The following is a 224,982-nucleotide window of genomic DNA, read 5'->3' on the forward strand; positions in this document are numbered from 1 at the left end:
CTGCATCGTTTAGGTAGCAAAGGGCAGCTGATTTTCAACGTCATTGAAAGCTTTTCGCAGGTCATTTTCGGCATCATTAACATGATTATGCGCCTGGCGCCGATCGGTGCTTTCGGGGCCATGGCATTTACCATCGGTAAATACGGCGTCGGTACTCTGGTACAGCTGGGCCAACTGATCATCTGCTTCTACATCACCTGTATTCTGTTCGTGGTGCTGGTACTGGGCTCTATCGCGCGGGCTACCGGCTTTAGCATCTTCAAGTTCATTCGCTATATCCGTGAAGAGCTGCTGATTGTGCTGGGTACCTCCTCTTCGGAGTCCGCGCTGCCGCGAATGTTGGATAAGATGGAGAAGTTGGGTTGCCGCAAATCGGTGGTGGGGCTGGTAATACCGACCGGCTACTCCTTCAACCTCGACGGCACCTCCATCTACCTGACGATGGCGGCGGTGTTCATCGCCCAGGCCACCAATAGCCATATGGATATCTTCCATCAGATTACCTTGCTTGTGGTGCTGCTGCTCTCTTCGAAAGGGGCGGCGGGCGTTACCGGTAGCGGATTTATCGTACTGGCGGCAACCATCTCCGCGGTGGGGCATCTGCCGGTGGCGGGTCTGGCGCTGATTCTCGGTATCGACCGCTTTATGTCGGAAGCGCGCGCGTTGACCAACCTGGTGGGTAACGGCGTGGCGACCGTGGTCGTCGCGAAATGGGTGAAAGAACTCGACGCCAAACAGCTCGATGATGTGTTGAATAACCGCGTTCCCGCGGACAAATCACAAGAATTATCCTCGTAATTCCTCATGTTATGCCCATGAACTATGGGCTCCTGCGCAAAATTAGGTATCATTCCCCTTCTGGGGGAATGATACCTCATGATTATTTTACGTCTTCATGCGACATTTTCGCCTTCGCGTGGTCTAACCGACGTATTTGATTCAACACCTTTTTCGGCAACCCGGCGATGGGTTGCCTATGTAACCAGGAATGTTCATCAGGGGTTCACATGCAGGGCACAAAAATTCGACTCTTAACCGGTGGTTTGCTGATGATAGTGACGGCCGGTTCTGTGCAGGCAGAAGCGCTCCAGCCGGACCCGGCCTGGCAACAGGGGACTTTGGCGAACGGTTTTTCGTGGCAGGTGCTGGCCACGCCGCAGCGTCCTAGCGATCGCGTCGAAGTCCGCCTGGCTGTGAATATTGGCTCGCTGAGCGAAAGCACTCAGCAGAGCGGCTTCAGTCATTTCATTCCGCGCCTGGCGCTGACCCAAAGCGGCAGCCTCCCGACGATGCAGGCGCGTTCGCTGTGGCAGCAGAGTATTGACCCGAAGCGTCCTCTGCCGCCGGCGATCGTTTCGTATGATTTCACCTTGTTTAATCTGAGCCTGCCGAACAACCGCAACGACCTGCTTAAAGAAGCGTTGAACTGGCTGGCGGACGCCAACGGTAAGTTGAGCATCACCCAGCAAGCGGTCAATCATGCGCTGCAGGGCAGCGATATGGTGGCGACCTGGCCGCTGGATACCCAGGAAGGCTGGTGGCGCTATCGCCTGAAGGGCTCAACGATGCTCGGTCACGATCCGGCGGCGCCGTTGAAGCAACCAGTTGATATTAAACAGCTGAAAGAATTTTATCAGAAATGGTACACCCCGGACGCGATGACGCTGATTGTCGTCGGTAACGTCGATAGCCGCAGCGTCGCGGAGCAAATCAACAAAATCTTCGGCGAACTGAAAGGTAAACGCGAGACCCCGGCGGCGGTGCCAACGCTTTCACCTCTGCCAGCTACGCCGGTTAGCATCATGACCGATGCCGTACGTCAGGATAAGCTGTCGATCATGTGGGATTCCCCATGGCAGCCGATCCGCGATTCCGCCGCGCTGCAGCGCTACTGGCGCGATGACCTGGCTCGGGAAGCGCTGTTCTGGCACGTGCAGCAGAATCTGAGTAAAAGCAACGTAAAAGATATCGGCCTCGGTTTTGATTGCCGCGTGCTGTATCAGCGCGCCCAGTGCGCGATCAATATCGACTCGCCGGGCGAACGCCTGAACGCCAACCTGAGCGCGGTATCGCGCGAGCTGGCGAAGGTACGCGACAATGGTCTGCCTCAGGAAGAGTTCGATGCGCTGATTGCGCAAAAGAATCTTGAACTGCAAAAGCTGTTCGCCACCTACGCGCGCACGGATACCGATATCCTGATTAGCCAACGTATGCGTTCGCTGCAAAATCAGGTGGTGGATATCGCGCCGGAGCAGTATCAGAAACTGCGCCAGGAGTTCCTGAACTCACTGACGGTCGACATGTTGAACCAGTATCTGCGCCAGCAGTTATCGCAGGATATGGCGCTGGTGCTGCAGCAGCCGAAAGGCGAGCCGGAGTACAACATGAAAGATCTGAAAGCGACGTGGGAAAAACTGATGGCGCCAGCGCCCGCTGCGGCGATGAGCGCCACGCCGGATGCGGTTGATGCGCATAATGAGGCGACGGATATTCCCCCTGGGCAGTAACACAGGCAGCGGGCGCGGAGCCGCTTTTGCGCCGGATGGCGGCTACGCCTTATCCGGCCTACGGTTCGTACGACTTGCCTTTAATTTATAGCCGGTGTTGGTGGCCTCAAAATCCCCGGTGGCGCTACCGCTTACCGGGGCTACAGTACTGTTCGATTTGGTAGCAGAGGGAATCGGAGCTTAGTCCGGCATCGCTTCGCGCGGGATAATCGCCCCGCGATACTGGATAACCGTGCTGGCGGTGAGGTGTCCGCGTTTCGCCGCGGATTCCGCGTCGCCGCCGGTCAGGCGCACCGCCAGATAGCCGGCGCTGAACGAATCGCCCGCCGCCGTGGTATCCACCACTTTCTCTTTCGCCAGCTTCACCGCGGGCACCTCCAGCAGCGGCTGGCCGGCAATCGCCACCAGGCAAGAGTCCGCGCCGCGCTTCACCACCACCTCTTCGACGCCAGCGGCGTGGGTACGGGCGATAACCTCGGCAACCGGTACCGCTCCCCATAGCGCATCTTCATCATCCAGCGTCAGAAAAGCGATATCGGTGCATTCCAGCATTTGCTGGTACACCTGGCGAGTCTCTTGCTGGCTGGCCCACAGGCGTGGACGGTAGTTGTTGTCGAAAATCACTTTCCCGCCGTTAGCGCGGCATTCGCGCAGTAGCGTGAGCAGTTTTTCCCGGCTGGACGGGCTGAGGATGGCGAGGCTGATGCCGCTCAGGTAGAGGTAATCAAAGGTAGCCAGCTCTTCGCAGATGGCGTCAGCGCGCTCGCTTTCGAGCCAGAATTTGGCCGCCGCTTCGTTGCGCCAGTAGTAGAAGGTGCGCTCGCCGGTCTCGTCCGTTTCAATGTAATAAAGGCCAGGCAGACGGTCAGCCATACGCTGAATCAGATCGGTTTTTACCTGTTCGCCCTGCCAGGACTCCAGCATCTGCTGGCTGAAGGTGTCGGTACCCAGCGCGGTCACGTAGTGCACGCTAAGCGCATCGGCGCTGGTCTGGCGCGCGATGTAGACGGATGTGTTTAAGGTATCGCCACCGAAACCGCGATTCACCGCCGCGTTTTTCTCTGACAGTTCAATCATGCATTCGCCAATCACGGCAATTTTCTTAGACATAGTGCTGACCTGAAATTGAATCGAAATTAGCGGTAGTTTGCGCTGGGTACCAGACAGGGTCAACCATATTAAAACATCGTTCCATTATTTTTTGACCTGACGCGCAAAATGTGACGAAAAGCGCATTTGGCGGATGAATCTCCGCTCTTCAACTATAGTGAGGAGTGACGAGACGCAAAAGGAGCGGAGAGGGGATGACCAGAACCCGTAAAACGATTGCTATTATCTCGGGAACGATTGTGCTGTTAATCGTTCTTTTTTTCATCGTATTGGCGACCTTTGACTGGAACCGGCTCAAGCCGACGATCAATCAGAAAGTTTCCGCCGAGCTCAATCGGCCATTCGCCATCCGCGGCGACCTGGGCGTGGTGTGGGAGCGACAGCCTGAGGAGCGCGGTTGGCGCAGTTGGATCCCGTGGCCGCATGTGCATGCCGAAGATATTGTGCTGGGTAACCCACCCGACATTCCGCAAGTGACGATGGTGCATTTGCCGCGCGTGGAAGCGACGCTGGCCCCGCTGGCGCTGCTGAGCAAAACGGTCTATTTGCCGTGGATTAAGCTCGAGCAGCCCGACGTCCGGCTGATAAGGCTGACGGAAAACAGCAATAACTGGACCTTTAAATTAGCTTCTGACCCGGCATCCGAAAAAGCTAACCCGCCATCGGCCTGGTCTTTCCGCCTTGATAATATTCTCTTCGATCGCGGCAACATCGCCATTGACGATAAGGTAACCCGCAGCGATATCGCGATCGTGGTCGATCCGCTTGGCAAAGCGCTGCCGTTTAGCGAAGTCACCGGTGCGGGCGACAAAGCGCAGGCGACAAAAGCCGGCGATTATATCTTTGGCCTGTCGGTGAAGGGGCGCTACAAAGGCCAGCCGTTGAGCGGCAGCGGCAAAATTGGCGGCATGCTGGCGCTGCGTAGCGATAGTACGCCGTTCCCGCTACAAGGGGATTTTCACTCTGGTAATACCCGGATAGCGTTTAGCGGTACGGTCAGCGATCCGCTTAATGTCGGCGGGATCGATCTGCGGCTGAAATTTGCCGGCGACTCGCTGCGCGACCTCTACGATCTGACCGGCGTCCTGCTGCCGGAAACGCCGTCGTTTTCCACCGATGGCCGCCTGCGCGCCGACTTTAAGCATAAAAACGGCATGCGTTTTGACTATCGCAATTTTAACGGCCGGATTGGCGACAGCGATATCCACGGTTCGTTGACCTATACCACCGGTAAACCACGACCGAAGCTCACCGGCGATCTGGAATCTAAACAGCTGCGGCTGGCGGATCTGGGCCCGCTGATTGGCGTTGATTCCGGAGGCGGGGCGAAGAAATCCTCATCACGCAAAGCGGGCGATGCCGTACAGCCAGCGGGAAAAGTCCTGCCGGCCGATCGCTTTGAGACGGATAAATGGCAGGTGATGGACGCCGATGTGCGCTTCAAGGGGCGGCGAATCGAACACGGCGGTACTCTGCCCATCAGCGACCTGGCGACCCACATTATTCTTGAGCGCGGCGACCTGCGCCTGCAACCGGTGCGCTTTGGTCTGGCCAACGGTTCGATTGCCGGCAGCGTGCATCTGCAGGGCGATAAAAAACCGCTACAGGGCGAAGCCAATTTGCAGGCGCGGCGGCTCAAGCTTAAGGCGCTGATGCCGAACGTTGAAATGATGCAGAAAACGCTCGGTGAGATGAGCGGCGATGTACAACTGCGCGGCAGCGGTAATTCGGTGGCGGCGCTGCTCGGCAACAGCAACGGCAACCTTAAGCTGCTGATGAATGATGGTCTGATTAGCCGTAACCTGATGGAAATCCTCGGCTTAAACGTCGGTAACTTTATCATCGGGCAGATTTTTGGCGATGAGGAGGTTCGGGTGAACTGCGCGGCGGCCAATATTGATGTGGTCAACGGCGTGGCGCGACCGCAAATTTTCGCCTTCGATACCGAGAACGCGCTGATTAACATTACCGGCACCGCCAGCTTTGCCTCTGAACAGCTGGATCTGACCGTTGACCCGGAAAGTAAGGGCCTGCGGGTGATTACTCTGCGTTCTCCGCTGTACGTGCGCGGTACCTTTAAATCGCCGGATGCCGGGGTGAAAGCCGGGCCGCTGATTGCCCGCGGCGCGGTGGCGGCAGCGTTAGCGACGCTGGTCACGCCGGCGGCCGCTTTACTGGCGCTGATCTCGCCGGCGGAAGGCGAGGCGAATCAGTGCCGGACAATTTTGTCGCAGATGAAAAAGTAAGGATGAGATGAGTGATGGCCCTGACGGCAACAGCGTCAGGGCCTGCAACTTACAGCGATTGATGGCGGGTTTCGTGGGTCAACAGCAGAGCGATCAGCGTCAGCGCCGCCATCGCCGCCAGGTAGATACCGACAGCCGGCAGGCCGTAATTGCCCTGCAGCCAGGCGGCAATATAGGGTGCGACCGACGCGCCGAGGATCGACGACACGTTATAGGAGAAAGAGGCGCCGGTATAACGAACTTCCGTCGGGAACAACTCCGGCAGCAGCGCGCCCATCGGGCCGAAGGTCAGCCCCATCAGGCTAAGGCCCAGCAGCAGGAAGGCGAAGACCAGAATCGGGTTGCCGGAACCGAGCAGCGGTTTAAAGGCGAACAGCGCGAACAGAATAATCATCGTGGTGATGATAATCATACTTTTACGACGGCCAAAGGCATCCGCCAGCAGGCCCGCCACTGGCACCATCACGCCGAAACCAATGACCGCCATCATCAGCATCCACAGCACTTCGTTACGCGGCAAACCTAAACCAATCGGCGCGGCAGCGGTACTGAAGGTCATGGAGTAAACGGTCATGATATAGAACAGGGTATAGGTCGCCAGCATGATGAAGGTGCCGAGCACGGTCACGCGCACGTGCTTAGTCAGCAGCGTGCCAAGCGGGATTTTGACCTGTTTTTTCGCCGCCGCCACTTTAGCGAAGACCGGGGTTTCATGCAGCGACACGCGAACATACAGACCGATAATGACCAGTACCGCAGAGAAGATGAACGGCACGCGCCAGCCCCATTCCATGAACTGCTGGTCGCTCAACAGCCACGACAGCAGCAGGAAGGTGCCGTTGGCGAAGAAGAAGCCGATTGGCGCCCCCAGTTGCGGGAAGGAGCCATATAGCGCGCGTTTGCGCGGCGGAGCGTTTTCCGTCGCCAGCAGCGCCGCCCCGCCCCATTCGCCGCCAAGGCCGAGACCCTGACCAAAGCGCGCCAGCGCCAGCAGCATCGGCGCCAGAATGCCAATGCTTTCATAGCCCGGCAGCAGGCCGATGACCACGGTGGAGATGCCCATGGTCAGCAGCGAGGCAACGAGTGTGACCTTACGGCCTACGCGGTCGCCGAAGTGGCCGAATAGCGCTGAGCCAATCGGGCGCGCGACAAAGGCGATGGCGAACGTCGCCAGCGACTGGAGCGTCGCGGCGGCAGCATCACCCTGTGGGAAAAAGATATGAGGGAAGACGATAACCGCGGCGGTGGCGTAAATATAGAAGTCGAAGAACTCAATGGCGGTGCCGATGAGCGAGGCGACGACGACTTTATTACGCGAGTTAACCGGCGTGGCGTCTTGCGCGTTGTCGATAGTAGTGGCTGTGGCTTGCATAGATCTTTCTTATTTTTGAGCGAACGAAAAGCCATATAGCCACAGCAAAAGAGACATTTCAATCTGTAACAAAACTCGCCATCGCGCAAAAAACAGGCAAAAAGCGGATAATTTTCGCCCTGAGAAAATATCTTCTATGAAATGCTTCACATAATTAAAATATTAGAGAATAAAACCAGTTTTAGGTTAAATAAAAGTTACGCGTTGGATTTATCTGCTGAAATGATAGGTCGGGCTGAATTTTGCGTCTTTATTCAGCCCGATAATGACTTTAATCGTGGGTTTTGCCCGGCATCCGCTTATCGTCTTTATACTCTGCGGTCGCAATCCATGCGGCGCAGAAGAGGGTCAGACGGGCGAAGAAGTAGAAGAAGGCCATCAGCCCCAGTACCGAACCAAAGGCGGCGCCGGAGGGGGATTTCACCAGAGCCGGCAGCGTCCAGGTCATCACGATTTTAATAATCTCAAAGCCAATCGCCGCAATTAGCGTACCGCGGAACAGCGCTTTGCGGCGTGGACGGTGGCGCGGCAGTCGCCAGAAGATCCAGAAAAACAGCAGATAGTTAGCGAAGATGGAAATCGCCAGGCCAATCAGGCGCCATGCGGGTTTCAGCCATTCTATATAATCGAGATACAGCGCGGAGATGATCATTTGCTGCGCAGACCCGGCGACGGAGGTAATTGACAGGGTGATCACCAGCGCGACCAGCAGGCCAATCAGCGAGATCAGATCGCGGAAGTATTTAACCCAGATTTTTTCCTGATCCTGCGGCGTACGTTCCCACACGTCGCGCGACTGGGCGCGAATCGCTTCACGCAGGTTGCCCATCCAGTTAATACCGGAGTAGAGCGCGACCAACAGGCCGACTAGCCCGACGGCGGTACGCTGCTGTACGGCGGTGTTGATGGTGTTTTTAAGCGTTGCCGCCAGCGTCGGGTCGCTGACGTTTTGCAGAATTTTATCGAAGATGTCCTGCAGTAGGGTCGGATGCCATGCCAGCACGAAACCGGCGGCGGCGAACGAGACCATCAGAATCGGGATCATCGACAAGAATGAGAAGTAGGTAATGGCTGCGCCAAACTGATTGCCAAGCCTGTCATTGAAGCGCTCGGCGGCGCGTAGCAGGTGGGCTATCACCGGATTACGTTGGACTTTGGCCGCCGTTCCGGTGACCGTTTTCAGCGCCTGGTTAGCTTTCTGCCCAACGGCGGAATCGTTGATGGCGGCGAGCGTACTTTTGTTTTTCTCCGGCTGCTGGTCCGTTTCCTGTGGCGGCTGGCGATCGTCGTTTTCCGGCGTCATAAGTGATTTCTTCCTTTCTTTACAGCGATATTCAGCCAGAAGTATACCTTAAACGACGCATCTTGCAGGCGCCCATCGGCCAGACGGGTATTGACGACTCGCGCTGATTAATCGACATAACCTTTCATCAATCCGCCCAGCCACTCCATAAAGAGATGTACGCGGCGGGAGAGATTGCGCCGATGTGGATAGATAATCGATACCGGCATCGGTTCGGCGCGGTACTGCGGCAGGATCTCAACCAGCTCGCCGGTGCGCAGCGGTTCGCGTACCGCGATGCGCGGAACCTGAATAATGCCGAGCCCGGCCTGACAGGCGGCCTGGTAGGTTTCGGTGCTATTGACGGTCAACACGCCGCCGGTTTTCACCCAGCGCACGGCGCCATCACTGACGACTTCAAAACCAGGCTGCCGCGCGCCGAAGTTGCTGGCGTAGTGGATCAGGGCATGATCCGCCAGATCGTCGAGGCTTTCCGGGTAGCCGAAGCGCGCCAGATAATGCGGACTGGCGCAGTTAATTTGCGTGAGCTTGCCGAGCGGGCGGGCGATGAGTCCCGAGTCTTTAAGCGTACCCACCCGGATCACGCAGTCGAAACCTTCGCGCACCACATCGACCAGCCGGTCGCTACTGCTCAGTTCGATTTCAATGCCGGGATACTGTTGTAAAAACGCGGGAAGTTTCGGGATGACCAGTTTTTTGGCGACGCTGATCGGCATATCGACACGCAGGCGGCCGCTGATGCTCGATGGATCGCCCTGAAACATACCATCCAGCTCTTCGAGATTGCTTAACAGGTCTTTGGCGCGTTCGTAATAGACCATGCCGTCCTGAGTCAGCTGCACCCGGCGGGTGGTGCGGTGCAGCAGGCGGGCGCCGAGATGGCTTTCCAGCGCCTGGATCTGTCGCGATACGCTACCTTTGGGCAACCCAAGGGTATCGGCGGCGCGAGAGAAACTCTCCAGTTCCGCGACGCGGATGAAGAGTTGCATTGCGTGAATTTTATCCATACCTACTGCCTATTGTTGTTATTAACGAAACAGTAAAACGTAATTTAGCGCATTTATTGTTACTACGTCTGCTAATAAGCTCTTTATTCACACACACGTAATGACGAAGGGGTTTCTGATGACACAACGTATCGCTTTAGTGACCGGCGGCAGTCGCGGTCTGGGAAAAAATGCGGCGCTGAAGCTGGCGGCGAAGGGAACCGATATTATTCTGACCTACCACAGCAACCAGCAGGCGGCGCTGGAAGTGGTGCGCGAAATTGAGCAAACAGGCGCGCAAGCGGCGGCATTACCGCTGAACGTCGGCGATAGCGCCAGTTTTGCTGGCTTTGCGCAACAGCTGACGCAATGTCTGAAGGAGAAGTGGCAGCGCGACAGCTTCGATTATTTATTGAACAATGCTGGCATCGGATTGACTGCGACGTTTAGTGAGACCAGCGAAGCGCAGTTTGACGAGCTGATGAACATCCACTTTAAGGGGCCGTTCTTCCTTACCCAGCAGCTGCTGCCTTTGCTTAAAGACGGCGGGCGCATTCTGAACGTCTCCAGCGGGCTGGCGCGCTTTGCGCTGCCGGGCTATTCCGCTTATGCGGCGATGAAAGGGGCGATGGAGGTGTTAACCCGTTATCAGGCGAAGGAACTCGGCGTGCGCGGGATATCGGTCAATATCATCGCGCCCGGCGCGATTGAGACCGACTTTGGCGGCGGCGCGGTGCGTGATAATGCCCAGCTTAACCAGCATATTGCCGCCCAGACGGCGCTGGGGCGCGTCGGCCTGCCGGATGATATCGGCAATGCTATTGCTGCGCTGCTGAGCGACGAGCTTGGCTGGATGAACGCCCAGCGCGTTGAGGTTTCCGGCGGCATGTTTTTATAATGACCACGCCCTGCGCATAATGGCGTAGGGCGTCACCATATTGTGCGTTTTATTATTCCGTAACACTCTTTTGCATCATGCGTATCGCTGATTTTAAGCGGTTGGATTACACTGGCAGAAATAATATTATTATCCTGTTAGCTATCCGTTTAATTAAGGAATTTCTTACGCCAAATGTAATAAATATTATGAATGAGTAATCGTTACGCGCTGGCGTGTAACTATTCATCATCATGATGTTTATATCATCTACTCCATCGGTAAAATGGCTTAGGTCATACGGCGAGTTCTTATTTTTGTCGGCTGATATTACCCTTCCCCCACTTTTTAAGGGGTATTTTTTCGATGGAGAGCAGTCCATGCAAGTAATCATGTTTGACAGGCAGTCAATATTTATTCATGGAATGAAAGTCGGCTTACAACAACGTATTCCTGAAATTAATATTCATAGTACCTGTCAGGCAGAACAGCTGTGGCAGCTGCTCACGGCTCATCCGCAGGCGCTCCTCATACTTGATGGCGACCTGAACAGTGAATTTTGTTGCTGGTTGCTCCAGGAGAAGCAGCAGCGTTTTCCGCATGCCAAAGTATTATTAGTGGTTTCGGATGATAATAAAAGCTGGCTGCAACGAGCGCTGGCGTGGAACGTGCGCGCTATTGCCCAACGTGAGGATAGCGCCGATATGTTTGCCCAGATCATTAATAGCATCATGTTGGGGATGATGTGTCTGCCGGGCACCTGGTTAATGACCTCTGCGGATCGCAATAAACATGCGGTGCATCTCAGTCGCCGCCAGCAGGAAATTTTAAAACTGCTGGCGGAAGGCAGCTCTAATAAGGAAATTAGCCGTACGTTAAATATCAGCGCAGGGACTGTGAAAGCGCATCTTGAGTCGTTATATCGGCGGCTGGATGTGAAAAACCGAACCCAGGCGGCGATGGCATTTAATAGCGTCGGTGACAATTAACTGGTCTGACAAAACCGCTCGCACTCCTGCAGGCGATAGGCGTTATCGCGGTCAATGTGCCGCCATATCGCCAGCGCCTGCGTCATGTTGTGGCCGTTAAGATAATGCAAAATAGCGTCCAACTGCGGCTGGGCGCCGCCATCTAAACTGAACACCAGCGCCAGCAAGGCATCGTACTGCGGCTGAGTCAGTTCCACGACTAACCTGCGCTGTAATATCTGTTGGCACCGCAGCAGGTCTAGCGTCAATAGCATCATCGCCAGTTCGGCGGTGATGGGCGTCTCTTTCTCATCTTCACCGATAGCGTGGCCGTAGCCGACCCGCCATTGCCCAAATTTGTCCTGATACGGCAGCAGCGCCAGCCCTTGCGTCCGCTGGATAAAACGCAGCCCCGGCAGGCTTAACGTGGTGACGGTCATGATCTTTTCCTCTGTGGTTGGCGGCAGTGTAGAGGAAAAGCGGGGTCGCCCCCATTCGCCGGATGGCCCAAGGCCTTATTGGTAATCGTGGCGCATCAGGCCAAACAGCCAGTCATTGTGCCAACGGCCATGTAGCCAGTAGCTCTCGCGTAGCTCTCCTTCCTGAATAAATCCTGTTTTTAGCAGCAGTTGTTTTGAGGCCTGGTTCCCGGCGGTGACGCTGGCGGTCAGGCGACGGATGCCGCCTGTAGAAAACGCGTAATCACATAGCGCCCGCAGTGATTCATATCCGTAGCCCTGGCCCTGCGCCTGTGGGGCGAAGAGAAAGCCCACTTCGGCAATATCATCATCGTGGTGGCAATAGCCGGTCAGGCCGAGGGGCGTATGGCTTTGCCGATCGCGAACCACCAGGCACAGCCAGTGCGCGGCCTTAGGCGACCAGACCGGCAGGCGCGCATCAAACGCGGCGCGGATATCGGCGATGGGCCGGTTATCCGCGACATAGAGCATCACCTGCGGATCCTGTTGCAGGCTGAGAAAAAAAGACCAGTCGTCAAGCTGCAGCGGCGAGCAGCGCAGCCGCGGCGTAAGCAGTTCGGGCATGTTGTCGGCTCTGGCAAAGGGAAAATAAAACCTTAACAGCACAGCCTGCCGACGGAAAGTGCCTCATGAAGACCTCGGCTCGCCGTACAGGCTGATGAGTCGCCGCACGACGCCGTTGGTCCAGCCGAAGCCATCCTGCAGCGGATACTCCCCGCCGCCGCCCTCATGTGGGACGCCGCTGGCGATATGATATTTCTCAATGAGCTTGTGGTGTTTAAGATAAAATTGATTCACCGTCTGCAGCCAGCTCTGGGCGATTTCATCGCCAAGCGGGTCGTGGCCGTACATTTTGAATCCCTGTACCGCCATCCACTGCAGCGGCGCCCAGCCGTTGGGTTTATCCCACTGTTCGCCGCTTTCATATTCCGTCGCCATGATGCCGCCAGGGGTGAGCAGACGCGCGCGTACGGCATCCGCCAGCCGTTCGGCCTGGGTGTGGGTCGCCATCCCGACATACAGCGTGACGATGCTGGCGGCGGAGAACAAGGCCAACTGCTCACGGCGCCAATCGTAATCGCGAAAACAGCCGCACTCTTCATCCCACAGGTAGCGGGTCACCGCCTCCCGGCGAGCGTTGGCTTTACGGCGAAATTCGGCTTCAGCCTCGCGATCGCCCTTCAGGCCGGAAAGATTGGCGATGGTATTTTCCAGCTTAAACAGAAAAGCGTTGAGGTCGATGGGAATAAACTGGGTGGTGCGGATGCTCGCAAGCCTGGTGATATCGCGCAGCCAGCGGCTGGAGTAGTCCCAGCCGGAAGCCGCACCGGCGCGCAGGTCTCGATAGACCTCGTTTGGCGGGCGGCCGGAATGCTTCGCCGTTTCGACATCTTCTCGCCAGGACTCATCGCGCGGCGTATCGCGGTCGTCCCAGTAGCGGTTAAGCAGCGAACCATCTGGCATACGCACCACGTGACGGTAGGCCTGGTTAGGGATCAGCGATTCCGCGCCGTCCATCCAGAAGGCGTGCTCTAATTTGAGATGGTCGAGATAGCGGCGCGCGCCGCGAACGCCATCTTCCTCAAACAGTTCAACCATCAGGGCGAACACCGGCGGCTGGGAGCGGCTGAGATAGTAGGTGCGATTGCCGTTAGGAATGTGGCCGTAGGTTTCAATCATCCAGGCGAAGTTGTCGGCCATGCATTTGAGCAAATCTTCACGGCCGCTTTCCGCCAGCCCCAGCATGGTGAAGTAGGAATCCCAATAGTAGGTCTCGCTAAAACGCCCGCCGGGGACGATGTACGACTGCGGTAGCGCCAGCAACGACGACCACGGAATATGATCCTGCGGTTCACGTGTGAGCACCGGCCACAGCTTATCGATATGCTCTTTTAGCGTCAGTTTCGGATCAGAGGTGTAATCATCGGCGCGGTTATCCGGCAGCCAGAAGTTGTCTTCCACAAACTGACGCAAATCGAACTCCGGCGTACGCTTAACCCGTCGATAGTGCATCAGGATATCCAGCGGATCGTGTTTCGGCGCGCAGTCGGGAAAGGTTTTACTATCAAGAAAAATGCGCGACTTTTGGACGTTGGTAAACAACTCGAGATAGCGGTCGGCGGGGGTCAGCGCGTCAGACGCCGGTAGCCCTTCGATGATCTCCGGCTCCGGTTCGGCGTCGAACATTTCATCCAGTTTTAACTCATACGGATCGGCTTCGTAGCACGGATCGTTTTCGATCCTCAACTCGTCGTCATCAACGTTGCGTAGTTTCTGGCTGAACATAGCGATACAGGCCTCCGGATAGCGTGAGTTTAGGGGCCGGGCATGCCCGGGCTCTCTAATAAGCGTAGACACTCGCTTCGGTCTGCGGAAGATAAACTGTGCGTCACGTCACGCTTTTCGCTAAGAAAAAACGGCGGAGAAGAAGAGCAGGTCTTTGAAATTAAAGGGTGAATATTTACCGTTATCGTGAATGCGCGAAAACGAAATTCGGAGCATTCATTATGCAACAAAATTTGAACCGCCCCGGTAAACGCAGGCGGTTGGCTCGTTTACTCCCAGGCGGCTTCCAGCATCTCCAGCAGTTGCTCTGAATCCAGCGTGACCGGATTGGCTTTCATCGACGATGAACTACTGGCCGCCAGCGCGGCGGGTTCCAGCGCTTCGCGCGGCACGCCGAGGTCGCGTAAATTGCCGAGCCCCGAGCGCTGGCTCCATTCGCGCAGGCTTTGCCAGGCGTCATCCGGCGAGACGCCAAGCCCGGCGGCGATCCACTGGCGCACGTCGAGGAAACGCTGGCGCAGCGCCGGATTGGTTACCTGCGACTCATTGAGTTCCAGCCCAAAGGGCAGCAGGCAGCCGCAGAGCGCGCCGTGGGAGGCATCGCTTAGCCCGCCAAGCGGCCCCGCAAGACCGTGAACCACGCCCAGCCCGGCGTTGGCCAGCGCCAGCCCGCCACACAGGCTGACCCAGGCCAGCTCGTCGCGGCTGTCGGCACACTCTTTTTCCATCAGCGTTTTTAACGCGGCGATGCCGCGGGGGATCGCCTCCCGGCACAGAGCATCGGTGAAGGGGGTCGCCCGGGTGCACAGCCAGGGTTCGATAACCTGAGTTAAGGCATCAAGGCCGGAGCCGAGGGTGACGGCGCGGGGGGCGTTATCCGTTAACGCCGGATCGACAATCGCCAGCTGCGGCAGCATGCGATCGTCGCGCAGGCTGACTTTGCGCTGCTGCAGCGGGACGTTGATGACCGCGTTTTTAGTGACCTCCGCGCCGGTGCCGGACGTTGTGGGAATAGCGACAAACGGTAGCGGGCTGGCTTCCAGTATTCTCCCCGTTCCGACGACTTCCAGATAGTCGATGACAGGCCCGCTTGCCGGGACCAGCGCGGCAATGGCTTTACCGGCATCAATGACCGCGCCGCCGCCGAGGCTGACCACCGCGCCAACGCCGCGCTCGCGCGCTAGCCGTACGCCGCGTTCAATATCGTCCAGCGTGGGTTCATTGGCGATAGCAAAAGTGCTGACCTGAAGATGCAATGCGCTCAGTTCGCTCAGTAAAAATTGAGCGCGGCTTTTGGTCGCGCCGTGAACCAGCAGCACCGGGGCATCATATTGCGCCAGCCACGGCGCGGCGCTGCGGGCCTGCCCGCGGCCAAAGCGGATATTGCCCGGCGTTAAGATGTTGAAGGGAGTGACCATGTGTAAGAGTACCTGTAGTGGATAATTATTCTGCAATCCACTATACACATTATCCGGCAAGCTTCATGTCTGCCATATTACGAAAAAGGGTTGCTGACGATGATAAGAATCTTGGGTAAACGCTCGTCTATTAACGTGCGCAAGGTGCTCTGGACCTGCGAAGAGGCGGGGGTCGAGTATCAGCAGGAAGATTATGGCAGCGGCTATAGCCCGCTTGATACGCCGGAATTTTTGGCGCTCAATCCGAATGCGTTAGTGCCGGTGCTGGTGGATGATGATTTTGTCCTTTGGGAGTCGAACAGCATCTGCCGCTATCTGGCGCGTAAGGCCGGTCGTGAGGATTTGTTGCCCTCTACGTTACGTGCCGCGGCGCAGGTAGAACACTGGATGGACTGGCAGGCGACGGAGTTTAATAGCGCCTGGCGCTACGCTTTCACGGGGCTGGTGCGTAAAGACCCGCGTTTTCAGGACCCGGCGGCGATTAAAGAGAGTATTGCCGCGTGGACGCGCTGCGTACAGATTGTCGACAACCAGTTGCTGCGCACCGGCGCGTGGCTGACCGGCGAGACGTTTACGCTGGCGGATATCGTGCTGGGGCTTTCGGTGCACCGCTGGAAAATGACGCCGTTCGCCCACCCGGAGATGGCAAACGTCGAACGCTGGTATATGGCCCTTAACCAGCGTCCGGCATTTATGCGCCACGGTAATAACGGCGTGGCGTAGCGGCTGATTTAGCGTCGCGGGCGGGTACTGCCCCTGACGATAAGCTTCCCCTGCAGAACGTGCTGAACGGCGCTGGTTTCAACCGCGCCCAGCTGCGTTTTCAGTACGGCGATGGCGGTATCCACCATTTCCGATAGCGGCTGGACCCAGGTGGTTAAATTTATCAGCGGCCAGCTGGCCATGGCGATATCATCGAACCCGACGATGGAGATATCTTCGCCCGCCTTCATGCCCATTTCGCCGACAACCACGTTGAGGGCGGCGATGGCCATCATATCGTTGGCGCAAAATAGCGCGTCCGGCGGCGTTGGTAGCGCCATCAGCCTGCGGGTGGCGTTCATCGCTTCTTCTATCGACCACATTCCGCTATCGCGCAGCATCGGGCGGGCGCCGCGGGCCTCCAGACGCTGTCGAAAGCCTGTCTCCCGGTCGCGGCTGGTAGAGGAGGTATCTCTACCGGCAACAAATGCCAGCTGCTGATGGCCGAGATCCAGCAGGAAATCGGCAATCGCGGCGCCGCCGGCCAGGTTATCGCTGGTGACGCTGGAAACCGATCGGCTGTCGTTTTTGCGGTTGAGCAGCAGCACCGGCAGCCCGAGCTGCTGGCATTCATGAGCAAAGTGTGAAGAAAGGCTATTGGACACCAGCACTAGCGCTTCAACACGATGACGCAGAATCTCTTCCATGATTGGGGTAGTGTCATCATCGCGGTACGTCGAAAACAACAGTACCCGGTATCCCATCAGGTTCAACGCTTGTGACAGTTCATCCAGCACCGCGGCGTAGAAGGGATTCACCAACCCCGGAACGACGATACCAATAAGCGTTGAGCGGCGGGTGATCAGCGACTGGGCGATAAAGCTCGGACGATAGCCCAGTTCGGCGGCGATCTTACGTACCTTTTCTTTGGTGGCTGGCGAGATTTTCGCTCCTTCGGTAAAGGCGCGGGATACCGCAGACTGCGAGACGCCAGCCGCTTTCGCGACATCGTAACTGGTGACTGCTCGTTTGTTTTGACCTGCCATTCCGTTGCCTCTCCTGACCCATGCCCCGTCATTATGCGTGAATCTTCCCCCCTGTCACTAATTTTGCGATCTCTGTTGCATTCGAATGCATTACTGCTTCACATAACATTTCATTCACGCCAGGATGCAAGTGAATTCGAATGCATTAGCATTTTATTAACATTATAGTGAGGCAAGTTATGGCTATCTGGCTCAAGCGCGGTGCGGAATCTGAAGCAATGAAATCTCACGACCGTACGGTTCGTGAAGCGGTAGAGAAAATCCTGGCGGATATTGAAGCGCGCGGTGACGCAGCGGTGCGCGAGCTGTCGATTAAGTTCGATAAGCTCGATCGCGCAAACTTCCGCCTGTCGCAGCAGGAAATCGATGATTGCTATGCGCAGCTGTCGGAGCGCGATATTGCCGATATCCGCTTTGCGCAGGAGCAGGTGCGTAACTTCGCGCAGCACCAGCGCGACAGCCTGAAAGATATCGAGGTTGAAACGCTACCGGGCGTCATTCTGGGACACAAAAATATTCCGGTCAGCGCGGCGGGCTGCTACGTGCCGGGCGGGAAATACCCGCTGCTGGCGTCGGCGCATATGTCGATTATCACCGCGAAAGTTGCAGGCGTGCCGCGCATTGTCACCTGTGCGCCGCCGTTTAACGGTAAACCGGCGCCGGCGATTGTGGTGGCGCAGCATATGGCGGGGGCCGACGAAATCTACTGCCTGGGGGGTATTCAGGCCGTGGCGGCGATGGCAGTCGGTACCGAGAGTATCGCCCCGGTGGATATGCTGGTAGGGCCGGGCAACGCCTTTGTCGCTGAAGCCAAGCGCCAGCTGTTTGGCCGCGTCGGTATCGATCTGTTCGCCGGGCCGACGGAAACCCTGGTCATTGCCGATGAAAGCGTGGATGGCGAAATCTGCGCCACCGACCTGTTAGGTCAGGCGGAGCATGGCCCTGATTCTCCGGCGATTTTGTTGACGACCTCGGAAACGCTGGCGCGCGAAACGCTGGCGGAAATTGAACGCCTGCTGGCGGTGCTGCCCACCGCGGAAATCGCGCGCCAGTCGTGGGCGAAGTTTGGCGAAATCATTGTGGCTGAAGACCGGGAAGAAATGCTGAAAATCGCCAATGAGCTGGCGTTCGAACATGTGCAGGTAATGACCCGCGACCCGGACTGGTTCCTCGAAAATATGCAGAACTTTGGCGCGTTGTTCCTGGGCCCGCGAACGAACGTAGCTTATGGCGATAAGGTTATCGGCACCAACCATACCCTGCCGACGCGTAAAGCGGCGCGTTATACCGGAGGGCTGTGGGTTGGGAAGTTCATCAAAGCCTGCACCTATCAAAAGGTTCTTACCGATAGCGCCTCCGCGCAGATCGGCGAGTACTGTTCGCGTCTGTGCGCCCTCGAAGGTTTCTCCGGCCACGGTGAACAGGCCAATGTCCGCGTGCGCCGCTACGGCAATAAAGACGTTCCTTACGCTGGGATTCCTGAATAACCCGTAAGGTCTGAAACGGGAAGCGGGATACGCTCCCCAACTTAACATCGGCCGCCCGATAACAAGGAAATAAGCGGCGGCCATGCTGACGGATAACCCTATGGACGTATTGATTGCCTTACTGGCGTTAGGATTGCTGATGCTCGCCGCCTATCGCGGCTATAGCGTGATCCTTTTTGCCCCTTTGGTTGCGCTCGGCGCCGTATTACTCACCCAGCCAGCCGCTGTTGCCCCGGTATTCAGCGATATCTTCATGGATAAGCTGGTAGGGTTTGTAAAACTCTATTTCCCGGTTTTTTTACTCGGCGCGGTCTTCGGGAAATTAATTGAGTTTTCCGGATTTTCCCGTTCAATCGTAAGTGCTGTTACCCGACTGATGGGACAAAACAAGGCGATGCCGGTGATTATTCTGGTCTGCGCGTTGTTAACCTATGGTGGGGTTTCGTTATTCGTGGTGGTATTTGCGGTCTATCCCTTCGCCGCTGAGATGTTCCGCCAGAGCCAAATTCCGAAACGGCTAATGCCTGCGAGTATCGCGCTGGGTGCCTTCACTTTTACGATGGATGCGCTACCGGGTTCGCCACAGATTCAGAATATTATTCCGACTACCTTCTACGGTACGACCTCTTGGGCGGCGCCCTGGCTTGGGGTACTGGGCTCTGCGTTTGTGGCTATTGGAGGCTGGTTATATCTGGAGGCGATGCGCCGTAAAGCGCAGCACAGGGGCGAAGGTTATGGAAGCGAGCTCGTGAATGAACCTGAAACCCCGGCAGACCTTAATTTGCCGCATCCGATGATCGCGCTGCTGCCGTTGATAATCGTCGGCGTCGCCAACCTGCTGTTCACCTGGCTTATCCCTCAGGCGTACGGTAGCCATTTCCTGATTGACCTGCCGGGACTGAAAGCGCCGATGGAAAGCGACGTGAAGAAGATGGTGGCGATTTGGGCGGTGATGGCGGCCTTGTTGTGCGGAATTATCACTATCTTCCTGTTTGCCGGGCGTAGCCTGAAGGGTAAGCTGGCCGACGGTAGCAAAGTCGCCGTTGGCGGCGCGATGCTGGCGGCGCTGAATACCGCATCAGAGTATGGTTTTGGCGGGGTGATTGCCGCGCTACCGGGGTTTGTTCAGGTGGCGGATGCGCTGAAAGCGATCCCAAATCCTTTACTCAATCAGGCGATTACGATCAATATTTTGTCCGGGATCACCGGTTCATCCTCCGGTGGAATGAGTATTGCCCTGGCGGCGATGGCGGACCGCTTTGTGGAGTCGGCGCATGCTGCGGGGATCCCGCTGGAAGTGATGCACCGTGTGGCGTCGATGGCGGCGGGCGGCATGGATACATTGCCGCACAATGGCGCGATCATCACTCTGCTGGCGGTGACCGGACTGACGCATCGCCAGGCCTATAAACCGATTCTCGGTATCACGCTGTTTAAAATCCTCGGTGCCTTTTTCATTATCGGCATTTACTACGCCACCGGATTGGTATAAAGCCCGGGCCGTCGGCTATCTATGCCGACGGCCTTATTTATTTTTCAGCGTATTCGCTTTGCGCTGGCCGGGTAATGCCGCTACGATCCGCGTCTATTTTTTATCTCATCCCAAAAACGCGCGGCAGGTAGGTGAAGTTTGAACAAGCGGTTAGGCCTTGTGCTATTGGCATTACTGTTGGTTTCAGGCTGCTCCGGCACGCTGTCGCAAATGAGCCCTCCCAGCAATGAAACCAGCCTGGTGGGGCATAACGGGCAGCGGCTTTCCGTCGATACTTTCGTCAGCCATTACATGCGCGAGAAGCAGGTCAGCGGCGTGGTAGTGGCGATTATTCATCACAACGGTCCGGCGGAGTTTCACTGCTTCGGCGTGACGGATGAAAAGCAACGCTACCCGATAACTCCGCAAACGCTTTTTGCCCTCGGCTCTTTAAGTAAAGGCGTGACCGCTGAAGTGGTCACAATGCTGGTCAACGAGGGGCGTTTGCACTGGAACGATACGCTGCAAACCCTGCTGCCGCCGGGGACCGTGCTCAGCGACGACGCCCGCAAGATAACCTTGCTGCAACTGGTCACCCATACCTCCGGGCTGCCGCGTCAGCCGATGAACATGCTGTCGCTTGAGCATCTGTTGGCGTATCTCAACAATGGTGAAAACTTTTATCACGAACTTGATGCCGACGGCGTGCTGAGCTATCTGAGCAACTTCAATGCGCCGCTGGAGCGCGAGCCGGGTTATTCCAATCTTGGTTTTGCTATCCTGGGGTATATTCTCAAATACCAAACCGGCGAATCGATTGAGACGCTGGCTTCACGGATGATCTTCCGACCATTGGCGATGGGGAATACCAGCTTTCTGCCGCAAACGCTGCGCGAATATCCGTGGCGGGCGCTGGGGCACGCAGGCGATCAGCCGAAGTTTAAACCGCGCGGCGCGCTGACGCCGGACTGGCAGTTCACCAATAACATGGTTGGCGCGGCGAGTTTGTACAGCGATGCCGCCGATCTGATTAATTATGCCCGCGCTCACTTCGCGCCCACGGGGCAGACGGTGCTCGATAAGGCATTCAGGGACGTTAGCGTCGATTATTATCCGCGGCAAATTGAAGCAGCGAACATTGCCTGGGTGACCGACACATTTGGCCGGCAGCAATTGACCTATCAGGTGGGATACATCGGCGGCTATTCGAGCTATATCGGCTTCGATAAAGCGAATCAGAATGCGGTGGTGGTGCTGCAAAACAGCTTTAACTGGAGTAACTACATCGGCCATCAGATCCTACGTAATCTGGTGACGGAGTCAAAATGAAGCCCCGTCCTGAGACGGGGCTGCGCGGATTAACGCATGGTGACAAACTCTTCCGCTGCCGTCGGGTGAATGGCAACGGTGTTGTCGAAGTCTTTTTTGGTCGCGCCCATCTTCAGCGCTACCGCAAAGCCCTGCAGCATCTCATCCATTCCGAAGCCGATACCGTGAATACCGACAATCTTCTCTTCCGGGCCGACGCAGACCAGCTTCATGCGGCACGGCTGGCGGTGAGAGGTCACGGCGGTATACATCGCGGTGAAGGACGATTTGTACACCTTCACGGCATCATCGCCGTACTGCTCGCGCGCCTGCGGCTCGGTTAAGCCAACGGTGCCGATTGGCGGGTGGCTGAAGACCACGGTCGGGATGTTGCTGTAGTCCAGGTGCTCTTCCGGCTTGTTGTTAAACAGGCGTTCGGACAGACGACGGCCTGCCGCCACGGCGACCGGCGTCAGCTCGACGGCGCCGGTATTATCGCCCACCGCGTAGATACCCGGTACGTTGGTGTTCTGGAACTTATCAACGATGATGTAGCCTTTATCGTTGGTTTTAACGCCCGTTGCCGCCAGGTTGAAGTTATCGGTCGCCGGTTCGCGGCCAATCGCCCAAATCAGGCAATCTACGGTCTGGCTGCGGCCATCTTCCAGCTCCAGAGTCAGGCTGCCGTCGGCATTCTTGACTACCGCCTTCGGAATTGCGTTCGTGTGCAGCTGCGGGCCTTCGGCGTTCATCACTTCCACCAGAGTCTCAACGATCAGCGGATCGAAGCTACGCAGCGGCGCGTGTTTACGCACGAACAGGTGCGTTTCGGCGCCGAGGCCGTTAATCACACCGGCCAGTTCAACGGCAATATAGCCCGCGCCGACTACCGCTACGCGCTTCGGCAGCGCCGGCAGTTCGAAGAAACCGTCGGAATTAATACCGTATTCCACACCCGGAATGTTCGGGTGGCTCGGGCGGCCGCCGGTGGCGATCAGGATATGATCGGCGGTAATGGTCTCGCCGTTGACTTCCACGGTATGGGCATCGACAAAGCGAGCGAACCCTTTGATAACATCAACTTTATTCTTACCCAGCACGTTGTCGTAAGAGGTATGAATACGGTCGATATAGGCGCTGCGGCTGGCGACCAGCTTATCCCAGTCGAAATGATTGATGGTGGTATCGAAACCGTAATCCGGGCCATACAGGTGGATTGCTTCGCGGATCTGCGCCGCATGCCACATTACTTTTTTCGGCACGCAGCCGACGTTGACGCAGGTGCCGCCCAGCTCTTTGGCTTCAATCAGCGCGCACTTCTGGCCGTACATCGCCGCACGGTTAATCGAGGCGATACCGCCGCTGCCGCCGCCGATGGCGAGGTAATCATAATGTTTGCTCATGCCCATATGTCCTTAATCGTTAATTTCCGCGATTGTAGCGCGAGGCTTAAAAGGTTCCACCGATGGTTGCGATTACTCCGGTACGATCCAACTCACGGTCGCGTGACCGGTACCGGCTGGAACCAGTTTGCTGTGCAGCCACGGCAGTACGTTATTCATCTGCTGTTCCAGCTTCCATGGCGGGTTGATGACGATCATCCCGGAGGCGGTCATGCCGCGCTGGTCGCTGTCCGGACGCACCGCCAGCTCGATTTGCAGAATTTTGCGAATACCGGTGGCTTCTAAATCTTTAATCATGCGTTTGATCTGCGCGCGCAGCACCACCGGATACCACAGCGCGTAGGTGCCGGTGGCGAAGCGTTTATAACCTTCGTTGATCCCAGTGACCACCGCCTGATAATCGGTTTTAATTTCGTACGGCGGATCGATAAGAATCAGACCGCGACGGGAAACCGGCGGCAGCTTGGCCTTCAGCTGCTGATAGCCATCGGCTTTATCGACGCGCGCGCGGCTGTCTTTCTGGAACTCGGCGCGCAGCAGCGGGAAATCGCTCGGGTGCAGTTCGGTCATCTGCAGGCTGTCCTGCTCGCGCAGCAGTTGGCGCGCGATAAGCGGCGAACCAGGGTAGTAACGCAGTTGGCCGCTGCGGTTGAAGTGCTCGACGACCGAAATATACGGCTCCAGCTCGGTCGGTAGATCGTCCTGCTGCCAGATACGGGCGATGCCTTCAAGGTATTCGCCGGTACGTTCGGCGTGCTCGCCGCTCAGCTGATAGCGGCCCGCGCCGGCGTGGGTGTCCAGGTAGAGAAACGGTTTTTCTTTCTCTTTCAGCGATTCAATGATCAAACTCTGAACGGTGTGTTTAAGGACGTCGGCGTGGTTGCCTGCGTGAAAGCTGTGGCGATAACTGAGCATGGATGCAGAGATTCCGGAAATAAACAAGTTAACCGACAGTTTACCGCAGTTCGCCCAGGATTGCCGCTGTCGCACCGCCTGTCATTGAAATTCCCGCAACTATCCCCCATTCTAGATCTCATGCAAAAGCGCCGGAACGCGCGCTTCATTCACCCTCTTCAACAGGACAGCGCATATGACCAATCCATTACTGACGCCTTTTTCATTGCCGCCATTTTCTGCAATCAAACCGGAGCACGTGGTCCCTGCGGTCACCAAAGCGCTGGATGATTGCCGGGCTGCGGTGGAAAGCGCGGTGGCGCACGGCGCGCCGTATAGCTGGGAAAATCTTTGCCAGCCGCTGGCGGAAGTGGACGATGTGCTGGGACGCATCTTCTCGCCAATCAGCCATTTGAATTCGGTAAAAAACAGCCCGGAGCTGCGTGAAGCCTACGAACAGACGCTGCCGCTGCTCTCCGAGTACAGCACCTGGGTCGGCCAGCATGAAGGTCTGTATAAAGCCTACCGCGACCTGCGCGACGGCGACAACTACGCCACCTTGAATACCGCGCAGAAAAAAGCGGTCGATAACGCGCTGCGCGATTTTGAATTATCCGGGATTGGCCTGCCGGCAGAAGCGCAGAAACGCTACGGCGAAATCGCCGCGCGCCTCTCTGAACTTGGCAATCTGTACAGCAACAACGTGCTTGATGCCACCATGGGCTGGAACAAGCTGGTGACCGACGTCGCCGACCTCGCAGGCATGCCGGAAAGCGCGCTGGCCGCCGCTCAGGCCCAGGCGCAGGCGAAAGAGCAGGAAGGGTATCTGCTGACCCTGGATATTCCGAGCTACCTGCCGGTGATGACCTACTGCGATAACCAGGCGCTGCGCGAAGAGATGTATCGCGCCTATTCCACCCGCGCCTCCGATCAGGGGCCGAACGCCGGTAAATGGGATAACAGCCCGGTGATGGCGGAGATCCTCGCGCTGCGTCACGAGCTGGCGCAACTACTGGGCTTTGACAGCTACGCCTTTAAATCTCTGGCCACCAAAATGGCCGAAAACCCGCAGCAGGTGCTCGATTTCCTGACCGACCTCGCAAAACGCGCGCGTCCGCAGGGCGAGAAAGAGCTGGCTCAGCTGCGTGCTTTCGCCAAAGCCGAGTTTGGCGTCGATGAACTGCAGCCGTGGGATATCGCTTACTACAGCGAAAAACAGAAGCAGCATCTCTACAGCATCAGCGATGAGCAGCTGCGCCCGTATTTCCCGGAAAACAAAGCCGTTAACGGCCTGTTTGAAGTGGTTAAGCGTATTTATGGTATTACCGCCAAAGAGCGTACCGATGTCGATGTGTGGCATCCGGAAGTGCGTTTCTTCGAGCTGTATGACGAAAATAACGAGCTGCGCGGCAGCTTCTATCTTGACCTGTATGCCCGCGAACATAAACGCGGCGGGGCGTGGATGGATGACTGCGTCGGCCAGATGCGTAAGCTGGATGGTTCCCTGCAGAAACCGGTCGCTTATCTAACCTGTAACTTCAACCGTCCGGTAAACGGTAAACCGGCGCTGTTCACGCACGATGAAGTGATCACCCTGTTCCACGAGTTCGGCCATGGTCTGCATCATATGCTGACCCGCATTGATACTGCCGGCGTTTCCGGCATCAGCGGGGTGCCGTGGGATGCGGTCGAGCTGCCGAGCCAGTTTATGGAAAACTGGTGCTGGGAGCCGGAAGCGCTGGCCTTTATCTCCGGTCATTACGAAACCGGTGAACCGCTGCCGCAGGAGCTGTTGGAGAAAATGCTGGCGGCGAAAAACTACCAGGCGGCGATGTTTATTCTCCGCCAGCTGGAGTTCGGTCTGTTCGATTTCCGTCTACACGCGGAATATTCGCCGGAGCAGGGGGCGAAAATCCTCGAGACGCTGGCCGAGATTAAAAAACAGGTCGCCGTGGTGCCGGGCCCAACCTGGGGGCGCTTCCCGCATGCGTTCAGCCATATCTTCGCGGGTGGCTATGCCGCGGGCTACTACAGCTATCTGTGGGCCGATGTATTGGCGGCAGATGCCTTCTCACGCTTCGAAGAAGAGGGGATTTTCAACCGTGAAACCGGTCAGTCATTCCTCGACAATATCCTGAGCCGCGGCGGTTCCGAAGAGCCCATGGAGCTGTTCAAACGCTTCCGCGGGCGCGAGCCGCAGCTGGACGCGATGCTTGAGCATTACGGGATCAAAGGCTGATTGCTACGTGAAGATCTGCTTAATTGATGAAACAGGCGCCGGTGACGGCGCCTTATCTGTTTTGGCCGCCCGTTGGGGGCTGGAGCATGATGCTGAGAATCCGATGGCGCTGGTGCTGACGGACGCGCATCTGGAGCTGCGTAAGCGCGATGAACCCAAGCTTGGCGGCATCTTTGTCGATTTCGTCGGCGGCGCGATGGCCCATCGGCGCAAGTTTGGCGGCGGCCGCGGTGAAGCGGTAGCCAAAGCGGTGGGCATTAAAGGCGATTATCTCCCGGATGTTGTCGACGCTACCGCCGGGCTGGGGCGTGATGCCTTCGTGCTGGCGTCGGTCGGCTGTCGCGTGCGGATGCTGGAGCGTAATCCGGTGGTCGCCGCGCTGCTCGACGATGGTTTGAAACGTGGCTATGCCGATGCGGAGATCGGCGGCTGGCTGCAGGAGCGCTTACAGCTGATTCATGCCTCCAGCCTCAATGCGTTGACCGATATCACCCCGCGCCCGCAGGTGGTTTATCTGGATCCGATGTTTCCCCATAAGCAGAAAAGCGCGCTGGTCAAAAAAGAGATGCGGGTATTTCAGTCGCTGGTGGGGCCGGATTTAGACGCCGATGGTCTGTTGGCGCCGGCTCGACAGCTGGCGACCAAACGAGTGGTGGTGAAGCGTCCGGACTATGCGCCGCCGCTGGCGGATGTCGCCACGCCGAACGCGGTGGTGACCAAAGGACATCGTTTTGATATTTATGCCGGTACGCCGGCGTAATTTTTCGCCATTGTGATATCACCCGGCTCGCGTAGCGCAAGCCGGGAACCGCAATACTTAAACAAACGGCGCCAGCGGATCGGCAATCTCAAACGCGGCGGCTTTATCGGCTTTCGGCGGATAGATAAGTTCGCTGACGATCGACACCTTCACCTTTTTTGCCTCTTCGCGCGTCAGTTTCACCTGCTGATCCCAACCCTCAGTGTAAACCGCGCCCCAGGCGCCGAGATCCAGACAGGTAACGTAGGTTTCCTGGCGATAGGGCAGCGGCGCGACGCCCAGCAGGCCGGCGGCGGCGTTATTACCGGCGAATTTACCGAGCAGGATAGCGTGCTGGCAAGTCATCAGGGCGTGATTGCCCTTATCATCGGTCGCGGCATAGGCCACGTCGCCGGTCGCGTAGATATCATCGTAACCCACCACCTGTAGTTCGGCGTTGACATGTAGACGCCCTTGACGGTCGCGCGGCGCATCGATTTGCGCTGTTAGATTATTCGCCTGCACGCCGACGGTCCAAATCACGGTCTGCGAGTCGATACGCTTTCCGTCTTTCAGGTTCACGCCAGCGGCATCGACGCTTGCCACTTCAGCATTCACAAGCCACTCGACGCCCAGTTCTTTTGAGGCCTGAATGATGACTTCACGCAGCGCATCGCTGTATCGAGAGCCCGGCTGCGGACCGCGTTCAACTACGACTACTCTGGTCTTAGAATTCGAGCCGAAGATCGCGCGCAGCTTGGTCGGTAATTCCATCGCCATCTCGATACCGGTAAAGCCGCCGCCGCAGACTACCACGGTGTTGCGCGCATCGCTTTGCGGACGCTGTGCTAAAGCAATTAAGTGGTTTTCCAGCGTCGTAGCGCTTTCGAGCTGATCGAGGTCGAAAGCGTGCTGTGCCGCGCCCGTGACCATCGCGCGGTTGACGTGACTACCGCTCGCCAGGACTAAACGATCCCAGTACTGAGCGTGGCTTTCGCCGTTGCTATCGGTCCAGGTTACCGTTTTATCCGCGGGATGGATCTGCGACACGCTGCCACGAAGAAAACGGATCCCGGTAGCATCGAACAGTGGCTGTAGTGGCGCAACCAGCGACGGTACGTCGCTTTCGTAGAAACGAGGACGAATGCGCAGCTCAGGCTGCGGCGCAATGACTGTGATATCAACGGCCTGCTGTTGATTTTTTTCCGCTAAACGCGCGGCGCTCAGGGCCGCCCACATCCCGGCAAAACCGGCGCCTACGATCAGGATTTGTTTACGCATCTTTTTTTCACTCGCTGTTAACTACGATTCATTTACTCGGATTTTATTGGTCGTAGTTAAGAAAAGCAACGCCTCTCACGCGATCCTGAGGATCCTTTAGCAGCGTTTTTATTTAATATACTGATAAATAATAAATTAAATTTTTGTCTTGCGAGGGGAGATATCAGATATCTGGAATGAGGCGGTGGGAAAAGCTACAATAACTCAGATTAATATTGGCTGAGATAAGTGAATGGCATTTTACAGTTCCGGAGTTGAGTACGGCATCCATAGCCTGATGTGTATGGTGGACAGCAAAGGCGACGCCCGCGATATGAGCGTGCGCGAAATCGCCGAGCTGCAAAACGTGCCCTACGATTATCTGGCCAAGATTTTTACCCGCCTATCGAAAGCGGGCCTGGTGCGCAGTATTGAAGGCAAAGGCGGCGGCTTTCAGCTTGCCAGAGCGGCTGAGCACATCACCGTGTTGGATGTTGCCAACGCTATTGATGGCGAAAAGCGTATTTTCGAGTGCCGTGAGATCCGCCAGCGTCTTGCGGTGTTTGATGAGCAGCCGCCGCAGTGGGCCTGCGAAGGTATTTGCGGTGTGCGTGCGGTCATGGATATGGCGCAGCAGCGAATGGAAGAGGCGTTAGGCCAGCATACTATCCTCGATCTGGCGCGTAAGATGTACCGTAAAGCGCCGGATGAGTTTGTGATTGAAGTGCAGGAGTGGATCGCGGCGCGTAAGAACTAGGCCGCGCGCCCCGGCGGTTGTCGCCGGGGCGGCTAACGGGTTACTCGGCGCTGGCCGGGGTATTGATCATCCGGTTCAGCCACGGCACCATAAAGGCCATCACCACCGTCACCGCCAGGGTCACGAGGCCAATTTTACTAAACACGTTGGTGTAGATCGGCAGCGTCTGCAGCGGGTCGGTTATATTTTCCGGCACCGCGGTGAAGGTCGCGACATAGCCGCCCATCAGGAACGCGGCGGCCTGTGTCAGGAACCACATCCCCAGAATAAAGCCCATCAGCCGCTGCGGAACCAGCGCGGCGACCATCGCCAGTCCCAGGGCGCTAATCAGCAGTTCGCCGAGACTCTGGAACAGATAAACCAGCACGATAAACCATGGCGAGGTGAGCCCCTGCGGGTCGGCAAACCACATCCCGGCCGCGGCGGCGGTCAGAAAGCCCAGCGCGCAGAGGAACATGCCGAGAGTGAATTTCATCGGCATGGTCAGGTCTTTACCTTTGTTGCCAAGACGGGTGTAGATAGCCGCCAGTACCGGGCTGGCGACCACCACCCAGAACGGGTTCAACGCCTGGAAACTCACCGGGTTAATCGCGATGCCGAGAATGTCGTGATGCACGTTATTGATGGCGAAGAAGTTCAGCGAGGTTGGCATCTGGGCGTACAGGATATAAAACACCACCGCTTCGAGCATCAGGATGAAGGCGACGAACATCTTGTTGCGGCCGGTTTTATCGAGGCGGAAGGCTTCGCGGAAGAAGAAAATCGTCACCACGATGGACAGCACAATCAGCACCAGGTTGGCGATTTTAACGTTATGCATCAGCCAGGCGCAGAGGAAAATCATCACCACGGTGCCGACCAGCACGTACAGCAGATTACGGAAACTCAGCGGCTGATGATCCGGGGTTGAACCGATATCTTTCACCATTCCGCGGCAGGCGAAGTAGACCAGCAGCGCGACGATAAGCCCGGCGCCGCACAAGTTGTAGGTCACCGCGTAGCCGAACTTATCGGCAATAACCGGCGCCAACGACAGCGACAGTAGCGAGCCGATGTTAATCGACATATAAAACAGGGTGAAGGCGCCGTCGAGACGGGCGTCTTTCGGCGGATAGCATTTTGACAGTAGGCTCGCTGGATTGGCTTTAAACAGCCCATTGCCGACGGCGATAGTGCCAAGCGCGATAAAGATAAGGTCGGGTTTGAGCAGCGACAGGCCGGTCATAAAGTAGCCGATAGCCAGCACGACGGCGCCGAGCACCAGCGTGCGTTTGGTTCCCAGCAGATGGTCACCGACATAGCCGCCGATGGAAATGAGGCCGTAGACCAGCGCCGCAAAGGCGCCAAAGGTGATAAATGCCTGTTCCTGAGAGAAACCAAGCTGTTTAACAAAGAACACCGCCAGGATGCCCTGGACGCCGTAATAGCCAAAACGCTCCCATAACTCTACAAAAAAGATCATGAAGAACGGACGGGGTTGCTGCAGCAAGCCCGTAGGTGCAGTTGTTTTCATATTCCTTCGCCTTTTAGTGCTATCCCAAAAAGTATGAACGCGTCTGCCAAAACGCGCCGAAAAAGTCTGATGGCCCGTAATGATGCGGCCATTGGCTGAATGTATAGATTATTATATAGATATTAATTCTAATAAATGGTTGATCACACTAACTGATATTAATTATCTGGATTGATATCCTGATGGGGTCAATGGGATTCAGGCGGGATGCAGCATAAAAACAAAAACGCCCGCAGGCGCGGGCGTTGGCTGGCGAGGAAAAGCGATTATTCGTCTTCTTCGTCGCGCAGCGGTACGATCAGCATATCAACGTGAACGGTGTTGATCAGCTGACGCGCGGAGGACATCAGCTTGCTCCAGAAGTCCTGATGGTGACCGCAGACCACCAGGTCCATATCATATTTTTTAATCGCGTCGACCAGCACCTGGCCAAGATCGCCGCTGCCGCTCAGGGTTTCGGTAATCGGGTAGCCGGCGTTGGTGGAAAGCTCGGTCAGCGCGTGGTGCGTCTCTTCAGAGATGCGTTTCTGCATGTCGCCCAGATTGACATCGATAAGACCGGTGTAGAGGTCGGAGTAATTCACATCCACGTGAATCAGGGAAACTTTCGCATTGTAGGGACGCGCCATAGAAACCGCTTTCTCTACCAGCACTTTGCTTTCCGGTGATAGGTCTACTGCAATAAGAATGTGTTTGTAAGCCATAGTGTTACTCCTTCCATAAGTTGTCGATGACCGTTGGACCAGACAGCCTGTGCTGTCGATTCGCCCGCGTCCTGCAAGCTAGATTCGCGGGGGGTAAGCCTTTAAGGACTTAATTGTAGAAGATAATTTCTACAATATAGCGCCCCTCGCACTCCGTCAATGCACCTGGTTCACCGTTAGTTAAACAAATTATTCCGTCTTACGTATTGATAACGATTAACCTTGTGGTAAAAAAATTAACTGATCTCCTACACTATTTAATGAGCCGGTCGGATAAATAAACGTGACCGGAATCGCACTCTTTTACTGTACGGTGGGTTGGATGATATTGGGGAGCGGTAGTCCCGGAGGGATCTCCGTGGATGGGTCGCCGGGGAGGAAGTATGATCAGCACTGTTGCGCTGTTTTGGGCCCTGTGTATCGTTTGTGTGGTGAATATGGCACGTTACTTCTCATCGTTGCGTGCATTATTGGTTGTGCTACGTGGTTGCGATCCCTTGCTCTATCAATATGTTGATGGCGGAGGTTTTTTCACCTCGCATGGGCAGCCCAGTAAACAAATGCGGCTGGTTTGGTATATCTATGCCCAACGATATCGCGATCATCATGATGACGAGTTTATTCGTCGCTGTGAGCGTGTTCGCCGGCAGTTCATCCTGACCAGCGCGCTGTGTGGTCTGGTGCTGGTGAGTATGATTGCGTTGCTTATCTGGCATTGAGCCGTGCTGAATAGACGGCAAAAAAAATGGGCCAGTTTCCTGACCCATTTTTCGCATGACTACTGCTTAGATAAGCTTCAGAGCCAGCCAGTACAGCACGCCTGACAGCAAAATGGCTGCCGGCAGGGTGAGTACCCATGCCATCAGAATGCTGGTGACGGTTTTCTTCTGCAGACCGCCGCCATCAACGAGCATTGTCCCCGCAACCGAGGAAGAGAGCACGTGGGTGGTGGAAACCGGCATCCCGGTGTAGCTGGCAAGGCCGATAGACACCGCGGCGGTCATCTGGGCGGACATACCTTGCGCGTAGGTCATACCCTTCTTACCAATCTTCTCGCCGATGGTGGTCGCCACGCGGCGCCAGCCGATCATGGTGCCAATACCCAGCGCCAGCGCGACCGCCATAATGATCCAGATTGGCGCGTACTCGATGGTGCTCAGCATATCGGTTTTCAGTTTCTTCAGCAGGCGCTGGTCGTCAGAGCTCACATCCGGCAGTTTTGCCACTTTGTCGGTGGTGTCGGAGATGCAGAGCATAATACGACGCAGCTGGCCGCGCTGATCCACTGACAGCGAATCGTAGCTTTCCGTTCCGGTGAGCATCGTCTTCACGCGGTCAAGCGCATTGATTGTGTTCGCCGGATGGCAGTGGAACTCGCCGTTGGCCGCGGTGTTGGTCTCCGGTGACGGAACCAGTTGATCAACGCCGGTGGCTTTCTTCAGCAGCTCAGGGCGCTGTTGGAAGAAGGTTTCCACGTTGTTGACCGCATCGCGGGTACGAGTGATTTCGTAACCAGATGCGTTCATGTTGACCACGAAGCCCGCCGGCGCGACGCCAATCAGTACCAGCATGACCAGACCAATGCCTTTCTGCCCATCGTTGGCGCCGTGCGAGAACGACACGCCGATAGCGGACAGGATCAGCGCGATACGGGTCCAGAACGGCGGTTTTTTCTTACCGTCTTTCTTTTCGCGTTCCGCTGGGGTCAGGTGGATACGAGCGCGTTTTTTGGTACCGCTCCAGTAACGACGCAGAATGAAAATCAGGCCGCCTGCTACCACCAGGCCAACGATCGGCGAGACGATGAGCGAGGCAAAAATGCCGATGACTTTCGGGATATTCAGCGCATCAACCACTGAAGTACCGGTCATCAGCGCATTGGTTAAACCAATACCGATGATGGCGCCAATCAGGGTGTGAGAACTGGAGGCCGGGAGGCCGAAATACCAGGTTCCGAGGTTCCAGATGATTGCCGCCAGCAGCATAGAGAACACCATGGCGAGGCCATGTGCGGAACCCATGTTAAGCAGCAGGTCCGTTGGCAGCATATGCACGATGGCATAGGCTACGCTGAGGCCGCCCAGCAGAACGCCGAAAAAGTTGAAGAGTGCCGCCATCGCAACAGCAAGCTGCGACCGCATTGCGCGAGTGTAGATCACCGTTGCAACAGCGTTTGCGGTATCATGAAAACCGTTAATCGCTTCGTAAAACAGTACAAAAGCTAAAGCAAGCAATAATAATAGTCCGGTATGTAAATCCAGACCGGCAAATAAATGTAGCATAGGACGTTACGCCATTTTGAGGACATGAACGCGGCGCATTATCAGTGACTTTAGCGGCGCGGGCAAAGTGAAATATAGACTTTTTTTGATTTTCTTCCTGTTTGGGTTTTACCCGATTGGGAGTAATCCTATATCTTTCAAAGACGTAACTGATTGTTGTTTTTTTCGTGCTGGTGCGACCAGAGTGAAATATTTACAATTCCCGACAATTCGGGAATGAGGAAAGTTGAGTGGAAAGGTTTGATGCCATTGTGATCGGCGCCGGTGCGGCGGGAATGTTTTGTGCGGCGCAGGCGGGGCAGTTGGGCTGCAGTGTACTGCTGCTCGATAATGGCAAAAAGCCGGGGCGCAAAATCCTGATGTCCGGCGGTGGCCGCTGCAACTTTACCAACATGTATGTCGAGCCCGCGGCGTATCTCAGCCAAAACCCGCATTTTTGCAAATCTGCGCTGGCGCGCTACACCCAGTGGGACTTTATCGAGCTGGTTGGCAAATATGGCATCGCCTGGCATGAGAAGACCTTAGGTCAGCTGTTTTGCGATGATTCAGCGGAGCAAATCGTCAACCTGCTGTTGTCTGAATGTGAAAAAGGCGGCGTACAGATCCGTCTGCGCAGCGAAATTCTCAGCGTCGAACGCGATGAACAAGGCTACCGGCTACAGGTGAACGGCGAAACGCTGGCGGCGAAGAAGCTGGTAATCGCCTCCGGCGGTCTGTCGATGCCGGGGCTGGGCGCATCGCCGTTTGGTTACAAGGTGGCCGAGCAGTTCGGCCTGAAGGTGCTGCCAACCCGCGCCGGGCTGGTGCCGTTTACTCTGCATAAACCGCTGCTTGAACAGCTGCAGGTGCTTTCCGGCGTTTCGGTGCCAGCTACCATTACCGCCGAGAACGGTATGCTGTTCCGCGAAAATTTGCTGTTTACCCATCGCGGCCTTTCCGGCCCGGCGGTGCTGCAGATTTCCAGCTACTGGCAGCCCGGTGAGTTTGTCACCGTCAACCTGCTGCCGGACTGCGATCTTGAGGCATTCCTCAACGAGCAGCGGGGCGATCATCCGAACCAAAGCCTGAAAAACACCCTTGCGATGCAGTTGCCGAAGCGGCTGGTCGAATGTTTACAGCAGCTTGGGCAGATACCTGATGTAACACTAAAACAACTGAACGTTCGCGATCGGCAGATGCTGGTGGAGACGTTAACTGCCTGGCGCGTGCAGCCGAACGGCACTGAAGGTTATCGTACTGCGGAAGTGACGCTCGGCGGTGTGGATACCAACGAACTTTCGTCACGTACTATGGAAGCGCGTAAAGCGCCGGGGCTTTACTTTATCGGTGAAGTGATGGACGTCACCGGCTGGCTCGGCGGCTATAACTTCCAGTGGGCGTGGTCAAGCGCCTGGGCCTGCGCGCAGGCGCTGGCGGAAGTTTAATCGAAAAAGCCCGGGCATCAGGATGCCCGGGCTTTTTCGATCAGTTCAGCCCAAGAAAATACTGGGCGATTTTGAAATAGATAATCAGCCCGGTGCCATCAATCAGCGTGGCGATAAACGGCGCGGAAACCACCGCCGGGTCGATACCGATCCGCTTAAGCAACATCGGAATAACCGAAGACACCACCGCGCTCCACAGAGTAATGCAGACCAGCGTCAGGCTGACGATCAGCGTGATTTCCATGCCAATCCCCATCATCCAGGCGCGCAGGCAGCCCGCCAGACCCAGTGTCAGGGCAATCAGAAACGAGGTCGACACCTCTTTGCGGATTACCCGTCCCATGTCACGTAAGCGGACTTCACCCAACGCCATCGAACGCACCAGCGTTGAGGTTATCTGAGTTCCGCTGTTGCCGCCGGTGCCGATCAGTAACGGGATGAAGAAGGCCAGCGCGATGGCCGATTCCAGCGCCTCTTCAAAATGCTGCAGTACGCTGCTGGTGTAGGCTTCGGCCACAAACAGCAGCAATAGCCAGACCGAACGTTTCTTCCACAGCGTCCACGGACTGATTTCCAGATACGGTTTTTCCAGCGGTAGCGTCGCCCCCTGCAGCTGGGCGTCTTCGGTGACGTCATCCTCCAGCAGATGAGCAATTTCTTTTTCCATCAGGCAGCCGACCAGCTCGCCTTTATCGACAACCGGCACCAGATCGAGGCCGCGCTCGGTGAGTTCGGCAATGACCTGAGGACGCTCATCGTCGGGTTTAACGCGGAACAGACAGCTGTCCATCAGGTAGCGAATAGACTGGCCTACCTCTGCCTCCTGCAATAGTTTTTTGACCGATAAGCTGCCGCGCAGCTTGTTACCAGCGACGACAAATACCTGGCCGGGGATATCGTCGCTGGCGAGCTGCGAGATAAAGTGTTCACGCGCCTCATGGACGCTGAAATGTTCCTGCAGCGTAATAAAGTCGGTACGCATGTACTGGGCGATCGCATCGCCGTCGAAGCCAGAGGTCGCCTGATGCGCGGCGCAGAGTTGAATGGAAGACATGATTAAAATCCCTATAAAAAATCACTCATAGGGGCGAACAAGACAGGGTTAGCGCAGGCAGATCCCTACGTCCTGGTTTTAGCACTGCATAACGTATCTGAACGGTTATGACCGCCAGAAGTTACCTTGGCAACACCTTGATTCGATGGAAGCCTGTATTTCCCTGAGTGGTCTCTCTCGATACCAACAGGGCGGTAACTTGTATTTATGCAGGAGCCTCGCCATAACGAGATCGTTAAATGAGGCGCCATTATTGGCGAACAGGGATAATTAACAAAGTGTATAGTTTATGTGGTTTATCAACTGTTGATAAACAAAGTTTGCCTGGTAAGAAGTTGACTTCACATTGTGCTATCAGAAAAATGATTTCAGTAGGTGAACTCATGCGGCAAGGAGGGGTAAAACCATGATCAAACCTAAAACGCCAAATTCAATGGAGATTGCCGGGCAGCCTGCTGTTATCAACTACGTGCCTGAACTCAATGCATTCCGCGGTAAGTTCCTGGGATTATCAGGATATTGCGATTTTGTTTCCGATAGCATTCAAGGGTTACAACAGGAGGGCGAGATATCATTACAGGAATATCTTGCTGATTGTCGTGAAGCGGGCATCGAGCCTTATGCTCAGCCGGAAAAGTTGAAAACCTTCACATTGCGCTATCCTGAATCATTTGGTGAGCGTCTTAGCTCCGCCGCTGCAGAGGAGCAGGTTTCCGTAAATACCTGGATCCTTGAGACGCTCAATGAACGTCTCAAACAGGCTTAAAACAGTCTGCATCAAATTGCCATCGTTTTAATTATCATCCGCTAAACACCGCAAATGCCCATGCCGCACGCCGCGCTGGGCAATCACCTCGTCGGCAAAATGCTGTACTTCGTCCATGTTGCCTTTCAGCACCGCGATCTCCAGACAGTCATCATGATTGATGTGGACATGTAACGTGGCGACCGAAAGATCGTGATGCTGATGCGAAGAGGCGACCAGCCGGCTCGCCAGTTCGCGTTTTTCATGCTCATACACGTACGACAGGACCGCATAGCCGCGCTGCGCCGCCTGCTGTAGCGGATTGTGGTGGAGCGCGTCACGCAGAATATCGCGCACCGCTTCCGAGCGGTTGTGGTAGCCGCGGTGGGCGCTGTGCGCGTCGAGCGCGGTCAGCAGGTCATCATCCAGAGTCAGGGTTACGCGCTGCATGGCATGGCCTCGTTAAGCAGAGTGTTGGGAAAGGGCGGGAGCACCGCGCGCTGTAGCGCCTGTCCGGCAGCGGATGTAAGGCGCAGCGGCAGACTAACCGTTGCCGTTTCAACGATGCGTCCGCTATCCATCACCAGCACCCGCTGGCAAAAACGCTCCACCAGCCGCAGGTCGTGGGTGATAAACAGGCAGGCGGTGGCGAACTGCGCCTGCAGGCGTTTGAGCAGGGCGATAATTTCCGCCTGAAGCATTAGATCGAGATTCGATACCGCTTCGTCGAGAATTAATAGCTGCGGACGGACCACCAGCGCCCGCGCCAGGCACACGCGCTGCAGCTGTCCGCCGCTGAGCTGCGCCGGACGCTTGTCGAGCAGCGCCGGGGCGAGATCAACCGCAAGCAATATCTCCTCCACCCGCTGCGTACGCTCATCGCGCGATAAACTAAACAGGTGCCGCAGCGGCTCGCTGATAATCTCGCGTACCGTTTTGCGCGGATTCACCGCGCTAATGGCATCCTGAAACACCAACTGAATATCGCGGCGAAAGGCGCCGGTCGCTTCCCCCTTCAGGGAGGTCAACGACGCGCCGCGCCAGGCGACATCGCCATACCGCGGCGTTTCGAGACCGACCAGCATCCGCGCCAGGGTACTTTTGCCGCAGCCGCTGCGCCCGAGCAGCGCCACCGTTTCACCGGGGGCGATGTCGAACTGGATATCGCGCAATACCGGGCCATGATGAGGGTAATCGTGGCTCACTGCGTTTACGCTGAGTAAATTCATGGTGTTTTCTCCAGACCATACAGCGCCAGATGGGCGGCCAGCAGGCGCTGGCTGAGCGGGTGCTGTGGGGCGCTAAATAGCGTGTTGACGTCGCAGCGTTCAACGAGACGGCCGTTTTCCATCACCGCCACGTCATGCGCCAGACGGGCGACAACGCCCATATCATGCGTCACCAGCAGCAGCCCCTGCCCGCGGTTGGCGACGATATCCGCCAGCAGGTCGAGAATGCGCGCTTGGGCAACGGCATCAAGGTCGGTGGTCGGTTCGTCGGCGATAATAAACGGCGCGCGGCTGAGCAGGGCCAGGGCCACCATCATCCGCTGCAGCATGCCGCCGCTCATCTCGAAGGGGTAGCGCTTAAGTAGCGAGAGCGGATTTTCCAGCCCCACTTCTTCCATCGTCGCCAGCAGGGCGGCGTTATTGACTTCGTAACCCGCCGCCCGGCAGGTTTCCCGCGCGTGCGCCGCCATGGTATGTAGCGGATTAAAGGCGCTGCGCGGATTTTGCATAATGGTGGCGATGATCGAGCCGCGCAGCTGTTCACCATACACCGGGATACCATCGAGCAGCACCCGGCCCGCGATTTGCCTGACGCCAGGCGGTAAAATACCGAGCGTGGCGGCGCAGGTCAGTGATTTACCGCTGCCGCTACTGCCGAGCAGCGCCAGAACCTGACCGCGGCGCAGGGTAAGGGAAACGTCGCTGACCAGCGGACGGTCGGCGACGAGCGAAAGTTGTTCCAGTTGGATCTTTTGCGGCATCAGTGGTTATGCTCCGCGATCAGCTGAGGATCGAGACGATCGCGCAGCGCGTCGCCCACCAGGTTAAAAGCCATCACGCTGATAAACAGCGCCAGCCCGGGCCAGACCATTTGCAGCGGCTGCGTCCAGATATACTGACGGGCGTCGTTGATCATCACCCCCCATTCCGCCGTCGGCGCGCTGACGCCGAGGCCGAGGAACGACATACCGGCCACGTGCAGCATCATATGACCGATATCCAGCGAGGCGAGCACCAGTAGCGAAGGGATCACCGCGCCGGCCAGATGGTCACGGAACAAGGGCCAATGTCCCGCGCCGCTCAGGCGCGCGGCGAGAATAAACTCGCGCTGGCGCAGAGAGACCACCAGGTTACGCACCATCCTTGCGTACCAGGCCCAGTGCGACAGCGCAATGGCGATAATCACGTTGCTAAGACCGGTACCGAGTACGCCGACCATAAAGAACGACAGTATTGAGGTTGGGAAGGTCATAAATAGTTCGGCCAGGCGCATCAGGCCGCGATCGACGCGGCCGCCCACCATCCCGGCGCTGCCGCCGACCGCAAGGCCTATCAGCAGCACCAGCAGAAGGCAGGCCATCACCGCGCCCAGCGAGACTCGGGTGGCGGCGAGAAGGCGCGAGAAAATATCCCGGCCGAGATGATCGGTGCCGAGCCAGTGGGCGTCACCTGGAGAGAGCAGACGTTGATGGAGATCGATGGCCGCCGGGTCATAGGGCAGCCACCAGCCGCTGCTCATGGCGATTGCCGCCAGCAGCGCAATAATGAGTAGCGCCAGTTTTACCGGCCAGCGGAAGGTTGCGAACAGCGTCATACTGTAGCCTCCTCATGGCGACGCAGACGCGGATCGAGCGCGGCGTTAAGCAGGTCGACCGCCAGATTGGCCAGCACGAACACCGCCACCATCATCAGGGTGAAGCACTGGATAACCGGATAGTCGCGATTGAAAATCGCGGAAACCGCATAGCGACCGACGCCGGGCCAGGCGAAGATATTTTCGATGATCATCGTGCCGCCAATCAGCTCGCCGATGTGCATACCCAGCGCCGTCACTACCGGCAATGTCGCGTTACGCAGCACGTGTCGCCGCTCCACCTGACTTTCGCTCAGCCCGCGCAGACGCGCCCAGACCACGTGGCGCTGGCTGGACACTTCCAGCATGCTGGCGCGCAGCAGACGGGCATTGATCGCCAGCGACATCAGGGCGATGGAAAACGCCGGCAGCAGCAGATGTCGCCAGCCGCCGTAGCCCATTGCCGGCAGCCAGCGCAGATGGACGGAAAAGAGCATCACCAGCAAAAAGGCCAGCCAGAAGTTGGGCATTGAGACGCCGAGGAAGGCAATCAAACGTACGGCGAAATCGGGTAATCGGTCGCGATGGCGCGCGGCCCAGATCCCCAGCGGCAGCGAGGTCAGCAGAATAATCACCAGCGCCGCGCCGGTGAGCTGTAGCGTCGCGGGCAAAAAATGCAGCAGGTCGTCCAGCACCGGGCGCTGGCTGGCGTAGGAGACGCCAAAATCGAGATGCAGCGCGCGCCACAGCCAGTGTAGATACTGTAGCGCCAGCGGCTGATTGAGCCCGAGCTGCTCGCGGGTAGCGGCAATCATTTCGCTGGTGGGCGGCACGTTAGAAAGGCGCAAATAGTCCAGCGCCGGGTCGCCGGCGCCAAGACGTAACAACAGGAAGATGATCGCCGAGGCGGCAAGCAGCATCAGCGGCAGCGGTAGCAGGCGGCGAAGGAGATATTTCAACATCATGGTGTCACCGGCGTAATGAGCTCTAACGGCAGATCGGTGGTCACCGGCGCGAAGGGCACTTCGCCCAGCGTTTTGCGGGCGACGGACATCAGCGAGACGTAGCTTATCGGCAGATAGACCGCTTCGTTGTGCAGACGGGTGAGGATATCGCGATACAGTTCGCGACGGCGGCCTTCGTCGGTGGTAGTCAGTACCTCTCCTATCTCTTGATCAATCACTGCTTTATCCGGCAGGCCGCGCTGCGCCTGATAGTCGGCGTGCGAAGCGACGCGCATTGAGCTCATAAACGCGTGCGGGTCGAAGGGCGCGCCCCAGGTATGGTTGAAGATCATCGTGAAGCGGCCATCGTGCTGGCGGGCATAGATACTGCTCTCCTCTTCGCCGACCAGCCCGACATCGATACCTACCTGGCGCAGGTCGGCCTGGATAATTTCCGCCATCGACTTAGCCAGCGCATCGGTGCCGATAAAAGCCAGTTCAAGTCGCAACGGGCGCCCGTCTTTTTCACGAATATCCTTGCCGGATATTCGTTTCCAGCCAGCGCTTTCCAGTAGCGTTCGGGCTTTATCTGGATTGAAGCGGCGCGGCGGCAGATCATCCGGCGCGTAAGGTACCGACGGTGCGAAAAGCGCGTCGGCGACCTGCTGAGTGCCGTACAGCACGCCGTCAATGAGCGCCTGTTTATTGACGGCATAGTTAAGCGCCTCGCGTACCGCCAGTTCATTCGTTGGCGCTTGCAGCGTATTGAGCGCCAGCATCACGGTTTGCGACGGGGCGGAAAGACGCGTGCGGTACTCGTCCTGCTGGCGAAAACGGGCGAACGTATCCAGCGGCAGTAGCCCTTCATCGCCGTATAGCAGATCAACTTCACCGGTTTCAAAGGCGACCGCCCGGCTGGTGGCATCGGGGATCACTTTCACGGTGACTTTCTCAAGCGCCGGTTTTTTGCCCCAGTAGCGCGGGTTGCGTACCAGTACATCCTGCTGATTAAGCTGCGAGCTGGCCAGCATCCACGGACCGGTGCCGATGGGCGCCTTGATGCCTCGCTGCGTACTACCGTCAACAAACTGCGAGGGGGCGATAAAACGAAACGGGCGGGGAAGGGCGAGTTCCTGTAGGAACGGGTAGTAGGCGCTTTTCAGGGTGATTTGTAGTTCGTTATCGCTGAGCGCTTGAACGTCCGTTATTTGATTGGTCAACTCCAGCCAGGCGTGCCGCTGGCGGTTGGCCAGCACCGCCTGAAAATTGGCCACCGCGGCCTGGGCGTTAAAAGGTTCGCCGTTGGAGAAGTAGACATCATCCCGCAGGGTGAAACGCCAGATTTTACCATCGGCTGAGTGGATCCAGCGGGTAGCCAGCCAGGGGGTAACCCGGCCATTAGCCTGATATTTGACTAGCGGCTCATACACCATACTTTGGGCGAACATTTGGTTCGGCGTATACAAATGTGGATTAAGAGGACCGACGTTAACCGGCCAGGCGATGGCGATTTCATGCATGGCGGCGGGCGCGAGCAGAGGAATGCAGGCGCAGAGCGCCAGCAAGGTGGTGCGGAAAATAGACAAGGTTTACATCCAGAAGGAACGAAAAGTATGACGATTTTAATAATTTGTCATACTTAAGGAGTAACCTGGATCAATATGTTGGGAGAAAACTATAACAAAATCATATGTAGCATATGATTACGATTGTCTGAACAAATCCAGCAGGGTGGTGACCTGTTCATCGAGCGGAGCCAGGTCCCGCTTCACTATCAAATGCAGCGGCGTGGCGCGGCGGGCGCCATGGCTCAGCGGCAGCGCTTTCAGCACGCCCTGTTCCAGGTGTGCGCGGATTCGCTCCTCAGGTAACCAGCCGAATCCCACCTGATACAGCACCGCATCTATAGCGGCATCAATAGTAGAAAAGGTCCAGGCATCGCGCGTGGATGAGGCATCGCCGCTACGGTCGGCAATGCGGATCAGCGGCCAGGGAGCCAGTGCGTTGTCATCCAGCAATTCATCCGATTGCGATAGCGGATGGTCGCGGTGGGCGACCGCGATAAAGTCGATATTCATCAGCCATTCACCGCGCCCGGTAATATCCTGGCGACGGGTTAAGACCATCACGTCGGCCTCGCTGCGGACGGCGCTTGCCTCATCGACGTTTTCCAGTACTTCGGTCAGCCGAACCTGAGTTTGCGGGTAGCGTTGCTGAAACTGACGCAGAATGGCGAACAGCCGCTGGCGGGGAAAAATGCTGTCGACGACCAGATCCAGCCGGGTGCGCGCGCCGTTGCGCAGCGTCGCGGCGTGGGTCTCAACCCACGAAAAGGCCTTCAGTAGCGGTTTCACCTGATTGAGCAACAGTTCGCCAGCGGGCGTCAGCACCGCCCGCCGCCCGGACGGCGCCAGCAGCGCCACTCCTAAACGTTCCTGCAGCAACGCCAGGTTATAGCTCACCGAAGACTGGCTGCGGTTGGTCTCTTCCGCGGCTTTGGCAAAGCTGCCCAGCTCAATCACCTTTTCCAATAGCGCCCATTGTTCCAGCGTGGTCTTGTGCATAATTCATCTAAAAATTAGATTATTTTCATCCAAACATAGCGTTATTCATTCAATTTTTAAAGCCTTATTCTTACCTCAACGAAACAGAGGAGAATAAATAATGAGCACTTTCGATAAACATGACCTCAGCGGCTTTATCGGTAAACATCTGGTTTATACCTACGACAACGGCTGGAACTACGAAATTTACGTTAAAAATGGCACCACCCTGGATTATCGTATTCACAGCGGCATCGTTGCCAACCGGTGGGTGAAAGACCAGCATGCGTACATCGTGCGGGTAGGCGAAAGAATTTATAAAATTTCCTGGACCGAACCAACCGGTACCGACGTCAGCCTGATCGTCAACCTGGGCGACAAACTGTTCCACGGCACCATTTTCTTCCCCCGCTGGATCATGAATAACCCGGAAAAAACCGTCTGCTTCCAGAACGATCATATTCCGTTAATGAACGCCTATCGTGACGCCGGCCCGGCCTACCCGACCGAAGTGATTGATGAATTCGCGACTATTACCTTTGTTCGCGATTGCGGCGCGGATAATAACGAAGTTATTAATTGCCCTGCTAATGAATTACCTGCTGATTTTCCTGCAAATTTGTAATACAGCAGAAATAATTCTGTGATCTAACGCTAATTTTTACCGATAGATTAAAACGTAAATAAATATTTATTGCGGGCTGGTTGACGATTCGTTTACTTTTACCCGTTAAGCCCCAGTTTTCTCTATGAAACTGGGGCTTTTTACTACTAATTCCTGCCATAAGAAAATACTATCCATCTGATTCTCAATGAGATATTACTATTCTCGCGAAAAATATTAATTTCTTAATATTATCCTAAGCAACAGCGACTAGATTTATAACCGTCGAAATACCCTGGAATGAAATGTGGCGGTGAACCGACTTCATTTTCATTTTGTTTAAGTCCGCTGGCGCAGGATATTTCTTTCTACCGACCCCTTTTTTTAGTGGGTTATTAATAGAACAGGAAAAAGATGAGCGAATTTCTGCCGTTTTCGCGCCCGTCGATGGGCGACGCAGAGCTGGCTGCGCTGCGTGAAGTTTTGCAATCAGGATGGATTACTACCGGTCCTAAAAACCAGGCGCTGGAAGAAGCATTTTGCCAACTGACCGGCAACCGCCACGCCATCGCCGTCAGCTCCGCCACCGGCGGTATGCACGTCACGCTAATGGCGATGGGCATTGGCCCTGGCGACGAAGTGATCACCCCTTCGCAAACCTGGGTGTCGACGTTGAATATGATCTGTCTGCTGGGCGCTACGCCGGTGATGATTGATGTCGATCACGACAATCTGATGATTACCCCTGAGGCGGTGGAAGCGGCGATCACCTCGCGGACGAAAGCGATTATTCCCGTCCACTACGCGGGCGCGCCTGCGGATATCGATGCGATCCGCGCCGTTGGCGAGCGCCACGGTATTCCGGTTATCGAAGATGCTGCGCATGCCGCGGGAACGCACTATAAGGGCCGCCATGTCGGCTGGCGCGGCACCGCGATTTTTTCGTTCCACGCGATCAAAAATATGACCTGTGCCGAAGGGGGGCTTATCGTCACCGATGATGACGAGCTGGCTTCCCGCATCCGCAGCCTCAAATTCCACGGCCTGGGCGTTGACGCCTACGACCGCCAGACCCACGGCCGCGCGCCGCAGGCGGAAGTGATTACACCCGGCTTCAAATACAATCTGGCCGATATCAACGCCGCGTTGGCGCTGGTGCAGTTGGATAAGCTTGCGCAGGCGAATCAACGTCGCGCTGCAATCGCCCAGCGCTACCTGCGCGAGCTGGCGGATACCCCGTTTAAGCCGCTGACCGTTCCGGCATGGGATCACCAGCACGCCTGGCACCTGTTTATTATCCGCGTTGATGAAGCGGCCTGCGGCATCAGCCGCGATGCCCTGATGGAAAAACTCAAAGCCATGGGCATAGGCACCGGTCTGCACTTCCGCGCGGCCCATACGCAAAAGTATTACCGCGAGCGTTTTCCTGAAGTTTCGTTACCGAATACCGAATGGAACAGCGCGCGCATTTGTTCCATCCCGCTGTTCCCGGATATGACCGACGACGATGTCACCCGCGTCATTACCGCGCTGCATCAGTTGTCAGGACGTTGATATGCTTACTTATCCTCCCGTAAAAAAAGTTTCGGTGGTTATCCCGGTTTATAACGAACAGGATAGTCTGCCGGAGCTGCTGCGTCGTACCGACGCCGCCTGTGCGACGCTAGGGCGCCAATATGAAATTCTGCTGATCGACGACGGCAGCAGCGACGATTCCGCGCGCATGCTGACCGAGGCCGCCGAAGCCGAAGGCAGCCACGTGGTGGCGGTGCTGTTGAACCGTAACTACGGCCAGCACTCGGCGATTATGGCCGGTTTCAGCCATGTCACCGGCGATCTGATCATCACCCTTGATGCCGACCTGCAAAACCCGCCGGAAGAGATCCCGCGGCTGGTGGAAAAAGCCGATGAAGGCTACGACGTGGTCGGTACCGTACGTCAGAACCGTCAGGACAGCATCTTCCGTAAATCTGCCTCGAAGATGATTAACCGCCTGATTCAGCGAACCACCGGTAAAGCCATGGGCGATTACGGCTGCATGTTGCGCGCCTATCGCCGCCATATCATTGACGCCATGCTCAACTGCCATGAGCGCAGCACCTTTATCCCGATTCTGGCGAATACTTTCGCCCGCCGGGCGGTCGAGATCCCGGTGATGCACGCCGAGCGCGAATTCGGCGACTCCAAATACAGCTTCATGCGTCTGATTAACCTGATGTATGACCTGGTGACCTGTCTGACCACCACCCCGCTGCGTTTACTGAGCATTTTCGGCAGCGTGATAGCCCTGTTGGGCTTCGCCTTCGGCCTGCTGTTGGTGGTGCTGCGTCTGGCTTTCGGTCCGCAGTGGGCGGCTGACGGGGTGTTCATGCTCTTCGCCGTGCTGTTCATGTTCATCGGCGCTCAGTTTGTCGGTATGGGCCTGCTCGGGGAGTATATCGGCCGCATCTATAACGATGTTCGCGCCCGTCCCCGTTACTTTATTCAACGTGTTGTTCGTCAGCCGGAAACGGCGTCTCAAGAGGAAGATCGTTCATGAAAGCAGTAGTCTTCGCTTATCACGATATGGGTTGCGCAGGTATTCAGTCACTGCTGGATGCCGGTTATGAAATCGCCGCTATTTTTACCCATCCGGATAACCCTGGCGAAAACCATTTCTTTGGTTCCGTTGCCCGTATTGCCGCCGAGCAGGGTATCCCGGTATGGGCGCCGGAAGATGTCAACCATCCGCTGTGGATTGAACGTATTCGCGAGATGAAGCCGGATGTGCTGTTCTCGTTCTACTACCGCAACCTGCTGTGCGATGAGATCCTGAATATCGCGCCGAAGGGGGCTTTCAACCTGCATGGTTCTCTGCTGCCGAAATACCGCGGTCGCGCGCCGCTGAACTGGGTGCTGGTCAACGGCGAAAGTGAAACCGGCGTGACCCTGCACCGAATGGTTAACCGCGCCGACGCGGGCGATATCGTCGCTCAACAAGCTGTGGCTATCGGCCCGGATGAAGCGGCGCTGGCGCTGCACCGTAAACTGTGCGCCGCCGCCTCCGATCTGCTGGGCCAGGCGCTGCCGGCTATTCGTGAGGGTAAGACTCAGGAACGCGCGCAGGACCACAGCCAGGCGACCTACGTGGGTCGTCGTACTCCGGAAGACGGGCGTCTCGATTGGGACAAACCGGCGCAGACTCTGCATAATCTGGTGCGCGCGGTGTCCGATCCGTGGCCGGGCGCCTTCGCCTATGCCGGCGCGAATAAATTTATCGTCTGGAAATCCCGCGTGCGCGCCGACCTGCCAGCAGCCAAGCCCGGCACCGTGATCTCTGTCGCGCCGCTGGTAGTGGCCTGTCAGCAGGGGGCGCTGGAAATCGTCACCGGCCAGACCGAACGCGGCGTTTATATGCAGGGAACCCAACTGGCGCAGGCGCTGGGGCTGGTGACCAGCGCGGTACTGAGCAGCAAACCGGTGGTGGCGATTAAGCGCCGTACCCGCGTGCTGATCCTCGGCGTCAACGGCTTTATCGGTAACCATCTGACCGAACGTCTGTTGCAGGACGACAACTATGAGATTTACGGCCTGGATATCGGCTCTGACGCCATCAGCCGTTTCCTCGATAACCCGCGTTTCCACTTCGTAGAAGGCGATATCAGCATTCACTCCGAGTGGATCGAATACCACATTAAGAAGTGCGATGTGGTACTGCCGCTGGTCGCGATCGCTACGCCTATCGAATACACCCGTAACCCGCTGCGCGTGTTCGAGCTGGATTTCGAAGAGAACCTGAAGATTATCCGCGACTGCGTGAAATACAATAAGCGCATCATTTTCCCGTCGACCTCGGAAGTGTACGGCATGTGCACCGACAAAAACTTCGACGAAGATACCTCCAACCTGGTGGTCGGGCCGATCAACAAACAGCGTTGGATCTACTCGGTTTCTAAACAGCTGCTGGACCGCGTGATCTGGGCCTATGGCGATAAGAACGGCCTCAAATTCACCTTGTTCCGTCCGTTCAACTGGATGGGACCGCGTCTGGATAACCTTAATGCCGCGCGTATCGGTAGCTCCCGCGCCATCACTCAGCTGATCCTCAATCTGGTGGAAGGTTCGCCGATTAAGCTTATCGAAGGCGGTAAGCAGAAGCGCTGCTTCACCGATATCAGCGACGGTATCGAAGCGCTGTTCCGCATCATTGAGAACAAAGACGGTCGCTGCGATGGACAGATAATCAACATCGGTAACCCGGAAAACGAAGCGAGCATCAAAGAGCTGGCGGAAATGCTGCTTGCCTGCTTCGAGCGCCACCCGCTGCGCGATCGCTTCCCGCCGTTCGCCGGTTTCCGTGAAGTGGAAAGCAGCGATTACTACGGTAAAGGCTACCAGGACGTTGAGCATCGTAAGCCGAGCATTCGTAACGCAAAACGTTGCCTGAACTGGGAACCGACCGTCGAGATGGAGGAGACCGTTGAGCACACTCTGGACTTCTTCCTGCGCACCGTTGAGCTCACGGACGATAAAAACTCATGAAACAAGTCGGCTTACGCATAGATGTCGATACCTTTCGCGGGACGCGTGATGGCGTACCGCGGCTGCTGGCCCTGCTGGGCAAGCATGGAATTCAGGCAAGCTTCTTTTTCAGCGTCGGGCCGGACAATATGGGGCGCCATTTATGGCGCCTGGTAAAACCGAAGTTTCTGTGGAAAATGCTGCGCTCTAACGCGGCGTCGCTGTACGGCTGGGATATTCTGCTGGCCGGTACCGCGTGGCCGGGGCGCAGGATTGGCGCGGGTAACGAAGAGGTTATTCGCGCCGCCGCGCAGATCCATGAAGTGGGCCTGCATGCCTGGGACCACTACAGCTGGCAGGCATGGAGCGGCGTGTGGCCGCAGGAACGTCTGACGCTGGAAGTGGAACGCGGTCTGCTCGAACTGGAACGCATTATCGGTCGCCCGGTGACCTGCTCAGCCGTCGCCGGCTGGCGCGCCGACCAGCGGGTGGTAAAAGCGAAAGAATCCTTCGATTTCCTCTACAACAGCGATTGTCGCGGCACGCGGCCATTCCTGCCGCAGCTTGGCGGCGGGGCCTCCGGCACCGTACAAATCCCGGTGACGCTTCCCACCTGGGATGAAGTAGTCGGTAGCGCCGTCGATATCGCCGGCTTTAACCGCTATCTGCTGGACTGCATCCATCGCGACAAGGGAACGCCGGTCTATACCATCCACGCCGAAGTGGAAGGCATTGCCTACGCCGACCAGTTCGATGCGCTGCTGACCATGGCGGAGGAAGAAGAAATACAATTTTGCCCACTGAGCCAGCTGTTGCCCGCTGACTTTAGCGAGCTGCCGTCAGGCAAAGTGGTCCGTGGTGAACTGGCTGGCCGGGAAGGTTGGCTTGGACGTGAACAATTACTGGGCTCGGGTGTATGAAAAGCATTCGTTATGGCGTCTCTCTGGTTGTACTCTTTGCGCTGTATTACTTATTGCCGCTGAATTTCCGTTTGCTGTGGCAGCCTGATGAAACCCGTTATGCCGAGATCAGCCGTGAAATGCTGGCTTCCGGCGACTGGGTTGTGCCGCATCTGCTGGGTTTGCGTTACTTTGAAAAGCCAATTGCCGGTTACTGGATTAACAGTATCGGCCAGTGGTTATTCGGCCATAATAACTTCGGCGTGCGTTTCGGTGCGGTTTTCGCCATTACCGTCAGCGCGTTGCTGGTGGCGTGGCTGGCGTGGCGTATTTTCCGCGATAAACGCGTGGCGATCCTGTCGCCGGTTATCTTCCTCACCGCGATGCTGGTCTACGCGATTGGCACCTATGCGGTGCTGGATCCGATGATCACCATGTGGATGGCGCTGGCGATGTGCAGCTTCTGGGGTGCCTCCCAGGCGCAGAGCCGCGGCGGGAAGTTGTTGGGTTATATCGTACTGGGCTTCGCCTGCGGGATGGGGGTGATGACCAAGGGCTTCCTGGCGCTGGCGGTACCGGTAGTTGGCGTGCTGCCGTGGGTGATTGCGCGTAAGCGCTGGCGCGAGGTGCTAACCTACGGTTGGCTGGCGGTGGTGGTCTGTACGTTGGTGGTGCTGCCGTGGGGATTGGCTATCGCTAATCGCGAACCGGATTTCTGGCGCTATTTCTTCTGGGTCGAACATATCCAGCGTTTCGCCGAGAAAGACGCCCAGCATAAAGCGCCGTTCTGGTACTACATTCCGTTCCTGATAGCCGGCAGCCTGCCGTGGCTGGCGCTGCTGCCGGGCGCGCTCAAGCGCGGCTGGAGCGAACGCGATGATGCCCGCGGCGCACTGTATCTGCTAGGCTGGGTGGCGATGCCGTTCCTGTTCTTCAGCATCGCCAAAGGAAAATTGCCGACCTACATTCTGCCGTGCTTTATGCCGCTGTCGATTTTGATGGCCCGCTACGCGCTGGATGCCGCGAAGGCGGGGGCGAAAGCGCTGCGCATCAACGGCATGATCAACCTCGGTTTTGGTCTGATTGGCCTGGTCGCGGTGCTGGTGGTCTCACCGTGGGGCGTCATGCATAAACCGGTGTGGACGAAGATCGAGCTGTATAAATGTCTGCTGGCGGCGATCGCCTTTGCCGTATGGGCGCTAATGGGCTGGTTGGCAATCAAGGACAATGGTCGTCGCTGGACGCTGGCCGCCATCTGCCCGCTGGGGCTGGCGCTGCTGGTGGGCTTCGCTATTCCGGACCGGGTTATTGACAGCAAACAGCCGCAGTTCCTGGTGGATATCGTGAGTGAATCGCTGGCGCCAAGCCGCTATGTACTGACCAACAGCGTCGGTATCGGCGCGGGGCTGGCGTGGGAGCTCAAGCGTGACGACATCATCCTGTATGACAAGCAGGGGGAGCTAAAATATGGCCTCGGCTGGCCGGATGCGCAGAGCAAATTCCTGGCGACTCACGAATTTGCTGATTGGCTGGCGGCGCACCGCCAGCAGGGACCGATCTCACTGGTGCTGCTGATGGATAAAGGTGAAACGATGAACGAACTGGCGTTACCGAAACCTGATAACTCCTACGAGCTGGGGCGCGTGGTGTTTATTCAGTATCTGCCGCAATGAGTGTCTGGTTCTGTCTGGTACTCGCCAGCCTGCTTAGCTGCGCCGGTCAGCTGTGCCAGAAGCAGGCAACCCGGCCGTCCCGTAGCGGACGGCGCGGGCGGCATATCCTGGTCTGGTTGGGATTAGCCCTGCTGGCGCTCGGCGGCGGTATGCTGCTGTGGCTGGGGGTACTGCAGGCAATTCCGGTCGGTATTGCCTATCCGATGCTGAGCCTCAATTTTGTCTGGGTGACGCTGGCGGCATGGGGCATCTGGCGCGAGCCGGTGGCGCGCCGCCACTGGCTTGGCGTCGGGCTGATCGTAGTCGGTATCGCCGTTCTGGGGAGTAGCGTCTGATGGGCTTAATCTGGGCGTTATTGAGCGTTGGCCTCGTCAGCGGCGCACAGCTGCTGTTGCGCAGCGCGATGGTCGAACTGCCGCCGTTGACCGATATCCTGACCTTCCTCAATCATCTGCTGCATTTTCGCACCGGTACCTTCAGCCTGGGTTTCGGCCTGGTTGGCTATCTGCTGTCGATGGTCTGTTGGTATTTCGCGCTACACCGCTTACCGTTGGCCAAAGCTTACGCGCTACTAAGCCTGAGCTATATTCTGGTGTGGGCCGCCGCCATCTGGCTGCCCGGCTGGCATGAACCGTTTTACTGGCAATCGCTGCTGGGTGTGCTGATTATTATCGCTGGCGTGCTGACCATCTTCTGGCCGGTCAAGCCGCGCCGTTAAAACATTGAATGTGCGCTGCCGTCAGCTTAAACGGCGTTGGCGTACAGACCGCAATACTTAACCCTTCATACTGAATCTGGCTCAATGACAGCGCGCCGTGAAAGGCGCTGTCCACAGAGGCCATCTGCCAGGCACTGCCGCCGCGTTGTTTCACCAGCGCTTCTTTGCGCGTCCAGATACGCCAGAAGGCGGCTAACTGTCGCTCCGGCGGTTCACGCTCCAGTTCCTGGTGCTCGCCCTCGCTGAACAGGGCGTTAGCCAGCCGCTGCCTGCCGTTGCGCGGGCGAATCACTTCGATATCGCAGCCAACTTCGCCTTCATCGCTCAGCATTAGGGCAATATGGTCGCCGCTGTGGCTAAGGTTAAACCATTGTCCACTCCCGGGAGGGAAAGCCGGTTTACCCTGTTCGCCATACTGAATATCCATTAGCGGGGTAGTCGCATGCGCCAGCAGCGCGCGCCCGGCAAGCCAGCTGGCCCGCCGCGGGCCGTCCGGCGCCTGCGCCATTAGCACAGGCGGCAACGGCAGGGCGCTAAGGATTGAGATGTGGCCGAGGATAAGCTGATACATCTTACGGCCAGCGCTGAATAATGATTGAGGTGTTAATGCCGCCGAAGGCGAAGTTGTTGCTTTGCAGAAATTCACAATCAATCTTGCGCGATTCGCCCATGATGTAGTCAAGATTACCACAGTTAGCATCCGGATTATGCAGATTCAGCGTAGGCGCGAACCAGCCCTCGCGCATCATCTGCAGGCTCATCCACGCCTCCAGCGCCCCGCAGGCGCCAAGGGTATGGCCGAAATAGCTTTTCAGCGAGGAGATCGGCACATTGTCGCCATAAATCGCCGCCGTCGCCTGGCTTTCGGCGATATCGCCGCGGTCGGTCGCGGTGCCGTGGGCCGAAATGTAGCCAATATCCCGGGCGCTTAAGCCCGCCATTTTTAACGATTGTTCCATGCAGATCTGCATGGTTTCGCGCTGCGGTTGGGTGATATGCGCGGCATCGCAGTTGGTGGCGAAGCCGATGATTTCGCCGTAAATAGTCGCGCCGCGCGCTTTGGCGTGCTCCAGCTCTTCCAGTATGAGAGTACCGGCACCTTCGCCTATCACCAGTCCATCGCGCTGTTCATCGAACGGGGCGGGGGTGAGGTCGGGCTGTTCATTACGCTGGCTGGTGGCGAACAGGGTGTCGAATACCGCGGCTTCCGACGGGCATAGCTCTTCTGCGCCGCCGGCGACCATCACCGTTTGATAACCGTGGCGAATAGCTTCCCAGGCGTAACCGATCGCCTGGCTACCGGAAGTACAGGCGCTTGACGTCGGAATAACGCGGCCGCGCAGACCGAAAAACAGCCCGGTATTAACCGCGGTAGTATGGGGCATCATCTGCACGTAGGTGGTGCCGGTAATATTGTTGGTGTGCTTTTCCGTCAACATGGTAGCGAACTCGCTCACCGGGCCGGTACTGCCGGTTGACGAGCCGTAAGCGATGCCGGTCTCGCCGTTGCTCAGCACGGCATCGTCGATAAGCCCGGCCTGCTCGAGCGCCAGTTCAGTGGCGCGGGTAGAAAGTAGCGACACGCGGCCCATCGCGCGAATACGCTTACGGGTATAGTGGGCCGGAAGGGTGAAATCATCGATCGGCGCGCCCAGTAGCGTATGCAATCCGTCGTAAATGCGCCACTCCGGCATGGCGCGCACGGCGTTTTTATATCTCTGCAGCCCCGCCGAAACATCCTGCCAGTTGTCGCCAAAGGCGGTGACGCCGCCCATCCCGGTAATGACCACACGACGTGTCATAACATCCCTCCATTGATTGAAATGACCTGTCGGGTGACATATCCCGCAATATCCGACATTAAATAACTGGCAAGCCCTGCCACCTCGTCCGCCTGTCCCATGCGTTTCATCGGGATCATCGACATCGCCTCTTTTAGCGCAGTCTCTTCCATTTCGATCATCCCGGTGTCGATAAGCCCCGGGGCGATGCAGTTGACGGTGATTTTGCGCTTCGCCAGTTCAATGGCCAGCGCTTTGGTGGCGCCGATGATCCCCGCCTTAGCGGCGCTATAGTTGACCTGACCCCGGTTGCCCATGACGCCGGATACGGACGAGAGCGTGATGATACGCCCGCCCTTGCGCGCGCTAATCATCGGCATGATGCAGGGATGAATGACGTTATAGAAACTGTCGAGGTTGGTGTGGATCACCGCGTCCCAGTCATCCTCGCCGAGCGCCGGGAAGGCGCCGTCGCGGGCGATGCCGGCGTTGCTGATAATGCCGTACCATGCGCCGTGTTCGGCCATATCCTGCTCAAGCACTTCGCGACACTGCGCGCGGTTGGCGACATCAAAACTCAGTAGACGACCCGAGCCGCCAGCCGAGGTAATCGCCTCCAGCGTTTGCTGTGCGCCCGACGCATCGCGATGATAGTGGATGCCTACGACAAAGCCATCCGCCGCCAGCTGACAGGCGATAGCGCGACCGATGCCTTTACTGGCGCCGGTGACCAAAACTGAACGACTCATTCTGACGCTCCTTGTTGAAATAGGGTGTTAAGTTCTGTTGGCGTCGGCTGGAAGGTATTGACCCGTCCGCTTGCCAGTTCTTCATTGCCTGCCGTAATGGCGCATTCGAAGCTGCCGAAACGCTCGTCCTGCATTAACAGCTTCACGGTAACGGACAGCGCCTTGCCGCCCGGTAGGCATCCTGTCGCGCAGACTAACTCGCGTGCGCCAAGCACCATACCTAGTGCGATGGACGTTTGCCCCCGCTGTTGGCGGTGCCATCCGGACCAGACGCCAACGGTTTGCGCCATGAGTTCCAGGGCGAACCAGCCGGGGAGATTGCCCTCTGCATCGAGAAACGGCGCCAGGACGCCATGGGGAGAGACAGTGACCCCGCAGGTAGCGGTTTCGTCGGTGACATTGATGACCTCTTCCAGCAGCAGCATTGGCGACTCGTGCGGTAAATAAGCGCCGGGCGATAAATAGTGGCTCATTGAATGCTCCCGAGCAGAATGCTGGCGTTATTGCCGCCAAAGGCAAACGAGTTCGACAGGATAATCGGCCGCGACAGCGGCAGGGGGCGTTCGATAATCCCGCACGGCGGAAGGGTGGCGTCGCGCGGCGACTGGCTGAAATCCTGCGCCGGCAGCGGCAGATTGCGTTGCAGGATCAGCATGCCGATGGCGGCTTCGGTGATCCCCGCCGCGCCCAGCGTATGCCCGGTCAGATGTTTGGTGGAGCTGCATGGAACCTGCTCGCCAAATAGCGCGTTGACGACGTGAGACTCTATCCGATCGTTAAGCGGCGTGGCGGTGCCGTGCAGGTTGATATAGCCCACCTGTTCAGGGGCGATTCCCGCATCCTCCAGCGACTGCTGAATGGCGCGGATCGCCCCTTCTCCTTCAGGATGCGGGGCGGAAATATGCCAGGCGTCGCTGGACTCGCCGATACCCAGCAGCGCGACAGGCTGCGGTTCGCGGGTCAGCAGCATCAGCGCTGCCCCTTCACCGATGGTGATGCCGCAGCGATCGCGGCCAAACGGCTGGCACAGGGTCGTGGAGAGCGACTCCAGACTGTGAAAACCGTTGATCGGCATACGGCTGAGGGTATCCGCGCCGCCGACAATCGCCGCATCCGCCAGCCCGGCTTCAATCAGTCGGCGCCCGCTGATAATCGCTCTGGCGCTGGAGGAGCAGGCGGTTGACAGCGTAAATGCCGGGCCATCCAGCGCCAGCCAGTGGCTGAGAAAACGCGATGGGTCTCCCAGCTCCTGCTGCGGATATTGCCAGGCCGCGCTTTCCGCGCCGCTAAGGGTCGAAGTGACGTGCGCGTCGCCCTCATCCAGCCCCGAGGTGCTGGTGCCAAGTACCAAGGCAACGCGCTCCCGCCCGTACTGGGCGATGGCGTCATCCACCTGCGGCTGAATTTGCGCCAGCGCCGCCAGCAGCAACTGATTATTGCGCGAACGATGGGCGCTAAAGGTATCGGGAATGGCGGGTAATTCGCCGTCCACGCCTGCGAAAACCGCCTGCGGATGTCCCTGTAGCCACCCCTCGCGCGGGCGCATGCCTGGCGCGATACCGCGAACCAGATTGGCGGCGATTTCATGATTATCGCGCCCTAACGCGTTAATCATGCCGACGGCAGAAATGTAGATCATCTCAGTCACCCAGGTATTGAATGGTGATGTGGTATTTAAAGACGTGCTGTTCGATGCTTATCGGCACGCGCTTGCCTTTGCGGTTGATATAGGTGATTTCCGTGACCAGCTTCCCGCGCGCGTTACGCAGTTCGCGTTTGTCGCCGCGGTCGGTCAACGTCCACCCTTTTGGCAACTGCGGCAGCCATGCGCTAACCGGCCAGTGGCTGAGCATCACGTCGGCCAGTACCTGGCTGGCTGGCGGCAGTTGCGGAACCACCATCGACTGTTCCGCGCGCAGCCCTCTTTCATCATAGGTCACCAGGAACAGACGGATACCGACGGACGACAGGCCCGCCAGCGTGAGCTTTTTATCATCGGCATTAAGCATGACCAGCAGCGACTGGGTTTGGCCGTTGAAGCTGCCGGTGAGTAACTGCTGCGAGTCTATGGCCGGCGAGATGCCAGGCGGCGGCAACGTGACGCGCGTACCCGGTTCCAGCCACGCCTGCGGACGGCCTTTCGGCTCCGGCTGCGAATGGCTGCAGCCGGCCAGTAATAAGGCGGCGAGTAGCGCGAAGGCGCGCCAGAATGATGGTCTTATCATCGTCTTTTTTTCTCTTTTTTGGTCGGCATCGCCAGCGGCGAAAGCAGGAAGGCGGTGAAAATGCCGCTTACCAGAACAATACCAAAACTACTAATGGCCTGAGTGGCGCTAAAGACCAGCATGCCAAGCGTCAATAAGGTGGTCATCATTGCCAGCGTGACCGCCAGCAGCGATGTCAGCGGCGTGCCGCGCGGGTTGCTGAAAAACAGCGTGTAGTTAATGCCGATGCCCAGTACCAGCACCAGCGCCAGCAAGGAGAACAGGTTAACCGGGTGGCCGCTAAGCGCCAGCGCCGCCAGCCCGCAGCCCAGCGACAATACGGACGGCACCAGGCTTATTAGCCCTTTGCGCCAGCCAAGGCGGATAACGGCGCCACAGGCAATCACCGCCAGCGCAACGCCCAGCAGCCCGGTTAAAATATGGCGGTAGAGCGCGAACAGCTGGTCGAAATCGCTTTTGCGATCGACCCACACAACGCCAGCCTGTTTTGTACTAAGCGTTTTTAGCGCCGCGCTGTCTTTCACGCCGCTCACCGGGACCAGCACGCCGCTTTCGCCATCCGGTAGCGTCAGCCATAGCAGCCGCCAGCCTTCGCTGGCCGGGCTGGCAAGCCAGTCATCGACGGTCACTGGCATAGCGTTGAGATCGGGATTGACCGTCGTCAGCCCGGCGTGATTTAGCGCTTTGCTGACGGTGGGCGCGGCGCGTTGCAGCAGGGTAAGATCCTGCTGCTGGCGGGCGAGTGAATTCAGCGGAATAGCGCGATATCCGCCGAGCAGGCCGTCGGTTTGCGCCTGCGTCAGCGCGGGTATAAATGCTTCCAGGCGCTCCAGCGTTTGCTGGGCGGATTCGCCGTAAACCACAAACCACTTCTGGTCGACGCTTTGTCCGGTGAGCGCAGTAATCGCTTTTTCCTGAGCCAGGATATCCTGCGGCAGCGCCTGGAGCTGCGAAATATCATCATCCACCCGCAGCGTCGCGAGCCCCGCCAGCGACAACAGCGCCAGTGCAACGGGAAGGCCGATGGACAGCTTTTTATTGCGCCGCCAGGCGGCGAGCCAGCGCAACAGCAACACCATCGCCGGCACCGGGCGCACGGGGAGCCCCCGGCATAGCCATGGATGCCAGAAAATTACCGTCAGGCATGAGGCGCTCAGGCCGACCGCCGCGAATAGCGCCATCTGGCGAATCGCCGGGAAGGGGGCCAGCATCATAATCAGATACGCCACGACGGTGGTGAGCAGCGCCAGCAGCAGCGCATGACGCACTTTGGCGAGACTCTGCCACGGGGTTAGTTCCGCGCCATGCACCATCCGTTCGGTCAGATAATAGAGCGTATAGTCGGCGGAGATGCCGATGATGCTCATGCTCATCACCAGGGTCATCAGATGCAGCTCGCCAAATAGCAGCAGCGTGACGACGGTGCCGGCCAGCGCGCCGATCGTGATAGAGAGCAGACATAGCAACAGCGGGCGGAGCGAGCGAAACGTCGCGACGATCAGCAGGATCACGCCGAACAGCGTCGCCGCGCCGAGCGTAGAAATATCGTGCTTCGCCTGCTGGCTGGCGTAATCGCTGTAGAACACGGTGCCGCGTGACAATAGCTGCGCCTGCGGATACCGCGTTTTCCACTCCTTCTCCAGCTCGCCGAGGGTAGTGACCAGCCGGTGCGTCTGCTGCATATCGAATGACGATCCCGCCAGTTCGCCATGCAACAGATACCATACATTGCCCTGGGCGTCTTTGGTCACCAGCCAGCCGTCCTGCAGCTGCATCCGCTGGCCGCCTTTCGCCATCGCCAGCTGCGAACCGCGCATCAGCATCAGCGGATCGTTTTGCAGTTCTTTGCCGCTGACGCCGGAAAATGCCGAATAGAGCTGCGAGAGGATCCATTGCGCCTGCGCTTCGCCGCCGTTTTGCAGGCGCGCGCGGGTAGCGGGGTCAATTAAACCGTTGCGATGTTGCCAGAAAAACGCGCCCCAGGCCTGCTGGCTATCGGCATCCATTGGGCCTTTTACCTCGGCCAACGCCTGCGATTGTTGCAGCCGCTGCAGCCAGTCGCGGGCCACCTGCGGATCGGCCTGTTTACCGGGGCTGACCAGCCACACCAGTTGGCGGTCAAGACGCTGCATAAAACCGTCGTTCAGGCCAGGCGGGATTGCGCCAAGCGTCTGCTTCGGCAGCATAGCCAGTACGCTGCTGTTAAGCCGGGCCTGCGGCAGCAGCGCCAGCAGCGCGCCCGCCAGGATCAGGCAGACGATAGCCCATAACAGCGCAGGGCGTTTACTGGGCGGCAAAGCGTTGGCGTTCGTCATCGGTCAGTTGCGCTGGCGTCAGTTGATGTTGGGAAAGCGTAATATCGGTGCGATCGCCTTGTTTGTCGTTGAGCTGAATATGCTCCAGATAGGTTTTTCCGGCCAAATCGATGCGGGCAAAAATCTTATCCAGCGGCGTAGTGATGGGCGTCAGGCGCAGCGTCCACTGGCCTTCGCCTTTATCGGCAAATTCTACGCGGAAGTTCTCTTCCAGGACTTTACGATCCGCCTGGAACAGCGCGCGTAGCAAATGGTTGAACTGGAACATCTGCGGGTTGTTTTCAGCGGTGATGGTCTGCGGCGGCTGACCGTTAATTGCCTGCACCATCCGTTTGTCATCCAGCAACAGCTGCATTGGGAACGGCGAGGTTTGGTCCCACAGTAAACCCTTATCGCGGGCGATCAACATCTGTCCCTGGGATCGCAGCGGCTGCGGCAGATCCTTAATCGTGCGAACTTGATCGAAGTGGGCGCGCACCACCGGCTGTTCGGTAAAACGTTGTTGCAGGGTATCAAGCGTCAGGGCGCTGACCAACGGGCTGATAAACAGCCCTAACAGCAGCAGTAATCTCATGGCGTGACCCCCATGCGTTCAAACAGGATATCCGGGCTGACGAAACACATCTCGCGGCTATTTTCGTCCACCGCGACCTGGATGGTGTAGCCGGTGGTGGTACGTTTGCCGCTATCGGCATCAAAAATTTCGTAGCCAATGCGTAGACGGTTCTCAAACTCTTCTATCCGCGCGCGGACGCGAATGCGCTGCTCGAAGGTGATAACGTCGCGGTATTTCACGCGGGTATCGACCACCGGCCACAAATAACCAGAATCTTTCATCTGCCGGTAGCCGTAGTTGAACTGGTTAAGCAGCGCCTCACGGGCAATTTCGAAGTAGCGGAAATAGTTGCCATGCCACACGACACCCATCATATCGATGTCATGAAACGGAATTGTCAGCTCTACTTCAGCAGTAAAACGGGGATCGTTAAGCACCCTTTACTCCTTGTCTTTGGGATCCGGCAGATGCCAGAAATCGAAAAAGTTGAACCAGTCGAGCGGCGACTGCAGCGCGTAGTGTTCCAGCCGTTCGGCGTAGCGGTCGATGATGTGTTGCAATGCCTGCTGGCGTTCGGCGCGCGGCAGCAGCAGCGGATCGGCGAACGGTTCGCAGTAAATGCGTAGTTTGCTCTGTTGGCGTAGGGCGAAAATCAAATTAACCGGGCAGCGCAAAATGGCTGCCAGGATAAACGGCCCTTGTGGAAAGGGGGCGGCTTGCCCCATAAAACGGCTCCAGCAGACGCGCCATTCACCGCCGCGCTGCGGGTTAACCGCAATACGGTCGCCGACAATAGCGATCCATTCGCCGCGATCCAGCTTTTCTTGCAGCAACATGGCGGTTTCCGGGCCGATATCGGTCACCGGCATCAGGTTCAGCCCGGCCTGAGGCGCCATCTCCGCCATAATTTGTTTAAAACGTTGCGCGTTTTCGCTGAATACCAGGGCGTTGATGGTTTTGCTGCCCTGCAGTTGCGCCAGCGCGCGGCAGGCTTCGACATCGCCGAGATGAGAGGCCAGCAGTAGTTTTCCTCGCGGATCGCTGATATTCAGCGTCTCCTCGGCGCCTGCGGCAAAGACCACGTCGCGACCAAACTGTAGCTCGCCGCGCCAGCTGGCGATTTTATCCAGCATCGCCTCGCCGAAGCGCAGGAAGTGCCGGTAGCTGGTCAGGGTTGGCGGTATCGGCATCTGGCGCGCGGCGAGCTGTTCGCGCGCGCGGGTGATCCATTGTTGCGACGCGCGGCGCGCCGTCGCGGCCGTCAGCCAGTAGGCGCCGACTACCGGATAAAGCAGCAGCGTGAACGCCTTGCGCCCCAGCAGTCGCCACACCAGCAGCATCAGGCGCATTCCCCATAATCCTTTTACCTCCTGCTGGCGCGCCCAGTGCGGCGAGGCGCGGCGAAACAGCAGGGAGGGGATCCGCGGCAGCATGCCGAGGAACAGACGCGTGTGCATCAGCGAGATGCGGCAGTTATCTTTGAAGGCATCAAAATGCGACAAACCGTCCGGTGGATAGGTCACGCGGGTCGGAATAAAGTAGCTGGTGTTCCCCTGCCAGTAGAGGCGCACCATCACTTCGGTATCGAAATCCATGCGCTGGCCGAGCGTCACGCGCTGCGCCAGCCGCAGCGTTGGCATCACCGGATAGACGCGAAAGCCGCACATGCTGTCTTTCAACTGCAGTGATAGCGTTTCAATCCATACCCAGATGTGGGTTATCCAGCGCCCGTACAGGCGCGAACGCGGGATGGAGTCGTCGTAAATCGGCTGCCCGGAAATTAACGCTTCGGGATGGGCCTGCGCCAGCGCCAACAGTTGCGGAATATCTTCGATGGCGTGCTGACCATCGGCATCGACCTGCACCGCGTGGCTGAACCCAGCTTCCGCAGCGGCCTGTAGTCCACGGATCACCGCAGCGCCTTTGCCTGCGTTCCGAGGTAAGCGGATTAGGGTCAGATTGGCGGTTTCCGCCGCCAGCCGATCCAGCTGCTGCCGCGTACTGGTATCGCTGCCGTCGTCCACCACGATGCACGGCAGGCCAAAGGGCTGCAGGCGCGCCAGCACCCGCGGCATCATTGCGCCGTGGTTATAGCAGGGGATCAGAACGCAGGGAGAGAAATCTAGCGGCATAAGCGAATTTTCCCGCTGCTGGCGGTGTGTCGCGCTTCGCCGTCGTGGCGCAGATAGCTAAACGTCAGAGTCTGGCGCGCCTCCTGCCAGTTGAGGGCGAGCGTAACGGTCGTGTCCGGCAATAGCGGCGACTGAAACTTCACATTCTGAACGCTGTGAAAACGCCAGCCGGGGGCCAGCAGCTTGGTGGCGTAATGCATCGCCCAGTCCATCTGCGCGACGCCGGGAAGCAGCGGCTGCACGGCAAAATGGCCGCGAAACCAGAATAGCGCCGGGTCGAGAGAGAGTACGATTTCAACCCGATCGGCTTGCGGCTGACGGCGCTCAATTTCATGGGGCTTCATGAAATAACTCCTGTAATTGCGCGTAGACACGCTTGTTCATGCTGTTAACGGGGATCTCGTCAATCACCCGCCAGTAGCGAGGGATGGCCACAGGTTCCAGCAAGGCGCGCAGCGCTTTTCGCCACTGTAATTCCTGACTTTTTCCCCAGCGGCGACGGGCGTCTGGGTGCAGAACTAACAACGCGCCAACGCTCTGGCGACTGCCGCGGGTAATAGGCAGGGCGGCGGCTTCAAGAATGCCATCCAGTTCCAGTAATCGATGTTCCACTTCGCTTAGTGAAATGCGCTTCTCTTCAATTTTCACCACCCGGTCGCGACGACCTGCCAGCTGGAATTGACCGCTTTCATTGAAATGCAAAATATCATCGATAACTAGGCCGCTATCGTCGGCGATAAGCGGCGAAAATAGACGAATTGTGTTGCCCTGCGGCTGAAGGCGGATGCCGGGGAACGGCTGCCACGGCATATCATCCTGCAGGCGCTGGCGGCAGGCGATAACCCCGCTTTCCGTGCTGCCGTAAATTTCATCCGGCCAGACAGCAAACCAACTGGCGGTTTGCACCGCATCCTGCCACAGAAGCTTGCCGCCGGCGGACAAAATCATCGCGACCGGTGGCGGGGGCAACTGGCGATCGAGACGTTTGAGGAAAGCCGGGCTGCTGATAAAAAGATAGCGATGGTCAGGGTTCAATGCCGTTAACTGCTCGGCGTACTCAATCATCGCCGCGTGGAGCGGCAAACCTAGCGCCATTGGCAGGAACAGGCGGAACGTCAGGCCATATAAATGCTGTGGCGCGACCGATGCCACTACCTGGCAGTCTGCCAGGCGTCCGGCATAGTGCGCGGCTAACAGCGCCGCCTCGCGGTCGAGACTCTTGACGGGCTTACTAATTCGCTTCGGTTCACCGGTAGAACCGGAGGTAAAAAGCTCAATATCGGCGTCATCGTCGATTGCCGGGAATGCGTATTCGTGGGGGGCGGTCGTCATGGCGGAATGCACAACCTGTAGCGGCCCGCGCCACGCCAGCGGCTTATCGCTCAATATGCCGTCGAAAAGCGCCCGCTGTTCGTTTAATAACGACGCGCGACTGTGGCCGGGAAGCACAGGCGTTTTTCCCGCATGCAGCGTGGCTAGCAGGGCGACCAGAAACAGGTAGCTGTTATCAAAACAGAGCGCCCAGCGTTCGCCTTGCTGTTGCTGCAAACAGGGAAGCAGCTGGGCGACATCGTAGCGCAGATGCGCCAGCGTCCAGCGGTGTTCTTCCTGCCACGCAATCAGCGTGTCCGCCGCACGCGCTGTGCTGAGCCACTGGGCCAGCATAAGGGGCTGCTTCATGGTTTATCTCGTTTAATCATCTGCTGGCGGGTCAGCCACTCGCCGGCCATCAGAGTTCCCATCAGTAGATAGGAAATCATGCCGTTCCACGCCGTCCACAGGGACATATCGCCGTATAGCGCAGTAAACAGCGCAACGCCGCCGTTGAGGATGAAAAAGGCGCACCAGATTTGGGTAACCCGGCGGGTGTAACGCACGGCGCGCTCGGGAAGAACCGGTTCCCGCAGCCGCGCCAGGCGCTCGACTATCGGCATGCTTGACCACAGCGAACCGCCAAACACTGCCAGCATGACGCTATTTACTACTACCGGATAAAACAGCAGCAGCTGATGGGTTTTTAGCAGATAGCTGGCAATGCACAGCGTCATGCCGGCTGCCGCTACGACCTGAGTAACCACGCTCAGTGGCCCCGCCTGTCGCCGGGTCTGGCGAAAGCGTAAAAACAGCAGCAGCGCCATTAACGGTAGTAGCCATTGCAGACTGTTATGCGCGAGGCCAAACCAGACTAAGAACGGCCAGGCCAGCAGCAATACCCCTGTCATTAACGGAACGACCGGCAGCGAGCGTATGCCCGACACGGTGAATTACGCTTCTTTCAGTAAGTGTTCTACCGCATCGACGACATCCTGCACGGTGCGTACGGTTTTAAACTCTTCTGGCTTGATTTTCTTGCCGATTTTCTTTTGCAGATGGACGATCATGTCGATGGCGTCGATGCTGTCCAGTTCGAGATCTTCGTACAGGCGGGCCTCAGGCTTAATATCCTGCGGATCGATTTCAAATACCTTCACCAGCAGCGAGGAGACTTCTTCGTAAATGGCTTGTTGTTCGGTCATGACGGTTCTCCTCAGGCACGCTGCGCTTGAATAAATGATGCCAGCGTGGCGACGGAGAAGAAGTGCTGACGCATCTCTTCGCTCTCAGCCGACAGCACCACGCCGTACTGATTTTTCACCGCCAGGCCCAGCTCCAGCGCATCGATGGAGTCCAGACCCAGGCCATCGCCAAACAGGGCGGCATCGGTGTCGATATCATCAGCGGACAACTCGTCCAGGTTCAATGTACTGATTATCAGATTCTTAATTTCAAGATAAAGCGCTTGCATCATTAATTCCTGTTTCAGGTGTAGTGCCTGATTCTAATTTAAGCAAAATATGCCGGTTTAACTGCCGTGCGGCCAGCGCCGGTTCTTGTTTATTTGCCTCGTAAAACTGGTCTATTCGCAGCCGTTCTCCGACTTCGACGGTAAATAACGGCTTCGTTCGCGGCGCGTCGTACCATTTGCTCTGTTTACCCAGCATATGCTCGGTGCAGCGGATGATGACGACGCGCAAGTCGCTGCCGCAGCGCACGGCGATATTGGCCGCGCCGCGCTGCAGCTGCATTTTTTCTCCCGGCACCGTTCGGGTTCCTTCCGGGAAAATCAAAATGGTATCGCCCTGCTGTAAGCGCTGCCGGCTGGCCGGGAGCAGGGCATCGGCGCGATCGTTAATCAAATAATCCGCCGCGCGGATCACGCCGCTGACAAATGGGTTTTTCAGCAACGCGCTTTTCACCAGGCAGTCGGTCTCCGGCATCACCGAGGCCAGCATAACGTAGTCGATAAGGCTGGGATGGTTGGCGACCACCAGGCAACCGCGCTCCTGACGTAAAATATCGCGCCCTTTAATCTGGTAATCGAGTACGCCGACGCCTTTCACCACGCTGAGAAAACAACGGAAACTGAGCGAAATACTGCGCCGTGCGATGCGGCGACGTCGGGCCTTATCGCGCACCAGGACCAGCAATAGATTGAACCAGACAACAGAGAGCAGCAGCCCGCCAAGGCCAAACAGCGCGAAACAAAAACCGGTCATCGCCGCGCGCCAGAGCCGATTAAGGCGACACAGAAGAGTGTTCATGAACGGCTCCACTGCCATTGCACGCGTTCGCCGGGCAGCGTGAATGCGCGCGCATTCTGCAAATAATACTGTAAAAACAACAGGCTTTGCGGCAGCGTGCTCTCTTCGACTGCGTCATGACGTTGCGCTTTGCAGCGCCATTGGCTTCCCGCTTCAATGACCCACGCCACCGCGTAGGGCCAGGTTGGCATCGCCGGTGGTAGCTGCGAGTGATAAAACTCCGGCAGAAAACCATCGAAATCAACCATCAAGATGCGCTGATAGCCCGCCTGTAGTAGAGCCATCGCTTCATATAAACCCTGCTGGAAAGTATCGCGACCGGCAGAAAGGGATGACGACGCAATGGGTTTTTTCGCCGCAATCGTCAAATTACCGACGGCGGAATTATGTACCGACAAGGCGAAATCGGTAGGCGAGACCGCCTGCTCCATCGCCAGGGCGTGGAGGATCCGATAGTTTCGCTCTAGTTCACCGTGACGGCTGGTATAGAGCACAGCATCGATCGCATGGCGGCGCAGCATCGCCAGCCCACACTCCACGGCTAGCCTGCTGCCGGAGCTAAGTCGGCGGGCGGTCATCATCGGTAATTCGCTAAGTTTGGCCGGCGCTGCGGCTGGATCGATGGCGTGCAAATGCTGTGACCACCGTTGCCACTGCTCGGTGCCACTGACTCCAGGCGCGAAGGCCTGCCAATCAACTATGTTAAATGAAAATGTCATCTACACGCGTCCGCGAAAAATCAATTATTTTTCTGACATATCAACAAGGTATGTCCAACGCCCAAATTATCGTGACGTTGTTCTACCCGGAAACCCGCCATTTCCAGATAGCGATAAAACTTCTCTACGCTGTAGAAACGACTGTTGCCGTTGGCCATACAGGTAAAGTAGAGCGAAGACGCATTCAGACTAAATGATGCTGCTTCAAACTTTTGCGCATCCCAGAACAGCTCCAGAATACACAGGCGCGCGCCGGGTTTCATGACCTGCGCGACGTTACTGAGTAGCGTGATAATTTGTTCCGGGGAAAAGCAGTCAAGGAACTGGCTCATCCACCAGATATCCGCCTCTCCTGGTAAGGGGGCGTCACTCAGCATATCCACAGCATGACAGTCAATGCGATGGGTAAGGCCCGCATTTTCTATATTTTCGCGGGCCAGCGCAATTTGTTGTGGCAAATCTAATAACGTAATCGCGATATTTTCATCATACTGGCAGCAGCGTAGCGCCCACTTACCGGTATTTCCGCCGACATCGTACAGGGTTGCGGGCCGGCTGGCGAATACATGTGGCAGCGCGGCGCTAAAGGCACCGTCGGAATAGTAATGATCGAAAGCAAACCAGCTTTTACGCGCCGCTTGCGGAAGTTGCGATAATGCCGGGTAAATCGTTGGCCACTCACCAAAAACTTTTAAACCAGATGGTTTACCTTCCTGTAACGCATTTTCCAGAAAGAATAATCCCTGATAACAAACGTCCTGAGTAAAATCCATATTTACACGGGTCATCGTATCATGGAGTAAGAAATGTCCCACTTTAGCGAGGTAATAGCGTTCTTCTTTATAGGTAACAATACGCCCGCTTAATCCCATATCCAGCAAAACGCCTACAGCATATTCATTTCCCTCACAATTTTCGCTAATTGCTTCAAGGGTCGCGCCGCGTTTACCTTGCCGATCGAGATAATCCAGGATGCCTGAGTTACGCAGACATAACGCGGTTTGAAAGAGCATAGGGGCGAAAGCGATGCGTTGCGCTTCCGTGATAGCATCCAGTGCGCTAAGAGAGTCCTGTTGGTACACGTTCGGCACAACCTTTTTCAATCAATGAGAGGGGAACGGGCCAATACTGGCCCGTTGAGGAGTTACTTCTGCAACGCCGTATTAGCGGCGAGGGTAACCTGAATATCTTTATCGAGATTGTGCACCCAGCGATTATAGTTTCTATGAATCTTTCCGCCGGAAGCCATTAGATTAAGGCTGCTCACGTAATTAATAGAATAGCTTGTTGCTGAGTAGTTAATTTTAATATCCGCGGAGTGGGCTCGGTTTTGCAAATGCCCTTTGATAACGCCAGGACCTGCATCGGACATAATCCATTCACGTTGAATACCCGCCTGGAGAATAGCATTCTTGACCTGAGCTTCGGTATGACCCGCGCTAACCGTAGTCTGGACCTGTTCAATCGGCGCAGTGCGCGCGCAACCCGCCAGCGCGCCGACAACCGTGGCGGCAACAATCCAATGAATAACCTTTTTCATGAATACTCCCTATCGATATATTTGTTGAGAAAATACTTAGGTCAATGTCAAAAATAATAATATCGTCGTGATGTCGTGTTTTTATTCAGGTTGTTTATTTAATTTGTTTTACTTTAAAAATGTGACAAATAAATATCCTAATGTTATAGGAATGCTGATTTTCGGATAAAGCGACGGCGCAGGTATGCTGCGGGGTGAAGTATAAGTAAATTAACTCCGCTTAATCAATGAATATAATCGGTAAGTTATGTCTTAATTTTACGCATTTTAAATCGCCAATCACCGTTGATTTATTGCCAGGGTAATATTGCGGCTAAGGGCTGCTTTTCTGTACACGTCGTGGTAATAGTGAAGCGTGTCGTATCAATTTGGTGGAACCTAATGCCTGAACCCGTCGCCGAACCGGCGCTCAGTGGACTGCGCCTCAATCTGCGGATTGTCTCCGTCGTAATTTTTAACTTTGCCAGCTATCTCACTATCGGCCTGCCGTTGGCGGTTCTGCCAGGCTACGTTCACGATGTGATGGGGTTTAGCGCCTTCTGGGCCGGGCTGGTGATTAGTCTGCAGTATTTCGCCACGCTGTTGAGCCGACCGCACGCCGGGCGCTACGCCGATCTGCTTGGACCGAAAAAGATTGTCGTTTTCGGCCTTTGCGGCTGTTTCCTGAGTGGTTTGAGCTATCTGCTGGCGGCCTGGAGTAGCGGCTGGCCGTTGCTGAGTCTGCTGCTGTTATGTCTGGGACGAGCGATCCTCGGCATTGGCCAGAGCTTCGCCGGCACGGGCTCGACGCTATGGGGTGTAGGCGTTGTCGGCTCGCTGCATATCGGGCGGGTGATTTCGTGGAACGGCATTGTGACCTACGGCGCGATGGCGATGGGCGCGCCGCTGGGCGTGCTGTGCTATTCATATATTGGCCTCGGCGGCCTGGCGATGGTCATTATGGCGGTCGCTTTGGTGGCTATCCTCTGCGCGCTACCGCGAACGGCGGTGAAAGCGACGAAAGGTAAAGCGATGTCATTTCGCGCGGTGCTCGGCCGGATTTGGCCTTACGGCATGGCGCTGGCGTTGGCTTCTGCCGGCTTCGGGGTGATCGCGACCTTTATAACTCTGTTTTATGACGCAAAAGGCTGGGACGGCGCGGCCTTTGCGTTAACGCTGTTCAGCTGCGCGTTTGTCGGCACGCGGCTGCTTTTTCCCAACGGTATTAACCGCCTCGGCGGCCTGAACGTGGCAATGCTCTGTTTTAGCGTGGAGGTTATTGGCCTGCTGCTTGTGGGCTTTGCACTGACGCCGCTGATGGCGAAAGTCGGGACTTTCCTCACCGGCGCGGGGTTCTCGCTGGTTTTCCCTGCGCTCGGCGTAGTCGCAGTAAAAGCAGTGCCGCAGCACAATCAGGGCTCGGCGCTGGCGACCTATACCGTATTTATGGATTTGTCGTTGGGAGTGACCGGGCCGTTGGCCGGTCTTTTGATGGCGTGGACCGGGATACCAACGATTTATCTGGCGGCGGCAGGGCTGGTGATGGCGGCGCTACTGCTGGGCTGGCGGTTAAAAAAACGGCCCCCGGTGGTGGAACCGGAGGCCGCTGCATCAGGGCAATAAAATTAGTTAATGACCAGCGTGTTGACGATGCTTTCTGCTTCGGTCTGCGCCTGTTGCTGGTTGTCCGCTGGCAGAGTGACCTGCAGGGTCAGCAGTTTGTCATCGACTTTACCGAGCAGCACGGAGGACCATGCGGTCTGCCCTTTGGCGGAAATAATGCTGTCCAGTTGCTGTAAGGTGTGGCCTTTGATCTCAATTGATTTGTTAGACACGACCTGCAGCTGCGGGTCGCGGCTGCGCTGCTGATCTTCCAGACGTTTGGACAGCACCGCCAGATCTTCATTAGTGCTGTCGCCGACGATCACAATCACCGCTTTCTGGCCGGTGGCGTCGGAATAGACGTGCATATTGTTGGCCTGGGTGCCGAGCTTACCGCTCTGGTCGGCCATACCTGCCGGCAGAGTGAAGCTCAGTTTACCATCCAGCAGGCTAATCGCCTGGCCGCTGGTGTTGCTCTCTGCTGCTGCCCCGACGGTCGGCGCTTTTGAATCGCTGTTATCACAGGCCGCAAGCCCCATAACCAGCAGGCCAATACCGACATATTTAACCAAATTGCGCATTGACATCTTCCTTTCGATAAACGGCCATTAACGGCTCATCCGGTTATCTTATCACAACCGTTAGCGAGTACCTTTAACCTGGCTGCAATGCCGACAAATCAGATTTATCCGCCAGTCTTTTCAACAGCATATTCAACAGCACGCCGTACATCGGCAAGAAGAAGACGATGCTGATAAGTACTTTGAAGCAGTAGTCGACGATGGCGATTTCCCCCCAGTGGGCGGCCATAAACGGATCCGGGCTGTGCCAGAAGGCGATGAAGAAGAAGGCTAGGGTATCGCTGACGTTACCGAACAGGGTCGACGCCGTCGGCGCCAGCCACCAGCGACGATTCTGACGCAGGCGGTTGAAGACGTGGACGTCGAGAATCTGCCCCAGCGCATAGGCCATAAAACTGGCGGCGGCGATACGGGCGACGAACAGATTAAAGGTGCCCAGCGCGGCAAAGCCCTGCCACTCGCCCATATAAAACAGCGCCGAAATGCCATAGGAAATAATCAGCGCCGGGATCATCACCGCGAAGATGATGCGTCGCGCCAGCGGGGCGCCAAAAATGCGCACCGTCAGATCGGTGGCGAGAAAAATAAAGGGAAAACTGAACGCGCCCCAGGTGGTATGGAAACCAAAAATGGAGATCGGCAGCTGGACCAGATAGTTGCTGGAGGTGATCACCAGCAGATGAAATAGCGAAAGCCAGACGAGCGCTTTCTTACGCTGTACGGTAGTAAAGGGATTCATATTGTGACCTTTTTATGCCCGTCATGCTTCATATCAATGAAGGAATCGGGAGCGGAACGTTGGGGTGAGGGAACCCAATTAAAAACGGCTGCATGATACTGCGTTGAGAGCGTAATGCAATGGTTGTTTTTCGCGCAAACGTTAACCTGGCTTGCGTACTGGCGAAGTGGGGGTAAACTAGGGCCGTTTTGTTGAAGTGAGATAAAAATGAGCGAACTTTTCTCCAGTCCTGACCATACGCTGGACGCCCTTGGGCTCCGCTGCCCGGAGCCGGTGATGATGGTGCGTAAAACCGTGCGTACCATGCCGGTGGGCGAGACCCTGCTGATCATTGCCGACGATCCGGCGACGACCCGCGATATCCCCGGTTTTTGCCTCTTTATGGAGCATGAACTGGTGGCGCAGGAAACCGAAGCCCTGCCGTACCGCTACCTGATCCGCAAAAGCCACTGAATCCGCCTTATCCGGGCTACCCAACGGCCCGGAACCGTAGCCCTCTCAAGCGCAGCGCGAGCAGGGAATACCCCCGGATGGCGGCGCGTTGCGCCTTATCCGGGCTACCTAACGCTCAGAACCGTAGCCCTGCTAAGCGCAGCGCGGGCTGGGAACACCCCCGGATGGCGGCGCGTTGCGCCTTATCAGGGCTACCTAACGCTCAGAACCGTAGCCCTGCTAAGCCCAGCGCGAGCAGGGAATATCCCCGAATGGCGGCGCGTTGCGCCTTATCCGGGCTAACCAACGGCCCGGAACCGTAGCCCTGCCAAGCGCAGCGCGGCAGGGAATACCCCCGGATGGCGGCGCGTTGCGCCTTATCCGGGCTACCCAACGCTCAGAACCGTAGCTCTGCTAAGCGCAGCGCGAGCAGGGAATACCCCCGGATGGCGGCGCGTTGCGCCTTATCCGGGCTACCCAACGCTCAGAACCGTAGCCCTGCTAAGCGCAGCGCGAGCAGGGAATATCCCCGAATGGCGGCGCGTTGCGCCTTATCCGGGCTACCCAACGGCCCGGAACCGTAGCCCTGCTAAGCGCAGCGCGAGCAGGGAATACCCCCGGATAGCGGCGCGTTGCGCCTTATCCGGGCTACCCAACGATCTGGAACCGTGCTGCGCAAGCAGGGAATATCGCTTCAACATTACTTTTTACGCAATAACCGCAGAGCGTTAGCCGTTACCAGCACCGTCGCGCCGGTATCCGCCAGCACCGCCAGCCACAACCCGGTCAGGCCGAGAAGGGTCGTGACGAGGAAAATCCCCTTTAACCCTAAAGCGATGGCGATATTCTGGCGAATATTGGCATGGGTGGCGCGCGCGAGCGAAATCATCTGCGCCAGGCCGGTGAGGCGATTATGAGTCAGCGCCGCGTCGGCGGTCTCCAGCGCTACATCGGTGCCGCTGCCCATTGCAATACCGATGGTCGCCGCTTTCATCGCCGGGGCATCGTTGATGCCGTCGCCGACCATTGCCAGCGGCGCGTTGGCGTTAAGCGCCATCACCGCTTGCACTTTGTCTGCCGGCAGCAATCCGGCGCGGAACTCCAGACCCAGTTCATTGGCGATAGCCGCCGCAGCGCGCGGGTTATCCCCGGTGAGAATCACCCCCTGTACGCCCAATTGATGCAGCTCATCCACCGCCTGACGCGCATCGTCGCGCAGGGTATCGCGCAGCGCCAGAATGCCGAGCAGGGTATCATCGCGCAGCACCAGCACCACCGTCTGTCCGGCGCTCTCCAGTTGCTGGATCTGCGCCTCATGCTCAGCAGGTGCGGCCTTACTGGCCGCGCAGATTAAGATGCGGCTGCCGTTGACCTCGGCCTCTATCCCGGAACCGGCCAGCGCCCGCTGGTTGTGCGCAACGGGAATAGTCAGCTTACGCTGCTGCGCTTCGCGTACGATAGCCTGCGCCAGCGGGTGGCTGGAGCCTTGTTCAACCGCTGCCGCCAGTGCCAGCAGGCCGTTTTCATCAACGTCGGCGGCGGCGATAACGCGGGTGACCTGCGGTTGGCCGATGGTCAGAGTACCGGTTTTATCGAACGCCACCTGGCGCACCTGGCCCAATTGTTCCAGCGCCGCACCGCCTTTAATCAGCGCCCCGCGCCGTGCGGCGACCGCCAGACCGGAGGTAATCGCCGCCGGGGTGGAGATGACCAATGCGCAAGGGCAGCCGATTAACAGCAGCGTTAAGCCTTTATAGATCCACGGCAGCCAGGCGCTGGCGAAGAACAGCGGCGGTACGATGGCAACCAGCAGGGCGACCACCATAATGGCCGGGGTGTAGATCCGGCTGAAGCGATCGATGAAGCGTTCAATCGGCGCCCGGCGCTCCTCGGCTTCCTCAATCAGTTTGAGGATCCGGTCAATGGCGCTATCTCCCGGTTCGGAGATAACGGTCAACTGCACCAGCCGATCGACGCTGGTGGCGCCCGCCGCTACGCGCTCGCCGGCTTTACGTTCCACCGGTACCGATTCGCCGGTCAATGCGCTTTCATCGAAGCTGGCAAACGGTGATAGCAGCTCGCCATCGGCCGGCAGACGCCCGCCGGCGGCGACCTCAATCACATCGCCGGGGCGAAGGTCACGTTGGGCGACGGTCTCACGCTCGCCGTTGCGCAGGCGAACGGCGGTATCAGGTTTGAGCGCCATCAGGGCGCTCACGCCCTGGCGCGCGCGGCTGGCGGCCCAGCCTTCAAGCCGTTCGCCGATCAGAAACAGCAGCAGAACCATTGCCGCTTCGGCGGTGGCACCGATAAACAGCGCGCCGATAGCGGCAACGCTCATCAGCGTTTCAATGGCAAACCAGCTGCCGCTTTTAATCAACCGCAACGCCTGGCGGGCAACCGGCCACAGGCCGACGAGGGTAGTGGCGACAAACGCCAGCTTGCCGAACGGGTGGTTAAACTGTTCGAGCCCCCAGCTGAGCGCCATCATCACTACCAGACTCAATAACGCCAGGTTTTCCTGCAGCCATGAACGTTGCGGTTTCTCTTCCTGCGGCGCGTCAGCATCGCGCAGGGTATAACCCGCGGCGCGTACCGCGTTTTCGACCTGCGAACGGATATCGCTTTCGGCGTTGACCAGCAGCTTCTCGGTGGCGAACAGCACCTGCACCTGGCTGACGCCGTCGATTTGGCGCACGGCGGTTTCCACCTTGCGGGCGCAGGCCGCGCAGTCCATGCCGTCTACCTGCCAGCTATAACGGGCGCCATTGAGCGGCTGCTCAGCGGCGGCGGTTTCCCCGGCGCAGGCGCGATCGGCACAGCAGCTTTCAGCGGGCTCTGTCGCCGGGGTAAATTTGAATGACGAGAACTGGGGGACTTTTTTGTCCTGAGATTCTGGTGTCGACATGGCACCCTCCGGGTAATGATAATTTTCTCATTACCCGCAGGATACACTCTGGAGTCGACTCCAGAGTCAAGCAGTAAATTACAGATACAGCGCGCGAACGATCAGGAAGTGCCCGGCAAAGTAGAAGGCCGCGGAAATGGCGTTATCGGCGCGGAAACGACGGCGATAGTGGCTAATCAACCAGACGGCGTTACCCAACAGCAGCGAAGCGGCGCCAAGGAAGCCGGAAAGCGCAGTATCGGTCGGCCGTACGAACCACAGTTCACCCGCCAGCCACACCATCACCAGGGTCATACCGATAAAGGTCAGCACCGGCATGCGCATCTCTTCCAGGCGCGTCCAGATAATTGCCAGCAGCAGCGCGCCGAGCACCAACAAGACCAGCGGCAGCGGCCAGAAGAACGATAGCGTCATCTGGCTGGCGAACCAGATCGTATACAGCAGATGAGAGAGGAAGAATGCGCCGACCGCGTACATCACCCGCTGGCGCGGCAGCAGGGTTAAGGCATCGCCGAGCAGCGAAGCGCACAGGCCCGCCAGCACCAGGTAGCTAATGGCGTTGAACATCGGCGCCTGCCAGGCTAACAGCAGCAACAGAAGCAGGGTGACCGGTTTAAAGACCCAGCGCTGCCAGGCCGGCCCACGATAGGACGCATCGACGTATAGCCATGCGGAGAAACAGACAGCAATAAACGACCAAAGCATAGTAAGTCCCTGTATCTGTTATCATTAAATAAGCGATTGCGCTTACGGTACTGGATCTCAGTGTAGTGGTTTGGGCCAGAAGATGACAACGTTATTCAATGCGCGTTATCCTTATTCCTGATAATTCTTATGGGTACGCAAATGAGTAAAGTTCCGCTATTTTTTGTGCTGGTGGTCGCGGTGATTGTGGTGGCGGCCTCGTTTCGCTATGTGCAGCAGCGCCGGGAAAAAATGGATAACGACGCCGCGCCGCTGTTGCAGAAGCGGGTGGTGGTCAGCAATAAGCGGGAAAAGGTGATTAACGATCGCCGTTCGCGCCAGCAGACGGTGACGCCAGCCGGCAGCGAGATGCGTTATGAAGCGAGCTTCCGCCCGGAAAATGGCGGACTGGAAGTGGTGTTCCGCCTTGATGCGCCGCAATATCACGCGCTGAGCGTCGGCGACCGGGGAATGTTGAGCTATAAGGGCTCAAGATTCGTCGACTTTGTTGCCGATAACTGAGCCCTGGATTAACCGTTACTTTTTCTTCAGCGTGGCCTTTAGCTTTTTCTGCCAGGCCACCAGTTCAAATACGCCGAAGATGAAAATACGAATTTGCTCAAAACGGCTCAACGGCGGCGCGTCTTTCGTCTGCGTCGCTTTCAACAGCGTCAGCTGCAGGCCATGCATCAGAATAATAAAAATCAGCGCCACGTTAACGAAGATATTCAGCGGTTTTGGGAAAGGTTGAAACAGATTCAACAGCAAAAACGCCCAAACGCATAGCATCAGCAGGCGGCCTAAATTAATCAGCATGGTTTTCTCCTTGTGCCTCGCGTTGATACAGGCGGTAGGCGACCTGTCCGGCGACTTTTTCGCGATACAGCTGCCAGTTTGCCGGAACCGGCGGTAGTCCGTTTTCTACTTCGCTCTCGACATAAATCAGCGCTTCATCAGCGAGCCAGTGGTTTTTTTCCAGCAGGCTGAGCGTTTCTTCCAGCAGCCCTTTGCGGAAGGGGGGATCGACGAAGACAATATGGTGCGGCGTACCCGGCTGGCTGAGAAACGCCAGCGTGTTGGTGTTGACCACCTTGCCGTTACTGGCGTTCAGCGTCGCGAGATTTTTTTGTAGCTGCTGCGCGACGCCGCGCTCCATTTCCAGTAGCGTGGTGCTGGCGGCATAGCGTGACAACGCTTCCAGCCCCAGCGCGCCGCTGCCGGCGAAGCAGTCAAGGCAGTGGGCGTCGACCATCGACGGCGCCAGCCAGTTAAATAGCGTTTCCCGAACCCGGTCGGTGGTTGGGCGCAGACCCGGGCTCTCCGGCACCGGTAATTTACGGCCCCGCCATTGTCCGCCGATAATGCGGATCTGGCCGCTGCCTGCGTGATTTGGTTTCTTCATCTCTTTGCTCAAGTCTCAACTTCCAGCCTGCTATTCTAACGATCGAAGACCATTGACGAAACCTTAATCCGGGGGCGGTGATGCGAGTTAAGTTAAGTGATAGACTATCCAACTAATTTCATCATTTTTTCAGCTTCTGAAGCGGTTGTGTCGAAGCTGCGCCATGAATAAACAGCGAGGAGTGTGGTCGCAAATGGCAAAAGAGAAAAAACGTGGCTTCTTTTCCTGGCTGGGCTTTGGGCAAAAAGAACAGGCTCAGGAAAGCGAAACAGAACAAAAAGTAGAAGAACAACAAGAGGTTGCGGAACAGGTTCCGGCGGCGGAAACGCCTGCGGAAGCCGTACCCGCGGCGGAAACGGTAAAAGAAGACCCGGAGGCCTTTGCCGCCGAGGTCGTAGAAGTCACCGAACAGGTTGTTGAAAGCGAACTGTCGCATCCGGTGGCGACCGAAGCCGTTTCGCAAGAAAAAGTGGCTGAATCGCCGGTGGCGGAAGAAATTTCTGTCCCAGAGGCCGCTTTTGAAGAAGCGCCGGTTGTTCCTGCGGTAGAAGAAAAAGTCGCTGAACCGCTGGTTGAAGAGGTAATAGCCGAGCCGGTTATCGCCGAAGCGGTCGCTGAACAGACGCCGGAAGAGGTTATCGTCGCGGAGCCTGAGGTCATCGAAGATGAGGTCCTCCCGGAAGAGCCCGAAGCCGAACTAAGCGATGAAGAGCTCGAAGCGCAGGCGCTGGCGGCGCAAGACGTTGAAGAGACGCCAGAAGAAGAAGCGGAAACTCAGGAAGCGGCGCCGCAGGAGCAGGAAAAACCGACCAAAGAAGGTTTCTTCGCCCGCTTAAAACGCAGCCTGGTAAAAACCAAACAGAATCTGGGTTCCGGATTTATCAGCCTGTTCCGCGGTAAAAAAATCGACGACGATCTGTTTGAAGAGCTGGAAGAACAGCTGCTGATTGCCGACGTTGGGGTGGAAACCACGCGTAAGATTATTACCAATCTTACCGAGGGGGCCAGCCGTAAGCAGCTGCGCGATGCCGAGGCGTTATACGGTCTGCTGAAAGAAGAGATGAGCGAGATCCTGACGAAAGTTGAGGAACCGCTGAATGTTGAAGGGAAAACGCCATTTGTTATTCTGATGGTCGGCGTTAACGGCGTGGGTAAAACCACTACGATCGGTAAGCTGGCGCGTCAGTTCGAGCAGCAGGGTAAATCGGTGATGCTGGCGGCGGGGGATACTTTCCGCGCGGCGGCGGTGGAACAGCTGCAGGTCTGGGGCCAGCGTAACGAGATCCCGGTGATTGCCCAGCACACCGGCGCTGACTCAGCCTCGGTTATTTTTGACGCCATCCAGGCGGCGAAAGCGCGCAATATTGATGTGCTGATTGCCGATACCGCGGGTCGTCTGCAGAATAAATCGCACCTGATGGAAGAACTGAAGAAGATTGTCCGCGTAATGAAGAAACTGGACGTCGACGCGCCGCATGAAGTTATGCTAACCATCGACGCCAGCACCGGGCAGAACGCGATTAGCCAGGCCAAACTGTTCCACGAAGCCGTGGGGCTGACCGGCATTACGTTGACTAAGCTTGACGGAACCGCGAAGGGCGGGGTTATCTTCTCAGTGGCTGACCAGTTCAGTATTCCGATTCGCTATATTGGCGTCGGCGAACGTATTGAAGATCTGCGTCCGTTTAATGCGGGCGACTTTATTGAGGCACTTTTTGCCCGAGAGGATTAAGAATGATTCGCTTTGAACAAGTCAGCAAAGCCTATCTCGGTGGGAGACAAGCGCTGCAGGGGGTGACATTCCACCTGCAGCAGGGCGAGATGGCGTTCCTGACCGGCCATTCCGGCGCGGGGAAAAGTACCCTGCTGAAGCTTATCTGTGGTATCGAACGGCCGAGCGCCGGGAAAATTCTGTTCAGCGGCCATGATATCAGCCGCCTGAAGAGCCGCGAGGTGCCGTTCCTGCGCCGCCAAATCGGCATGATTTTCCAGGACCACCACCTGCTGATGGATCGCACCGTGTTCGATAATGTGGCGATTCCGCTGATTATCGCCGGCGCCAGCGGCGATGATATTCGTCGCCGCGTATCCGCAGCGCTGGATAAAGTCGGGCTGCTGGACAAAGCGAAAAATTTCCCCATCCAACTCTCCGGCGGTGAGCAACAGCGCGTGGGCATTGCCCGCGCGGTGGTCAACAAGCCGGCGGTGCTGCTGGCGGATGAACCGACCGGTAACCTCGATGAGGCGCTCTCGGAAGGGATTTTACGTCTGTTTGAAGAGTTTAACCGCGTAGGTGTAACGGTACTGATGGCGACGCACGACCTGGGGCTTATTTCCAGCCGTCCGTACCGCGTCCTGACGCTGAGCGACGGTCATATGCATGGAGGCCATCGGGGTGAATAAGCGCGACGCAGTGAACCAGATTCGCCAGTTCGGCAGCAAGTTCGATCGTCTCCGTAACGCCACCGGCGGCGGCAACGGCGGGCGTAATGCGCCAAAAAGGCCAAAAGCGGCGCCGAACCCGGCATCGCGGAAGAGTAACGTCTTTAACGAGCAGGTGCGCTACGCCTGGCACGGCGCGTTACAGGATTTAAAAAGCACGCCGCTGGCGACCTTCCTCACCATCATGGTGATCGCCATTTCGCTGACGCTGCCGAGCGTCTGCTATATGGTCTACAAAAACGTTAACAGCGCGGCGTCGCAGTATTATCCGTCGCCGCAGATCACCGTCTATCTGGAAAAAACGCTGGATGACGATGCGGCGGCGCGGGTGGTTGGCCAGCTGCAGGCGGAGCAGGGCGTTGAGAAAGTAAATTACCTGTCGCGAGATGAGGCGCTGGGCGAGTTCCGTAACTGGTCCGGGTTTGGCGGCGCGCTGGATATGCTGGAAGAGAACCCGCTGCCGGCGGTGGCGATTGTGGTGCCGAAGCTCGATTTCCAGAATACCGATTCGCTTAACACCCTGCGCGATCGCGTCTCCCGTATTCAGGGTGTCGACGAAGTGCGCATGGACGATAGCTGGTTTGCGCGCCTGGCGTCGCTGACCGGGCTGGTCGGCCGGGTGTCGGCGATGATCGGCGTGCTGATGATCGCCGCGGTATTCCTGGTGATTGGCAACAGCGTACGTCTGAGCATCTTCGCTCGTCGCGACACGATTAACGTCCAGAAGCTGATCGGCGCTACCGATGGTTTCATCCTGCGTCCGTTCCTTTACGGTGGCGCGCTGCTGGGCTTCGCCGGGGCGTTTTTGTCGCTGATCCTGTCGGAGATTCTGGTGATGCGCCTCTCCTCGGCGGTAACCGAAGTGGCGAAAGTGTTTGGTACTAAATTTGAACTCAGCGGCTTGGGCTTCGATGAGTGCCTGCTGATGCTAATCGTCTGCTCGATGATTGGCTGGGTCGCAGCCTGGCTGGCGACGGTGCAACATTTACGTCACTTTACCCCCGACTAAAAATTTTCTGGTATAATCTTTCCCTGCACTGAATATCTCTCTGCAGGGAAAGAGTCCCTGTTCGCCTCTTCCCTAATCTTTCATCTCCATGTCACATTTTGTGCGTAATTTACTCACAACGTTGCATGGAACTTGTGGATAAAATCACTGTCTGATACTACTGTGGGTGATATTCTCGTTGCTCATAAATGCTGGCATGTTTGTTGCCTGATGGGGACAAGATCATGTCAGACACTATCGATTGAGAGGATTTGAATGACCAAAGAAATGCAAACTTTAGCTTTAGCCCCCGTTGGTAACCTGGAATCGTACATCCGGGCAGCCAACACTTGGCCGATGTTATCGGCTGATGAAGAGCGGGAGCTTGCTGAAAAGCTGCATTACCAGGGCGATCTGGAAGCAGCGAAAAAGCTGATTCTGTCTCACCTGCGCTTTGTTGTTCATATTGCTCGTAACTACTCGGGCTATGGCCTGCCGCAGGCGGACCTGATTCAGGAAGGCAACATCGGTCTGATGAAAGCCGTACGTCGTTTCAACCCGGAAGTGGGTGTGCGACTGGTTTCCTTCGCCGTGCACTGGATTAAAGCGGAAATCCACGAATACGTGCTGCGTAACTGGCGTATCGTTAAAGTCGCAACCACCAAAGCGCAGCGTAAGCTGTTCTTCAACCTGCGTAAAACCAAGCAGCGTCTGGGCTGGTTTAACCAGGACGAAGTGGAAATGGTTGCCCGCGAGCTGGGTGTGTCGAGCAAAGACGTGCGTGAGATGGAATCACGTATGGCAGCGCAGGACATGACCTTTGATATGTCGTCCGATGACGAATCCGATAGCCAGCCGATGGCACCGGTGCTCTATCTGCAGGACAAAACGTCTAACTTTGCCGACGGCATCGAAGACGATAACTGGGAAGAGCAGGCTGCTAATAAACTGACTGACGCGATGCAAGGCCTGGACGAGCGTAGCCAGGACATCATCCGCGCTCGCTGGCTGGACGAGGACAACAAGTCCACGCTGCAGGAGCTGGCGGATCGTTATGGCGTCTCGGCTGAACGTGTTCGTCAGCTGGAAAAGAACGCGATGAAAAAACTACGCGCCGCTATCGAAGCCTAATCTTCGTCTTTTAACGCCGTAGTAAATTGAGCCTCTGCTGTTTCAGCGGGGGCTTTTTGTTTTATATCCCCGTCACACCCGTTTTCTCTCCCGGCGCGAATTGCCGCGACGTTTAGCTTCAGTCACATAACTTTTACATCTCCTGCAAATTGTTGTTTCAAATTCTGAAAAATGGGGTATGTTTTGGCATAGTGTGCTGCAAAAGCGCAGGCGGCAGACCCAAATACAGTCATACTATTCTTGGTATGGACTAAAAATCAGAATAATGCGCTAACAAACAACATCACAACAAATGCAAAAACCATAATAATGGGGAGCCTCAGGATGAATATGAAGGGTAAAGCGTTACTGGCAGGATGTATTGCTTTAATTATGTGCGGTTCCGCGCTGGCGGAAGACATTAAAATTGCCGTCGTGGGAGCGATGTCCGGCCCGGTTGCCCAGTATGGCGACCAGGAATTTACCGGCGCGGAGCAGGCGGTAGCCGATATCAACGCTAAGGGCGGCATCAAAGGCAATAAATTGCAGATCGTAAAATATGACGATGCCTGCGACCCGAAACAAGCGGTGGCGGTCGCGAACAAAGTGGTGAATGACGGCATTAAATACGTTATCGGTCACCTGTGTTCATCATCCACCCAGCCGGCATCTGACATCTATGAAGACGAAGGCATCCTGATGATTACCCCTGCGGCAACCGCACCGGAGCTGACGGCGCGCGGCTATAAGCTGATTCTGCGCACCACCGGTCTCGACTCCGATCAGGGCCCGACGGCGGCGAAATATATTCTCGGCACGGTGAAGCCGCAGCGCATCGCTGTTGTTCATGACAAACAGCAATATGGCGAAGGGCTGGCGCGCTCAGTCCAGGAAAACCTGAAGAAAGGCGGCGCCAACGTGGTGTTCTTTGACGGTATCACCGCCGGTGAGAAAGATTTCTCTACCCTGGTGGCGCGTCTGAAGAAAGAAAATATCGACTTCGTCTACTACGGCGGTTATCACCCGGAAATGGGACAGATCCTGCGCCAGGCGCGCGCAGCCGGCCTGAAAACCCAGTTTATGGGCCCGGAAGGCGTGGCTAACGTTTCCCTGTCAAACATCGCCGGCGAGTCGGCAGAAGGCCTGCTGGTCACCAAACCGAAGAACTACGATCAGGTTCCGGCGAACAAACCGATTGTGGATGCCATCAAAGCGAAGAAGCAGGATCCGAGCGGCGCCTTCGTGTGGACCACCTATGCGGCGCTGCAGTCGCTGCAGGCGGGGTTAAATCAGTCTGAAGATCCGGCGGAAATCGCGAAATACCTGAAAGGGGCGAAGGTGGATACCGTCATGGGGCCGCTGTCGTGGGATGAGAAAGGCGACCTGAAAGGATTCGAGTTCGGCGTGTTTACCTGGCATGCTAACGGTACAGCGACCGACGCCAAATAATTTAACCTGCGCCTTTCACGCCGCAGATGCGTTGTCTGCGGCCCTTAACCCCGGTTGCGCTGCGCTTACCGGGGCTACAATTTCCAGGTAGCCCGGCTAAGCGAAGCGCCGCCGGGTTCTTCCCTGGTCACGCTGCGTTTATTGGGGCTACGGCTTAATGCTTCTCCCAACCATTCTGCTGGGCGCTGAAACCGAGCGCCTGCATAAATGCCGCCATCACGCCGCGGTCTTCCACCCCGCTATCGGCAACGCGCCAGCTATTGATATTCGGGTTATCGCTTAACGTCTCTTCCACTAAATATTGCCCCACGCCGCGGCGGCGGGTGACTTCACGCACGCACAGCTCGCTGAGCTCGCCTTCGACGCCGCGCAGGGTAACGCGTACGGCGCCGAGCAGACGTTCGTTAAAGCGGGCGACGTAAATACGATGGTTATCGTCCAGCATCAGCGCCGCAGGATCCTGCGACGGCCAGATTTTGCCTAAATCAATGCGATCCTGATCGCTGAAGTGCTGTAAACGGATAATAGTGAGCTTCATACGCGGCAGTTCCAGTCAAAACAGATGCGACAGTGTACTCAAATTTCTTGTTTGGCGGGGCGCTGTTTTGCACTCATTCATCAGGGGATTCGTTTTCCTGGTTGCACGGGGGTAGCGCAATACATCATGGATCGAAAAATAAGCAGAATTTTAACCTGATATGTAGCGTTTTATTCCGCCTTATATGCCGTTATTTTATGCTGTGAACTGGACTTTTTTTTGTTTATCTTCGCCTAAAACCAGAATATTATCTTTTCTTAATCACCTGAAAAATAGAGATTTTAATCATAATTCAGGTAAAAAACCGCGCTAAACCATTAAACTTCATGGTAAAAATGGCGTTGTTTAATAAAAGCACAGAATGCTTTTTAACCATAAAAATACAAAACATTTACATCACATCACGAACGGGGTTCTGAAGCATGAAAAGGAACGCGAAAACGATCGTCGCGGGAGTCGTTGCATTAGCGATTTCCCACGCGGCGATGGCAAAGGATATTAAAGTCGCCGTCGTCGGCGCGATGTCTGGCCCGGTTGCCCAGTGGGGCGATATGGAATTCAACGGCGCGCGCCAGGCGATTAAAGACATTAACGCCAGCGGCGGCATTAAAGGCGACAAACTGATTGGCGTCGAATATGACGACGCCTGCGATCCGAAACAAGCGGTCGCGGTCGCTAACAAAATCGTCAATGACGGCATTCAGTACGTTATTGGCCACCTCTGTTCCTCCTCCACCCAGCCGGCTTCGGATATCTATGAAGATGAAGGCATCCTGATGATCTCCCCTGGGGCGACCAATCCGGAACTGACCCAGCGTGGCTACCAGTACATCATGCGTACCGCAGGTCTTGACTCTTCCCAGGGGCCGACCGCCGCGAAATATATCCTCGAACACGTGAAGCCGCAGCGTATTGCGATTATTCATGACAAGCAGCAGTACGGCGAAGGGCTGGCGCGTTCCGTGCAGGACAACCTGAAGAAAGCTGGCGCCAATATCGTCTTCTTTGATGGCATCACCGCCGGCGAGAAAGACTTCTCCGCACTGCTGGCGCGCCTGAAGAAAGAGAATATCGACTTTGTCTACTACGGCGGCTACTACCCGGAAATGGGGCAGATGCTGCGCCAGGCGCGCTCCGTCGGCCTGAAAACGCAGTTTATGGGGCCGGAAGGCGTCGGTAACGCCTCGCTGTCCAACATCGCCGGCGCGGCGGCGGAAGGTATGCTGGTGACGATGCCAAAACGCTATGACCAGGATCCGGCCAACAGCGCTATTGTTGATGCGCTGAAAGCGGATAAAAAAGATCCGAGCGGCCCGTACGTCTGGATCACCTATGCCGCCGTTCAGTCGCTGGCGCAAGCGATGGACAGAACCGGCAGCCAGCAGCCGCTGGATTTAATTAAAGATTTGAAAGCTCACGGCGCGAAGACCGTGATTGGGCCGCTGAATTGGGATGAAAAAGGCGATCTGAAGGGATTTGAGTTTGGTGTCTTCCAGTGGCACGCGGATGGTTCATCCACCGTCGCTAAGTAAGACGCGTTATCCCACCGCCCGCACCGCGCGGGCGGCATGAAAAAGGTTACCTTATGTCCGAGCAGTTTCTCTATTTTCTGCAGCAGATGTTTAACGGCGTCACGCTGGGCAGTACCTATGCGCTGATCGCCATCGGCTATACGATGGTGTACGGCATTATCGGCATGATTAACTTCGCCCACGGCGAGGTCTACATGATCGGCAGCTACGTCTCGTTCATGATTATCGCCGCCCTAATGATGCTGGGGATCGATACCGGCTGGCTGCTGGTCGCCGCAGGCTTTATCGGCTCTATCATTATTGCCAGCGCCTACGGTTGGAGTATCGAGCGTGTAGCCTATCGGCCTGTACGCAGCTCCAAGCGCCTGATTGCGCTGATTTCCGCCATCGGGATGTCGATATTCCTGCAGAACTTCGTCAGCCTGACCGAAGGCTCGCGCGATGTTGCGCTGCCGAGTCTCTTTAACGGCCAGTGGATTGTCGGCCACAGCGATAATTTCTCCGCCACTATCACTACCATGCAGCTGGTCATCTGGGTCGTTACCTTTATCGCCATGCTGGCGCTGACGCTGTTTATTCGCTATTCGCGAATGGGCCGCGCCTGTCGCGCCTGTGCGGAAGATCTGAAAATGGCGAGCCTGCTGGGCATCAATACCGACCGCGTTATTGCGTTGACCTTCGTCATTGGCGCGGCGATGGCGGCAGTCGCTGGCGTTCTGCTGGGGCAGTTCTACGGCGTTATTAACCCCTACATCGGCTTTATGGCCGGGATGAAGGCCTTTACCGCCGCCGTGCTCGGCGGTATCGGCAGTATCCCTGGCGCGATGATCGGTGGCCTGATTCTGGGTATCGCCGAGGCGCTCTCTTCTGCCTATCTCAGCACCGAATATAAGGACGTCGTCTCCTTCGCGCTGCTGATTCTGGTGCTGTTAGTGATGCCGACCGGCATTCTGGGCCGCCCGGAGGTAGAAAAAGTATGAAACCGATGCAAATTGCGATGGCGCTGCTTTCCGCCGCGATGTTCTTTGTTCTGGCGGGCGTCTTTATGGGCGTGCAGCTGGAGCTGAATGGCACCAAACTGGTGGTCGATACCGCCGCCGATATTCGTTGGCAGTGGATTTTCATCGGCACTGCGGTGGTCTTTTTCTTCCAGCTGCTGCGCCCGCTGTTCCAGAAAGCGGTTAAGAACGTCTCCGGGCCGAAATTTATTATGCCGGCGATTGACGGGTCGACGGTCAAGCAGAAGCTGTTCCTGATAGCCCTGCTGGTCATTGCCGTGGCCTGGCCGTTTATGGTGTCGCGCGGCACGGTGGATATCGCCACCCTGACGATGATTTATATCATCCTTGGTCTCGGACTGAACGTGGTGGTTGGGCTTTCCGGCCTGCTGGTATTGGGCTACGGCGGGTTTTACGCCATCGGCGCCTATACCTTTGCGCTGCTTAATCACTATTACGGTCTCGGCTTCTGGACCTGCCTGCCGCTGGCCGGCCTGGTCTCCGCGGCGGCTGGCTTCCTGCTTGGCTTCCCGGTGCTGCGTCTGCGCGGCGACTACCTGGCGATTGTGACCTTAGGCTTCGGCGAGATCGTGCGCATTCTGCTGCTCAACAATACCGAGATCACCGGCGGGCCGAACGGTATCAGCCAGATCCCTAAACCGACCTTCTTTGGTCTTGAATTTAGCCGTACCGCCCGCGAAGGCGGCTGGGATACCTTCAGCAACTTCTTTGGCCTGAAGTACGATCCCAGCGACCGGGTGATTTTCCTCTACCTGGTGGCGTTGTTGCTGGTGGTGCTCAGCCTGTTCGTTATTAACCGTCTGCTGCGGATGCCGCTCGGGCGGGCGTGGGAAGCGCTGCGTGAAGATGAAATCGCCTGCCGTTCGCTGGGCCTGAGCCCAACGCGCATCAAGCTGACCGCCTTTACTATCAGCGCCGCGTTTGCAGGCTTCGCCGGCACGCTGTTCGCCGCGCGCCAGGGCTTCGTGAGCCCCGAATCCTTTACCTTCGCCGAGTCGGCCTTTGTGCTGGCGATCGTCGTGCTGGGTGGGATGGGCTCACAGTTTGCAGTGATCCTGGCGGCTATTCTGCTGGTGGTATCGCGCGAGCTGATGCGTGATTTCAACGAATACAGCATGTTAATGCTCGGTGGGTTGATGGTGCTGATGATGATCTGGCGTCCGCAGGGGCTGCTGCCGATGACGCGTCCGCAGCTGAAGCTGAAAAACGGTCAGGCGAAAGGAGAGCAGGCATGAGTCAGCCAATATTATCCGTGAACGGCCTGATGATGCGTTTTGGCGGCCTGCTGGCGGTCAATAACGTCTCCCTTGAGCTACGTCCGCAGGAAATCGTTTCCTTAATTGGTCCAAACGGCGCGGGAAAAACCACCGTTTTTAACTGCCTGACCGGTTTCTATAAACCTACCGGCGGCACTATTATGCTGCGCGACCAGCACCTGGAAGGGCTGCCGGGCCAGCAGATTGCGCGGATGGGGGTGGTGCGAACCTTCCAGCACGTGCGTCTGTTCCGCGAAATGACGGTGATTGAAAATCTGCTGGTGGCGCAGCATCAACAGCTGAAAACCGGCGTCTTCTCCGGCCTGCTGAAAACGCCGGCCTTCCGTCGCGCGCAGAGCGAAGCGCTGGATCGGGCCGCCACCTGGCTTGAGCGTATCGGCCTGCTGGAGCACGCTAACCGTCAGGCCAGCAATCTGGCTTACGGCGACCAGCGCCGGCTGGAGATTGCCCGCTGTATGGTGACGCAGCCGGAGATCCTGATGCTCGACGAACCGGCGGCGGGGCTTAACCCGAAAGAGACCAAAGAGCTGGATGAGCTTATCGCCGAGTTGCGTAGCCATCACAACACCACCATCCTGCTTATCGAACATGATATGAAGCTGGTGATGGGCATTTCCGATCGCATCTACGTCGTGAACCAGGGGACGCCGCTGGCCAACGGGACGCCGGAAGAGATTCGTAATAACCCGGACGTGATCCGCGCCTATTTAGGTGAAGCATAATGGTGGTGACGCATAAGATGGAAAAAGCGATGTTAACTTTTGACAATGTCAGCGCCCACTACGGCAAGATCCAGGCGCTGCACAACGTCAGCCTGCATATCAAACAAGGTGAGATCGTCACGCTTATCGGCGCCAACGGTGCGGGGAAAACTACCCTGCTCGGTACGCTGTGCGGCGATCCGCGGGCCTCCAGCGGGCGCATTGTCTTTGACGGTAAGGATATTACCGACTGGCAGACGGCGAAAATCATGCGTGAAGCGGTGGCGATCGTGCCGGAAGGGCGGCGCGTCTTTTCGCGCATGACGGTAGAAGAGAACCTGGCGATGGGCGGTTTTTTTGCCGACCGCGACCAGTTTCATACCCGCATCAAATGGGTGTATGAGCTGTTCCCGCGTCTGCATGAACGCCGTATTCAGCGCGCCGGCACCATGTCCGGCGGCGAGCAGCAGATGCTGGCGATCGGTCGCGCTCTGATGAGCCAGCCGCGCCTGCTGCTGCTTGATGAGCCCTCATTAGGGCTGGCGCCGATTATCATTCAGCAGATTTTCGACACCATCGAGCAGCTGCGTGAGCAGGGGATGACTATCTTCCTGGTGGAGCAAAACGCCAACCAGGCGCTGAAGCTCGCCGATCGCGGCTACGTACTGGAAAACGGTCACGTGGTGCTTGAGGATACCGGCGACGCGCTGTTGGCCAACGAGGCGGTGCGCAGCGCCTATCTCGGCGGTTAGTTCATCGTAACCCGGCGTCGTTCACTTCGCCGGTTTGTAGCCCGGGCGAGGCGCTTGCGCCGACCCCGGGAGCAGAACGCACAAATACATTTAAAAGAGCCTGTTGGCTCTTTTTTTGTACATGTATGTTGTACAATAAAAGAGTACAGCTTTGGAGGTTTTTATGAGAACGGTTAACTATAGCGAAGCCCGGCAAAATCTGGCCGATGTGCTGGAAAGCGCAGTGACAGGTGTACCTGTGACCATTACCCGTCGTGGGCATAAATCAGCAGTCATCATTAGCGCAGAAGAGTTTGAACGCTACCAGGCGGCCAGAATGGATGATGAGTTCGCGGCTATCATGGCGGTTCATGGTGATGAGATCAGGGAGCTTGCGGATAAATGACGCTGCAGATTATCTCAGCGGAAGAGATAATACAGTTTCACGACAGGCTACTCCGCGTCACGCCTGGCGTTGCCGGTATGCCCGATCCGGGGCGTGCCGAAGCGATAATGTATAGGGTGCTAAATAAAATTGAATATGAAGGTGTGACAGACGTGTGGCGACTCGCTGCGATGCATCTGCTGGCGATTTCTCGCGGTCATATATTTAATGATGGTAATAAGCGTACGGCACTGTTTATCACCCTGCTTTTTTTAAAGCGAAATGGAATTATATTGTCGGCGAATCCGGACTTCGTCGGCATGACCGTCGAGGCGGCAGCAGGGCAACTTACCCTGGAACAGATTGTCGCGCGCTTGCGCGGATGACAGTTAACTCGTTGCAACCCGGCGGCGCTTCGCTTGGCCGGGCTACCCAAGCCGTTGTAGCCCGGGCGAGGCGCTTGCGCCGACCCCGGGAGCCGATCCCACGAATATTATCCGTGTCTCAGCTCCCACTTTACTTCCCCCGTCCTTTCATCGGCTTGTCATCTCTCTGACCCGTTACTATCTTTTTTTTGTAATAAAAAAGTTATTTTTCTGTAATTCGAACATGTCATGTTACCCCGCGAACATAAAACGCGTGAAATCGCGCATCCGGAACAACAAGAGAGATAACCGATGATATCGTTACGACATACAGCTTTAGGACTGGCGCTGAGCCTGGCAGTTGCCGGTCAGGCACTGGCAGTAACCACCATCCCTTTCTGGCACTCGATGGAAGGGGAACTGGGTAAAGAAGTTGATTCTCTGGCGCAACGTTTCAACGCGGCCAATCCTGATTACAAAATTGTTCCGGTGTATAAAGGCAATTACGAGCAAAGCCTGAGCGCCGGTATCGCCGCCTTCCGTACCGGCAACGCGCCGGCGATTCTGCAGGTGTATGAAGTCGGCACCGCTACCATGATGGCGTCAAAAGCCATTAAGCCGGTGTACCAGGTCTTTAGCGATGCGGGTATTAAGTTCGATGAATCGCAGTTCGTGCCGACGGTGTCCGGTTATTACACCGACTCAAAAACCGGCCATCTGCTCTCCCAGCCGTTTAACAGCTCCACGCCGGTGCTGTACTACAACAAAGACGCCTTCAAGAAAGCGGGTCTGGACCCTGAGCAGCCGCCGAAAACCTGGCAGGATCTGGCGGCCTATACCGCGAAGCTGAAAGCGGCCGGAATGAAGTGCGGCTACGCCAGCGGTTGGCAGGGCTGGATCCAGATTGAAAACTTCAGCGCCTGGCACGGCCTGCCGGTCGCCACGAAAAATAACGGTTTTGACGGCACCGACGCGGTGCTTGAGTTCAACAAGCCGGAGCAGGTGAAACATATCGCCCTGCTCGAAGAGATGAACAAGAAGGGCGATTTCAGCTATTTCGGGCGTAAGGATGAATCCACCGAGAAGTTCTATAACGGCGACTGCGCGATCACTACCGCCTCATCCGGCTCGCTGGCGGATATTCGTCAGTATGCGAAATTCAACTATGGCGTCGGCATGATGCCTTACGACGCCGATGTGAAAGGCGCGCCGCAGAACGCCATTATCGGCGGGGCCAGCCTGTGGGTGATGCAGGGCAAGGACAAAGAGACCTACACCGGCGTGGCGAAGTTCCTCGACTTCCTCACCAAACCGGAAAACGCCGCCGAGTGGCACCAGAAAACCGGCTACCTGCCGATTACCACCGCGGCCTACGATCTGACGCGCCAGCAGGGCTTCTATGATAAGAATCCTGGCGCTGATATCGCCACCCGCCAGATGCTGAACAAGCCGCCGTTGCCGTTCACCAAAGGCCTGCGACTGGGCAACATGCCGCAAATTCGCACCATCGTCGATGAAGAGCTGGAGAGCGTGTGGACCGGCAAGAAAACCCCGCAACAGGCGCTGGATTCCGCCGTTCAGCGCGGGAATCAACTGCTGCGCCGTTTCGAGCAAGCAACCAAATCGTAATCTGTAACTTGCCCGGTGGCGCTGTGCTTACCGGGCCTACGATGTGCCCTATGTAGGCCGGGTAAGGCGTAGCCGCCACCCGGCATTGTTCAGGAATAAAATCTTCATGTCATCATCCCGTCCGGTATTCCGCTCGCGCTGGCTGCCCTATGTGCTGGTCGCGCCGCAGCTGATTATCACGCTGATTTTCTTTATCTGGCCCGCGGGCGAAGCGCTGTGGTACTCGCTGCAGAGCGTCGATCCGTTTGGCCTTTCCAGCCAGTTTGTCGGCCTGGATAACTTCGTCACGCTGTTCCACGACCCGTACTATCTGGACTCTTTCTGGACGACCATAAAATTCAGCACCCTGGTAACCGTCAGCGGCCTGCTTATTTCGCTGTTTTTTGCCGCGCTGGTCGACTATGTGGTGCGCGGCAGCCGCTTTTATCAAACGCTGATGCTGCTGCCGTATGCCGTGGCCCCCGCCGTCGCGGCGGTGCTATGGATCTTCCTCTTCAATCCCGGACGCGGGCTGATCACTCATTTCCTCGGCGAATTGGGTTACGACTGGAACCACGCGCAAAACAGCGGCCAGGCGATGTTCCTGGTGGTCTTCGCCTCGGTCTGGAAGCAGATAAGCTACAACTTCCTGTTCTTCTTCGCCGCGCTGCAGTCGATCCCGCGTTCGCTGGTTGAGGCCGCCGCCATCGACGGCGCCGGGCCGATTCGCCGCTTCTTTAAGCTGGCGCTGCCGCTGATTGCGCCGGTGAGTTTCTTCCTGCTGGTGGTCAACCTGGTTTACGCCTTCTTCGACACCTTCCCGGTGATCGATGCCGCCACCGCCGGCGGCCCGGTGCAGGCGACCACCACCCTAATCTACAAAATTTATCGCGAAGGTTTCGCCGGGCTCGATCTTTCCGCTTCCGCCGCGCAGTCGGTGGTGCTGATGTTCCTCGTCATTATCCTGACGGTGGTGCAGTTCCGTTACGTTGAAAGTAAGGTGCGTTACCAATGATTGAGAACCGTCGCGGGCTGACGATTTTCAGCCACACCATGCTGATTCTGGGCATTGCCGTCATTTTATTCCCGCTGTACGTCGCCTTCGTGGCGGCGACGCTGGATAACAAATCGGTGTTCGAAACGCCGATGACGCTGATTCCCGGAGGGCATCTGCTGGAGAACATGAAGACCATCTGGGTGAACGGGGTCGGCGTCAACAGCGCGCCGTTCTGGCTGATGATGCTCAACAGCTTCATCATGGCGTTCGCCATTACGGTCGGCAAAATCGTGGTGTCGATGCTTTCGGCGTTCGCCATCGTCTGGTTCCGCTTTCCGCTGCGTAACCTGTTCTTCTGGATGATCTTTATCACCTTGATGCTGCCGGTCGAGGTGCGTATTTTTCCGACGGTGGAAGTGATCGCCAACCTCAAAATGCTCGACAGTTATGCCGGGTTAACGCTGCCGTTGATGGCTTCGGCTACCGCCACCTTCTTGTTTCGCCAGTTCTTTATGACTCTGCCGGACGAGCTGATTGAAGCGGCGCGTATTGATGGCGCTTCGCCGATGCGCTTCTTTCGCGACATCGTGCTGCCGCTGTCGAAAACCAACCTCGCCGCGCTGTTCGTTATCACCTTTATCTACGGCTGGAACCAGTATCTATGGCCGTTGCTGATTATTCAGGATGTGAATCTTGGCACCGCCGTCGCCGGTATTAAAGGCATGATCGCCACCGGTGAAGGTACTACCCAGTGGAATCAGGTAATGGCGGCGATGCTGCTGACCCTGATCCCGCCGGTCGTCATCGTTTTAGCCATGCAGCGCGCGTTTGTGCGCGGCCTGGTCGATAGTGAGAAATAAAATGGCTGGTTTAAAACTACAGGCAGTAAGCAAAAGCTGGGATGGCAAAACCCAGGTAATTCAACCGCTGACGCTGGACGTGGCGGACGGGGAGTTTATCGTCATGGTCGGCCCGTCGGGCTGCGGGAAATCAACGCTGTTGCGGATGGTTGCCGGACTTGAACGAGTGACCAGCGGCGATATCTGGATTGACCGTAAACGGGTGACCGAGATGGAACCGAAGGATCGCGGCATCGCGATGGTGTTCCAGAACTATGCGCTTTATCCGCATATGAGCGTGGAAGAGAACATGGCGTGGGGATTGAAGATTCGCGGCATGGGTAAGGGATTGATTGCCGAGCGCGTGCAGGAGGCGGCGCGTATTCTTGAGCTGGATGGCCTGCTCAAGCGCCGCCCGCGGGAACTGTCCGGCGGTCAGCGCCAGCGCGTGGCGATGGGCCGCGCTATCGTGCGTGACCCGGCGGTTTTCCTGTTCGACGAACCATTGTCAAACCTCGATGCCAAGCTACGCGTGCAGATGCGTCTGGAACTGCAACAGCTGCATCGGCGCCTGAAAACCACCTCGCTGTATGTCACCCACGATCAGGTCGAAGCGATGACCCTTGCCCAGCGGGTGATGGTGATGAATAAGGGTATTGCCGAGCAGATCGGCACGCCGGTCGAAGTGTACGAAAAGCCCGCCAGCCGCTTTGTGGCAAGCTTTATAGGCAGCCCGGCAATGAATCTGCTGGAGGGGCGGGTGAGCGATGACGGCGGCCGCTTTGAGCTGGAAGGCGGCATACAACTACCGATGAATCACGAGCATCGGCGCTACGCCGGGCGTAAAATGACTCTCGGTATTCGCCCGGAGCACTTTATTTTAAGCTCGCAGGCGCAAGGCGGCATCCCGCTGCTGATGGATACGCTGGAAATTTTAGGTGCCGATAACCTCGCCCACGGGCGCTGGGGAGAGCAGAAGCTGGTGGTCAGATTGCCGCATCAGCAGCGCCCGGCGGGCGGCAGTACGCTATGGCTGCATCTGCCATTGGAACATCTGCACCTCTTTGATGGTGAAACAGGACAACGCGCATGAGTAACTGGCCTTATCCCCGCATCGTCGCCCATCGCGGCGGCGGTAAACTGGCGCCGGAGAACACCCTGGCGGCTATCGACGTCGGCGCCCGCTACGGGCACACGATGATTGAATTTGACGCCAAGCTGTCGAAGGACGGGCAGATCTTTCTGCTGCATGACGATAATCTCGAACGCACCAGCAACGGCTGGGGCGTGGCGGGCGAGCTGGCGTGGGACGATCTGCTGAAGGTTGATGCCGGCAGCTGGTTCAGCCGCGAGTTTAAGGGCGAACCGCTGCCGCTGCTCTCCCAGGTAGCGGAGCGTTGCCGTCGTCACGGTATGATGGCGAATATCGAAATTAAGCCGACTACCGGGCAAGGGCCGCAGACCGGCAAAGTGGTGGCGCTGGCCGCGCGCGATTTGTGGAAAGGCATGACCGCGCCGCTGCTCTCATCCTTTGAAATTGATGCGTTGGAAGCGGCGCAGGAAGCCGTGCCCGAGCTGCCGCGCGGGTTGCTGCTGGATGAGTGGCGCGATGACTGGCGCGAATTGACCGCCCGGCTGGGCTGCGTGTCAATTCATCTCAACCACAAGCTGCTGGATGCGGCGCGGGTGGCGAGCCTGAAACAGGCCGGCCTGCATATTCTGGTGTATACGGTCAACAAACCCCAGCGCGCCGCCGAGCTACTGCGCTGGGGCGTAGACTGCATCTGCACCGATGCTATTGACGTCATCGGGCCGAATTTCCAGCCTTAAGACTGATTTGCGGCGGACGATCTTTACGGGTTAGTCTGCCGCAGCATCCCGCCGTTGTTGTTCGGCAGTACCTGCGGTTGCGTATTGAGATTGCCGCCCTGCGCCGCGCGCTGCTGATTGGTCTGCAGCTGATTTTGCAAATGCTGTTGCTGCATATGCGTCTGATTATTCAGATTCTGCTTCAGCATGCTTTGCTGCTGCTGTTGCTGCACCTTCATCTCATTTTGCATACGCTGCTGGCTGGGCACCACATAACCCGGCTGGTTAGGGTTGTTATCGATGTTAATCGGCTGTGCTAAAACGCCGAGCGGCATCAGCGCCGCCAGGAATAAAATCGCTTTCATTGTTTTCTCCTCCCGTGCGTGGGATCACTTAAGTGTACCTCGAATTCGCCATAACAATGATTTTTTAGGAGTTATCAACCAGGCTTAAGCCGGGAGATAAAACCTACTTTTCAGGAGTAAGACAATGATAAAAACAACAATATGGCGTCAGGTGGTCATCGCAGCGTTACTGGCGGGGGGCAGCTTTACCGTCGCCGCCAATCCGCCGCCCCCGCCGCCTGTCTCGTATGGCGTTGAGGAAGATGTGTTTCACCCGGTGCGCGCCCAGCAGGGGATGGTGGCCTCGGTGGATGCGCTGGCGACCCGCGTCGGCGTAGATATTCTGCGTCAGGGCGGCAACGCCGTCGATGCAGCGGTTGCCGTTGGCTATGCGCTGGCGGTGACGCATCCGCAGGCCGGTAATATCGGCGGCGGCGGCTTTATGATGCTGCGAACTAAAGACGGTAAAACCACGGCGATCGATTTCCGCGAGATGGCCCCGGAACAGGCCACCCGCGATATGTTCCTCGATGAACATGGCAATCCTGACAGTAAAAAATCGCTGACTTCGCATCTCGCTTCCGGTACCCCAGGCAGCGTTGCGGGTTTCTCTCTCGCGCTGGAAAAATACGGCACCATGCCGCTGAATAAGGTGATCCGCCCGGCGATTAAGCTGGCGGAAGAGGGCTTTATCGTTAACGATGCGCTGGCTGACGATTTAAAAACCTATGGCAGCGAAGTGATCCCGCAGCATGAAAACAGCAAAGCGATTTTCTGGAAGAACGGCGAGCCGCTGAAAAAAGGCGACCGGCTGGTGCAAAAGAATCTGGGTAAAAGCCTGGAGCTGATTGCCGAGCACGGCCCGGACGCCTTCTATAAAGGGGCTATTGCCGACCAGATTGCCGGCGAGATGAAAAAACACGGCGGGCTTATCACCAAAGCCGACCTCGCCAACTACAAGGCCGTGGAGCGTACGCCGATTAGCGGTGAATATCGCGGCTATGAGGTCTACTCCATGCCGCCGCCGTCCTCTGGCGGGATCCACATCGTGCAGATCCTCAATATCCTCGAAAACTTCGATATGCAGAAATATGGTTTTGGCAGCGCCGACGCCATGCAGGTAATGGCGGAGGCGGAGAAACACGCCTATGCCGACCGTTCTGAATATCTCGGCGACCCTGACTTCGTCAAAGTGCCGTGGCAGGCGTTGACCAGCAAGGCTTACGCCAAAGCGATTGCCGCCGAGATTGACGTGAACAAGGCGAAGCCTTCCAGCCAGATCCGTCCGGGCAAGCTGGCGCCGTATGAAAGCAACCAGACCACCCACTTCTCGGTAGTCGATAAAGACGGCAATGCGGTGGCGGTCACCTATACGTTGAATACCACCTTTGGCACCGGCATCGTGGCTGGCGACTCCGGAATTATACTCAACAACCAGATGGATGATTTCTCGGCGAAGCCCGGCGTGCCTAACGTTTATGGTTTAGTCGGCGGCGACGCCAATGCGGTGGGGCCGAAAAAACGCCCGCTATCGTCGATGTCGCCGACGATTGTGGTGAAAGACGGGAAAACCTGGCTGGTGACCGGTAGCCCGGGCGGTAGCCGTATTATTACCACCGTGCTGCAAATGGTGGTCAACACCATTGATTTCGGAATGAACGTCGCGGAAGCCACCAACGCGCCGCGCTTCCATCACCAGTGGCTGCCGGACGAGCTGCGGGTGGAGAAAGGTTTTAGCCCGGATACCGTGAAATTGCTGGAAGCGAAAGGGCAGAAAGTCGCGCTGAAAGAGGCGATGGGTAGTACCCAGAGCATTATGGTGGGGCCGGACGGTACGCTGTATGGCGCCTCCGATCCGCGTTCGCCCGGTGATTTGACCGCGGGGTATTAAGGTGTTGCCCGGTGGCGCTGCGCTTACCGGGCCTACAATTGTGCGAACGTAGGCCGGGTAAGGCGAAGCCGCCACCCGGCAACACGCTACTTCATTCTCGCCATATAATACGCATCCACATACTCACCGTTGCGCAGCGCATAGCGCCTGCCGGTGCCTTCGATCTCAAAGCCGTACTTCTTATACACCGCGACCGCCGGGGCGTTATCGGCAAAGACGGTGAGCTCGATGCGATCGACCCGCAGCCAGTTGTCGCACATATCAATCATGGTACGCATCAGGGCGCTGGCGACGCCGCGGTTATGCCAGCGCGAATCTACGCTGATACCAAAATCGGCGACGTGGCTACGGCGAGGACGTTGGGCGACAGCAATGCATAAATGCCCCACGACTTGCCCATCGATACAGGCCACCAGCTGCTTCACGCCCGGCGTATCGGTTAGCCGCTCCCGCCACATATGCTCCGATGGATGAGGAACCTGTAGCGTGTTGTGATACACCTCCGGCTGGGCGTGAATTTGACGAATCGCGTCAACATCTTTCGGTTCAGCATGGCGTATCACGATGTCACTCATTCCTTGTTCCTCATTTGGTTAAAAAGACCCTTTAAACATCACTGACTCCGGCGTTCGAGTCAACACGCATTATTTGCAAAAAAATGTAGACAAGTGCGAATGAGAATGATTATTATTGTCCTGCATTCAGGGAGACCCTTGCGGAAAGCCTGAAAGCACGACATTGCTCACATTGCTTCCAGTATTACTTTAGCCAGCCGGGTGCTGGCTTTTTTTTGCGCTCATTTCAGGCGTGTTGCGATTTGGCGGATTTCACCGCTTCTTCTGCGACCAGGCCGACGATATTGTTTTTATTTTTGCTCTCCGCGGTGGCCAACACCTCCGCGCTGCCGGTAAACAGGCCGCCCTTTTTAATCGCCAGCGCGCGATAGGCGAGGGTGCCGTCGAGGTTGCCATGTTCCTCAATAGCAATGCTTTCGCCACGGCACTGGCCATGTACCTTGCCGTCGACGATCAGCTCCCGGCAGTGGATATTGCCCTCCACGTGACCCTCGCGCATCACCTTAATGAGATGTTCTTTGGCCTCAATGTTGCCGGTGACCTGGCCGTGGATATAGACATGGCCGCAGGCGACGATATTGCCGACAAAATGCACGCCGCTGGCGATCACCGTGGTTTCCTGTTTTTTGACGCTTGCTGTTTCTGGCTCTGCTGCCGCCACGGTAGGCGCAGCGACTTCAGCAGCCTGCGCTTCGGTTTTATTTTTCTTCATAAACATAGCGTTAATTTTTTCCCGTTGGGTATGAATAAGGAATGCGAAGAGGGTACAGGCGGCCGCCAGGCGCGCCAGCGCGGTCTCATCGCTAAACCAGGCGATCAGTGCGAGAAGCCAGAAAAAAATGGCGCAGTTTATGGCGAAATACGTTTTTTCCATCAGCAGCGGCTGGCTACTCCGTTAGTCTTTAGCAACGTCCTGGTTTTGCCCTCCACTTATCCGTAGTTTCGTCATTGGGATCAAGACTTTCTGTTGAAAAATGGCGTTTTAATCGATTATTAATCAATCTCTTATTAAAAATTACGTATGAGTGATAACCGAAATATTTTGCCGGTGAATTTTCCTGCTCAGAGGAAAAGGAGGATGAAGTGAGCCGCCTGCTTGCGCTATGGTTAAAGGCAGCACATCAACTAAGGACAGCGTTATGATTCTGCACTGCGCATTTATTGGCTTTGGTAAAAGCACGACCCGCTACCATCTTCCTTACGTCCTGCATCGCAAAGACCGCTGGCACGTCGCGCATATTTATCGCCGCAGCGCCAGGCCGGAAGAACAGGCGCCGGCGTATTCCCATATCCACTTCACCAGCGACCTCGATGAAGTACTGAATGACCCGCAGGTCAAGCTGGTAGTGGTCTGCACCCATGCTGATAGCCACTTCGAATACGCGAAGCGGGCGCTGGAAGCAGGGAAAAACGTACTGGTTGAAAAACCCTTCACCCCGACGCTTGCAGAGGCGAAGACCCTGTTCGCGCTGGCGAAAAGCAAAGGGTTGACGGTGACGCCTTACCAGAACCGCCGCTTCGATTCCTGTTTCCTGACCACCAAAAAGGTGATTGAAAGCGGGAAGCTCGGCGAACTGGTGGAAATTGAAAGTCATTTTGATAACTACCGACCGGTGGCGGAAACCCTCCAGGGGGGACCGCAAAGCGGCGATTTCTACGGCCTCGGGGTGCATACCATGGACCAGATCATTTCGCTGTTTGGTCGCCCGGATCATGTTTCCTACGATCTGCGATCACTACGCAATAAAGCCAATCCCGATGACACGTTTGAAGCTCAACTGTTTTATGGCGACCTGAAAGCGATTGTCAAAACCAGCCATCTGGTGCAGATTGACTACCCGAAATTTATCGTTCATGGCCATAAAGGCTCGTTTGTGAAATACGGCATTGACCAGCAGGAGACCAGCCTGAAGGCCAACATTATGCCGGGCGACGCGGGGTTCGGCGCTGATGACAGCGTAGGGCAACTGGTCTACATCAACGAGGCGGGCGTGGCGGTACGTGAAGAGGTGCCGCTGGAAACCGGCGACTACGGACGAGTGTATGACGCGCTGTATGACACCCTCGTTAACGGCCGGCCGAATTACGTCAAGGAATCTGAAGTTCTCACCAATATGGAGATTCTGCAGCGCGGCTTTGAACAGCCTTCTCCGGCTACTATTACCCTCGCGAAATAAGAAAATCTGGCTCCTCGTCGCTTGTTCATATTTTTTGAACAGAGGAGTCAATTTTCACCCTCTATGATCGCCGGCGGAATGGGTCCACACTTATTCCATCGAAAACATACGGGGGTGCAACATGATCTACTTACGCAAAGCTAACGAACGTGGCCACGCTAACCATGGCTGGCTGGATTCCTGGCATACTTTCTCTTTCGCCAACTACTACGACCCGAACTTTATGGGGTTCTCCGCGCTGCGCGTGATTAACGATGACGTAATCGACGCCGGCCAGGGGTTTGGCACCCATCCGCACAAAGACATGGAAATCCTGACTTATGTGCTGGAAGGCGCGGTTGAGCACCAGGACAGCATGGGTAACAAAGAGCAGGTTCCGGCTGGCGAGTTCCAGATTATGAGCGCGGGTACCGGCGTACGTCACTCTGAGTACAACCCGAGCAGCACCGACCGCCTGCGTTTGTATCAGATCTGGATTATTCCAGAAGAAACCGGCATTACGCCGCGCTACGAGCAGCGCCGCTTTGATGCCGCGCAGGGCAAACAGCTGGTACTGTCGCCAGATGCGCGCGAAGGGTCGCTGAAAGTGCATCAGGATATGGAACTGTATCGCTGGGCGCTGCTGAAAGATGAGCAGTCGGTTCACCAGATTGCCGCGGAACGTCGCGTGTGGATCCAGGTAGTGAAAGGCGAAGTGACGATTAACGGCACTAAAGCCACCACCAGCGATGGTCTGGCGATTTGGGACGAGCAGGCGATTTCGGTTCACGCCGACAGCGATAGCGAAATTTTGCTGTTCGATCTGCCGCCGGTTTGATAGTTATCTGAGCCAGGTTAAATAAATTGCGCAACCTTCTCCAACATCGGGGAAGGTTGCGCTTTGTCCGTGATAAACTGAGAAAATGTTTCCCAGCCGATCACAGTCAGGACGATGAAAAAGAAAAGACCCGTACTTCAGGATGTAGCCGATCTTGTCGGCGTGACCAAAATGACGGTCAGTCGCTATTTACGTAACCCGGAACAGGTTTCTGAGGCCCTGCGTGGCAAGATTGCCGTTGCACTCGATGAGCTGGGTTATATTCCCAATCGCGCTCCTGATATTCTCTCCAACGCCACCAGCCGCGCCATCGGCGTGCTGCTGCCATCGTTAACCAACCAGGTCTTCTCGGAAGTGCTGCGCGGCATCGAAAGCGTCACCGACGCCTTCGGTTATCAAACCATGCTGGCGCACTACGGCTATAAGCCGGAGATGGAAGAGAAGCGTCTCGAATCAATGCTCTCCTGGAATATTGACGGCCTGATCCTCACTGAACGTACCCACACGCCGCGGACGCTGAAAATGATTGAAGTCGCCGGCATCCCGGTGGTTGAGCTGATGGACAGCCAGTCGCCGTGCCTCGACATTGCCGTCGGTTTCGATAACTTCGAAGCGGCGCGGCAGATGACGGCGGCGATTATCGCCCGCGGTCACCGCCACGTTGCTTATCTCGGCGCGCGTCTTGATGAACGTACTATCATCAAACAGAAGGGGTACGAGCAGGCGATGCTCGATGCTGGCATGACGCCCTACAGCGTGATGGTGGAGCAATCCTCTTCCTACTCGTCAGGGATTGAGCTGATGCGTCAAGCGCGTCGCGAATATCCGCAGCTCGACGGCATCTTCTGCACCAACGATGACCTCGCGGTCGGCGCGGCGTTCGAGTGTCAGCGTCTGGGGCTGAAGATCCCGGACGACATGGCGATAGCCGGTTTCCACGGTCACGATATCGGTCAGGTGATGGAGCCGCGTCTCGCCAGCGTACTGACCCCGCGTGAGCGCATGGGGCGCATCGGCGCCGAGCGTCTGCTGGCGCGCATCCGCGGTGAGACGATTACCCCTAAGATGTTAGATTTAGGTTTCACATTGTCACCGGGTGGATCTATTTAAACCGACAAGTTTGAAGTAGATCACACATATTCACATCTGGCACGAATGGTTATTGCTTCTCCCTGGGTCCGGCATGACAATGTTACCGATAACAGTTACCCGTAACACTTGCCCGTAATCATTAATCAGTACGCCGCCTTCGCGCTGTATCAGTCAGCTCCGACGCGGCGCACCAGTCCAGTGGGAGGACGCTTTGAGCACGACTAACCATGATCACCACGTCTATGTCCTGATGGGCGTTTCCGGCAGCGGTAAATCCGCCGTCGCCAGCGAAGTGGCGCATCAACTGAAAGCCGCGTTTCTCGATGGCGATTTTCTGCATCCGCGCAGCAACATCACCAAGATGGCTTCCGGCGAGCCGCTGAACGACGATGACCGCACCCCGTGGCTGCAGGCGTTGAATGACGCGGCATTCGCCATGCAGCGTACCAACAAAGTTTCGCTGATCGTCTGCTCGGCGCTGAAAAAAAGCTACCGCGACATTCTGCGCAAGGGCAACCCGAACCTCTCCTTTATCTACCTGAAAGGCGACTTCGACGTGATTGAAAGCCGTCTGAAGGCGCGTAAAGGGCACTTCTTCAAAACCCAAATGTTGGTGACGCAGTTTGAAACACTGCAGGAACCAGGCGCTGACGAAAGCGATGTGCTTATCGTCGATATCGACCAGTCACTGGAAGGCGTGGTCGCCAGCACCATTGAGGTGATTAACAAAGGCAGTAACTAGTGAGTACTTTAACGCTTGTTTTAACAGCAGTCGGCTCGGTATTGCTGCTGCTGTTTTTAGTCATGAAGGCGCGTATGCACGCCTTCGTGGCTTTGATGGTGGTTTCTATTGGCGCAGGTCTCTTTTCCGGTATGCCGCTGGATAAAATCGCGGCGACGATGGAAAAAGGGATGGGCGGCACGCTGGGCTTCCTGGCGATAGTCGTCGCGCTGGGCGCGATGTTCGGTAAAATTTTGCATGAAACCGGCGCGGTCGACCAGATTGCGGTGAAAATGCTGAAATCCTTCGGCCACAACCGCGCGCACTATGCGATTGGTCTTGCCGGCCTTATCTGCGCGCTGCCGCTATTCTTTGAAGTGGCGATCGTGCTGCTGATTAGCGTCGCGTTTTCCATGGCGCGCCATACCGGCACTAACCTCGTGAAGCTGGTGATCCCGCTGTTCGCCGGCGTAGCCGCCGCCGCGGCATTCCTGCTGCCGGGGCCCGCGCCGATGCTGCTGGCTTCGCAGATGCACGCCGATTTCGGCTGGATGATCCTGATTGGCCTCTGCGCTGCTATTCCGGGGATGATTATCGCCGGCCCGCTGTGGGGTAACTTCATCAGCCGCTACGTTGAGCTGCACATTCCTGACGATATCAGCGAACCGCATCTCGGCGAAGGTAAAATGCCGTCCTTCGGCTTTAGCCTCTCGCTGATCCTGCTGCCGCTGGTGCTGGTCGGCTTGAAAACCATCGCCGCGCGCTTTGTGCCGGTGGGATCCACCGCCTATGAATGGTTCGAGTTTATCGGCCACCCATTCACCGCGATTCTGGTTGCCTGCCTGGTAGCGATTTACGGCCTGGCGGTACGTCAGGGGATGGCGAAAGATCGCGTGATGGAGATCTGCGGCGCGGCGCTGCAGCCGGCGGGTATTATTCTGCTGGTGATTGGCGCAGGCGGCGTCTTCAAGCAGGTGCTGGTGGACTCCGGCGTCGGCCCGGCGCTCGGCGAAGCGCTGACTGGCCTGGGTCTGCCGATTGCGATTACCTGCTTCGTGCTGGCGGCTGCCGTGCGTATTATTCAGGGCTCCGCGACCGTGGCGTGTCTGACGGCGGTCGGCCTGGTGATGCCGGTCATTGAGCAACTGAACTATAGCGGCGCGCAAATGGCGGCTCTCTCCATCTGTATCGCGGGTGGTTCGATTGTGGTGAGCCACGTAAACGATGCCGGCTTCTGGCTGTTCGGTAAGTTCACCGGCGCCAGCGAAGCGCAGACGCTGAAAACCTGGACGATGATGGAAACCATCCTTGGCACCACCGGCGCCATTGTCGGGATGATTGCTTTCCAGCTGCTGAGCTAAGTAAAAATAATTTCCCCGGACGCCACCACGGTATCCGGGGGAAAAACCAGGGTAATACCGCTTACCCTGGATTCTCCTCGGTAACACGCTTTTTTCCCCTCTTTTCCACTTCCTTTTGCCGTGAATATCAGCGCTACGACAATGATCGTATTGCTCGTCAGGCCTTGCGGCACAAGGATTTGTCCGTTTTTTTTCGCAAGCGTGAAAGCGATATTTTTCGCGCTGAATCCATAATCAGGATCAATAAAATAGCGACGGAAAATATTCCATTACGCGGGTTATTTGCCCGATAATCTTTACGCTTTTTATGACTACCAGCGACGGTAGGCGGAGTGCGGGATAAGTTGCTTTTCTGATTGGCGCGCAATCATTGATTAATTTCACTTGCGACTTTAGCTGCATTTTGTAATGTGAAGGACATCCCAGTTGGAAACTGGCCTGGCACTAACAGCACACACCTCGCAGGAATACGTTATGAAAAATGTTGGTTTTATCGGTTGGCGTGGAATGGTCGGCTCTGTTCTCATGCAACGCATGGTGGAAGAGCGTGATTTCGACGCCATTCGCCCTGTTTTCTTCTCCACCTCTCAGCTGGGTCAGCCCGCGCCGTCATTCGGCGGCAGTACCGGGGGGACGCTTCAGGATGCATTCGATCTGGAAGCGCTGAAGGCGCTGGACATTATTGTTACCTGCCAGGGCGGCGATTACACCAACGAGATTTACCCGAAGCTGCGCGAAAGCGGCTGGCAGGGGTACTGGATTGACGCGGCGTCTTCGCTGCGCATGAAAGACGATGCGATCATTATTCTCGACCCGGTTAACCAGGATGTGATTACCGCTGGCCTGAATAACGGCATTAAAACCTTCGTCGGCGGCAACTGTACGGTGAGCCTGATGCTGATGTCCCTCGGCGGCCTGTTTGCCCATGACCTGGTGGAGTGGGTCAGCGTGGCGACCTACCAGGCGGCTTCCGGCGGCGGCGCGCGCCATATGCGCGAACTGCTGAGCCAGATGGGCCAGCTGCATGGCTACGTGGCGAGCGAGCTGGCGAACCCGGCTTCCGCGATTCTCGATATCGAGCGCAAAGTGACGTCGCTGACCCGCAGCGGCGATCTGCCGGTCGATAACTTTGGCGTGCCGCTGGCGGGCAGCCTGATCCCATGGATCGACAAACAGCTTGATAACGGCCAGAGCCGCGAAGAGTGGAAAGGCCAGGCGGAGACCAACAAAATTCTCGCCACCGCGTCGCCGATCCCGGTCGATGGTCTGTGCGTGCGCGTCGGCGCGCTGCGCTGCCACAGCCAGGCGTTTACCATCAAGCTGAAGAAAGATGTTTCTATCCCGACCGTTGAGGAGCTGTTGGCCGCGCATAACCCGTGGGCCAAAGTGGTGCCAAACGATCGTGAAATCACCATGCGCGAGCTGACCCCAGCCGCGGTGACCGGCACCCTGACCACCCCGGTAGGGCGCCTGCGTAAACTGAACATGGGTCCTGAGTACCTGTCGGCCTTTACCGTCGGCGACCAGCTGCTGTGGGGCGCCGCCGAACCGTTGCGCCGCATGCTACGACAGCTGGCGTAAACGCAGGACAAACGATAAGGGGTGTGGATACACCCCTTTTTTTTGCGTAATACAAGGAGTAAACGCGGATGTTGGATTTTTCCCCACGGAGGTAACGCAGCCTTGGCTATGCTTTAAGTAAGGAGTTCCTTACCTGAAGGTGGGACGGAGCAGGAGGATGCACGTTGGTGCTGCGCCGTTCAGGTCAAAAAAGTCGCCGGTTACAGGAAAGGGCGACACTTACAACAGGATGAAAGCATGTCGAATCGAATCGATAGAGACGTGATTAATGCGCTTATTGCAGGTCATTTCGCGGATCCCTTTTCCGTGCTTGGCATGCACCGCACCGAGGCGGGGCTGGAAGTTCGCGCATTATTACCAGACGCCACCGAAGTGTGGGTTATTGAACCAAAAACCGGGCGTAAAGTCGGCAAACTCGAATGCCTCGATTCGCGCGGATTCTTTAGCGGCCTGCTGCCGCGGCGTAAAAACGCTTTTCGCTACCAGCTGGCCGTCACCTGGCACGGACAGCAAAACCTGATTGACGACCCTTACCGTTTCGGCCCGCTGCTGCAGGATGTTGACGCCTGGCTGTTGTCCGAGGGAACGCACCTGCGCCCTTACGAAACCCTGGGCGCGCACGCCGACACCATGGATGGCGTCACCGGTACGCGCTTTTCGGTTTGGGCGCCTAATGCCCGGCGGGTTTCCGTAGTGGGGCAATTTAACTACTGGGATGGTCGACGCCATCCGATGCGCCTGCGCAAAGAGTCTGGTATCTGGGAACTCTTCATCCCCGGCGCGCTTAATGGCCAGCTGTATAAATTCGAGCTGATCGATGCCCACGGCAATCTGCGCGTCAAAGCCGACCCTTACGCCTTTGAGTCGCAAATGCGCCCGGAAAGCGCGTCGCTTATCTGCGATTTGCCGCCCAAAGTCGAACAGCCGGCGGAACGCAAAGCCGCGAACCAGTTCGATGCGCCGATCTCTATCTATGAAGTGCACCTCGGTTCCTGGCGCCGCCATACCGACAATAACTTCTGGCTAAGCTACCGCGAACTGGCGGACCAACTGGTGCCCTACGCAAAATGGATGGGCTTCACCCACCTTGAACTGCTCCCGGTGAACGAACACCCGTTCGACGGCAGTTGGGGCTACCAGCCGACCGGCCTCTACGCCCCGACACGCCGCTTCGGCACCCGTGAAGATTTCCGCTATTTCATCGATGCCGCCCACGCAGCAGGCCTTAACGTGATCCTCGATTGGGTTCCGGGCCATTTCCCGGCGGATGACTTTGCGCTGGCCTCATTTGACGGCACCTCGCTGTATGAACATAGCGATCCGCGCGAAGGTTATCACCAGGACTGGAATACCCTTATCTATAACTACGGCCGCCGCGAAGTCAGCAATTACCTGGTGGGTAACGCGCTGTACTGGATCGAGCGCTTCGGCATTGACGCGCTGCGCGTCGACGCGGTGGCGTCGATGATCTACCGCGACTACAGCCGTAAAGCGGGCGAGTGGATCCCTAACGAATACGGCGGGCGGGAAAATCTCGAAGCGATCGAGTTTCTGCGTAACACCAACCGTATTCTCGGCGAGCAGACGCCAGGCGCGGTAACGATGGCGGAAGAGTCCACCGATTTTGCCGGCGTGACGCGCCCGCCCGCCGACGGCGGCCTCGGCTTCTGGTTCAAATGGAATCTCGGCTGGATGCACGACACGCTGGACTATATGAAGCTCGATCCGGTTCATCGTCGCTACCATCACGACAAAATGACCTTCGGCATGCTCTACAACTACACCGAGAACTTCGTGCTGCCGCTCTCCCACGATGAAGTGGTGCACGGCAAAAAATCGATTCTCGACCGCATGCCGGGGGACGCATGGCAGCGCTTTGCCAACCTGCGCGCCTATTACGGCTGGCTGTTCGCCTTCCCGGGCAAAAAGCTGCTGTTTATGGGCAATGAATTTGCCCAGGGCCGCGAGTGGAATCACGACGCCAGTCTCGACTGGCATCTGCTGGAGGGCGGCGACAACTGGCACCATGGCGTCCAGCGGCTGGTGCGCGACCTGAACCACACCTACCGCCACCATAAAGCGCTGCATGAACTTGATTTCGATCCCTACGGCTTCGAATGGCTGGTGGTCGACGATCATGAGCGTTCGGTATTTATCTTTGTGCGCCGCGATAAAGCCGGCAATGAGATTATCGTCGCCAGCAACTTCACCCCGGTGCCGCGCCACAACTACCGTTTCGGCATTAACCAGCCGGGACGCTGGCGCGAAGAATTGAACACTGACTCGATGCATTATCACGGCAGTAACGCCGGAAATGGCGGCGTGGTTGAGAGCGAGCCCGTCGCCAGCCATGGTCGTCAGCATTCGTTGTCGATTACCCTGCCGCCGCTGGCGACCATCTGGCTGGTACGGGAGGCCTGATGACGACGCTTGCCGCGGGAAAACCGGCGCCTTTGGGCGCCAGCTATGACGGCAAAGGGGTGAACTTCACCTTGTTTTCCGCCCACGCCGAGCGGGTGGAGCTCTGCGTGTTCGACCAGCAGGGCAACGAGCGGCGCTACGACCTACCGGCGCGCAGCGGCGACATCTGGCACGGCTGGCTGGCCGATGCGCGTCCGGGGCTACGCTACGGTTATCGGGTGCACGGGCCGTGGGATCCGGCGCAGGGGCATCGCTTCAATCCGGCCAAGCTGCTGCTCGACCCCTGCGCGCATCAGGTGGCGGGTGAACTGTTGGACGACGAGCGTCTGCATGGCGGGATGCATGAAGCGGATGCCCGCGATAGCGCAGCCATCGCGCCAAAGTCGCAGGTAGTCGATCTGCATTACGACTGGCTCGGCGATAAACCGCCGCGCACGCCGTGGGGCGAAACGGTCATTTATGAAGCCCACGTCAAAGGGTTGACCTGGCTGCATCCGGAGCTGCCGGAGGCGATCCGCGGCACCTATCAGGCGCTGGGCCACCCGTTGATGATCGACTATTTCCGCCGCCTGGGTATTACCGCGCTGGAGCTGATGCCGGTAGCGCAGTTCGCCAGCGAACCCCGCCTGCAGCGGATGGGGCTGAGCAACTACTGGGGCTACAACCCGCTGGCGCTGTTTGCGCTGGAGCCGCGCTACGCCAGCCAGCCGCAGCGGGCGCTCGATGAGTTCCGCGATGCGGTGAAAGCGCTGCACGCGGCGGGTATTGAGGTGATCCTCGATATCGTGCTGAACCATAGCGCGGAAATCGATCTTGAAGGGCCGACAGTCTCCCTGCGCGGTATCGATAACCGCAGCTATTATTGGATCAGGGACGACGGCGATTATCACAACTGGACCGGCTGCGGTAACACGCTCAACCTCAGTCATCCTGGCGTGGTGGAGTATGCCCTGCAGTGCCTGCGATTTTGGGTTGATGAGTGCCACGTTGACGGTTTTCGCTTCGACCTGGCGTCGGTGATGGGGCGCATGCCGGAATTTCGTCAGGACGCGCCGCTGTTTGAGGCCATTCGCCGCGACCCGGTATTGTCGGCGCTCAAGCTGATTGCCGAACCCTGGGATATTGGCCAGGGAGGTTATCAGGTGGGGAACTTCCCGCCGCTGTTTGCCGAATGGAACGACCATTTTCGCGATACCGCGCGCCGTTTCTGGCTGCAACAAAACGTGTCGTTGGGTGACTTCGCCCAGCGCTTCGCCGCCTCCAGCGACCTCTTTGCCCGCGATGGCAAGCGGCCTGCGGCGACGATCAATTTGATCACGGCGCATGATGGCTTCACCCTACGTGATTGTGTCTGTTTCAATCAGAAACACAATCAGGCGAACGGTGAAGAGAATCGCGATGGGACTAACAATAACTACAGCAACAATCATGGTATAGAGGGATTAGAAGCCAATCTTGCCGTGATTGAGCGGCGGCGCGATAGCGTACATGCGCTCCTGACCACGCTGCTGCTGTCGCAAGGAACGCCGATGCTGCTGGCGGGCGATGAGCATGGCCATAGTCAGCACGGAAACAATAATGCGTACTGTCAGGACAATGCTTTGACCTGGCTGGACTGGCGGCGGGCAAATCACGGATTAACCGCGTTTGTCGCCGCGCTTATCCACCTGCGTCGGCGCATTCCGGCGTTAACCCGTAATCAGTGGTGGCAGGAGCATGACGGCAACGTGAGCTGGCTCAATCAGCGCGGAGAACCGTTAAACGCCGACGAGTGGCAGCATGGCGCCGCGCGGCTGCAAATCCTGTTATCCGATCGCTGGTTGATCGCGCTGAATGCCACCGCTGAGGTGGCGGATATGGTTTTACCCGCGGGGGAGTGGCGCGCCGTTCCTCCATTCGCCGGAGAGGATAATCCGGTCATCATGGCTGTCTGGCATGGGCCCGCGCACGGAGTTTGCGTATTTCAAAGGTCATAGTCCCTGGGGGTTTTCGGCGCGTTCATGATGAATGCGCCGTGAAGCAGGGGAATCAAAAGGAGTTAATCATGGTTGGGCTTGAAAAGAACGATCCGTTGATGCTGGCGCGTCAACTTCCTCTCAAATCGGTGGCGCTGATCCTTGCTGGCGGGCGTGGTACCCGGCTTAAGGATTTAACCATTAAGCGCGCGAAGCCTGCCGTCCACTTTGGCGGTAAGTTCCGTATTATCGACTTCGCGTTATCTAACTGTCTTAACTCAGGTATTCGCCGCATCGGCGTGATTACCCAATACCAGTCGCATACCCTGGTGCAGCATATCCAGCGCGGCTGGTCTTTCTTCAGCGAAGAGATGAATGAGTTTGTCGATCTGCTACCGGCGCAGCAGCGGGTACACGGTGAAAACTGGTATCGCGGTACCGCCGATGCGGTGACGCAGAACCTCGACATTATTCGTCGTTATAAAGCCGAGTATGTGGTGATCCTCGCCGGCGACCACATCTACAAACAGGATTACTCGCGCATGCTGATCGACCATGTCGAAAAAGGCGCGCGCTGCACCGTCGCCTGCATGCCGGTGCCCATCGAAGAAGCATCCGCTTTTGGCGTGATGGCGGTTGACGAAAGCGAGAAGATCATCGAGTTCGTCGAGAAACCGGCCAACCCGCCGGCGATGCCGAACGACGCCACCCGCTCGCTTGCCAGTATGGGTATCTATGTCTTTGATGCGGATTACCTTTATGAACTGCTGGCCGCTGACGACCTCGACGAAAACTCCAGCCACGACTTCGGCAAAGATATCATCCCGAAAATTACCGAAGCTGGCATGGCTTATGCACATCCTTTCCCGCTCTCCTGCGTGCAATCCGACCCGCAAGCCGAGCCGTACTGGCGCGATGTGGGTACGCTGGAAGCCTACTGGAAGGCCAACCTCGACCTGGCCTCGGTGACGCCGGAGCTGGATATGTACGACCAGCACTGGCCTATCCGTACCCATATGGAATCGCTGCCGCCAGCGAAGTTCGTCCAGGACCGCTCCGGCAGCCACGGCATGACGCTGAACTCGCTGGTTTCCGGCGGTTGCATTATCTCGGGCTCGGTGGTGGTGCAGTCGGTGCTGTTCCCGCGGGTGCGGGTGAATTCGTTTTGTAACATTGATTCGGCAGTCTTATTGCCGGATGTCTGGGTCGGGCGCTCGTGCCGCCTGCGCCGCTGCGTGATAGATCGCGCCTGCGTCATCCCGGAAGGGATGGTTATTGGGGAGAATGCGGAAGAAGATGCCAGCCGCTTCTATCGTTCAGAAGAAGGGATCGTGCTGGTTACGCGCGACATGCTGCGGAAACTGGGGCACAAACAGGAGCGATAATGCAGGTTTTACACGTATGTTCAGAGATGTTCCCGTTGTTAAAAACCGGCGGTCTGGCTGACGTTATTGGCGCGCTGCCTGCGGCGCAGATAGCAGACGGCGTGGATACCCGCGTGCTGCTGCCGGGGTATCCGGATATCCGCCGCGGGATTACCGACGCGCAGGTTGTCACCCGCCGGGATACCTTTGCCGGGCGCATCACCCTGCTGTTCGGCCATTTTAACGGCGTCGGTATCTATCTGATCGACGCGCCGCATCTCTACGATCGTCCGGGGAGCCCATATCACGACGCCAACATGAATGCCTATACCGACAACGTGCTGCGCTTTGCGTTGCTCGGCTGGGTGGGTAGCGAAATGGCCTGCGGGCTGGATCCATTCTGGCGCCCGGAGGTGGTGCACGCTCATGACTGGCACGCGGGCCTAACGCCGGCTTACCTGGCGGCGCGCGGACGGCCGGCGAAATCGGTGTTTACGGTGCACAATCTCGCCTACCAGGGGATGTTTTACTCCTGGCATATGAATGAGATAGAGCTGCCGTGGTCGTTCTATAACATGCACGGCCTCGAATTTAACGGTCAGATCTCGTTCCTCAAAGCCGGGCTGTACTATGCCGACCATATCACGGCGGTGAGCCCAACCTACGCGCGGGAAATCACCGAACCGCAATATGCCTACGGCATGGAAGGGCTGCTGCGCCAGCGCCAGCACGAGGGCCGCTTGTCCGGCATCCTTAACGGCGTCGATGATAGTATCTGGAATCCGCAAAGCGATCTGCTGCTGGCGGCGCGCTATGACCGCGATAGTCTGGAAGAGAAAGCCGAGAATAAACGGCAGCTGCAAATCGCCATGGGGCTGAAGGTGGATGACAAAGCGCCGCTGTTCGCCGTGGTGAGCCGCCTGACCAGCCAAAAAGGGCTTGATCTGGTGCTGGAGGCGCTGCCGGGCCTGCTGGAGCAGGGCGGGCAACTGGCGCTGCTGGGCGCCGGCGATCCGGTACTGCAGGAGGGCTTCCTCGCCGCCGCCGCCGAACATCCGGGCCAGGTCGGCGTGCAGATTGGCTATCACGAGGCGTTTTCGCACCGCATCATGGGCGGCGCCGATGTGATTCTGGTTCCGAGCCGCTTTGAACCATGCGGCCTGACTCAGCTGTATGGCCTGAAATACGGCACCCTGCCGCTGGTGCGCCGCACCGGCGGTCTCGCCGATACCGTGGCCGACTGTTCGCTGGAAAACCTCGCCGACGGCGTCGCCAGCGGCTTTGTCTTTGAGGACAGTAACGCGGTGTCGTTGCTGCGAGCCATCCGGCGCACCTTTGTGTTGTGGTCGCGGCCATCGCTGTGGCGCTACGTTCAGCGTCAGGCGATGAATATGGACTTTAGCTGGCAGGTGGCGGCGAAATCCTATCGTGAACTCTATCAACGCTTGATGTAATCACAGGAGCTATGGCTATGAATGCACCCTTTAGTTATGCATCACCGACGCTGAGCGTTGAGGCGTTAAAGCATTCTATCGCGTATAAGCTGATGTTTATCATCGGCAAAGATCCGGCGATCGCCAACAAACACGAATGGCTGAACGCCACCCTGTTCGCCGTTCGCGACCGCATGGTCGAGCGCTGGCTGCGTTCAAACCGCGCCCAGCTGTCGCAGGAAGTGCGGCAGGTTTACTATCTGTCGATGGAGTTTTTGATTGGTCGCACCCTCTCTAACGCGCTGTTGTCGTTAGGGATTTATGAAGATGTGAATAATGCGCTGGCCGATATGGGGCTCGATCTGGAAGAGCTTATTGATGAAGAAAACGACCCCGGCTTAGGCAACGGTGGTTTAGGGCGCCTGGCCGCCTGCTTCCTCGATTCGCTGGCGACGCTGGGCCTGCCGGGCCGCGGCTACGGTATCCGCTACGACTATGGGATGTTCAAGCAGAACATCGTCGACGGGCGGCAGAAAGAGTCGCCGGATTACTGGCTGGAGTACGGCAACCCGTGGGAGTTCGAACGCCACAATACGCGCTATAAAGTGCGTTTCGGCGGCCGCGTGCAGCAAGAAGGGAAAAATACCCGCTGGATAGAGACCGAAGAGATTATCGCCGAAGCCTACGATCAGATTATCCCCGGTTTCGATACCGACGCCACCAACACTCTGCGGCTGTGGAGCGCGCAGGCCAGTAGCGAAATCAACCTCGGTAAATTCAACCAGGGCGACTACTTCGCGGCGGTGGAAGATAAGAACCACTCCGAGAACGTTTCGCGGGTGCTGTACCCGGATGATTCCACCTATTCCGGGCGCGAGCTGCGCCTGCGTCAGGAGTATTTCCTGGTCTCGGCGACGGTGCAGGATATCCTCAGTCGTCACTACCAGTTGCACCGCACCTACGACAATCTGGCGGCGAAAATCGCCATTCACCTCAATGATACCCACCCGGTACTGTCGATCCCTGAGCTGATGCGTCTGCTGATCGATGAGCACAAATTTAGCTGGGATGAAGCCTTCGAGGTGACCTGCCAGGTCTTCTCCTATACCAACCATACGTTGATGAGCGAAGCGCTGGAGACCTGGCCGGTCGATATGCTGGGGAAAATCCTGCCGCGCCATCTGCAGATTATCTTCGAGATTAACGATTACTTCCTCAAGACGCTGCAGGAGCAGTATCCCAACGATACCGCGCTGCTGAGCCGTACCTCGATCATTGATGAATCCAATGGTCGCCGGGTGCGCATGGCGTGGCTGGCGGTTGTCGTCAGCCATAAAGTCAACGGCGTGTCAGAGCTGCATTCGCGCTTAATGGTCGAGTCGCTGTTTGCCGAGTTTGCGAAGATTTTCCCGATGCGCTTTACCAACGTCACCAACGGCGTTACGCCGCGGCGCTGGCTGGCGTTGGCAAACCCGCCGCTGTCGCAGGTGCTGGATGAGAATATCGGCCACACCTGGCGCACCGACTTAAGCCAGTTGAGCGATCTGCTACAGCATATTGATTACCCGACGGTGAACCAGGCGGTGCGCCGCGCCAAGCTTGAGAATAAGCAGCGGCTGGCGAACTATATCGCTCAGCAGTTGAACGTGGTGGTCAATCCTAAGGCGCTGTTTGATGTGCAGATTAAACGCATCCACGAATATAAACGCCAGCTGATGAATATCCTGCACGTCATCACCCGCTACAACCGGATCAAAGCCGATCCGCAGGCGGAGTGGGTGCCGCGGGTGAATATCTTCGCCGGTAAGGCCGCGTCGGCCTACTATATGGCGAAGCATATTATTCATCTGATCAACGATGTGGCGGCGGTGGTGAACAACGATCCGCAGATTGGCGATAAGCTAAAAGTTGTGTTTATCCCTAACTACAGCGTGAGCCTGGCGCAGCTGATTATCCCGGCGGCGGATCTCTCCGAGCAGATTTCGCTGGCGGGAACGGAAGCGTCCGGTACCAGTAATATGAAGTTTGCGCTCAACGGGGCGCTAACCATTGGTACGCTGGATGGCGCTAACGTTGAAATGCTGGAGCACGTCGGCGAAGATAATATCTTTATCTTCGGTAATACCGCGGAACAGGTAGAAGCCCTGCGCAGCAACGGCTATAAACCGCGCGACTATTATGAGCAGGATGAGGAGCTGCATCAGGCGTTGACGCAGATTGGCACCGGCCTGTTCAGCCCGTCGGAGCCTGGCCGTTACCGCGACCTGCTGGATTCACTGATCAACTTTGGCGACCACTATCAGGTACTGGCGGACTACCGCAGCTACGTTGATTGCCAGGATAAGGTGGACGAACTGTACCGTCATCCGGAGGAGTGGGCCAATAAAGCGATGATGAACATCGCCAACATGGGCTATTTCTCATCCGACCGCACGATCCAGGAGTACGCCAAACATATCTGGCATATCGACCCGGTTCGTTTGTAATCGGTTAAGCATCAGCAAAACGGGGCCAGTTGGCCCCGTTTCTGTTTGTGTAGCGAACGTTTTATTCGGAAAAGTGCCGGGAGGGATACAGGCTATTGCGGGAATATACTATTGACGTGAATTTGCCAGCAGTACGATAAATGCTCAAATAGTTTACGTTCATAGCCTAATAGCTATAATGTTGATGATAGCCTTTAGGCTATGAGGGATCGTCTATGTGGGATGTAGAAACGACGGATACGTTTGATACCTGGTTCGAATTACAAAGCAGAGCTTTAAAAGAGGATATGTTGGCCACGATGCTTATCCTGTCTGAGTTTGGTCCGCAGCTTGGGCGTCCGTATGTTGATACGGTAAAAGGTTCAAAGTTTCAGAATATGAAAGAACTTCGGGTTCAGCATCATGGGCTCCCGGTCCGCGCCTTTTTTGCTTTTGATCCTCTTCGGAAAGCTATCGTTTTATGTGCGGGCAATAAGGATGGCATGAATGAGAAACGTTTTTACAAAGAGATGATTACCCTGGCTGATAGAGAATTCAGCCAGCACCTGACTAAGGAGCGATAATGGGCACGCTAAAAGAACTCATGGCGAAACAGAGTCCTGAAAGCCAGCAGCGTATTGCAGCGAAAGCGGCAGAGATACGTCAGTCTGTCGCTTTAAACTTGCTTCGCGAAGAGTTACAAATTTCACAAACGGAGATGGCTGCGGCTATGGGGGTTAAGCAGCCAACGATCGCTAAAATGGAACAGGCTGATAACGACCCGAGGCTTTCGACCCTAAAGCGCTACATTGCGGCCTTGGGTGGGGAACTAAGTATAAATGTCACGTTGCCGACTGGAAAAAAAGTCTCGTTTAATTTGTGAATCGGTAACCCGGGTCAGGCGCAAGCCGTAGATACGGTTATTGCCCGGCGGCGCTACGCTTGCGCGGGCCTACAGACTGTAATGTAGCCCGGGCCAGGCGTAAGCCGCCGCCCGGGGTATATTAGGATGCTAACGACAGTTCAGACTTTCCCGTATGTTGCGCCAGCCACTCGCTGATGCGCGCCTGCTGCTCGGCATTCAGCCACATACCCTGCTTGGTACGGCGCCAGATAGCGTCATCCAGGCTGCGAACCCACTCGTGTTCGACCAGGTACTTCAGCTCGGCTTCATAAAACTCGTGGCCAAAATCTTCTCCCAGATCGGCAAGCGAAGTCGCTTCGCCAAGGATCCACTCGCTGTTGCTGCCGTAGGTGCGGGCATAGTGGCGGGCCATTGATTCGCTGATAAATGCGAAGCGACGGCGCAGTTTCGCCGCGTAGTCGTCGCGGTCGCCGCCGATATCGCCGCCGGGCAGAACGGCGGTTTTGGTCCACGCCGGGCCAATCCCCTGATAATACGGCGTCAGTTTTTCCAGCGCATGTTCCGCCAGTTTGCGGTAGGTAGTAAGCTTGCCGCCGAATACCGACAGCAGCGGCGCCTGACCGTTCTCATCGTGAATATCGAGGGTATAGTCGCGGGTAATCGCCTGCGGTGAGTCGGACTCATCGTCGCACAGCGGCCGCACGCCGGAGTAAGTCCAGACGATATCGTCGCGCGACAGCGTCTTTTTAAAGTGCGCGTTGTAGACGTTCAGCAGGTAGTTGATCTCTTTATCATCGATCGCTACTTCTTTCGGATCGCCGTTGTACTCGACGTCGGTGGTGCCGATAATCGAGAACTCATCCATCCACGGGATGACAAACACGATACGTTTATCTTCGTTTTGCAGGATATAGGCCTGCTTCTGGGTGTGCACGCGCGGCACCACGATATGGCTGCCTTTGATCAGGCGAATGCCATACGGCGAGCGCAGATGCATGCCTTCATCGAAGAAATGTTTCACCCACGGGCCGGTAGCGTTAACCAGACCGCGCGCGTGCCAGGTGAATTTTTCGCCGCTATCGATATCTTCCGCTTCCACCACCCACAGGCCGTTTTCGCGTTTTGCCGAGATAGCGCGGGTGCGGGTGCGAACCTCGCCGCCTTTACGTACCACCATCTGGGCGTTGGCAAGAACCAGACGCGCATCGTCGACCCAGCAGTCGGAATATTCGAAACCGCGCACGATTTCCGGCTTAAGTACCGATTCCGCGCCAAAGCGCAAACCGGTCGAGCCCGGCAGGCTGGTGCGTTTGCCGAGGTGATCGTATAAAAACAGACCGATACGAATCATCCACGCCGGGCGCAGATGCGGGCGATGAGGTAAGCGGAAGCGCATCGGGAAGGCCAAATGCGGCGCCATTTTTAATAACACCTCGCGCTCCGCCAGCGCTTCGCTGACCAGGCGGAATTCGTAGTGTTCCAGGTAGCGCAGGCCGCCGTGAATCAGTTTCGAGCTGGCGCTTGAGGTGGCGCAGGCAAGGTCTCTCGCTTCCAGCATCAGCACGGATAAACCGCGCCCGGCGGCGTCTGCCGCGATACCGGCACCGTTGATGCCTCCGCCTATCACAATCAGATCTTTGATTTCCACGCTCACACCTCGTTCGCTTTCGTTTAAGCTCATAAATGTTCGATATCGCTCACTATAGCAAACAAACGCGCTTTTGGTAACATCAAAAAAACATTTCAGAGTGATGCATGTAACATATTGGCGTTTATTTACCGCCTGACGGTACACTAGCGGGTAAAATCAGGGTCGGTCATCGCCCGTCATGAAGTGCAATAGAGAAGAGAATCATGGAACAATTTGAATGTATCAATGTAGAAGAAGCGCATCAGAAACTGCATCAGCAGAAGGCGGTGCTGGTCGATATCCGCGACCCGCAAAGCTATGCCATGGGGCACACGCCGGGCGCGTTTCATCTGACCAACGATACCCTGGGCGCTTTTATGCGTGATAACGATTTTGAGACGCCGGTGATGGTGATGTGCTACCACGGCAACAGCAGTAAAGGCGCCGCGCAGTATCTGCTGCAGCAGGGCTTCGAGAACGTCTACAGCGTCGATGGCGGTTTTGACGCCTGGCATCGTCATTTCCCGGCGGAAGTCGCGCACGGCTCGCTATAAGCGCGGTACGGTATATACTAGCCCCCTTTGTGTGGAATAAGCGATCCGCTGTATGTTAATGATTACCTCTTTTGCCAACCCGCGCGTGGCCCAGGCGTTTGTCGACTATATGGCGACGCAGGGGGTCATCCTGACTATCCAACAGCACACGCAGAGCGATGTCTGGCTGGCAGATGAAAGCCAGGCCGCGCGGGTGCAGGCCGAGCTGGCCCGTTTTCTCGAAAACCCGGCCGACCCGCGCTATCTCGCCGCCAGCTGGCAATCGGGGCATACCAATAGCGGATTGCATTACCAACGCTTTCCTTTTTTAGCTACCCTGCGTAACAACGCCGGGCCGTTTACGTGGGCGATTTTGCTGGCCTGTATCCTGGTCTTCATTCTGCAAAACGTTCTGGGCGATCAGACGATGATGATCTGGCTTGCCTGGCCCTACGATCCTTCGCTGAAATTCGAAGCCTGGCGCTACCTTACCCATGCTTTCATGCACTTCTCGCTGATGCATATTCTGTTTAACCTGCTATGGTGGTGGTACCTCGGCGGTGCGGTGGAGAAGCGCATCGGTAGCGGCAAACTGGTGGTGATTACCATTATCAGCGCTCTGCTGAGCGGATTCGTCCAGCATCAGGTTAGCGGCCCGTGGTTCGGCGGTTTGTCGGGGGTAGTCTATGCGTTAATGGGCTATGTCTGGCTGCGCGGCGAGCGCGACCCGCAGAGCGGTATTTATCTGCAGCGTGGTCTGATCCTCTTCTCTTTAGTGTGGTTAGTGGCTGGATGGTTTGATGTTTTCGGCATGTCGATCGCCAATGGCGCGCACGTGGCGGGCCTGGCAGTCGGGCTGGCGATGGCGTTTGTCGATACGCTAAATGTGCGAAAACGAACGTAGTGATTCCCAGGGATATTTCATGAAACAAACACAACGTCATGACGCGATTATCGAGCTGGTAAAAAAACAGGGATACGTCAGTACCGAAGAGCTGGTGGAGCAGTTTGCCGTCAGCCCGCAGACTATTCGTCGCGATCTGAATGATTTAGCGGAACAAAAAATGATCCTGCGCCACCACGGCGGCGCGGCGATGCCTTCCAGCTCGGTCAACACCTCGTGGCACGACAGGAAAGCGACCCAGACGGCGGAAAAAGAGCGCATCGCGCGGAAAGTGGCGAGCGAAATACCCGACGGCGCAACCCTGTTTATCGATATCGGCACAACGCCGGAAGCAGTGGCCCATGCGTTGCTCGATCATAATGACCTGCGGATTGTGACCAACAATCTCAACGTCGCGAATACGCTGATGGTGAAAGACGATTTTCGCATTATCCTCGCCGGCGGCGAGCTGCGCAGCCGCGATGGCGGGATCATCGGCGAAGCGACGCTCGATTTTATCTCCCAGTTCCGTCTCGACTTCGGCATTCTTGGTATAAGCGGTATTGATAGCGACGGTTCGCTGCTGGAGTTTGATTACCATGAAGTGCGCACCAAGCGGGCGATTATCGAAAACTCGCGCCACGTGATGCTGGTGGTGGATCACTCGAAGTTTGGGCGTAATGCGATGGTGAACATGGGCAGCATTAGTATGGTCGATGCGGTTTATACCGATATCATGCCGCCCGCAGGCGTGCTGAAGGTGATTAAAGACAACAACCTGCAGCTGGAGCTGTGCTAAACAGCGTTATACCCCGTATCCCATCATTTTGAGCAACCGCTGGGCATGCTGAACGGCATCCTGGCGGTGCGCGACGCCCAGTTTCTGATACAGATTGCGAATATGCGTTTTAATCGTGGTGGCCGCAACATCCAGTTCGCCGGCGATCTGCTCGTTGCTGTAACCGGAATAGATAAGCCCTAACACCTGCCATTCGCGCTGGGTCAGCGGACTGGTGCGGATAAGCTCCGGCACTTCCGGGTGGTTCAGCAGCCGTTCGACGAAGCTCTCGTCGAAGTGGGCGAATTTATGTCGATGATGCTGGTTAATATCGCGCAGGATGCGCTGCGCGCGGTGCTGCTCCAGCTCCGGCAGCGTATTCAGTTGAATCAGCTGGCGCAGCTGCTGGGCCATGGCTTCGCCTTCAATCACGAAGTGGTTGATAAAGCCGGTGCGGTTAGCCAGGGTTAAGGCTTCCATTAACACTTTTTGCGCCTCGCCCTTGCGGTCCGCCTGCCAGTACAGCTGGTTCAACAGCAGCAGGTTACGGTTGATATCGCTCATCAGCCGCAGCGAGCGGGCGTTTTCATTTAACTCTTCCAGCACCATTTCGGCGGAATCAAAATCACCGAGCAGGATCTGCGCGCGGGCAATGTTGCGCCACTGGCTTTGCAGGAAGTGGTTATTGGCGAATTCAGGTTTCGGCGTCTGGCGCAGCCAGTTGGCCGCTGCGGTTTTATCACCGGTCATCTGCCAGTAGATCACCCGCACTTTATCGGCGTTGGAGACCCAATCGCTATGATAATGGCCGTTGCCCAGCAGATTTTCCAGGCGGTTTAATAAGCTGCGGGCGTTGTCGAGATCGCCGCGCGCAAGCGAGCACTGCACCATTAACGCCAGGCATTGCAGCTGCTGCTGCGGCTGGTAGTTTGCCAGCACCGCGATGCCGCTGCGGGCGCTTTCTTCAGCTTCATCAAGACGCGCCCACGCCCATAGCAGCTGCGCGCGGATGCGCAACAGGAACTCATGCATCGGCAGCTGTTCAAGATGCTGATCGCGGATAAGCTGGAAAGCTTTATCCTGAATCTCCCATGCCGCCTGCAGGAAGCCCTGGGCAAACAGAATTTCGCTCTGCTGAATCATGCTCCACAGGGCGTAGTGCCAGACGTCATGACGGCGAGCCATCTGTTCTGTTTGCTGCATCACCGCCAGCGATTTACTCAGGTGGCCTTTGCAGTGCAGCACTTCGCCGTGGACGGAAGTGGCGACGATGCGGCTGTAATAGCTCGCCAGCGGCAGCTCATCCAGGGCCACCATTGCCAGGCGCTCGGCTTCGTCCTGATCGCCGGCGTTGATAGCGACCTGCGCGCGCAGGGCGTTGAAATCGCCGTGCATCGCGGTGTCCATTTCGACATCCATCTCCTGCTCGGCGCGGGCCAGCAGGGTATTCACTTCGCTATAGCGATGCTGGCTCTGCATCAGCCAGGCCTGCAGCAGGATCAGCCGCGGATTTTCCAGCAGGTTCGACCACGGCAGCGCCGCCAGCGATTGTTCCAGCAGACCCAGCTCGCTGTGGTTGAACATGCCCCAGGCGTGGTTGAGCAAAATATCGCGCAGCATGGCGGCATCGCCAGCGGCAAGCGCATGATGGATGGCTTCGGTGGGGAACCCCTGCGCCATCCACGCTTCGGCGGCGGCGCGGTGGATTTCCGGAAGCTCGGTGGCCATTTCCCACTGACAGCGCTGGCGCAGGAAGTTGCCGAATAGCGGGTGATAGCGGAACCACTCGCCGGAGTCATCCATCCGGTGCAGGAACAGCCCCTGACGTTCGATCTCTTCCAGTTGCATTTGGCCGTTCTCTTCGCCTGTCACGCGGACGATAAGCGCGTCATTCATCGAGCGCAGCAGCGAGCTTTTTAACAAGAAGCTGCGGGTACGGGCATCGACGTTATCCAGCACTTCATCGACCAGATAGTCGGAAAGGTGGCTGGCGTTAATGCCGGCGAGACGACGGGCGGAGTGCTGGGCGGAGGTATTTTTCTGCCGGGCGGAGAGGGCGATGAGCTGCAGGGCGGTGGCCCAGCCGGCGACGTCATCGCACAGGCGGCTGCTGTCATCGGCTTCAATGGGGGAGGCGAGGCGGCAGTCAAAGAACTGTTTCGCCTCCTGATGAGTAAAGGCCAACTGTTGGCTGCCGATTTCCAGTAACTGCTCGCGCACCCGCAGGTTGGCGATCCCCAACTGCGGCAGGTTGCGCGACAGTACTACCAGCGTCATGGTCTCTGGCTGATGGCGCAAGAAGAAGCGCATGGCATCGTGGATCACCGGATTGGTGATCAGGTGATAGTCATCAATGACCAGGTACAGCGGGCGCTGCCAGTCGGCAAGCTCAATAAACAGCTGCGCAAACAGCGACGGCAGGCTGGCGTACTGGCGCTTTTGCACCATGGCTTCGCTGGCGGCGCAGTGGCCGCCTGTCGCCTGTTGAATCGCCGCAATCAGATAGCTGGCGAAGCGCTCTTGTTGATTATCGCCTTCATCGAGCGAAAACCAGCCAAGGTCATGCTTACCCGATGCCCACTGCGAAACGAGCGTGGTTTTGCCGTAACCTGCCGGGCTGGTCACCAACGCGAGACGATAATTGTTCGCGCCGGAAAGTTTCGCCAGCAACCGTTCGCGAACCACAGTGTGTTCAAGACGGGATGGACGACTTAATTTTGACGGAATCAACATAGTTCACTTTTTCGCTGTGCAAGAAAGGGATGGGGATTTTTTTTGCGCTTCGTAATTAATGACTCCTAAGGTCGGTGATAATGAAAGTTATTGCAAGTTATGTCCAAAATTGATGCTCTTGAATTTGCTCTCGGTCACAATTTCTCGCTTCGGTTTTTAATTAGCTTTAAACCGGTACCAGTACGCGTCGTTCCTCGGTTTACGACGGTTTCGTCCGGGACGAAATTACTTTACCCGGCATTTTTTGTAGTTGATTGTTTTTATTAAATTATCGTCAGTGGATTCTTAGGGTTAATCTATTTCACGTATTTTTGTCATGGCATCTTTTTATTCTGTCAGTGGTTTATTTTTTATTTCACGATAATGGCACGAGCGAATTTGGCTTTGCGCTATGAATTGCGCTGTAACAAATTTGCCGGGCGTTGCGCTGGCGAAATTATTGTTCTACACGCGCAATAGGGCGGCGAATTCCCGACGACGAGCTAACGTTAAAGTGGCCGCGATCACAATTTTCGCTCATCCCCGCTACTCCTCCCTGTCTAATCCCCCTCGGGAGGAGGCAGCGGCCTCGGGAGGTCGGCACACTAAGGCTAACGTTTTAGTAAAGGACCAGGATTTCTTATGTCACAGACTTCTTTTAACCAGGCTCAGTTTCAGGCTGCACTGACGCGTCAGTGGCAGCGTTTCGGTTTATCGTCAGCCGCAGAGATGACCCAACGCCAGTGGTGGCGTGCGGTCAGCGGCGCGCTGGCGGAGCTTTTGGCGGCGCAACCGGCGGCGGAAGCCGTTAAAGGACAACGCCACGTTAACTACATTTCGATGGAGTTCCTGATCGGTCGCTTGACCGGTAATAACCTGCTCAACCTGGGCTGGTATGAAGGGGTGAGCGAGACGCTGAAGGCGTACGACATCCAGCTGACCGACCTGCTGGAAGAAGAGACCGATCCGGCGCTGGGCAACGGCGGCCTGGGCCGTCTGGCGGCCTGCTTCCTGGATTCTATGGCCACCGTTGGTCAATCGGCGACCGGCTATGGCCTGAACTATCAGTACGGCCTGTTCCGTCAGTCCTTTGCCGACGGTCAGCAGATGGAAGCGCCGGACGACTGGGGACGCGGCAGCTATCCGTGGTTCCGCCACAACGAAGCGCTGGATGTACAGGTGGGCATCGGCGGTAAAGTTAGCAAAAGCGGCGAATGGCAACCGGCTTTCGTGATTACCGGCGAAGCCTGGGATCTGCCGGTGCTTGGCTATCGCAATAACGTCGCGCAGCCGTTGCGCCTGTGGCAGGCCAAGCATGCCCATCCGTTCAACCTGACCAAATTCAACGACGGCGATTTCCTGCGCGCGGAGCAGCAAGGTATCGACGCGGAAAAATTGACCAAGGTGCTGTATCCGAATGACAACCACCTGGCGGGGAAAAAACTGCGCCTGATGCAGCAGTACTTCCAGTGCGCCTGCTCGGTGGCGGATATTTTGCGTCGCCACCATCTGGCTGGCCGCAAGCTGCATGAGCTGGCGGATTATGAAGTGATCCAGTTGAACGACACCCATCCGACCATCGCCATCCCGGAGCTGCTGCGCGTGCTGATTGATGAGCACCAGATGAGCTGGGACGATGCGTGGGCCATCACCAGCAAAACCTTCGCTTATACCAACCATACGCTGATGCCGGAAGCGCTGGAGTGCTGGGATGAGAAGCTGGTGAAGGCGCTGCTGCCGCGCCATATGCAGATAATCAAAGAGATTAACGACAGATTTAAACTGCTGGTGGAGAAAACCTGGCCGGGCGATAAGCAGGTGTGGGCGAAGCTGGCGGTGGTGCATGACAAACAGGTTCGCATGGCCAACATGTGCGTGGTGAGCGGCTTTGCGGTGAACGGCGTCGCGGCGCTGCACTCCGATCTGGTGGTGAAGGATCTGTTCCCGGAATATCACCAGCTGTGGCCGAACAAATTCCATAACGTGACCAACGGCATTACGCCGCGTCGCTGGATTAAACAGTGTAATCCGGCGCTGGCTGCCCTGCTTGATAAGACGCTGAAGAAAGAGTGGGCCAACGATCTCGACCAGCTGATCAAGCTGGAGAAGTACGCCGACGATGCCAAATTCCGTCAGGTTTATCGCGACATTAAACAGGCGAATAAAGTGCGTCTCGCTGAGTTCGTGAAGCGGCGTACCGGGATCGACATCAACCCACAGGCGATTTTCGATATCCAGATTAAGCGCCTGCACGAATACAAACGCCAGCACCTCAACCTGCTGAACATTCTGGCGCAGTATAAAGAGATCCGCGAAAACCCGCAGGCCGACCGCGTACCGCGCGTCTTCCTGTTTGGCGCCAAAGCCGCGCCGGGCTACTACCTGGCGAAGAATATTATTCTGGCGATCAACAAGGTGGCCGAGGCGATCAATAACGATCCGCTGGTGGGCGATAAGTTGAAAGTGGTCTTCCTGCCGGATTACTGCGTATCGGCGGCGGAAATGCTGATCCCGGCGGCGGACGTCTCCGAGCAGATTTCCACGGCGGGTAAAGAGGCCTCTGGTACCGGCAACATGAAGCTGGCGCTGAACGGCGCATTGACCGTCGGCACTCTTGACGGCGCCAACGTTGAGATCGCCGAGCAGGTTGGCGAGGACAATATCTTTATCTTCGGCCATACCGTGGAAGAAGTTAAGGCGCTGAAGGCGAAAGGCTACGATCCGCTGAAATGGCGCAAGAAAGATAAGCTGCTGGACGCGGTGCTGAAAGAGCTGGAAAGCGGTAAATATAGCGGCGGCGACAAACACGCCTTTGATCAGATGCTGCATAGCCTGCTGCAAGGCGGCGATCCGTACCTGGTGCTGGCTGATTTCGCCGCTTACGTCGCGGCGCAGAAGCAGGTGGATGAACTGTATCGCGACCAGGAAGCCTGGACCCGTGCGGCGATCCTCAACACCGCGCGCTGCGGCATGTTCAGCTCCGACCGTTCTATTCGTGATTATCAGCAACGTATCTGGCAGGCAAAACGCTAAGGACAGGCCTATGGAGAATAAACGCCTTGATAACGCCGCGCTGGCGGCGGGGATCAGCCCCAGCTATATCAATGCGCACGGGCAGCCGCAGTCGATCGCGGCGGCCACTAAACAACGCTTGCTGGATGCTATGCATCGTACCGCTACTGCCGCGAAAGCGGCAGTAGAACCGCTGCCCAGCGTCAAGGTTTTTACCCACGGTAAAAAAATGCAGTTGCCGGTAGCGGGAAGCGGCGCGTTTCACTGGCTGCTGACGACCGAAGAAGGTAAGCAGTATCAGGGTGAGACGCGCGGCGGCGAAACGCTCGCTTTGCCTGGGCGATTGCCGACGGGCTATCACACCCTGACCCTCACGCGGGACGGCGAACGCTGGCACTGCCGGGCGATCGTCGCCCCGGCGCGCTGCTACGAACCGCTGGCGCTCAAAGAGGGCAAAAAGCTATGGGGCGCCTGCGTCCAGCTCTACACCCTGCGTTCTGAGAACAACTGGGGCATTGGCGACTTCGGCGATCTACGCGCCATGCTGCCGGAAATCGCCCGTCGCGGCGGCGCGTTTATCGGCCTCAACCCGATTCACGCGCTCTATCCGGCGAACCCGGAGAGCGCCAGTCCGTACAGTCCGTCCTCGCGCCGCTGGCTTAACGTCATCTATATCGACGTTAACGCGGTGGAGGATTTCCAGCGTAGCCCTGCCGCGCAGGCATGGTGGCAGCTTGCGGAAACCCAGCAGGCCTTGCAGGCCGCGCGGCAGACCGCTGATGTCGACTATACCGCTGTCACCGCGCTGAAGCTGACCGCGCTGCGTCTGGCGTGGGCCGAGTTTTCTACGCGTGAAGATGAGCAAATGGCGGAGTTCCGTCAGTTCGTGCTACGCGAGGGCGAAAGCCTCTACTGGCAGGCGGCGTTTGATGCGCTGCATGCGTGGCAAAGTCAGCAGGATCCGATGCGCTGGGGCTGGCCGGCATGGCCGGAGGCGTATCAGAGTACGAGCAGCCCGCAGGTGAAAACTTTCTGTGCGGAACATGCCGATGAGGTGAGTTTCTATCTGTGGCTGCAGTGGCTGGCATATACGCAGTTCGCCGCCTGTTGGCACACCAGCCAGCAGGACGGGATGCCGATTGGCCTGTATCGCGATCTGGCGGTCGGCGTCGCCGAAGGCGGATCGGAGACGTGGTGCGATCGCGAGCTGTATTGCCTCAGGGCTTCCGTCGGCGCGCCGCCGGACATCCTCGGCCCGCTGGGACAAAACTGGGGCCTGCCGCCGATGGATCCGCATGTGATGGCTGCCCGCGCCTACGAGCCGTTTATCGAACTGCTACGGGCGAATATGCAAAACTGCGGCGCATTGCGTATTGACCACGTGATGTCGGTGCTGCGCTTGTGGTGGATACCGTATGGCGAAACCGCCGACCATGGCGCCTATGTGCAGTATCCCGTGGATGACCTGCTGGCGATCCTGGCGCTGGAGAGCCAGCGGCACCGCTGCATGGTCATTGGCGAAGACCTCGGTACCGTACCGGTTGAGATCGTCGGCAAGCTGCGCAAAAGCGGCGTTTACTCGTATAAAGTGCTCTATTTCGAAAATGGCCCTGATAAAACGTTCCGCGCGCCGAAGGCCTATCCGCAGCAGTCGATGGCGGTCGCGACGACCCACGATCTACCGACGCTGCGCGGTTATTGGGAGAGCGGCGATTTAACGCTCGGGAAGACGCTGGGCCTGTATCCGGATGAAGTGGTGCTGCGCGGCTTATATGCCGATCGCGAGCAAGCAAAGCAGGGGTTGCTGGATGCGCTGCATCGGCACGGCTGTTTGCCGAAGCGCGCCGGGCATAAAGCCTCGCTGATGGCGATGACCTCAACGCTTAATCGCGGGATGCAGCGCTACATCGCCGACAGCAACAGCGCCCTGCTTGGACTACAGCCGGAAGACTGGCTGGAGATGGCTTCACCGGTCAACATCCCGGGCACCAGTACCGAGTATCCCAACTGGCGGCGTAAGCTTAGCGTGACGCTCGAGCAGATGTTTGCCGATGCGCAGGTGAATAAGTTGATTAAAGACCTGGATAAGCGCCGCAAGGCCCGCTAATCCAGAGAGAATTCCCCGGTGGCGCTGCGCTTACCGGGGCTACGGTTGAGAGCCGAAGAACAAAAAGGGAACGAGGATTACACCACCCTCCCCAGGACCGTAGCCCGGATAAGGCGCTTTGCGCCGCTATCCGGGAAACGAATAATAAAAAGGCCGGGGCGCATGATGCGCACCCGGCCTTTTTATTTCAGGGAGGAAGGGTTACACCACCATCCCCAGCAGCAGACAACCAACCAGGCCGCACACGGAAATGATGGTTTCCAGTACCGACCAGGACTTGATGGTCTCGCCAATGGTCAGGTTGAAATACTCTTTGAACAGCCAAAAGCCTGGATCGTTCACGTGCGAGAAGATAACGCTACCGGAACCCACGGCGATAACCATCAGCTCCGGGCTAACGCCGGTGGTGGCAATCAGCGGCGCGGCGATACCACCCGCGGTGATAGCGGCAACGGTAGCCGAACCCAGCGCAATACGCAGCACCGCGGCGATAGACCATGCCATAAACAGCGGTGACATATTGGATTCGTGCATGATAGAGGCGATGTACTTATCCATGCCGCTATCCACCAGCACCTGCTTAAAGGCGCCGCCGCCGCCGATGATCAACAGCATCATGGCAATGATTTTGATAGAGGAGGTCAGCGTATCGTTGATCTGCTCCATGGAGCGGCCGCGGTTCAGGCCGAAAGTGAACAGCGCGATCAGCACCGCAATCAGGGTCGCCATCACCGGGTCGCCGAAGAACTCGGCAACGGGCAGGAAGGCGTGGCCCTTCGGCAGAACCATCTCGGCGACGGCGCGCATCGCCATCAGGATCACCGGTACCAGAGAGGTCCAGACGCTGACGCCAAAGCCCGGCATCTCTTCTTCAGTGAAGGTTTTCGGGTTGTGCAGGCCTTCCGGGATCGGTTTATCAATACCTTTCAGGAAACGGGCGAAAACCGGGCCGGCGAGAATAACCGTCGGGATAGCCAGAATCGTACCGTAGAGCAGCGTTTTGCCCATATCGGCGTGGAAAATTGTCGCGATAGCGGTCGGGCCCGGGTGCGGCGGCAGGAAACCGTGGGTGACGGAGAGCGCCGCGGCCATCGGTACGCCAACGTACAGCAGCGGGATACGCGCGGAAGCGGCGATGGTAAAGACCAGCGGCAGCATCAGCACGAAACCGACTTCATAGAACAGGGCGAAACCGACGGTGAAACCGGTCAGTACAACGGCCCATTGAATATGTTTTTTACCGAATTTATCAATCAGGGTGGTGGCGATACGCTGCGCGCCGCCGCAGTCCGCCAGCATTTTACCGAGCATAGCGCCGAAGCCCATGATCAGTGCGAGGCTGCCGAGCGTGCCCCCGACGCCGTTTTTGATGGATACGATGACTTTATCCAGAGGCATACCCTGCATTAATCCGACGGCGAGCGCCACCAGAACCAGAGCGATGAAGCCGTTCATTTTGAAACGGATCATCAGCAACAATAACAGGGCAACCCCGATAGCTACGATGACTAATGGCATGATTTACCTGGCCTTAACTTGTTATGGGTAACGTTAAAGTCTGAACATCTACAGTATCCGTTCCGCAGAGGAACAAGGATGTCTTGCACCGTAAAGCTGGCATATTCCTGACCCAGAGAAAGGATAGCTGGCTATTTTTTTGTCGGTGGTGCTTGTCGTGGATGATACGGGTAACATGTGAGCTTTGAGAATGCCCTGAACCGGGTAAATTTTAAATATGAGACTTAAGTCATACTCTCTGCCGGGTTTTTGCCGTGCTGGCTAGTCAGAAATGTTGTGCGGTAACATGCGGGAAGGAGAAGTCACCCGGCAAGCGGTTGTTGCCGGGCGAGAGGGCGGAAGCTTAGTAGTAGGAGTGCTCGCCGCGCTGGTGTTCGGTCAGGTCGCGCACGCCTTTCAGCTCCGGGAATTCGTTCAGCAGCTGCTTTTCGATCCCTTCTTTCAGGGTCACGTCGACCATCGAGCAGCCGTTGCAACCACCGCCGAACTGCAGGATAGCCAGACCGTCTTCGGTGATTTCCATCAGCGAGACACGACCGCCGTGACCGGCCAGCTGTGGGTTGATCTGCGACTGCAGCAGGTACTCCACGCGCTCCATTAGCGGGGCATCGTCGGAAACCTTACGCATTTTGGCGTTCGGCGCTTTCAGCGTCAGCTGGGAACCGAGTTGGTCAGTGACGAAGTCGATTTCAGCATCTTCCAGATAAGGCGCGCTGAGTTCATCAACATACGCGGTCAGCTGTTCAAATTTCAGCGCCGTGTCGGTGTCTTCCACCGCATCCGGTGGGCAGTAGGATACGCCGCACTCAGCGTTTGGGGTGCCGGGATTAATCACAAATACGCGAATTTGCGTCCCTTCTTCCTGATTTGCCAGCAGTTTGGCAAAGTGCGCTTGTGCAGCATCGGAAATACGGATCATAGCGTTGGCCTAATAGTTGACTATTTTACTGGGTTATAATACGCCCATCAGCGGGGGTCTACAAGGTACGGCATACACACCATACCTGAACCGTCGCGGCGCCGTTTCGCAAAAGCAGGCGGGAAATCTCGGCGACGGTGCTTCCGGTTGTGACGACATCATCCACAATGGCGATATGGTGGCCCCGAACGGATAATTCAACCTGGAAAGCATTTTTCAGGTTCTGCTTACGTAATCTGGCGCTTAACTGATGCTGTGTTGCGGTACGCCGGATTCGCTTCAGCGCATCGCCGCGCCAGGCGCAACCCATCCAGCGCGCCAGCGGGCGGCATAGCGCCTCGCTTTGGTTAAATCCCCGACGCCAGTGGCGGCGTTGCCAAAGAGGCACGCTGATAATCCGGTCCACTGGCGGCAGCCCGCGGTTAAGGCGCAGGCGCAAAATAAGCAGTCGCGCCAGCGCTGGGGCGAGTTCCGGACGAGGCCCGAACTTTAACTGATGCACCAGTCCGCTTAGCGCAGGGGTATAGCTATTCACCGTCACCAGCCGCTGCCAGGGCGGCGGTTTTTGCAGGCAGCGTCCACAGGGTAAGGTGGGCGCCAATGCGGGTAAACCGCACTGCGGGCAGAGTGATTGTGAGATGAGCTGCGAGGCGGTGCAGCGCGAGCAAATCCCCCAGTGAGCGATGGCCAGCGGCATTTGGCATAGCCAGCATAAGCTGTGTGCTGTTAGCATAATTCCCCTCATAGTGATGGAAAGAGAACAGTAACTGATGAATGACATCTGGTGGCAAACCACGGGCGAAGGAAATTGTCATCTTGTGCTGCTGCACGGATGGGGGCTGAATGCCAACGTGTGGGATTGCATTACGCCGGAACTGGCTACGCATTTTACCCTGCACCTGGTGGATCTACCGGGCTATGGCCGCAGCGGTGGTTTTGGCGCCTTAACGCTTGAAGAGATGGCGCAGCAGGTCGTTGCAAAAGCGCCGGAGCAGGCCATCTGGCTTGGCTGGAGCCTGGGCGGGTTGGTAGCGAGCCTGGTGGCGCTGCAGCATCCGCAACGCGTGCAGGCGCTGGTGACCGTCGCTTCTTCGCCGTGTTTTGGCGCGCGCGACCCGTGGCCGGGGATTAAACCGGAAGTGCTGAGCGGCTTCCAGCAGCAGCTTAGTGAAGATTTCCAGCGTACCGTCGAGCGTTTTCTCGCCCTGCAAACCATGGGTACCGAAAGCGCGCGCCAGGACGCCCGTGCGCTGAAAAGCACCGTTCTGTCGCTGCCGATGCCGCCTGCTGAGGTTCTCAACGGCGGGTTGGAGATTCTCAAAACCGCCGATTTGCGTCAACCGCTCGCCGCGCTGACCATGCCGTTTTTGCGCCTCTATGGTCGTCTGGATGGGCTGGTGCCGCGTAAAATCGTTCCGCTATTGGATGAGCTGTGGCCGCAAAGTGAGTCTATCATTTTCGAAAAGGCGGCCCATGCGCCGTTTATTTCACATCCCCAGCCATTTTGTGAGCCTCTGATCGCGTTGAAAAAGCGGCTGAATAATTATTTTTAGCGCCGCGTGGTAAATCATCAGGATCGGGCAATACTTAGGTTGTTGCGGCGGTTGATTATTTCGTTTTTGCCGCCGCAAACTAAAAATAACAACCTTATGGAGAGTAAAGGCTATGAAACTTGTTACAGGTATTGTTGCATCTCTGGTGATTGGCTCCCTCTCTTTTGGCGCGTTCGCGGCGAAAGAGATCCAGAAAGATGAAGTCGCGAAAATGAATCTGACCAAGGTCGGCAGCATCACGACTTCCCGTACCACGTCGCCTATGGACGCGAAGCGCGATCTGTCTAAGAAGGCGGATGAGTTGGGCGGTAAGTACTTCGTGGTGATTGCCGGCGAGAAGAACGAGAAGACGGTTCACGCGAACGCCGACGTGTATAAGTAAGCCCGATTTCCCCTGCCAGGCGCAGCCTGGCAGGGCTCCAGCTCAACGTCGTTGGGTAGCCCGGATACGGCGCAACGCGCCGCCATCCGGGATGTCTTATTCAGCGCAAAGACCACCACTCCCGCAGACAGGCTTTCCCTTCCGGGCAGCTTTTACAGCTGCCGGAAAGGCAGCCATCGGCATCTTCGGTCTTTCTGACCGCTTTCCCCATCGCTTCCAGGCGGCTCAACATGGCGTCGATCAGCGGCCGCGGCGTATGCAGGCGGGCGCTCAGCTGTGCGGCTTCCATGCGCCCCTGCAGGGCCAGCATATCGCGTACTTCGATTAACGATGCCATGATGATTGCTCCTTAGTGGCAGTCGCCGGCCGGGCTCTGGCAGCAAGACGTCGGGGTTTTACGCGTCGCCAGCAGCGAAACGTCTACCCGGCTCCGCGCCCGACGCAGCAGGCCAAAGACCACGACGTTAAACAGAATCACCGCCAGAATACACACCAGGCTGTAGCGCGGGTGCTGGCTAAAGCTCACGGTCTGGTAGTACAGCGTTGATAGCGAGTAGGCGATATTCAACCCCCACAGCACCGAGAACATCATCCAACCGCGGCTGGACTCACGGGCAATCGCCCCCATCACGGAAATGCATGGAATATAGAGCAGGACGAAGATCAGGTAGCTGTACGCGGCGGCGGCGCTGCCGAATTTACTGCCCATCACGCCCATTGCGCCGGTTTCCATTTCGCCATCGCCTTTGCTTGCTTCAATCGGGTTCGCCAGCACGCTCAGGCTAAAGGTGTCTTTCAGTCCCTGCCAGGTTTCATCGACGGCGGCTAACAGCTCGTCGCCAAGGCTAAACTCCTGTGGGTTAAACTCTTCATTCTGGATATCTTCCGCGGTGTAGAGGGTATTCAGCGTACCGACCACCACTTCTTTCGCCATCGCGCCGGTAAACAGGCCGACGGTTGCCTGCCAGTTATCTTCGTGCACGCCAATCGGCTTAAACACTGGGGTGATCACTCGGCTAACCGAAGCCAGCGCCGAGTCGTTGATGTTATCGACCACTTTGCCGCTAAGCGAGAAGCTGTTCAGCGCGCTGAGGAAAATACTGACAATCACAATGACCTTACCGGCGCGCAGGACGAAGCCTTTCAGGCGCTGCCAGGTCTGGATAACCAGGCTCTTGATGTGCGGTACGTGATACACCGGCAGCTCCATCACAAACGGCGAGGCTTCGCCGCGCATAATGGTGTATTTGAGCATCAGGCCGGTGAGGATCGCCATCACGATGCCCAGCACGTACAGTGAGAAGACCGCCAGCGCGCCGTTCTGCCCGAAGAAGGCAGCGGCGAAGACCGCGAAAATCGCCAGTCGCGCGCCGCAGGACATAAATGGCGCCATCATGATGGTCATTAGCCGTTCACGCGGCGCATCCAGCGTACGGGCGCCCATTACCGAAGGCACGTTACAGCCGAAACCGACGATCAGCGGCACGAAGGATTTCCCCGGCAGGCCTAACGCCTGCATCAGGCGGTCCATCACGAAGGCCGCGCGCGCCATATACCCGGAGTCCTCAAGGAAAGAGAGGAACAGGTACATCATGCCGATTTGCGGTACCAGCGGCAGCACGGTATTGATACCGCCGCCCAGCCCTTGCGCGAGGAATACGGTCAGCCAGTCCGGGAAGTGCAGGGTGTAGCCCAGCCACTGGATGCCGTGAATGAAGATAGCCACCGAACCGGCGTCGAAAATCGGCTGCAGGGCGCCGCCGATGTTGATAGCCAGCAGGAACATCAGGTACATCACGAACAGGAAGATCGGTAAGCCGAGGAAGCGGTTAAGGATAATTTTATCCATCGCCGTGGTGAAGCGGCTCGGCTCGGCGGTCAGGGTGTTACTGACGGCATCGCATACCGCGGCGATACTTTGATAGCGGGCATCGGCGATATACAGTGCCGGATCGTCCATTTCGCCGCTCAGGTTAGCCAGCGCCAGATCGAGTTTGTCGGCGGCGTTGCCGGCGAAAGCGCGGCTATAAATATCGCCTTCCAGCATCTGCAGCCCCAGCCAGCGGCGCTGACGCAGCGGCATATCAGCAGGCATCGCCTGCGCCAGCATATCGGCTTCGCGCTGCAGAGATTGTGGATAGTGCACCAGTTCCAGCGGCTGATTTTTCTCATGGCGGTCAAGCGCCATTTTTAGCGCTTCGATACCGCGGCCGCGGGTGGAGACCAGCGGTATCACCGGGCAACCGAGACGGGCCGCTAACGCGTCGACGTCGATGCGGATTTGCTGCTTTTCGGCAATATCGAGCATGTTTAGCGCGACGACGCAGGGAATACCCAACTCCAGCAGTTGCAGAGTCAGATAGAGGTTCCGTTCCAGGTTCGAGGCGTCGATGACGTTAATCAGCAGGTCGGCATCGCCGCTGAGAATATAGTGACAGGCAATCTGTTCGTCGAGCGACGTCTGCGAGGAGATGGTGGTCAGCGAATAGGTGCCCGGCAGGTCGACCAGGGTGACCTGGTGGTCGGTGGTGGTGAAGGCGCCTTCTTTACGCTCAACGGTGACCCCCGCCCAGTTACCCACCCGTTGGCGCGCGCCGGTTAGTTGATTAAATAACGTTGTTTTGCCGGAATTAGGATTACCAATTAAACCAACGGTTAATTTTTTCATTTTTTCAGACTCTTAGTGCTGGGTCAGGTGTTATTGCGCAACCGCTTCCAGTTCAATTAACGCGAGGTCTTTTTTACGTAATACCAGGCTCACGCGCCGGGTCTCAATATGAATAGGATCGCCCAGCGGCGCCACGCGTACGACATGAAACGAAGAGCCGGGCAACATTCCCAGGGAGAGCAGTTTCTGCCGATAAGCCGGGCTAATATCGCGGGAAAAACCGGTGATTTTCCACGCACTATCAGGAGTGAATTGCATAGGGCCTACTTGTTATCGCTAACCGAAAAGAGAATTTCCAGGCGCGGCTATTAAAGCGGCGCTGGGGACTATAGCCAACGAAGAAGAATAAAATTTAACTGATAACGATGATAATGAGAATGGTTTGTATCATCAATACATGACAAGGATAATAAATGCGGTTTTCCTGGGAATTTGCTTATTTTTTGATATGACGCAAGAACCCTGTTGTAGTCAAAAATAAGGGAAAAATTAATTTCTTCATTTAATGTTTAATAAAGGTTTCATTAGTTAACAGAATGAAACTTTATAAATTTCGAACTTATTGAAAGGTTACTGGAATATATTAATCGAGGCTCAGGCATTAAAAAGCGGAAAATTGCCCCTCGTATAGAGGGGCAGGGAAGGATTAACGTTTTTTTCCCATCGCGGCGGCTAGCGCATCCATCATCGCGCTGTTGCCGGCTGGCTGAGCATCGCGACCGCGCGGCTTCGCCGCTTTTGCCGCCGGGCGGTTACCCTGCGGGCGATCGTTGCCGCCGCCGCGGCGCGCGTTGCTGTCGCCCGGTTGTTCATCCAGGCGCATCGTTAACGCGATGCGTTTACGCGGCAGGTCCACTTCCATCACCTTCACTTTGACGATATCGCCCGCTTTGACCACGGTATGCGGGTCTTCAACGAACTTATTCGACAGCGAAGAGATATGGACCAGGCCATCCTGGTGCACGCCGATATCGACGAAGGCGCCAAAGTTGGTAACGTTGGTGACCGCGCCTTCCAGAATCATCCCCGGCAGCAGGTCGTTCATCGTCTCAACGCCGTCGGCGAACTGGGCGGTTTTAAACTCAGGGCGCGGATCGCGGCCCGGTTTTTCCAGCTCTTTGATGATATCGGATACCGTCGGCACGCCGAACTTATCATCGGTAAAATCAGAGGCTTTCAGGTTGCGCAGCTCGCTGCTGTTGCCCATCAGATCTTTCAGCGCCTGCTGGGTTGCGGCCAGAATACGCTCGACCACCGGGTAGGCTTCCGGGTGAACGGTTGAGGCGTCCAGCGGGTTATCGCCGTGGTTAATACGCAGGAAGCCTGCGCACTGCTCAAAGGCTTTCGGCCCCAGACGGCTTACCTTCAGCAACTGCTGGCGGTTATGGAACTGGCCGTTCTCGTCGCGCCAGGCGACGATATTCTGCGCCATCATGCGGGTCAGGCCGGCAACGCGGGTTAACAGCGCCACCGAGGCGGTGTTAAGGTCAACGCCGACGGCGTTAACGCAGTCTTCCACCACCGCATCCAGCTTACGCGCCAGCTGCGTCTGACTAACGTCATGCTGATACTGACCGACGCCGATTGATTTCGGATCGATTTTCACCAGCTCGGCCAGCGGATCCTGCAGACGGCGGGCGATAGAGACCGCGCCGCGTAGGGAAACGTCGAGGTCCGGGAACTCCTGCGCCGCCAGTTCGGAAGCCGAGTAGACCGATGCGCCGGCTTCGCTGACGATCACTTTCTGGGCGGTTACTTTCGGGAACTGTTTTTGCACGTCGAGGAAGAAACGCTCGGTCTCGCGGGAAGCGGTACCGTTGCCGATAGCCACCAGCTCAACGTTATGTTTCTCGCACAGCGCCGCGACGACGACGGCGGCTTTAGCCGCCTGGCCGGTGTGCGGGTAGATGGTATCGGTGGCCACCAGTTTGCCGGTGCCGTCGACTACCGCCACTTTTACGCCGGTACGCAGGCCCGGATCGAGCCCCATGGTGGCGCGCAGGCCGGCAGGCGCGGCCATCAGCAGGTCATGGAGGTTACGGGCGAATACGTTAATCGCTTCGTCTTCCGCGCGTTCGCGCACGGTGCCCATTAATTCGGTTTCGAGGTGCATCAGCACCTTGATGCGCCAGGTCCAACTGACGACGCCTTTGCGCCAGCTGTCCGCCGGGGCATTATTCAGGCGCAGGCCGAGATGATCGATAATGATCTGCTCGCAGTGGCTCTCTTTCGGCGGCTCGTCAAACTGCGGGTCGGCGTTGAGCGACAGCTGCAGCACGCCCTCATTGCGCCCGCGGAACATCGCTAGCGCGCGGTGCGACGGCACGGAAGCGATCGGTTCATGGTGGTCGAAGTAATCGCGGAATTTAGCGCCTTCTTCTTCCTTGCCGCTGACGACGCTGGCCACCAGGTGGGCGTTTTTCCACAGATAATCACGCACCTTCGCCAGCAGGGCGGCGTCTTCCGCGAAACGCTCCATCAGAATATAGCGCGCGCCGTCGAGAGCGGCTTTACTATCCGCCACGCCTTTATCGGCATCGATATAGTTTGCCGCTTCGGTTTCCGGATCGTGGGAAGGCTCATTCCACAGCAGATCGGCCAGCGGTTCGAGACCGGCTTCAATAGCGATTTGCCCACGGGTGCGGCGTTTGGGTTTGTACGGCAGGTAGAGGTCTTCGAGCTCGGTTTTGCTGAGGGTGGCGTTGATGGCTTTTTCCAGCGCTTCGCTGAGCTTGCCCTGTTCGCCGATCGATTTGAGGATCGCCTGGCGGCGGTCTTCCAGTTCGCGCAGATACCCGAGGCGAGTTTCCAGATTACGCAGCTGCGTGTCATCCAGACCGCCGGTGACTTCCTTACGATAACGTGCAATAAACGGCACGGTGTTCCCTTCATCAAGCAGGCGAACGGCAGCTTCTACCTGTTCGGCTCTGGCCTGAAGTTCACCCGCAATAATGCGGCAGAGCGAATCATTCATCATCGGTTTTATTCATCATTAGGGTCAAAAATCAGGGGATAGTTATACGGGGTGACAGGCTAAAATGCCAGCCGCGACCGGGTTCTCTCGGAATGTTCCGGCGCTATTTCACGTATTCAATTTCATTGACGTACCAGCTGGCTTCGCCCGCCGGAGTGTTAACGATAGCCAGGTCGCCCACCTCTTTCTTTAGTAAGGCGCGAGCCATTGGCGAATCGATAGAGATATAGTCTTTGCGGCCGAAGATTTCATCGTAGCCGACAATGCGAAAGCGCTTGGTATCGCCATTGTCGTTCTCGATTTCCACCCACGCTCCGAAGAACACTTTGCCTTCCTGCTGCGGGGAATAATCGACGATTTTGAGATTTTCCAGACACTTGGTGAGATAACGCACCCGGCGGTCAATTTCGCGCAGGCGCTTTTTATTGTACTGATAATCGGCGTTTTCGCTGCGGTCGCCAAGACTCGCCGCCCAGGTCACTTTCTTGGTGACTTCCGGGCGCTCTGTACGCCACAAGTAATCCATCTCTTGCTTCAGTTTTTCATACCCTTCACGGGTGATCAGCGGCGTTTTCATCTGTGGTTCATCCAAAATAATCTCGTCCCGCCGTACCTTAACCAGCCGTTTCGGCAAGGTAAAGCTCCAGGCGCAGAAATCACGGCTACTGGCTGCGGGTAAAAATGGTAATCACCTGATCAATATGATTTTTCATTGCTTTCTTTGCCGCACGGACGTCGTGGGCCTCAATGGCTTCAAGGATCGCGCGATGCTCTTGTTCCGAGCGATGCGGCATATCGTCCGGCGTATAGTGGCGCTGCAGCATGCGGAACATACTGCCGTAACGGTGGCCGAGTAGGTGGCCGATGATAAACGCGTACGCCGGGTTACCGCTGGCCTGAGCGATACGGATATGGAACAGGCGATCGCCGGGATGGGTGGTTGAACCGGCACGGTTATCGCGACAGTTCTGTTCAAAGGCCTCGCGGATAGCGGCCAGCTCCTCGGGGCTGGCATGGCGCGCCGCCAGCGCGGCGGTTTCCGGTTCTATTAACAGACGCGCCTGCAGCAGAGAAAATGGCGGTAGTTCGGCGTTAAAATCGAGGTCTATGTTGAGTTCGTCGTCGATCTCCGTCCACTGGTCGCGACCGGCCTGCGCCATCACCGGCTCTTTGGTGGCGACGAGCGGCGTCTGCGATTTGACGATTACCCCGTTGCCGACGCGCACGTCCACCAGGCCAATCACCTCCAGCGCAATCAGCGCTTCACGTACCGATGCGCGGCTGACGTTCAACTGCTGGGCTAAATCTCGCTCAGACGGCAGACGGCTGCCGGGCGGAAATTCGTTGTTCTCAATTAATCGCTTGAGTTGGTCTGCTATCTGTCTGTAAATCCTTGGGTTTTCCAGTCTGGTAATCGGCATGTTTCACCTTTGCTCATGCGATAGACAGTGATAAAGCGCACAAATATTGGTCAGCACACTTGAGTGTTTGTTAGTCGAGTGTAATTAATTGGTTAACCAATGTGCCGTTTGTGGCCGTTTTTGCAACATATGAGCTTCACGATAGCGGGTTATGCCTGACTTGTCATGCGAAAGGTCAGGCCTTTGACTACCATCAATGGCCTGACCATTAGTCCTTTAGACCAGGGGAGAGAAATGGAACTAACCGGAAAACGCGTTCTGATTACCGCCGCAGGGCAGGGGATTGGCAACAGCTGCGCGCGGCTATTTGCCGCCGCTGGCGCGGAAGTGATTGCCAGCGATATCAACATTGCCGGATTGAGCGATATCCCCGGCGTACAGCCGCTGCAGCTGGATGTCACCCGCGCCGACGCCATTGCCGCCGCTGCGGAAACGCTGGGCCCGCTGGATGTCTTGTTCAACTGCGCCGGGGTGGTGCATAGCGGCAGCATTCTTGAATGTAGCGAGCGGGAGTGGCAGTTCGCTCTCGATCTGAATGTCACCGCCATGTTCCACACGATTCGCGCCTTTTTGCCGGCGATGATCGCCCGCGGCGGCGGCTCGATTATCAACATGTCATCGGTGGCTTCCAGCGTGAAAGGGGTACCAAACCGCTTCGCCTACAGCGCCAGTAAAGCGGCGGTCATTGGCCTGACCCGCTCGGTCGCCGCAGATTTCGTCACCCAGGGGATTCGTTGTAATGCGATTTGTCCGGGCACCGTCGATTCACCATCGCTGCGTGGACGTATTGCCGAGCAGGCTCGCGAACAAGGGTTGAGCGAAGAGGCGGTTTATGAGGCGTTTGTCGCCCGCCAGCCTATTGGCCGTATTGGCAAGCCGGAAGAGATCGCCCAGCTGGCGCTGTATCTGGCTTCCGACGCCAGCGCTTACACCACCGGTACGGTACAGATTATTGACGGCGGCTGGAGCAACTAACCGCGCGGCGCTTTATTTCACTATCAGGAAAACGCATGAAATTACTCCGTTTTGGCAATCCCGGCAGCGAGCGTCCGGGCGTACTCGACAACGACGGTCGCCTGCGCGACCTATCGAACTATGTGACCGATCTGCGCGGCGACGCGCTGCAGCCGGAAAGCCTGGCGCGTCTGCGGCAGCTGGATCTCTACAGCCTGCCGCTGGTAGAGGGTAATCCGCGTATCGGCGCCTGCGTTGGCGGTATCGGCAAGTTTATCTGCATCGGCCTGAACTACGCCGATCACGCCGCAGAGACCGGCGCCGATATTCCGCAGGAACCGGTGGTATTCAGTAAGTGGACCAGTGCGGTGGTCGGGCCGAACGATAACGTGATTATCCCGCGCGGTTCGCAAAAGACCGACTGGGAAGTCGAGTTAGGGGTGGTGATTGGTAAAGGCGGGCGCTATATCGACGAGCGCGACGCCATGCAGCACGTTGCTGGCTACTGCGTGATTAATGACGTCTCCGAACGTGAGTATCAAATCGAGCGCGGCGGCACCTGGGATAAAGGCAAAGGCTGCGACACGTTCGGGCCTACCGGCCCCTGGCTGGTGACCGCCGATGAAATACCCGACCCTAACTCCCTTAACCTGTGGCTGGAGGTTGACGGCAAACGCTATCAGGACGGCAACACTCGCACCATGATTTTCAAAGTGCCCTATATCATCAGCTACCTGAGCCGCTTTATGAGCCTGCAGCCGGGCGATGTCATCTCTACCGGCACGCCGCCGGGGGTGGGTATGGGCCAGAAACCGCAGCCGGTCTATCTACGCGCCGGCCAGACTATCCGTCTGGGCATTGAAGGGTTGGGCGAACAGCAGCAGCTGACCGTGGAGGACAAATAATGACGCAAATTACCGCCCTGCGGGTAGAGGATATCCGCTTTCCCACCTCGCAGCAGTTGGACGGCTCCGATGCGATGAATCCCGACCCGGATTACTCCGCCGCCTACGTGATCCTCGAAACCGACAATCCGCAGCTCACCGGTCACGGGCTGACCTTCACCATTGGCCGCGGCAACGAAATTTGCTGCGCGGCGATTCAGGCGCTGGAGCATTTAATCGTCGGCGAGCAACTCGAGACGATCGCCGCCGATATGGGCGCCTTCTGGCGGCGCTTTACCAGCGATAGCCAGCTGCGCTGGATTGGCCCGGACAAAGGGGCGATTCACCTGGCGACCGGCGCGGTGGTCAATGCGGTGTGGGATCTGTGGGCGAAGGCCGAAGGCAAACCGGTCTGGCGACTGGTCGCCGATATGAGCCCGGCCGAGCTGGTGCGCTGCATTGATTTTCGCTACATCACCGACTGCATTACCCCGGAGGAGGCGTTGCGCCTGCTGGAAAGCCGTGAGGAGGGCAAAGCCCAGCGGCTTGAACAGCTACAGGCGCAGGGTTATCCGTGTTACACCACGTCAGCGGGCTGGCTGGGATACGGTGATGACAAACTGCGTCGTCTTTGTCAGCAGGCGGTGGACGCCGGTTTCTCGCATATCAAGCTGAAGGTTGGGCGCGATATTGAAGATGACATCCGCCGCGTGCGCATTGCCCGTGAAGTGATTGGCCCCGAGCGGAAACTGATGATTGACGCCAACCAGGTATGGGAAGTGGACGCCGCCATTCCATGGGTCAAAGCGTTGGCCTTCGCCAACCCGTGGTTTATCGAAGAGCCGACCAGCCCGGATGATATCGAAGGTCACCGCAAGATCCGCGAGAACATCGGCGCGGTGAAGGTCGCCACCGGCGAGATGTGCCAGAACCGGATTATGTTCAAACAGTTCATTATGCGCGGCGCGATTGACGTGGTGCAGATCGATGCCTGCCGGTTAGGCGGCGTCAACGAAGTGCTGGCGGTGATGCTGATGGCGGCGAAGTACAACCTGCCGGTTTGCCCGCACGCCGGCGGCGTCGGACTGTGCGAATACGTCCAGCACCTGTCGATGATTGACTACCTGTGCATCGCCGGTACCCATGAAGGGCGGGTGATCGAGTTTGTCGACCATCTGCACGAGCACTTCCTGCACCCTTGCGAAATCCGCGGCGCAGCTTATATGCCGCCGCAGGCGCCGGGCTACTCGATTGAAATGCATCAGGCTTCTATCGAGCAGTACCGCTACCGTGGAGAAGCGCATGTTGCGCATTGATGCCCACCACCACTACTGGCGCTATCAGCCACAGGATTACCCGTGGATTGATGACGACATGCCGCAACTGCGCCGGGATTTTTACCCCCCGCAGCTCCAGCCGCTGCTGGCGCAGCACCGGCTCGATGGCGCGGTGGTGGTGCAGGCGCGTCATGACGAAAACGAAACCGCCTGGCTGGTGGCGCAGGTTTCTCAGGCGGTTGGCGTATGCGGCGTGGTGGGCTGGCTGGATATTACCGCCGCGGATCTCGAGGACAAGCTGACGCAGTGGCGCGACCAGCTGTGCGGGTTGCGCCATCAGGTACAGGATGAAGCCGACCCGGCAGCGTGGCTTGAGCGCGAGGCGGTCTCGCGAGGAATGCAGCAGTTGCAGCGCCAGGGCTATAGCTGGGATCTACTGGTTACCCATCGTCATCTCGCGGCGGCGGCACGCTTTGCCGCCCGCCACGATGATCACTGGCTGGTACTCGACCATTTCGGCAAGCCGGATATCGCGCGCGGCGCGGCCCACTGGGCCGAACAGGCGAGGCCGCTGGCCGCATTACCGCATGTGGTGGGCAAACTTTCCGGCCTGGTGACCGAAGCCGGGCGCGGATGCTGGACCGAGCAGCAACTGCTGCCTTTCTTCGACGCCGCGCTGGAGTTGTTTGGCCCGCAGCGGCTGATGTTTGGTTCCGACTGGCCGGTATGCCTGCTGGCGGCGGAGTACCACCAGGTTTACCAGCTGTGCGAAACGGCGCTGGCCCCGCTGACGGAAACGCAGCGGTCAGCTATCTGGGGCGGCACTGCCTGTCGGGTTTATGGTTTAACGGAGGCGAAGCGTGGATCTATTTCTTAAAGACAAAGTGGTTATCGTCACCGGCGGCGGCTCGGGGATCGGCGCGGCCGTGACGCAACTGCTGGCGGAAGAGGGCGCGGTGCCGGTCATCGTCACTAATGCCCAGCCAGAGCAGGGGTTTATGGATGGGCTGAAGCAAATCGCGCCGCAAAGTGAGCTGATTATCGCCGACCTGTGCCAGGAGGCTGAATGTGCCGCGGCGGTAGGCCAGGTGCTGGCGCGCTTTGGCCGCATTGATGCGCTGGTGAATAACGCCGGAGTGAACGATGGCGTAGGGCTTGAGGCCGGGCGTGAGGCGTTTCTCGGATCGCTTGAGAAAAACCTGATCCACTACTACCAGATGGCCCACCTGTGCCGCGAGGCGCTGGAGGCGGCGCGGGGCGCTATCGTCAATATCGCCTCGAAAACCGCGCTCAGCGGCCAGGGCGGCACCAGCGGCTATACCGCGGCGAAAGGGGCAGTGCTGGCATTAACCCGTGAATGGGCGGTATCGCTGCGCGAGAGCGGCGTGCGGGTTAACGCGGTGGTACCGGCGGAAGTGCTGACGCCGCAGTACCAGCGCTGGATAAATACCTTCCCCGATCCACAGCGGCAGATGGCGGCGATTAACCAACGCATTCCGCTGGGCAAACGCATGACCACGCCGGAAGAGATCGCCAATACCGTGGTGTTTCTTATCTCCTCGCGCGCGTCGCACACTACCGGGCAGTGGCTGTCGGTAGACGGCGGGTATTTGCATCTCGACAGGGCGCTGTCATGAGCGCCGCGCGGCGGCTGTGTCAGGCGCTGGATTTAGTCGATTCGGCGGAGAAAATTGCCGAATACCAGCGTCTGCATGAACGTATCTGGCCGGAAGTCGCCGGGCATCTACGCGACCATGGCGTGCTGGATATGGAGATTTACCGGCTCGGCACGCGGCTGTTTATGGTGATGGAGGTCACCGGGGATTTCGATGGCGAACGCTTTGCTCAACACAGCCTGAACCACCCGGTCATTCAGCGTTGGGAAGCGCTGATGTGGCAATACCAGGTTCCCACCCCCTGGACGCCGGCAGGCGAAAAATGGGTGTCGATGGAGCGCATATTCTCTTTGCAGGATCAATAAAACAACTCTGTACTCTACTGAGGATCTCACCATGCTAGTGAATAAAACGGCGGAGCCGCTGGCGGCCCGCGCCGGGGCGACCCCTAATCTGCGCTGGGCATTTATGCTGGTCACCAGCCTATTCTTTATGTGGGGGCTCTCTTACGGCCTGCTCGATGTTCTCAATAAACATTTTCAGGAGACTCTGCACGTCACCAAAGCGCAGTCCGGTTTACTGCAGGCGGCCTATTTTGGCGCCTACTTCCTGGTGGCGCTGCCCGCCGGCTATTTTATGGATAAACGCGGTTATAAAGCGGGGATCCTGGTCGGTTTGTGCCTGTATGCGCTTGGCGCGCTGCTGTTTGTGCCGGCGGCGAGCGTGAATAGCTTTGTGCTGTTCCTCTTCGCACTGTTTGTGATTGCCTGCGGATTAGGCTGCCTTGAGACCGCGGCGAACCCTTATGCGACGGTACTTGGCGACAGTAAAGGCGCCGAGCGGCGGTTGAATCTGGCGCAGTCGTTTAACGGACTGGGGCAGTTTATTGGCCCGCTGATCGGCGGCACGCTGTTCTTTTCAGCCACTCAGAGCAATACCGGCGACCAGAGCTCGGTAAAAATCACCTATGTCGCTATCGCCGTACTGGTGCTGGCTATCGCGCTGCTATTCCGCCGCACGCCGATGCCGGATATTCGCGAGGATGAGGGCAGTCAGCAAGAAGCGGCACAGGGGCTGTGGCAGCATCGCCACTTTACCGGCGGGGTCATCGCCCAGTTCTTTTACGTTGCCGCGCAGGTCGGCGTGGGGGCGTTCTTTATCAACTATGCGACCGAGCACTGGCATGGCGTGACAAACCAGCACGCTTCCTATCTGCTGTCGATTGCGATGATTAGCTTTATGGTCGGTCGTTTCTTCAGTACCTGGCTGATGGGGCGGGTGCAGGCGGCGACGCTGCTGATGGTTTACTCGCTGGTCAATATCGTGCTCTGCGGTTTGGTGATGATGAGCATTGACGGCGTGTCGGTGGTGGCACTCATTGCGGTCTTCTTTTTTATGTCGATTATGTTCCCGACCATTTTCGCGCTGGGCGTTAAAAACATGGGCAGCCATACCAAACGCGCCAGCTCGTTTATGATTATGGCCATCGTCGGCGGGGCGATTATGCCTTACTTCATGGGGGCGCTGGCCGACCGCTACAGTACCGCGTTGGCCTATGGGTTGCCGCTGCTATGCTTCCTGGTGGTGCTGTGGTACGGCATGAGCCAACGACGCGCGTAAGCGGCAAAATTAGCTAAAAAGGCGGAGGAGACCCTCCGCCTTTTTCTTTTTTGTCGCGCCGGTGGTAAATTTTGCTCAGAATGACGGGTTTACCCTAAATAATTCGAGTTGCAGGAAGGCGGCAAGAGTGTGAATCCCCGGGAGCATAGATAACTATGTGACTGGGGTGAGCGCACGCAGCCAACGCACGTGCAACTTGAAGAATGACGGGTATAAATTGCTGTTTAATATGCTTTGTAACAATTTCGACTAGAATATATACCAGATTTGGCTGGTCGTATTAGCGTGGGTTTTTAAGAATACGCACTAACGATTGCAGTGAACCTTTGGGAGTACAAACAATGCAAGAGAATTATAAGATTCTGGTTGTGGATGACGATATGCGCCTGCGCGCGCTGCTGGAACGTTATCTGACCGAGCAGGGCTTCCAGGTTCGTAGCGTGGCGAACGCCGAACAGATGGATCGCCTGCTGACCCGTGAATCCTTCCACCTGATGGTGCTGGATCTGATGCTGCCGGGCGAAGATGGTTTATCTATCTGCCGCCGCTTGCGTAGCCAGAGCAACCCGATGCCGATCATTATGGTGACGGCGAAAGGGGAAGAAGTGGACCGTATCGTGGGCCTGGAAATCGGCGCCGATGATTACATTCCTAAACCGTTTAACCCGCGCGAACTGCTGGCCCGTATCCGCGCCGTGCTGCGCCGCCAGGCGAACGAGCTGCCGGGCGCGCCATCGCAAGAAGAAGCGGTGATTGCTTTTGGCAAATTTAAACTGAACCTCGGCACCCGCGAGATGTTCCGTGAAGATGAGCCGATGCCGCTCACCAGCGGTGAGTTCGCGGTATTAAAAGCACTGGTTAGCCATCCGCGTGAACCGCTGTCCCGCGATAAGCTGATGAACCTTGCCCGCGGCCGCGAGTACTCGGCGATGGAGCGTTCCATCGACGTACAAATCTCCCGCCTGCGCCGCATGGTGGAAGAAGATCCGGCGCATCCGCGCTACATCCAGACCGTTTGGGGACTGGGCTACGTCTTCGTGCCGGACGGTTCTAAGGCATGAAGCGCGTGCGTTTTTCGCCGCGAAGCTCATTTGCCCGCACCCTGTTACTGATCGTCACCCTGCTGTTCGTCAGCCTGGTGACGACTTATCTGGTGGTGCTGAATTTCGCGATCCTGCCGAGCCTGCAGCAGTTTAATAAGGTGCTGGCATACGAAGTCCGTATGCTGATGACCGATAAACTGCAGCTGGAAGACGGCACCCAACTGGTGGTACCGCCGGCGTTTCGCCGCGAAATTTACCGCGAGCTGGGGATTTCGCTCTATTCCAATGAGGCGGCGGAAGACGCAGGCCTGCGCTGGGCGCAGCATTATGAATTCTTAAGCCAGCAGATGGCGCACCAGCTTGGCGGGCCGACCGAAGTGCGGGTTGAGGTCAACAAAAGCTCGCCGGTGGTGTGGCTGAAGACCTGGCTTTCGCCGAATATCTGGGTGCGGGTGCCGCTGACTGAAATCCATCAGGGCGATTTCTCGCCGCTATTCCGTTATACGCTGGCGATAATGCTACTGGCCATTGGCGGCGCGTGGCTATTCATCCGTATCCAGAACCGACCATTGGTCGATCTGGAGCACGCCGCGTTGCAGGTCGGGCGTGGGATTATTCCGCCGCCGCTACGCGAATACGGCGCGTCGGAAGTGCGTTCGGTGACCCGCGCCTTCAACCATATGGCCGCCGGGGTCAAACAGCTGGCGGACGACCGTACGCTGCTGATGGCCGGGGTCAGCCACGATTTGCGCACGCCGTTGACGCGGATCCGGCTGGCGACGGAGATGATGGGCGAACAGGACGGCTATCTCGCCGAGTCGATCAATAAAGATATCGAAGAGTGCAACGCCATCATCGAGCAGTTTATTGATTACCTGCGCACCGGCCAGGAGATGCCGATGGAGCTTGCGGATCTCAATGCCGTGTTAGGCGAAGTGATCGCCGCCGAAAGCGGCTACGAGCGGGAAATCGCCACCGATCTGCAGGCCGGAGAAATTCCGCTGCGCCTGCATCCGCTATCGATTAAACGCGCGCTAGCCAATATGGTGGTGAACGCCGCTCGTTACGGTAAGGGCTGGATTAAAGTCAGCAGCGGCAGCGAAGCCAGCCGTGCCTGGTTCCAGGTGGAAGATGACGGCCCGGGAATTAAACCGGAACAGCGCGAACATCTGTTCCAGCCGTTTGTGCGCGGCGATAGCGCCCGTAGCACCAGCGGCACCGGGCTGGGGCTGGCGATAGTGCAGCGTATTATCGACAATCATAACGGTCGCCTGGAGATTGGCACCAGCGAACGCGGCGGCCTGCTGATCCGCGCCTGGCTACCGATTCCGGTGCATCGCGCGCTGTCGCCGGCGAAGCCTGCGAAAGAGAGTTGAAATATAAAAAAGCCGGGCATCGCCCGGCTTTGTTGTCTCTGCGACCTGATTAACGCTTCGGACCGGCCGTAACCAGCGCAGCGCCGGCCGGGGTATCGGTATACTTCTCGAAGTTCTCAATAAACAGTTTCGCCAGCTGATCGGCTTTCTCCTGCCACTGCTCCGGAGAACCGTAGGTATTACGCGGGTCGAGGATATGGGTATCGACGCCCGGCAGCTCGGTTGGGATCTGCAGGTTGAACATCGGCAGGGTGAAGGTTTCGGCGTTATCCAGCGAACCGTCGAGGATGGCGTCGATAATCGCGCGGGTATCTTTAATCGAGATACGCTTGCCGGTACCGTTCCAGCCGGTGTTGACCAGGTAAGCCTGGGCGCCGGAAGCCTGCATGCGTTTTACCAGCACTTCAGCGTACTGCGTCGGGTGCAGCGACAGGAACGCGGCGCCGAAGCAGGCGGAGAAGGTTGGGGTCGGCTCGGTGACGCCGCGCTCGGTACCGGCCAGCTTGGCGGTAAAGCCAGACAGGAAGTGGTACTGAGTCTGGTCAGCGGTCAGGCGTGAAACCGGCGGCAATACGCCAAAGGCGTCGGCGGTCAGGAAGATAACCTTGGTGGCGTGACCGGCTTTCGACACCGGCTTAACGATATTTTCGATATGGTCGATCGGGTAGGAGACGCGGGTGTTCTCGGTCTTCGAACCGTCATCAAAATCGATGGTGCCGTCAGCCAGTACCACGACGTTTTCCAGCAGCGCATCGCGGCGGATCGCGTGATAGATATCCGGCTCGTTGGCTTCCGACAGCTTAATGGTCTTCGCGTAGCAGCCGCCTTCGAAGTTAAATACGCCGTCATCATCCCATCCGTGCTCGTCATCGCCAATCAGGCGGCGTTTCGGGTCGGTGGAGAGGGTGGTTTTACCGGTGCCGGACAGGCCGAAGAACACGGCGACATCGCCTTTTTCGCCGACGTTAGCGGAGCAGTGCATCGAAGCGATGCCCTGCAGCGGCAGCAGGTAGTTCATGATCGAGAACATCCCTTTCTTCATTTCGCCGCCGTACCAGGTGCCGCCGATAAGCTGGATGCGCTCGGTCAGGTTGAAAGCCACGAAGTTTTCGGAGTTCAGACCCTGCTCTTTCCACTGCGGGTTGGTGCACTTAGCGCCGTTCATGACGATAAAGTCCGGCTCGAACGCTGCCAGTTCTTCTTCGCTCGGGCGAATGAACATGTTCTTTACAAAGTGTGCCTGCCAGGCGACTTCAGTAATGAAGCGCACGCTGAGGCGGGTGTCGGCGTTAGCGCCACAGAAAGCGTCGACGATAAACAGGCGTTTGCCCGACAGCTGGTGAGTCACCAGGCCTTTCAGGTGCTGCCAGGTTTCCTGGGAGAGCGGCTTGTTGTCGTTCTTGCCATTGCCTTTATCAGACCACCACACGGTATCGCGAGTGGTATCGTCACGGACGATATATTTATCTTTCGGCGAACGGCCGGTGAAAATGCCGGTATCGACGGCGATGGCGCCAAGATTGGTTAATACGCCACGCTCATAACCTTCCAGTTTCGGGTCGAGCTCTTCCTGATACAGCGTATCGAAGCTCGGGTTGTGGACAATTTCCTGGACGTCATTGATACCGTAAGCCTTGAGATCCTGCGGGGTTAAACTATTAACGCGCATGTCACTGCTCCTTAGCCAATATGTACTGCTTTAAATTGTAGGGTTTCTTTCAGGGAATAGACCGCGACCAGGCTCATAGATTTACGTATCTCGACAAACGCCTTTCTTACGAAAAACACAGTGACTCCTGTCACGAAGTGCGCGTGATTATCTCAGGAAAACGGCCGTAGGTGGCGATAGATGTTTCCGAATGGTTAAAAAGTAATTAAAAAAACTGCTGAAATGTGAATGTAATCGCTTTCTTGAAAGAAAGTTACGTAACTCTTTCAGTGAAAATCGATTCAACACGCGGTCGAAATAGTTGACGCCAGGCGCGTCGGGTCAGAAAAACCCGGCAACGCCCGGCGAGAGGGCGATTAGTGTACCTGCGGATCCGCCGGCGAGGCGTTATTGCGGATCTCAGCGATATCCATCGCGTTAAACAGGTAATGATTACCGCAGTAGTCACAATGCATATCAATTTCGCCTTCGTCGGCGAGGATGCTGTCGACTTCTTCATCCGGCAGCGTCTTCAGCGCATCGGCGCAGCGCTGGCGAGAACAGGTGCATTTGAACTCGACGTCTTGCGGGTCGTATACCGTCACCTCTTCCTCATGGTACAGGCGCCATAATACATCGGTCGCCGGCAGGGTGAACAGCTCTTCCGCCTTGATGGTCTCGGTCAGGGTCGCCAGATGCTCGAAGTCGTTAAGCTGCGCGTCCTGAGCCGGCATCACCTGCAGCAGCATGCCGCCGGCTACCGCTTTACCGTCGTGCTCGCCGGTACGAATGAACAGACGAGTCGGCAGCTGTTCGGAACGCTGGAAGTAATCTTCCAGGCATGCCGCCAGGGTATCGCCTTCCAGGCCAACAACGCCCTGATAGCGCTCGCCTTCCTGTGGAGAGATGGTAATGACCAGGTAGCCGTTGCCGACCAGCGTTTTCAGGTCCGCGCCTTCCGGGATTTCGCCCTGAACGCGAGCGACGCCGCGCAGCTGCTGCTGATTATTGCCGTTGATCACCGCCAGCGAGAGCGGGCCGTCGCCCTGCAGCTGAACGGTAATATCTCCGGCGAACTTCAGCGTGGCGGTCAGCAGGCTGGTGGCGACCAGCAGCTCCGACAGCACGGTTTTCACCGGCTGCGGGTAGCTATGGTTGGCCAGGATCTGTTCCAACGTGTCCGATACGGTGACCAGTTCACCGCGCACGGCATAGTTTTCAAACAGATAACGATGTAATTGATCGTGTTGAGTCATAATCATCTCTCTTGCTGGCGGCAGCGCTATTCGCTGTCGCCGTGTTTAAATCTCATCAGGTCGCGGCGCTCTTTTTTGTCCGGACGTCTGTCTGGGTGCGGCATCGTTAGCGCATTCAGCTTACGCGCCAGCGCCACTTTTTCGCGTTTCTCGATACTCTCTGCCGTCTCTTCATAAAGCATGACGGCTTCGCTGGCTGGCCTGCGCTGTTCGGTAACGCTTTTGACGATAACGGTGCGCTCGTCGTTGCCCTGGCGCAGGGTCAGGGTGGCATTCAGCTCGACGATTTTGCTCGGCTTACTACGTTGTCCGTTGTAGTGCACCTTGCCGCCTTCAACCATCTCGCGCGCAATGGCGCGGGTTTTATAAAAGCGGGCTGCCCAAAGCCATTTGTCCAGCCTGACGCTTTCTGCGGGCTTATCTTTCATGGCCTCTCCTCCGGAGTCAGGGAAGGGATCAGCCGCCGGTAATCGTTCACGCCAGGATGGCGGGCATACTGTTTTTCCGCCAGGCCGGAATCCGGATTGGTGACGCCCAGGCAATAACGAATGCCGAACTGCGCCGCCGCGTCCAGGATAGCCTCGCTGTCATCGACAAACAGCGTTTTGCGCGCATCAAGGCCGGTTTCTTCCGCCACCGCGCGCCACAGGCGCTGATCCTCTTTCGGATAACCAAATGTGTGGGTGGAAAGTAATAAATCAAGGTGCGCGTCCAGACCGGTGTGCTTGAGCTTCACCGCCAGATTATGCGGGTGCGCGTTGGTCAGCAGGATGCGGCGCTTGCCGCTGGCCCGCAGCGCATCAAGGAATGGCACGGTATCTTCCCGCAGTTTTGCCCGCGGCCCCTGTTCGCTGGTCATCGCACAAATATCCAAACCCAGTCGCTCGCTCCAGTAATCAAGACAGTACCAGTTTAGCGTATGCTGCACGGCGTGATACTCCTGGTGCATTGCCGCTTTGGCTTCCTGCAGGTTGAGTCCGCGCGCGGCGCCCCAGGTTTCCGGGACCAGTTTTTGCCAGAAGTAGTTGTCGAAGGCGAGGTCGAGCAGCGTGCCATCCATATCCAGCAGAACGGTATCAACCTCCTGCCACGCGATATTGATTTGCATGGTGAGTCTCCAGCGAGGGGGAAATGCGCGACAGGGTATCACACCCTGTCGCGCAGGAATTAATCTTGATGATCCGGGGAAGGGATGAGAACCGGATTCAGGCAGCTTTCATAATATTTTTGAATTTCTTCCATGCGCTGGCGCTGGCGCTGATAGCGGCGGATCGCCTGCACGCCGTGCCACGACATACAGCCAAGCATCGCCAGCAGCAGCAGAGTGGTGCCAAGATAGCGCCACAGCCCGCTGCGATCGGGAATGCGGTGCAGGTTGATATGCTGGGTGCCATTGGCGTCGGTATAAAGATTGGTGACAATCCCCTCCGCATGGAATGGCGTGTGCATCAACATGCCCGCCAGACGCTGCAGCTCGCCCCACTGCTCGTGGGCGGGATAATCGTACAGGCTGATAGCCGGCCACGGCTGATTGACCAGTTCGCTGCCTTCATCGCTGGCGATCAGGAATCCGCCAGGGGCCGGGCTATTTAGCGCCTGCGCCGCGCGGGAGGTTTCACGCATCACAAACGGCGCGGTGGAGGTCGTCACCAGATTCTCCAGCGATTCGGCGCTCACCGGGCGCAGCAACACGTTCACTCCATCGAGCTTACCGGCGGTGGCGCGTTTGGTTAGCGCTTCCCAGTTGCGGGTATTGCCAAGGTTGACCAGCGCGTTCTTCAGACGCACGCAGTCATCTTTCGCCGAGCAGAGCTCGTTGGTTTTCAGCACGATATCGCCGAAGTCATCCAGCAGCACCATTCCTGATTTCTGAATTGCCGAACGTAATGCCGGGCTAACGTGCGAATCGTCGTCCGGGTCAGGATGCAACTGGCGCTGTACCGCCTGGACCAGCGCCGTGGCCTTACCGACGATATCGGATTCCGGCAGCGGCAGGGGAGGCGCATCGTTCCAGATGATCTGCGAACAGTCGAACGGCGTAAACGGCGAGGCTTCTTTCGCGCTCCAGGCGCCCGGCGTGCGGATGTTGCACATCCCGGTACCTTTTAATTGCAGCGTGTCGCCAATACGCACTTTCGCCTTCTCAAGCTGGCCGACGGTGGTGGCTTCGATGGTCTGCGCCCCCTTAAGCCAGGAGAGCGTGAATTTAAAGGGCATATTCAGCGGGACGCTAATCCACAGCATGATGACGACCAGCAGCGCGCCGGCGGCGATAATCGCGCTGCGTAGCCAGTACTGCAGCGGGAAGTTTTTCACTTCATCGTGCAGCGACAGGAAGCGCCCCTGGCGAACCACATGGCGGTTAAGATAAATATCAATATCGGTTTGCTGCCCCAGGTCCTGGGCGATCCATGGTTGCCAGTGGCGCGGATAGATAAGGTCGATAATCCCCAGCGAAATATTATTGACGTGTTCCTGGTCGTTCTCGCCAAACAGCCCCCAGCGTTTCGGCATTCCGCGCAGGCAGTGGATCTCGCGTAGCGAACCGGCCAGCGGCGGCGCATAGATGCCCCATAAGCCCGCAGCCAACAACAGTACGCCGCCGCCGAGCAGCCACGGCGCAAAGACGTCAGGGGAGATTAGGCAGCAATAGAACAGCAGGAAGGCTGCGACGATCATGATCCCTTCGCGCAGGCTGTCAGGACGGCTGAGGGCATGCTCTTCCTGAGTTTCCTGGCGGATGTTCAGCAGCTCGACCTGCTCGCTCTCCTCACCGCGAATCGACGCCTGGGTAGCTGATGCGCGTTCAAGCGCGTAGCCGCGGGCTTCCTGCGGATAGTCGCGCAAGGTGTGGTCGTTGAGAACAATCACCAGCGGCAGGCTGTCGGTTGGGATCAGCGAGACGCTGTTTTCGTCGTTGATATGCTGTTCCCAGAACGGCGGCAGGTGAACCTCCACCGAGTCGAGGAAGTATCGCCATTTGTTGGGCTCATCAGACGAAATGCCATAGCGGGTGACGGCGCGGGTGACGGTATAAACGGTGTCGCTCTGCTCATTCAGTTTCAGGGCGACAGGCGCCACGCTGGCGCCGGTCGCCGGTACCTGTTGCGACTGGCTGAGGCCATCGAGATACTTTTCGACCGCCTGGCGTTCATCATCAGAAAGCTTGCGGGTCGTCGCGTCGCTAAAGGCTTGCAGTAAGGGGAGGCGACGACGTCTGGCATGAGATCGATACCACCACCCGATAAGCAAGACACAGAGTAGCAGAGCTGTGAAAAAGGTCAGAAAGGTGCCCATGCCCATCCCATCGTCATAGTAATTTTAATTGTTTATCGGCACATGTTGTCTAATGCAGGAAATTTTATTGTGCAATGCAGCAGCATGTAAGCTTATCAAAAACGGGAAAACTCAGGAATCGGTAAATTCTCAAAACAAATTCAACCTATTGACTTTTTTATCTTTATGAATCTTTGCATTGCAAGCAAAACGTTGCAACTATGTAAATTAGTGGCAATTTGGATTGCCGAAACCGTGCTGCGTATCGCACAATGACTTCTGTAATCACAGCATAGACCGATGACAATGAGCAAATCATTACAAAAACCCACCATTCTCAACGTTGAAACGGTAGCGCGTTCGCGTCTTTTTAATGTTGAAAGCGTGGACCTGGAGTTCAGCAACGGCGTGCGTCGCGTTTATGAACGCATGCGGCCCACCGCGCGTGAAGCCGTAATGATTGTGCCGATTGTTGACGACCACATTATTTTAATCCGCGAATATGCGGTCGGCACCGAATCCTACGAACTGGGTTTCTCCAAAGGGCTTATCGACCCCGGCGAGACGGCCATGGAAGCCGCCAACCGCGAGCTGAAAGAAGAGGTGGGTTTCGGCGCCCGTCAATTGACCTTCCTGAAGAAGCTCAGCATGGCGCCATCTTATTTCTCCAGCAAAATGAATATTATGGTTGCGGAAGATCTCTATCCGGAATCGCTGCCGGGCGATGAGCCGGAACCGCTACCGCAGGTGCGCTGGCCACTGTCGCAGCTGATGTCGCTACTGGAAGAAGAAGACTTCAATGAAGCGCGTAACGTCAGCGCGCTGTTTCTGGTGCGTGAATGGCTACAGGCGCAGGGGCGTTTGTAGTTATAAGCGTCTCATCCGGACATAAAAAAAGCGCCTGCAGGCGCTTTTTTTATTAGAACAACTCGTGGGTTTCGCCACCGCTATCGGTAATGGTGGTGCCAACTTCGCGCACCGCCTGATGGGTTGGCTGCGTGCCCTCGATGAAGTACTCGGCGCGGCTGTTGCCGCCGTTAGCCAGTTGACCTGTGCTACGGTCGATATTCACCGTCACAATACCCGGCGGCGGCGTTAACGGCTCTTCCGGCACGCCTTCCAGCACCCGTTTCATAAAGTCATCCCAGGCCGGTTGGGCGCTTTTAGCGCCGCCTTCATAACCCGAAATCTGATCTTTAATCGCGCCGGAAGCGGTGGTACGGCCCAAATCGCGGCGGTGGTCATCGAAACCAATCCACACCGACGTCACGACGCCCGGGCCGTAGCCGGAGAACCACGCGTCTTTCGAACTGTTAGTGGTACCGGTTTTGCCGCCGATATCATGACGCTGCAGGTCGCGGCCCGCACGCCAGCCGGTGCCCATCCAGCCCGGTTCGCCGAAAATATTGGTATTCAGCGCGCTCTTAATCAGGAAGGCCAGCGGCGTGTTAATAACATGCGGGGCATACTCCGGCGCGCCGCTTTGCGCGACCAGCGACTGATTAGCCTGCTCAAGCTGCGGCTGCGGCGGAACGTCGCCGTTTTGCGGCTCCTGAGAGGTGGCGACCTCTTCGACATCCTGGTTTTCCAGCACATTGGATTTCGGCGTATCGCCGTAGATCACCGGCGAATTACACTGCGGACAGGCGACTTTAGGCCGCTCTTCAAACAGCACGCCGCCCTGGTCGTTCTCGATCTTGCTAATGAAGTACGGGTTAATCAGGAAGCCGCCGTTAGCCATTACCGAGTAGCCGCGGGCAACCTGTAGCGGAGTAAAGGAAGCGGAACCCAGCGCCAGTGATTCGGTATGGACGATGTTCTGCGCCGGGAAGCCGAAACGCTGCAGATACTCTGCCGCATAATCGACGCCCATTGCGCGCATCGCGCGCACCATCACCACGTTCTTCGACTGGCCTAATCCCTGACGCAGACGAATAGGGCCGGCGTACTGCGGCGGCGAGTTTTTCGGCCGCCAGTCGGAGCCCGCGCCGGCATCCCAGCGGGAGATCGGCACATCGTTAAGCATACTGGCGAGGGTTAAGCCTTTGTCCATCGCCGCAGTATAAAGGAATGGCTTGATATTGGAGCCAACCTGACGCAGCGCCTGGGTAGCGCGGTTGAACTTACTCTGATTGAAGTCAAAGCCGCCGACCAGAGCGATAATCGCGCCATTTTGCGGGTTGATAGATACCAGCGCGGAGTTCACTTCCGGCACCTGCGACAGCCACCATTTGTCGCCCTCTTTGCGCACCCAAATCTGCTGCCCGGTCTGAATGACGTCGGTCACTTTGCGCGGCGTCGAGCCTTGTTGCGTATCGGAAACGTAGCGACGCGCCCAGCGGACGCCATCCATCGTTAACGCCACCGACGTGCCGTTGCCCAGCAACGCGACTGCTTCCTGCGGATTCGCGGAGGTGACTACCGCCGGCGCCAGCGGGCCGACGCCCGGCAGTTTTTTCAGCGTATCGAGGATTTTTTTGTTATCCCACGGGGTCTCGCCAACTTTCCACAGCACGTTGGCCGGGCCGCGGTAGCCGTGGCGCATGTCGTAATCGAGCACGTTTTTACGCACCGACTGCTGGGCGGCCTGTTGGTTTTTACGCGTGATGGTGGTGTAGACGCGATAGCCGTCTTCGTAGGCCTGCTCGCCGTAGCGGTTGACCATCTCCTGACGCACCATCTCGCTCAGATACGGGGCGGAGAAGGCGATTTCCGGCGTATGGTAGCTGGCGTCAATCGCCTCGCTGCGCGCCTGATCGAACTGTGCCTGGGTGATATAGCCTTCGCTTAACATTCGCGACAGCACCACGTTGCGACGCGCGGTCGCGCGGTCCAGCGAATAGAGCGGGTTAAAGGTGGAAGGCGCTTTCGGCAGACCGGCGATAACCGCTATTTCGCTCAGCGTCAGCTGATCGACTGATTTACCGAAGTAAACCTGCGCGGCGGCGCCGACGCCATAGGCACGGTAGCCGAGGTAAATTTTGTTGAGGTAAAGATCGAGAATTTCGTCTTTATTCAGCAGCTGTTCGATGCGGATTGCGAGGAAAACTTCTTTGATCTTACGCGTTATTGTTTTCTCCGGGCTGAGGAAAAAGTTACGCGCGAGTTGCTGAGTAATAGTACTGGCGCCCTGCGAGGCATGGCCTGAGAACATCGCTACGCTCGCGGCGCGGAAAATCCCCACCGGATCGACGCCATGATGCTCATAGAAGCGGCTATCTTCAGTCGCGATAAACGCTTTTATCAGCTCCGGCGGCATCTGCTGCAGAGTGACGGGGATGCGGCGCTTTTCGCCATATTGCGCAATGAGCTCGCCGTCCGCGCTATAGACCTGCATCGGGATCTGCAGACGCACATCCTTTAAGGTCGCGACATCGGGGAGTTGCGGCTCTATAAATTTGTAGAGGCCATAAATCGAGCCTGCTCCCAGCAGAACGCAACAAACTGCAAGGATAAAAAGATACTTTACGAACTTCACCGGAGAATTCCCATTTAGTTTTATTTGGGCAGTTTATAAACAAACGCGCGGTAGTATAAAGGCAAGCCAGGAGCATTGATATACCCCCACGGGGCGGCTTGCTGGCGCTATGCCTTCCGGACGGCGTGTCGATCGACGCTAAAAGCCTCCATTTCGCCACATGGTATATCCAGGCTGCTCCTTGAATCGCAATCGCGGATAAGGAGATCTAAGCATGACTTTCAGAAATTGGCGTATAGGAATTCACATTCAACAGGATAGCGTCGCCATCGTGGCGCTGTTGTACGAACGCGGGCGCTGGGCGTTGCGTCGCTGGTGGCGAATTCCGCTGCCGCCCGGCCTGGTGGTGCAGGGCAGCATCATTGACCTTAATGAGGCGGTGAAGCGGTTACGTGATTGGCGCCGCGAGCTGCCGCTACAACATCAGGTGTGCATTGCGCTTCCTGCCAGCCGTACGCTGCAAAAGCAGCTGCCTGCGCCACAGGTGTCGCTACGTGAAAGCGAAAGTGCGACATGGATAACGGGCACGATGGCGCGTCAGCTGGAAATGCCTGCCTCTTCGCTGTGTATCGATTACGCCGCCCGCGCGGCTAACGACGGCTGGCAGGCGACGGCGGCTCAGCGTTTGGATATCGACAGCCTGCGTCAACTGACGCGGCGGCTGAAGCTGCGCCTGACGGCGATCGTGCCGGATGCGGCTGCTCTCACTTCTTTTTTCCCCTGGCTTACTGGCGCTGCTCAGGGCCTGGTCTGGCAGGGGGACGCGCAGTGGTTATGGGCGACCCAGGAGCGCTGGGGCTATTGTCCATGCGCTGAAGTCCCCTCTTTCTCCCACTTAACCTCGCGCCTCAATGATGAACAGTTCCAGCTCTGTAGCAGCCTGCCGTTGGCGGAAAATAGCTTTGATTGCTGGAGCGTGCTCCACCGCCTGCAGCCGCCGCTACCCGCCTGCGGCGATCGCTTTGCTATCGCGCTTGGTTTGGCGCTGGGGGGTAAATAACTATGGCGCAGCAGATTAATCTTCTGCCGTGGCGCGAGACGCGACGGCGGCAAAGCTTGCGTATGGGCGGGCTGCTGGTGGCGGCGATGGCGCTAAGCATTATCGCCCTGACGATAGCGACGCGCACGTTACGTCAGATAGACGTGGCGCAGCAGGTAATGCGCACCCAGGCCGACCATCTGCTTTATTCCGCGTTGTTACAACGTGAGCGGGAGATGCGCGAGGAAATACAGCGCGGTGAGCGGCAGGCACGGCAAGCGCAGCGGCGAGCCGAAATGCAGGCCTGGCAGACACGATTGCTCACGTTAGCGTCGCTGTTGCCGGAACCGCTGTGGTTAACCAGACTGGACTACCAACCGCAGGGCATCACCCTCAGCGGCCTGGCGCTGAACCTCAAGGCGGTGGCGGCGCTGGAAAAGGCGCTTGGCAAGCTGGAGGGTTTTCAACCGGCGATGGCAGGAGGAACGCATCGCGATACACAGGGACGCTGGTCATTTAGCTTTTTTCTACCTGGAGACATTGCCGATGCGGACAGCGATTGAACGCCTGCAGGCGCTGCGCGGATGGCCGTTAGCGTTACTTTGCGCCACAGTTTTGGCCGCGGCAATGTATCTGGCGTTTTCGCTTGCTGCTGTCAGCGCTTCGCAGCCTGCGCCGCCGCCCCTACAGACGCAATGGCGGCGAGTATTGCCGCTGCGCGCCACGCTGCAGCAACGCGTGGTTCATGATTGGACGGCCCGGCGTTTTTCACCGTTGGAACCACCCGTGGCCGGTATCTTGTTACAGGCCTGGCAACCGCGAGGGCGCGGCGGTGAGATGCTGGCGGCGGTTAACTGGCAGTCGGTGCCGCCGCTGTTCGCCTGGCTTGCCGATTGCGGGGTACACGCTAGCGCTTTTTCACTAAATGATGAAAAAGGGGTGCTACAGATGTCGTTGCAACTGGAACGCGACGATGAAATATAAAGGATACATGCTGCTGCTGGTTTGCCCGCTGCTGGCAGGAGCGCGCGATCCTTTTTTACCGGTCGAGGACCACTGCCAGACCGCGCAGCTGACGCAGTGGCGTTACGGCGGCGGGGTTGGCCGCCCGGCCCAGTGGCTGGGTCTTGTTCAGGATCATACCGGTCAGTGGCGGCGTGTACGAATTAACGACGTTTTGCCTGGCGGTTGGCGAATTCGACAGCTAACGGCAGAAACATTAACTCTGGAGGCCAGCGCCGGGTGCGAACCCGCACGCTGGGTCTGGTCACGAAAGGGAAGCCAACATGATGCGAAGGATAAGCCTGCTGCTACTTCTGCTGCTGCCGCTGCTGGCCGCGGCGGCGAAAAAAGAACCGCCGGTGTCGTTGGTGGTTGATGATGTACCGGTGGTTCAGGTACTGCAAAGCCTGGCGGAAATGCAAAATCTTAATGTAATCGTGGCGCCGGAGGTCAGCGGTACGCTGTCGCTTCACTTAAACAGCGTTCCCTGGCGACAGGCGCTCCAGTCGGTTCTCGATAGCGCCGGGCTGACAATGGCCCGGCAGGGCACGGTGTTGTACATCCATACACAGGCGTGGCAGCAGGCAAAACGAGCGCAGCTGGAAGCCGAGCAGGCTAAACGCTGGCAGAATCTGCCATTACGCAACCACAGTATCCCGCTGCGCTATGCCGACGCAGACGAACTGGCGAAATCCGGGAGCAAGCTGTTGAGCGCCCGCGGCACGATGACCGTCGATCGGCGAACTAATCGTCTGTTAATCCGCGACGACGATCGTCATCTGCCGGCGCTGAAGGCGTGGGCTGAAGAGATGGATCTGCCGGTCGGGCAGGTGGAGCTGGCGGCGCACATTGTGTCAATGAGCGCGACCAGCCTGCGCGAGCTTGGCGTGAAGTGGAGCCTGGCGGAGGCCAGCAGCACGCCGGGGATGGGGAAAATGACCAACCTGAGCAGCAATCTGGCGGTGTCAGACGCAACCACCCGCGGCGGCTTTAATATCGGCCGGATTAACGGGCGGTTATTGGAGCTGGAGCTTTCCGCGCTGGAGCAAAAGCAGCAGGTGGACATCATCGCCAGTCCGCGCCTGCTGGCGTCGCATATGCAACCCGCTAGTATCAAACAGGGCAGCGAAATCCCCTATCAGGTCTCCAGCGGAGAAAGCGGCGCCACCTCGGTTGAGTTTAAAGAGGCAGTCCTGGGGATGGAGGTGACGCCAACGGTGCTGCAGCAGGATCGCGTGCGCCTGAAGCTGCGCATTAGCGAAAATACGCCAGGCCAGGTTCTGCAGCAGGAAAACGGCGAAGCGCTGGCAATTGATAAGCAAGAGATTGAAACCTTAGTCGAGGTGAAAAGCGGCGAGACCCTGGCGCTGGGCGGTATTTTTTCACAGAAGAATAAGTCGGCGCGCGACAGCGTGCCGTTGCTTGGCGAAATCCCCATACTCGGGCAGCTGTTTCGCCATGATGGTAAAGATAATGAACGACGTGAACTGGTTGTCTTCATCACGCCGCGGATTCTGGCAGTACATTAAGCGGGTTTTTCATGCTAAACACGTTTCAGGTGTTTGACGCGGGGACGGATTTAGCATACAAGGGGTACCGATTTGAGAGTCGGGTACGACATCAATCCTCCCTTTATGTCCGGTGATTTTATTCTGTTGCCAAACCAGCCGGAGTATTGAGATAATTTTTAGTCTGACTCTCGCTCTATTGCATATGAGGTTTCAGTTCATGTCCTGCTGCGCTGGGTGTCTGCGAAGCGGGTTTATCATTAACGAATAGTCTTAGTAGTACCGAAAAAATGGCAGAGAAACGCAATATCTTTCTGGTTGGGCCTATGGGTGCCGGCAAAAGCACTATTGGGCGCCAGTTAGCCCAACAGCTCAACATGGAATTTTACGATTCTGATCAAGAGATTGAGAAACGCACTGGCGCAGACGTCGGCTGGGTCTTCGATGTCGAAGGCGAAGAAGGCTTCCGCGATCGTGAAGAAAAAATCATCAATGAGTTGACGGAAAAACAGGGAATCGTACTCGCCACTGGCGGCGGCTCAGTAAAATCCCGTGAAACGCGTAACCGTCTCTCCGCCCGCGGCGTGGTGGTCTACCTGGAAACAACGATCGAAAAACAACTTGCTCGTACGCAGCGCGATAAAAAGCGTCCTTTATTACAAGTAGATGCGCCGCCACGTGAAGTTCTTGAAGCGTTGGCAGATGAACGTAATCCACTGTATGAAGAGATCGCCGATGTGACTATCCGCACCGACGATCAAAGTGCGAAAGTCGTTGCAAACCAGATTATTCATATGCTGGAAAGCAACTGATTCTGGCTTAATAAAGTGCGTCAGAGTAAAGCAACTGAGGTGGACGTCGCGTTATGGAGAAGCTGACTGTAACTCTCGGGGAACGTAGTTACCCGATTACCATCGCGGCTGGTTTGTTTAACGATCCAGCTTCTTTTCTGCCACTGAAATCAGGCGACCAGGTCATGCTGGTCACCAATGAAACGCTGGCGCCGCTTTATCTTGATACCGTTCGCTCCGTACTGGAGCAAGCGGGTGTCAACGTCGACAGCGTGATCCTGCCGGATGGCGAGCAATATAAAAGCCTGGCGGTGATGGATACGGTATTTACCGCGCTGTTGCAAAAACCACATGGCCGCGACACCACACTCGTGGCGCTCGGCGGCGGCGTGGTTGGCGATTTAACCGGTTTTGCCGCTGCGAGCTATCAGCGCGGCGTACGTTTTATTCAAGTTCCCACCACGCTGCTTTCGCAGGTGGACTCTTCGGTTGGCGGCAAAACGGCCGTAAACCATCCCCTCGGTAAAAATATGATTGGCGCCTTCTGGCAGCCGGTTTCCGTGGTCGTCGACCTTAATTGCCTCAAAACCTTGCCGAAGCGCGAGCTCTCCTCCGGCCTGGCTGAGGTCATTAAGTACGGCATTATTCTTGACGGCGAGTTCTTCTGCTGGCTTGAAGACAACATCGATGCGCTGATGGCGCTGGATGAATCGGCGATGGCGTACTGTATTCGCCGTTGTTGTGAGCTAAAAGCCGAAGTTGTCGCTGCCGACGAGCGCGAAACCGGGTTACGTGCTTTACTGAATCTGGGACATACATTTGGCCATGCTATCGAAGCTGAAATGGGCTACGGTAACTGGCTACATGGCGAAGCTGTGGCGGCCGGAATGGTCATGGCGGCGCATACGTCCGAGCGTTTAGGGCAGTTTAGCGCGCAGGATACGCAGCGTATGATTGCGCTGTTGCAACGTGCAGGGTTGCCGGTACGCGGGCCGCAGGAAATGTCTGCAGAAGCGTATTTGCCTCACATGATGCGTGATAAAAAGGTACTGGCAGGCGAAATGCGCCTGGTATTACCGCTCGCTATAGGAAAGAGCGAGGTCCGCGGCGGAGTGTCGCACGATGTAGTTCTTGGCGCGATTGCTGATACTCAGCAGGCGCAACAATAAGAAGGTCTAGCCGCGTCCGCGCGGCGTTATCATTTCGGGCAACATGCAATAATCGTGAGCATAAGCCTTTTAGTGGGGTGTTAAATGGATGATTTCAAACCAGAAGACGATATGAAAGCCGATCGCAACGATCGTCGTGCTGGTCGTTCCCGTCAGTCTTCCGAGCGTGACGCCGATCCGCAGATCAATTTCGACGATCTCGATCTTGAGGCCGATGAAGGCCGTCCGACGCGCGCGAACAAAGCCCGTCGTGAACGCGATGAAGAAGAGTACGAAGAGGACCTCGAGTCCGAAGAAGAAGTAGAAGAAGAGCAGCAGGTTGAACGCCGTCCGCGTAAACGCAAAAAGGCCCCTGCTAAACCGGCTTCCCGCCAGTATGTCATGATGGGCGTCGGGGTGCTGGTACTCCTGCTGCTGATTGTCGGCGTGGGTTCGGCGCTGAAATCGCCATCTTCTTCCAATGAATCCGCTTCTGGTGAGAAGAGCGTTAACCTGTCTGGCGATCAAAGCATGACCGCTGACCAGAACAACAATGCCGCGCAGCCGGTCGATCAAACTGCGGGCAACACCAACCAGCAACAGCCGCAGGACGTTTCTCTGCCGCCGATCGCCTCCAATCCGACTCAGGGTCAACCCGCCTCCGAGCCGCAGGGCCAGCAGCGTGTGGAAGTTCAGGGCGACCTGAATAACGCGCTAACTCAGCAGCAGGGTCAACTGGATAGCGCCGTTGCTAACTCCACCTTACCGACCGAACCTGCGACCGTTGCGCCGATGCGTAATGGCGCCGCGCCGCGTCAAACGACCGAACGCCAGACGGCCGCCACGCCGCGTCCTGCTGAGCGTAAACAGGTGGTGATTGAACCGAAACCGCAAAGCAAGCCGCAGGCTACCGCCAAAGCGCCGGTTGAAACCAAACCTAAACACGTAGAGAGCGCGCCGGCGGCTACCGCCAGCAAGCCTGTCGCCACTGCGCAGACTAAACCGGCTGCGACAACCGCGCCAACGGCTACTGCGCCTGCCGCCACTACCTCCGCCCCGGCGGCCACCGCGCCTGCAGCGACCGCAGCGGCTGGCAGCAAAACGGCTGGCGATGTTGGCTCGATGAAGTCTGCGCCGTCTGGCAACTATACGTTGCAGCTCAGCAGCTCCTCTAACTACAACAACCTGAACAACTGGGCGAAGAAAGAGAAGCTGGAAAAATATGTTGTCTATGAGACGACTCGCAACGGTCAACCGTGGTATGTGCTGGTCAGCGGCATCTACGCTTCGAAAGATGAAGCGAAACGTGCTGTCGCCACGCTCCCTGCGGATGTTCAGGCGAAAAATCCATGGGCAAAACCGCTGCACCAGGTACAAGCTGACCTGAAGTAATGCCGCGAGTAGTCTTAAGCGCAGGATGCTGTCGGAGCGATTTCTCCACAGCCGGAGAAAGTGTAATTAGTTAGGCAGCATGAAAAAGAATCGCGCTTTTCTGAAGTGGGCGGGGGGGAAATACCCCCTGCTCGACGATATTAAAAAGCATTTGCCGGAAGGTGAATGCTTGATTGAGCCCTTCGTGGGCGCCGGGTCGGTATTCCTGAATACCGACTTTTCTCGTTATATCCTCGCGGATATCAATAGCGATCTGATCGGTCTGTATAACATCGTCAAATTGCGCACCGACGAATACGTCAGCGCCGCACGTGAGATGTTTACGCCGGAAAACAACGCCGCGGAGCGTTACTATCAGTACCGTGATGAATTCAACCAGAGTCAGGATCCCCTGCGTCGCGCGGTGCTGTTCCTGTATCTGAATCGCCACGGCTACAACGGTCTGTGCCGCTACAACCTGCGCGGCGAGTTCAACGTGCCGTTTGGCCGCTACAAAAAGCCCTATTTCCCCGAGGCTGAGCTCTATCACTTCGCCGCCAAGGCGCAGAACGCCGAGTTTTACTGCGAATCTTATGAAGAGTGCATGAAGCGAGCCGATAGCCGGGCGGTGGTCTATTGCGACCCGCCGTACGCGCCGCTGACGGCGACGGCGAATTTTACCGCCTACCACACCAACAGTTTCAACCTTGATCAGCAGGTAATGCTGGCGAAAAAGGCGGAATCGTTGATGAAAAAGCGGATCCCGGTGCTTATCTCAAACCACCGCACGCCGCTGACGCAGGAGTGGTATAAAAACGCGGCGGAAACGCATATTGTGAAGGTTCGGCGCAGCATCAGCAGCAACGGTGGTACGCGTAAAAAGGTGGACGAGCTCTTAGCGCTGTACCGTCCGCCGAAGACCAAATAAATTTCAAGGAGATGCGGATGAAGCAGTATTTGATTGCCCCTTCGATTCTGTCGGCTGATTTTGCCCGTTTGGGCGAGGATACCGCTAAGGCACTGGCGGCGGGCGCGGATGTCGTACACTTCGACGTCATGGACAACCACTATGTGCCTAATCTGACGATTGGCCCGATGGTGCTGAAGTCGCTGCGCAACTACGGCATTACCGCGCCGATCGATGTGCACCTGATGGTAAAGCCGGTCGACCGCATCATTCCTGATTTTGCCGAAGCCGGCGCCAGCATTATCACTTTCCACCCGGAAGCCTCTGAACACGTCGACCGCAGCCTGCAGCTTATCAAAGAGCACGGCTGTAAAGCGGGGCTGGTATTCAACCCGGCAACGCCGCTGAGCTATCTCGATTACGTTATGGATAAGCTGGATGTGATTCTGCTGATGTCGGTTAACCCAGGCTTTGGCGGCCAGTCCTTTATTCCGCACACTCTTGAAAAACTGCGTCAGGTGCGTCAGCTTATCGATCAATCCGGCTACGACATTCGCCTTGAAGTCGATGGCGGCGTGAAAGCCAGCAACATTGGTGAAATTGCCGCCGCCGGTGCGGATATGTTTGTCGCCGGTTCGGCGATCTTCGGCCAGCCGGACTACAAAAAAGTTATTGATCAAATGCGTAGTGAATTAGCGAAGGTTAGTCATGGATAAATTACAGGCCATCCGCGGCGTGGCATTTGACCTGGACGGCACGCTGGTCGATAGCGCGCCGGGTCTAACCGCCGCCGTTGATAGCGCGCTTTACGCGCTGGAACTGCCGGTGGCAGGTGAAGAACGCGTCGTGACCTGGATTGGCAACGGCGCAGACGTCCTGATGGAACGGGCGCTGAACTGGGCTCGCCAGGAGCGCGCCACGTTACGTGCTTCGATGGGCAAACCTTCCGTCGACGATCATGATATACCGCAAGACGAACAGCTACGCGTTTTGCGTAAACTGTTCGACCGCTATTACGCCGAAGCGGCGGAAGAAGGCAGTTTCTTGTTCCCGTCGGTGGCCGATACGCTCGGCGCGCTGTATGCCAAAGGCCTGCCGCTGGCGCTGGTCACTAACAAACCAACGCCGTTCGTGGCGCCCTTGCTCGAGACGCTGGATATCGCGAAATACTTTAGCGTGGTGATCGGCGGCGACGATGTGAAGAATAAAAAGCCGCATCCGGATCCGCTGCTGCTGGTGGCGGAAAAGCTCTCTCTGACGCCTGCCGAACTCTTGTTCGTCGGGGATTCGCGCAATGATATTCAGGCGGCGAAAGCGGCGGGTTGCTGCTCTATCGGTCTGACTTACGGCTACAACTACGGCGAGCCGATAGCGCTGAGCGAGCCGGATTTTATCTTTGACCAATTTAATGAACTCTTGCCCGCTCTTGGGCTACCGTACAGTGAAACTCAGGAATTAAAAAATGACTAAGCCCATCGTTTTTAGTGGCGCACAGCCCTCAGGTGAATTGACCATTGGCAACTATATGGGTGCGCTGCGTCAATGGGTAAACATGCAGGATGACTATCACTGTATTTACTGCATCGTTGACCAGCACGCGATCACCGTGCGTCAGGATCCGCAGAACCTGCGTAAAGCAACGCTGGATACGCTGGCGCTGTATCTGGCCTGCGGTATCGATCCGCAAAAGAGCACCATTTTCGTCCAGTCTCACGTACCGGAACACGCACAGCTGGGCTGGGCGCTGAACTGCTACACCTATTTCGGCGAACTGAGCCGTATGACCCAGTTTAAGGACAAGTCCGCGCGCTACGCCGAGAACATCAACGCCGGTCTGTTTGACTACCCGGTACTGATGGCCGCTGACATCCTGCTGTACCAGACCAACCAGGTACCGGTAGGCGAAGATCAGAAACAGCATCTTGAGCTGAGCCGCGACGTTGCGCAGCGCTTTAACGCTATCTATGGCGATATCTTTAAAGTGCCTGAGCCGTTTATTCCTAAGTCCGGCGCGCGCGTCATGTCGCTGCTGGAACCGTCCAAGAAGATGTCCAAGTCCGATGACAACCGCAACAACGTCATTGGTCTGCTGGAAGACCCGAAATCGGTGGTTAAGAAGATCAAACGCGCGGTGACCGACTCCGACGAGCCGCCGGTTGTCCGTTACGATGTGCAAAACAAAGCGGGCGTTTCCAACCTGCTGGATATCCTCTCTGCCGTCACCGGCCAGAGCATTCCGGAACTGGAACAGCACTTTGAAGGTAAAATGTACGGCCACCTGAAAGGCGAAGTCGCCGAAGCCGTTTCCGGTATGCTGACCGAGCTGCAGGAGCGCTATCACCGTTTCCGCAACGACGAAGCGTTCCTTAATCAGGTGATGAAAGAGGGCGCCGAGAAGGCCAGCGCGCACGCTTCTAAGACTCTGAAAGCGGTATATGAAGCGATTGGCTTTGTCGCTAAGCCGTAATAAGGCTCGCTGAAGGTAAAAAAACCGGGATTATCCCGGTTTTTTTGTCTTTGTGAGAGTGCATTATCTTAATGGTTAGAAAACCAGTTCAGCTTGTCGCGTAGCGCCACAACGCGGCCCACGATAATCAACGCCGGGCTGGCCATCTGCTGCGCCAGAATATCCAGCCGATCCAGGGTGCCGGTGACGACCTTCTGGTTGACCGCGGTGCCGTTCTCGACGATGGCGGTCGGCATATCCGCCGCCATGCCGTGGGCGATCAGCTTTTCGCGGATCGCCGGCGCCTGGTTTAGCCCCATATAGAACACCAGCGTCTGTTTTTCCGCCGCCAGATTTTGCCAGTCGAGATCGCTACCGGTTTTCAGATGGCCGGTGATTAGACGTACGCCCTGGGCGAAATCGCGGTGGGTGAGTGGAATGCCGGAGTAGGCCGAGCAGCCGGAGGCGGCGGTGATCCCCGGCACTACCGAGAACGGAATACCTGCCGCGCAGAGGGTCTCCAGCTCTTCGCCGCCGCGGCCAAAAATAAACGGATCGCCGCCTTTCAGGCGCACGACACGTTTGCCGCTTTGCGCTTCGCGCAGCAGGATTTGGTTAATCTCCTCCTGCGGCACGCAGTGATAGCCTGCACGTTTGCCGACAAACACCCGATCGGCATCACGGCGCACCAGGTTCATAATGTCGTCGGAGACCAGTCGGTCATAAACCACCACATCGGCCTGCTGGATCTGCTGCAGTCCCTTGAGGGTGAGCAGCCCGGCATCGCCCGGACCGGCGCCCACCAGCACCACTTCGCCGCGATGTTCCAGCGGCTCATTCAATAACTGTTCCGTGGTGTCGGCAACGGCCTGACGATCATCGTTCGCCAGCGATTGGGCGAGACGATCGTTAACAAACAGTTTTTCCCAGAAGCGGCGGCGCTCGCCGACGGTAGCGAACTGTTTTTTCACCCTTGAGCGCAGCTGCCCGGCATAGCGGGCGATTTGTCCGAGATGCAGCGGCAAGAGTGATTCGAGCTTTTCACGCAGCAGGCGCGCCAGCACCGGCGAGGTACCGCCGGAAGACACGGCGACCATCAGCGGCGAGCGGTCGATAATTGACGGCATGATAAAGCTGGCCTGATGGGGCGCATCCACCACGTTGCAGAAAATACGCCGTGATTCAGCGGCCTCGCTGACCTGCTGATTAACGACATCATCGTCGGTGGCGGCGATCGCCAGCCAGCAGTTATCAAGCAGCGCAGGATTAAAATCGCCCTGCGCCAGCGTCAGCATTTGCGCCTCGGCCCACACCTGAAACTGCGGAGTAAACCGGCGTGAGTTGACCGTTAACCGGGCACCTGCGTCGAGCAACAGACGCGCCTTGCGTTCAGCTACATCGCCGCCGCCGACCAGCAAGCAGTCGCGATCGCGTAGTTGGCAAAAAATAGGTAAGTGGTCCACGGCAGATCCTCACGGCAAGGGGGGAATGGGAATGCGGTCGTAGAATAGCAGCAGAGGGATTCACGGAGATATGAATTTTGCCGCCTCTACTTATTAGTGGTCATAAGCTGATGATATGGTTCCCCCCGCGGCGCGGAGGGAACCATGCGGCATCAGGCTTTCAGCTGCACTTTGCCATCTTTAACACGGGCTTCGTAGTGGGCGATGGAGTGGCTCTCATCTTCCATGCACAGCCCGTCGCTGAGACGGAAGCGCTGCTTTTTCAGCGGACTGGCAACCCACAGCGCGCCGTCATGCTCAGCGATAATCCCTCGGGACAGCACGCTGGCATTGAAGAACGGATCGATATTGCTGATGGCGAACACTCTGTCGTCATGGTACGGACGGAAGATAGCCACCTGCTGTTGCCCCAGCAGCGCGCAGACGCCGGTCGCCGGCAGGATGTCGTCAATTTTGCAGATGTTTACCCACTGGCTCATACGTTTTCCTCCACCAGCGTGACCGGGATGCGCTCATAGGGCGTGGCCGGGCGATGCTGGTCACGTTCCGGCACCACCTGAACGTTCGGGTCGCGCTGGTCGCTGTTGATAAAGTGTTTGAAGCGCGTCTGCGCCGCCGGGTTATTGACGGTCTCGGTCCATTCGCAGGCGAAAGCGGCGCGCAGGCGAGCCAGCTCTTCTTCAAGGTGATCGTTCAGGCCCAGCTTATCGTCGATGATGACGCTGCGCAGATAGTCGATGCCGCCTTCCATGTTGTCCAGCCACGGCGCGGTACGGGTCAGCTTATCGGCGGTGCGGATGTAGAACATCATAAAGCGGTCGAGATATTTGATGAGCGTATCGCGATCGAGGTCCGCGGCCAGCAGATCGGCGTGGCGTGGTTTCATCCCGCCGTTACCGCACACGTACAGGTTCCAGCCTTTCTCGGTGGCGATGATCCCAACGTCTTTACCCTGCGCTTCCGCGCATTCACGGGTACAACCGGAGACGCCGAACTTCATTTTGTGCGGGGTACGGATACCTTTATAGCGGTTTTCCAGTTCCACGCCGAAGCCGACGCTATCGCCGACGCCATAGCGGCACCAGGTACTGCCGACACAGGTTTTCGCCATACGTAACGCTTTGGCGTACGCATGGCCGGTTTCGAAGCCGGCTTCAATCAGCTGGCGCCAGATTTCCGGCAGGTCGTCTTTTTGCGCGCCGAACAGGCCGATACGCTGGGAGCCGGTGATTTTGGTATACAGATTAAATTCGCGCGCGATGCGACCGACGGCAACCAGGCCTTCTGGCGTAATTTCGCCGCCTGCGGAGCGCGGGATAACCGAGTAGGTGCCATCTTTCTGGATGTTGGCGAGGAAGTTATCGTTGGTGTCCTGCAGCGGCGTGTGCTGTGGTTTGAGGATGTACTCATTCCAGCAGGAGGCCAGCAGGGAACCGACGGTCGGCTTACAGACTTCACAGCCGTAGCCCTGACCGTGTTTTTCCAGCAGCTCGTCGAAGGTTTTGATGCCTTCCACGCGGATCAGGTGGAACAGCTCCTGGCGAGAGTAGGCGAAGTGCTCGCACAGATTGTTGTTCACTTCGATACCCTGTTTCGCCAGCTCGGCGTTGAGCACCTGCGTCACCAGCGGAATACAGCCGCCGCAGCCAGTTCCGGCTTTGGTTTCCGCTTTCAGCGCCGCCACGGTGTGGCAGCCTTTATTGATAGCGGCGATCAGGTCGCCTTTGCTGACGTCGAAGCAGGAACAAATCTGCGCGCTGTCCGGCAGTTTATCCACGCCGATAGACGGCTTGCCGCTGCCAGCGTGGGCCGGGAGGATCAGCGAATCCGGGTTTTCCGGCAGCTCAATGGAATTCAGCACCAGCTGCAGCAGGTTGCCGTAATCGCTGGTGTCGCCGACCAGTACCGCGCCGAGCAGGGTTTTGTTATCTTCGCTGACGATAAGACGTTTGTAGACTTCTTTGCTTTCGTCGAGATAGACGTAGCTACGCGCGCCCGGCGTGCGCCCGTGGGCGTCGCCGATACCGCCAACGTCAACGCCGAGCAGCTTCAGCTTGGCGCTGAGGTCGGCGCCGGTGAACAGATTGTCGTTGCCGAGGATATGGTCAACGGTAACCTGCGCCATTTTGTAGCCCGGGGCGACAAGACCATACACGCGGTTATTCCAGCTGGCGCATTCGCCGATAGCGTAGATATCCGGGTCGGAGGTCTGGCAGCTATCGTTGACCATGATGCCGCCGCGCTGGGCGACGGCGAGACCGCACTGGGTAGCCAGCTTGTCGCGCGGACGGATACCGGTAGAGAAGACGATGAAATCGACCTGCAGTTCGCTACCGTCGGCGAAGCGCATCGTTTTGCGCGCCTCGGTACCCTGCTGAACGATCTCTTTGGTGTTTTTGCTGGTGTGAACTTTCACTCCCATGCTTTCGATCTTACGCTTCAACTGCTCGCCGCCCATCTGGTCGAGCTGCTCGGCCATCAGCATCGGAGCAAACTCGATCACGTGGGTTTCCACGCCGAGATTTTTCAGCGCGCCAGCCGCTTCCAGACCGAGCAGGCCGCCGCCGACCACCGCGCCGCGTTTGCTGCGACGGGCGCAGGATTCAATGGCGTTAAGATCTTCAATAGTACGATAGACGAAGCAATCCTGGGTTTCCGCGCCTTTAATGGGCGGGATCCACGGGTATGAGCCAGTCGCCATAATCAGCTTGTCGTAGAAAACGGTACGGCCAGCGCTGGAGTGGATCACCTTTTCCTGACGGTTGATGGTAATCGCGCGTTCGCCGACCAGTACCTTGACGCCGTGTTTCTCATAGAAACCTTCGCGTACCAGCGACAGCTCTTCCGCAGTGTGATGGGAGAAGTAAGACGACAGGTGGACACGGTCATAGGCGATACGCGGCTCTTCACAGAACACGGTAATGTCGAATTGTCCGGCAGGCGCCTTATCAAGAAGCTCTTCGATAAAGCGATGGCCGACCATGCCGTTACCGATAATAGCGATTCTGACTTTGCTCATTTTTGCCTCGATTTCTTTTCTATTACCGCCTACCTTAACGATTCAGCTACTACACTCATTGATACAAATCAATTTAGAACTTACCTACCACTTAATGAGTATATTCATGATTTATAATGATTTTTCTAAGTGATGGAAAAATCAGGCTTTTCCGTTCTGTTCTTTTTATGTACAAAGACAGCGGAAGAAATAAGCAATCTTCAGGGGAGCAAACTATGTCGACAACGCCGCTGTGGTTAATTCAGAACGTCCATCTGCCAAAGAGGGAAGGGTTGTGGCAGATTGCGATTGATAAAGGGCGATTCGGCGACATCACGCCGATGGGAGAGGCACGCAGCGAAAGCTACGAAGTGCTTAACGCCCGCGGCGGATTGGCCATTCCGCCGTTTATCGAACCGCACATTCATCTTGATACCACGCAGACGGCGGGAGAACCGAACTGGAACCAGTCTGGGACGCTGTTCGAAGGGATTGAGCGTTGGGCCGAGCGTAAAGCGCTGCTAAGCCATGAGGATGTGAAAGCCCGCGCGTGGAAAACCCTGCGCTGGCAAATCGCTAACGGCATCCAGTTTGTCCGCACCCATGTCGATGTTTCCGACCCAACGTTGACCGCGCTGAAAGCGATGCTGGAAGTCAAACAAGAGGTAGCGCCGTGGGTCGATTTGCAGATAGTCGCCTTCCCCCAGGAAGGGATTTTATCCTACCCCAATGGTGAGAGTTTGCTGGAGGAGGCGTTACGGCTGGGCGCCGATGTGGTTGGGGCGATCCCGCATTTCGAATTTACTCGTGAATACGGGGTGGAATCGCTGCATATCGCCTTTCGTCTGGCGCAGAAATACCAGCGTCCGCTGGATATCCACTGCGATGAAATTGACGATGAACAGTCGCGCTTTGTCGAAACGGTCGCCGCGCTGGCGTTAAAAGAGGGAATTGGCCCCCGGGTGACCGCGAGCCATGCCACCGCGATGCACTCCTATAATGGCGCTTATACCTCGCGGCTGTTCCGCCTGTTAAAACTCTCGGGCATTAACTTCGTCGCCAACCCGCTGGTCAATATTCATCTGCAGGGGCGCTTTGATGACTACCCGAAGCGGCGCGGCGTGACGCGAGTTAAAGAGCTGATGGCGGCCGGCATTAATGTCTGTTTTGGCCATGATGATGTGTTCGACCCATGGTATCCGTTGGGAACCGGCAACATGTTACAGGTGCTGCATATGGGGCTGCACGTTTGCCAACTGATGGGCTATCAGCAGATTAACGACAGTCTACAGCTGATTACCCACAACAGCGCCAGAACCTTTGGTCTCAATGATTACGGCATCGCTACCGGCAACCCGGCCAATCTGGTGATCCTGCCTGCTGAAAACGGTTTTGAAGCCGTACGCTGCCAGGTGCCGGTGCGTTGGTCAATTCGTCAGGGAAGGGTCATTGCAACTACGCAGCTGGCGCAGACGTGGATACAGACCGATAAAGGCGGCGAGGAGTTGTTTTTTACCAAAAATAGCCCCTTTGCCGAAGCAAAGGGGCCTAAGGCTTAGTGCGCCGATGCGTTCTGACGGTGGCGGGAAACGAAGCCAAGTAGCAGACACATCACGAATACCACGGCATAGAGTCCGTTCGCGGTGTGCAGCGCGGCCAGCGGGCCGCTAGCCGCGACGATCGGCCCGGTCACCACGAAAGTCAGCATGGTGCCGATGGTGCCGCAGGTCAGAATAAAGTTCACCAGCTTCGGTGAAGCGACTTTAGTCTGCTGCGAGCCCAGGGTGATGATCGAGGTATAGATGGCGCTGGAGAAGAAGCCAAGGGTCAGGATGAACCACGGCATATGCTCCGGCGAACCATTGATGAACAGATACATCAGGACTGTCGCCAGGCCCGCCAGAACGGTCAGGATGCGCTGCAGGTCGAAGAAGCGCAGGATGAAGCTGAACGACCACATACCGATCATATAGGACATCCAGAAATCGCTGACCAGCTTACCGGCGTCGCCGAGGCTCATGCCGAGGCCTTTGGCGTATTCCGGTACCCAGGAGATAAAGCCCAACTGGCCGAGGATGTAGCATAGCGCGGCGATGGAAAGGAACAGCACGCCGATGCCCCATTTCTCTTTCACCACCGGCTGGCTGTTTTCCGCCAGCGCTTTGTTGCCAAGCACCGGGAACTCACAGCCGAAAGTCAGCACGAAAATAGCAACGTAGACCAGGCCGATACAGGCGTAAACCCAGTACCACTCGATGCTGCGCGCCAGCAGAACGGCGGCGACCATCGGGAAGATCATCCCCGCCATGCTGAAGAAGGAGTCCGTGAACAGCAGACGCGCGCCGCGCTGACGGCCTTCATACATGTGGGTAATCAGGAAAGTACCGATCGACATGGTGATCCCGCTGACCAGACCGAGCACGAACATCGATGCGGAGAACAGCGTCAGGCTGTGGCCGAACATCAACCCGGCGATAGCTAACAGCATCAGGATAAAGCCGAAGCGCAGCTGGGTTTTCAGCGGCACGATCTCCATCAGCCAGGCATTGAGGAAGATAGAAATCAGAATACCGGCATTGAGGAAGGTAAAGGTGTTACTCATACTGGACACCGGCAGATGGAAATAATCCGCGATGTTCCCCATCACCATCCCGGTGACGATCACCAACGCGCCGGTCAGGGCGTAGGAGAAAAAGCTGATCCATGTGAGCTTGATACGATTGCTGTTAGTCATGACAGGCCTGTGAATAGATAGGTAAAGCGCGTTGACGCTGCGCCGGGCGCACAGATTTTATTCATTCAAGTGATGAAGGCAAACGTTTATATTGAAATGTAGAGCTTATTGCATGGTTTTGTGTGACTTTGATCACATTAATAAGATTGCTCACACCTGAGTCAGTTCGTAACAAGTGTTTCAGCTAAGTAAAATTAGGTAAAAGGCTAGCCCGCTATGCAAAGGCTCTTTAGAATCAAGGCACTTGCTTTTTACTCTGCTCCGTTAAGGAATTTCCATGCTCAAATCCACTCTGGCGGCGATGGCTGCCGTATTCGCCATTTCAGCATTCTCCCCCGCCATGGCGGCCAAGGGCGACCCGCACGTACTGCTGACCACTTCTGCTGGCAACATCGAGTTGGAGCTGAATAGCCAGAAGGCGCCGATTTCTGTCGATAACTTCCTGAAGTACGTGAACAGCGGTTTCTATAACAACACGACCTTCCACCGGGTGATCCCGGGCTTTATGGTGCAGGGCGGCGGTTTTAATGAGCAGATGCAGCAAAAGCAGCCGAACCCGCCGATTAAAAACGAAGCCGACAATGGCCTGCGTAATACCCGCGGAACGATCGCCATGGCGCGTACCGCCGATCAGGACAGCGCGACCAGTCAGTTCTTCATCAACGTGGCCGATAACGCCTTCCTCGACCACGGCCAGCGCGATTTTGGCTACGCGGTATTTGGTAAAGTGGTGAAGGGAATGGACGTCGCCGACAAAATTTCTCAGGTTCCGACCCACAACGTCGGCCCGTACCAAAATGTTCCGTCCAAACCGGTCGTCATTCTCTCGGCGAAAGTACTGCCGTAACCCTCTTCTGGCGCGGGCGGTCCGCCTGCGCCCAGCTTGCCTCTCTGCGTAACCTGAAATTGCTGCTTATACTTGTGGCACACAGGGGACGATAAGGGAGGCGACCATGCGTTTACTCACCGATAAGCAAAAATCCCGGCTCTGGGAACAGACCCGCAATGCCAATTTTCAGGCCAGCCGACGCCTTGAAGGCGCGACGGTACCGCTGGTTAGCCTGACGGCTGAGGAAGCGCTGGCGCGTATTGTCGAGCTGAGGAGGCGTCATGAGCGATAAATATGGCGACGACCGCGACCCCTATCTCTATCCGGCGTTGGATGTGCTGCGCAACCGGCTGGGTATCCATCAGGCACAACGGCTGGAACAAACGGTCTGGGAATTCACTTCGCTGCGCGCGGCGACGATCCCGTTGGGCCCGCGCGGACGCGGCTTACCGCATCTCTGCGCCATTCACCGGCAACTTTATCAGGATCTCTTTGACTGGGCGGGTAAGCTACGGGAGATCGATATCTACCAGGGCGATACGCCGTTTTGTCACTTCGCGTGGATAGAGAAAGAGGGTAACGCGCTGATGCGCAAGCTGGAAGAAGAGGACTATCTGTGTGAACTCCCCTGGGAGACCTTCGTCGAGCGCCTGAGCTGGTACTACGGCGAAATCAATGTCCTGCACCCGTTCCGCCTTGGCAACGGCCTGACGCAAAGGATCTTCTTCGAACAGTTGGCCGTTCACGCCGGCTACCTGCTCGACTGGCGGGGCATCGATCCGGATGCGTGGAGCCAGGCTAACCAGCTGGGCGCGATGGGCGACCCGGAGCCGCTGGAGCGGATCTTTCGTAAAGTGGTAAGCGAAGCGCGGGAATCTGAGTAGAATAGCCCGGTTTTGTTTTTTCCGGAGCCGCTATGATCCTGCTAATCGATAACTATGACTCTTTCACCTGGAATCTGTACCAGTACTTTTGCGAACTGGGAGCGGAGGTGCTGGTTAAGCGTAACGATGAGTTAACGCTGGCAGAGATAGTGTCGCTGGCGCCGGAGAAAATCGTTATTTCGCCGGGCCCCTGCACGCCCGATGAGTCAGGTATTTCGCTGGACGTTATCCGCCGCTATGCCGGAAAAACCCCGCTGCTCGGCGTGTGTCTGGGTCATCAGGCCATCGCCCAGGTCTTCGGCGCTAGCATCGTGCGCGCCGCTCAGGTCATGCATGGTAAAACGTCGCTTATTGAGCACAACGGCGAGGGCGTTTTTCAGGGACTAAACAACCCGCTTACCGTTACGCGCTACCATTCATTAGTTATCGACCCGCCAACTCTTCCCGATGATTTTATCGTTACCGCCCGCAGCGCCAGCGGTGAAATCATGGGTATCCGCCATCGCCAGTGGGATCTCGAAGGCGTGCAGTTCCACCCGGAGAGCATTCTTAGCGAACAGGGACACCAACTGCTGGAAAACTTCCTTAAACGCTGATTTGTAGTTGCCATGAAGTGATTTATTATGCATATTTTGTGATTAAAACATCGCAATCATTGCACATTACACAGAAGGATGGGCATCACATGGCAACAGAGCAACCGGCAATCACCCGCGCCACATTCGATGAAGTCATTCTGCCGATTTATGCACCGGCGGAGTTTATTCCGGTGAAGGGGAAAGGCAGCCGCGTTTGGGATCAGCAGGGCAAAGAGTACATTGATTTTGCCGGCGGGATTGCGGTGACCGCGCTGGGCCACTGCCACCCGGCGCTGGTGGCGGCGCTGCACGAGCAGGGCGAAACCCTGTGGCACACCAGCAACGTTTTTACCAACGAGCCGGCGCTGCGCCTGGGTCGACAACTGGTGGACGCCACTTTTGCCGAACGCGTGGTGTTTATGAACTCCGGAACGGAAGCCAACGAAACGGCGTTCAAGCTGGCGCGTCATTACGCAATCACTCGTCATAGCCCGTACAAAACCAAAATCATCGCTTTCCATAATGCCTTCCACGGACGGTCGCTGTTCACCGTCTCGGTTGGTGGTCAGCCGAAATACTCTGATGGTTTCGGGCCGAAACCGGCAGATATCGTGCATGTCCCCTTTAACGATCTCGAGGCGGTGAAAGCGGTGATCGATGACCATACCTGCGCGGTGGTGGTTGAGCCGATTCAGGGCGAGGGCGGAGTGATGGCGGCGACGCCGGCGTTCCTGCAGGGGCTGCGCGATCTGTGCGACCAGCATCAGGCGCTGCTGGTATTTGATGAAGTGCAGTGCGGTATGGGCCGTACCGGTTCGCTGTTCGCCTATATGCATTACGGCGTGACGCCGGACATCCTGACCAGCGCGAAAGCGCTCGGCGGCGGTTTCCCGATTAGCGCGATGTTGACCACCAATGAAATTGCCAGCGCCTTCCATGCCGGTTCCCATGGCTCCACCTACGGCGGCAATCCGCTGGCCTGCGCGGTGGCGACCGCGGCTTTCAACCTGATTAACACGCCGCAGGTGCTGGCGGGCGTCAATGCCAAACGGGCGCTGTTTGTCGAACACCTGCAGCAGATCGATGCGCAGTTCGATCTGTTCAGCGACATCCGCGGCATGGGGCTGTTAATCGGCGCCGCGCTTAAACCGCAGCATCATGGACGCGCGCGCGATTTCCTCTATGCCGCGGCCCAGGCCGGGGTGATGGTGTTAAACGCCGGGCCGGACGTGATGCGCTTTGTGCCGTCGCTGGTGATTGATGATAGCGATATCGCCGAAGGGATGGCGCGCTTTGCGCAGGCGGTTAAAAACGTGCTTAGCGCCTAGTCGTGCGTAGCCAGATGCCGTGATGCGGACGCTGACGCCATGCCACCGACGAAATGGTGTGCATGGTGTTCAGATGGCCGAGGATCCGCTGCAGATGCTGCTCAAGGGTGCTGAGCGGCCCACGCAACACTTCCCCGTCCTGGGATTCCAGAATATTCACATCGCCCGCGCTGCCCGGCCCGTCTGAATCCAGACGCTGCTGACAGCGCTGCAGCGCAATTTCACAAGATTCCAGATACCGCTGCGCCAGGTCCGGCGTTAGCATCGTATGCTCGCGCGCCAGCGTGGTCATGGCGTTGATATGCTCAACGATAAACTGGCTATGGGTTACCCACAGCTTCATATCTTCCAGATAGTGCGAGTTAAAACCCGGTTCCTGCATCGCCTGGTTAAGCGAGTTATACAGGGCGTTGTGCGCCTGGTTGACGCGCATGCGCTGGTAGGCCAACGCCGGGGCCTGCGGATCGGCGCTAAGGATCAGCCGAATAGCCTCCTGATCGGCCTCCAGGGCATCGTGGGCGTTTTTACGCAGCAGGCCGCTCTGCCATTGCGGCCATAGCCAGACCATCCCGCCAAAGGCGATCAGACAGCCAATGATGGTATCGATAAAGCGGGCGACGATGAACTGCTCGCCGTTAAGCGTTAGCAACTGCAGGGTATATACCGCGGTGACGGTAAAGCCCACCATCGCCCAGCCGTAGTGTTTACGGATGATGAGATAGCTCAGCAGCGTGATGAACAACATACCGCTTAATGTGTAGCTCTCCGGTACGTGGAAATGTAGGGTCAGCCAGGCGATCACCAGGCCCGCCAGGGTGCCTGCCGCCCGGTGGACAATTCGCACGCGGGTGGCGCCGTAACCGTTTTGCGTCACGAACAGCACGGTCATCAGGATCCAGTACGGCTTCGGCAGATGTAGGGCGCTGCCCATCAGGCTGGCGATGCTCAACATGACGCTGATGCGCGCGGCGTTGCGCAGCGCTGGGGATTTCAATGACAGGTAGTTCTTCAGCGCCGGTAGTAGCGGTAGGCGCCGTTCTTTATCCGCCATCAGGTTACGTGCGTACAGCGGGCGCTGGGTACGCAGCACACGGGCGATACGACTGAAGTGCCAGGCGCAGAACTGCCCAACCGGATTATCGGGGTGCTGATAAGCGATTTTTTCCAGCGCGCCGATTTGCTTATCCATCTGGAAGCGGCGCGGGTAGCGGTGGTAGAGAATATCATCCGCCAGCACGCGCAGACGCGCGGCGACGGTCTGCGCGTTCCAGCGGATGACCGCTTCCGCATGGCTGCGCTCCACCAGTTTTTGTACCTCTTCCGGCTGGTGCAGGCTCACTGAAATATGTTCCTGCAGATCCAGCCCAACCTGGAACGCGCGCAGTAGTCGCTTATGATCGCTACGCTGGTTGGCGGCTAACATATGCATCTGCTGATAGCACTGGGTAATTAAATCGACCACCTTCTGCTGGCGGGTAAGCAGCGGCGGCAGGGAGGTCGTCGGGTCAGTGTGCTGCGTCAGGAGGCTATATTTGGCCTCGCAATAATTAGCCAGTTCGCGGTAAAGCAGGCTTAACGACTCGCGCAGCGGCTGCTCTCGCCAGAGCCAAAACCAGAACCAATTAAAGAGTCCGTACCACAAGGTTCCCAGCGCATAGATAAGCAGCGGCTCCCAGATGGGCATATTGCCGGCCAGGCTTAAGGTAAAAATGGCGGCGATTAGCGATGCCGGCAACAGGCGAGCGTGTAGCGAACTGATTTCCGCCGTCACGCCGAGTATCAGCGCCAGCGCGCTGAGGATAAGCGGCAAAGGGATGTCCCGCGCCAGAAGCAATTGCACAATCAGGCTGCTGCCGGCAAATAGGCAGCCGCCAACGATCAGGCGTTTGAAAAAGCGTTTATGCGGGGTGTCGAGACCGGCGATATTGCAACAGGCGGGAACTAAAGAGAACAGCAACCCTTGCTGCAGATGGCCGAGCAGAAGCCCGATGGCCACAGGTAGACACAGCACCAGCGTTTGCCGCAGTGCATAGTTGACTTCCGGGTGGTAAATCAGCCTGCGCCACATGGGAGAAACAAAAACGGCGTACTGCGCGGAGCAATACGCCGTTTAGCGACTTAACGGGTACCGTAGACGACGATAGTTTTACCGTGTGCGGAGATCAGGTTTTGATCTTCCAGCATCTTCAGAATACGGCCGACGGTTTCACGAGAGCAACCGACGATCTGGCCAATTTCCTGGCGGGTGATTTTGATCTGCATCCCGTCCGGGTGGGTCATGGCATCAGGCTGTTTCGCCAGATTCAGTAAGGTCTGAGCAATACGGCCCGTCACGTCGAGGAAAGCAAGGTTACCGACTTTCTCGGAAGTGACCTGCAGACGACGCGCCATCTGCGAAGAAAGGCGCATCAGGATGTCCGGGTTCACCTGGATTAACTGACGGAATTTTTTGTAAGAGATCTCGGCCACTTCACATGCGGTTTTCGCACGTACCCAGGCACTACGTTCCTGACCTTCTTCAAACAGGCCTAATTCACCGATGAAATCGCCCTGGTTGAGGTAAGAGAGGATCATCTCTTTACCTTCTTCATCCTTGATGAGTACAGCCACGGAGCCTTTTACGATGTAGTAAAGCGTTTCCGCTTTCTCACCCTGGTGAATCAGCGTGCTCTTTGATGGGTACTTATGAATGTGGCAATGAGACAAGAACCATTCAAGGGTAGGGTCTGTTTGCGGTTTGCCAAGCACCATGCGCGGTTATCCTCTGTTATAAGCTATCTCCGGACGCCGACACTACACGGCATCCGGGCATGCAATCGTATTTTTCCCTATGCCTGGGAAGCTGGCTGCTCAATTTATGCAGCCTGTAATGTGAACTCCTCAGCATACATGCGGTACATCAATGTATTACTGTAGCATCCAGACTGTTTTAGCATAGCTTTCACCGCATGTCTCCTGGTGTCTCGCTTCAGCATGACCCAGGTCGCCTTCCGTTGCGAGATTTGTTATGTGCGCGTAATCTGTCAGGAAAATTGCAACAGCGGAGTTAAATTTTATGCAAGCGCGTGTGAAATGGGTGGAAGGTCTAACCTTCATCGGTGAGTCGGCCTCCGGCCACCAGATTTTAATGGATGGCAACTCCGGGGACAAAGCGCCCAGCCCGATGGAGATGGTGTTAATGGCAGCGGGCGGCTGTAGCGCAATTGACGTGGTGTCTATCCTGCAAAAAGGGCGTCAAAACGTCACTAACTGCGAAGTGAAGCTGACCTCTGAACGCCGTGAAGAGGCGCCGCGCCTGTTCACCCATATTAATCTGCACTTTATCGTCACCGGTAAAGAGCTGAAGGATGCGGCGGTGTCCCGTGCGGTGGATTTATCCGCGGAGAAGTACTGCTCGGTGGCGCTGATGCTGGAAAAGGCGGTCAACATCACCCATTCTTACGAAGTGATCGAAGCCTGAGACGAATTGACGTAGCGGGACACTAACCCCGGCAGCACGGCGACCGGGGTTTTATTTTACCCTTAACTAATGGTTTTGCCTTCCATCAAGCGCTCGACCAGCGGCGCCATAATGAGCTCCATCGCCAGCCCCATCTTACCGCCCGGTACCACCAGGGTGTTCATATGCGAGATAAACGACCCCTGTAGCATCGCCAACAGCCAGGGATAATCAATCCCCTGCAAATTACGGAAGTGAATCACCACGAAGCTTTCGTCGAGCGATGGAATGCCTTTGGCGGCAAACGGATTCGAGGTATCCACCGTCGGCACGCGCTGGAAGTTGATATGGGTACGTGAGAACTGCGGGGTGATGAAATTGATGTAGTCCTCCATCGAACGCACCACCGAGTCCATCACCGCTTCGCGCGAATGGCCTCGTTCGCTGGTATCGCGAATGAGCTTCTGGATCCATTCGAGGTTGACGATCGGCACCACGCCGACCAGCAGGTCGACATGTTTCGCCACGTCGTGCTGCGGCGTCACCACGCCGCCGTGCAGCCCTTCATAAAACAGCACGTCGGTGGGTTCAGGCAGCGGCTGCCACGGGGTAAAGGTACCGGGAACCTGATTCCAGGGAACCGCTTCATCGTAGGTATGGAGATATTTGCGCGACTGGCCCTTGCCGAATTCGCCGTATTCTAAAAAGGTGCGTTCAAGCAGGCTGAAGTCGTTGGCTTCCGGGCCAAAGTAGCTGATGTGTTTGCCCTGATCGCGCGCCTTGCGGATCGCCATGTCCATTTCCGGGCGAGTGTAGCGATGGAAGCTATCCCCTTCGACCTCCGCGGCATGCAGGTTCAGCTGCGAGAAAATTTTGCGAAACGCGAGGCTGGTGGTGGTGGTGCCCGCGCCGCTGGAGCCCGTGACTGCGATCACTGGATGTTTGGCAGACATAACAACTCCCTGATTAAGTGATGGTGTGTCGCCGTATCGCGCCAGGCTCTCGCGGTTAGAGGGGCATGGCGCTTAGCCGTTAAACATCTTGCGGGGCATGATGTTGACCGTCTCGTGCAGTTCTGACCACACCAGCACGGCCTCCCCGGTTTTAAGCTGCTGTTTTACATCGGCGACTTTATCGGCAAGCGAACGTTCATGTTCACCATAATCGGTGCCTTCGCGCAACACAAAGCTTTCAATCAGATTATCCAGCGTTTCGGGATCGAGATCCTGCCAGGGAATAATCATGCCTGTCCTCCCAGCCAGCGGGTTAACCAATCCGGAATACGTTGCTCCAGCCACATCTGCGGTTTTCGCAGCGTACCGCCGACAAAGCCAACGTGGCCGCCTTGTTCCGTGAGCTGATATTCGACGTTTGCCGGCAGCTGTTCCTGCGGCGGGATGGAATGATGGTCCATAAACGGATCGTCTTTTGCGTGAATGATCAGCGTCGGCTTGGTGATATCGCTTAAGCGCGGCATCGCGCTGCACTGTCGGTAATAGTCTAGCGCATCGGCGAAACCGTGGATTTTGGCGGTGATCATGTCGTCGAATTCGCGGATGCGGCGCATGCTTTTGAGCTGGCGAAGATCCACCGGCAGCGAGCCCGGATAGGCTTTTAGCTTGCGCGCGGCGTTAGCTTTCAGCAGGTTGAGCAGGTAACGCTGATAGACGCGCGAAAATCCTTTATCCATATGGTAGCTGCAGGCTTCCAGCATAAAGGGCGCCGAAACAATGACGGCCGCATCGAGCGGAATATTGTCGCCTTCTTTCGCCAGCAGACAGCCCAGCATGTTACCGCCAAGCGAATAGCCTACCGCTGCCGTCGGCGCGGCGCCGAACTCGCGCTGCAGCCAGTGCAGGAACCAGGTGCCATCTTCCGTTTCGCCAGAGTGGTAAATACGACTGTTACGATTCGGCTCGCCGCTGCAGCCGCGAAAATGCATCACCACCCCGAGCCAGCCGCGCTGCATAGCGGCGTGAATCAAACCGTGGGCGTAAGGGCTGTGCAGGCTGCCTTCCAGACCGTGAAAAACCACCAGACGCGGTTTGTGGTGAGCGCCGGCGGGGTCTTCGCTCCAGGCCAGATCGACGAAATCGCCATCCGGCAGCTCAAGGCGCTGCCAGTGCGGCGTAAATCGGAGCTTGCGGCGGATGATCCGCGGCAGCATGGTTTGCAGATGACGATTGCCCACGCCGCGCATCGGATGGAATTCGCGCGAATCGTTATCGGGGGGCGTCACTGCTGTCGGGGTTATTTCAACCATAGTACCAGGATTATTAAGAAACTTTTAGAACACTATACCGCGCATAAAAGTGGGCGGTTAGCCAATATGTGGTCTTGCGGCTAATCGGCAAGCAGATTGCGCGAGAAGAGGTGGATATCCGCACCGGGCTTGAGCCGCCACAATCGCGCCTTTCGCGCCCCTGTCGCCAGCGTTTCTCCGGTTTCTTCGAACATGCCGGAGGCCTCAAAACGGCGGATTAGGCTTTTACGCTGAATCGGCTGGCCGAGGATGATTTCGGTCGCTTCCTGCAACTGGCCGTGGGTAAAGGTATCCCCCAAACAGTAAACAGGCAATAACGAATACATCGTTTTCTGGCGCAGGCGCTCCAGCGCGGCGCTGACTATCTGCCGATGATCGAAGGCCAGGCGATATTCATCAAGCTGCTGGACCGGCACCCAGCGGGCATCGCTGACGCTGGCGATATGCGGCTGACAGTCGACCCAGGCGATTAGCGCGAACCAGGCAACGGTCAGGCTCCAACCGCGCGGATCGCGGTCCGGTCCGGAAAAGGTACCGAACTGCTCCAGCCAGGAAGGGGAAATGCCAGTTTTTTCCGTCAGTTTCCGCAGCGCCGTAGTGCGGGTGGACTCATCGTGGGCCATATCGATAAATCCGCCGGGCAGCCCCCATGCGCCTTGCTGTGGAGGATTCGCGCGTTCAACCAACAGTACGCACAGGGCTCCCTGATGAAGGGTAAACAGCACGCTGTCGACGGTTACCAGCGGTGAAGGAAAACGGCTGGCTTCGTAGTGGTTGAGGTAATCGGCGTCGGTGGTCATAACATGCTCGCTGCGCAATAAGAACGCCGACAAGTGTACCAGCCCCCTTCAGAGCGGCAAGTGGCTATTTTTTCCATCTATTTTTCAATTGGTTAATTATTTTTCGTCGCGGAACGATATTTAATGCTTGCATGAATAGTGTCTTAAGGACATTATTAATTGTGTCCAAGAGACATAATTTAGGCGAGGAGGCCATCATGAGCGAAAAATTCACACTTTTGCTGGACGATACAGCGGTAACCCTTGCCAGCGGCGTCTTCCCTGATGGCGCAGGCTGGCTGAAAGTGACCGGTGAGCTGCCGGCCTCCGCCGCGTTAATGCGCATCCGGGCGGTCGCGCTACGTGATATGAATGATTTTATGCTGCTGGCCCAGTTGGTGGAGGCCGTTCGCCATGTGACCGATGTCGCCTTCAGCCATCTGGAGCTGCCATGGCTGCCGTGGGCGCGCCAGGATCGCCATATGGTGCCAGGCGACAGCTTTGCGCTGAAAGTTTTTGCACAGCAGCTGAATACACTGGGATTCGACAAAATTGTAGTCCTCGACCCGCATAGTGAGGCCGCGGCGGCGGCGGTAAACAACCTGGTCGCGATTAGCCAACAACAGTGCCTGCTGCAGAACTCCCATCTGCGACGTGCCATCGCCGCCGGGGAGTTAATGCTGGTGGCGCCGGATGCTGGAGCGTTAAAGAAAATTCAGTATGTCGCTAAAGCCTGTGGCGCCAGCGAGTTTGCGATCCTCAGTAAGGAGCGAGATGTCGCTAGCGGCGCGTTAACAGGCTTTTCGCTGCTGGCCGGAGAGGTGGCGGGTAAAGCGGTACTGATCGTTGATGATCTTTGCGATGCCGGTGGAACGTTTATCGGCTCGGCGCAGGTCCTGCGTGACGCCGGCGCGCGTAGCGTTAGCCTGTACGTGACGCATGGCGTCTTTTCTAAAGGCATTACGCATCTATTGAATAATGGCATCGATGCCATTTACTCCACCACCTCTTATTCCTCTGCGGCTTTAGTCCATCCACAGCTGGAACTGATTGATATTGAAACCATTTACCGCGCTTATTGGGGATAACAAAATGAAAATGAATCCGATTCTGGCTATCGATGGTTATAAAGTTTCCCATCGCGTTCAGTATCCACAGGGGACGACTAAGGTCTATTCGAATTTTACGCCGCGCGGCGACCGTTTCTTTCAGTCGCCGCTAGCGGATGGCAAGTTGGTATTCTTCGGCTTACAGGGTTTTTTACAGTGGTTCCTCATCGATCTGTTTAACGAGGGCTTTTTCGCTCGTCCGGAAGAGGAAGTGGTCAGCGAGTATAAGCAGGTTATGGACGGCTACCTGGGACGGGATAGTGTCGCGGTAGATCATATCCGCGAGCTGCATCAGCTAGGCTACCTGCCGCTGCACATCAAAGCGCTGGATGAGGGCACGAAAGTGCCGATGAAGGTACCGGTTTTAACCATCACCAATACCCTGCCGCAGTTTTTCTGGCTGGTGAACTATCTGGAGACGGTCCTTTCGGCAGAACTGTGGAAAACGTCAACTAATGCCACTATCGCGCATCACTATCGTCTGATCTGCGAACGCTGGGCGGAGCAAACCTGTAGCGATTTGACACATCTGGATTTTCAATGCCACGACTTTTCGTTTCGCGGCATGTCCGGGCTACATGACGCCGCACAGTCTGGCAGCGGACATCTGATTAGCTTTAAAGGGACTGATAGCCTGCCTGCGCTGCTCTACGCTCGTGATTACTATACTCGGGGTGAAGAAGATACGATCGGCTCCAGCATCCCCGCTACCGAGCATAGCGTGATGTGTATGGGCGAGCGGGATCGGGAGATAGAAACTTTTCGCCGGCTCATCGCTGACGTCCACCCGCAGGGGTTTGTCTCTATTGTTTCCGATACCTGGGATTACTGGCAGGTACTGACCGAGTATACCCGCGAACTGAAAGCCGTCATTATGCAACGCCAGGGACGTGTGGTATTCCGACCGGACAGCGGCGATCCGGTGGCTATCCTCTGCGGCACTGCCGCCGATGATGATACCCGCAGCGATCGTTGCGCCGAAGAGAAAGGTTCGGTTGAGGTGCTGTGGGAAATCTTTGGCGGGACGATTAACGAGAAGGGGTATAAGGTGCTGGACCCCCACGTAGGTCTGATTTATGGCGATTCTATTACGCTTGCGAGAGCGGATGAGATCCTGTGTCGCCTGGAAGCCAAAGGCTTTGCCAGCGCTAACGTGGTATTCGGGGTGGGTTCATATACCTACCAGTATAATACGCGTGATACTTTCGGCTTTGCGATGAAAGCCACCTGGGGAGAAGTGAATGGCGAAGGAAGAGCGCTCTTTAAGGAGCCAAAAACCGACAATGGCCTGAAACGTTCTGCGCGCGGGCTGTTACGCGTAGCGCGCGATGCCAGCGGCGAGCTACGGCTGCATGACGATCAAAGCCAGGAGCAAGAAGGTCAGGGAGAGCTAACCACTCGTTTCCTTGATGGCCAGCTGTTTGGTTACGAATCATTGTCACAGATCCGCGCCCGGCTGGCGGCGCAGCGTTGATGCCAGGCGAATGAAAAAAGGTGGGATATCCCGCCTTTTGTTGTCACTGTCTTGCATTAACCTTCCTGCAGCATCCGCTCCAGCTGTTCCTGCGCGTCCAGCCACGCCATCTCGCACTCTTCGAGACCTGATTTGGCGCTCGCCTGCTGCTGCAGACAGGCGGTTAATTCCGCTTTGCGCGAGGCGTCATATAACTCGCTGTCGCCCAGCTTCTCTTCCGCCTGCGCCAGCTGCGCGTTGAGTTTATCCATCTCTTTTTCCAGACGGGCGATCTCTTTACGCAGCGGTTGCGTTTGCGTGCGCAGTTCGGCTTCGCGGCGTTTTTGATCCTTACGCGCCTGCGCGCTATTGCCGTTATCCTTCGGCGCTTCAGAGGCCTGGTTTTCCTGCTTCTGCGAATCACTCAGCCACTGCTGATAATCTTCCAGATCGCCATCAAACGGTTCGACTTTGCCGTCGTGTACGAGGTACAGATCGTCAGTGGTGGAACGGATCAGGTGGCGATCGTGCGAGACCACGACCAGCGCCCCTTCGAAGTCGATCAGCGCTTCGGTTAAGGCCTGACGCATATCGAGATCAAGGTGGTTGGTCGGTTCATCGAGCAGCAGCAGGTTAGGGCGCTGCCAGACGATTAACGCCAGCACCAGGCGCGCTTTTTCGCCGCCGGAGAAACGGCGGGTCTCTTCGCTGACTTTATCCCCCTGGAATCCAAAGCCGCCGAGGTAGTCGCGCAGTTTTTGTTCCAGCTCCTGCGGCGCCAGGCGGGCCAGATGCTGTATCGGCGACTCATCGGCGCGCAGGAATTCGAGCTGATGCTGGGCGAAGTAACCGAGCTTAATGCCCTTAGCCAGGCCAATTTCACCGGACAGCGGTTGTAGTTCACCGGCCAGCAGCTTAATCAGCGTTGATTTACCGGCGCCGTTGCGCCCCAGCAGACCGATACGCGAACCGGGCACCAGGTTCAGCTTGATGGAGTCGAGAATAATCCGTTCGCCGTAGCCGGCGCTGACTTTTTCCATCTTGAGTAACGGGTTCGGCAGGCTTTCCGGCGCGCGGAAGCTGAAGTGGAACGGGTTATCGACGTGCGCCGGGGCGATAAGCTCCATGCGCTCAAGCATTTTGATACGGCTCTGCGCCTGTTTCGCTTTGGTGGCCTTGGCGCGGAAGCGGTCGATATAGCTCTGCAAGTGGGCAACGCGCTGCTGCTGGCTTTCATACATGGCCTGCTGCTGCGACAGACGGGTCGCGCGCTGGATTTCAAACGAGCTGTAGTTACCGGTGTATTCGAACATCGTTTGCTGTTCGATATGAATAATTTTATCGACGATCGGATCGAGGAAATCACGATCGTGGGAAATCAGGATCAGCGTACCGGTATAGCCTTTCAACCATTTTTCCAGCCAGATCACCGCATCAAGATCGAGGTGGTTGGTCGGTTCGTCGAGCAGCAGCAGGTCGGAACGGCAGATCAGCGCCTGCGCGAGGTTTAAGCGCATACGCCAGCCGCCGGAGAAATCACTGACCGGCCGCTCAAGCTGCTCGTTACTGAAACCAAGGCCGTGTAGCAGGCTGGCGGCGCGGGAACGAATCGTCCAGGCGTCAATGGCATCCAGCTTACCGTGAACGGTAGCGATGGCGTGGCCGTCGTCGCGCTCATTGGCCTGCTGTAAATCGGCTTCCAGCTTGCGGAACTCGCGATCGCCATCAATAACATAATCAATAGCCGGTTGCGGCAGGGCCGGCGTTTCCTGATTAACCCACGCCAACTGCCAGTTGCTCGGGAAGGTCATGGAGCCGCCGTCGGCGCTTATCTCGTTTTTCAAAAGCGAAAGCAACGTAGATTTACCGCAGCCGTTTTTACCCACCAGACCGACCTTCTGGCCAGGATTGATGGTGGCGGTGGCGTTGTCCAGCAGGACGCGTACGCCGCGACGAATTTGTAACGAGGAGAAAACAATCATAAGGCGCCGTATGTTCAGACTATGTTAATTTGTCTTTATGATAATGTAGTGTGGAAGCGAAACGCTCCATAGGGCCGCAATGGTAGCCCAAAATGAAGACGATAGACAAAGTCATTCTGGTTGCGTCGAGACGCAGCCGCTTCGCAAGCCGCCAGATGACGTTCGGGAGGGGAATGATGTCTCAGACAGCGAAAGTGTTGCTGCTGTATGCCCACCCAGAATCTCAGGATTCCGTGGCCAACCGGGTTTTGCTTGAACCGGCCTTACAGTTGCCGAATGTCACCGTGCACGATCTTTATGCGCACTATCCAGATTTTTTTATTGATATCGCCCATGAGCAGGATCTCCTGCGTCAGCATCAGGTGATTGTTTTCCAGCATCCGCTGTATACGTGGAGCTGCCCGGCATTGTTGAAAGAGTGGCTGGACCGGGTGCTGAGCCGCGGCTTCGCCAGCGGCGCGGGAGGGAATCAACTGGCGGGAAAGTACTGGCGCAGTGTGATCACCACCGGCGAGCCGGAGAGCGCTTACCGCCGCGATGCTAACCGCTATCCGATGAACGATATTTTGCGTCCTTTTGAGTTAACGGCCGGCATGTGCCGCATGCACTGGCTGAGTCCGATTATTGTCTACTGGGCGCGCCGACAGCGGCCGGAAGATTTGCAAAGCCACGCCCGCGCGTATCGCGACTGGCTCGCGAATCCTGTTGCAACAGGAGGCGTCAATGGCGGGAGCTGATTTGCTATTAGCAGGGGTACTGTTTTTGTTTGCCGCCGTGGTGGCGGTACCGCTGGCGGCCCGGCTGGGCATTGGCGCCGTGCTCGGCTACCTGCTGGCCGGGATTGCAATTGGCCCGTGGGGGCTTGGCTTTATTAGCGATGTGGATGAAATTCTCCATTTTTCCGAGCTGGGCGTTGTATTCCTGATGTTCATCATCGGCCTTGAGCTCAATCCGGCCAAACTGTGGCAACTGCGCAACTCGATATTCGGCGTCGGCGCGGCGCAGGTGTTGTTTAGCGCGGCGATCCTTGGCGGATTGCTGGTGGTCACCGGGTTTTCGTGGCAGGCGGCCGTGGTGGGCGGTATTGGGCTGGCAATGTCCTCTACCGCGATGGCGCTGCAGCTGATGCGCGAGAAGGGAATGAGCCGTAACGAATCCGGCCAGCTTGGATTTTCAGTACTGTTATTTCAGGATCTAGCGGTGATCCCGGCGCTGGCGCTGGTCCCGCTGCTCGCCGGACACGGCGACGATAACTTTAACTGGATGTCGGTAGGGATGAAGGTGCTGGCATTCGCCGGCATGCTGATTGGCGGTCGTTTTCTGCTGCGCCCGGTATTCCGTTTTATCGCCGGTTCCGGCGTGCGCGAGGTCTTCACCGCCGCCACGCTGCTGCTGGTGCTGGGCTCAGCGTTGTTTATGGATGCCCTGGGGCTGTCAATGGCGCTGGGGACGTTTATCGCGGGCGTGCTGCTGGCGGAAAGCGAATATCGCCACGAGCTGGAAATCGCTATTGAGCCGTTTAAAGGCTTGCTGCTGGGGCTATTTTTTATCTCCGTCGGCATGGCGCTGAATCTTGGCGTGCTGTACACCCATTTGCTGTGGGTCGCGCTAAGCGTTGCCGCGCTGGTGGCGGTTAAAGCGTTGGTGCTTTATGTATTGGCCCGGGTATACGGTTTGCGCAGCGCCGAGCGCACGCAGTTCGCCGGAGTATTGAGCCAGGGCGGCGAGTTCGCCTTTGTTCTCTTTTCCATGCCGGCTTCGCAGAAGCTGTTCCATAACGATCAAATGGCGCTGCTGCTGGTTACCGTGACCTTATCGATGATGACCACGCCGCTCCTGATGAAGGTCATTGATAAAGTGCTGTCGCGACGGCTTAACCCGGCGGAGGATACTGATGAGGCGCCGTGGGTCGAGGATGATAAGCCACAGGTGATTATCGTCGGATTCGGGCGTTTTGGTCAGGTTATTGGGCGCCTGCTGATGGCTAATAAAATGCGTATTACCGTGCTTGAACGCGATATCAGCGCGGTCAACCTGATGCGCAAATATGGCTACAAAGTCTATTTCGGCGACGCGACGCAGCTTGAGCTACTGCGTTCGGCGGGGGCGGAAGAGGCGCAGTCGATTGTGATTACCTGCAACGAGCCGGAAGATACCATGAAGCTGGTGGAGATGTGCCAACAGCATTTTCCCCACCTGCATATTCTGGCCCGAGCGCGGGGGCGCGTAGAAGCGCATGAGTTATTACAGGCTGGCGTGACGCAGTTCTCGCGAGAAACCTTCTCCAGCGCCCTGGAATTGGGGCGCAAGGCGCTGGTGACTCTGGGAATGCATCCGCATCAGGCGCAGCGCGCGCAGTTGCACTTTCGACGCCTCGATATGCGAATGCTGCGCGAGTTAATGCCGGTGCATACTGATACTGTACAGATATCTCGCGTGCGGGAAGCCCGGCGCGAGCTGGAAGAGATTTTTGAGCGTGAAATGCAGAAAGAAAGCCGGCAGTTGGACGGCTGGGACGAGTTTGAATAGAAGGTAGAGCAAAATGGCGGTACGTAAACGTTTTATTGCCGGCGCAAAATGCCCGGCGTGCCAGGCGCAGGATTCACTGGCGATGTGGCGCGAGAATAATGTCGATATTGTTGAGTGCGTTAAGTGCGGACATCAGATGCGCGAGGCCGATAAAGAGGTCCGCGAACACGTTCGCAAAGAAGAGCAAGTGATCGGCATTTTTCATCCGGACTAGCGTTATCTGTCGCCTTTTTTTAAGCTAGAGGGTACACGGCTGCAGAATTCCGCTACAATCTGCGCCACTATTCTTCCCATGCTCAGGAGATATCATGAAAGTAGCAAAAGACCTGGTGGTCAGCCTGGCCTATCAGGTACGTACAGAAGACGGTGTGTTGGTTGATGAGTCTCCGGTGAGTGCGCCGCTGGACTACCTGCATGGTCACGGTTCCCTGATTTCCGGCCTGGAAAACGCATTAAACGGCCACGAAGTGGGCGATAAATTTGATGTCGAAGTCGGCGCGAATGACGCGTACGGCCAGTATGACGAAAACCTGGTTCAGCGCGTTCCTAAAGACGTCTTCATGGGCGTTGACGAACTGCAGGTTGGCATGCGCTTCCTGGCTGAAACCGACCAGGGTCCGGTACCGGTAGAAATCACTGAAGTCGGCGACGATTTCGTGGTGGTTGACGGCAACCACATGCTGGCTGGCCAGAATCTGAAGTTCAACGTAGAAGTTGTCGCCCTGCGCGAAGCCACTGCAGAAGAGCTGGAACACGGTCACGTACACGGCGCTCATGGTCACGATCACGATCATGACCACGGTCATGACGGCTGCTGCGGCGGCCACGGCCACGATCATGGTCACGACCATGAACATGGCAAAGGTGGTTGCGGTAACGGCGGTTGCGGTTGCCACTAATGGCGTCGCGTTCGCGCGAATAGCCAAAAAAGCGGGGAAACCCGCTTTTTTTACGTCTCAATAATGCGGAGGCGGCGTCTCTTCAGACTGTGACGCGATGTGCGACGGCTGTGTCGCTTTCAGTTTTTCGATCATCAAGCGCATATGTTCGCGCATTTTGGCCATTTCTATTTCATGCGCCGTGACGGTTTTGTTGAGGTCCTCGATGGTGATCTCCTGAAACGCCAGTCGGCTTTCCAGTTCCGCCAGACGCGTCTCCATTGTGCTATCGTTCATAGGTCGCCTCTTCTGTCTTGTTTGCGGGCGGATTCTACTCAAGTTTCCGCGTTAACGCAGCATCGTAACGTCAGAGAGGAAACTAATTCATACAAAAATAGTCTGAAATGAGGCGATATTCAGGTAGGTCCGTATGTAGATTTGTTCTGCAACGTTCTATAGTACGTTTTTTGCTTTTTATGATAACCCTGGGGTGAGATGCCCCGGCCCTGGAGAAATGGATGAAATCACTGTTTAAAGTAACGCTGCTGGCGACCACGATGGCCGTTGCCCTGAATGCACCGCTGACCTTTGCTGCCGATACCGCAGCGAAAGCTGCACCGGCGGCGGACAGCAAATCGGCATTTAAAAATGACGATCAAAAATCCGCTTATGCGCTGGGTGCATCCCTCGGCCGTTACATGGAAAACTCCCTGAAAGAACAAGAGAAGCTGGGTATCAAACTGGATAAAGACCAGCTGATCGCCGGCGTGCAGGATGCGTTTGCCGATAAGAGCAAACTGTCCGACAAAGAAATTGAAACCACTCTGCAGTCCTTTGAGACCCGCGTGAAAACCGCCGCTCAGCAGAAGATGGAAAAAGATGCGACCGAGAACGATGCTAAAGGCAAAGCGTTCCGTGACGCCTTCGCTAAAGAGAAGGGCGTGAAAACCTCTAAATCCGGCCTGATGTATAAAGTCGAGAAAGCCGGTACCGGCGATGCGCCGAAAGACAGCGATACCGTCGTGGTGAACTACAAAGGTACGCTGATCGACGGTAAAGAGTTCGATAACTCTTACACCCGCGGCGAGCCGCTCTCTTTCCGTCTTGATGGCGTTATCCCTGGCTGGACCGAAGGCCTGAAAAACATCAAAAAAGGCGGCAAAATCAAGCTGGTCATCCCACCGGATCTGGCTTACGGCAAAACTGGCGTTCCGGGTATCCCGGCTAACTCTACGCTGGTATTCGATGTAGAACTGCTGGACATCAAACCGGCTCCGAAGGCTGATGCTAAGCCAGAAGCCGCTGCCGAAGCACCGGCTGCAGACGCTAAGAAGTAATCTGCCATAAGCCGCCGCCTTCAGGGGCGGCGGCTTTTTTATTGGCAGCAGATATAATTAAAACTGGAAAATTCCTCAGGCGCTGTATTACTTTAGATAGCTTAATAATGATGATGAGCCTGCCCTGACGATAACGACAGGCTCCTGAAAAGGAGTGCTTTTTTACATGTCCAGGTCGCTTTTAACCAACGAAACCAGCGAGCTTGACCTGCTGGATCAACGTCCTTTCGACCAGACCGACTTCGATATCCTAAAATCCTATGAAGCGGTGGTGGACGGGTTAGCGATGCTCATTGGTTCCCATTGTGAAATCGTGCTGCACTCACTGCAGGATTTAAAATGCTCCGCTATTCGTATCGCTAACGGTGAACACACCGGCCGCCAAATTGGCTCGCCGATTACCGATCTGGCGTTACGTATGCTGCACGATATGACGGGAGCAGATAGCAGCGTATCGAAGTGCTATTTTACCCGCGCGAAAAGCGGCGTGCTGATGAAATCGGTGACTATCGCTATTCGCAACCGGGAACATCGGGTGATTGGTCTGCTGTGTATCAACATGAACCTTGATGTCCCGTTCTCGCAGATTATGAGCACCTTTATTCCACCGGAAACGCCGGAAGTGAACTCTCAGGTTAACTTTGCCTCGTCGGTGGATGATCTGGTGGCGCAAACGCTGGAGTTCACCATTGAAGAGGTGAATGCCGATCGCAACGTATCGAATAACGCGAAAAACCGCCAAATCGTGCTGAATCTATACGAGAAAGGCATCTTCGATATCAAAGATGCGATTAACCAGGTAGCCGATCGCCTGAATATCTCTAAACACACGGTGTACCTCTACATCCGCCAGTTTAAAAGCGGTGATTTCCAGGGGCTCGATAAGTAATGCGTTTTGCCATCACCGTAACCGGGCCTGCCTACGGTACTCAGCAGGCCAGTAGCGCGTGGCAGTTTGCGCAGGCGGTTATTAACGCAGGGCATGAACTGGCCTGCGTATTTTTCTATCGTGAAGGGATCTACAACGCTAATCAGCTGACGGCCCCCGCCAGCGATGAGGTAGACCTGGTGCGTCACTGGCAGCGCCTGCATGATGAACATGCCGTTGCGCTGCACATTTGCGTGGCAGCCGCGCTACGTCGCGGCGTGACCGATGAACGCGAAGCGCAGCAGCTTGGCTTGCCGGCGCATAATCTGCAGCCGGGATTCACCTTAAGCGGGCTAGGCGCACTGGCTGAAGCGTCGTTAACCTGCGATAGAATGGTGCAGTTCTGATGAAACGCGTGGCTTTCGTATTTTCTTCCGCGCCGCACGGCAGCGCAGCCGGTAGGGAAGGGCTGGACGCCTTACTGGCGACCTCGGCCCTCACCGACGACCTCGGCGTCTTCTTTGTCGGCGACGGCGTGTTTCAGATTATCCCTGGCCAGCAGCCGGGAAAAATCCTCGCCCGTGATTATATCGCCACCTTCAGGCTGTTATCGCTGTATGACATCGAACAGCGCTGGTTATGCGCGGCGTCTGCCCGCGAACGCGGCCTGGCCGCCGATACGCCGTGGGTGGTGGATGTAGAAAGCCTCGAGCCAGAGGCGCTGCGCGCCCGGCTTGATGAGTTCAACGTGATTCTACGATTCTGAGGCCCAGATGCTCCACACTCTAAGCGTCTCTCCATGGCATGTCGATATCGACGCGATGCTGCGTCTGGTGAAGGCAGGCGACGATCTGCTCCTGCTCTCCGATGGCGTGGTCGCGGCGATTGACGGCGGCCGTTTCCTTGAAATCCTGCAATCCGCCCCCATAACCCTACATGCTCTGCAAGACGATATCGAAGCCCGCGGGCTGGCTGGTCAAATTGCGGACAGTGTCGTCAGGGTTGGCTATACTGATTTCGTCAGTCTTACGGTCAAACATGAAGGTCAGTTGGCCTGGTAATGGCGGGATCGTTGTATATTTCTTGACACCTTTTCGGCACCGCCCTAAAATTCTGCGTCCTCATATTATATGAGGCGATTTATTACGTGTTTACGAAGCAAAAGCTAAAACCAGGAGCTATTTAATGGCAACAGTTAACCAGCTGGTACGCAAACCACGCGCGCGCAAAGTTGCAAAGAGCAACGTGCCGGCGCTGGAAGCCTGCCCGCAGAAACGTGGCGTATGTACTCGCGTATATACCACCACTCCTAAGAAACCGAACTCCGCACTGCGTAAAGTTTGCCGTGTGCGTCTGACTAACGGTTTCGAAGTCACCTCCTACATCGGTGGTGAAGGTCACAACCTGCAGGAGCACTCCGTGATCCTGATCCGTGGCGGTCGTGTTAAAGACCTTCCGGGTGTTCGTTACCACACCGTTCGTGGTGCGCTTGACTGCTCCGGCGTTAAAGACCGTAAGCAGGCTCGCTCCAAGTACGGCGTGAAGCGTCCTAAGGCTTAATGGTTCTCCGTTAAGTAAGGCCAAACGTTTTATATTAATGTCAAACTAAACTCTTTGAGTTTTGGACAATCCTGAATTAACAACGGAGTATTTCCATGCCACGTCGTCGCGTCATTGGTCAGCGTAAAATTCTGCCGGATCCGAAGTTCGGATCAGAACTGCTGGCTAAATTTGTAAATATCCTGATGGTAGATGGTAAAAAATCTACTGCAGAAACTATCGTATACAGCGCGCTGGAGACCCTGGCTCAGCGCTCTGGTAAAACTGAACTGGAAGCCTTCGAAGTTGCGCTCGAAAACGTGCGCCCGACTGTCGAAGTTAAGTCCCGCCGCGTAGGTGGTTCTACTTATCAGGTTCCAGTTGAAGTACGTCCGGTTCGTCGTAATGCTCTGGCAATGCGTTGGATCGTTGAAGCTGCTCGTAAACGCGGTGATAAATCCATGGCTCTGCGCCTGGCGAACGAACTCACTGACGCTGCAGACAACAAAGGTACTGCAGTTAAGAAACGTGAAGACGTTCACCGTATGGCCGAAGCCAACAAGGCGTTCGCACACTACCGTTGGTAATCCCTTCGGAGTCATAGTCACCAGGCGGGCGTTTCAGATGAGTCGCCCGCTCTGGATAACTTAACTGAACGCCTAAAGAAATAAACGAGGAATCAAATGGCTCGTACAACACCCATCGCACGCTACCGTAACATCGGTATCAGTGCGCACATCGACGCCGGTAAAACCACTACTACCGAACGTATTCTGTTCTACACCGGTGTAAACCATAAAATCGGTGAAGTTCATGACGGCGCCGCTACCATGGACTGGATGGAGCAGGAGCAGGAACGTGGTATCACCATCACTTCCGCTGCGACTACTGCATTCTGGTCTGGTATGGCTAAACAGTATGAACCGCACCGTGTAAACATCATCGACACCCCGGGGCACGTTGACTTCACTATCGAAGTAGAACGTTCCATGCGTGTTCTTGATGGTGCGGTAATGGTTTACTGCGCAGTTGGTGGTGTTCAGCCGCAGTCTGAAACCGTATGGCGTCAGGCAAACAAATATAAAGTTCCACGCATTGCGTTCGTTAACAAAATGGACCGCATGGGTGCGAACTTCCTGAAAGTTGTTGGTCAGATCAAAACCCGTCTGGGCGCGAACCCGGTTCCGCTGCAGCTGGCAATTGGTGCTGAAGAAGGTTTCACCGGTGTTGTTGACCTGGTGAAAATGAAAGCCATCAACTGGAACGAAGCTGATGCAGGCGTTACCTTCGAATACGAAGATATCCCGGCTGACATGCAGGAACTGGCTGACGAATGGCACCAGAACCTGATCGAGTCCGCTGCGGAAGCTTCCGAAGAGCTGATGGAAAAATACCTGGGTGGCGAAGAACTGACTGAAGAAGAGATCAAAAAAGCTCTGCGTCAGCGCGTTCTGAACAACGAAATCATCCTGGTAACCTGTGGTTCTGCGTTCAAGAACAAAGGTGTTCAGGCGATGCTGGATGCGGTAATTGATTACCTGCCATCCCCGATCGATGTTCCGGCAATCAACGGCATCCTGGACGACGGTAAAGATACCCCGGCTGAGCGTCACGCAAGCGACGAAGAGCCGTTCTCTGCACTGGCGTTCAAAATCGCTACCGACCCGTTCGTTGGTAACCTGACCTTCTTCCGTGTGTACTCTGGTGTGGTTAACTCTGGTGATACCGTACTGAACTCCGTGAAAGCTGCACGTGAGCGTTTCGGTCGTATCGTTCAGATGCACGCTAACAAACGTGAAGAGATCAAAGAAGTTCGCGCGGGCGATATCGCTGCCGCTATCGGTCTGAAAGACGTAACCACTGGTGACACCCTGTGTGACCCGGATGCGCCGATCATTCTGGAGCGTATGGAATTCCCTGAGCCGGTAATCTCCATCGCCGTTGAGCCGAAAACCAAAGCTGACCAGGAAAAAATGGGTCTGGCTCTGGGTCGTCTGGCTAAAGAAGACCCGTCATTCCGCGTATGGACTGACGAAGAGTCTAACCAGACCATCATCGCCGGTATGGGTGAACTGCACCTCGACATCATCGTTGACCGTATGAAGCGTGAATTCAACGTTGAAGCGAACGTCGGTAAACCTCAGGTTGCTTACCGCGAAGCGATTCGCCAGAAAGTTACCGATGTTGAAGGTAAACACGCCAAGCAGTCTGGTGGTCGTGGTCAGTACGGTCACGTTGTGATCGACATGTACCCGCTGGAGCCGGGCTCTAACCCGAAAGGTTACGAGTTCATCAACGACATTAAAGGTGGTGTAATCCCTGGCGAATACATCCCGGCCGTTGATAAAGGCATCCAGGAACAGCTGAAAGCTGGTCCGCTGGCTGGCTACCCGGTAGTTGATATGGGTATCCGTCTGCACTTCGGTTCTTACCACGACGTTGACTCCTCTGAGCTGGCGTTTAAACTGGCCGCTTCTATCGCCTTTAAAGAAGGCTTTAAGAAAGCGAAACCAGTTCTGCTTGAGCCGATCATGAAGGTTGAAGTAGAAACTCCGGAAGAGAACACCGGTGACGTAATCGGTGACTTGAGCCGTCGTCGCGGCATGCTGCGCGGTCAAGAATCTGAAGTAACTGGCGTTAAGATCCACGCTGAAGTTCCGCTGTCTGAAATGTTCGGATATGCAACTCAGCTGCGTTCTCTGACCAAAGGTCGTGCATCATACACCATGGAATTCCTGAAGTATGATGATGCGCCGAACAACGTTGCTCAGGCCGTTATTGAAGCCCGTGGTAAATAATCCACAGGATTAAAACCTAAGTCCCGTGCTCTCTCCTCAGGGGAGAGCACTATAGTAAGGAATATAGCCGTGTCTAAAGAAAAATTTGAACGTACAAAACCGCACGTCAACGTTGGTACTATCGGCCACGTCGACCATGGTAAAACTACTCTGACCGCTGCAATCACCACCGTACTGGCTAAAACCTACGGCGGTGCTGCTCGCGCATTCGACCAGATCGATAACGCGCCGGAAGAAAAAGCTCGTGGTATCACCATCAACACTTCTCACGTTGAATATGACACCCCGACTCGCCACTACGCACACGTAGACTGCCCGGGCCACGCCGACTATGTTAAAAACATGATCACCGGTGCTGCTCAGATGGATGGCGCGATCCTGGTTGTTGCTGCGACTGACGGCCCGATGCCGCAGACTCGTGAGCACATCCTGCTGGGTCGTCAGGTAGGCGTTCCGTACATCATCGTGTTCCTGAACAAATGCGACATGGTTGATGACGAAGAGCTGCTGGAACTGGTTGAGATGGAAGTTCGTGAACTGCTGTCTCAGTACGATTTCCCGGGCGACGACACTCCGATCGTTCGTGGTTCTGCTCTGAAAGCGCTGGAAGGCGACGCAGAGTGGGAAGCGAAAATCATCGAACTGGCTGGCTTCCTGGATTCTTACATCCCAGAACCAGAGCGTGCGATTGACAAGCCGTTCCTGCTGCCGATCGAAGACGTATTCTCCATCTCCGGTCGTGGTACCGTTGTTACCGGTCGTGTAGAGCGCGGTATCATCAAAGTTGGTGAAGAAGTTGAAATCGTTGGTATCAAAGAAACCGCGAAAACCACCTGTACTGGCGTTGAAATGTTCCGCAAACTGCTGGACGAAGGCCGTGCGGGCGAGAACGTAGGTGTTCTGCTGCGTGGTATCAAACGTGAAGAAATCGAACGTGGTCAGGTACTGGCTAAGCCGGGCAGCATCAAGCCGCACACCAAGTTCGAATCTGAAGTGTACATCCTGTCCAAAGACGAAGGCGGCCGTCATACTCCGTTCTTCAAAGGCTACCGTCCGCAGTTCTACTTCCGTACTACTGACGTGACTGGTACCATCGAACTGCCGGAAGGCGTAGAGATGGTAATGCCGGGCGACAACATCAAAATGGTTGTTACCCTGATCCACCCGATCGCGATGGATGACGGTCTGCGTTTCGCAATCCGTGAAGGCGGCCGTACCGTTGGCGCGGGCGTTGTAGCTAAAGTTCTGGGCTAATTCGTTAGCTTTGAATTAAAAAGGGCGCTTCGGCGCCCTTTTTGCTGTCTATAATTTGGTGATAAGCCGCGATGGTTTAAATATTCATAAAGTGCGCCACTACGGATAATTAATAAACAGCCTATTGTAATCATAACTATTCTCATTTAAACTTTGTGCATAAATTGAACGGGAGTTTATATGTACGTTTGTTTGTGCAATGGCGTAAGCGATAAAAAAATCCGTCAGGTTGTGCGTCAATTTCAACCGCAATCTTTTCAACAATTACGCAAGTTTATTCCCGTTGGAAATCAATGCGGTAAGTGCGTCCGCGCGGCACGTGAAGTGATGGAAGATGAATTAACCAGCATGCCGGAATTCAAAGAAATCGCCTGATCGCGACCCTTCTCTTTTTGACATCCTTATAGCCCGGACTACGCTTCAATAAGTGGAAGCGGAGGGACTTTATAATGAAAGGTGATGTCAAAATCATAAGTTATCTCAATAAATTATTGGGAAACGAACTGGTTGCTATTAACCAGTATTTTCTTCATGCAAGAATGTTCAAGAACTGGGGCCTGATGCGCCTCAACGATATTGAATACCATGAATCTATCGATGAGATGAAACACGCCGATAAGTACATCGAGCGTATATTGTTTCTTGAAGGCCTGCCTAACCTGCAGGATCTTGGCAAACTTGGCATCGGTGAGGATGTCGAAGAAATGTTGCAGTCTGACTTAAGGCTGGAGCTGGAAGGCGCGCAAAACCTGCGTGAGGCAATCGCCTATGCCGACAGCGTTCACGATTATGTCAGTCGCGATATGATGATTGAAATCCTTGCCGATGAGGAAGGCCATATTGACTGGCTGGAAACCGAGTTAGATCTGATTGGCAAAATCGGTCTGCAAAATTACCTTCAATCGCAGATCAAAGTGTCAGACTAGCGAACGTCTGCCACCCGCACCAAAAACCCGCTGCAGTCAGAAATGGCCCAAACGGCAGCGGGTTGTTCAATCCCCCTCGTTGTTGCTTATACTTCCCAATCAACGCCAATGTCATCCATGTCATACCGGCAACCAAAGATGCGACCAACACCAGTTGTGGCAACTTTTGCCAGCCGTGCCAGGCGCCGAGGGCGGCAAGATATTTAACGTCGCCGTAGCCTAAACCCTCATATCCGCGAAGCCCGCGATATAGCCAATAGAGCAGGGCAAAAAAAAGATAGCCGGCAATTGCCCCCCAGACGGCATCTTCAAGCCGCTGCGGCGCCAGACACAGGTAAAAAACAAAACCGCTCCACAGCAGGGGACAGGTGAGCCTGTCGGGAAGAAGACCGCGAAGCAGGTCCTGCCGGCATAACGCCAGGGTTAATCCACAATAACAAACTAAGAAGGGAAGGACGGTAAGCATGGAACACTCCTGTTCGGGGATAATGCGCTCACTTTGCTTATCGTCGCGCGTTAGCGCAAAGCGCATTTGTGCAAGATGGATGGCTGCTTCCTGACTTATTTATCGTGTTATTGCATTGCCGAGCGCCTACGCGAGAAGACGCGCAAATTGTGGTGATGATTTTCTAATCAGCACTTGCGTCGCGCCTGAATTTGCGTATAATGCGCGGGCCTGTCAAAATTGACGGCCGGTTCGATATGAGCCCTGGTAGCGCAGTTTGCTACCTAACAATGTTCCCAATCGGGGAACTCTGTAAGAACGGTTACACTCTCCCATCAATCGTAATGGGTATGAGGAGTAATCATTTCGTCTATAAAATAATTGGAGCTCTGGTCTCATGCAGAACCAAAGAATCCGTATCCGCCTTAAAGCGTTTGATCATCGTCTGATCGATCAATCAACCGCGGAAATCGTCGAGACTGCTAAGCGCACTGGTGCGCAAGTCCGTGGTCCGATCCCGCTGCCGACCCGCAAAGAGCGTTTCACCGTTCTGATCTCTCCGCACGTCAACAAAGACGCGCGTGATCAGTACGAGATTCGTACTCACAAGCGTCTGGTTGACATCGTTGAGCCAACTGAAAAAACCGTTGATGCTCTGATGCGTCTGGACCTGGCTGCCGGTGTAGACGTGCAGATCAGCCTGGGTTAATCAGGTCATCGAGCGATTGAGAGGTTGATACAATGATTGGTTTAGTCGGTAAAAAAGTGGGTATGACCCGCATCTTCACTGAAGATGGCGTCTCTATCCCAGTAACCGTTATCGAAGTTGAAGCAAACCGCGTTACTCAGGTTAAAGATCTGGCTAACGATGGCTATCGCGCTGTTCAGGTTACCACTGGTGCTAAAAAAGCTAACCGTGTAACTAAGCCGGAAGCTGGTCACTTTGCTAAAGCTGGCGTAGAAGCTGGCCGCGGCCTGTGGGAGTTCCGTCTGGCAGATGGTGAAGAATACACCGTTGGTCAGAACATTAGCGTTGAACTGTTTGCTGACGTTAAAAAAGTTGACGTAACCGGTACCTCTAAAGGTAAAGGTTTCGCTGGTACCGTTAAGCGCTGGAACTTCCGTACCCAGGACGCTACCCACGGTAACTCCTTGTCTCACCGCGTTCCGGGTTCTATCGGTCAGAACCAGACTCCGGGCAAAGTGTTCAAAGGCAAGAAAATGGCAGGTCAGCTGGGCAACGAACGCGTTACTGTTCAGAGCCTGGACGTAGTACGTGTTGACGCTGAGCGCAACCTGCTGCTGGTTAAAGGTGGTGTTCCGGGTGCAACCGGCTGCGACCTGATCGTTAAACCAGCTGTGAAGGCGTAAGGGGATAGCAATGGAATTAGTATTGAAAGACGCGCAGAGCGCGCTGACTGTTTCCGAAACTACCTTCGGTCGTGATTTCAACGAAGCGCTGGTTCACCAGGTTGTTGTTGCTTATGCAGCTGGTGCGCGTCAGGGTACTCGTGCTCAGAAGACTCGTGCTGAAGTAACTGGTTCAGGCAAAAAGCCATGGCGCCAGAAAGGTACCGGCCGTGCGCGTTCAGGTTCTATCAAGAGCCCGATCTGGCGTTCCGGTGGCGTAACCTTCGCTGCTCGTCCGCAGGACCACAGTCAAAAAGTTAACAAGAAGATGTACCGCGGCGCGCTGAAAAGCATTCTGTCCGAACTGGTACGTCAGGATCGTCTGATCGTTGTCGAGAAGTTCTCTGTAGAAGCGCCTAAAACTAAGCTGCTGGCTCAGAAACTGAAAGACATGGCTCTGGAAGATGTGCTGATCATCACCGGTGAGCTGGACGAGAACCTGTTCCTGGCCGCACGTAACCTGCACAAGGTTGACGTACGCGATGCGACTGGTATCGACCCGGTTAGCCTGATCGCCTTCGACAAAGTCGTAATGACTGCTGATGCTGTTAAGCAAGTTGAGGAGATGCTGGCATGATTCGTGAAGAACGTCTGCTGAAGGTGCTGCGCGCACCGCACGTTTCTGAAAAAGCGTCTACTGCGATGGAAAAAACCAACACCATCGTTCTCAAAGTTGCTAAAGACGCGACCAAAGCAGAAATCAAAGCTGCTGTGCAGAAACTGTTTGAAGTCGAAGTCGAAGTCGTTAACACCCTGGTAGTTAAAGGGAAAGTTAAACGTCACGGACAGCGTATCGGTCGTCGTAGCGACTGGAAAAAAGCTTACGTCACCCTGAAGGAAGGCCAGAATCTGGACTTCGTCGGCGGCGCTGAGTAAGTCGGAGGAGTAATACAATGGCAGTTGTTAAATGTAAACCGACATCTCCGGGTCGTCGCCACGTTGTTAAAGTGGTCAACCCAGAGCTGCACAAGGGCAAACCTTTTGCTCCGCTGGTTGAAAAAAACAGCAAATCCGGCGGTCGTAACAACAATGGCCGTATCACCACTCGTCATATCGGTGGTGGTCACAAGCAGGCTTACCGTATTGTTGACTTCAAACGCAACAAAGATGGTATCCCGGCAGTTGTTGAACGTCTTGAGTACGATCCGAACCGTTCCGCGAACATCGCGCTGGTTCTGTACAAAGACGGTGAGCGCCGTTACATTCTGGCCCCGAAAGGCCTGAAAGCTGGCGACCAGATTCAGTCTGGCGTTGATGCTGCAATCAAAGCAGGCAACACCCTGCCGATGCGCAATATCCCGGTTGGTTCTACCGTTCATAACGTAGAAATGAAACCAGGTAAAGGCGGTCAGCTGGCTCGTTCCGCTGGTACTTACGTTCAGATCGTTGCTCGTGACGGTGCTTATGTCACCCTGCGTCTGCGTTCTGGTGAAATGCGTAAAGTCGAAGCAGACTGCCGCGCTACTCTGGGCGAAGTTGGCAATGCTGAGCATATGCTGCGCGTTCTGGGTAAAGCAGGTGCTGCACGCTGGCGTGGTGTTCGTCCTACCGTTCGCGGTACTGCGATGAACCCAGTCGATCACCCACATGGTGGTGGTGAAGGTCGTAACTTTGGTAAGCACCCGGTATCCCCGTGGGGCCTGCAGACCAAAGGTAAGAAGACCCGCAGCAACAAGCGTACTGATAAATTCATCGTACGTCGCCGTAGCAAATAATTTTAGAGGATAAGCCATGCCACGTTCTCTCAAGAAAGGTCCTTTTATTGACCTGCACTTGCTGAAGAAGGTAGAGAAAGCGGTGGAAAGCGGAGACAAGAAGCCCCTGCGCACTTGGTCCCGTCGTTCAACGATCTTTCCTAACATGATCGGTTTGACCATCGCTGTCCATAATGGTCGTCAGCACGTTCCAGTCTTTGTTTCCGACGAAATGGTTGGTCACAAACTGGGTGAATTCGCACCGACTCGTACTTATCGCGGCCACGCTGCTGATAAAAAAGCGAAGAAGAAATAAGGTAGGAGGAAGAGATGGAAACTTTAGCTCAACATCGCCATGCTCGTTCTTCTGCTCAGAAGGTTCGCCTTGTAGCTGACCTGATTCGCGGTAAGAAAGTGTCGCAGGCCCTGGATATTCTGACCTACACCAACAAAAAAGCTGCTGTACTGGTCAAGAAGGTACTGGAATCTGCCATTGCTAACGCTGAACACAACGATGGCGCTGACATTGATGATCTGAAAGTTGCGAAAATTTTCGTAGACGAAGGCCCGAGCATGAAGCGCATTATGCCGCGTGCTAAAGGTCGTGCAGATCGCATCCTGAAGCGCACCAGCCACATCACTGTGGTTGTGTCCGATCGCTGAGACTCTGGAGACTAGCAATGGGTCAGAAAGTACATCCTAATGGTATTCGCCTGGGTATTGTCAAACCATGGAACTCTACCTGGTTCGCGAACACCAAAGAATTCGCTGACAACCTGGACAGCGATTTTAAAGTACGTCAGTTCTTAACTAAAGAGCTGGCTAAAGCGTCTGTATCTCGCATCGTTATCGAGCGTCCGGCTAAGAGCATCCGTGTGACCATTCACACTGCTCGCCCGGGTATCGTTATCGGTAAGAAAGGCGAAGACGTAGAAAAACTGCGCAAGGTCGTAGCGGATATCGCTGGCGTTCCTGCACAGATCAATATTGCCGAAGTTCGTAAGCCTGAACTGGACGCTAAATTGGTTGCTGACAGCATCACTTCTCAGCTGGAACGTCGCGTTATGTTCCGTCGTGCTATGAAGCGTGCTGTACAGAACGCAATGCGTCTGGGCGCTAAAGGTATCAAAGTTGAAGTTAGCGGCCGTCTGGGCGGCGCGGAAATCGCACGTACCGAATGGTACCGTGAAGGTCGCGTACCGCTGCACACTCTGCGTGCTGACATCGACTACAACACCTCTGAAGCGCACACCACTTACGGTGTAATCGGCGTTAAGGTATGGATCTTCAAAGGTGAGATCCTGGGTGGTATGGCTGCTGTTGAACAACCGGAACCGGCTGCTCAACCTAAAAAGCAGCAGCGTAAAGGCCGTAAATAAGGAGCGTCGCTGATGTTACAACCAAAGCGTACAAAATTCCGTAAAGTGCACAAAGGCCGCAACCGTGGTCTGGCGCAGGGTACGGATGTTAGCTTCGGCACTTTCGGTCTGAAAGCTGTTGGCCGTGGTCGTCTGACTGCACGTCAGATCGAAGCAGCACGTCGTGCTATGACCCGTGCAGTTAAGCGTCAAGGTAAGATCTGGATCCGTGTATTCCCGGACAAACCGATCACCGAGAAGCCGCTGGAAGTTCGTATGGGTAAAGGTAAAGGTAACGTGGAGTACTGGGTTGCCTTGATTCAGCCGGGTAAAGTCCTTTATGAAATGGACGGCGTACCGGAAGAGCTGGCCCGTGAAGCATTCGGCCTGGCAGCAGCGAAACTGCCGATCAAAACCACCTTTGTAACTAAGACGGTGATGTAATGAAAGCAAAAGAGCTGCGTGAAAAAAGCGTTGAAGAGCTGAACGCTGAGCTGCTGAACCTGCTGCGTGAGCAGTTCAACCTGCGTATGCAGGCTGCAAGTGGCCAGCTGCAACAGACTCATCTGCTGAAGCAAGTGCGTCGTGATGTTGCACGCGTTAAGACTTTACTGACTCAGAAGGCGGGTGCGTAATGACCGATAAAATCCGTACTCTGCAAGGTCGCGTAGTTAGCGACAAAATGGAGAAATCCATTGTTGTTGCTATCGAACGTTTTGTGAAACACCCGATCTACGGTAAATTCATCAAACGTACGACCAAACTGCACGTACATGACGAGAACAACGAATGTGGTATCGGCGACAAGGTTGAAATCCGTGAATGCCGTCCACTGTCCAAGACTAAGTCCTGGACGCTGGTTCGCGTTGTAGAGAAAGCGGTTCTGTAATAGAGTACGCATTCTCAATACGAATAAACGGCTCAGCGATGGGCCGTTTATTTTTTCTACCCATATTGCAGAAGCGGTGTTATAATGCCGCGCCCTCGATATGGGGCTTTTTAACGACCCAGCTTTTGGGTCACAGTAGTAGTTGACATTAGCGGAGCACTAAAATGATCCAAGAACAGACTATGCTGAACGTCGCCGACAACTCCGGTGCACGTCGCGTAATGTGTATCAAGGTTCTGGGTGGCTCGCACCGTCGCTACGCAGGCGTAGGCGACATCATCAAGATCACCATCAAAGAAGCAATTCCGCGTGGTAAGGTCAAAAAAGGTGATGTGCTGAAGGCGGTAGTGGTGCGCACCAAGAAGGGTGTTCGTCGCCCGGACGGTTCTGTCATTCGCTTCGATGGTAATGCATGCGTTATTTTAAACAATAACAGCGAGCAACCTATCGGTACGCGTATTTTTGGGCCGGTAACTCGTGAACTTCGTAACGAGAAGTTCATGAAAATTATCTCTCTGGCACCAGAAGTACTCTAAGGAGCGAATCATGGCAGCGAAAATCCGTCGTGATGACGAAGTTATCGTGTTAACCGGTAAAGATAAAGGTAAACGCGGTAAAGTTAAAAATGTCCTGTCTTCCGGCAAGGTCATTGTTGAAGGTATCAACCTGGTTAAGAAACATCAGAAGCCGGTTCCGGCCCTGAACCAACCAGGCGGCATCGTAGAGAAAGAAGCAGCTATTCAAGTCTCTAACCTTGCTATCTTCAACGCGGCAACCGGCAAGGCTGACCGTGTAGGCTTTAGATTCGAAGACGGCAAAAAAGTCCGTTTCTTCAAATCTAATAGCGAAACTATCAAGTAATTTGGAGTAGTACGATGGCGAAACTGCATGATTACTACAAAGACGAAGTAGTCGCTAAACTCATGACTGAGTTTAACTACAATTCTGTCATGCAAGTCCCTCGGGTCGAGAAGATCACCCTGAACATGGGTGTTGGTGAAGCGATCGCTGACAAGAAACTGCTGGATAACGCAGCAGCTGACCTGACAGCAATCTCCGGTCAAAAACCGCTGATCACCAAAGCACGCAAATCAGTTGCAGGCTTCAAAATCCGTCAGGGCTATCCGATCGGCTGTAAAGTAACTCTGCGCGGCGAGCGCATGTGGGAGTTCTTTGAGCGCCTGATCACTATTGCTGTACCGCGTATCCGTGACTTCCGTGGCTTGTCCGCTAAGTCTTTCGACGGTCGTGGTAACTACAGCATGGGTGTCCGTGAGCAGATCATCTTCCCAGAAATCGACTACGATAAAGTCGACCGCGTTCGTGGTTTGGATATTACCATTACCACTACTGCGAAATCTGATGAAGAAGGCCGCGCTCTGCTGGCTGCCTTTGACTTCCCGTTCCGCAAGTAAGGTAGGGTTACTTAATGGCTAAGCAATCAATGAAAGCACGCGAAGTAAAGCGCGTGGCTTTAGCTGATAAATTCTTCGCTAAACGCGCTGAACTGAAAGCTATCATCTCTGATGTGAACGCAACCGACGAAGATCGTTGGAACGCTGTTCTCAAGCTGCAGACTCTGCCGCGTGATTCCAGCCCGTCTCGTCAGCGTAATCGCTGCCGTCAAACAGGTCGTCCGCATGGTTTCCTGCGGAAGTTCGGGTTGAGCCGTATCAAGGTCCGTGAAGCCGCTATGCGCGGTGAAATCCCGGGTCTGAAAAAGGCTAGCTGGTAATTGTCACCAATTGAATCACGGGAGTAAAGACAGATGAGCATGCAAGATCCGATCGCGGATATGCTGACCCGTATCCGTAACGGTCAGGCCGCGAATAAAGCTGCGGTCACCATGCCTTCCTCCAAGCTGAAAGTGGCAATTGCCAACGTGCTGAAGGAAGAAGGCTTTATTGAAGATTTTAAAGTTGAAGGCGACATCAAGCCGGAACTGGAACTGACTCTTAAGTATTTCCAGGGTAAAGCTGTTGTAGAAAGCATTCAGCGTGTCAGCCGCCCAGGTCTGCGCATCTACAAACGTAAAGATGAGCTGCCGAAAGTTATGGCGGGTCTGGGTATCGCAGTTGTTTCTACCTCTAAAGGTGTTATGACTGATCGTGCAGCGCGCCAAGCTGGTCTTGGTGGCGAAATTATCTGCTACGTAGCCTAATCGGAGGAAAAAATGTCTCGTGTTGCTAAAGCACCGGTCGTTGTTCCTGCCGGCGTTGACGTTAAAGTCAACGGTCAGGTTATTACGATCAAAGGTAAAAATGGCGAGCTGACTCGTACTCTCAACGATGCTGTTGAAGTTAAACATGCAGATAATGCTCTGACCTTCGGTCCGCGTGATGGTTACGTAGACGGATGGGCTCAGGCTGGTACCGCGCGTGCCCTGCTGAACTCAATGGTTATCGGTGTTACCGAAGGCTTCACTAAAAAGCTTCAGCTGGTTGGTGTAGGCTATCGTGCAGCGGTTAAAGGGGATGTAGTAAACCTGGCTTTAGGTTTCTCTCATCCTGTTGAACATAAGCTGCCGGCCGGTATCACTGCAGAATGCCCGACTCAAACTGAAATCGTGCTGAAAGGCGCTGATAAGCAGGTGATCGGTCAGGTTGCAGCAGATCTGCGCGCCTACCGTCGTCCTGAGCCTTACAAAGGCAAGGGTGTTCGTTACGCCGACGAAGTCGTGCGTACCAAAGAGGCTAAGAAGAAGTAAGGTAACACTATGGATAAGAAATCTGCTCGTATCCGTCGTGCGACCCGCGCACGCCGCAAGCTCCAGGAGCTGGGTGCAACTCGCCTGGTGGTACATCGTACCCCGCGTCATATTTACGCACAGGTAATTGCTCCGAATGGTTCTGAAGTTCTGGTAGCTGCTTCTACTGTAGAAAAAGCTATCTCTGAACAACTGAAGTACACCGGTAACAAAGACGCGGCCGCAGCTGTGGGTAAAGCTGTTGCTGAACGCGCTCTGGAAAAAGGCATCAAAGATGTTTCCTTTGACCGTTCCGGGTTCCAATATCATGGTCGTGTCCAGGCACTGGCAGATGCTGCCCGTGAAGCTGGCCTTCAGTTCTAAGGTAGAGGTGTAAGATGGCTCACATCGAAAAACAAGCTGGCGAACTGCAGGAAAAGCTGATCGCGGTAAACCGCGTATCTAAAACCGTTAAAGGTGGTCGTATTTTCTCCTTCACAGCTCTGACTGTAGTTGGTGACGGTAACGGTCGCGTAGGTTTTGGTTACGGTAAAGCGCGTGAAGTTCCAGCAGCGATCCAGAAAGCGATGGAAAAAGCCCGTCGCAATATGATTAACGTCGCGCTGAATACTGGCACCCTGCAGCACCCGGTTAAGGGTACTCACACGGGTTCTCGTGTATTCATGCAGCCGGCTTCCGAAGGTACCGGTATCATCGCCGGTGGTGCAATGCGCGCCGTTCTGGAAGTCGCTGGGGTTCGTAACGTTCTGGCTAAAGCATATGGTTCCACCAACCCGATCAACGTGGTTCGTGCAACTATTGATGGCCTGGAAAATATGAAGTCTCCAGATATGGTCGCTGCCAAGCGTGGTAAATCCGTTGAAGAAATTCTGGGGAAATAAACCATGGCAAAGACTATTAAAATTACTCAAACCCGCAGTGCAATCGGTCGTTTGCCGAAACACAAGGCAACGCTGCTTGGCCTGGGTCTGCGTCGTATTGGTCACACCGTAGAGCGCGAGGATACTCCTGCTGTTCGTGGTATGGTCAACGCGGTTTCCTTCATGGTTAAAGTTGAGGAGTAAGAGATGCGTTTAAATACTCTGTCTCCGGCCGAAGGCTCCAAAAAGGCGGGTAAACGCCTGGGTCGTGGTATCGGTTCTGGCCTCGGTAAAACCGGTGGTCGTGGTCACAAAGGTCAGAACTCTCGTTCTGGCGGTGGCGTACGTCGCGGTTTCGAGGGTGGTCAGATGCCACTGTACCGTCGTCTGCCGAAATTCGGCTTCACTTCTCGTAAAGCAATGATCACTGCAGAAGTTCGTCTGTCTGATCTGGCTCACGTAGAAGGCGATGTGGTAGACCTGAACACGCTGAAAGCGGCTAACATTATCGGTATCCAGATCGAGTTCGCGAAAGTGATCCTGTCTGGTGAGGTAACTCGTCCGGTAACTGTTCGTGGCCTGCGCGTGACTAAAGGCGCTCGTGCTGCTATCGAAGCTGCTGGCGGTAAAATTGAGGAATAAGTAGCAGATGGCTAAACAACCGGGATTAGATTTTCAAAGTGCCAAAGGTGGAATTGGCGAACTGAAACGCAGACTTTTGTTTGTTATCGGTGCGCTGATTGTGTTCCGTATTGGCTCTTTTATTCCGATCCCTGGTATTGATGCCACTGTACTTGCCAAACTGCTTGAGCAACAGCGAGGCACCATCATTGAAATGTTTAACATGTTCTCTGGTGGTGCTCTCAGCCGTGCTTCTATCTTTGCTCTGGGGATCATGCCGTATATTTCGGCGTCGATCATTGTCCAGCTGCTGACCGTTGTTTATCAACCGCTGGCAGAACTGAAGAAAGAAGGGGAGTCTGGTCGTCGTAAGATCAGCCAGTACACCCGCTACGGTACTCTGGTGTTGGCTATATTCCAGTCGATCGGTATTGCTACCGGTCTGCCGAATATGCCTGGTATGCAGGGCCTGGTGATTAATCCGGGCTTTGCATTCTATTTCACCGCTGTTGTTAGTCTGGTCACAGGGACTATGTTCCTGATGTGGCTCGGCGAACAGATCACCGAACGCGGTATCGGAAACGGTATCTCGATCCTGATCTTCGCCGGGATCGTTGCGGGACTCCCGCCGGCCATCGCCCATACTATCGAGCAAGCGCGTCAAGGCGACCTGCACTTCCTCCTGTTGCTGTTGGTTGCAGTATTAGTATTTGCAGTGACCTTCTTCGTTGTATTCGTTGAACGTGGTCAACGCCGCATTGTGGTAAACTACGCTAAGCGTCAACAGGGTCGTCGTGTCTATGCTGCACAGAGCACACATTTACCGCTGAAAGTGAATATGGCGGGGGTAATCCCGGCAATCTTCGCTTCCAGTATTATTCTGTTCCCGGCGACCATCACGTCATGGTTCGGGGGCGGTACTGGTTGGAACTGGCTGACAACAATTTCGCTGTATTTGCAGCCTGGGCAACCGCTTTATGTGTTACTCTATGCGTCTGCAATCATCTTCTTCTGTTTCTTCTACACGGCGTTGGTTTTCAACCCGCGTGAAACAGCAGATAACCTGAAGAAGTCCGGTGCATTTGTACCAGGAATTCGTCCGGGAGAACAAACGGCGAAGTATATCGATAAAGTAATGACCCGCCTGACTCTGGTCGGTGCGTTGTATATCACTTTTATCTGCCTGATCCCGGAGTTCATGCGTGATGCAATGAAAGTGCCGTTCTACTTCGGTGGAACCTCGCTGCTTATTGTTGTCGTCGTGATTATGGACTTTATGGCTCAAGTGCAAACTCTGATGATGTCTAGTCAGTATGAGTCTGCATTGAAGAAGGCGAACCTGAAAGGCTATGGCCGCTAACTGGTCGCCCGAGAAGTTACGGAGAGTAAAAATGAAAGTTCGTGCTTCCGTCAAGAAATTATGCCGTAACTGCAAAATCGTTAAGCGTGATGGTGTCATCCGTGTGATTTGCAGTGCCGAGCCAAAGCATAAACAGCGCCAAGGCTGATTTATTCGCATATTTTTCTTGCAAAGTTGGGTTGAGCTGGCTAGATTAGCCAGCCAATCTTTTGTATGTCTGTACGTTTCCATTTGAGTATCCTGAAAACGGGCTTTTCAGCATGGTACGTACATATTAAATAGTAGGAGTGCATAGTGGCCCGTATAGCAGGCATTAACATTCCTGATCAGAAACATACCGTAATTGCTTTAACCGCAATTTTTGGTATCGGCAAGACCCGCTCTAAAGCCATCTGCGCTGAAACGGGTATCGCTGAAAATGTTAAGATCAGTGAGCTGTCTGAAGAACAGATTGATTCTCTGCGTGAAGCAGTAGGTAAATTTGTCGTTGAAGGTGATCTGCGCCGTGAAATCACCCTGAGCATCAAGCGTCTGATGGACCTTGGTTGCTACCGTGGTTTACGCCATCGTCGTGGTCTTCCGGTTCGCGGTCAGCGTACTAAGACCAACGCACGTACCCGTAAGGGTCCGCGTAAACCGATCAAGAAATAATCGGGGTGATTGAATAATGGCAAAGGCACCAGTTCGTGCACGTAAGCGTGTAAGAAAACAAGTCTCTGATGGCGTGGCTCATATCCATGCTTCTTTTAACAACACCATCGTTACCATTACCGATCGTCAGGGTAACGCGCTGGGTTGGGCAACAGCCGGTGGTTCCGGTTTCCGTGGTTCTCGCAAATCCACTCCGTTTGCAGCTCAGGTTGCAGCAGAGCGTTGCGCAGAAGCCGTAAAAGAATACGGCATCAAGAATCTGGAAGTTATGGTTAAAGGTCCGGGTCCAGGTCGCGAATCTACTATTCGTGCACTGAACGCCGCTGGTTTCCGCATCACTAATATTACTGATGTGACTCCGATCCCTCATAACGGTTGTCGTCCGCCGAAAAAACGTCGCGTATAACGCCTCGTTTCTAGGATTGTTGGAGAAAGAAAATGGCAAGATATTTGGGTCCTAAGCTCAAGCTGAGCCGTCGTGAGGGCACTGACTTATTCCTTAAGTCTGGCGTTCGCGCGATCGATACCAAGTGTAAAATTGAACAAGCTCCTGGCCAGCACGGTGCGCGTAAGCCGCGTCTGTCTGACTATGGTGTGCAGTTGCGTGAAAAGCAAAAAGTTCGCCGTATGTACGGTGTGCTGGAGCGTCAGTTCCGTAACTACTATAAAGAAGCAGCACGTCTGAAAGGCAACACCGGTGAAAACCTGTTGGCTCTGCTGGAAGGTCGTCTGGACAACGTTGTATACCGTATGGGCTTCGGCGCCACTCGTGCTGAAGCACGCCAGCTGGTTAGCCACAAGGCTATCATGGTAAACGGTCGTGTTGTTAACATCGCTTCTTATCAGGTAAAAGCGAATGACGTTGTTAGCATCCGTGAGAAAGCGAAAAAGCAATCTCGCGTGAAAGCCGCTCTGGAGCTGGCTGAGCAGCGTGAAAAGCCAACCTGGCTGGAAGTTGATGCTGGCAAGATGGAAGGTACGTTCAAGCGTCAGCCAGAGCGTTCTGATCTGTCTGCGGACATTAACGAACACCTGATCGTCGAGCTTTACTCCAAGTAAAGCTTAGTACCAAAGAGAGGACACAATGCAGGGTTCTGTGACAGAGTTTCTAAAACCGCGCCTGGTCGATATCGAGCAAGTGAGTTCGACGCACGCCAAGGTGACCCTTGAGCCTTTAGAGCGTGGCTTCGGCCATACTCTGGGTAACGCACTGCGCCGTATTCTGCTCTCATCGATGCCGGGTTGCGCGGTGACCGAGGTTGAGATTGATGGTGTACTGCACGAGTACAGCACCAAAGAAGGCGTTCAGGAAGACATCCTTGAAATCCTGCTCAACCTGAAAGGGCTGGCGGTGAGAGTTCAGGGTAAAGATGAAGTCATCCTTACTTTGAATAAATCTGGCATTGGCCCTGTGACTGCAGCCGACATTACCCACGACGGTGATGTCGAAATCGTCAAGCCGCAGCACGTGATCTGCCACCTGACCGATGAGAACGCATCTATTAGCATGCGCATCAAAGTTCAGCGCGGTCGCGGTTATGTGCCGGCTTCTGCCCGAATTCATTCGGAAGAAGATGAGCGCCCAATCGGCCGTCTGCTGGTCGACGCCTGCTACAGCCCTGTAGAGCGTATTGCCTACAATGTTGAAGCCGCGCGTGTTGAGCAGCGTACCGACCTGGACAAGCTGGTCATCGAGATGGAAACCAACGGCACAATCGATCCTGAAGAGGCGATTCGTCGTGCGGCAACCATTCTGGCTGAACAACTGGAAGCTTTCGTTGACTTACGTGATGTACGTCAGCCGGAAGTGAAAGAAGAGAAACCAGAGTTCGATCCGATCCTGCTGCGCCCTGTTGACGATCTGGAATTGACTGTCCGCTCTGCTAACTGCCTCAAGGCAGAAGCTATCCACTATATCGGTGATCTGGTACAGCGTACCGAGGTTGAGTTGCTGAAAACGCCGAACCTGGGTAAAAAATCTCTTACCGAGATTAAAGACGTGCTGGCTTCACGTGGTCTGTCTCTGGGCATGCGCCTGGAAAACTGGCCGCCGGCAAGCATTGCTGACGAGTAACCGGATCACAGGTTAAGGTTTTACTGAGAAGGATAAGGTCATGCGCCATCGTAAGAGTGGTCGTCAACTGAACCGCAACAGCAGCCATCGCCAGGCTATGTTCCGTAACATGGCAGGTTCGCTGGTTCGTCATGAGATCATCAAGACGACCCTGCCGAAAGCGAAAGAACTGCGTCGCGTAGTTGAGCCGCTGATTACTCTTGCCAAGACTGATAGCGTTGCTAATCGTCGTCTGGCATTCGCCCGCACTCGTGATAACGAGATCGTGGCAAAACTGTTTAACGAGCTGGGCCCGCGTTTCGCGAGCCGCGCCGGTGGTTACACTCGCATTCTGAAGTGTGGCTTCCGTGCAGGCGACAACGCGCCGATGGCATACATCGAGCTGGTTGATCGTGCTGAGCTGAAAGCAGAAGCTGCTGCAGAGTAATCTGTAGTAACGTAAAAAAACCCGCCCCGGCGGGTTTTTTTATATCTACCGCAATCCCACTTCACTACACTATCTGTACTCTTTTTGTTCATCCCTGGGAGCCGTATAATGTGGTTACTGGACCAGTGGGCGGAACGCCACATCCTCGACGCACAGTCTAAAGGCGAGTTTGATAATCTGACGGGCAGCGGCGAACCGCTGGCGCTGGATGATGATTCACACGTGCCTACGGAGCTGCGCGCCGGCTATCGTTTATTAAAAAACGCCGGCTGCTTACCACCGGAGCTTGAGTTACGTAGAGATGCCATGGCGTTGAGCGACTTACTCAAGACCGTAGAGCATGATGACCCACGGTATACCGAGTTAAACCGTCGCTTGACTCTGTTTGAACTGAAATTACGTCAGGCGGGTATGAATACCGATTTTCTACGCGGTGATTATGCCGACAGACTGTGGCACAAAATTAACGAGGAGTAGCTATGTATCGGATTGGCGAACTGGCCAAACTGGCTGATGTCACCCCGGATACCATCCGCTATTATGAAAAGCAGCAAATGATGGATCACGATATTCGCACTGAAGGCGGTTTTCGCCTCTATTCGGATAACGATCTGCAGCGCCTGCGTTTTATCCGCTATGCCCGGCAATTAGGTTTCACCCTCGAATCGATCCGCGAATTATTATCGATCCGTATCGATCCCGAACATCATACTTGCCAGGAGTCTAAAGGGATCGTCCAGGCCCGGCTAAGTGAAGTCGAAGCGCGTATCAAAGAACTGGAAACGATGCGGCGTTCTCTGCAGCGTCTGAATGATGCCTGTTGCGGCACGGCGCACAGTAGCGTTTACTGCTCGATTCTCGAAGCTTTAGAGCAAGGCGCCAGCGGTAGCCATGCCGGGCGTTGATTTTTTCCGTGCGCGGATCTACACTCGCGCCGAATTCATACATTGACTGGAGTTACTATGAGTCGCTATCAGCATACCAAAGGGCAAATTAAAGATAATGCGATTGAGGCATTACTGCATGACCCATTATTCAGACAGCGGGTTGAGAAAAATAAGAAAGGGAAGGGAAGCTATCAACGTAAAGATAAACATGCGGGGCGGAATGATCGGGAGGCCAGTGGCAAGCAAGCGAATCGCTTTTTTACCACTGGCCTTCTGCTTTCTGTGTGCTGATTAAGAACGGTTGTTTTGTTCTTTTAACAGATCGCGAATTTCACTCAGTAGTACTTCTTCTTTGCTCGGCGCCGGAGCGGCAGGCGCTTCTTCTTTCTTACGGTTCAGTTTATTCATCAGTTTGATTGCCATGAAAATCGCGAAGGCAACAATGATGAAATCAAAGACGTTCTGAATAAACACACCATAATGCATGACAACGGCCGGGACATCTCCCTGCGCATCGCGTAGCGTAACGGCGAACTGTTTAAAATCGATACCGCCAATGAGCAAACCCAGCGGAGGCATAATAATATCGGCCACTAAAGACGATACAATTTTACCGAACGCCGCACCAATGATGACACCCACTGCCAAATCGACAACATTCCCGCGCATCGCGAATTCGCGGAATTCTTTTAACATACCCATTTTACTCTCCTTGAGCCAGCTGACATTGATAAGTTTATCAAATGTATTTCCATTTTCCATTGCTGTTGAATAATTGCCGGAAAATATTATCCATTGATAAATAAGGGATAATAAAAAGGCGTCTGAGCGACGCCCATTGGAATTACAGGAAGAACGGACTTGGCTGGAATAGTCTCTCAACGTCGGAGATAAATTTCTTGTCGGTCAGGAACATAATTACGTGGTCGCCTTGCTCAATACGTAAATTATTATTGGCGATCATTACGTCATTACCGCGTACCACCGCTCCAATAATCGTTCCCGGCGGCAGCTTAATTTCATCAATTGAACGGCCAACTACCCGCGAGGTGCTTTCATCGCCATGCGCGACGGCCTCAATGGCTTCGGCAACGCCGCGGCGTAGTGACGAAACACCGACAATATCAGCTTTACGTACGTGGCTCAGCAATGCAGAAATCGTGGCTTGCTGCGGAGATATAGCAATATCAATCACGCTTCCCTGAACCAGATCGACATACGCGCGACGCTGGATCAGCACCATGACCTTCTTCGCGCCCATCCGCTTGGCCAGCATTGCCGACATGATATTGGCTTCGTCATCGTTGGTGACGGCAATAAAGAGATCGACTTGATCGATATGTTCTTCCGCCAGTAACTCTTGATCCGACGCATCGCCATAAAAGACGATCGTGTTCTGCAGCTTTTCGGCAAGTTCAGCCGCGCGCTGTTGATCGCGCTCGATCAACTTCACGCTGTAGTCTTTCTCCAGGCGGTGCGCGAGACCCGCGCCGATGTTGCCGCCGCCGACCAGCATAATTCGTTTGTAGGGTTTCTCCAGACGTTGGAGTTCGCTCATTACGGCGCGAATATGTTGCGATGCGGCGATAAAGAAGACTTCGTCGCCAGCTTCTACGATGGTTGATCCCTGTGGGCGAATCGGTCGGTCGTGGCGGAAAATTGCCGCAACGCGGGTGTCGATGTGCGGCATATGTTCGCGCATCGTGGAGAGCGCATTACCGACCAGTGGCCCACCGTAATAAGCCTTCACAACGGCCAGGCTCACTTTTCCTTCGGCGAAGTTCACTACCTGCAGTGCGCCTGGATATTCGATCAGGCGGTAGATGTTATCGATGACTAACTGCTCCGGGGCGATCAGATGGTCAATCGGTACCGCTTCTGAATGGAAAAGTTTATCGGCATCGCGAACGTAGTCCGGCGAACGAATTCGGGCGATACGATTCGGCGTATTAAACAGCGAATAGGCAACCTGACAGGCCACCATGTTAGTTTCATCTGAGCTTGTCACGGCGACCAGCATATCGGCATCATCGGCGCCGGCTTCGCGCAGCACGCGCGGATGCGAACCGTGGCCCTGAACGACGCGGAGATCGAACTTATCCTGCAGACCGCGCAGACGGTCACCGTTGGTATCGACCAGGGTAATATCGTTGTTTTCGCCAACGAGATTTTCCGCCAGCGTGCCGCCTACCTGTCCGGCGCCAAGAATAATAATCTTCATCAGCAGTGACCCATTAATTCCGCTTTTTGATTAGCTTAGCGTAAAAGAAGCCATCGCCTTCTTCCGCCCCTGGCAGATTTTGCTGACCCGGGTTTTCCGGCGTTCCCGTCTCATGGAGTTCGGCATCTCTGGTACGGGTCAGGAAAGCGGCGATTTGTTGGCTGTTCTCTTCCGGCAAAATAGAGCATGTCGCATAGACCAGCGTACCGCCCGGTTTCAAATGAGCCCAGGTGGCATCGAGAATTTCTGCCTGTAATTGCGCCAGCTCGGCGATATCGCGATCCCGGCGCAGCCATTTAATATCCGGATGGCGACGAATAACGCCAGTAGCTGAACATGGCGCATCAAGCAAAATACGGTCGAACTGCTCATCGCCGCACCACTGTTCAGGATAGCGGCCATCGCCCTGTTTCACTTCTGCTTTCATGCCCAGACGTTTCAGGTTGTCATAGACACGGGACAGGCGCTGTTGGTCGATGTCGACCGCCATCAAATTCGCCTGCGGCGCGACTTCCAGAATATGCGTCGTCTTGCCGCCCGGCGCCGCGCAGAGATCGAGAATGCGCTCGCCGTTTGCCGGTTGCAAGTAGCGCATGCAGCCCTGGGCTGAGGCGTCCTGAACGGTTACCCAGCCTTTATCAAATCCTGGTAATGCATGGACCGGGGCTGGGGTCGCAAGACGGACGGCATCCGGATAGTCCGGGTGAGTGAAACCCTGTAAACCAGCGTCTTCCAGCAGTGCGAGCCATTCATCTCGCGAATGATGATTGCGATTCACGCGCAGCCACATTGGCGGACGTAGATTATTGGCTGACACAATATCCTGCCATTGTTGCGGCCAGGCCTGCTGCAGACGTTTAAGCAGCCATTTAGGATGGAGATAACGGTTCTCGTGCTGGGCGAATTCGGCCAGCAGCTCTTCCTGCTGGCGCTGGAACTGGCGTAATACGCCATTAATAAGCCCTTTAAGCTGCGGACGCTTAATTGCCACCGCGCCTTCCACCGTTTCCGCTAGCGCGGCGTGCGGGGGAATACGGGTATAGAGCAGCTGATACAGACCGACCATGATCAGGAAATGTACGGTACGCTGTTTGCCTGTCATCGGGCGGGCCATCAGCTTACCGATCAACCACTCGAGTTGGCTTAAGGTTCGCAAGACGCCAAAGCACAGTTCTTGCAGCAGCGCTTTGTCTTTCTCGCTCACTTTTTGCTGCAGTGGCGGCAGAACATTGCTTAAAGACTGGCCTTTCTCAACGACCTGCTCAATGGCCTGGGCTGCCAGGCTGCGTAAATTAATATTCTTTTTCATAAGCGCAAAAATAAAAATGCCCGGCGAACCCGGGCTTTAGAAGAGAAGTGCGTCAGGCAAGACGGTTTCCGGGGATAAACCATTCCCGGCGAGAGTTCAGTAAATCCTGGGCACTCATCGCTTTTTTCCCTGCCGGCTGCAGCGATTCCAGATTCAGAATCCCGTTGCCGGTGGCGACCTGGATCCCCTGTTTGCTTGCTGCGACGATCGTGCCTGGCTCTGCGTTGGCGGATTCTGTAATAACGGATGCACGCCACACCTTCACCGGTTGCTCATCGATCTCCAGCCAGCTCATCGGCCAGGGATTAAATGCGCGGATACAGCGTTCGAGCTGTTCTGCGGAAAGCGACCAATCAATACGGGCCTCTTCTTTACTCAGCTTCTCGGCGTAGCTGACAAGCGATTCGTCCTGAACTTCAGGCTCTGCGCTACCCTCTGCCAGCTGCGCTAAAGTCGCCAGTAGACCCTCAGGTCCAAGGTCGGCCAGCTTATCGTACAGGCTGCCGCTGGTATCTTCCGCGGTAATCGGGCAGGAGAGCTTATACAGCATGTCGCCGGTATCAAGACCGACGTCCATCTGCATGATGGTGACACCGGTTTCGGCATCGCCAGCCCATAGCGAACGCTGAATCGGCGCTGCGCCACGCCAGCGAGGAAGCAGGGAGCCGTGAACGTTAATGCAGCCCAAACGCGGCATTTCAAGAACCGCTTTCGGCAGGATCAGTCCGTAAGCCACGACGACCATAACATCGGCGTTAAGGTCGGCAACCAACTGCTGATTTTCCTGCGGACGTAGGGAGGATGGCTGGAAGACCGGTAGATTATTGGCTTCAGCCAGCACTTTTACCGGGCTCGGCATCAATTTTTTGCCGCGACCAGCAGGGCGGTCGGGCTGAGTAAATACGCCAACCACCTGATGTTCAGACGACAACAGCGCGTCAAGGTGACGCGCTGCAAAGTCGGGGGTTCCGGCGAAAATGATACGTAGTGTTTGTGACACGTTAATCCTTGTTATCAGGCACGGGCGCGTAAACGATCCAGTTTTTCAACTTTCTGACGAATGCGCTGCTGTTTGAGCGGCGACAGATAGTCAATGAACAGCTTACCGACCAGGTGATCCATTTCATGCTGGATACAGATAGCCAACAAGCCATCAGCTTCCAGTTCGAAAGCGTTGCCTTCACGGTCCAACGCGCGGATTTTTACGGTTTCGGCACGTGGAACCAGCGCACGTTGTTCCGGAATCGACAAACAACCTTCTTCAATACCGGTTTCACCGTCTTTTTCGAGTAGCTCTGGGTTGATGAGCACCAGGCGCTCTTCACGGTTTTCCGAGACATCAATAACGATAATACGCTGGTGAATATCCACCTGCGTGGCGGCCAGACCGATACCTTCTTCAGCATACATCGTGTCGAACATATCATCGACGATACGCTGAATTTCTGCATTCACTTCTTTGACCGGCTCGGCGACTTTGCGAAGGCGCTCGTCCGGAATATGTAACACTTGCAAAACTGCCATAAAGATCCAGAGTCGTATTCAGTAGTTGATAAGATTATTACCTCTATTCTAGACAAAACCCCCTCTAATTGACAGTCTCGCTAACCAATCACAAGGATTGGCTGAGCCGCTAATGGCAGGGGGAACGGATGACGCCCACGGATATTTGGTTGCGCCTGATGCGGGTGAATAACCTGTATGGCGATGAAATGGTACTGATTGCGCGACGGCTGGCTGGCGCAGGTCATTCGGATAATGAAACGTTGCGTGAAGCCGGTTTAACTAAAGCACAGGCAATACAGTTTCTTGCCTTTAAACAACAGGAGATTGACGCCTCACTGCAATGGTTAGCGCAACCAGAACATCATCTGATTTCGGCTGATCATGCACGCTATCCGCCGCAGCTACGCGCTATCGATGATTATCCCGGCGCGCTGCTGGTCTGCGGTAACGTCGATCTCCTGTGTAGCCGACAGTTGGCTATCATCGGAAGCCGCGCGCACTCGTGGTACGGCGCGCAATGGGGAAAATCCTTCAGTGAAGCGCTGGCGCAGTATGGATTGACCATTACCAGTGGTCTGGCGATGGGCATTGATGGCATCGCCCATCGCGGGGCGTTAGCGGCAACGGGAAAAACCATCGCCGTATTAGGTAACGGTCTCTCTGATGTCTACCCGCACCGGCATCGGGCTTTGGCAAAGCAGATCGTAGAAAGCGGCGGCGCGCTACTTTCCGAATTTCCTCTCTCAGCGCCACCTCTACCGGGTAATTTTCCGCGCCGCAACCGGATTATCAGCGGCTTAAGCGCAGGTGTACTGGTCATTGAGGCCGCCTTGAAAAGCGGTTCCCTGGTAACTGTTCGCTGCGCGTTGGAGCAGGGTAGAGACGTTTTTGCCCTGCCAGGACCCATTGGCAATCCTGGCTCTGAAGGGCCGCACTGGCTGATAAAGCAGGGCGCGGTTCCCGTTACCGCGCCGGAAGAGATCCTTGAACATTGGCAATACGAGCTGTCAGCGAGGAAGGATACCGCTGATTTGCTAAATAATTACGCAGATCGGCCTCCTGTAGCATTGCCATTTCCAGAGCTCCTGGCTAACGTAGGAGATGAGGTAACACCTGTTGACGTTGTCGCTGAACGTGCCGGCCAATCTGTGCCAGTAACCGTAGCCCAGCTACTTGAACTGGAGTTAGCAGGCTGGATCGCAGCTGTACCCGGCGGCTATGTCCGATTAAGGAGGGCAAGCCATGTTCGACGTACTCATGTATTTGTTTGAGACTTATATCCATAACGAAGCAGAAATGCGCGTGGATCAGGACAAACTGACGCGGGATCTGACCGATGCAGGTTTTGAGCGGGAAGATATCTATAACGCGTTAATGTGGCTCGAGAAACTGGCTGATTATCAGGAAGGTCTCGTTGAACCCATGCAGCTCGCCTCCGACCCGCTCTCTCTTCGGGTATACACCGATGAAGAGTGCCAGCGTCTGGATGCCAGCTGTCGAGGATTTTTACTCTTCCTCGAGCAGATCCAGGTGTTGAACCTCGAAACGCGAGAAATGGTGATAGAGCGCGTACTGGCGCTGGATACGGCAGAGTTTGAACTGGAAGACCTGAAATGGGTGATCCTGATGGTTCTGTTTAATATTCCAGGCTGTGAAAACGCCTATCAGCAAATGGAAGAATTACTCTTCGAAGTAAATGAAGGTATGCTGCATTAATCTTATTGCAGCAACATCGAGTTGTTATGACCAAATCAGCACTGTTTTCGGTGCGTAAAAACGAGCCCTGCCCGCAGTGCGGGGCCGAACTGGTGATTCGTTCCGGGAAACATGGCCCGTTTCTCGGCTGTTCTCACTATCCGGACTGTGACTATGTCCGTCCCCTGAAAAGCCAGGCGGATGGACATATCGTCAAGGTGCTGGAGGGGCAAGAGTGCCCATCTTGCGGCGCTGTCATGGTGTTACGCCAGGGGCGTTTTGGTATGTTCATCGGCTGCAGTCGCTATCCCGAATGCGAACATACCGAGCTGATTGATAAACCTGATGAGACCGCTATCGCGTGTCCGCAATGCGGACAGGGTCATCTGGTGCAGCGTCGCTCCCGTTTTGGTAAAACCTTTCATTCCTGCGATCGCTATCCTGATTGCCAGTTCGTAATTAATTTTAAACCGGTGGCGGGCGAATGCCCTGAATGCCATTACCCGCTATTAATAGAAAAGAAAACGGCACAAGGCGTTAAACGCTTTTGCGCCAGTAAACAATGTGGAAAGCCGATCCTGGCGGAACAAATAAGTGAATAAAAACCTGCCCTCAGAAACCGTCGCACAGGCTGTGGCGGTACTGAATAATGAACATGTCATCGCCTATCCAACCGAAGCGGTATTCGGCGTCGGTTGCGATCCGGATAGCGAAACGGCCGTGATGCGCCTTCTGGCGTTAAAACAGCGTCCTGTTGAAAAGGGATTAATTCTTATCGCCGCCAGCTTTGAACAGTTGCAACCGTATATTGATGATTCCCGGTTAAGCGACGCGCAGCGTGAAGCGATCTTTTCCTGTTGGCCCGGCCCGGTGACGTTCGTGTTCCCGGCGCGCCCGGATACCCCACGCTGGCTGACGGGGCGCTTCGATTCGCTGGCCGTGCGCGTTACTAATCATCCGCTGGTGATTGAATTATGCGAAGCCTACGGAAAACCACTGGTCTCGACGAGCGCCAACTTAACCGGGCAGCCGCCGTGTCGGACCACTGCTGAAGTACGCGCCCAGTTTGGCGATAGTTTTCCGGTGGTGGATGGCGCAACGGGCGGGCGGCAAAACCCATCTGAAATCCGTGATGCCCTGACGGGTGAACAGTTCCGCCAGGGGTAATTTATGGAAACTTATGCCGTTTTTGGTAACCCTATAGCCCATAGCAAGTCGCCTTCTATTCATCAGCTGTTTGCCAAACAGTTAGATATTGCGCACCCCTATGGTCGGGTACTGGCGCCATTAGATGATTTTGTGAATACTCTGGACGCTTTCTTCAACGCAGGCGGTAAGGGCGCTAATGTGACCGTTCCCTTTAAAGAAGAAGCATTTGCCCGCGCCGATGAACTCACTGAACGCGCCGCGCTGGCTGGCGCTGTCAATACGTTGAAGCGCCTGGAAGATGGCCGTTTGCTTGGCGACAATACGGATGGCATAGGGTTATTAAGCGATTTAGAGCGCCTGGGCTTTATCAAACCTGGTATGAGGATTTTATTGATTGGCGCAGGCGGCGCATCACGCGGCGTATTATTACCGCTGCTCTCTTTAGATTGCGCGGTCACTATTGTTAACCGTACTTTTTCCCGCGCTCATGAACTGGCAACGTTATTTGCTCATACCGGCAGCGTGAGCGCGTTATCGCTGGATAAACTGGAAGGCCATCAGTTCGACCTCATTATTAACGCGACGTCCAGCGGTATCAGCGGCGATATCCCGGCAATACCATCTTCGTTGATTCATGCCGACGTTTACTGTTATGACATGTTTTATCAGAAAGGAAATACGCCATTTCTGCATTGGTGCCAACAGTATGGCGCTAAAAAACTGGCTGATGGATTAGGAATGCTGGTGGCTCAGGCCGCCCATGCCGTTCTGTTGTGGCACGGTAGACTACCGAAGATTGCCCCGGTGATTGCTGTTTTACATCAGGAACTGAATGCGTGAACCAGGCGATCCAATTTCCCGATAGAGAAGAGTGGGACGCCGAACGGCAATGCATCGTTTTCCCCGCGCTGGTCAATGGGATGCAGTTAACTTGCGCGATTCGCGGTAAGACACTGCAGCAACGGTTTGGTGGCGATGAGCCAGCGCAGTGGCTGGCTCTCTTTAGTGAACATCGCTGGGATCTGGAAGATGAAGCGGAAGCGCTGATTCGCGATCGGCAAGAAGACCATCAGGGTTGGATTTGGTTTTCCTGATCCAGGTAGTCGTCTTTCCATTTCACATAGTTGTTGGCTGAATACTTCAGGCCTGCATATTCCGCCTCCGTCAGGGGGCGGATTTGTTTTACCGGATTGCCAAAGTAGAGATATCCGCTTTCCAGACGCTTGTTTTGCGGAACCAGGCTGCCGGCGCCGATCATCACGTCATCCTCTACCACCACGCCATCCAGCAGAATTGACCCCATTCCGACAAGAATGCGATTGCCGATAGTGCAGCCGTGCAGCATGACCTTATGCCCGACGGTAACATCCTCGCCGATGAGCAGGGGATTACCCTCAGGGTTATAAGAAGACTTGTGGGTAACATGTAGGACGCTGCCGTCCTGAATATTCGAACGTGCGCCGATCGATACATAGTTCACGTCGCCGCGGATGGCGACCAACGGCCAAATGCTTACATCATCGGCAATTCTGACGTCGCCTATCACAACGCTGCTGGGATCCACCATCACCCGCAGACCGATTTGAGGGAATAATTCTTTATAAGGACGTAAATAACTGGACATGGCTGCCTCAATATCAGGGTAGATAACCAGACTTTGGAAGCTTTCTGGCGCTCCCGCAACCCCTTTTTCTGATAAAAATTGAGCTATTTGAGCAATAACAGCGCGAAAAGCGCGAAAAACCATCATTCAGAAAAAAAGATCGAAAAAAGGCTTGTGCAAAAAAATGGGATCCCTATAATGCGCACCCACTGACACGGCAGATGTGAATCACTTCACACAAACAGCCGGTTAGGTTGAAGAGAAAAATTCTGAAATTCAGGGTTGACTCTGAAAGAGGAAAGCGTAATATACGCCACCTCGCGACAGAGCGCTAAAGCGCGTCGCAACTGCTCTTTAACAATTTATCAGACAATCTGTGTGGGCACTCAAAGTGACATGGATTCTTAATGTCTTCGGACAATAAATGAATACCAAGTC

At 56.2% G+C, this 224,982-nt stretch carries 234 protein-coding genes, 1 pseudogene and 1 riboswitch (1 of these 236 running past the window's edge); of the genes and pseudogenes, 147 read left to right on the plus strand and 88 right to left on the minus strand.

Translation table 11 applies throughout. The annotated features are described in order from the left end of the window. Together PGR29_RS17820 and PGR29_RS17825 are read left to right on the plus strand one after the other, a co-directional pair. Window positions 1-798 carry the 3' portion of a dicarboxylate/amino acid:cation symporter gene (locus PGR29_RS17820; protein WP_015369244.1) on the plus strand. The gene continues 489 nt to the left of window position 1, outside the view, so only the last 798 of its 1,287 coding nucleotides appear in the window; its start codon lies off the left edge, out of view; its stop codon occupies window positions 796-798. Window positions 799-1,007: 209 nt separating this feature from the next. Then, window positions 1,008-2,507 (plus strand): M16 family metallopeptidase, encoded by a 1,500-nt coding sequence (locus PGR29_RS17825; protein ID WP_316425038.1) that lies wholly within the window; start codon window positions 1,008-1,010, stop codon window positions 2,505-2,507. A gap of 180 nt (window positions 2,508-2,687) precedes the next feature. Here PGR29_RS17825 and PGR29_RS17830 read toward each other — a convergent pair whose 3' ends face one another. Beyond that, entirely contained in the window at window positions 2,688-3,617 is a 930-nt protein-coding gene (locus PGR29_RS17830) for a sugar kinase (RefSeq protein WP_045397203.1), read from the minus strand. A 194-nt stretch (window positions 3,618-3,811) separates the two neighbouring features. Between PGR29_RS17830 and PGR29_RS17835 the strand changes: the two genes are divergently transcribed. After that, the gene (locus tag PGR29_RS17835; protein WP_316425039.1) at window positions 3,812-5,863 is read left to right on the plus strand and encodes an AsmA family protein; all 2,052 of its coding nucleotides are present in this window, start codon (window positions 3,812-3,814) and stop codon (window positions 5,861-5,863) included. 49 nt (window positions 5,864-5,912) lie between these two features. Here the strand turns inward: PGR29_RS17835 and PGR29_RS17840 are convergent, their stop codons facing one another. From PGR29_RS17840 to PGR29_RS17850, 3 genes are all read right to left on the minus strand, one after another. Then, window positions 5,913-7,235 carry an MFS transporter gene (locus tag PGR29_RS17840; protein ID WP_015703754.1) on the minus strand — a complete coding sequence of 441 codons (1,323 nt, stop codon included), beginning with the start codon at window positions 7,233-7,235 and terminating at the stop codon, window positions 5,913-5,915. A 271-nt stretch (window positions 7,236-7,506) separates the two neighbouring features. Then, window positions 7,507-8,538, minus strand: a complete 1,032-nt coding sequence (yhjD, locus tag PGR29_RS17845; protein WP_087858997.1) for an inner membrane protein YhjD — start codon at window positions 8,536-8,538, stop codon at window positions 7,507-7,509. A gap of 107 nt (window positions 8,539-8,645) precedes the next feature. Next, on the minus strand, window positions 8,646-9,545 hold the full coding sequence (locus tag PGR29_RS17850) for a LysR family transcriptional regulator (protein ID WP_087858998.1): 900 nt from the start codon (window positions 9,543-9,545) through the stop codon (window positions 8,646-8,648). 118 nt (window positions 9,546-9,663) lie between these two features. On the opposite strand from PGR29_RS17850, the gene PGR29_RS17855 reads away from it, so the two are divergent. Continuing rightward, window positions 9,664-10,422, plus strand: coding sequence for an SDR family NAD(P)-dependent oxidoreductase (locus PGR29_RS17855; RefSeq protein WP_316425040.1), 759 nt, complete (start codon window positions 9,664-9,666; stop codon window positions 10,420-10,422). Between the two features lie 359 nt (window positions 10,423-10,781). Beyond that, window positions 10,782-11,390, plus strand: coding sequence for a helix-turn-helix transcriptional regulator (locus tag PGR29_RS17860; protein ID WP_308957673.1), 609 nt, complete (start codon window positions 10,782-10,784; stop codon window positions 11,388-11,390). On the opposite strand, the gene PGR29_RS17865 is transcribed toward PGR29_RS17860, so the two are convergent. The 4 genes from PGR29_RS17865 to PGR29_RS17880 form a co-directional block, all read right to left on the minus strand. Beyond that, a complete protein-coding gene (locus PGR29_RS17865) occupies window positions 11,387-11,809 on the minus strand; it encodes a glycoside hydrolase family protein (RefSeq protein ID WP_316425041.1) in 423 nt (140 codons plus the stop codon). The two genes, PGR29_RS17860 and PGR29_RS17865, sit on opposite strands and share 4 nt — an antisense overlap. A gap of 75 nt (window positions 11,810-11,884) precedes the next feature. Beyond that, entirely contained in the window at window positions 11,885-12,412 is a 528-nt protein-coding gene (locus tag PGR29_RS17870) for a GNAT family N-acetyltransferase (protein ID WP_087859001.1), read from the minus strand. Window positions 12,413-12,475: 63 nt separating this feature from the next. Then, window positions 12,476-14,134 carry an alpha,alpha-trehalase gene (locus tag PGR29_RS17875; RefSeq protein ID WP_316425042.1) on the minus strand — a complete coding sequence of 553 codons (1,659 nt, stop codon included), beginning with the start codon at window positions 14,132-14,134 and terminating at the stop codon, window positions 12,476-12,478. A gap of 269 nt (window positions 14,135-14,403) precedes the next feature. Beyond that, window positions 14,404-15,552, minus strand: a complete 1,149-nt coding sequence (locus tag PGR29_RS17880; RefSeq protein ID WP_113373996.1) for an iron-containing alcohol dehydrogenase — start codon at window positions 15,550-15,552, stop codon at window positions 14,404-14,406. Window positions 15,553-15,651: 99 nt separating this feature from the next. On the opposite strand from PGR29_RS17880, the gene PGR29_RS17885 reads away from it, so the two are divergent. Beyond that, on the plus strand, window positions 15,652-16,275 hold the full coding sequence (locus PGR29_RS17885; RefSeq protein ID WP_087859003.1) for a glutathione S-transferase family protein: 624 nt from the start codon (window positions 15,652-15,654) through the stop codon (window positions 16,273-16,275). Between the two features lie 8 nt (window positions 16,276-16,283). Here the strand turns inward: PGR29_RS17885 and PGR29_RS17890 are convergent, their stop codons facing one another. Continuing rightward, on the minus strand, window positions 16,284-17,300 hold the full coding sequence (locus tag PGR29_RS17890; protein ID WP_087859004.1) for a LacI family DNA-binding transcriptional regulator: 1,017 nt from the start codon (window positions 17,298-17,300) through the stop codon (window positions 16,284-16,286). Between the two features lie 179 nt (window positions 17,301-17,479). On the opposite strand from PGR29_RS17890, the gene hisD reads away from it, so the two are divergent. The 3 genes and pseudogenes from hisD (at window position 17,480) to PGR29_RS17905 (ending at window position 21,587) form a co-directional block, all read left to right on the plus strand. Further along, on the plus strand, window positions 17,480-18,787 hold the full coding sequence (hisD, locus tag PGR29_RS17895) for a histidinol dehydrogenase (RefSeq protein WP_316425043.1): 1,308 nt from the start codon (window positions 17,480-17,482) through the stop codon (window positions 18,785-18,787). Window positions 18,788-18,887: 100 nt separating this feature from the next. Next, window positions 18,888-19,253 (plus strand): annotated as a pseudogene (locus tag PGR29_RS25000) (GntP family permease); the annotation flags it as partial. Window positions 19,254-20,489: 1,236 nt separating this feature from the next. Continuing rightward, window positions 20,490-21,587 (plus strand): serine hydrolase domain-containing protein, encoded by a 1,098-nt coding sequence (locus PGR29_RS17905; protein ID WP_183269089.1) that lies wholly within the window; start codon window positions 20,490-20,492, stop codon window positions 21,585-21,587. Between the two features lie 29 nt (window positions 21,588-21,616). On the opposite strand, the gene gorA is transcribed toward PGR29_RS17905, so the two are convergent. Together gorA and PGR29_RS17915 are read right to left on the minus strand one after the other, a co-directional pair. Next, entirely contained in the window at window positions 21,617-22,969 is a 1,353-nt protein-coding gene (gene gorA / locus PGR29_RS17910) for a glutathione-disulfide reductase (protein WP_316425045.1), read from the minus strand. Window positions 22,970-23,041: 72 nt separating this feature from the next. Further along, window positions 23,042-23,884 (minus strand): 23S rRNA (adenine(2030)-N(6))-methyltransferase RlmJ, encoded by an 843-nt coding sequence (locus PGR29_RS17915; RefSeq protein ID WP_015703746.1) that lies wholly within the window; start codon window positions 23,882-23,884, stop codon window positions 23,042-23,044. A 175-nt stretch (window positions 23,885-24,059) separates the two neighbouring features. Between PGR29_RS17915 and prlC the strand changes: the two genes are divergently transcribed. Both prlC and rsmJ read left to right on the plus strand, forming a co-directional pair. Then, window positions 24,060-26,102 carry an oligopeptidase A gene (gene prlC, locus PGR29_RS17920; protein WP_015369266.1) on the plus strand — a complete coding sequence of 681 codons (2,043 nt, stop codon included), beginning with the start codon at window positions 24,060-24,062 and terminating at the stop codon, window positions 26,100-26,102. A gap of 7 nt (window positions 26,103-26,109) precedes the next feature. Continuing rightward, on the plus strand, window positions 26,110-26,862 hold the full coding sequence (rsmJ, locus tag PGR29_RS17925; RefSeq protein ID WP_049052009.1) for a 16S rRNA (guanine(1516)-N(2))-methyltransferase RsmJ: 753 nt from the start codon (window positions 26,110-26,112) through the stop codon (window positions 26,860-26,862). A 57-nt stretch (window positions 26,863-26,919) separates the two neighbouring features. Here rsmJ and PGR29_RS17930 read toward each other — a convergent pair whose 3' ends face one another. After that, on the minus strand, window positions 26,920-28,122 hold the full coding sequence (locus PGR29_RS17930; RefSeq protein ID WP_087859009.1) for an NAD(P)/FAD-dependent oxidoreductase: 1,203 nt from the start codon (window positions 28,120-28,122) through the stop codon (window positions 26,920-26,922). A gap of 232 nt (window positions 28,123-28,354) precedes the next feature. Here PGR29_RS17930 and PGR29_RS17935 point away from each other — a divergent pair, with 232 nt between their 5' ends. Beyond that, window positions 28,355-28,858, plus strand: a complete 504-nt coding sequence (locus PGR29_RS17935; protein ID WP_015369269.1) for an RrF2 family transcriptional regulator — start codon at window positions 28,355-28,357, stop codon at window positions 28,856-28,858. A gap of 40 nt (window positions 28,859-28,898) precedes the next feature. Here PGR29_RS17935 and dtpB read toward each other — a convergent pair whose 3' ends face one another. After that, complete coding sequence (gene dtpB / locus PGR29_RS17940) at window positions 28,899-30,371, minus strand: dipeptide/tripeptide permease DtpB (RefSeq protein WP_047076082.1); 1,473 nt, start codon at window positions 30,369-30,371, stop codon at window positions 28,899-28,901. A 266-nt stretch (window positions 30,372-30,637) separates the two neighbouring features. Continuing rightward, on the minus strand, window positions 30,638-31,075 hold the full coding sequence (gene uspA, locus PGR29_RS17945) for a universal stress protein UspA (RefSeq protein WP_004145166.1): 438 nt from the start codon (window positions 31,073-31,075) through the stop codon (window positions 30,638-30,640). 383 nt (window positions 31,076-31,458) lie between these two features. On the opposite strand from uspA, the gene uspB reads away from it, so the two are divergent. Then, on the plus strand, window positions 31,459-31,794 hold the full coding sequence (gene uspB / locus PGR29_RS17950; protein ID WP_015703743.1) for a universal stress protein UspB: 336 nt from the start codon (window positions 31,459-31,461) through the stop codon (window positions 31,792-31,794). Window positions 31,795-31,860: 66 nt separating this feature from the next. On the opposite strand, the gene pitA is transcribed toward uspB, so the two are convergent. Beyond that, window positions 31,861-33,357: an inorganic phosphate transporter PitA gene (pitA, locus tag PGR29_RS17955; RefSeq protein ID WP_045397146.1), complete on the minus strand. Its 1,497-nt coding sequence runs from the start codon at window positions 33,355-33,357 to the stop codon at window positions 31,861-31,863. A gap of 230 nt (window positions 33,358-33,587) precedes the next feature. On the opposite strand from pitA, the gene PGR29_RS17960 reads away from it, so the two are divergent. Then, window positions 33,588-34,781 (plus strand): NAD(P)/FAD-dependent oxidoreductase, encoded by a 1,194-nt coding sequence (locus PGR29_RS17960; protein ID WP_316425047.1) that lies wholly within the window; start codon window positions 33,588-33,590, stop codon window positions 34,779-34,781. Window positions 34,782-34,821: 40 nt separating this feature from the next. Here PGR29_RS17960 and PGR29_RS17965 read toward each other — a convergent pair whose 3' ends face one another. Next, on the minus strand, window positions 34,822-35,835 hold the full coding sequence (locus PGR29_RS17965) for a magnesium transporter (RefSeq protein ID WP_015369274.1): 1,014 nt from the start codon (window positions 35,833-35,835) through the stop codon (window positions 34,822-34,824). Between the two features lie 56 nt (window positions 35,836-35,891). Further along, a riboswitch (M-box (ykoK) riboswitch) is annotated at window positions 35,892-36,073 on the minus strand. Window positions 36,074-36,241: 168 nt separating this feature from the next. Between PGR29_RS17965 and PGR29_RS17970 the strand changes: the two genes are divergently transcribed. Next, on the plus strand, window positions 36,242-36,601 hold the full coding sequence (locus PGR29_RS17970) for a type II toxin-antitoxin system HicB family antitoxin (RefSeq protein WP_015703740.1): 360 nt from the start codon (window positions 36,242-36,244) through the stop codon (window positions 36,599-36,601). Between the two features lie 27 nt (window positions 36,602-36,628). Here the strand turns inward: PGR29_RS17970 and nikR are convergent, their stop codons facing one another. The 7 genes from nikR to PGR29_RS18005 all read right to left on the minus strand — a co-directional run bounded on the left by nikR (window position 36,629) and on the right by PGR29_RS18005 (window position 42,890). After that, on the minus strand, window positions 36,629-37,030 hold the full coding sequence (gene nikR / locus PGR29_RS17975; RefSeq protein ID WP_087859011.1) for a nickel-responsive transcriptional regulator NikR: 402 nt from the start codon (window positions 37,028-37,030) through the stop codon (window positions 36,629-36,631). Beyond that, the gene (nikE, locus tag PGR29_RS17980) at window positions 37,018-37,809 is read right to left on the minus strand and encodes a nickel import ATP-binding protein NikE (protein WP_316425048.1); all 792 of its coding nucleotides are present in this window, start codon (window positions 37,807-37,809) and stop codon (window positions 37,018-37,020) included. The genes nikR and nikE overlap by 13 nt, the downstream gene beginning before the upstream one ends. Then, window positions 37,806-38,570 (minus strand): nickel import ATP-binding protein NikD, encoded by a 765-nt coding sequence (locus PGR29_RS17985; RefSeq protein WP_113373987.1) that lies wholly within the window; start codon window positions 38,568-38,570, stop codon window positions 37,806-37,808. Before PGR29_RS17985 ends, nikE begins: the two co-directional genes overlap by 4 nt. Further along, the gene (nikC, locus tag PGR29_RS17990; protein ID WP_271032815.1) at window positions 38,570-39,403 is read right to left on the minus strand and encodes a nickel ABC transporter permease subunit NikC; all 834 of its coding nucleotides are present in this window, start codon (window positions 39,401-39,403) and stop codon (window positions 38,570-38,572) included. The genes PGR29_RS17985 and nikC overlap by 1 nt, the downstream gene beginning before the upstream one ends. Continuing rightward, window positions 39,400-40,344 carry a nickel ABC transporter permease subunit NikB gene (gene nikB, locus PGR29_RS17995; RefSeq protein WP_087859095.1) on the minus strand — a complete coding sequence of 315 codons (945 nt, stop codon included), beginning with the start codon at window positions 40,342-40,344 and terminating at the stop codon, window positions 39,400-39,402. The genes nikC and nikB overlap by 4 nt, the downstream gene beginning before the upstream one ends. Next, complete coding sequence (gene nikA, locus PGR29_RS18000) at window positions 40,344-41,912, minus strand: nickel ABC transporter substrate-binding protein (RefSeq protein WP_087859015.1); 1,569 nt, start codon at window positions 41,910-41,912, stop codon at window positions 40,344-40,346. Before nikA ends, nikB begins: the two co-directional genes overlap by 1 nt. Before the next feature lie 117 nt (window positions 41,913-42,029). After that, window positions 42,030-42,890 (minus strand): LysR family transcriptional regulator, encoded by an 861-nt coding sequence (locus tag PGR29_RS18005; RefSeq protein WP_063415720.1) that lies wholly within the window; start codon window positions 42,888-42,890, stop codon window positions 42,030-42,032. 97 nt (window positions 42,891-42,987) lie between these two features. On the opposite strand from PGR29_RS18005, the gene PGR29_RS18010 reads away from it, so the two are divergent. The 8 genes from PGR29_RS18010 (at window position 42,988) to arnF (ending at window position 51,263) form a co-directional block, all read left to right on the plus strand. After that, window positions 42,988-43,494 carry a phenolic acid decarboxylase gene (locus PGR29_RS18010; RefSeq protein WP_316425110.1) on the plus strand — a complete coding sequence of 169 codons (507 nt, stop codon included), beginning with the start codon at window positions 42,988-42,990 and terminating at the stop codon, window positions 43,492-43,494. Between the two features lie 393 nt (window positions 43,495-43,887). After that, window positions 43,888-45,027, plus strand: coding sequence for a UDP-4-amino-4-deoxy-L-arabinose aminotransferase (gene arnB / locus PGR29_RS18015; protein ID WP_045397116.1), 1,140 nt, complete (start codon window positions 43,888-43,890; stop codon window positions 45,025-45,027). Window position 45,028: 1 nt separating this feature from the next. Continuing rightward, the gene (gene arnC, locus PGR29_RS18020) at window positions 45,029-46,012 is read left to right on the plus strand and encodes an undecaprenyl-phosphate 4-deoxy-4-formamido-L-arabinose transferase (protein WP_113373983.1); all 984 of its coding nucleotides are present in this window, start codon (window positions 45,029-45,031) and stop codon (window positions 46,010-46,012) included. After that, the gene (arnA, locus tag PGR29_RS18025; protein ID WP_063447380.1) at window positions 46,009-47,994 is read left to right on the plus strand and encodes a bifunctional UDP-4-amino-4-deoxy-L-arabinose formyltransferase/UDP-glucuronic acid oxidase ArnA; all 1,986 of its coding nucleotides are present in this window, start codon (window positions 46,009-46,011) and stop codon (window positions 47,992-47,994) included. The genes arnC and arnA overlap by 4 nt, the downstream gene beginning before the upstream one ends. Continuing rightward, window positions 47,991-48,893 (plus strand): 4-deoxy-4-formamido-L-arabinose-phosphoundecaprenol deformylase, encoded by a 903-nt coding sequence (gene arnD / locus PGR29_RS18030; RefSeq protein ID WP_087859018.1) that lies wholly within the window; start codon window positions 47,991-47,993, stop codon window positions 48,891-48,893. Before arnA ends, arnD begins: the two co-directional genes overlap by 4 nt. Next, window positions 48,890-50,545 carry a lipid IV(A) 4-amino-4-deoxy-L-arabinosyltransferase gene (gene arnT, locus PGR29_RS18035; RefSeq protein WP_316425050.1) on the plus strand — a complete coding sequence of 552 codons (1,656 nt, stop codon included), beginning with the start codon at window positions 48,890-48,892 and terminating at the stop codon, window positions 50,543-50,545. The genes arnD and arnT overlap by 4 nt, the downstream gene beginning before the upstream one ends. Continuing rightward, window positions 50,542-50,880, plus strand: a complete 339-nt coding sequence (gene arnE, locus PGR29_RS18040; RefSeq protein WP_045397101.1) for a 4-amino-4-deoxy-L-arabinose-phosphoundecaprenol flippase subunit ArnE — start codon at window positions 50,542-50,544, stop codon at window positions 50,878-50,880. Before arnT ends, arnE begins: the two co-directional genes overlap by 4 nt. Then, a complete protein-coding gene (arnF, locus tag PGR29_RS18045) occupies window positions 50,880-51,263 on the plus strand; it encodes a 4-amino-4-deoxy-L-arabinose-phosphoundecaprenol flippase subunit ArnF (protein WP_045397099.1) in 384 nt (127 codons plus the stop codon). The genes arnE and arnF overlap by 1 nt, the downstream gene beginning before the upstream one ends. Here arnF and acpT read toward each other — a convergent pair. The 19 genes from acpT to PGR29_RS18140 form a co-directional block, all read right to left on the minus strand. Then, the gene (gene acpT / locus PGR29_RS18050) at window positions 51,247-51,834 is read right to left on the minus strand and encodes a 4'-phosphopantetheinyl transferase AcpT (RefSeq protein WP_316425051.1); all 588 of its coding nucleotides are present in this window, start codon (window positions 51,832-51,834) and stop codon (window positions 51,247-51,249) included. The genes arnF and acpT overlap by 17 nt on opposite strands. Window position 51,835: 1 nt before the next feature. After that, the gene (locus tag PGR29_RS18055) at window positions 51,836-53,065 is read right to left on the minus strand and encodes a beta-ketoacyl-ACP synthase (protein WP_213794159.1); all 1,230 of its coding nucleotides are present in this window, start codon (window positions 53,063-53,065) and stop codon (window positions 51,836-51,838) included. Then, window positions 53,062-53,793 (minus strand): 3-ketoacyl-ACP reductase FabG2, encoded by a 732-nt coding sequence (locus tag PGR29_RS18060; protein ID WP_316425052.1) that lies wholly within the window; start codon window positions 53,791-53,793, stop codon window positions 53,062-53,064. Before PGR29_RS18060 ends, PGR29_RS18055 begins: the two co-directional genes overlap by 4 nt. Continuing rightward, window positions 53,790-54,266: a 3-hydroxy-fatty acyl-ACP dehydratase gene (locus tag PGR29_RS18065; protein ID WP_113373978.1), complete on the minus strand. Its 477-nt coding sequence runs from the start codon at window positions 54,264-54,266 to the stop codon at window positions 53,790-53,792. Before PGR29_RS18065 ends, PGR29_RS18060 begins: the two co-directional genes overlap by 4 nt. After that, window positions 54,263-55,432 carry a beta-ketoacyl-[acyl-carrier-protein] synthase family protein gene (locus PGR29_RS18070; protein ID WP_316425053.1) on the minus strand — a complete coding sequence of 390 codons (1,170 nt, stop codon included), beginning with the start codon at window positions 55,430-55,432 and terminating at the stop codon, window positions 54,263-54,265. Before PGR29_RS18070 ends, PGR29_RS18065 begins: the two co-directional genes overlap by 4 nt. Before the next feature lies 1 nt (window position 55,433). Further along, complete coding sequence (locus tag PGR29_RS18075) at window positions 55,434-56,018, minus strand: DUF3261 domain-containing protein (protein ID WP_087859025.1); 585 nt, start codon at window positions 56,016-56,018, stop codon at window positions 55,434-55,436. Continuing rightward, window positions 56,015-58,333 (minus strand): MMPL family transporter, encoded by a 2,319-nt coding sequence (locus PGR29_RS18080; RefSeq protein ID WP_316425054.1) that lies wholly within the window; start codon window positions 58,331-58,333, stop codon window positions 56,015-56,017. The genes PGR29_RS18075 and PGR29_RS18080 overlap by 4 nt, the downstream gene beginning before the upstream one ends. Next, window positions 58,302-58,907, minus strand: coding sequence for an outer membrane lipoprotein carrier protein LolA (locus PGR29_RS18085; protein ID WP_087859027.1), 606 nt, complete (start codon window positions 58,905-58,907; stop codon window positions 58,302-58,304). Before PGR29_RS18085 ends, PGR29_RS18080 begins: the two co-directional genes overlap by 32 nt. After that, window positions 58,904-59,326: an acyl-CoA thioesterase gene (locus PGR29_RS18090; RefSeq protein ID WP_087859028.1), complete on the minus strand. Its 423-nt coding sequence runs from the start codon at window positions 59,324-59,326 to the stop codon at window positions 58,904-58,906. The genes PGR29_RS18085 and PGR29_RS18090 overlap by 4 nt, the downstream gene beginning before the upstream one ends. A 3-nt stretch (window positions 59,327-59,329) precedes the next feature. Then, on the minus strand, window positions 59,330-61,021 hold the full coding sequence (locus tag PGR29_RS18095; RefSeq protein ID WP_316425055.1) for a glycosyltransferase family 2 protein: 1,692 nt from the start codon (window positions 61,019-61,021) through the stop codon (window positions 59,330-59,332). Further along, the gene (locus tag PGR29_RS18100) at window positions 61,012-61,365 is read right to left on the minus strand and encodes a hydroxymyristoyl-ACP dehydratase (protein WP_316425056.1); all 354 of its coding nucleotides are present in this window, start codon (window positions 61,363-61,365) and stop codon (window positions 61,012-61,014) included. Before PGR29_RS18100 ends, PGR29_RS18095 begins: the two co-directional genes overlap by 10 nt. Then, window positions 61,352-62,701, minus strand: a complete 1,350-nt coding sequence (locus PGR29_RS18105) for an AMP-dependent synthetase (RefSeq protein WP_316425057.1) — start codon at window positions 62,699-62,701, stop codon at window positions 61,352-61,354. The genes PGR29_RS18100 and PGR29_RS18105 overlap by 14 nt, the downstream gene beginning before the upstream one ends. Next, window positions 62,698-63,279 (minus strand): hypothetical protein, encoded by a 582-nt coding sequence (locus PGR29_RS18110; protein WP_045397056.1) that lies wholly within the window; start codon window positions 63,277-63,279, stop codon window positions 62,698-62,700. Before PGR29_RS18110 ends, PGR29_RS18105 begins: the two co-directional genes overlap by 4 nt. Window positions 63,280-63,285: 6 nt before the next feature. Next, complete coding sequence (locus PGR29_RS18115; protein ID WP_047047899.1) at window positions 63,286-63,537, minus strand: acyl carrier protein; 252 nt, start codon at window positions 63,535-63,537, stop codon at window positions 63,286-63,288. Window positions 63,538-63,548: 11 nt separating this feature from the next. Continuing rightward, window positions 63,549-63,806, minus strand: a complete 258-nt coding sequence (locus PGR29_RS18120; RefSeq protein WP_045397051.1) for a phosphopantetheine-binding protein — start codon at window positions 63,804-63,806, stop codon at window positions 63,549-63,551. After that, window positions 63,787-64,602, minus strand: coding sequence for a lysophospholipid acyltransferase family protein (locus tag PGR29_RS18125; RefSeq protein WP_410477038.1), 816 nt, complete (start codon window positions 64,600-64,602; stop codon window positions 63,787-63,789). The genes PGR29_RS18120 and PGR29_RS18125 overlap by 20 nt, the downstream gene beginning before the upstream one ends. After that, a complete protein-coding gene (locus tag PGR29_RS18130) occupies window positions 64,599-65,321 on the minus strand; it encodes a beta-ketoacyl synthase chain length factor (RefSeq protein ID WP_316425059.1) in 723 nt (240 codons plus the stop codon). The genes PGR29_RS18125 and PGR29_RS18130 overlap by 4 nt, the downstream gene beginning before the upstream one ends. A 20-nt stretch (window positions 65,322-65,341) precedes the next feature. Beyond that, complete coding sequence (locus tag PGR29_RS18135) at window positions 65,342-66,403, minus strand: methyltransferase (protein ID WP_123273284.1); 1,062 nt, start codon at window positions 66,401-66,403, stop codon at window positions 65,342-65,344. Window positions 66,404-66,465: 62 nt separating this feature from the next. Next, entirely contained in the window at window positions 66,466-66,861 is a 396-nt protein-coding gene (locus PGR29_RS18140; protein ID WP_113373969.1) for a hypothetical protein, read from the minus strand. A gap of 381 nt (window positions 66,862-67,242) precedes the next feature. On the opposite strand from PGR29_RS18140, the gene PGR29_RS18145 reads away from it, so the two are divergent. Next, entirely contained in the window at window positions 67,243-68,463 is a 1,221-nt protein-coding gene (locus PGR29_RS18145; protein ID WP_316425060.1) for an MFS transporter, read from the plus strand. A gap of 2 nt (window positions 68,464-68,465) precedes the next feature. Here PGR29_RS18145 and PGR29_RS18150 read toward each other — a convergent pair whose 3' ends face one another. Both PGR29_RS18150 and PGR29_RS18155 read right to left on the minus strand, forming a co-directional pair. Beyond that, window positions 68,466-69,023 carry a DcrB family lipoprotein gene (locus tag PGR29_RS18150; protein WP_045397026.1) on the minus strand — a complete coding sequence of 186 codons (558 nt, stop codon included), beginning with the start codon at window positions 69,021-69,023 and terminating at the stop codon, window positions 68,466-68,468. 73 nt (window positions 69,024-69,096) lie between these two features. Further along, entirely contained in the window at window positions 69,097-69,762 is a 666-nt protein-coding gene (locus PGR29_RS18155; RefSeq protein ID WP_316425061.1) for a 7-cyano-7-deazaguanine/7-aminomethyl-7-deazaguanine transporter, read from the minus strand. A gap of 207 nt (window positions 69,763-69,969) precedes the next feature. Here PGR29_RS18155 and tusA point away from each other — a divergent pair, with 207 nt between their 5' ends. Further along, entirely contained in the window at window positions 69,970-70,215 is a 246-nt protein-coding gene (gene tusA, locus PGR29_RS18160; RefSeq protein ID WP_015703711.1) for a sulfurtransferase TusA, read from the plus strand. 679 nt (window positions 70,216-70,894) lie between these two features. Here tusA and zntA read toward each other — a convergent pair. Both zntA and PGR29_RS18170 read right to left on the minus strand, forming a co-directional pair. Continuing rightward, window positions 70,895-73,102 (minus strand): Zn(II)/Cd(II)/Pb(II) translocating P-type ATPase ZntA, encoded by a 2,208-nt coding sequence (gene zntA, locus PGR29_RS18165; RefSeq protein WP_113373967.1) that lies wholly within the window; start codon window positions 73,100-73,102, stop codon window positions 70,895-70,897. A 78-nt stretch (window positions 73,103-73,180) separates the two neighbouring features. Then, window positions 73,181-73,807 (minus strand): lysoplasmalogenase, encoded by a 627-nt coding sequence (locus tag PGR29_RS18170; RefSeq protein WP_015369312.1) that lies wholly within the window; start codon window positions 73,805-73,807, stop codon window positions 73,181-73,183. A gap of 141 nt (window positions 73,808-73,948) precedes the next feature. Here PGR29_RS18170 and PGR29_RS18175 point away from each other — a divergent pair, with 141 nt between their 5' ends. After that, the gene (locus tag PGR29_RS18175; protein ID WP_162750185.1) at window positions 73,949-74,308 is read left to right on the plus strand and encodes a DUF2500 domain-containing protein; all 360 of its coding nucleotides are present in this window, start codon (window positions 73,949-73,951) and stop codon (window positions 74,306-74,308) included. Window positions 74,309-74,323: 15 nt separating this feature from the next. Here PGR29_RS18175 and PGR29_RS18180 read toward each other — a convergent pair whose 3' ends face one another. Next, window positions 74,324-74,602: a DUF1145 family protein gene (locus tag PGR29_RS18180; protein ID WP_316425062.1), complete on the minus strand. Its 279-nt coding sequence runs from the start codon at window positions 74,600-74,602 to the stop codon at window positions 74,324-74,326. Continuing rightward, window positions 74,592-75,188 (minus strand): 16S rRNA (guanine(966)-N(2))-methyltransferase, encoded by a 597-nt coding sequence (gene rsmD, locus PGR29_RS18185; RefSeq protein WP_316425063.1) that lies wholly within the window; start codon window positions 75,186-75,188, stop codon window positions 74,592-74,594. The genes PGR29_RS18180 and rsmD overlap by 11 nt, the downstream gene beginning before the upstream one ends. 193 nt (window positions 75,189-75,381) lie before the next feature. Here rsmD and ftsY point away from each other — a divergent pair, with 193 nt between their 5' ends. From ftsY to livJ, 5 genes are all read left to right on the plus strand, one after another. Next, complete coding sequence (ftsY, locus tag PGR29_RS18190; protein ID WP_316425065.1) at window positions 75,382-76,920, plus strand: signal recognition particle-docking protein FtsY; 1,539 nt, start codon at window positions 75,382-75,384, stop codon at window positions 76,918-76,920. 2 nt (window positions 76,921-76,922) lie between these two features. Then, on the plus strand, window positions 76,923-77,591 hold the full coding sequence (gene ftsE / locus PGR29_RS18195; RefSeq protein WP_015369317.1) for a cell division ATP-binding protein FtsE: 669 nt from the start codon (window positions 76,923-76,925) through the stop codon (window positions 77,589-77,591). Further along, window positions 77,584-78,639: a permease-like cell division protein FtsX gene (ftsX, locus tag PGR29_RS18200; RefSeq protein WP_015369318.1), complete on the plus strand. Its 1,056-nt coding sequence runs from the start codon at window positions 77,584-77,586 to the stop codon at window positions 78,637-78,639. The genes ftsE and ftsX overlap by 8 nt, the downstream gene beginning before the upstream one ends. A 255-nt stretch (window positions 78,640-78,894) precedes the next feature. Next, window positions 78,895-79,749: an RNA polymerase sigma factor RpoH gene (rpoH, locus tag PGR29_RS18205; RefSeq protein ID WP_002920815.1), complete on the plus strand. Its 855-nt coding sequence runs from the start codon at window positions 78,895-78,897 to the stop codon at window positions 79,747-79,749. Window positions 79,750-80,073: 324 nt separating this feature from the next. Beyond that, window positions 80,074-81,177 (plus strand): branched chain amino acid ABC transporter substrate-binding protein LivJ, encoded by a 1,104-nt coding sequence (gene livJ / locus PGR29_RS18210; protein ID WP_316425066.1) that lies wholly within the window; start codon window positions 80,074-80,076, stop codon window positions 81,175-81,177. Window positions 81,178-81,331: 154 nt separating this feature from the next. Here livJ and panM read toward each other — a convergent pair whose 3' ends face one another. Beyond that, window positions 81,332-81,715 (minus strand): aspartate 1-decarboxylase autocleavage activator PanM, encoded by a 384-nt coding sequence (gene panM, locus PGR29_RS18215; protein ID WP_316425067.1) that lies wholly within the window; start codon window positions 81,713-81,715, stop codon window positions 81,332-81,334. A 422-nt stretch (window positions 81,716-82,137) separates the two neighbouring features. Here panM and livK point away from each other — a divergent pair, with 422 nt between their 5' ends. The 12 genes from livK to ugpQ all read left to right on the plus strand — a co-directional run bounded on the left by livK (window position 82,138) and on the right by ugpQ (window position 92,999). After that, the gene (gene livK / locus PGR29_RS18220) at window positions 82,138-83,247 is read left to right on the plus strand and encodes a high-affinity branched-chain amino acid ABC transporter substrate-binding protein LivK (protein ID WP_087859044.1); all 1,110 of its coding nucleotides are present in this window, start codon (window positions 82,138-82,140) and stop codon (window positions 83,245-83,247) included. Window positions 83,248-83,300: 53 nt separating this feature from the next. Then, the gene (livH, locus tag PGR29_RS18225) at window positions 83,301-84,227 is read left to right on the plus strand and encodes a high-affinity branched-chain amino acid ABC transporter permease LivH (RefSeq protein WP_316425068.1); all 927 of its coding nucleotides are present in this window, start codon (window positions 83,301-83,303) and stop codon (window positions 84,225-84,227) included. After that, window positions 84,224-85,501, plus strand: coding sequence for a branched chain amino acid ABC transporter permease LivM (livM, locus tag PGR29_RS18230; RefSeq protein ID WP_015369324.1), 1,278 nt, complete (start codon window positions 84,224-84,226; stop codon window positions 85,499-85,501). Before livH ends, livM begins: the two co-directional genes overlap by 4 nt. Beyond that, a complete protein-coding gene (livG, locus tag PGR29_RS18235; protein WP_015369325.1) occupies window positions 85,498-86,265 on the plus strand; it encodes a high-affinity branched-chain amino acid ABC transporter ATP-binding protein LivG in 768 nt (255 codons plus the stop codon). The genes livM and livG overlap by 4 nt, the downstream gene beginning before the upstream one ends. Window positions 86,266-86,282: 17 nt before the next feature. Further along, window positions 86,283-86,996 (plus strand): high-affinity branched-chain amino acid ABC transporter ATP-binding protein LivF, encoded by a 714-nt coding sequence (gene livF, locus PGR29_RS18240; RefSeq protein ID WP_086538103.1) that lies wholly within the window; start codon window positions 86,283-86,285, stop codon window positions 86,994-86,996. Window positions 86,997-87,159: 163 nt separating this feature from the next. Beyond that, on the plus strand, window positions 87,160-87,381 hold the full coding sequence (locus PGR29_RS18245; RefSeq protein WP_004174006.1) for a type II toxin-antitoxin system Phd/YefM family antitoxin: 222 nt from the start codon (window positions 87,160-87,162) through the stop codon (window positions 87,379-87,381). Continuing rightward, window positions 87,378-87,746 carry a type II toxin-antitoxin system death-on-curing family toxin gene (locus PGR29_RS18250; RefSeq protein WP_064180470.1) on the plus strand — a complete coding sequence of 123 codons (369 nt, stop codon included), beginning with the start codon at window positions 87,378-87,380 and terminating at the stop codon, window positions 87,744-87,746. Before PGR29_RS18245 ends, PGR29_RS18250 begins: the two co-directional genes overlap by 4 nt. 291 nt (window positions 87,747-88,037) lie before the next feature. After that, a complete protein-coding gene (ugpB, locus tag PGR29_RS18255) occupies window positions 88,038-89,354 on the plus strand; it encodes a sn-glycerol-3-phosphate ABC transporter substrate-binding protein UgpB (protein ID WP_316425069.1) in 1,317 nt (438 codons plus the stop codon). A gap of 106 nt (window positions 89,355-89,460) precedes the next feature. Then, window positions 89,461-90,348 carry a sn-glycerol-3-phosphate ABC transporter permease UgpA gene (ugpA, locus tag PGR29_RS18260; protein ID WP_015369328.1) on the plus strand — a complete coding sequence of 296 codons (888 nt, stop codon included), beginning with the start codon at window positions 89,461-89,463 and terminating at the stop codon, window positions 90,346-90,348. Continuing rightward, the gene (ugpE, locus tag PGR29_RS18265; RefSeq protein ID WP_015369329.1) at window positions 90,345-91,190 is read left to right on the plus strand and encodes a sn-glycerol-3-phosphate ABC transporter permease UgpE; all 846 of its coding nucleotides are present in this window, start codon (window positions 90,345-90,347) and stop codon (window positions 91,188-91,190) included. The genes ugpA and ugpE overlap by 4 nt, the downstream gene beginning before the upstream one ends. Before the next feature lies 1 nt (window position 91,191). Next, the gene (locus PGR29_RS18270; protein ID WP_015703701.1) at window positions 91,192-92,262 is read left to right on the plus strand and encodes a sn-glycerol-3-phosphate import ATP-binding protein UgpC; all 1,071 of its coding nucleotides are present in this window, start codon (window positions 91,192-91,194) and stop codon (window positions 92,260-92,262) included. Continuing rightward, entirely contained in the window at window positions 92,259-92,999 is a 741-nt protein-coding gene (ugpQ, locus tag PGR29_RS18275; RefSeq protein WP_113373961.1) for a glycerophosphodiester phosphodiesterase, read from the plus strand. The genes PGR29_RS18270 and ugpQ overlap by 4 nt, the downstream gene beginning before the upstream one ends. A gap of 23 nt (window positions 93,000-93,022) precedes the next feature. Here the strand turns inward: ugpQ and PGR29_RS18280 are convergent, their stop codons facing one another. Continuing rightward, window positions 93,023-93,343 (minus strand): DUF2756 family protein, encoded by a 321-nt coding sequence (locus PGR29_RS18280; RefSeq protein WP_316425070.1) that lies wholly within the window; start codon window positions 93,341-93,343, stop codon window positions 93,023-93,025. A 124-nt stretch (window positions 93,344-93,467) separates the two neighbouring features. On the opposite strand from PGR29_RS18280, the gene ggt reads away from it, so the two are divergent. Next, window positions 93,468-95,213: a gamma-glutamyltransferase gene (gene ggt / locus PGR29_RS18285; protein WP_032713162.1), complete on the plus strand. Its 1,746-nt coding sequence runs from the start codon at window positions 93,468-93,470 to the stop codon at window positions 95,211-95,213. Window positions 95,214-95,299: 86 nt separating this feature from the next. On the opposite strand, the gene yhhY is transcribed toward ggt, so the two are convergent. Continuing rightward, on the minus strand, window positions 95,300-95,788 hold the full coding sequence (gene yhhY / locus PGR29_RS18290; RefSeq protein ID WP_316425071.1) for an N-acetyltransferase: 489 nt from the start codon (window positions 95,786-95,788) through the stop codon (window positions 95,300-95,302). Window positions 95,789-96,014: 226 nt separating this feature from the next. Next, entirely contained in the window at window positions 96,015-96,662 is a 648-nt protein-coding gene (locus PGR29_RS18295; protein WP_316425072.1) for a bactofilin family protein, read from the minus strand. Window positions 96,663-96,927: 265 nt separating this feature from the next. On the opposite strand from PGR29_RS18295, the gene PGR29_RS18300 reads away from it, so the two are divergent. From PGR29_RS18300 to PGR29_RS18360, 13 genes are all read left to right on the plus strand, one after another. Next, window positions 96,928-97,965, plus strand: a complete 1,038-nt coding sequence (locus PGR29_RS18300; RefSeq protein ID WP_213794142.1) for an oxidoreductase — start codon at window positions 96,928-96,930, stop codon at window positions 97,963-97,965. Between the two features lie 121 nt (window positions 97,966-98,086). Then, window positions 98,087-98,782, plus strand: coding sequence for a pirin family protein (locus PGR29_RS18305; RefSeq protein ID WP_015369337.1), 696 nt, complete (start codon window positions 98,087-98,089; stop codon window positions 98,780-98,782). A gap of 114 nt (window positions 98,783-98,896) precedes the next feature. Beyond that, window positions 98,897-99,892 carry a gluconate operon transcriptional repressor GntR gene (gene gntR / locus PGR29_RS18310; RefSeq protein ID WP_015369338.1) on the plus strand — a complete coding sequence of 332 codons (996 nt, stop codon included), beginning with the start codon at window positions 98,897-98,899 and terminating at the stop codon, window positions 99,890-99,892. A gap of 193 nt (window positions 99,893-100,085) precedes the next feature. Continuing rightward, window positions 100,086-100,616, plus strand: a complete 531-nt coding sequence (gene gntK, locus PGR29_RS18315) for a gluconokinase (RefSeq protein ID WP_015369339.1) — start codon at window positions 100,086-100,088, stop codon at window positions 100,614-100,616. Further along, entirely contained in the window at window positions 100,616-101,956 is a 1,341-nt protein-coding gene (gene gntU, locus PGR29_RS18320; RefSeq protein WP_015369340.1) for a gluconate transporter, read from the plus strand. The genes gntK and gntU overlap by 1 nt, the downstream gene beginning before the upstream one ends. A 474-nt stretch (window positions 101,957-102,430) precedes the next feature. Next, window positions 102,431-103,537: an aspartate-semialdehyde dehydrogenase gene (gene asd / locus PGR29_RS18325; RefSeq protein WP_316425073.1), complete on the plus strand. Its 1,107-nt coding sequence runs from the start codon at window positions 102,431-102,433 to the stop codon at window positions 103,535-103,537. 237 nt (window positions 103,538-103,774) lie between these two features. Further along, window positions 103,775-105,958, plus strand: coding sequence for a 1,4-alpha-glucan branching enzyme (glgB, locus tag PGR29_RS18330; RefSeq protein ID WP_213794140.1), 2,184 nt, complete (start codon window positions 103,775-103,777; stop codon window positions 105,956-105,958). After that, the gene (gene glgX, locus PGR29_RS18335; RefSeq protein ID WP_316425075.1) at window positions 105,958-107,934 is read left to right on the plus strand and encodes a glycogen debranching protein GlgX; all 1,977 of its coding nucleotides are present in this window, start codon (window positions 105,958-105,960) and stop codon (window positions 107,932-107,934) included. Before glgB ends, glgX begins: the two co-directional genes overlap by 1 nt. 68 nt (window positions 107,935-108,002) lie before the next feature. After that, a complete protein-coding gene (gene glgC / locus PGR29_RS18340) occupies window positions 108,003-109,298 on the plus strand; it encodes a glucose-1-phosphate adenylyltransferase (protein WP_015703688.1) in 1,296 nt (431 codons plus the stop codon). Next, the gene (glgA, locus tag PGR29_RS18345; RefSeq protein ID WP_045375801.1) at window positions 109,298-110,731 is read left to right on the plus strand and encodes a glycogen synthase GlgA; all 1,434 of its coding nucleotides are present in this window, start codon (window positions 109,298-109,300) and stop codon (window positions 110,729-110,731) included. The genes glgC and glgA overlap by 1 nt, the downstream gene beginning before the upstream one ends. A 17-nt stretch (window positions 110,732-110,748) precedes the next feature. Then, window positions 110,749-113,196 carry a glycogen phosphorylase gene (glgP, locus tag PGR29_RS18350; protein WP_047047942.1) on the plus strand — a complete coding sequence of 816 codons (2,448 nt, stop codon included), beginning with the start codon at window positions 110,749-110,751 and terminating at the stop codon, window positions 113,194-113,196. 215 nt (window positions 113,197-113,411) lie between these two features. Next, complete coding sequence (locus PGR29_RS18355) at window positions 113,412-113,759, plus strand: type II toxin-antitoxin system RelE/ParE family toxin (RefSeq protein WP_045394830.1); 348 nt, start codon at window positions 113,412-113,414, stop codon at window positions 113,757-113,759. Then, window positions 113,759-114,058: a helix-turn-helix domain-containing protein gene (locus PGR29_RS18360; protein ID WP_045394831.1), complete on the plus strand. Its 300-nt coding sequence runs from the start codon at window positions 113,759-113,761 to the stop codon at window positions 114,056-114,058. Before PGR29_RS18355 ends, PGR29_RS18360 begins: the two co-directional genes overlap by 1 nt. A 121-nt stretch (window positions 114,059-114,179) precedes the next feature. Here the strand turns inward: PGR29_RS18360 and glpD are convergent, their stop codons facing one another. Further along, window positions 114,180-115,688: a glycerol-3-phosphate dehydrogenase gene (glpD, locus tag PGR29_RS18365; protein ID WP_020077778.1), complete on the minus strand. Its 1,509-nt coding sequence runs from the start codon at window positions 115,686-115,688 to the stop codon at window positions 114,180-114,182. Window positions 115,689-115,894: 206 nt separating this feature from the next. Here glpD and glpE point away from each other — a divergent pair, with 206 nt between their 5' ends. From glpE to PGR29_RS18380, 3 genes are read left to right on the plus strand one after another with little or no spacing between them, the layout of a single operon-like run. Beyond that, window positions 115,895-116,224 (plus strand): thiosulfate sulfurtransferase GlpE, encoded by a 330-nt coding sequence (gene glpE / locus PGR29_RS18370; protein ID WP_015369349.1) that lies wholly within the window; start codon window positions 115,895-115,897, stop codon window positions 116,222-116,224. 52 nt (window positions 116,225-116,276) lie between these two features. After that, complete coding sequence (glpG, locus tag PGR29_RS18375) at window positions 116,277-117,107, plus strand: rhomboid family intramembrane serine protease GlpG (RefSeq protein ID WP_015703685.1); 831 nt, start codon at window positions 116,277-116,279, stop codon at window positions 117,105-117,107. 19 nt (window positions 117,108-117,126) lie between these two features. After that, window positions 117,127-117,885 carry a DeoR/GlpR family transcriptional regulator gene (locus PGR29_RS18380; protein ID WP_015369351.1) on the plus strand — a complete coding sequence of 253 codons (759 nt, stop codon included), beginning with the start codon at window positions 117,127-117,129 and terminating at the stop codon, window positions 117,883-117,885. A 6-nt stretch (window positions 117,886-117,891) separates the two neighbouring features. Here the strand turns inward: PGR29_RS18380 and malT are convergent, their stop codons facing one another. Continuing rightward, complete coding sequence (malT, locus tag PGR29_RS18385) at window positions 117,892-120,597, minus strand: HTH-type transcriptional regulator MalT (protein ID WP_045394833.1); 2,706 nt, start codon at window positions 120,595-120,597, stop codon at window positions 117,892-117,894. Window positions 120,598-121,218: 621 nt separating this feature from the next. Here malT and malP point away from each other — a divergent pair. Together malP and malQ are read left to right on the plus strand one after the other, a co-directional pair. Then, on the plus strand, window positions 121,219-123,609 hold the full coding sequence (gene malP / locus PGR29_RS18390; protein WP_087859055.1) for a maltodextrin phosphorylase: 2,391 nt from the start codon (window positions 121,219-121,221) through the stop codon (window positions 123,607-123,609). Window positions 123,610-123,619: 10 nt separating this feature from the next. Then, window positions 123,620-125,695 (plus strand): 4-alpha-glucanotransferase, encoded by a 2,076-nt coding sequence (gene malQ / locus PGR29_RS18395; RefSeq protein ID WP_316425077.1) that lies wholly within the window; start codon window positions 123,620-123,622, stop codon window positions 125,693-125,695. 201 nt (window positions 125,696-125,896) lie between these two features. Here the strand turns inward: malQ and gntT are convergent, their stop codons facing one another. The 3 genes from gntT to gntX form a co-directional block, all read right to left on the minus strand. Further along, window positions 125,897-127,213, minus strand: coding sequence for a gluconate transporter (gene gntT / locus PGR29_RS18400; protein ID WP_015369355.1), 1,317 nt, complete (start codon window positions 127,211-127,213; stop codon window positions 125,897-125,899). Window positions 127,214-127,556: 343 nt separating this feature from the next. After that, entirely contained in the window at window positions 127,557-128,132 is a 576-nt protein-coding gene (gene nfuA / locus PGR29_RS18405) for a Fe-S biogenesis protein NfuA (RefSeq protein ID WP_015369356.1), read from the minus strand. A 58-nt stretch (window positions 128,133-128,190) separates the two neighbouring features. Next, complete coding sequence (gene gntX, locus PGR29_RS18410) at window positions 128,191-128,865, minus strand: DNA utilization protein GntX (protein WP_316425078.1); 675 nt, start codon at window positions 128,863-128,865, stop codon at window positions 128,191-128,193. A gap of 37 nt (window positions 128,866-128,902) precedes the next feature. On the opposite strand from gntX, the gene bioH reads away from it, so the two are divergent. Both bioH and PGR29_RS18420 read left to right on the plus strand, forming a co-directional pair. Further along, window positions 128,903-129,685, plus strand: a complete 783-nt coding sequence (gene bioH, locus PGR29_RS18415; protein ID WP_087859058.1) for a pimeloyl-ACP methyl ester esterase BioH — start codon at window positions 128,903-128,905, stop codon at window positions 129,683-129,685. A gap of 112 nt (window positions 129,686-129,797) precedes the next feature. Further along, entirely contained in the window at window positions 129,798-130,067 is a 270-nt protein-coding gene (locus tag PGR29_RS18420; protein WP_015369359.1) for a YdgH/BhsA/McbA-like domain containing protein, read from the plus strand. Window positions 130,068-130,167: 100 nt separating this feature from the next. Here the strand turns inward: PGR29_RS18420 and feoC are convergent, their stop codons facing one another. From feoC to PGR29_RS18450, 6 genes are all read right to left on the minus strand, one after another. Beyond that, complete coding sequence (gene feoC, locus PGR29_RS18425; protein ID WP_047047957.1) at window positions 130,168-130,404, minus strand: [Fe-S]-dependent transcriptional repressor FeoC; 237 nt, start codon at window positions 130,402-130,404, stop codon at window positions 130,168-130,170. 12 nt (window positions 130,405-130,416) lie between these two features. Then, window positions 130,417-132,735 carry a Fe(2+) transporter permease subunit FeoB gene (gene feoB, locus PGR29_RS18430; RefSeq protein WP_087859060.1) on the minus strand — a complete coding sequence of 773 codons (2,319 nt, stop codon included), beginning with the start codon at window positions 132,733-132,735 and terminating at the stop codon, window positions 130,417-130,419. Between the two features lie 30 nt (window positions 132,736-132,765). Beyond that, window positions 132,766-132,993 carry a ferrous iron transporter A gene (gene feoA / locus PGR29_RS18435; protein WP_015703677.1) on the minus strand — a complete coding sequence of 76 codons (228 nt, stop codon included), beginning with the start codon at window positions 132,991-132,993 and terminating at the stop codon, window positions 132,766-132,768. Between the two features lie 388 nt (window positions 132,994-133,381). After that, a complete protein-coding gene (locus PGR29_RS18440; protein WP_015703676.1) occupies window positions 133,382-135,712 on the minus strand; it encodes a Tex family protein in 2,331 nt (776 codons plus the stop codon). Window positions 135,713-135,812: 100 nt separating this feature from the next. Next, the gene (gene greB / locus PGR29_RS18445; protein WP_113373948.1) at window positions 135,813-136,286 is read right to left on the minus strand and encodes a transcription elongation factor GreB; all 474 of its coding nucleotides are present in this window, start codon (window positions 136,284-136,286) and stop codon (window positions 135,813-135,815) included. Window positions 136,287-136,371: 85 nt separating this feature from the next. Next, complete coding sequence (locus PGR29_RS18450; protein WP_015369365.1) at window positions 136,372-137,130, minus strand: FadR/GntR family transcriptional regulator; 759 nt, start codon at window positions 137,128-137,130, stop codon at window positions 136,372-136,374. 234 nt (window positions 137,131-137,364) lie between these two features. On the opposite strand from PGR29_RS18450, the gene PGR29_RS18455 reads away from it, so the two are divergent. The 9 genes from PGR29_RS18455 to envZ all read left to right on the plus strand — a co-directional run bounded on the left by PGR29_RS18455 (window position 137,365) and on the right by envZ (window position 145,900). Beyond that, the gene (locus PGR29_RS18455) at window positions 137,365-138,105 is read left to right on the plus strand and encodes an SDR family oxidoreductase (RefSeq protein WP_015703673.1); all 741 of its coding nucleotides are present in this window, start codon (window positions 137,365-137,367) and stop codon (window positions 138,103-138,105) included. 35 nt (window positions 138,106-138,140) lie between these two features. Beyond that, a complete protein-coding gene (locus PGR29_RS18460; RefSeq protein WP_316425079.1) occupies window positions 138,141-138,989 on the plus strand; it encodes a fumarylacetoacetate hydrolase family protein in 849 nt (282 codons plus the stop codon). Then, entirely contained in the window at window positions 138,989-140,284 is a 1,296-nt protein-coding gene (locus tag PGR29_RS18465) for an L-fuconate dehydratase (protein WP_087859064.1), read from the plus strand. Before PGR29_RS18460 ends, PGR29_RS18465 begins: the two co-directional genes overlap by 1 nt. Continuing rightward, the gene (locus PGR29_RS18470) at window positions 140,271-141,122 is read left to right on the plus strand and encodes an amidohydrolase family protein (protein ID WP_316425080.1); all 852 of its coding nucleotides are present in this window, start codon (window positions 140,271-140,273) and stop codon (window positions 141,120-141,122) included. The genes PGR29_RS18465 and PGR29_RS18470 overlap by 14 nt, the downstream gene beginning before the upstream one ends. Then, window positions 141,106-141,882 (plus strand): SDR family oxidoreductase, encoded by a 777-nt coding sequence (locus tag PGR29_RS18475; protein WP_087859066.1) that lies wholly within the window; start codon window positions 141,106-141,108, stop codon window positions 141,880-141,882. The genes PGR29_RS18470 and PGR29_RS18475 overlap by 17 nt, the downstream gene beginning before the upstream one ends. Continuing rightward, a complete protein-coding gene (locus PGR29_RS18480) occupies window positions 141,879-142,226 on the plus strand; it encodes an L-rhamnose mutarotase (RefSeq protein WP_316425081.1) in 348 nt (115 codons plus the stop codon). Before PGR29_RS18475 ends, PGR29_RS18480 begins: the two co-directional genes overlap by 4 nt. 31 nt (window positions 142,227-142,257) lie before the next feature. Continuing rightward, window positions 142,258-143,481, plus strand: a complete 1,224-nt coding sequence (fucP, locus tag PGR29_RS18485; protein WP_316425082.1) for an L-fucose:H+ symporter permease — start codon at window positions 142,258-142,260, stop codon at window positions 143,479-143,481. Window positions 143,482-143,822: 341 nt separating this feature from the next. Continuing rightward, window positions 143,823-144,542 carry an osmolarity response regulator transcription factor OmpR gene (gene ompR / locus PGR29_RS18490; protein ID WP_001157751.1) on the plus strand — a complete coding sequence of 240 codons (720 nt, stop codon included), beginning with the start codon at window positions 143,823-143,825 and terminating at the stop codon, window positions 144,540-144,542. Continuing rightward, window positions 144,539-145,900, plus strand: a complete 1,362-nt coding sequence (gene envZ / locus PGR29_RS18495; RefSeq protein ID WP_015369373.1) for a two-component system sensor histidine kinase EnvZ — start codon at window positions 144,539-144,541, stop codon at window positions 145,898-145,900. Before ompR ends, envZ begins: the two co-directional genes overlap by 4 nt. A gap of 49 nt (window positions 145,901-145,949) precedes the next feature. Here envZ and pckA read toward each other — a convergent pair whose 3' ends face one another. The 5 genes from pckA to PGR29_RS18520 all read right to left on the minus strand — a co-directional run bounded on the left by pckA (window position 145,950) and on the right by PGR29_RS18520 (window position 152,101). After that, the gene (gene pckA / locus PGR29_RS18500; RefSeq protein WP_316425083.1) at window positions 145,950-147,569 is read right to left on the minus strand and encodes a phosphoenolpyruvate carboxykinase (ATP); all 1,620 of its coding nucleotides are present in this window, start codon (window positions 147,567-147,569) and stop codon (window positions 145,950-145,952) included. A 356-nt stretch (window positions 147,570-147,925) separates the two neighbouring features. After that, window positions 147,926-148,804: an Hsp33 family molecular chaperone HslO gene (gene hslO / locus PGR29_RS18505; RefSeq protein WP_015703666.1), complete on the minus strand. Its 879-nt coding sequence runs from the start codon at window positions 148,802-148,804 to the stop codon at window positions 147,926-147,928. A gap of 26 nt (window positions 148,805-148,830) precedes the next feature. Beyond that, the gene (gene hslR / locus PGR29_RS18510) at window positions 148,831-149,232 is read right to left on the minus strand and encodes a ribosome-associated heat shock protein Hsp15 (RefSeq protein ID WP_015369376.1); all 402 of its coding nucleotides are present in this window, start codon (window positions 149,230-149,232) and stop codon (window positions 148,831-148,833) included. Then, complete coding sequence (yrfG, locus tag PGR29_RS18515) at window positions 149,229-149,912, minus strand: GMP/IMP nucleotidase (protein WP_047047984.1); 684 nt, start codon at window positions 149,910-149,912, stop codon at window positions 149,229-149,231. The genes hslR and yrfG overlap by 4 nt, the downstream gene beginning before the upstream one ends. Before the next feature lie 59 nt (window positions 149,913-149,971). Next, entirely contained in the window at window positions 149,972-152,101 is a 2,130-nt protein-coding gene (locus PGR29_RS18520) for an intracellular growth attenuator family protein (protein WP_087859069.1), read from the minus strand. A 285-nt stretch (window positions 152,102-152,386) separates the two neighbouring features. Between PGR29_RS18520 and nudE the strand changes: the two genes are divergently transcribed. Next, window positions 152,387-152,947: an ADP compounds hydrolase NudE gene (gene nudE / locus PGR29_RS18525; protein WP_015703662.1), complete on the plus strand. Its 561-nt coding sequence runs from the start codon at window positions 152,387-152,389 to the stop codon at window positions 152,945-152,947. A 52-nt stretch (window positions 152,948-152,999) separates the two neighbouring features. On the opposite strand, the gene mrcA is transcribed toward nudE, so the two are convergent. Next, on the minus strand, window positions 153,000-155,558 hold the full coding sequence (gene mrcA, locus PGR29_RS18530; protein WP_316425084.1) for a peptidoglycan glycosyltransferase/peptidoglycan DD-transpeptidase MrcA: 2,559 nt from the start codon (window positions 155,556-155,558) through the stop codon (window positions 153,000-153,002). A 214-nt stretch (window positions 155,559-155,772) separates the two neighbouring features. Between mrcA and PGR29_RS18535 the strand changes: the two genes are divergently transcribed. The 12 genes from PGR29_RS18535 (at window position 155,773) to trpS (ending at window position 165,731) form a co-directional block, all read left to right on the plus strand. Then, window positions 155,773-156,558 carry a pilus assembly protein gene (locus PGR29_RS18535; protein ID WP_316425085.1) on the plus strand — a complete coding sequence of 262 codons (786 nt, stop codon included), beginning with the start codon at window positions 155,773-155,775 and terminating at the stop codon, window positions 156,556-156,558. Between the two features lie 2 nt (window positions 156,559-156,560). Next, on the plus strand, window positions 156,561-157,100 hold the full coding sequence (locus PGR29_RS18540) for a PilN domain-containing protein (RefSeq protein WP_316425086.1): 540 nt from the start codon (window positions 156,561-156,563) through the stop codon (window positions 157,098-157,100). Then, window positions 157,084-157,521 carry a hypothetical protein gene (locus tag PGR29_RS18545; protein ID WP_316425087.1) on the plus strand — a complete coding sequence of 146 codons (438 nt, stop codon included), beginning with the start codon at window positions 157,084-157,086 and terminating at the stop codon, window positions 157,519-157,521. The genes PGR29_RS18540 and PGR29_RS18545 overlap by 17 nt, the downstream gene beginning before the upstream one ends. Further along, a complete protein-coding gene (locus PGR29_RS18550) occupies window positions 157,511-157,915 on the plus strand; it encodes a HofP DNA utilization family protein (protein ID WP_316425088.1) in 405 nt (134 codons plus the stop codon). Before PGR29_RS18545 ends, PGR29_RS18550 begins: the two co-directional genes overlap by 11 nt. Further along, the gene (gene hofQ, locus PGR29_RS18555; RefSeq protein WP_213317297.1) at window positions 157,824-159,068 is read left to right on the plus strand and encodes a DNA uptake porin HofQ; all 1,245 of its coding nucleotides are present in this window, start codon (window positions 157,824-157,826) and stop codon (window positions 159,066-159,068) included. The genes PGR29_RS18550 and hofQ overlap by 92 nt, the downstream gene beginning before the upstream one ends. 269 nt (window positions 159,069-159,337) lie before the next feature. Further along, window positions 159,338-159,859, plus strand: a complete 522-nt coding sequence (aroK, locus tag PGR29_RS18560) for a shikimate kinase AroK (RefSeq protein ID WP_002920267.1) — start codon at window positions 159,338-159,340, stop codon at window positions 159,857-159,859. Between the two features lie 53 nt (window positions 159,860-159,912). Then, window positions 159,913-161,007, plus strand: coding sequence for a 3-dehydroquinate synthase (aroB, locus tag PGR29_RS18565; protein WP_015369386.1), 1,095 nt, complete (start codon window positions 159,913-159,915; stop codon window positions 161,005-161,007). 84 nt (window positions 161,008-161,091) lie between these two features. Then, complete coding sequence (damX, locus tag PGR29_RS18570; RefSeq protein ID WP_045413186.1) at window positions 161,092-162,378, plus strand: cell division protein DamX; 1,287 nt, start codon at window positions 161,092-161,094, stop codon at window positions 162,376-162,378. Between the two features lie 79 nt (window positions 162,379-162,457). Next, window positions 162,458-163,285: an adenine-specific DNA-methyltransferase gene (gene dam / locus PGR29_RS18575; RefSeq protein ID WP_045394863.1), complete on the plus strand. Its 828-nt coding sequence runs from the start codon at window positions 162,458-162,460 to the stop codon at window positions 163,283-163,285. A gap of 17 nt (window positions 163,286-163,302) precedes the next feature. Continuing rightward, window positions 163,303-163,980 carry a ribulose-phosphate 3-epimerase gene (gene rpe / locus PGR29_RS18580; protein ID WP_015369389.1) on the plus strand — a complete coding sequence of 226 codons (678 nt, stop codon included), beginning with the start codon at window positions 163,303-163,305 and terminating at the stop codon, window positions 163,978-163,980. Further along, window positions 163,973-164,734 (plus strand): phosphoglycolate phosphatase, encoded by a 762-nt coding sequence (gene gph, locus PGR29_RS18585; protein ID WP_316425089.1) that lies wholly within the window; start codon window positions 163,973-163,975, stop codon window positions 164,732-164,734. Before rpe ends, gph begins: the two co-directional genes overlap by 8 nt. After that, entirely contained in the window at window positions 164,727-165,731 is a 1,005-nt protein-coding gene (gene trpS / locus PGR29_RS18590) for a tryptophan--tRNA ligase (RefSeq protein ID WP_316425090.1), read from the plus strand. The genes gph and trpS overlap by 8 nt, the downstream gene beginning before the upstream one ends. A gap of 68 nt (window positions 165,732-165,799) precedes the next feature. On the opposite strand, the gene cysG is transcribed toward trpS, so the two are convergent. From cysG to nirB, 3 genes are all read right to left on the minus strand, one after another. Beyond that, window positions 165,800-167,173: a siroheme synthase CysG gene (gene cysG / locus PGR29_RS18595; protein WP_316425091.1), complete on the minus strand. Its 1,374-nt coding sequence runs from the start codon at window positions 167,171-167,173 to the stop codon at window positions 165,800-165,802. A gap of 152 nt (window positions 167,174-167,325) precedes the next feature. Then, window positions 167,326-167,652 (minus strand): nitrite reductase small subunit NirD, encoded by a 327-nt coding sequence (gene nirD / locus PGR29_RS18600; protein WP_015369393.1) that lies wholly within the window; start codon window positions 167,650-167,652, stop codon window positions 167,326-167,328. Further along, window positions 167,649-170,192: a nitrite reductase large subunit NirB gene (gene nirB, locus PGR29_RS18605; RefSeq protein WP_316425093.1), complete on the minus strand. Its 2,544-nt coding sequence runs from the start codon at window positions 170,190-170,192 to the stop codon at window positions 167,649-167,651. Before nirB ends, nirD begins: the two co-directional genes overlap by 4 nt. A gap of 215 nt (window positions 170,193-170,407) precedes the next feature. Here nirB and PGR29_RS18610 point away from each other — a divergent pair, with 215 nt between their 5' ends. Beyond that, the gene (locus PGR29_RS18610) at window positions 170,408-171,730 is read left to right on the plus strand and encodes a cytosine deaminase (RefSeq protein ID WP_316425094.1); all 1,323 of its coding nucleotides are present in this window, start codon (window positions 170,408-170,410) and stop codon (window positions 171,728-171,730) included. Here PGR29_RS18610 and tsgA read toward each other — a convergent pair. After that, the gene (tsgA, locus tag PGR29_RS18615; RefSeq protein WP_015369396.1) at window positions 171,727-172,905 is read right to left on the minus strand and encodes an MFS transporter TsgA; all 1,179 of its coding nucleotides are present in this window, start codon (window positions 172,903-172,905) and stop codon (window positions 171,727-171,729) included. The two genes, PGR29_RS18610 and tsgA, sit on opposite strands and share 4 nt — an antisense overlap. 277 nt (window positions 172,906-173,182) lie before the next feature. Here tsgA and ppiA point away from each other — a divergent pair, with 277 nt between their 5' ends. From ppiA to argD, 5 genes are all read left to right on the plus strand, one after another. Further along, complete coding sequence (gene ppiA, locus PGR29_RS18620) at window positions 173,183-173,752, plus strand: peptidylprolyl isomerase A (RefSeq protein WP_015369397.1); 570 nt, start codon at window positions 173,183-173,185, stop codon at window positions 173,750-173,752. A gap of 106 nt (window positions 173,753-173,858) precedes the next feature. Further along, window positions 173,859-174,026: a YhfG family protein gene (locus tag PGR29_RS18625; RefSeq protein WP_087859080.1), complete on the plus strand. Its 168-nt coding sequence runs from the start codon at window positions 173,859-173,861 to the stop codon at window positions 174,024-174,026. Further along, window positions 174,016-174,618, plus strand: coding sequence for a putative adenosine monophosphate-protein transferase Fic (locus PGR29_RS18630; protein ID WP_316425095.1), 603 nt, complete (start codon window positions 174,016-174,018; stop codon window positions 174,616-174,618). The genes PGR29_RS18625 and PGR29_RS18630 overlap by 11 nt, the downstream gene beginning before the upstream one ends. 32 nt (window positions 174,619-174,650) lie before the next feature. Then, window positions 174,651-175,214 carry an aminodeoxychorismate synthase component 2 gene (pabA, locus tag PGR29_RS18635; RefSeq protein WP_316425096.1) on the plus strand — a complete coding sequence of 188 codons (564 nt, stop codon included), beginning with the start codon at window positions 174,651-174,653 and terminating at the stop codon, window positions 175,212-175,214. An 89-nt stretch (window positions 175,215-175,303) separates the two neighbouring features. Beyond that, complete coding sequence (gene argD, locus PGR29_RS18640; protein ID WP_271032855.1) at window positions 175,304-176,524, plus strand: bifunctional acetylornithine/succinyldiaminopimelate transaminase; 1,221 nt, start codon at window positions 175,304-175,306, stop codon at window positions 176,522-176,524. Here argD and PGR29_RS18645 read toward each other — a convergent pair. Together PGR29_RS18645 and crp are read right to left on the minus strand one after the other, a co-directional pair. Then, window positions 176,514-178,592, minus strand: a complete 2,079-nt coding sequence (locus tag PGR29_RS18645) for a YccS/YhfK family putative transporter (protein ID WP_316425097.1) — start codon at window positions 178,590-178,592, stop codon at window positions 176,514-176,516. The genes argD and PGR29_RS18645 overlap by 11 nt on opposite strands. A gap of 50 nt (window positions 178,593-178,642) precedes the next feature. Next, the gene (gene crp / locus PGR29_RS18650; RefSeq protein ID WP_000242758.1) at window positions 178,643-179,275 is read right to left on the minus strand and encodes a cAMP-activated global transcriptional regulator CRP; all 633 of its coding nucleotides are present in this window, start codon (window positions 179,273-179,275) and stop codon (window positions 178,643-178,645) included. Window positions 179,276-179,579: 304 nt separating this feature from the next. Between crp and PGR29_RS18655 the strand changes: the two genes are divergently transcribed. Continuing rightward, entirely contained in the window at window positions 179,580-179,984 is a 405-nt protein-coding gene (locus tag PGR29_RS18655; protein ID WP_015703648.1) for an OsmC family protein, read from the plus strand. A 62-nt stretch (window positions 179,985-180,046) separates the two neighbouring features. On the opposite strand, the gene PGR29_RS18660 is transcribed toward PGR29_RS18655, so the two are convergent. The 4 genes from PGR29_RS18660 to PGR29_RS18675 form a co-directional block, all read right to left on the minus strand. After that, a complete protein-coding gene (locus PGR29_RS18660; protein WP_015369404.1) occupies window positions 180,047-180,916 on the minus strand; it encodes a phosphoribulokinase in 870 nt (289 codons plus the stop codon). A gap of 72 nt (window positions 180,917-180,988) precedes the next feature. Beyond that, window positions 180,989-181,207, minus strand: a complete 219-nt coding sequence (locus PGR29_RS18665) for a YheU family protein (RefSeq protein WP_015369405.1) — start codon at window positions 181,205-181,207, stop codon at window positions 180,989-180,991. Next, window positions 181,204-182,226 (minus strand): hydrolase, encoded by a 1,023-nt coding sequence (locus PGR29_RS18670; protein ID WP_316425098.1) that lies wholly within the window; start codon window positions 182,224-182,226, stop codon window positions 181,204-181,206. Before PGR29_RS18670 ends, PGR29_RS18665 begins: the two co-directional genes overlap by 4 nt. A gap of 80 nt (window positions 182,227-182,306) precedes the next feature. Further along, window positions 182,307-183,026, minus strand: coding sequence for an NUDIX hydrolase (locus PGR29_RS18675; protein WP_316425099.1), 720 nt, complete (start codon window positions 183,024-183,026; stop codon window positions 182,307-182,309). A 197-nt stretch (window positions 183,027-183,223) separates the two neighbouring features. Here PGR29_RS18675 and prs point away from each other — a divergent pair, with 197 nt between their 5' ends. Both prs and PGR29_RS18685 read left to right on the plus strand, forming a co-directional pair. Beyond that, window positions 183,224-184,093, plus strand: coding sequence for a ribose-phosphate diphosphokinase (gene prs / locus PGR29_RS18680; RefSeq protein ID WP_047038122.1), 870 nt, complete (start codon window positions 183,224-183,226; stop codon window positions 184,091-184,093). Window positions 184,094-184,097: 4 nt separating this feature from the next. Continuing rightward, entirely contained in the window at window positions 184,098-185,588 is a 1,491-nt protein-coding gene (locus PGR29_RS18685; RefSeq protein ID WP_316425100.1) for a nicotinate phosphoribosyltransferase, read from the plus strand. 56 nt (window positions 185,589-185,644) lie between these two features. Here PGR29_RS18685 and PGR29_RS18690 read toward each other — a convergent pair whose 3' ends face one another. Beyond that, complete coding sequence (locus tag PGR29_RS18690) at window positions 185,645-187,549, minus strand: ABC transporter ATP-binding protein (protein ID WP_015703646.1); 1,905 nt, start codon at window positions 187,547-187,549, stop codon at window positions 185,645-185,647. Window positions 187,550-187,722: 173 nt separating this feature from the next. Between PGR29_RS18690 and kefG the strand changes: the two genes are divergently transcribed. From kefG to slyD, 4 genes are all read left to right on the plus strand, one after another. Continuing rightward, on the plus strand, window positions 187,723-188,286 hold the full coding sequence (gene kefG, locus PGR29_RS18695; protein ID WP_015369408.1) for a glutathione-regulated potassium-efflux system ancillary protein KefG: 564 nt from the start codon (window positions 187,723-187,725) through the stop codon (window positions 188,284-188,286). Beyond that, complete coding sequence (kefB, locus tag PGR29_RS18700) at window positions 188,273-190,078, plus strand: glutathione-regulated potassium-efflux system protein KefB (RefSeq protein WP_087859085.1); 1,806 nt, start codon at window positions 188,273-188,275, stop codon at window positions 190,076-190,078. Before kefG ends, kefB begins: the two co-directional genes overlap by 14 nt. Before the next feature lie 13 nt (window positions 190,079-190,091). Then, on the plus strand, window positions 190,092-190,292 hold the full coding sequence (locus tag PGR29_RS18705) for a YheV family putative zinc ribbon protein (protein ID WP_004106389.1): 201 nt from the start codon (window positions 190,092-190,094) through the stop codon (window positions 190,290-190,292). A gap of 94 nt (window positions 190,293-190,386) precedes the next feature. Continuing rightward, window positions 190,387-190,977, plus strand: a complete 591-nt coding sequence (gene slyD / locus PGR29_RS18710; RefSeq protein ID WP_015369410.1) for a peptidylprolyl isomerase — start codon at window positions 190,387-190,389, stop codon at window positions 190,975-190,977. Window positions 190,978-191,034: 57 nt separating this feature from the next. Here the strand turns inward: slyD and PGR29_RS18715 are convergent, their stop codons facing one another. Then, window positions 191,035-191,253 (minus strand): protein SlyX, encoded by a 219-nt coding sequence (locus PGR29_RS18715; RefSeq protein ID WP_015369411.1) that lies wholly within the window; start codon window positions 191,251-191,253, stop codon window positions 191,035-191,037. Between the two features lie 221 nt (window positions 191,254-191,474). Here PGR29_RS18715 and fkpA point away from each other — a divergent pair, with 221 nt between their 5' ends. The 11 genes from fkpA (at window position 191,475) to bfr (ending at window position 199,678) form a co-directional block, all read left to right on the plus strand. Then, complete coding sequence (fkpA, locus tag PGR29_RS18720; RefSeq protein WP_015369412.1) at window positions 191,475-192,293, plus strand: FKBP-type peptidyl-prolyl cis-trans isomerase; 819 nt, start codon at window positions 191,475-191,477, stop codon at window positions 192,291-192,293. Between the two features lie 166 nt (window positions 192,294-192,459). Beyond that, window positions 192,460-193,182 (plus strand): helix-turn-helix transcriptional regulator, encoded by a 723-nt coding sequence (locus PGR29_RS18725; protein ID WP_004868391.1) that lies wholly within the window; start codon window positions 192,460-192,462, stop codon window positions 193,180-193,182. Further along, window positions 193,182-193,568, plus strand: a complete 387-nt coding sequence (gene tusD / locus PGR29_RS18730) for a sulfurtransferase complex subunit TusD (RefSeq protein ID WP_213317285.1) — start codon at window positions 193,182-193,184, stop codon at window positions 193,566-193,568. Before PGR29_RS18725 ends, tusD begins: the two co-directional genes overlap by 1 nt. After that, a complete protein-coding gene (gene tusC / locus PGR29_RS18735; protein WP_316425103.1) occupies window positions 193,568-193,927 on the plus strand; it encodes a sulfurtransferase complex subunit TusC in 360 nt (119 codons plus the stop codon). Before tusD ends, tusC begins: the two co-directional genes overlap by 1 nt. 7 nt (window positions 193,928-193,934) lie before the next feature. Further along, entirely contained in the window at window positions 193,935-194,222 is a 288-nt protein-coding gene (tusB, locus tag PGR29_RS18740) for a sulfurtransferase complex subunit TusB (RefSeq protein ID WP_316425104.1), read from the plus strand. A 124-nt stretch (window positions 194,223-194,346) separates the two neighbouring features. Continuing rightward, the gene (gene rpsL / locus PGR29_RS18745) at window positions 194,347-194,721 is read left to right on the plus strand and encodes a 30S ribosomal protein S12 (protein ID WP_000246815.1); all 375 of its coding nucleotides are present in this window, start codon (window positions 194,347-194,349) and stop codon (window positions 194,719-194,721) included. Window positions 194,722-194,816: 95 nt separating this feature from the next. Further along, window positions 194,817-195,287: a 30S ribosomal protein S7 gene (gene rpsG / locus PGR29_RS18750; RefSeq protein WP_015369416.1), complete on the plus strand. Its 471-nt coding sequence runs from the start codon at window positions 194,817-194,819 to the stop codon at window positions 195,285-195,287. A 96-nt stretch (window positions 195,288-195,383) separates the two neighbouring features. Next, the gene (fusA, locus tag PGR29_RS18755) at window positions 195,384-197,498 is read left to right on the plus strand and encodes an elongation factor G (protein WP_015369417.1); all 2,115 of its coding nucleotides are present in this window, start codon (window positions 195,384-195,386) and stop codon (window positions 197,496-197,498) included. Between the two features lie 69 nt (window positions 197,499-197,567). Then, a complete protein-coding gene (tuf, locus tag PGR29_RS18760) occupies window positions 197,568-198,752 on the plus strand; it encodes an elongation factor Tu (protein WP_015369418.1) in 1,185 nt (394 codons plus the stop codon). A 180-nt stretch (window positions 198,753-198,932) separates the two neighbouring features. Further along, window positions 198,933-199,127: a bacterioferritin-associated ferredoxin gene (gene bfd / locus PGR29_RS18765; protein WP_015369419.1), complete on the plus strand. Its 195-nt coding sequence runs from the start codon at window positions 198,933-198,935 to the stop codon at window positions 199,125-199,127. Window positions 199,128-199,201: 74 nt separating this feature from the next. Beyond that, window positions 199,202-199,678: a bacterioferritin gene (bfr, locus tag PGR29_RS18770; protein ID WP_015369420.1), complete on the plus strand. Its 477-nt coding sequence runs from the start codon at window positions 199,202-199,204 to the stop codon at window positions 199,676-199,678. Here the strand turns inward: bfr and PGR29_RS18775 are convergent. Continuing rightward, window positions 199,662-200,144: a prepilin peptidase gene (locus PGR29_RS18775; protein WP_143115456.1), complete on the minus strand. Its 483-nt coding sequence runs from the start codon at window positions 200,142-200,144 to the stop codon at window positions 199,662-199,664. The two genes, bfr and PGR29_RS18775, sit on opposite strands and share 17 nt — an antisense overlap. Before the next feature lie 376 nt (window positions 200,145-200,520). On the opposite strand from PGR29_RS18775, the gene rpsJ reads away from it, so the two are divergent. The 31 genes from rpsJ (at window position 200,521) to PGR29_RS18930 (ending at window position 215,352) form a co-directional block, all read left to right on the plus strand. Beyond that, on the plus strand, window positions 200,521-200,832 hold the full coding sequence (gene rpsJ / locus PGR29_RS18780; protein ID WP_001181005.1) for a 30S ribosomal protein S10: 312 nt from the start codon (window positions 200,521-200,523) through the stop codon (window positions 200,830-200,832). Between the two features lie 32 nt (window positions 200,833-200,864). Continuing rightward, window positions 200,865-201,494 carry a 50S ribosomal protein L3 gene (gene rplC, locus PGR29_RS18785; RefSeq protein WP_003031117.1) on the plus strand — a complete coding sequence of 210 codons (630 nt, stop codon included), beginning with the start codon at window positions 200,865-200,867 and terminating at the stop codon, window positions 201,492-201,494. Between the two features lie 10 nt (window positions 201,495-201,504). After that, complete coding sequence (gene rplD, locus PGR29_RS18790) at window positions 201,505-202,110, plus strand: 50S ribosomal protein L4 (protein WP_000424395.1); 606 nt, start codon at window positions 201,505-201,507, stop codon at window positions 202,108-202,110. Further along, window positions 202,107-202,409 (plus strand): 50S ribosomal protein L23, encoded by a 303-nt coding sequence (gene rplW / locus PGR29_RS18795; protein WP_000617546.1) that lies wholly within the window; start codon window positions 202,107-202,109, stop codon window positions 202,407-202,409. Before rplD ends, rplW begins: the two co-directional genes overlap by 4 nt. A 17-nt stretch (window positions 202,410-202,426) precedes the next feature. Continuing rightward, on the plus strand, window positions 202,427-203,248 hold the full coding sequence (gene rplB, locus PGR29_RS18800) for a 50S ribosomal protein L2 (RefSeq protein ID WP_015369423.1): 822 nt from the start codon (window positions 202,427-202,429) through the stop codon (window positions 203,246-203,248). Between the two features lie 16 nt (window positions 203,249-203,264). After that, on the plus strand, window positions 203,265-203,543 hold the full coding sequence (gene rpsS, locus PGR29_RS18805) for a 30S ribosomal protein S19 (RefSeq protein ID WP_001138115.1): 279 nt from the start codon (window positions 203,265-203,267) through the stop codon (window positions 203,541-203,543). A 14-nt stretch (window positions 203,544-203,557) separates the two neighbouring features. Continuing rightward, the gene (gene rplV / locus PGR29_RS18810) at window positions 203,558-203,890 is read left to right on the plus strand and encodes a 50S ribosomal protein L22 (RefSeq protein ID WP_002919773.1); all 333 of its coding nucleotides are present in this window, start codon (window positions 203,558-203,560) and stop codon (window positions 203,888-203,890) included. Window positions 203,891-203,907: 17 nt separating this feature from the next. After that, window positions 203,908-204,606 carry a 30S ribosomal protein S3 gene (gene rpsC / locus PGR29_RS18815; protein ID WP_002919766.1) on the plus strand — a complete coding sequence of 233 codons (699 nt, stop codon included), beginning with the start codon at window positions 203,908-203,910 and terminating at the stop codon, window positions 204,604-204,606. 12 nt (window positions 204,607-204,618) lie between these two features. Beyond that, window positions 204,619-205,029 carry a 50S ribosomal protein L16 gene (gene rplP / locus PGR29_RS18820; RefSeq protein ID WP_002919759.1) on the plus strand — a complete coding sequence of 137 codons (411 nt, stop codon included), beginning with the start codon at window positions 204,619-204,621 and terminating at the stop codon, window positions 205,027-205,029. Further along, window positions 205,029-205,220 carry a 50S ribosomal protein L29 gene (gene rpmC, locus PGR29_RS18825; RefSeq protein WP_002919754.1) on the plus strand — a complete coding sequence of 64 codons (192 nt, stop codon included), beginning with the start codon at window positions 205,029-205,031 and terminating at the stop codon, window positions 205,218-205,220. The genes rplP and rpmC overlap by 1 nt, the downstream gene beginning before the upstream one ends. Then, window positions 205,220-205,474 (plus strand): 30S ribosomal protein S17, encoded by a 255-nt coding sequence (gene rpsQ / locus PGR29_RS18830; RefSeq protein WP_002438707.1) that lies wholly within the window; start codon window positions 205,220-205,222, stop codon window positions 205,472-205,474. Before rpmC ends, rpsQ begins: the two co-directional genes overlap by 1 nt. A 164-nt stretch (window positions 205,475-205,638) precedes the next feature. Further along, entirely contained in the window at window positions 205,639-206,010 is a 372-nt protein-coding gene (gene rplN, locus PGR29_RS18835) for a 50S ribosomal protein L14 (RefSeq protein WP_000613954.1), read from the plus strand. A gap of 10 nt (window positions 206,011-206,020) precedes the next feature. Continuing rightward, on the plus strand, window positions 206,021-206,335 hold the full coding sequence (gene rplX, locus PGR29_RS18840; RefSeq protein WP_015369424.1) for a 50S ribosomal protein L24: 315 nt from the start codon (window positions 206,021-206,023) through the stop codon (window positions 206,333-206,335). 14 nt (window positions 206,336-206,349) lie between these two features. Further along, the gene (gene rplE, locus PGR29_RS18845; RefSeq protein ID WP_003031123.1) at window positions 206,350-206,889 is read left to right on the plus strand and encodes a 50S ribosomal protein L5; all 540 of its coding nucleotides are present in this window, start codon (window positions 206,350-206,352) and stop codon (window positions 206,887-206,889) included. A 14-nt stretch (window positions 206,890-206,903) separates the two neighbouring features. Further along, complete coding sequence (gene rpsN / locus PGR29_RS18850) at window positions 206,904-207,209, plus strand: 30S ribosomal protein S14 (RefSeq protein WP_002919667.1); 306 nt, start codon at window positions 206,904-206,906, stop codon at window positions 207,207-207,209. Window positions 207,210-207,242: 33 nt separating this feature from the next. Beyond that, window positions 207,243-207,635, plus strand: a complete 393-nt coding sequence (gene rpsH, locus PGR29_RS18855) for a 30S ribosomal protein S8 (protein ID WP_008807048.1) — start codon at window positions 207,243-207,245, stop codon at window positions 207,633-207,635. Between the two features lie 12 nt (window positions 207,636-207,647). Next, window positions 207,648-208,181 (plus strand): 50S ribosomal protein L6, encoded by a 534-nt coding sequence (gene rplF / locus PGR29_RS18860; RefSeq protein WP_008807049.1) that lies wholly within the window; start codon window positions 207,648-207,650, stop codon window positions 208,179-208,181. 9 nt (window positions 208,182-208,190) lie between these two features. Then, on the plus strand, window positions 208,191-208,544 hold the full coding sequence (rplR, locus tag PGR29_RS18865) for a 50S ribosomal protein L18 (protein ID WP_006817270.1): 354 nt from the start codon (window positions 208,191-208,193) through the stop codon (window positions 208,542-208,544). A 14-nt stretch (window positions 208,545-208,558) separates the two neighbouring features. Then, complete coding sequence (gene rpsE, locus PGR29_RS18870) at window positions 208,559-209,062, plus strand: 30S ribosomal protein S5 (RefSeq protein ID WP_015703641.1); 504 nt, start codon at window positions 208,559-208,561, stop codon at window positions 209,060-209,062. A 3-nt stretch (window positions 209,063-209,065) separates the two neighbouring features. Continuing rightward, window positions 209,066-209,245 (plus strand): 50S ribosomal protein L30, encoded by a 180-nt coding sequence (rpmD, locus tag PGR29_RS18875; RefSeq protein WP_001140434.1) that lies wholly within the window; start codon window positions 209,066-209,068, stop codon window positions 209,243-209,245. 3 nt (window positions 209,246-209,248) lie between these two features. Further along, window positions 209,249-209,683: a 50S ribosomal protein L15 gene (gene rplO / locus PGR29_RS18880; RefSeq protein WP_015369426.1), complete on the plus strand. Its 435-nt coding sequence runs from the start codon at window positions 209,249-209,251 to the stop codon at window positions 209,681-209,683. Between the two features lie 7 nt (window positions 209,684-209,690). Continuing rightward, window positions 209,691-211,022, plus strand: coding sequence for a preprotein translocase subunit SecY (secY, locus tag PGR29_RS18885; protein WP_015703640.1), 1,332 nt, complete (start codon window positions 209,691-209,693; stop codon window positions 211,020-211,022). A 31-nt stretch (window positions 211,023-211,053) separates the two neighbouring features. Then, window positions 211,054-211,170 (plus strand): 50S ribosomal protein L36, encoded by a 117-nt coding sequence (rpmJ, locus tag PGR29_RS18890; protein WP_000868187.1) that lies wholly within the window; start codon window positions 211,054-211,056, stop codon window positions 211,168-211,170. 146 nt (window positions 211,171-211,316) lie between these two features. Further along, complete coding sequence (gene rpsM, locus PGR29_RS18895) at window positions 211,317-211,673, plus strand: 30S ribosomal protein S13 (RefSeq protein ID WP_015369429.1); 357 nt, start codon at window positions 211,317-211,319, stop codon at window positions 211,671-211,673. A gap of 16 nt (window positions 211,674-211,689) precedes the next feature. Further along, a complete protein-coding gene (rpsK, locus tag PGR29_RS18900; RefSeq protein WP_004388621.1) occupies window positions 211,690-212,079 on the plus strand; it encodes a 30S ribosomal protein S11 in 390 nt (129 codons plus the stop codon). A gap of 32 nt (window positions 212,080-212,111) precedes the next feature. After that, window positions 212,112-212,732 (plus strand): 30S ribosomal protein S4, encoded by a 621-nt coding sequence (gene rpsD / locus PGR29_RS18905; RefSeq protein WP_002919224.1) that lies wholly within the window; start codon window positions 212,112-212,114, stop codon window positions 212,730-212,732. Between the two features lie 25 nt (window positions 212,733-212,757). Beyond that, on the plus strand, window positions 212,758-213,747 hold the full coding sequence (locus tag PGR29_RS18910) for a DNA-directed RNA polymerase subunit alpha (RefSeq protein ID WP_002438685.1): 990 nt from the start codon (window positions 212,758-212,760) through the stop codon (window positions 213,745-213,747). Between the two features lie 40 nt (window positions 213,748-213,787). Beyond that, complete coding sequence (gene rplQ / locus PGR29_RS18915; protein WP_004868344.1) at window positions 213,788-214,174, plus strand: 50S ribosomal protein L17; 387 nt, start codon at window positions 213,788-213,790, stop codon at window positions 214,172-214,174. A gap of 108 nt (window positions 214,175-214,282) precedes the next feature. Beyond that, a complete protein-coding gene (locus tag PGR29_RS18920) occupies window positions 214,283-214,651 on the plus strand; it encodes a DUF1992 domain-containing protein (RefSeq protein WP_316425105.1) in 369 nt (122 codons plus the stop codon). Between the two features lie 2 nt (window positions 214,652-214,653). After that, window positions 214,654-215,079, plus strand: a complete 426-nt coding sequence (zntR, locus tag PGR29_RS18925) for a Zn(2+)-responsive transcriptional regulator (RefSeq protein WP_015369432.1) — start codon at window positions 214,654-214,656, stop codon at window positions 215,077-215,079. Between the two features lie 57 nt (window positions 215,080-215,136). Beyond that, the gene (locus PGR29_RS18930; protein WP_015703639.1) at window positions 215,137-215,352 is read left to right on the plus strand and encodes an alternative ribosome-rescue factor A; all 216 of its coding nucleotides are present in this window, start codon (window positions 215,137-215,139) and stop codon (window positions 215,350-215,352) included. Here the strand turns inward: PGR29_RS18930 and mscL are convergent, their stop codons facing one another. The 5 genes from mscL to def form a co-directional block, all read right to left on the minus strand. After that, entirely contained in the window at window positions 215,353-215,763 is a 411-nt protein-coding gene (gene mscL / locus PGR29_RS18935; protein ID WP_015369434.1) for a large-conductance mechanosensitive channel protein MscL, read from the minus strand. Window positions 215,764-215,905: 142 nt separating this feature from the next. Next, window positions 215,906-217,282 carry a Trk system potassium transporter TrkA gene (trkA, locus tag PGR29_RS18940; RefSeq protein WP_015369435.1) on the minus strand — a complete coding sequence of 459 codons (1,377 nt, stop codon included), beginning with the start codon at window positions 217,280-217,282 and terminating at the stop codon, window positions 215,906-215,908. 13 nt (window positions 217,283-217,295) lie between these two features. Continuing rightward, on the minus strand, window positions 217,296-218,591 hold the full coding sequence (gene rsmB, locus PGR29_RS18945; RefSeq protein WP_087859641.1) for a 16S rRNA (cytosine(967)-C(5))-methyltransferase RsmB: 1,296 nt from the start codon (window positions 218,589-218,591) through the stop codon (window positions 217,296-217,298). A gap of 52 nt (window positions 218,592-218,643) precedes the next feature. Then, complete coding sequence (gene fmt / locus PGR29_RS18950) at window positions 218,644-219,591, minus strand: methionyl-tRNA formyltransferase (protein ID WP_113375067.1); 948 nt, start codon at window positions 219,589-219,591, stop codon at window positions 218,644-218,646. Between the two features lie 14 nt (window positions 219,592-219,605). Further along, window positions 219,606-220,115 (minus strand): peptide deformylase, encoded by a 510-nt coding sequence (def, locus tag PGR29_RS18955; RefSeq protein ID WP_045397945.1) that lies wholly within the window; start codon window positions 220,113-220,115, stop codon window positions 219,606-219,608. Between the two features lie 128 nt (window positions 220,116-220,243). Here def and dprA point away from each other — a divergent pair, with 128 nt between their 5' ends. Genes dprA through PGR29_RS18985 form a run of 6 tightly spaced genes read left to right on the plus strand, consistent with a single transcriptional unit; the run spans window position 220,244 to window position 224,035 of the window. Then, on the plus strand, window positions 220,244-221,368 hold the full coding sequence (dprA, locus tag PGR29_RS18960) for a DNA-protecting protein DprA (RefSeq protein ID WP_113375068.1): 1,125 nt from the start codon (window positions 220,244-220,246) through the stop codon (window positions 221,366-221,368). Next, entirely contained in the window at window positions 221,340-221,813 is a 474-nt protein-coding gene (gene smg, locus PGR29_RS18965) for a DUF494 family protein Smg (RefSeq protein ID WP_015369440.1), read from the plus strand. The genes dprA and smg overlap by 29 nt, the downstream gene beginning before the upstream one ends. A gap of 26 nt (window positions 221,814-221,839) precedes the next feature. After that, on the plus strand, window positions 221,840-222,394 hold the full coding sequence (locus PGR29_RS18970; RefSeq protein WP_316425106.1) for a DNA topoisomerase family protein: 555 nt from the start codon (window positions 221,840-221,842) through the stop codon (window positions 222,392-222,394). Further along, window positions 222,387-222,959, plus strand: coding sequence for an L-threonylcarbamoyladenylate synthase type 1 TsaC (tsaC, locus tag PGR29_RS18975; RefSeq protein WP_063421676.1), 573 nt, complete (start codon window positions 222,387-222,389; stop codon window positions 222,957-222,959). The genes PGR29_RS18970 and tsaC overlap by 8 nt, the downstream gene beginning before the upstream one ends. A 3-nt stretch (window positions 222,960-222,962) precedes the next feature. Then, the gene (gene aroE, locus PGR29_RS18980) at window positions 222,963-223,781 is read left to right on the plus strand and encodes a shikimate dehydrogenase (RefSeq protein ID WP_316425107.1); all 819 of its coding nucleotides are present in this window, start codon (window positions 222,963-222,965) and stop codon (window positions 223,779-223,781) included. Next, complete coding sequence (locus tag PGR29_RS18985; protein WP_213317989.1) at window positions 223,778-224,035, plus strand: DUF1488 domain-containing protein; 258 nt, start codon at window positions 223,778-223,780, stop codon at window positions 224,033-224,035. The genes aroE and PGR29_RS18985 overlap by 4 nt, the downstream gene beginning before the upstream one ends. Here PGR29_RS18985 and PGR29_RS18990 read toward each other — a convergent pair. Continuing rightward, complete coding sequence (locus tag PGR29_RS18990; protein WP_087859647.1) at window positions 224,011-224,565, minus strand: gamma carbonic anhydrase family protein; 555 nt, start codon at window positions 224,563-224,565, stop codon at window positions 224,011-224,013. The two genes, PGR29_RS18985 and PGR29_RS18990, sit on opposite strands and share 25 nt — an antisense overlap. Between the last annotated feature and the right edge of the window lie 417 nt (window positions 224,566-224,982).

The organism is Klebsiella sp. 141203, assembly GCF_032601985.1.
Classification (GTDB): domain Bacteria; phylum Pseudomonadota; class Gammaproteobacteria; order Enterobacterales; family Enterobacteriaceae; genus Klebsiella; species Klebsiella aerogenes.

Coding starts and splice junctions, on each gene's coding strand:
- PGR29_RS17825 (WP_316425038.1), top strand. CDS start 1,008: ATGCAGGGCACAAAAATTCGACTCTTAACCGGTGGTTTGCTGATGATA.
- PGR29_RS17830 (WP_045397203.1), bottom strand. CDS start 3,617: ATGTCTAAGAAAATTGCCGTGATTGGCGAATGCATGATTGAACTGTCA.
- PGR29_RS17835 (WP_316425039.1), top strand. CDS start 3,812: ATGACCAGAACCCGTAAAACGATTGCTATTATCTCGGGAACGATTGTG.
- PGR29_RS17840 (WP_015703754.1), bottom strand. CDS start 7,235: ATGCAAGCCACAGCCACTACTATCGACAACGCGCAAGACGCCACGCCG.
- yhjD (WP_087858997.1), bottom strand. CDS start 8,538: ATGACGCCGGAAAACGACGATCGCCAGCCGCCACAGGAAACGGACCAG.
- PGR29_RS17850 (WP_087858998.1), bottom strand. CDS start 9,545: ATGGATAAAATTCACGCAATGCAACTCTTCATCCGCGTCGCGGAACTG.
- PGR29_RS17855 (WP_316425040.1), top strand. CDS start 9,664: ATGACACAACGTATCGCTTTAGTGACCGGCGGCAGTCGCGGTCTGGGA.
- PGR29_RS17860 (WP_308957673.1), top strand. CDS start 10,782: ATGCAAGTAATCATGTTTGACAGGCAGTCAATATTTATTCATGGAATG.
- PGR29_RS17865 (WP_316425041.1), bottom strand. CDS start 11,809: ATGACCGTCACCACGTTAAGCCTGCCGGGGCTGCGTTTTATCCAGCGG.
- PGR29_RS17870 (WP_087859001.1), bottom strand. CDS start 12,412: ATGCCCGAACTGCTTACGCCGCGGCTGCGCTGCTCGCCGCTGCAGCTT.
- PGR29_RS17875 (WP_316425042.1), bottom strand. CDS start 14,134: ATGTTCAGCCAGAAACTACGCAACGTTGATGACGACGAGTTGAGGATC.
- PGR29_RS17880 (WP_113373996.1), bottom strand. CDS start 15,552: ATGGTCACTCCCTTCAACATCTTAACGCCGGGCAATATCCGCTTTGGC.
- PGR29_RS17885 (WP_087859003.1), top strand. CDS start 15,652: ATGATAAGAATCTTGGGTAAACGCTCGTCTATTAACGTGCGCAAGGTG.
- PGR29_RS17890 (WP_087859004.1), bottom strand. CDS start 17,300: ATGGCAGGTCAAAACAAACGAGCAGTCACCAGTTACGATGTCGCGAAA.
- hisD (WP_316425043.1), top strand. CDS start 17,480: ATGGCTATCTGGCTCAAGCGCGGTGCGGAATCTGAAGCAATGAAATCT.
- PGR29_RS17905 (WP_183269089.1), top strand. CDS start 20,490: ATGAGCCCTCCCAGCAATGAAACCAGCCTGGTGGGGCATAACGGGCAG.
- gorA (WP_316425045.1), bottom strand. CDS start 22,969: ATGAGCAAACATTATGATTACCTCGCCATCGGCGGCGGCAGCGGCGGT.
- PGR29_RS17915 (WP_015703746.1), bottom strand. CDS start 23,884: ATGCTCAGTTATCGCCACAGCTTTCACGCAGGCAACCACGCCGACGTC.
- prlC (WP_015369266.1), top strand. CDS start 24,060: ATGACCAATCCATTACTGACGCCTTTTTCATTGCCGCCATTTTCTGCA.
- PGR29_RS17930 (WP_087859009.1), bottom strand. CDS start 28,122: ATGCGTAAACAAATCCTGATCGTAGGCGCCGGTTTTGCCGGGATGTGG.
- PGR29_RS17935 (WP_015369269.1), top strand. CDS start 28,355: ATGGCATTTTACAGTTCCGGAGTTGAGTACGGCATCCATAGCCTGATG.
- dtpB (WP_047076082.1), bottom strand. CDS start 30,371: ATGAAAACAACTGCACCTACGGGCTTGCTGCAGCAACCCCGTCCGTTC.
- uspA (WP_004145166.1), bottom strand. CDS start 31,075: ATGGCTTACAAACACATTCTTATTGCAGTAGACCTATCACCGGAAAGC.
- uspB (WP_015703743.1), top strand. CDS start 31,459: ATGATCAGCACTGTTGCGCTGTTTTGGGCCCTGTGTATCGTTTGTGTG.
- pitA (WP_045397146.1), bottom strand. CDS start 33,357: ATGCTACATTTATTTGCCGGTCTGGATTTACATACCGGACTATTATTA.
- PGR29_RS17965 (WP_015369274.1), bottom strand. CDS start 35,835: ATGTCTTCCATTCAACTCTGCGCCGCGCATCAGGCGACCTCTGGCTTC.
- PGR29_RS17970 (WP_015703740.1), top strand. CDS start 36,242: ATGATCAAACCTAAAACGCCAAATTCAATGGAGATTGCCGGGCAGCCT.
- nikR (WP_087859011.1), bottom strand. CDS start 37,030: ATGCAGCGCGTAACCCTGACTCTGGATGATGACCTGCTGACCGCGCTC.
- nikE (WP_316425048.1), bottom strand. CDS start 37,809: ATGAATTTACTCAGCGTAAACGCAGTGAGCCACGATTACCCTCATCAT.
- PGR29_RS17985 (WP_113373987.1), bottom strand. CDS start 38,570: ATGCCGCAAAAGATCCAACTGGAACAACTTTCGCTCGTCGCCGACCGT.
- nikC (WP_271032815.1), bottom strand. CDS start 39,403: ATGACGCTGTTCGCAACCTTCCGCTGGCCGGTAAAACTGGCGCTACTC.
- nikB (WP_087859095.1), bottom strand. CDS start 40,344: ATGTTGAAATATCTCCTTCGCCGCCTGCTACCGCTGCCGCTGATGCTG.
- PGR29_RS18005 (WP_063415720.1), bottom strand. CDS start 42,890: ATGCACAAGACCACGCTGGAACAATGGGCGCTATTGGAAAAGGTGATT.
- arnB (WP_045397116.1), top strand. CDS start 43,888: ATGAGCGAATTTCTGCCGTTTTCGCGCCCGTCGATGGGCGACGCAGAG.
- arnC (WP_113373983.1), top strand. CDS start 45,029: ATGCTTACTTATCCTCCCGTAAAAAAAGTTTCGGTGGTTATCCCGGTT.
- arnA (WP_063447380.1), top strand. CDS start 46,009: ATGAAAGCAGTAGTCTTCGCTTATCACGATATGGGTTGCGCAGGTATT.
- arnD (WP_087859018.1), top strand. CDS start 47,991: ATGAAACAAGTCGGCTTACGCATAGATGTCGATACCTTTCGCGGGACG.
- arnT (WP_316425050.1), top strand. CDS start 48,890: ATGAAAAGCATTCGTTATGGCGTCTCTCTGGTTGTACTCTTTGCGCTG.
- arnE (WP_045397101.1), top strand. CDS start 50,542: ATGAGTGTCTGGTTCTGTCTGGTACTCGCCAGCCTGCTTAGCTGCGCC.
- arnF (WP_045397099.1), top strand. CDS start 50,880: ATGGGCTTAATCTGGGCGTTATTGAGCGTTGGCCTCGTCAGCGGCGCA.
- acpT (WP_316425051.1), bottom strand. CDS start 51,834: ATGTATCAGCTTATCCTCGGCCACATCTCAATCCTTAGCGCCCTGCCG.
- PGR29_RS18055 (WP_213794159.1), bottom strand. CDS start 53,065: ATGACACGTCGTGTGGTCATTACCGGGATGGGCGGCGTCACCGCCTTT.
- PGR29_RS18060 (WP_316425052.1), bottom strand. CDS start 53,793: ATGAGTCGTTCAGTTTTGGTCACCGGCGCCAGTAAAGGCATCGGTCGC.
- PGR29_RS18065 (WP_113373978.1), bottom strand. CDS start 54,266: ATGAGCCACTATTTATCGCCCGGCGCTTATTTACCGCACGAGTCGCCA.
- PGR29_RS18070 (WP_316425053.1), bottom strand. CDS start 55,432: ATGATCTACATTTCTGCCGTCGGCATGATTAACGCGTTAGGGCGCGAT.
- PGR29_RS18075 (WP_087859025.1), bottom strand. CDS start 56,018: ATGATAAGACCATCATTCTGGCGCGCCTTCGCGCTACTCGCCGCCTTA.
- PGR29_RS18080 (WP_316425054.1), bottom strand. CDS start 58,333: ATGACGAACGCCAACGCTTTGCCGCCCAGTAAACGCCCTGCGCTGTTA.
- PGR29_RS18085 (WP_087859027.1), bottom strand. CDS start 58,907: ATGAGATTACTGCTGCTGTTAGGGCTGTTTATCAGCCCGTTGGTCAGC.
- PGR29_RS18095 (WP_316425055.1), bottom strand. CDS start 61,021: ATGCCGCTAGATTTCTCTCCCTGCGTTCTGATCCCCTGCTATAACCAC.
- PGR29_RS18100 (WP_316425056.1), bottom strand. CDS start 61,365: ATGAAGCCCCATGAAATTGAGCGCCGTCAGCCGCAAGCCGATCGGGTT.
- PGR29_RS18105 (WP_316425057.1), bottom strand. CDS start 62,701: ATGAAGCAGCCCCTTATGCTGGCCCAGTGGCTCAGCACAGCGCGTGCG.
- PGR29_RS18115 (WP_047047899.1), bottom strand. CDS start 63,537: ATGACCGAACAACAAGCCATTTACGAAGAAGTCTCCTCGCTGCTGGTG.
- PGR29_RS18120 (WP_045397051.1), bottom strand. CDS start 63,806: ATGCAAGCGCTTTATCTTGAAATTAAGAATCTGATAATCAGTACATTG.
- PGR29_RS18125 (WP_410477038.1), bottom strand. CDS start 64,602: ATGAACACTCTTCTGTGTCGCCTTAATCGGCTCTGGCGCGCGGCGATG.
- PGR29_RS18130 (WP_316425059.1), bottom strand. CDS start 65,321: ATGACATTTTCATTTAACATAGTTGATTGGCAGGCCTTCGCGCCTGGA.
- PGR29_RS18140 (WP_113373969.1), bottom strand. CDS start 66,861: ATGAAAAAGGTTATTCATTGGATTGTTGCCGCCACGGTTGTCGGCGCG.
- PGR29_RS18145 (WP_316425060.1), top strand. CDS start 67,243: ATGCCTGAACCCGTCGCCGAACCGGCGCTCAGTGGACTGCGCCTCAAT.
- PGR29_RS18150 (WP_045397026.1), bottom strand. CDS start 69,023: ATGCGCAATTTGGTTAAATATGTCGGTATTGGCCTGCTGGTTATGGGG.
- PGR29_RS18155 (WP_316425061.1), bottom strand. CDS start 69,762: ATGAATCCCTTTACTACCGTACAGCGTAAGAAAGCGCTCGTCTGGCTT.
- tusA (WP_015703711.1), top strand. CDS start 69,970: ATGAGCGAACTTTTCTCCAGTCCTGACCATACGCTGGACGCCCTTGGG.
- zntA (WP_113373967.1), bottom strand. CDS start 73,102: ATGTCGACACCAGAATCTCAGGACAAAAAAGTCCCCCAGTTCTCGTCA.
- PGR29_RS18170 (WP_015369312.1), bottom strand. CDS start 73,807: ATGCTTTGGTCGTTTATTGCTGTCTGTTTCTCCGCATGGCTATACGTC.
- PGR29_RS18175 (WP_162750185.1), top strand. CDS start 73,949: ATGAGTAAAGTTCCGCTATTTTTTGTGCTGGTGGTCGCGGTGATTGTG.
- PGR29_RS18180 (WP_316425062.1), bottom strand. CDS start 74,602: ATGCTGATTAATTTAGGCCGCCTGCTGATGCTATGCGTTTGGGCGTTT.
- rsmD (WP_316425063.1), bottom strand. CDS start 75,188: ATGAAGAAACCAAATCACGCAGGCAGCGGCCAGATCCGCATTATCGGC.
- ftsY (WP_316425065.1), top strand. CDS start 75,382: ATGGCAAAAGAGAAAAAACGTGGCTTCTTTTCCTGGCTGGGCTTTGGG.
- ftsE (WP_015369317.1), top strand. CDS start 76,923: ATGATTCGCTTTGAACAAGTCAGCAAAGCCTATCTCGGTGGGAGACAA.
- rpoH (WP_002920815.1), top strand. CDS start 78,895: ATGACCAAAGAAATGCAAACTTTAGCTTTAGCCCCCGTTGGTAACCTG.
- livJ (WP_316425066.1), top strand. CDS start 80,074: ATGAATATGAAGGGTAAAGCGTTACTGGCAGGATGTATTGCTTTAATT.
- panM (WP_316425067.1), bottom strand. CDS start 81,715: ATGAAGCTCACTATTATCCGTTTACAGCACTTCAGCGATCAGGATCGC.
- livK (WP_087859044.1), top strand. CDS start 82,138: ATGAAAAGGAACGCGAAAACGATCGTCGCGGGAGTCGTTGCATTAGCG.
- livH (WP_316425068.1), top strand. CDS start 83,301: ATGTCCGAGCAGTTTCTCTATTTTCTGCAGCAGATGTTTAACGGCGTC.
- livM (WP_015369324.1), top strand. CDS start 84,224: ATGAAACCGATGCAAATTGCGATGGCGCTGCTTTCCGCCGCGATGTTC.
- livG (WP_015369325.1), top strand. CDS start 85,498: ATGAGTCAGCCAATATTATCCGTGAACGGCCTGATGATGCGTTTTGGC.
- livF (WP_086538103.1), top strand. CDS start 86,283: ATGGAAAAAGCGATGTTAACTTTTGACAATGTCAGCGCCCACTACGGC.
- PGR29_RS18245 (WP_004174006.1), top strand. CDS start 87,160: ATGAGAACGGTTAACTATAGCGAAGCCCGGCAAAATCTGGCCGATGTG.
- PGR29_RS18250 (WP_064180470.1), top strand. CDS start 87,378: ATGACGCTGCAGATTATCTCAGCGGAAGAGATAATACAGTTTCACGAC.
- ugpB (WP_316425069.1), top strand. CDS start 88,038: ATGATATCGTTACGACATACAGCTTTAGGACTGGCGCTGAGCCTGGCA.
- ugpA (WP_015369328.1), top strand. CDS start 89,461: ATGTCATCATCCCGTCCGGTATTCCGCTCGCGCTGGCTGCCCTATGTG.
- ugpE (WP_015369329.1), top strand. CDS start 90,345: ATGATTGAGAACCGTCGCGGGCTGACGATTTTCAGCCACACCATGCTG.
- PGR29_RS18270 (WP_015703701.1), top strand. CDS start 91,192: ATGGCTGGTTTAAAACTACAGGCAGTAAGCAAAAGCTGGGATGGCAAA.
- ugpQ (WP_113373961.1), top strand. CDS start 92,259: ATGAGTAACTGGCCTTATCCCCGCATCGTCGCCCATCGCGGCGGCGGT.
- PGR29_RS18280 (WP_316425070.1), bottom strand. CDS start 93,343: ATGAAAGCGATTTTATTCCTGGCGGCGCTGATGCCGCTCGGCGTTTTA.
- ggt (WP_032713162.1), top strand. CDS start 93,468: ATGATAAAAACAACAATATGGCGTCAGGTGGTCATCGCAGCGTTACTG.
- yhhY (WP_316425071.1), bottom strand. CDS start 95,788: ATGAGTGACATCGTGATACGCCATGCTGAACCGAAAGATGTTGACGCG.
- PGR29_RS18295 (WP_316425072.1), bottom strand. CDS start 96,662: ATGGAAAAAACGTATTTCGCCATAAACTGCGCCATTTTTTTCTGGCTT.
- PGR29_RS18300 (WP_213794142.1), top strand. CDS start 96,928: ATGATTCTGCACTGCGCATTTATTGGCTTTGGTAAAAGCACGACCCGC.
- PGR29_RS18305 (WP_015369337.1), top strand. CDS start 98,087: ATGATCTACTTACGCAAAGCTAACGAACGTGGCCACGCTAACCATGGC.
- gntR (WP_015369338.1), top strand. CDS start 98,897: ATGAAAAAGAAAAGACCCGTACTTCAGGATGTAGCCGATCTTGTCGGC.
- asd (WP_316425073.1), top strand. CDS start 102,431: ATGAAAAATGTTGGTTTTATCGGTTGGCGTGGAATGGTCGGCTCTGTT.
- glgB (WP_213794140.1), top strand. CDS start 103,775: ATGTCGAATCGAATCGATAGAGACGTGATTAATGCGCTTATTGCAGGT.
- glgX (WP_316425075.1), top strand. CDS start 105,958: ATGACGACGCTTGCCGCGGGAAAACCGGCGCCTTTGGGCGCCAGCTAT.
- glgC (WP_015703688.1), top strand. CDS start 108,003: ATGGTTGGGCTTGAAAAGAACGATCCGTTGATGCTGGCGCGTCAACTT.
- glgA (WP_045375801.1), top strand. CDS start 109,298: ATGCAGGTTTTACACGTATGTTCAGAGATGTTCCCGTTGTTAAAAACC.
- glgP (WP_047047942.1), top strand. CDS start 110,749: ATGAATGCACCCTTTAGTTATGCATCACCGACGCTGAGCGTTGAGGCG.
- PGR29_RS18355 (WP_045394830.1), top strand. CDS start 113,412: ATGTGGGATGTAGAAACGACGGATACGTTTGATACCTGGTTCGAATTA.
- PGR29_RS18360 (WP_045394831.1), top strand. CDS start 113,759: ATGGGCACGCTAAAAGAACTCATGGCGAAACAGAGTCCTGAAAGCCAG.
- glpE (WP_015369349.1), top strand. CDS start 115,895: ATGGAACAATTTGAATGTATCAATGTAGAAGAAGCGCATCAGAAACTG.
- glpG (WP_015703685.1), top strand. CDS start 116,277: ATGTTAATGATTACCTCTTTTGCCAACCCGCGCGTGGCCCAGGCGTTT.
- PGR29_RS18380 (WP_015369351.1), top strand. CDS start 117,127: ATGAAACAAACACAACGTCATGACGCGATTATCGAGCTGGTAAAAAAA.
- malT (WP_045394833.1), bottom strand. CDS start 120,597: ATGTTGATTCCGTCAAAATTAAGTCGTCCATCCCGTCTTGAACACACT.
- malP (WP_087859055.1), top strand. CDS start 121,219: ATGTCACAGACTTCTTTTAACCAGGCTCAGTTTCAGGCTGCACTGACG.
- malQ (WP_316425077.1), top strand. CDS start 123,620: ATGGAGAATAAACGCCTTGATAACGCCGCGCTGGCGGCGGGGATCAGC.
- gntT (WP_015369355.1), bottom strand. CDS start 127,213: ATGCCATTAGTCATCGTAGCTATCGGGGTTGCCCTGTTATTGTTGCTG.
- nfuA (WP_015369356.1), bottom strand. CDS start 128,132: ATGATCCGTATTTCCGATGCTGCACAAGCGCACTTTGCCAAACTGCTG.
- gntX (WP_316425078.1), bottom strand. CDS start 128,865: ATGCTAACAGCACACAGCTTATGCTGGCTATGCCAAATGCCGCTGGCC.
- bioH (WP_087859058.1), top strand. CDS start 128,903: ATGAATGACATCTGGTGGCAAACCACGGGCGAAGGAAATTGTCATCTT.
- PGR29_RS18420 (WP_015369359.1), top strand. CDS start 129,798: ATGAAACTTGTTACAGGTATTGTTGCATCTCTGGTGATTGGCTCCCTC.
- feoC (WP_047047957.1), bottom strand. CDS start 130,404: ATGGCATCGTTAATCGAAGTACGCGATATGCTGGCCCTGCAGGGGCGC.
- feoB (WP_087859060.1), bottom strand. CDS start 132,735: ATGAAAAAATTAACCGTTGGTTTAATTGGTAATCCTAATTCCGGCAAA.
- feoA (WP_015703677.1), bottom strand. CDS start 132,993: ATGCAATTCACTCCTGATAGTGCGTGGAAAATCACCGGTTTTTCCCGC.
- PGR29_RS18440 (WP_015703676.1), bottom strand. CDS start 135,712: ATGATGAATGATTCGCTCTGCCGCATTATTGCGGGTGAACTTCAGGCC.
- greB (WP_113373948.1), bottom strand. CDS start 136,286: ATGAAAACGCCGCTGATCACCCGTGAAGGGTATGAAAAACTGAAGCAA.
- PGR29_RS18450 (WP_015369365.1), bottom strand. CDS start 137,130: ATGCCGATTACCAGACTGGAAAACCCAAGGATTTACAGACAGATAGCA.
- PGR29_RS18455 (WP_015703673.1), top strand. CDS start 137,365: ATGGAACTAACCGGAAAACGCGTTCTGATTACCGCCGCAGGGCAGGGG.
- PGR29_RS18460 (WP_316425079.1), top strand. CDS start 138,141: ATGAAATTACTCCGTTTTGGCAATCCCGGCAGCGAGCGTCCGGGCGTA.
- PGR29_RS18465 (WP_087859064.1), top strand. CDS start 138,989: ATGACGCAAATTACCGCCCTGCGGGTAGAGGATATCCGCTTTCCCACC.
- PGR29_RS18470 (WP_316425080.1), top strand. CDS start 140,271: ATGTTGCGCATTGATGCCCACCACCACTACTGGCGCTATCAGCCACAG.
- PGR29_RS18480 (WP_316425081.1), top strand. CDS start 141,879: ATGAGCGCCGCGCGGCGGCTGTGTCAGGCGCTGGATTTAGTCGATTCG.
- fucP (WP_316425082.1), top strand. CDS start 142,258: ATGCTAGTGAATAAAACGGCGGAGCCGCTGGCGGCCCGCGCCGGGGCG.
- ompR (WP_001157751.1), top strand. CDS start 143,823: ATGCAAGAGAATTATAAGATTCTGGTTGTGGATGACGATATGCGCCTG.
- envZ (WP_015369373.1), top strand. CDS start 144,539: ATGAAGCGCGTGCGTTTTTCGCCGCGAAGCTCATTTGCCCGCACCCTG.
- pckA (WP_316425083.1), bottom strand. CDS start 147,569: ATGCGCGTTAATAGTTTAACCCCGCAGGATCTCAAGGCTTACGGTATC.
- hslO (WP_015703666.1), bottom strand. CDS start 148,804: ATGACTCAACACGATCAATTACATCGTTATCTGTTTGAAAACTATGCC.
- hslR (WP_015369376.1), bottom strand. CDS start 149,232: ATGAAAGATAAGCCCGCAGAAAGCGTCAGGCTGGACAAATGGCTTTGG.
- yrfG (WP_047047984.1), bottom strand. CDS start 149,912: ATGCAAATCAATATCGCGTGGCAGGAGGTTGATACCGTTCTGCTGGAT.
- PGR29_RS18520 (WP_087859069.1), bottom strand. CDS start 152,101: ATGGGCACCTTTCTGACCTTTTTCACAGCTCTGCTACTCTGTGTCTTG.
- nudE (WP_015703662.1), top strand. CDS start 152,387: ATGAGCAAATCATTACAAAAACCCACCATTCTCAACGTTGAAACGGTA.
- PGR29_RS18535 (WP_316425085.1), top strand. CDS start 155,773: ATGACTTTCAGAAATTGGCGTATAGGAATTCACATTCAACAGGATAGC.
- PGR29_RS18540 (WP_316425086.1), top strand. CDS start 156,561: ATGGCGCAGCAGATTAATCTTCTGCCGTGGCGCGAGACGCGACGGCGG.
- PGR29_RS18545 (WP_316425087.1), top strand. CDS start 157,084: ATGCGGACAGCGATTGAACGCCTGCAGGCGCTGCGCGGATGGCCGTTA.
- PGR29_RS18550 (WP_316425088.1), top strand. CDS start 157,511: ATGAAATATAAAGGATACATGCTGCTGCTGGTTTGCCCGCTGCTGGCA.
- hofQ (WP_213317297.1), top strand. CDS start 157,824: ATGATGCGAAGGATAAGCCTGCTGCTACTTCTGCTGCTGCCGCTGCTG.
- aroK (WP_002920267.1), top strand. CDS start 159,338: ATGGCAGAGAAACGCAATATCTTTCTGGTTGGGCCTATGGGTGCCGGC.
- aroB (WP_015369386.1), top strand. CDS start 159,913: ATGGAGAAGCTGACTGTAACTCTCGGGGAACGTAGTTACCCGATTACC.
- damX (WP_045413186.1), top strand. CDS start 161,092: ATGGATGATTTCAAACCAGAAGACGATATGAAAGCCGATCGCAACGAT.
- dam (WP_045394863.1), top strand. CDS start 162,458: ATGAAAAAGAATCGCGCTTTTCTGAAGTGGGCGGGGGGGAAATACCCC.
- rpe (WP_015369389.1), top strand. CDS start 163,303: ATGAAGCAGTATTTGATTGCCCCTTCGATTCTGTCGGCTGATTTTGCC.
- gph (WP_316425089.1), top strand. CDS start 163,973: ATGGATAAATTACAGGCCATCCGCGGCGTGGCATTTGACCTGGACGGC.
- trpS (WP_316425090.1), top strand. CDS start 164,727: ATGACTAAGCCCATCGTTTTTAGTGGCGCACAGCCCTCAGGTGAATTG.
- nirD (WP_015369393.1), bottom strand. CDS start 167,652: ATGAGCCAGTGGGTAAACATCTGCAAAATTGACGACATCCTGCCGGCG.
- nirB (WP_316425093.1), bottom strand. CDS start 170,192: ATGAGCAAAGTCAGAATCGCTATTATCGGTAACGGCATGGTCGGCCAT.
- PGR29_RS18610 (WP_316425094.1), top strand. CDS start 170,408: ATGTCGACAACGCCGCTGTGGTTAATTCAGAACGTCCATCTGCCAAAG.
- tsgA (WP_015369396.1), bottom strand. CDS start 172,905: ATGACTAACAGCAATCGTATCAAGCTCACATGGATCAGCTTTTTCTCC.
- ppiA (WP_015369397.1), top strand. CDS start 173,183: ATGCTCAAATCCACTCTGGCGGCGATGGCTGCCGTATTCGCCATTTCA.
- PGR29_RS18625 (WP_087859080.1), top strand. CDS start 173,859: ATGCGTTTACTCACCGATAAGCAAAAATCCCGGCTCTGGGAACAGACC.
- PGR29_RS18630 (WP_316425095.1), top strand. CDS start 174,016: ATGAGCGATAAATATGGCGACGACCGCGACCCCTATCTCTATCCGGCG.
- pabA (WP_316425096.1), top strand. CDS start 174,651: ATGATCCTGCTAATCGATAACTATGACTCTTTCACCTGGAATCTGTAC.
- argD (WP_271032855.1), top strand. CDS start 175,304: ATGGCAACAGAGCAACCGGCAATCACCCGCGCCACATTCGATGAAGTC.
- PGR29_RS18645 (WP_316425097.1), bottom strand. CDS start 178,592: ATGTGGCGCAGGCTGATTTACCACCCGGAAGTCAACTATGCACTGCGG.
- crp (WP_000242758.1), bottom strand. CDS start 179,275: ATGGTGCTTGGCAAACCGCAAACAGACCCTACCCTTGAATGGTTCTTG.
- PGR29_RS18655 (WP_015703648.1), top strand. CDS start 179,580: ATGCAAGCGCGTGTGAAATGGGTGGAAGGTCTAACCTTCATCGGTGAG.
- PGR29_RS18660 (WP_015369404.1), bottom strand. CDS start 180,916: ATGTCTGCCAAACATCCAGTGATCGCAGTCACGGGCTCCAGCGGCGCG.
- PGR29_RS18665 (WP_015369405.1), bottom strand. CDS start 181,207: ATGATTATTCCCTGGCAGGATCTCGATCCCGAAACGCTGGATAATCTG.
- PGR29_RS18670 (WP_316425098.1), bottom strand. CDS start 182,226: ATGGTTGAAATAACCCCGACAGCAGTGACGCCCCCCGATAACGATTCG.
- PGR29_RS18675 (WP_316425099.1), bottom strand. CDS start 183,026: ATGACCACCGACGCCGATTACCTCAACCACTACGAAGCCAGCCGTTTT.
- prs (WP_047038122.1), top strand. CDS start 183,224: ATGAGCGAAAAATTCACACTTTTGCTGGACGATACAGCGGTAACCCTT.
- PGR29_RS18685 (WP_316425100.1), top strand. CDS start 184,098: ATGAAAATGAATCCGATTCTGGCTATCGATGGTTATAAAGTTTCCCAT.
- PGR29_RS18690 (WP_015703646.1), bottom strand. CDS start 187,549: ATGATTGTTTTCTCCTCGTTACAAATTCGTCGCGGCGTACGCGTCCTG.
- kefG (WP_015369408.1), top strand. CDS start 187,723: ATGATGTCTCAGACAGCGAAAGTGTTGCTGCTGTATGCCCACCCAGAA.
- kefB (WP_087859085.1), top strand. CDS start 188,273: ATGGCGGGAGCTGATTTGCTATTAGCAGGGGTACTGTTTTTGTTTGCC.
- PGR29_RS18705 (WP_004106389.1), top strand. CDS start 190,092: ATGGCGGTACGTAAACGTTTTATTGCCGGCGCAAAATGCCCGGCGTGC.
- slyD (WP_015369410.1), top strand. CDS start 190,387: ATGAAAGTAGCAAAAGACCTGGTGGTCAGCCTGGCCTATCAGGTACGT.
- PGR29_RS18715 (WP_015369411.1), bottom strand. CDS start 191,253: ATGAACGATAGCACAATGGAGACGCGTCTGGCGGAACTGGAAAGCCGA.
- fkpA (WP_015369412.1), top strand. CDS start 191,475: ATGAAATCACTGTTTAAAGTAACGCTGCTGGCGACCACGATGGCCGTT.
- PGR29_RS18725 (WP_004868391.1), top strand. CDS start 192,460: ATGTCCAGGTCGCTTTTAACCAACGAAACCAGCGAGCTTGACCTGCTG.
- tusD (WP_213317285.1), top strand. CDS start 193,182: ATGCGTTTTGCCATCACCGTAACCGGGCCTGCCTACGGTACTCAGCAG.
- tusC (WP_316425103.1), top strand. CDS start 193,568: ATGAAACGCGTGGCTTTCGTATTTTCTTCCGCGCCGCACGGCAGCGCA.
- tusB (WP_316425104.1), top strand. CDS start 193,935: ATGCTCCACACTCTAAGCGTCTCTCCATGGCATGTCGATATCGACGCG.
- rpsL (WP_000246815.1), top strand. CDS start 194,347: ATGGCAACAGTTAACCAGCTGGTACGCAAACCACGCGCGCGCAAAGTT.
- rpsG (WP_015369416.1), top strand. CDS start 194,817: ATGCCACGTCGTCGCGTCATTGGTCAGCGTAAAATTCTGCCGGATCCG.
- fusA (WP_015369417.1), top strand. CDS start 195,384: ATGGCTCGTACAACACCCATCGCACGCTACCGTAACATCGGTATCAGT.
- bfd (WP_015369419.1), top strand. CDS start 198,933: ATGTACGTTTGTTTGTGCAATGGCGTAAGCGATAAAAAAATCCGTCAG.
- bfr (WP_015369420.1), top strand. CDS start 199,202: ATGAAAGGTGATGTCAAAATCATAAGTTATCTCAATAAATTATTGGGA.
- PGR29_RS18775 (WP_143115456.1), bottom strand. CDS start 200,144: ATGCTTACCGTCCTTCCCTTCTTAGTTTGTTATTGTGGATTAACCCTG.
- rpsJ (WP_001181005.1), top strand. CDS start 200,521: ATGCAGAACCAAAGAATCCGTATCCGCCTTAAAGCGTTTGATCATCGT.
- rplC (WP_003031117.1), top strand. CDS start 200,865: ATGATTGGTTTAGTCGGTAAAAAAGTGGGTATGACCCGCATCTTCACT.
- rplD (WP_000424395.1), top strand. CDS start 201,505: ATGGAATTAGTATTGAAAGACGCGCAGAGCGCGCTGACTGTTTCCGAA.
- rplW (WP_000617546.1), top strand. CDS start 202,107: ATGATTCGTGAAGAACGTCTGCTGAAGGTGCTGCGCGCACCGCACGTT.
- rplB (WP_015369423.1), top strand. CDS start 202,427: ATGGCAGTTGTTAAATGTAAACCGACATCTCCGGGTCGTCGCCACGTT.
- rpsS (WP_001138115.1), top strand. CDS start 203,265: ATGCCACGTTCTCTCAAGAAAGGTCCTTTTATTGACCTGCACTTGCTG.
- rplV (WP_002919773.1), top strand. CDS start 203,558: ATGGAAACTTTAGCTCAACATCGCCATGCTCGTTCTTCTGCTCAGAAG.
- rpsC (WP_002919766.1), top strand. CDS start 203,908: ATGGGTCAGAAAGTACATCCTAATGGTATTCGCCTGGGTATTGTCAAA.
- rplP (WP_002919759.1), top strand. CDS start 204,619: ATGTTACAACCAAAGCGTACAAAATTCCGTAAAGTGCACAAAGGCCGC.
- rpmC (WP_002919754.1), top strand. CDS start 205,029: ATGAAAGCAAAAGAGCTGCGTGAAAAAAGCGTTGAAGAGCTGAACGCT.
- rpsQ (WP_002438707.1), top strand. CDS start 205,220: ATGACCGATAAAATCCGTACTCTGCAAGGTCGCGTAGTTAGCGACAAA.
- rplN (WP_000613954.1), top strand. CDS start 205,639: ATGATCCAAGAACAGACTATGCTGAACGTCGCCGACAACTCCGGTGCA.
- rplX (WP_015369424.1), top strand. CDS start 206,021: ATGGCAGCGAAAATCCGTCGTGATGACGAAGTTATCGTGTTAACCGGT.
- rplE (WP_003031123.1), top strand. CDS start 206,350: ATGGCGAAACTGCATGATTACTACAAAGACGAAGTAGTCGCTAAACTC.
- rpsN (WP_002919667.1), top strand. CDS start 206,904: ATGGCTAAGCAATCAATGAAAGCACGCGAAGTAAAGCGCGTGGCTTTA.
- rpsH (WP_008807048.1), top strand. CDS start 207,243: ATGAGCATGCAAGATCCGATCGCGGATATGCTGACCCGTATCCGTAAC.
- rplF (WP_008807049.1), top strand. CDS start 207,648: ATGTCTCGTGTTGCTAAAGCACCGGTCGTTGTTCCTGCCGGCGTTGAC.
- rplR (WP_006817270.1), top strand. CDS start 208,191: ATGGATAAGAAATCTGCTCGTATCCGTCGTGCGACCCGCGCACGCCGC.
- rpsE (WP_015703641.1), top strand. CDS start 208,559: ATGGCTCACATCGAAAAACAAGCTGGCGAACTGCAGGAAAAGCTGATC.
- rpmD (WP_001140434.1), top strand. CDS start 209,066: ATGGCAAAGACTATTAAAATTACTCAAACCCGCAGTGCAATCGGTCGT.
- rplO (WP_015369426.1), top strand. CDS start 209,249: ATGCGTTTAAATACTCTGTCTCCGGCCGAAGGCTCCAAAAAGGCGGGT.
- secY (WP_015703640.1), top strand. CDS start 209,691: ATGGCTAAACAACCGGGATTAGATTTTCAAAGTGCCAAAGGTGGAATT.
- rpmJ (WP_000868187.1), top strand. CDS start 211,054: ATGAAAGTTCGTGCTTCCGTCAAGAAATTATGCCGTAACTGCAAAATC.
- rpsK (WP_004388621.1), top strand. CDS start 211,690: ATGGCAAAGGCACCAGTTCGTGCACGTAAGCGTGTAAGAAAACAAGTC.
- rpsD (WP_002919224.1), top strand. CDS start 212,112: ATGGCAAGATATTTGGGTCCTAAGCTCAAGCTGAGCCGTCGTGAGGGC.
- PGR29_RS18910 (WP_002438685.1), top strand. CDS start 212,758: ATGCAGGGTTCTGTGACAGAGTTTCTAAAACCGCGCCTGGTCGATATC.
- rplQ (WP_004868344.1), top strand. CDS start 213,788: ATGCGCCATCGTAAGAGTGGTCGTCAACTGAACCGCAACAGCAGCCAT.
- PGR29_RS18920 (WP_316425105.1), top strand. CDS start 214,283: ATGTGGTTACTGGACCAGTGGGCGGAACGCCACATCCTCGACGCACAG.
- zntR (WP_015369432.1), top strand. CDS start 214,654: ATGTATCGGATTGGCGAACTGGCCAAACTGGCTGATGTCACCCCGGAT.
- PGR29_RS18930 (WP_015703639.1), top strand. CDS start 215,137: ATGAGTCGCTATCAGCATACCAAAGGGCAAATTAAAGATAATGCGATT.
- mscL (WP_015369434.1), bottom strand. CDS start 215,763: ATGGGTATGTTAAAAGAATTCCGCGAATTCGCGATGCGCGGGAATGTT.
- trkA (WP_015369435.1), bottom strand. CDS start 217,282: ATGAAGATTATTATTCTTGGCGCCGGACAGGTAGGCGGCACGCTGGCG.
- rsmB (WP_087859641.1), bottom strand. CDS start 218,591: ATGAAAAAGAATATTAATTTACGCAGCCTGGCAGCCCAGGCCATTGAG.
- def (WP_045397945.1), bottom strand. CDS start 220,115: ATGGCAGTTTTGCAAGTGTTACATATTCCGGACGAGCGCCTTCGCAAA.
- dprA (WP_113375068.1), top strand. CDS start 220,244: ATGACGCCCACGGATATTTGGTTGCGCCTGATGCGGGTGAATAACCTG.
- smg (WP_015369440.1), top strand. CDS start 221,340: ATGTTCGACGTACTCATGTATTTGTTTGAGACTTATATCCATAACGAA.
- PGR29_RS18970 (WP_316425106.1), top strand. CDS start 221,840: ATGACCAAATCAGCACTGTTTTCGGTGCGTAAAAACGAGCCCTGCCCG.
- aroE (WP_316425107.1), top strand. CDS start 222,963: ATGGAAACTTATGCCGTTTTTGGTAACCCTATAGCCCATAGCAAGTCG.
- PGR29_RS18990 (WP_087859647.1), bottom strand. CDS start 224,565: ATGTCCAGTTATTTACGTCCTTATAAAGAATTATTCCCTCAAATCGGT.